Origin of the sequence: Prochlorococcus marinus CUG1438 (assembly GCA_017644325.1) — a bacterium.
Classification (GTDB): Bacteria; Cyanobacteriota; Cyanobacteriia; order PCC-6307; family Cyanobiaceae; genus Prochlorococcus_A; species Prochlorococcus_A marinus_AA.
On the sequence record JAEPLS010000001.1, the window covers coordinates 57672 to 288357 of the forward strand.

Annotated in this window: 264 protein-coding genes, 10 tRNA genes and 3 rRNA genes (2 of these 277 only partly in view); 146 read left to right on the forward strand and 131 right to left on the reverse strand. The window is 32.1% G+C overall.

From position 1 onward, the window contains the following. The 5 genes from der to aroQ all read right to left on the reverse strand — a co-directional run. A protein-coding gene (gene der / locus JJ847_00325; GenBank protein MBO6959337.1) for a ribosome biogenesis GTPase Der crosses the window boundary here: on the reverse strand, positions 1-724 show its 5' portion. The gene continues 650 nt to the left of window position 1, outside the view; only the first 724 of its 1374 coding nucleotides appear in the window; its start codon is at positions 722-724; its stop codon lies off the left edge, out of view. Between the two features lie 73 nt (positions 725-797). Then, a complete protein-coding gene (locus JJ847_00330) occupies positions 798-1283 on the reverse strand; it encodes a DUF1823 family protein (GenBank protein MBO6959338.1) in 486 nt (161 codons plus the stop codon). Next, positions 1280-2038: a precorrin-2 C(20)-methyltransferase gene (locus tag JJ847_00335; GenBank protein MBO6959339.1), complete on the reverse strand. Its 759-nt coding sequence runs from the start codon at positions 2036-2038 to the stop codon at positions 1280-1282. The genes JJ847_00330 and JJ847_00335 overlap by 4 nt, the downstream gene beginning before the upstream one ends. Positions 2039-2054: 16 nt before the next feature. Then, positions 2055-2663, reverse strand: coding sequence for a tRNA-(ms[2]io[6]A)-hydroxylase (locus JJ847_00340; protein ID MBO6959340.1), 609 nt, complete (start codon positions 2661-2663; stop codon positions 2055-2057). After that, positions 2664-3104: a type II 3-dehydroquinate dehydratase gene (aroQ, locus tag JJ847_00345; protein ID MBO6959341.1), complete on the reverse strand. Its 441-nt coding sequence runs from the start codon at positions 3102-3104 to the stop codon at positions 2664-2666. A 101-nt stretch (positions 3105-3205) separates the two neighbouring features. Here aroQ and JJ847_00350 point away from each other — a divergent pair. Next, positions 3206-3287: transfer RNA gene (locus JJ847_00350), tRNA-Tyr, on the forward strand. Positions 3288-3297: 10 nt separating this feature from the next. Continuing rightward, a tRNA-Thr gene (locus JJ847_00355) sits at positions 3298-3369 on the forward strand. 65 nt (positions 3370-3434) lie between these two features. Here the strand turns inward: JJ847_00355 and JJ847_00360 are convergent. Further along, positions 3435-3617 carry a hypothetical protein gene (locus JJ847_00360; protein MBO6959342.1) on the reverse strand — a complete coding sequence of 61 codons (183 nt, stop codon included), beginning with the start codon at positions 3615-3617 and terminating at the stop codon, positions 3435-3437. 110 nt (positions 3618-3727) lie between these two features. Here JJ847_00360 and JJ847_00365 point away from each other — a divergent pair, with 110 nt between their 5' ends. Beyond that, complete coding sequence (locus JJ847_00365; GenBank protein ID MBO6959343.1) at positions 3728-4084, forward strand: thermonuclease family protein; 357 nt, start codon at positions 3728-3730, stop codon at positions 4082-4084. 149 nt (positions 4085-4233) lie between these two features. Next, complete coding sequence (locus JJ847_00370; protein MBO6959344.1) at positions 4234-4425, forward strand: hypothetical protein; 192 nt, start codon at positions 4234-4236, stop codon at positions 4423-4425. A gap of 96 nt (positions 4426-4521) precedes the next feature. On the opposite strand, the gene JJ847_00375 is transcribed toward JJ847_00370, so the two are convergent. After that, positions 4522-5304 carry an SIMPL domain-containing protein gene (locus tag JJ847_00375; protein MBO6959345.1) on the reverse strand — a complete coding sequence of 261 codons (783 nt, stop codon included), beginning with the start codon at positions 5302-5304 and terminating at the stop codon, positions 4522-4524. 343 nt (positions 5305-5647) lie between these two features. Between JJ847_00375 and JJ847_00380 the strand changes: the two genes are divergently transcribed. After that, positions 5648-5785 carry a hypothetical protein gene (locus JJ847_00380; protein ID MBO6959346.1) on the forward strand — a complete coding sequence of 46 codons (138 nt, stop codon included), beginning with the start codon at positions 5648-5650 and terminating at the stop codon, positions 5783-5785. Between the two features lie 27 nt (positions 5786-5812). Next, a complete protein-coding gene (locus JJ847_00385) occupies positions 5813-5998 on the forward strand; it encodes a hypothetical protein (GenBank protein MBO6959347.1) in 186 nt (61 codons plus the stop codon). A gap of 33 nt (positions 5999-6031) precedes the next feature. Here the strand turns inward: JJ847_00385 and JJ847_00390 are convergent, their stop codons facing one another. The 4 genes from JJ847_00390 to JJ847_00405 form a co-directional block, all read right to left on the reverse strand. After that, positions 6032-6244: a hypothetical protein gene (locus JJ847_00390; GenBank protein MBO6959348.1), complete on the reverse strand. Its 213-nt coding sequence runs from the start codon at positions 6242-6244 to the stop codon at positions 6032-6034. Between the two features lie 389 nt (positions 6245-6633). Next, positions 6634-7038 carry a hypothetical protein gene (locus JJ847_00395; protein MBO6959349.1) on the reverse strand — a complete coding sequence of 135 codons (405 nt, stop codon included), beginning with the start codon at positions 7036-7038 and terminating at the stop codon, positions 6634-6636. Positions 7039-7082: 44 nt separating this feature from the next. After that, positions 7083-7331 carry a DUF1651 domain-containing protein gene (locus JJ847_00400; protein MBO6959350.1) on the reverse strand — a complete coding sequence of 83 codons (249 nt, stop codon included), beginning with the start codon at positions 7329-7331 and terminating at the stop codon, positions 7083-7085. A gap of 152 nt (positions 7332-7483) precedes the next feature. Next, entirely contained in the window at positions 7484-7804 is a 321-nt protein-coding gene (locus JJ847_00405; GenBank protein ID MBO6959351.1) for a DUF3303 domain-containing protein, read from the reverse strand. Positions 7805-7978: 174 nt separating this feature from the next. On the opposite strand from JJ847_00405, the gene JJ847_00410 reads away from it, so the two are divergent. Next, on the forward strand, positions 7979-8161 hold the full coding sequence (locus tag JJ847_00410) for a hypothetical protein (GenBank protein MBO6959352.1): 183 nt from the start codon (positions 7979-7981) through the stop codon (positions 8159-8161). Positions 8162-8196: 35 nt separating this feature from the next. On the opposite strand, the gene JJ847_00415 is transcribed toward JJ847_00410, so the two are convergent. Together JJ847_00415 and JJ847_00420 are read right to left on the reverse strand one after the other, a co-directional pair. Continuing rightward, entirely contained in the window at positions 8197-8574 is a 378-nt protein-coding gene (locus tag JJ847_00415) for a phosphoenolpyruvate carboxykinase (GenBank protein ID MBO6959353.1), read from the reverse strand. Positions 8575-8714: 140 nt separating this feature from the next. Next, complete coding sequence (locus JJ847_00420) at positions 8715-8876, reverse strand: hypothetical protein (protein MBO6959354.1); 162 nt, start codon at positions 8874-8876, stop codon at positions 8715-8717. 163 nt (positions 8877-9039) lie between these two features. On the opposite strand from JJ847_00420, the gene JJ847_00425 reads away from it, so the two are divergent. Further along, complete coding sequence (locus tag JJ847_00425; protein ID MBO6959355.1) at positions 9040-9225, forward strand: hypothetical protein; 186 nt, start codon at positions 9040-9042, stop codon at positions 9223-9225. A gap of 18 nt (positions 9226-9243) precedes the next feature. Here JJ847_00425 and thiD read toward each other — a convergent pair whose 3' ends face one another. Both thiD and JJ847_00435 read right to left on the reverse strand, forming a co-directional pair. After that, entirely contained in the window at positions 9244-10023 is a 780-nt protein-coding gene (thiD, locus tag JJ847_00430) for a bifunctional hydroxymethylpyrimidine kinase/phosphomethylpyrimidine kinase (protein ID MBO6959356.1), read from the reverse strand. A gap of 47 nt (positions 10024-10070) precedes the next feature. Next, positions 10071-10694, reverse strand: a complete 624-nt coding sequence (locus JJ847_00435; protein MBO6959357.1) for a TenA family protein — start codon at positions 10692-10694, stop codon at positions 10071-10073. An 85-nt stretch (positions 10695-10779) separates the two neighbouring features. Between JJ847_00435 and JJ847_00440 the strand changes: the two genes are divergently transcribed. Together JJ847_00440 and JJ847_00445 are read left to right on the forward strand one after the other, a co-directional pair. Further along, positions 10780-12276 (forward strand): deoxyribodipyrimidine photo-lyase, encoded by a 1497-nt coding sequence (locus tag JJ847_00440; protein MBO6959358.1) that lies wholly within the window; start codon positions 10780-10782, stop codon positions 12274-12276. A gap of 127 nt (positions 12277-12403) precedes the next feature. Continuing rightward, positions 12404-12577 (forward strand): hypothetical protein, encoded by a 174-nt coding sequence (locus JJ847_00445; GenBank protein ID MBO6959359.1) that lies wholly within the window; start codon positions 12404-12406, stop codon positions 12575-12577. A gap of 32 nt (positions 12578-12609) precedes the next feature. Here JJ847_00445 and pip read toward each other — a convergent pair whose 3' ends face one another. From pip to JJ847_00460, 3 genes are all read right to left on the reverse strand, one after another. After that, a complete protein-coding gene (gene pip / locus JJ847_00450; GenBank protein ID MBO6959360.1) occupies positions 12610-13551 on the reverse strand; it encodes a prolyl aminopeptidase in 942 nt (313 codons plus the stop codon). A 507-nt stretch (positions 13552-14058) separates the two neighbouring features. After that, positions 14059-14241 carry a hypothetical protein gene (locus tag JJ847_00455; protein MBO6959361.1) on the reverse strand — a complete coding sequence of 61 codons (183 nt, stop codon included), beginning with the start codon at positions 14239-14241 and terminating at the stop codon, positions 14059-14061. Between the two features lie 2 nt (positions 14242-14243). Then, the gene (locus JJ847_00460; protein MBO6959362.1) at positions 14244-14384 is read right to left on the reverse strand and encodes a hypothetical protein; all 141 of its coding nucleotides are present in this window, start codon (positions 14382-14384) and stop codon (positions 14244-14246) included. A gap of 375 nt (positions 14385-14759) precedes the next feature. On the opposite strand from JJ847_00460, the gene JJ847_00465 reads away from it, so the two are divergent. Continuing rightward, positions 14760-14957 carry a hypothetical protein gene (locus tag JJ847_00465; protein ID MBO6959363.1) on the forward strand — a complete coding sequence of 66 codons (198 nt, stop codon included), beginning with the start codon at positions 14760-14762 and terminating at the stop codon, positions 14955-14957. A gap of 17 nt (positions 14958-14974) precedes the next feature. After that, positions 14975-15835 carry a CPBP family intramembrane metalloprotease gene (locus JJ847_00470; GenBank protein MBO6959364.1) on the forward strand — a complete coding sequence of 287 codons (861 nt, stop codon included), beginning with the start codon at positions 14975-14977 and terminating at the stop codon, positions 15833-15835. 255 nt (positions 15836-16090) lie between these two features. Here the strand turns inward: JJ847_00470 and JJ847_00475 are convergent, their stop codons facing one another. Both JJ847_00475 and arfB read right to left on the reverse strand, forming a co-directional pair. Further along, positions 16091-16339: a DUF1651 domain-containing protein gene (locus JJ847_00475; protein MBO6959365.1), complete on the reverse strand. Its 249-nt coding sequence runs from the start codon at positions 16337-16339 to the stop codon at positions 16091-16093. A gap of 72 nt (positions 16340-16411) precedes the next feature. Beyond that, entirely contained in the window at positions 16412-16840 is a 429-nt protein-coding gene (gene arfB, locus JJ847_00480; protein MBO6959366.1) for an aminoacyl-tRNA hydrolase, read from the reverse strand. Positions 16841-17043: 203 nt separating this feature from the next. On the opposite strand from arfB, the gene JJ847_00485 reads away from it, so the two are divergent. Together JJ847_00485 and JJ847_00490 are read left to right on the forward strand one after the other, a co-directional pair. Then, positions 17044-17280 carry a hypothetical protein gene (locus JJ847_00485; protein ID MBO6959367.1) on the forward strand — a complete coding sequence of 79 codons (237 nt, stop codon included), beginning with the start codon at positions 17044-17046 and terminating at the stop codon, positions 17278-17280. Positions 17281-17508: 228 nt separating this feature from the next. Further along, the gene (locus tag JJ847_00490) at positions 17509-17853 is read left to right on the forward strand and encodes a hypothetical protein (GenBank protein MBO6959368.1); all 345 of its coding nucleotides are present in this window, start codon (positions 17509-17511) and stop codon (positions 17851-17853) included. Between the two features lie 100 nt (positions 17854-17953). Here JJ847_00490 and JJ847_00495 read toward each other — a convergent pair whose 3' ends face one another. From JJ847_00495 to JJ847_00505, 3 genes are all read right to left on the reverse strand, one after another. After that, the gene (locus JJ847_00495; protein ID MBO6959369.1) at positions 17954-18226 is read right to left on the reverse strand and encodes a DUF4090 family protein; all 273 of its coding nucleotides are present in this window, start codon (positions 18224-18226) and stop codon (positions 17954-17956) included. Positions 18227-18293: 67 nt separating this feature from the next. Beyond that, positions 18294-18743: a peroxiredoxin gene (locus JJ847_00500; GenBank protein MBO6959370.1), complete on the reverse strand. Its 450-nt coding sequence runs from the start codon at positions 18741-18743 to the stop codon at positions 18294-18296. Between the two features lie 301 nt (positions 18744-19044). Beyond that, positions 19045-19284, reverse strand: coding sequence for a non-structural protein (NS2)-like protein (locus JJ847_00505; protein MBO6959371.1), 240 nt, complete (start codon positions 19282-19284; stop codon positions 19045-19047). Between the two features lie 408 nt (positions 19285-19692). Here JJ847_00505 and JJ847_00510 point away from each other — a divergent pair, with 408 nt between their 5' ends. After that, positions 19693-19944 carry a TatA/E family twin arginine-targeting protein translocase gene (locus tag JJ847_00510; GenBank protein MBO6959372.1) on the forward strand — a complete coding sequence of 84 codons (252 nt, stop codon included), beginning with the start codon at positions 19693-19695 and terminating at the stop codon, positions 19942-19944. A gap of 19 nt (positions 19945-19963) precedes the next feature. Then, positions 19964-20356: a hypothetical protein gene (locus JJ847_00515; protein MBO6959373.1), complete on the forward strand. Its 393-nt coding sequence runs from the start codon at positions 19964-19966 to the stop codon at positions 20354-20356. An 11-nt stretch (positions 20357-20367) separates the two neighbouring features. On the opposite strand, the gene JJ847_00520 is transcribed toward JJ847_00515, so the two are convergent. Beyond that, positions 20368-20685, reverse strand: coding sequence for a hypothetical protein (locus tag JJ847_00520; GenBank protein ID MBO6959374.1), 318 nt, complete (start codon positions 20683-20685; stop codon positions 20368-20370). A gap of 91 nt (positions 20686-20776) precedes the next feature. Here JJ847_00520 and JJ847_00525 point away from each other — a divergent pair, with 91 nt between their 5' ends. Next, a complete protein-coding gene (locus tag JJ847_00525; protein ID MBO6959375.1) occupies positions 20777-20992 on the forward strand; it encodes a Nif11-like leader peptide family natural product precursor in 216 nt (71 codons plus the stop codon). Between the two features lies 1 nt (position 20993). Here the strand turns inward: JJ847_00525 and JJ847_00530 are convergent, their stop codons facing one another. Beyond that, on the reverse strand, positions 20994-21479 hold the full coding sequence (locus tag JJ847_00530) for a hypothetical protein (GenBank protein ID MBO6959376.1): 486 nt from the start codon (positions 21477-21479) through the stop codon (positions 20994-20996). Between the two features lie 322 nt (positions 21480-21801). On the opposite strand from JJ847_00530, the gene JJ847_00535 reads away from it, so the two are divergent. Both JJ847_00535 and JJ847_00540 read left to right on the forward strand, forming a co-directional pair. Beyond that, on the forward strand, positions 21802-23331 hold the full coding sequence (locus JJ847_00535) for an FAD-dependent oxidoreductase (GenBank protein MBO6959377.1): 1530 nt from the start codon (positions 21802-21804) through the stop codon (positions 23329-23331). A gap of 114 nt (positions 23332-23445) precedes the next feature. After that, positions 23446-23649 (forward strand): hypothetical protein, encoded by a 204-nt coding sequence (locus JJ847_00540; GenBank protein MBO6959378.1) that lies wholly within the window; start codon positions 23446-23448, stop codon positions 23647-23649. A gap of 12 nt (positions 23650-23661) precedes the next feature. Here JJ847_00540 and JJ847_00545 read toward each other — a convergent pair whose 3' ends face one another. After that, on the reverse strand, positions 23662-23952 hold the full coding sequence (locus JJ847_00545; protein MBO6959379.1) for a TIGR03894 family protein: 291 nt from the start codon (positions 23950-23952) through the stop codon (positions 23662-23664). Positions 23953-24042: 90 nt separating this feature from the next. Then, on the reverse strand, positions 24043-24249 hold the full coding sequence (locus tag JJ847_00550) for a hypothetical protein (GenBank protein MBO6959380.1): 207 nt from the start codon (positions 24247-24249) through the stop codon (positions 24043-24045). Between the two features lie 299 nt (positions 24250-24548). On the opposite strand from JJ847_00550, the gene JJ847_00555 reads away from it, so the two are divergent. Further along, positions 24549-24857 (forward strand): hypothetical protein, encoded by a 309-nt coding sequence (locus JJ847_00555; GenBank protein MBO6959381.1) that lies wholly within the window; start codon positions 24549-24551, stop codon positions 24855-24857. A gap of 275 nt (positions 24858-25132) precedes the next feature. Here JJ847_00555 and JJ847_00560 read toward each other — a convergent pair whose 3' ends face one another. Beyond that, on the reverse strand, positions 25133-25273 hold the full coding sequence (locus tag JJ847_00560) for a hypothetical protein (protein ID MBO6959382.1): 141 nt from the start codon (positions 25271-25273) through the stop codon (positions 25133-25135). A gap of 155 nt (positions 25274-25428) precedes the next feature. Between JJ847_00560 and JJ847_00565 the strand changes: the two genes are divergently transcribed. After that, a complete protein-coding gene (locus JJ847_00565) occupies positions 25429-25938 on the forward strand; it encodes a plastoquinol terminal oxidase (protein MBO6959383.1) in 510 nt (169 codons plus the stop codon). On the opposite strand, the gene JJ847_00570 is transcribed toward JJ847_00565, so the two are convergent. After that, entirely contained in the window at positions 25935-26369 is a 435-nt protein-coding gene (locus JJ847_00570) for an NADH-quinone oxidoreductase (GenBank protein ID MBO6959384.1), read from the reverse strand. The two genes, JJ847_00565 and JJ847_00570, sit on opposite strands and share 4 nt — an antisense overlap. 365 nt (positions 26370-26734) lie before the next feature. Between JJ847_00570 and JJ847_00575 the strand changes: the two genes are divergently transcribed. Beyond that, the gene (locus tag JJ847_00575; GenBank protein MBO6959385.1) at positions 26735-26872 is read left to right on the forward strand and encodes a hypothetical protein; all 138 of its coding nucleotides are present in this window, start codon (positions 26735-26737) and stop codon (positions 26870-26872) included. A 461-nt stretch (positions 26873-27333) separates the two neighbouring features. Further along, positions 27334-27582, forward strand: a complete 249-nt coding sequence (locus JJ847_00580) for a DUF3104 domain-containing protein (GenBank protein ID MBO6959386.1) — start codon at positions 27334-27336, stop codon at positions 27580-27582. A 72-nt stretch (positions 27583-27654) separates the two neighbouring features. On the opposite strand, the gene JJ847_00585 is transcribed toward JJ847_00580, so the two are convergent. After that, entirely contained in the window at positions 27655-28548 is an 894-nt protein-coding gene (locus JJ847_00585) for a GNAT family N-acetyltransferase (GenBank protein ID MBO6959387.1), read from the reverse strand. Between the two features lie 156 nt (positions 28549-28704). Between JJ847_00585 and JJ847_00590 the strand changes: the two genes are divergently transcribed. From JJ847_00590 to JJ847_00605, 4 genes are all read left to right on the forward strand, one after another. Further along, a complete protein-coding gene (locus JJ847_00590; protein ID MBO6959388.1) occupies positions 28705-30096 on the forward strand; it encodes an aldehyde dehydrogenase family protein in 1392 nt (463 codons plus the stop codon). Positions 30097-30170: 74 nt separating this feature from the next. Further along, positions 30171-30932: a LysM peptidoglycan-binding domain-containing protein gene (locus JJ847_00595; protein ID MBO6959389.1), complete on the forward strand. Its 762-nt coding sequence runs from the start codon at positions 30171-30173 to the stop codon at positions 30930-30932. Positions 30933-31012: 80 nt separating this feature from the next. Further along, complete coding sequence (locus JJ847_00600; protein ID MBO6959390.1) at positions 31013-31222, forward strand: photosystem I reaction center subunit IV; 210 nt, start codon at positions 31013-31015, stop codon at positions 31220-31222. A gap of 4 nt (positions 31223-31226) precedes the next feature. Continuing rightward, positions 31227-32105, forward strand: coding sequence for a DNA-formamidopyrimidine glycosylase (locus JJ847_00605; GenBank protein MBO6959391.1), 879 nt, complete (start codon positions 31227-31229; stop codon positions 32103-32105). A 42-nt stretch (positions 32106-32147) separates the two neighbouring features. Here the strand turns inward: JJ847_00605 and rrf are convergent. From rrf to JJ847_00630, 5 genes are all read right to left on the reverse strand, one after another. Further along, positions 32148-32264, reverse strand: a 5S ribosomal RNA gene (rrf, locus tag JJ847_00610). Between the two features lie 64 nt (positions 32265-32328). After that, positions 32329-35204 (reverse strand): 23S ribosomal RNA (locus JJ847_00615). A gap of 258 nt (positions 35205-35462) precedes the next feature. Beyond that, positions 35463-35535: transfer RNA gene (locus JJ847_00620), tRNA-Ala, on the reverse strand. Positions 35536-35547: 12 nt separating this feature from the next. Beyond that, positions 35548-35621: transfer RNA gene (locus JJ847_00625), tRNA-Ile, on the reverse strand. A 123-nt stretch (positions 35622-35744) separates the two neighbouring features. Next, positions 35745-37229, reverse strand: a 16S ribosomal RNA gene (locus JJ847_00630). The 16S, 23S and 5S rRNA genes sit together here with 2 tRNA genes alongside, the layout of an rRNA operon. A 612-nt stretch (positions 37230-37841) precedes the next feature. Between JJ847_00630 and JJ847_00635 the strand changes: the two genes are divergently transcribed. Continuing rightward, positions 37842-39281 (forward strand): glycoside hydrolase 100 family protein, encoded by a 1440-nt coding sequence (locus JJ847_00635; GenBank protein MBO6959392.1) that lies wholly within the window; start codon positions 37842-37844, stop codon positions 39279-39281. A gap of 2 nt (positions 39282-39283) precedes the next feature. Here JJ847_00635 and JJ847_00640 read toward each other — a convergent pair whose 3' ends face one another. Continuing rightward, a complete protein-coding gene (locus JJ847_00640) occupies positions 39284-39766 on the reverse strand; it encodes a cytochrome b6-f complex subunit IV (GenBank protein MBO6959393.1) in 483 nt (160 codons plus the stop codon). 32 nt (positions 39767-39798) lie between these two features. Continuing rightward, the gene (locus tag JJ847_00645; GenBank protein MBO6959394.1) at positions 39799-40455 is read right to left on the reverse strand and encodes a cytochrome b6; all 657 of its coding nucleotides are present in this window, start codon (positions 40453-40455) and stop codon (positions 39799-39801) included. A 72-nt stretch (positions 40456-40527) separates the two neighbouring features. Here JJ847_00645 and JJ847_00650 point away from each other — a divergent pair, with 72 nt between their 5' ends. The 6 genes from JJ847_00650 to JJ847_00675 all read left to right on the forward strand — a co-directional run bounded on the left by JJ847_00650 (position 40528) and on the right by JJ847_00675 (position 45184). After that, positions 40528-41817: a peptidase S41 gene (locus JJ847_00650; protein MBO6959395.1), complete on the forward strand. Its 1290-nt coding sequence runs from the start codon at positions 40528-40530 to the stop codon at positions 41815-41817. Positions 41818-41851: 34 nt separating this feature from the next. After that, a complete protein-coding gene (locus JJ847_00655; protein ID MBO6959396.1) occupies positions 41852-43114 on the forward strand; it encodes an HD domain-containing protein in 1263 nt (420 codons plus the stop codon). A 4-nt stretch (positions 43115-43118) separates the two neighbouring features. After that, complete coding sequence (locus tag JJ847_00660; GenBank protein MBO6959397.1) at positions 43119-43781, forward strand: septum site-determining protein MinC; 663 nt, start codon at positions 43119-43121, stop codon at positions 43779-43781. A 115-nt stretch (positions 43782-43896) separates the two neighbouring features. Continuing rightward, a complete protein-coding gene (gene minD / locus JJ847_00665) occupies positions 43897-44712 on the forward strand; it encodes a septum site-determining protein MinD (protein ID MBO6959398.1) in 816 nt (271 codons plus the stop codon). Position 44713: 1 nt separating this feature from the next. Then, positions 44714-45049: a cell division topological specificity factor MinE gene (gene minE / locus JJ847_00670; GenBank protein MBO6959399.1), complete on the forward strand. Its 336-nt coding sequence runs from the start codon at positions 44714-44716 to the stop codon at positions 45047-45049. A 63-nt stretch (positions 45050-45112) separates the two neighbouring features. Next, a tRNA-Thr gene (locus JJ847_00675) sits at positions 45113-45184 on the forward strand. Positions 45185-45361: 177 nt separating this feature from the next. On the opposite strand, the gene JJ847_00680 is transcribed toward JJ847_00675, so the two are convergent. From JJ847_00680 to JJ847_00695, 4 genes are all read right to left on the reverse strand, one after another. Beyond that, on the reverse strand, positions 45362-45943 hold the full coding sequence (locus JJ847_00680; protein ID MBO6959400.1) for an L-threonylcarbamoyladenylate synthase: 582 nt from the start codon (positions 45941-45943) through the stop codon (positions 45362-45364). Between the two features lie 22 nt (positions 45944-45965). Then, positions 45966-46835, reverse strand: a complete 870-nt coding sequence (prmC, locus tag JJ847_00685) for a peptide chain release factor N(5)-glutamine methyltransferase (GenBank protein ID MBO6959401.1) — start codon at positions 46833-46835, stop codon at positions 45966-45968. Between the two features lie 11 nt (positions 46836-46846). Continuing rightward, entirely contained in the window at positions 46847-46999 is a 153-nt protein-coding gene (psbM, locus tag JJ847_00690) for a photosystem II reaction center protein PsbM (protein ID MBO6959402.1), read from the reverse strand. 102 nt (positions 47000-47101) lie between these two features. Further along, positions 47102-47464 carry a (2Fe-2S)-binding protein gene (locus JJ847_00695; protein MBO6959403.1) on the reverse strand — a complete coding sequence of 121 codons (363 nt, stop codon included), beginning with the start codon at positions 47462-47464 and terminating at the stop codon, positions 47102-47104. A 222-nt stretch (positions 47465-47686) separates the two neighbouring features. Between JJ847_00695 and psbB the strand changes: the two genes are divergently transcribed. The 7 genes from psbB to JJ847_00730 all read left to right on the forward strand — a co-directional run bounded on the left by psbB (position 47687) and on the right by JJ847_00730 (position 53894). Continuing rightward, positions 47687-49210, forward strand: coding sequence for a photosystem II chlorophyll-binding protein CP47 (gene psbB / locus JJ847_00700; protein ID MBO6959404.1), 1524 nt, complete (start codon positions 47687-47689; stop codon positions 49208-49210). Positions 49211-49233: 23 nt separating this feature from the next. Further along, the gene (locus tag JJ847_00705) at positions 49234-49332 is read left to right on the forward strand and encodes a photosystem II reaction center protein T (GenBank protein ID MBO6959405.1); all 99 of its coding nucleotides are present in this window, start codon (positions 49234-49236) and stop codon (positions 49330-49332) included. 98 nt (positions 49333-49430) lie between these two features. After that, entirely contained in the window at positions 49431-49910 is a 480-nt protein-coding gene (nrdR, locus tag JJ847_00710) for a transcriptional repressor NrdR (GenBank protein MBO6959406.1), read from the forward strand. A gap of 108 nt (positions 49911-50018) precedes the next feature. Continuing rightward, positions 50019-51110, forward strand: a complete 1092-nt coding sequence (locus JJ847_00715) for a 30S ribosomal protein S1 (GenBank protein MBO6959407.1) — start codon at positions 50019-50021, stop codon at positions 51108-51110. 138 nt (positions 51111-51248) lie between these two features. Further along, on the forward strand, positions 51249-52490 hold the full coding sequence (locus JJ847_00720; protein MBO6959408.1) for a methionine adenosyltransferase: 1242 nt from the start codon (positions 51249-51251) through the stop codon (positions 52488-52490). 12 nt (positions 52491-52502) lie between these two features. Next, positions 52503-53732, forward strand: a complete 1230-nt coding sequence (locus JJ847_00725) for a sugar kinase (protein ID MBO6959409.1) — start codon at positions 52503-52505, stop codon at positions 53730-53732. 89 nt (positions 53733-53821) lie between these two features. Next, positions 53822-53894 (forward strand) — tRNA-Phe (locus tag JJ847_00730). A 94-nt stretch (positions 53895-53988) separates the two neighbouring features. Here JJ847_00730 and JJ847_00735 read toward each other — a convergent pair. Further along, positions 53989-54408 carry a hypothetical protein gene (locus JJ847_00735; protein MBO6959410.1) on the reverse strand — a complete coding sequence of 140 codons (420 nt, stop codon included), beginning with the start codon at positions 54406-54408 and terminating at the stop codon, positions 53989-53991. Positions 54409-54554: 146 nt separating this feature from the next. Here JJ847_00735 and JJ847_00740 point away from each other — a divergent pair, with 146 nt between their 5' ends. From JJ847_00740 to JJ847_00750, 3 genes are all read left to right on the forward strand, one after another. Then, on the forward strand, positions 54555-55190 hold the full coding sequence (locus JJ847_00740) for a VTT domain-containing protein (GenBank protein ID MBO6959411.1): 636 nt from the start codon (positions 54555-54557) through the stop codon (positions 55188-55190). Positions 55191-55308: 118 nt separating this feature from the next. Beyond that, a complete protein-coding gene (locus tag JJ847_00745) occupies positions 55309-55488 on the forward strand; it encodes a hypothetical protein (protein ID MBO6959412.1) in 180 nt (59 codons plus the stop codon). Further along, entirely contained in the window at positions 55463-56014 is a 552-nt protein-coding gene (locus JJ847_00750; protein MBO6959413.1) for a phycobiliprotein lyase, read from the forward strand. The genes JJ847_00745 and JJ847_00750 overlap by 26 nt, the downstream gene beginning before the upstream one ends. Here the strand turns inward: JJ847_00750 and JJ847_00755 are convergent. Next, positions 55998-56510, reverse strand: a complete 513-nt coding sequence (locus JJ847_00755; GenBank protein MBO6959414.1) for an R-phycoerythrin subunit beta — start codon at positions 56508-56510, stop codon at positions 55998-56000. The two genes, JJ847_00750 and JJ847_00755, sit on opposite strands and share 17 nt — an antisense overlap. A gap of 177 nt (positions 56511-56687) precedes the next feature. Here JJ847_00755 and JJ847_00760 point away from each other — a divergent pair, with 177 nt between their 5' ends. The 3 genes from JJ847_00760 to JJ847_00770 are packed head-to-tail and all read left to right on the forward strand — an operon-like array spanning position 56688 to position 60578. Next, positions 56688-56894 (forward strand): hypothetical protein, encoded by a 207-nt coding sequence (locus JJ847_00760; GenBank protein ID MBO6959415.1) that lies wholly within the window; start codon positions 56688-56690, stop codon positions 56892-56894. Positions 56895-56916: 22 nt separating this feature from the next. After that, positions 56917-59325 carry a UvrD-helicase domain-containing protein gene (locus JJ847_00765; GenBank protein MBO6959416.1) on the forward strand — a complete coding sequence of 803 codons (2409 nt, stop codon included), beginning with the start codon at positions 56917-56919 and terminating at the stop codon, positions 59323-59325. A gap of 5 nt (positions 59326-59330) precedes the next feature. Beyond that, entirely contained in the window at positions 59331-60578 is a 1248-nt protein-coding gene (locus JJ847_00770; protein MBO6959417.1) for a CCA tRNA nucleotidyltransferase, read from the forward strand. On the opposite strand, the gene selD is transcribed toward JJ847_00770, so the two are convergent. Beyond that, positions 60579-62750, reverse strand: a complete 2172-nt coding sequence (selD, locus tag JJ847_00775; protein MBO6959418.1) for a selenide, water dikinase SelD — start codon at positions 62748-62750, stop codon at positions 60579-60581. 10 nt (positions 62751-62760) lie between these two features. Here selD and mtnP point away from each other — a divergent pair, with 10 nt between their 5' ends. Further along, positions 62761-63654 carry an S-methyl-5'-thioadenosine phosphorylase gene (gene mtnP, locus JJ847_00780; GenBank protein MBO6959419.1) on the forward strand — a complete coding sequence of 298 codons (894 nt, stop codon included), beginning with the start codon at positions 62761-62763 and terminating at the stop codon, positions 63652-63654. 43 nt (positions 63655-63697) lie between these two features. Here the strand turns inward: mtnP and JJ847_00785 are convergent, their stop codons facing one another. From JJ847_00785 to JJ847_00810, 6 genes are all read right to left on the reverse strand, one after another. Continuing rightward, positions 63698-63895: a photosystem II reaction center protein J gene (locus tag JJ847_00785; GenBank protein ID MBO6959420.1), complete on the reverse strand. Its 198-nt coding sequence runs from the start codon at positions 63893-63895 to the stop codon at positions 63698-63700. Between the two features lie 9 nt (positions 63896-63904). Next, entirely contained in the window at positions 63905-64024 is a 120-nt protein-coding gene (locus JJ847_00790) for a photosystem II reaction center protein L (GenBank protein ID MBO6959421.1), read from the reverse strand. Between the two features lie 11 nt (positions 64025-64035). Then, positions 64036-64182: a cytochrome b559 subunit beta gene (locus JJ847_00795; protein MBO6959422.1), complete on the reverse strand. Its 147-nt coding sequence runs from the start codon at positions 64180-64182 to the stop codon at positions 64036-64038. A gap of 2 nt (positions 64183-64184) precedes the next feature. Further along, a complete protein-coding gene (locus tag JJ847_00800) occupies positions 64185-64433 on the reverse strand; it encodes a cytochrome b559 subunit alpha (GenBank protein MBO6959423.1) in 249 nt (82 codons plus the stop codon). Positions 64434-64569: 136 nt separating this feature from the next. After that, positions 64570-65586, reverse strand: a complete 1017-nt coding sequence (locus JJ847_00805) for a photosynthesis system II assembly factor Ycf48 (GenBank protein ID MBO6959424.1) — start codon at positions 65584-65586, stop codon at positions 64570-64572. A 9-nt stretch (positions 65587-65595) separates the two neighbouring features. Next, positions 65596-66024 carry a rubredoxin gene (locus JJ847_00810; protein MBO6959425.1) on the reverse strand — a complete coding sequence of 143 codons (429 nt, stop codon included), beginning with the start codon at positions 66022-66024 and terminating at the stop codon, positions 65596-65598. Between the two features lie 77 nt (positions 66025-66101). On the opposite strand from JJ847_00810, the gene JJ847_00815 reads away from it, so the two are divergent. The 3 genes from JJ847_00815 to JJ847_00825 are packed head-to-tail and all read left to right on the forward strand — an operon-like array spanning position 66102 to position 67733. Then, positions 66102-66464: an NAD(P)H-quinone oxidoreductase subunit 3 gene (locus tag JJ847_00815; protein ID MBO6959426.1), complete on the forward strand. Its 363-nt coding sequence runs from the start codon at positions 66102-66104 to the stop codon at positions 66462-66464. 31 nt (positions 66465-66495) lie between these two features. Then, entirely contained in the window at positions 66496-67203 is a 708-nt protein-coding gene (locus JJ847_00820) for an NADH dehydrogenase subunit K (GenBank protein MBO6959427.1), read from the forward strand. Then, positions 67203-67733 carry an NAD(P)H-quinone oxidoreductase subunit J gene (locus JJ847_00825; GenBank protein MBO6959428.1) on the forward strand — a complete coding sequence of 177 codons (531 nt, stop codon included), beginning with the start codon at positions 67203-67205 and terminating at the stop codon, positions 67731-67733. Before JJ847_00820 ends, JJ847_00825 begins: the two co-directional genes overlap by 1 nt. On the opposite strand, the gene JJ847_00830 is transcribed toward JJ847_00825, so the two are convergent. Beyond that, positions 67730-69115 (reverse strand): YvcK family protein, encoded by a 1386-nt coding sequence (locus tag JJ847_00830; GenBank protein MBO6959429.1) that lies wholly within the window; start codon positions 69113-69115, stop codon positions 67730-67732. The genes JJ847_00825 and JJ847_00830 overlap by 4 nt on opposite strands. Before the next feature lie 135 nt (positions 69116-69250). Here JJ847_00830 and JJ847_00835 point away from each other — a divergent pair, with 135 nt between their 5' ends. Both JJ847_00835 and JJ847_00840 read left to right on the forward strand, forming a co-directional pair. Beyond that, complete coding sequence (locus JJ847_00835; protein MBO6959430.1) at positions 69251-70036, forward strand: ATP-binding cassette domain-containing protein; 786 nt, start codon at positions 69251-69253, stop codon at positions 70034-70036. A gap of 5 nt (positions 70037-70041) precedes the next feature. After that, positions 70042-70887 carry an MCE family protein gene (locus tag JJ847_00840; GenBank protein MBO6959431.1) on the forward strand — a complete coding sequence of 282 codons (846 nt, stop codon included), beginning with the start codon at positions 70042-70044 and terminating at the stop codon, positions 70885-70887. A 6-nt stretch (positions 70888-70893) separates the two neighbouring features. Here the strand turns inward: JJ847_00840 and bchD are convergent, their stop codons facing one another. Next, positions 70894-73077 carry a magnesium chelatase ATPase subunit D gene (gene bchD, locus JJ847_00845; protein MBO6959432.1) on the reverse strand — a complete coding sequence of 728 codons (2184 nt, stop codon included), beginning with the start codon at positions 73075-73077 and terminating at the stop codon, positions 70894-70896. Positions 73078-73125: 48 nt separating this feature from the next. On the opposite strand from bchD, the gene folK reads away from it, so the two are divergent. The 3 genes from folK to JJ847_00860 are packed head-to-tail and all read left to right on the forward strand — an operon-like array spanning position 73126 to position 75737. Then, positions 73126-73692 (forward strand): 2-amino-4-hydroxy-6-hydroxymethyldihydropteridine diphosphokinase, encoded by a 567-nt coding sequence (gene folK, locus JJ847_00850; protein ID MBO6959433.1) that lies wholly within the window; start codon positions 73126-73128, stop codon positions 73690-73692. A 48-nt stretch (positions 73693-73740) separates the two neighbouring features. Continuing rightward, positions 73741-74304, forward strand: coding sequence for an NUDIX hydrolase (locus JJ847_00855; GenBank protein ID MBO6959434.1), 564 nt, complete (start codon positions 73741-73743; stop codon positions 74302-74304). Then, positions 74301-75737, forward strand: coding sequence for a deoxyribodipyrimidine photo-lyase (locus tag JJ847_00860; protein ID MBO6959435.1), 1437 nt, complete (start codon positions 74301-74303; stop codon positions 75735-75737). Before JJ847_00855 ends, JJ847_00860 begins: the two co-directional genes overlap by 4 nt. Here the strand turns inward: JJ847_00860 and JJ847_00865 are convergent. Beyond that, on the reverse strand, positions 75722-76927 hold the full coding sequence (locus JJ847_00865; GenBank protein MBO6959436.1) for a DegT/DnrJ/EryC1/StrS family aminotransferase: 1206 nt from the start codon (positions 76925-76927) through the stop codon (positions 75722-75724). The two genes, JJ847_00860 and JJ847_00865, sit on opposite strands and share 16 nt — an antisense overlap. A 53-nt stretch (positions 76928-76980) precedes the next feature. Further along, the gene (locus tag JJ847_00870) at positions 76981-77574 is read right to left on the reverse strand and encodes a thioredoxin family protein (protein MBO6959437.1); all 594 of its coding nucleotides are present in this window, start codon (positions 77572-77574) and stop codon (positions 76981-76983) included. A 106-nt stretch (positions 77575-77680) separates the two neighbouring features. Between JJ847_00870 and fabI the strand changes: the two genes are divergently transcribed. The 3 genes from fabI (at position 77681) to JJ847_00885 (ending at position 80646) form a co-directional block, all read left to right on the forward strand. After that, positions 77681-78463: an enoyl-ACP reductase FabI gene (fabI, locus tag JJ847_00875; GenBank protein MBO6959438.1), complete on the forward strand. Its 783-nt coding sequence runs from the start codon at positions 77681-77683 to the stop codon at positions 78461-78463. A gap of 20 nt (positions 78464-78483) precedes the next feature. Then, positions 78484-79089, forward strand: coding sequence for an imidazoleglycerol-phosphate dehydratase HisB (hisB, locus tag JJ847_00880; protein MBO6959439.1), 606 nt, complete (start codon positions 78484-78486; stop codon positions 79087-79089). Between the two features lie 72 nt (positions 79090-79161). Next, entirely contained in the window at positions 79162-80646 is a 1485-nt protein-coding gene (locus tag JJ847_00885; protein ID MBO6959440.1) for a carotenoid oxygenase family protein, read from the forward strand. A 2-nt stretch (positions 80647-80648) separates the two neighbouring features. On the opposite strand, the gene rdgB is transcribed toward JJ847_00885, so the two are convergent. Together rdgB and JJ847_00895 are read right to left on the reverse strand one after the other, a co-directional pair. After that, positions 80649-81224 (reverse strand): RdgB/HAM1 family non-canonical purine NTP pyrophosphatase, encoded by a 576-nt coding sequence (rdgB, locus tag JJ847_00890; GenBank protein MBO6959441.1) that lies wholly within the window; start codon positions 81222-81224, stop codon positions 80649-80651. A 2-nt stretch (positions 81225-81226) separates the two neighbouring features. Next, positions 81227-82681 carry a phosphoglucomutase/phosphomannomutase family protein gene (locus JJ847_00895; GenBank protein ID MBO6959442.1) on the reverse strand — a complete coding sequence of 485 codons (1455 nt, stop codon included), beginning with the start codon at positions 82679-82681 and terminating at the stop codon, positions 81227-81229. Positions 82682-82761: 80 nt separating this feature from the next. Between JJ847_00895 and JJ847_00900 the strand changes: the two genes are divergently transcribed. Beyond that, positions 82762-84180: a TM0106 family RecB-like putative nuclease gene (locus JJ847_00900; protein MBO6959443.1), complete on the forward strand. Its 1419-nt coding sequence runs from the start codon at positions 82762-82764 to the stop codon at positions 84178-84180. On the opposite strand, the gene JJ847_00905 is transcribed toward JJ847_00900, so the two are convergent. Both JJ847_00905 and pyrE read right to left on the reverse strand, forming a co-directional pair. Next, on the reverse strand, positions 84166-85002 hold the full coding sequence (locus tag JJ847_00905; GenBank protein ID MBO6959444.1) for a tRNA-modifying protein YgfZ: 837 nt from the start codon (positions 85000-85002) through the stop codon (positions 84166-84168). The two genes, JJ847_00900 and JJ847_00905, sit on opposite strands and share 15 nt — an antisense overlap. Before the next feature lie 10 nt (positions 85003-85012). Next, positions 85013-85573 carry an orotate phosphoribosyltransferase gene (gene pyrE, locus JJ847_00910; GenBank protein ID MBO6959445.1) on the reverse strand — a complete coding sequence of 187 codons (561 nt, stop codon included), beginning with the start codon at positions 85571-85573 and terminating at the stop codon, positions 85013-85015. A 141-nt stretch (positions 85574-85714) separates the two neighbouring features. Between pyrE and JJ847_00915 the strand changes: the two genes are divergently transcribed. The 3 genes from JJ847_00915 to JJ847_00925 all read left to right on the forward strand — a co-directional run bounded on the left by JJ847_00915 (position 85715) and on the right by JJ847_00925 (position 88129). Beyond that, positions 85715-85787, forward strand: a tRNA-Ile gene (locus JJ847_00915). An 18-nt stretch (positions 85788-85805) separates the two neighbouring features. Continuing rightward, positions 85806-87074 carry an HlyC/CorC family transporter gene (locus tag JJ847_00920; GenBank protein ID MBO6959446.1) on the forward strand — a complete coding sequence of 423 codons (1269 nt, stop codon included), beginning with the start codon at positions 85806-85808 and terminating at the stop codon, positions 87072-87074. A 50-nt stretch (positions 87075-87124) separates the two neighbouring features. Further along, entirely contained in the window at positions 87125-88129 is a 1005-nt protein-coding gene (locus JJ847_00925; protein ID MBO6959447.1) for a Gfo/Idh/MocA family oxidoreductase, read from the forward strand. Between the two features lie 26 nt (positions 88130-88155). On the opposite strand, the gene JJ847_00930 is transcribed toward JJ847_00925, so the two are convergent. Both JJ847_00930 and tgt read right to left on the reverse strand, forming a co-directional pair. After that, the gene (locus tag JJ847_00930; GenBank protein ID MBO6959448.1) at positions 88156-88296 is read right to left on the reverse strand and encodes a photosystem II reaction center protein K; all 141 of its coding nucleotides are present in this window, start codon (positions 88294-88296) and stop codon (positions 88156-88158) included. A gap of 33 nt (positions 88297-88329) precedes the next feature. Beyond that, positions 88330-89448, reverse strand: coding sequence for a tRNA guanosine(34) transglycosylase Tgt (tgt, locus tag JJ847_00935; protein MBO6959449.1), 1119 nt, complete (start codon positions 89446-89448; stop codon positions 88330-88332). Positions 89449-89537: 89 nt separating this feature from the next. Between tgt and JJ847_00940 the strand changes: the two genes are divergently transcribed. Then, the gene (locus tag JJ847_00940; GenBank protein MBO6959450.1) at positions 89538-90287 is read left to right on the forward strand and encodes an adenosylcobinamide-GDP ribazoletransferase; all 750 of its coding nucleotides are present in this window, start codon (positions 89538-89540) and stop codon (positions 90285-90287) included. Here JJ847_00940 and JJ847_00945 read toward each other — a convergent pair. Further along, the gene (locus tag JJ847_00945; protein MBO6959451.1) at positions 90265-91401 is read right to left on the reverse strand and encodes a sensor histidine kinase; all 1137 of its coding nucleotides are present in this window, start codon (positions 91399-91401) and stop codon (positions 90265-90267) included. The two genes, JJ847_00940 and JJ847_00945, sit on opposite strands and share 23 nt — an antisense overlap. A 244-nt stretch (positions 91402-91645) precedes the next feature. On the opposite strand from JJ847_00945, the gene JJ847_00950 reads away from it, so the two are divergent. Next, positions 91646-92014, forward strand: coding sequence for a DUF3155 domain-containing protein (locus tag JJ847_00950; protein ID MBO6959452.1), 369 nt, complete (start codon positions 91646-91648; stop codon positions 92012-92014). Here the strand turns inward: JJ847_00950 and JJ847_00955 are convergent. After that, complete coding sequence (locus JJ847_00955; GenBank protein MBO6959453.1) at positions 92011-92628, reverse strand: esterase; 618 nt, start codon at positions 92626-92628, stop codon at positions 92011-92013. The two genes, JJ847_00950 and JJ847_00955, sit on opposite strands and share 4 nt — an antisense overlap. 33 nt (positions 92629-92661) lie before the next feature. Between JJ847_00955 and purH the strand changes: the two genes are divergently transcribed. Beyond that, the gene (purH, locus tag JJ847_00960; GenBank protein MBO6959454.1) at positions 92662-94215 is read left to right on the forward strand and encodes a bifunctional phosphoribosylaminoimidazolecarboxamide formyltransferase/IMP cyclohydrolase; all 1554 of its coding nucleotides are present in this window, start codon (positions 92662-92664) and stop codon (positions 94213-94215) included. Between the two features lies 1 nt (position 94216). Here the strand turns inward: purH and JJ847_00965 are convergent, their stop codons facing one another. The 4 genes from JJ847_00965 to sfsA all read right to left on the reverse strand — a co-directional run bounded on the left by JJ847_00965 (position 94217) and on the right by sfsA (position 98550). Further along, positions 94217-94777, reverse strand: a complete 561-nt coding sequence (locus JJ847_00965) for a DoxX family protein (protein MBO6959455.1) — start codon at positions 94775-94777, stop codon at positions 94217-94219. 104 nt (positions 94778-94881) lie between these two features. After that, positions 94882-96078 (reverse strand): 4-hydroxy-3-methylbut-2-enyl diphosphate reductase, encoded by a 1197-nt coding sequence (locus JJ847_00970; GenBank protein MBO6959456.1) that lies wholly within the window; start codon positions 96076-96078, stop codon positions 94882-94884. Between the two features lie 89 nt (positions 96079-96167). Beyond that, the gene (amt, locus tag JJ847_00975; GenBank protein ID MBO6959457.1) at positions 96168-97628 is read right to left on the reverse strand and encodes an ammonium transporter; all 1461 of its coding nucleotides are present in this window, start codon (positions 97626-97628) and stop codon (positions 96168-96170) included. Positions 97629-97797: 169 nt separating this feature from the next. Then, on the reverse strand, positions 97798-98550 hold the full coding sequence (gene sfsA, locus JJ847_00980) for a DNA/RNA nuclease SfsA (protein ID MBO6959458.1): 753 nt from the start codon (positions 98548-98550) through the stop codon (positions 97798-97800). A gap of 70 nt (positions 98551-98620) precedes the next feature. On the opposite strand from sfsA, the gene murJ reads away from it, so the two are divergent. Then, the gene (gene murJ / locus JJ847_00985; GenBank protein MBO6959459.1) at positions 98621-100204 is read left to right on the forward strand and encodes a murein biosynthesis integral membrane protein MurJ; all 1584 of its coding nucleotides are present in this window, start codon (positions 98621-98623) and stop codon (positions 100202-100204) included. Here the strand turns inward: murJ and JJ847_00990 are convergent. Both JJ847_00990 and JJ847_00995 read right to left on the reverse strand, forming a co-directional pair. Then, positions 100201-100491 carry a DUF3181 family protein gene (locus JJ847_00990; GenBank protein MBO6959460.1) on the reverse strand — a complete coding sequence of 97 codons (291 nt, stop codon included), beginning with the start codon at positions 100489-100491 and terminating at the stop codon, positions 100201-100203. The genes murJ and JJ847_00990 overlap by 4 nt on opposite strands. A gap of 14 nt (positions 100492-100505) precedes the next feature. After that, complete coding sequence (locus JJ847_00995) at positions 100506-100757, reverse strand: hypothetical protein (GenBank protein MBO6959461.1); 252 nt, start codon at positions 100755-100757, stop codon at positions 100506-100508. A gap of 86 nt (positions 100758-100843) precedes the next feature. Between JJ847_00995 and JJ847_01000 the strand changes: the two genes are divergently transcribed. From JJ847_01000 to leuD, 5 genes are all read left to right on the forward strand, one after another. Continuing rightward, positions 100844-100917 (forward strand) — tRNA-Arg (locus tag JJ847_01000). Between the two features lie 77 nt (positions 100918-100994). After that, on the forward strand, positions 100995-102266 hold the full coding sequence (locus tag JJ847_01005) for a serine hydroxymethyltransferase (GenBank protein ID MBO6959462.1): 1272 nt from the start codon (positions 100995-100997) through the stop codon (positions 102264-102266). Next, on the forward strand, positions 102263-103537 hold the full coding sequence (locus JJ847_01010; GenBank protein MBO6959463.1) for a competence/damage-inducible protein A: 1275 nt from the start codon (positions 102263-102265) through the stop codon (positions 103535-103537). Before JJ847_01005 ends, JJ847_01010 begins: the two co-directional genes overlap by 4 nt. Before the next feature lie 13 nt (positions 103538-103550). Beyond that, positions 103551-104957, forward strand: coding sequence for a 3-isopropylmalate dehydratase large subunit (gene leuC, locus JJ847_01015; GenBank protein MBO6959464.1), 1407 nt, complete (start codon positions 103551-103553; stop codon positions 104955-104957). Next, positions 104957-105586: a 3-isopropylmalate dehydratase small subunit gene (gene leuD, locus JJ847_01020; GenBank protein MBO6959465.1), complete on the forward strand. Its 630-nt coding sequence runs from the start codon at positions 104957-104959 to the stop codon at positions 105584-105586. Before leuC ends, leuD begins: the two co-directional genes overlap by 1 nt. Here the strand turns inward: leuD and JJ847_01025 are convergent. The 3 genes from JJ847_01025 to psbN all read right to left on the reverse strand — a co-directional run bounded on the left by JJ847_01025 (position 105579) and on the right by psbN (position 107986). Beyond that, a complete protein-coding gene (locus JJ847_01025; protein ID MBO6959466.1) occupies positions 105579-107558 on the reverse strand; it encodes a DUF3769 domain-containing protein in 1980 nt (659 codons plus the stop codon). The genes leuD and JJ847_01025 overlap by 8 nt on opposite strands. Before the next feature lie 21 nt (positions 107559-107579). After that, positions 107580-107708 (reverse strand): photosystem II reaction center protein I, encoded by a 129-nt coding sequence (locus JJ847_01030; protein MBO6959467.1) that lies wholly within the window; start codon positions 107706-107708, stop codon positions 107580-107582. A gap of 125 nt (positions 107709-107833) precedes the next feature. Beyond that, positions 107834-107986 carry a photosystem II reaction center protein PsbN gene (gene psbN / locus JJ847_01035; protein MBO6959468.1) on the reverse strand — a complete coding sequence of 51 codons (153 nt, stop codon included), beginning with the start codon at positions 107984-107986 and terminating at the stop codon, positions 107834-107836. 80 nt (positions 107987-108066) lie between these two features. On the opposite strand from psbN, the gene psbH reads away from it, so the two are divergent. The 3 genes from psbH (at position 108067) to JJ847_01050 (ending at position 109262) form a co-directional block, all read left to right on the forward strand. Next, on the forward strand, positions 108067-108267 hold the full coding sequence (gene psbH / locus JJ847_01040; protein MBO6959469.1) for a photosystem II reaction center protein PsbH: 201 nt from the start codon (positions 108067-108069) through the stop codon (positions 108265-108267). A gap of 131 nt (positions 108268-108398) precedes the next feature. Next, positions 108399-109001 carry an aminoacyl-tRNA hydrolase gene (locus JJ847_01045; protein ID MBO6959470.1) on the forward strand — a complete coding sequence of 201 codons (603 nt, stop codon included), beginning with the start codon at positions 108399-108401 and terminating at the stop codon, positions 108999-109001. A gap of 3 nt (positions 109002-109004) precedes the next feature. Beyond that, on the forward strand, positions 109005-109262 hold the full coding sequence (locus JJ847_01050; protein MBO6959471.1) for a DUF3146 family protein: 258 nt from the start codon (positions 109005-109007) through the stop codon (positions 109260-109262). Here JJ847_01050 and JJ847_01055 read toward each other — a convergent pair. The 3 genes from JJ847_01055 to ntcA are packed head-to-tail and all read right to left on the reverse strand — an operon-like array spanning position 109243 to position 111420. Continuing rightward, positions 109243-109680 (reverse strand): hypothetical protein, encoded by a 438-nt coding sequence (locus tag JJ847_01055; GenBank protein ID MBO6959472.1) that lies wholly within the window; start codon positions 109678-109680, stop codon positions 109243-109245. The two genes, JJ847_01050 and JJ847_01055, sit on opposite strands and share 20 nt — an antisense overlap. Continuing rightward, positions 109681-110646, reverse strand: coding sequence for a DUF3084 domain-containing protein (locus tag JJ847_01060; protein MBO6959473.1), 966 nt, complete (start codon positions 110644-110646; stop codon positions 109681-109683). A gap of 39 nt (positions 110647-110685) precedes the next feature. Beyond that, on the reverse strand, positions 110686-111420 hold the full coding sequence (ntcA, locus tag JJ847_01065) for a global nitrogen regulator NtcA (GenBank protein MBO6959474.1): 735 nt from the start codon (positions 111418-111420) through the stop codon (positions 110686-110688). 202 nt (positions 111421-111622) lie between these two features. On the opposite strand from ntcA, the gene JJ847_01070 reads away from it, so the two are divergent. The 3 genes from JJ847_01070 to JJ847_01080 are packed head-to-tail and all read left to right on the forward strand — an operon-like array spanning position 111623 to position 113435. Next, a complete protein-coding gene (locus JJ847_01070) occupies positions 111623-112204 on the forward strand; it encodes a cob(I)yrinic acid a,c-diamide adenosyltransferase (protein ID MBO6959475.1) in 582 nt (193 codons plus the stop codon). 4 nt (positions 112205-112208) lie between these two features. Then, positions 112209-112802 carry a dCTP deaminase gene (locus tag JJ847_01075; GenBank protein ID MBO6959476.1) on the forward strand — a complete coding sequence of 198 codons (594 nt, stop codon included), beginning with the start codon at positions 112209-112211 and terminating at the stop codon, positions 112800-112802. Then, entirely contained in the window at positions 112803-113435 is a 633-nt protein-coding gene (locus tag JJ847_01080) for an FAD-dependent thymidylate synthase (protein MBO6959477.1), read from the forward strand. It begins immediately after the preceding gene. Between the two features lie 3 nt (positions 113436-113438). Here the strand turns inward: JJ847_01080 and JJ847_01085 are convergent, their stop codons facing one another. Beyond that, positions 113439-113984, reverse strand: a complete 546-nt coding sequence (locus JJ847_01085) for a redoxin domain-containing protein (protein MBO6959478.1) — start codon at positions 113982-113984, stop codon at positions 113439-113441. A 135-nt stretch (positions 113985-114119) separates the two neighbouring features. Between JJ847_01085 and JJ847_01090 the strand changes: the two genes are divergently transcribed. Then, the gene (locus JJ847_01090; GenBank protein MBO6959479.1) at positions 114120-115472 is read left to right on the forward strand and encodes a phosphoglucosamine mutase; all 1353 of its coding nucleotides are present in this window, start codon (positions 114120-114122) and stop codon (positions 115470-115472) included. Between the two features lie 7 nt (positions 115473-115479). On the opposite strand, the gene trmB is transcribed toward JJ847_01090, so the two are convergent. Then, positions 115480-116109, reverse strand: a complete 630-nt coding sequence (trmB, locus tag JJ847_01095; protein ID MBO6959480.1) for a tRNA (guanosine(46)-N7)-methyltransferase TrmB — start codon at positions 116107-116109, stop codon at positions 115480-115482. A gap of 121 nt (positions 116110-116230) precedes the next feature. On the opposite strand from trmB, the gene JJ847_01100 reads away from it, so the two are divergent. Further along, a complete protein-coding gene (locus JJ847_01100) occupies positions 116231-116854 on the forward strand; it encodes a DUF3177 family protein (GenBank protein MBO6959481.1) in 624 nt (207 codons plus the stop codon). A 285-nt stretch (positions 116855-117139) separates the two neighbouring features. On the opposite strand, the gene ileS is transcribed toward JJ847_01100, so the two are convergent. The 3 genes from ileS to JJ847_01115 all read right to left on the reverse strand — a co-directional run bounded on the left by ileS (position 117140) and on the right by JJ847_01115 (position 120770). Beyond that, positions 117140-120046, reverse strand: coding sequence for an isoleucine--tRNA ligase (gene ileS / locus JJ847_01105; protein MBO6959482.1), 2907 nt, complete (start codon positions 120044-120046; stop codon positions 117140-117142). A gap of 121 nt (positions 120047-120167) precedes the next feature. Further along, the gene (locus JJ847_01110; protein ID MBO6959483.1) at positions 120168-120617 is read right to left on the reverse strand and encodes a hypothetical protein; all 450 of its coding nucleotides are present in this window, start codon (positions 120615-120617) and stop codon (positions 120168-120170) included. Positions 120618-120688: 71 nt separating this feature from the next. Next, positions 120689-120770, reverse strand: a tRNA-Leu gene (locus JJ847_01115). A gap of 325 nt (positions 120771-121095) precedes the next feature. Between JJ847_01115 and JJ847_01120 the strand changes: the two genes are divergently transcribed. Continuing rightward, entirely contained in the window at positions 121096-121959 is an 864-nt protein-coding gene (locus JJ847_01120) for a fatty acid desaturase (protein MBO6959484.1), read from the forward strand. Positions 121960-121967: 8 nt separating this feature from the next. Here the strand turns inward: JJ847_01120 and gatC are convergent, their stop codons facing one another. Beyond that, positions 121968-122261: an Asp-tRNA(Asn)/Glu-tRNA(Gln) amidotransferase subunit GatC gene (gatC, locus tag JJ847_01125; GenBank protein MBO6959485.1), complete on the reverse strand. Its 294-nt coding sequence runs from the start codon at positions 122259-122261 to the stop codon at positions 121968-121970. A gap of 171 nt (positions 122262-122432) precedes the next feature. Between gatC and JJ847_01130 the strand changes: the two genes are divergently transcribed. Together JJ847_01130 and JJ847_01135 are read left to right on the forward strand one after the other, a co-directional pair. Continuing rightward, complete coding sequence (locus tag JJ847_01130; protein ID MBO6959486.1) at positions 122433-123017, forward strand: DNA-3-methyladenine glycosylase; 585 nt, start codon at positions 122433-122435, stop codon at positions 123015-123017. A gap of 21 nt (positions 123018-123038) precedes the next feature. After that, a complete protein-coding gene (locus tag JJ847_01135; GenBank protein MBO6959487.1) occupies positions 123039-124055 on the forward strand; it encodes an aspartate carbamoyltransferase catalytic subunit in 1017 nt (338 codons plus the stop codon). A 2-nt stretch (positions 124056-124057) separates the two neighbouring features. Here JJ847_01135 and JJ847_01140 read toward each other — a convergent pair whose 3' ends face one another. Both JJ847_01140 and JJ847_01145 read right to left on the reverse strand, forming a co-directional pair. Next, entirely contained in the window at positions 124058-124399 is a 342-nt protein-coding gene (locus JJ847_01140; protein ID MBO6959488.1) for a DUF565 domain-containing protein, read from the reverse strand. Positions 124400-124410: 11 nt separating this feature from the next. Continuing rightward, complete coding sequence (locus JJ847_01145; protein ID MBO6959489.1) at positions 124411-124611, reverse strand: hypothetical protein; 201 nt, start codon at positions 124609-124611, stop codon at positions 124411-124413. Between the two features lie 218 nt (positions 124612-124829). Here JJ847_01145 and JJ847_01150 point away from each other — a divergent pair, with 218 nt between their 5' ends. The 6 genes from JJ847_01150 (at position 124830) to JJ847_01175 (ending at position 131103) form a co-directional block, all read left to right on the forward strand. Further along, on the forward strand, positions 124830-125051 hold the full coding sequence (locus JJ847_01150) for a DUF2555 domain-containing protein (protein MBO6959490.1): 222 nt from the start codon (positions 124830-124832) through the stop codon (positions 125049-125051). Beyond that, positions 125041-126297, forward strand: a complete 1257-nt coding sequence (coaBC, locus tag JJ847_01155; GenBank protein MBO6959491.1) for a bifunctional phosphopantothenoylcysteine decarboxylase/phosphopantothenate--cysteine ligase CoaBC — start codon at positions 125041-125043, stop codon at positions 126295-126297. The genes JJ847_01150 and coaBC overlap by 11 nt, the downstream gene beginning before the upstream one ends. 216 nt (positions 126298-126513) lie before the next feature. Next, positions 126514-127308 (forward strand): photosystem II manganese-stabilizing polypeptide, encoded by a 795-nt coding sequence (locus tag JJ847_01160; protein ID MBO6959492.1) that lies wholly within the window; start codon positions 126514-126516, stop codon positions 127306-127308. A gap of 72 nt (positions 127309-127380) precedes the next feature. Continuing rightward, complete coding sequence (sat, locus tag JJ847_01165) at positions 127381-128556, forward strand: sulfate adenylyltransferase (GenBank protein MBO6959493.1); 1176 nt, start codon at positions 127381-127383, stop codon at positions 128554-128556. 46 nt (positions 128557-128602) lie between these two features. Beyond that, on the forward strand, positions 128603-130456 hold the full coding sequence (gene ftsH / locus JJ847_01170; protein MBO6959494.1) for an ATP-dependent zinc metalloprotease FtsH: 1854 nt from the start codon (positions 128603-128605) through the stop codon (positions 130454-130456). A 20-nt stretch (positions 130457-130476) separates the two neighbouring features. Continuing rightward, complete coding sequence (locus JJ847_01175; GenBank protein ID MBO6959495.1) at positions 130477-131103, forward strand: bifunctional 4-hydroxy-2-oxoglutarate aldolase/2-dehydro-3-deoxy-phosphogluconate aldolase; 627 nt, start codon at positions 130477-130479, stop codon at positions 131101-131103. 34 nt (positions 131104-131137) lie between these two features. Here JJ847_01175 and aroC read toward each other — a convergent pair whose 3' ends face one another. The 3 genes from aroC to JJ847_01190 form a co-directional block, all read right to left on the reverse strand. Continuing rightward, the gene (aroC, locus tag JJ847_01180; GenBank protein MBO6959496.1) at positions 131138-132235 is read right to left on the reverse strand and encodes a chorismate synthase; all 1098 of its coding nucleotides are present in this window, start codon (positions 132233-132235) and stop codon (positions 131138-131140) included. A 108-nt stretch (positions 132236-132343) separates the two neighbouring features. Continuing rightward, positions 132344-133426: a photosystem II q(b) protein gene (psbA, locus tag JJ847_01185; GenBank protein ID MBO6959497.1), complete on the reverse strand. Its 1083-nt coding sequence runs from the start codon at positions 133424-133426 to the stop codon at positions 132344-132346. Positions 133427-133861: 435 nt separating this feature from the next. Continuing rightward, positions 133862-134767: an aspartoacylase gene (locus JJ847_01190; protein ID MBO6959498.1), complete on the reverse strand. Its 906-nt coding sequence runs from the start codon at positions 134765-134767 to the stop codon at positions 133862-133864. A gap of 23 nt (positions 134768-134790) precedes the next feature. Here JJ847_01190 and JJ847_01195 point away from each other — a divergent pair, with 23 nt between their 5' ends. Continuing rightward, positions 134791-135735, forward strand: coding sequence for a glutathione S-transferase C-terminal domain-containing protein (locus JJ847_01195; GenBank protein MBO6959499.1), 945 nt, complete (start codon positions 134791-134793; stop codon positions 135733-135735). A 126-nt stretch (positions 135736-135861) separates the two neighbouring features. Next, a complete protein-coding gene (locus tag JJ847_01200) occupies positions 135862-136080 on the forward strand; it encodes a hypothetical protein (protein MBO6959500.1) in 219 nt (72 codons plus the stop codon). Positions 136081-136150: 70 nt separating this feature from the next. On the opposite strand, the gene JJ847_01205 is transcribed toward JJ847_01200, so the two are convergent. The 5 genes from JJ847_01205 to hemB form a co-directional block, all read right to left on the reverse strand. Beyond that, positions 136151-136333: a hypothetical protein gene (locus tag JJ847_01205; GenBank protein ID MBO6959501.1), complete on the reverse strand. Its 183-nt coding sequence runs from the start codon at positions 136331-136333 to the stop codon at positions 136151-136153. Positions 136334-136419: 86 nt separating this feature from the next. After that, positions 136420-137403, reverse strand: a complete 984-nt coding sequence (gene obgE / locus JJ847_01210) for a GTPase ObgE (protein ID MBO6959502.1) — start codon at positions 137401-137403, stop codon at positions 136420-136422. Positions 137404-137443: 40 nt separating this feature from the next. After that, entirely contained in the window at positions 137444-139855 is a 2412-nt protein-coding gene (locus JJ847_01215) for an endonuclease MutS2 (GenBank protein MBO6959503.1), read from the reverse strand. 13 nt (positions 139856-139868) lie between these two features. After that, entirely contained in the window at positions 139869-140255 is a 387-nt protein-coding gene (locus tag JJ847_01220; protein MBO6959504.1) for a VOC family protein, read from the reverse strand. A gap of 62 nt (positions 140256-140317) precedes the next feature. Next, positions 140318-141319: a porphobilinogen synthase gene (hemB, locus tag JJ847_01225; protein ID MBO6959505.1), complete on the reverse strand. Its 1002-nt coding sequence runs from the start codon at positions 141317-141319 to the stop codon at positions 140318-140320. 223 nt (positions 141320-141542) lie between these two features. Here hemB and JJ847_01230 point away from each other — a divergent pair, with 223 nt between their 5' ends. From JJ847_01230 to JJ847_01240, 3 genes are read left to right on the forward strand one after another with little or no spacing between them, the layout of a single operon-like run. After that, positions 141543-143195 (forward strand): SulP family inorganic anion transporter, encoded by a 1653-nt coding sequence (locus tag JJ847_01230; GenBank protein MBO6959506.1) that lies wholly within the window; start codon positions 141543-141545, stop codon positions 143193-143195. 5 nt (positions 143196-143200) lie between these two features. Next, positions 143201-144199: a sodium-dependent bicarbonate transport family permease gene (locus tag JJ847_01235; GenBank protein MBO6959507.1), complete on the forward strand. Its 999-nt coding sequence runs from the start codon at positions 143201-143203 to the stop codon at positions 144197-144199. Positions 144200-144201: 2 nt separating this feature from the next. Continuing rightward, a complete protein-coding gene (locus JJ847_01240; protein ID MBO6959508.1) occupies positions 144202-144483 on the forward strand; it encodes a transcriptional regulator in 282 nt (93 codons plus the stop codon). A 20-nt stretch (positions 144484-144503) separates the two neighbouring features. Here JJ847_01240 and JJ847_01245 read toward each other — a convergent pair whose 3' ends face one another. Further along, positions 144504-145460 carry an FAD-dependent oxidoreductase gene (locus tag JJ847_01245; protein ID MBO6959509.1) on the reverse strand — a complete coding sequence of 319 codons (957 nt, stop codon included), beginning with the start codon at positions 145458-145460 and terminating at the stop codon, positions 144504-144506. A gap of 254 nt (positions 145461-145714) precedes the next feature. Between JJ847_01245 and JJ847_01250 the strand changes: the two genes are divergently transcribed. Both JJ847_01250 and JJ847_01255 read left to right on the forward strand, forming a co-directional pair. Then, a complete protein-coding gene (locus tag JJ847_01250; GenBank protein ID MBO6959510.1) occupies positions 145715-146032 on the forward strand; it encodes a hypothetical protein in 318 nt (105 codons plus the stop codon). Next, entirely contained in the window at positions 146029-147696 is a 1668-nt protein-coding gene (locus JJ847_01255) for an AarF/ABC1/UbiB kinase family protein (GenBank protein ID MBO6959511.1), read from the forward strand. Before JJ847_01250 ends, JJ847_01255 begins: the two co-directional genes overlap by 4 nt. 5 nt (positions 147697-147701) lie before the next feature. Here the strand turns inward: JJ847_01255 and eno are convergent, their stop codons facing one another. After that, the gene (gene eno / locus JJ847_01260; protein MBO6959512.1) at positions 147702-148994 is read right to left on the reverse strand and encodes a phosphopyruvate hydratase; all 1293 of its coding nucleotides are present in this window, start codon (positions 148992-148994) and stop codon (positions 147702-147704) included. Between the two features lie 261 nt (positions 148995-149255). Between eno and JJ847_01265 the strand changes: the two genes are divergently transcribed. The 10 genes from JJ847_01265 (at position 149256) to JJ847_01310 (ending at position 158466) form a co-directional block, all read left to right on the forward strand. After that, positions 149256-152012 carry an AAA family ATPase gene (locus JJ847_01265; GenBank protein MBO6959513.1) on the forward strand — a complete coding sequence of 919 codons (2757 nt, stop codon included), beginning with the start codon at positions 149256-149258 and terminating at the stop codon, positions 152010-152012. A gap of 61 nt (positions 152013-152073) precedes the next feature. Next, the gene (secE, locus tag JJ847_01270; GenBank protein ID MBO6959514.1) at positions 152074-152316 is read left to right on the forward strand and encodes a preprotein translocase subunit SecE; all 243 of its coding nucleotides are present in this window, start codon (positions 152074-152076) and stop codon (positions 152314-152316) included. A gap of 49 nt (positions 152317-152365) precedes the next feature. Continuing rightward, positions 152366-152977 carry a transcription termination/antitermination protein NusG gene (gene nusG / locus JJ847_01275; GenBank protein ID MBO6959515.1) on the forward strand — a complete coding sequence of 204 codons (612 nt, stop codon included), beginning with the start codon at positions 152366-152368 and terminating at the stop codon, positions 152975-152977. Between the two features lie 66 nt (positions 152978-153043). Further along, entirely contained in the window at positions 153044-153469 is a 426-nt protein-coding gene (gene rplK / locus JJ847_01280) for a 50S ribosomal protein L11 (GenBank protein MBO6959516.1), read from the forward strand. Between the two features lie 66 nt (positions 153470-153535). Then, complete coding sequence (rplA, locus tag JJ847_01285) at positions 153536-154243, forward strand: 50S ribosomal protein L1 (GenBank protein MBO6959517.1); 708 nt, start codon at positions 153536-153538, stop codon at positions 154241-154243. 189 nt (positions 154244-154432) lie between these two features. Then, positions 154433-154960, forward strand: a complete 528-nt coding sequence (locus JJ847_01290; GenBank protein MBO6959518.1) for a 50S ribosomal protein L10 — start codon at positions 154433-154435, stop codon at positions 154958-154960. A 28-nt stretch (positions 154961-154988) separates the two neighbouring features. Continuing rightward, complete coding sequence (rplL, locus tag JJ847_01295) at positions 154989-155384, forward strand: 50S ribosomal protein L7/L12 (GenBank protein ID MBO6959519.1); 396 nt, start codon at positions 154989-154991, stop codon at positions 155382-155384. A 47-nt stretch (positions 155385-155431) separates the two neighbouring features. Beyond that, on the forward strand, positions 155432-156151 hold the full coding sequence (gene rnhA, locus JJ847_01300; GenBank protein MBO6959520.1) for a ribonuclease HI: 720 nt from the start codon (positions 155432-155434) through the stop codon (positions 156149-156151). A 6-nt stretch (positions 156152-156157) separates the two neighbouring features. Continuing rightward, positions 156158-157327: a quinone-dependent dihydroorotate dehydrogenase gene (locus tag JJ847_01305; protein ID MBO6959521.1), complete on the forward strand. Its 1170-nt coding sequence runs from the start codon at positions 156158-156160 to the stop codon at positions 157325-157327. Positions 157328-157380: 53 nt separating this feature from the next. Continuing rightward, positions 157381-158466, forward strand: a complete 1086-nt coding sequence (locus JJ847_01310; protein ID MBO6959522.1) for an aminotransferase class I/II-fold pyridoxal phosphate-dependent enzyme — start codon at positions 157381-157383, stop codon at positions 158464-158466. On the opposite strand, the gene murG is transcribed toward JJ847_01310, so the two are convergent. Beyond that, the gene (gene murG / locus JJ847_01315) at positions 158445-159536 is read right to left on the reverse strand and encodes an undecaprenyldiphospho-muramoylpentapeptide beta-N-acetylglucosaminyltransferase (protein ID MBO6959523.1); all 1092 of its coding nucleotides are present in this window, start codon (positions 159534-159536) and stop codon (positions 158445-158447) included. The two genes, JJ847_01310 and murG, sit on opposite strands and share 22 nt — an antisense overlap. Before the next feature lie 41 nt (positions 159537-159577). Here murG and JJ847_01320 point away from each other — a divergent pair, with 41 nt between their 5' ends. Continuing rightward, positions 159578-160303 (forward strand): hypothetical protein, encoded by a 726-nt coding sequence (locus JJ847_01320; protein ID MBO6959524.1) that lies wholly within the window; start codon positions 159578-159580, stop codon positions 160301-160303. A 1-nt stretch (position 160304) separates the two neighbouring features. On the opposite strand, the gene JJ847_01325 is transcribed toward JJ847_01320, so the two are convergent. Then, positions 160305-161513, reverse strand: a complete 1209-nt coding sequence (locus JJ847_01325) for a phosphoglycerate kinase (GenBank protein MBO6959525.1) — start codon at positions 161511-161513, stop codon at positions 160305-160307. A gap of 212 nt (positions 161514-161725) precedes the next feature. Here JJ847_01325 and ylqF point away from each other — a divergent pair, with 212 nt between their 5' ends. Both ylqF and JJ847_01335 read left to right on the forward strand, forming a co-directional pair. Beyond that, on the forward strand, positions 161726-162598 hold the full coding sequence (gene ylqF / locus JJ847_01330) for a ribosome biogenesis GTPase YlqF (protein ID MBO6959526.1): 873 nt from the start codon (positions 161726-161728) through the stop codon (positions 162596-162598). Further along, positions 162589-163548, forward strand: coding sequence for an RluA family pseudouridine synthase (locus JJ847_01335; protein ID MBO6959527.1), 960 nt, complete (start codon positions 162589-162591; stop codon positions 163546-163548). The genes ylqF and JJ847_01335 overlap by 10 nt, the downstream gene beginning before the upstream one ends. Here the strand turns inward: JJ847_01335 and JJ847_01340 are convergent. Continuing rightward, on the reverse strand, positions 163541-165139 hold the full coding sequence (locus JJ847_01340; GenBank protein ID MBO6959528.1) for an ABC transporter ATP-binding protein: 1599 nt from the start codon (positions 165137-165139) through the stop codon (positions 163541-163543). The genes JJ847_01335 and JJ847_01340 overlap by 8 nt on opposite strands. A gap of 55 nt (positions 165140-165194) precedes the next feature. Here JJ847_01340 and JJ847_01345 point away from each other — a divergent pair, with 55 nt between their 5' ends. Beyond that, on the forward strand, positions 165195-167504 hold the full coding sequence (locus JJ847_01345; GenBank protein ID MBO6959529.1) for a bifunctional (p)ppGpp synthetase/guanosine-3',5'-bis(diphosphate) 3'-pyrophosphohydrolase: 2310 nt from the start codon (positions 165195-165197) through the stop codon (positions 167502-167504). A gap of 17 nt (positions 167505-167521) precedes the next feature. Here JJ847_01345 and JJ847_01350 read toward each other — a convergent pair whose 3' ends face one another. Further along, complete coding sequence (locus tag JJ847_01350; GenBank protein ID MBO6959530.1) at positions 167522-167965, reverse strand: DUF2062 domain-containing protein; 444 nt, start codon at positions 167963-167965, stop codon at positions 167522-167524. Positions 167966-168031: 66 nt separating this feature from the next. On the opposite strand from JJ847_01350, the gene mnmE reads away from it, so the two are divergent. From mnmE to JJ847_01370, 4 genes are all read left to right on the forward strand, one after another. Further along, a complete protein-coding gene (mnmE, locus tag JJ847_01355; protein ID MBO6959531.1) occupies positions 168032-169414 on the forward strand; it encodes a tRNA uridine-5-carboxymethylaminomethyl(34) synthesis GTPase MnmE in 1383 nt (460 codons plus the stop codon). A 78-nt stretch (positions 169415-169492) separates the two neighbouring features. After that, entirely contained in the window at positions 169493-170359 is an 867-nt protein-coding gene (nadC, locus tag JJ847_01360; protein ID MBO6959532.1) for a carboxylating nicotinate-nucleotide diphosphorylase, read from the forward strand. Positions 170360-170382: 23 nt separating this feature from the next. Further along, on the forward strand, positions 170383-172197 hold the full coding sequence (gene argS / locus JJ847_01365) for an arginine--tRNA ligase (protein MBO6959533.1): 1815 nt from the start codon (positions 170383-170385) through the stop codon (positions 172195-172197). Further along, positions 172197-173306 (forward strand): histidinol-phosphate aminotransferase family protein, encoded by a 1110-nt coding sequence (locus JJ847_01370; GenBank protein MBO6959534.1) that lies wholly within the window; start codon positions 172197-172199, stop codon positions 173304-173306. Before argS ends, JJ847_01370 begins: the two co-directional genes overlap by 1 nt. On the opposite strand, the gene JJ847_01375 is transcribed toward JJ847_01370, so the two are convergent. The 6 genes from JJ847_01375 to prfB form a co-directional block, all read right to left on the reverse strand. After that, positions 173303-174028 (reverse strand): MBL fold metallo-hydrolase, encoded by a 726-nt coding sequence (locus JJ847_01375; protein MBO6959535.1) that lies wholly within the window; start codon positions 174026-174028, stop codon positions 173303-173305. The genes JJ847_01370 and JJ847_01375 overlap by 4 nt on opposite strands. 20 nt (positions 174029-174048) lie before the next feature. Further along, a complete protein-coding gene (locus JJ847_01380) occupies positions 174049-174645 on the reverse strand; it encodes an aminodeoxychorismate/anthranilate synthase component II (GenBank protein MBO6959536.1) in 597 nt (198 codons plus the stop codon). Between the two features lie 2 nt (positions 174646-174647). Then, positions 174648-175067 (reverse strand): diacylglycerol kinase family protein, encoded by a 420-nt coding sequence (locus JJ847_01385; protein ID MBO6959537.1) that lies wholly within the window; start codon positions 175065-175067, stop codon positions 174648-174650. A 6-nt stretch (positions 175068-175073) separates the two neighbouring features. Then, positions 175074-175613: an rRNA maturation RNase YbeY gene (gene ybeY / locus JJ847_01390; protein ID MBO6959538.1), complete on the reverse strand. Its 540-nt coding sequence runs from the start codon at positions 175611-175613 to the stop codon at positions 175074-175076. A 6-nt stretch (positions 175614-175619) separates the two neighbouring features. Continuing rightward, positions 175620-175802, reverse strand: a complete 183-nt coding sequence (locus JJ847_01395) for a DUF3285 domain-containing protein (protein MBO6959539.1) — start codon at positions 175800-175802, stop codon at positions 175620-175622. Between the two features lie 3 nt (positions 175803-175805). After that, positions 175806-176928 (reverse strand): peptide chain release factor 2 gene (gene prfB, locus JJ847_01400; protein ID MBO6959540.1). Its coding sequence is split into 2 segments (ribosomal slippage): positions 175806-176852 and positions 176854-176928, totalling 1122 coding nucleotides; the frame shifts between segments, so codons are not numbered across the junction. A 76-nt stretch (positions 176929-177004) separates the two neighbouring features. Here prfB and grxC point away from each other — a divergent pair. Both grxC and gshB read left to right on the forward strand, forming a co-directional pair. Then, positions 177005-177259, forward strand: coding sequence for a glutaredoxin 3 (gene grxC, locus JJ847_01405; protein MBO6959541.1), 255 nt, complete (start codon positions 177005-177007; stop codon positions 177257-177259). A gap of 5 nt (positions 177260-177264) precedes the next feature. Beyond that, complete coding sequence (gene gshB, locus JJ847_01410; protein ID MBO6959542.1) at positions 177265-178188, forward strand: glutathione synthase; 924 nt, start codon at positions 177265-177267, stop codon at positions 178186-178188. Here gshB and JJ847_01415 read toward each other — a convergent pair. After that, on the reverse strand, positions 178181-179593 hold the full coding sequence (locus JJ847_01415; GenBank protein ID MBO6959543.1) for a chorismate-binding protein: 1413 nt from the start codon (positions 179591-179593) through the stop codon (positions 178181-178183). The genes gshB and JJ847_01415 overlap by 8 nt on opposite strands. A 101-nt stretch (positions 179594-179694) precedes the next feature. On the opposite strand from JJ847_01415, the gene JJ847_01420 reads away from it, so the two are divergent. Genes JJ847_01420 through JJ847_01430 form a run of 3 tightly spaced genes read left to right on the forward strand, consistent with a single transcriptional unit; the run spans position 179695 to position 182773 of the window. Further along, a complete protein-coding gene (locus JJ847_01420; GenBank protein ID MBO6959544.1) occupies positions 179695-180612 on the forward strand; it encodes a 2-carboxy-1,4-naphthoquinone phytyltransferase in 918 nt (305 codons plus the stop codon). Continuing rightward, positions 180609-181574, forward strand: a complete 966-nt coding sequence (locus JJ847_01425; protein ID MBO6959545.1) for an o-succinylbenzoate synthase — start codon at positions 180609-180611, stop codon at positions 181572-181574. The genes JJ847_01420 and JJ847_01425 overlap by 4 nt, the downstream gene beginning before the upstream one ends. After that, positions 181559-182773 (forward strand): AMP-binding protein, encoded by a 1215-nt coding sequence (locus JJ847_01430; GenBank protein MBO6959546.1) that lies wholly within the window; start codon positions 181559-181561, stop codon positions 182771-182773. The genes JJ847_01425 and JJ847_01430 overlap by 16 nt, the downstream gene beginning before the upstream one ends. Positions 182774-182776: 3 nt before the next feature. Here the strand turns inward: JJ847_01430 and JJ847_01435 are convergent, their stop codons facing one another. Further along, complete coding sequence (locus JJ847_01435; protein ID MBO6959547.1) at positions 182777-183229, reverse strand: acyl-CoA thioesterase; 453 nt, start codon at positions 183227-183229, stop codon at positions 182777-182779. A 9-nt stretch (positions 183230-183238) separates the two neighbouring features. Then, a complete protein-coding gene (locus JJ847_01440; GenBank protein ID MBO6959548.1) occupies positions 183239-184426 on the reverse strand; it encodes an NAD(P)H-quinone oxidoreductase subunit H in 1188 nt (395 codons plus the stop codon). A 38-nt stretch (positions 184427-184464) separates the two neighbouring features. On the opposite strand from JJ847_01440, the gene rsmH reads away from it, so the two are divergent. Beyond that, positions 184465-185373 carry a 16S rRNA (cytosine(1402)-N(4))-methyltransferase RsmH gene (rsmH, locus tag JJ847_01445; GenBank protein ID MBO6959549.1) on the forward strand — a complete coding sequence of 303 codons (909 nt, stop codon included), beginning with the start codon at positions 184465-184467 and terminating at the stop codon, positions 185371-185373. A gap of 3 nt (positions 185374-185376) precedes the next feature. On the opposite strand, the gene JJ847_01450 is transcribed toward rsmH, so the two are convergent. Then, on the reverse strand, positions 185377-186522 hold the full coding sequence (locus JJ847_01450; GenBank protein ID MBO6959550.1) for a cysteine desulfurase: 1146 nt from the start codon (positions 186520-186522) through the stop codon (positions 185377-185379). 59 nt (positions 186523-186581) lie between these two features. Here JJ847_01450 and JJ847_01455 point away from each other — a divergent pair, with 59 nt between their 5' ends. Then, a complete protein-coding gene (locus JJ847_01455; protein MBO6959551.1) occupies positions 186582-187310 on the forward strand; it encodes a response regulator transcription factor in 729 nt (242 codons plus the stop codon). Position 187311: 1 nt separating this feature from the next. On the opposite strand, the gene JJ847_01460 is transcribed toward JJ847_01455, so the two are convergent. Further along, positions 187312-188013, reverse strand: a complete 702-nt coding sequence (locus JJ847_01460) for a magnesium protoporphyrin IX methyltransferase (protein ID MBO6959552.1) — start codon at positions 188011-188013, stop codon at positions 187312-187314. A 134-nt stretch (positions 188014-188147) separates the two neighbouring features. Between JJ847_01460 and purE the strand changes: the two genes are divergently transcribed. Beyond that, positions 188148-188639 (forward strand): 5-(carboxyamino)imidazole ribonucleotide mutase, encoded by a 492-nt coding sequence (gene purE / locus JJ847_01465; GenBank protein ID MBO6959553.1) that lies wholly within the window; start codon positions 188148-188150, stop codon positions 188637-188639. Positions 188640-188654: 15 nt separating this feature from the next. Here the strand turns inward: purE and cysC are convergent, their stop codons facing one another. After that, on the reverse strand, positions 188655-189278 hold the full coding sequence (gene cysC / locus JJ847_01470) for an adenylyl-sulfate kinase (GenBank protein MBO6959554.1): 624 nt from the start codon (positions 189276-189278) through the stop codon (positions 188655-188657). Between the two features lie 42 nt (positions 189279-189320). Continuing rightward, entirely contained in the window at positions 189321-189632 is a 312-nt protein-coding gene (locus JJ847_01475; protein MBO6959555.1) for a translation initiation factor SUI1, read from the reverse strand. Positions 189633-189680: 48 nt separating this feature from the next. Here JJ847_01475 and trpB point away from each other — a divergent pair, with 48 nt between their 5' ends. Next, the gene (gene trpB, locus JJ847_01480) at positions 189681-190925 is read left to right on the forward strand and encodes a tryptophan synthase subunit beta (GenBank protein ID MBO6959556.1); all 1245 of its coding nucleotides are present in this window, start codon (positions 189681-189683) and stop codon (positions 190923-190925) included. Here the strand turns inward: trpB and JJ847_01485 are convergent, their stop codons facing one another. Then, the gene (locus tag JJ847_01485; protein ID MBO6959557.1) at positions 190926-191276 is read right to left on the reverse strand and encodes a rhodanese; all 351 of its coding nucleotides are present in this window, start codon (positions 191274-191276) and stop codon (positions 190926-190928) included. 89 nt (positions 191277-191365) lie between these two features. On the opposite strand from JJ847_01485, the gene JJ847_01490 reads away from it, so the two are divergent. The 9 genes from JJ847_01490 (at position 191366) to JJ847_01530 (ending at position 198596) form a co-directional block, all read left to right on the forward strand. Continuing rightward, positions 191366-192826: a hypothetical protein gene (locus JJ847_01490; GenBank protein MBO6959558.1), complete on the forward strand. Its 1461-nt coding sequence runs from the start codon at positions 191366-191368 to the stop codon at positions 192824-192826. A 124-nt stretch (positions 192827-192950) separates the two neighbouring features. Further along, positions 192951-194096 (forward strand): citrate synthase, encoded by a 1146-nt coding sequence (locus JJ847_01495; protein MBO6959559.1) that lies wholly within the window; start codon positions 192951-192953, stop codon positions 194094-194096. A gap of 76 nt (positions 194097-194172) precedes the next feature. After that, on the forward strand, positions 194173-195291 hold the full coding sequence (nuoH, locus tag JJ847_01500; protein MBO6959560.1) for an NADH-quinone oxidoreductase subunit NuoH: 1119 nt from the start codon (positions 194173-194175) through the stop codon (positions 195289-195291). A 68-nt stretch (positions 195292-195359) separates the two neighbouring features. Continuing rightward, positions 195360-195986: an NAD(P)H-quinone oxidoreductase subunit I gene (gene ndhI / locus JJ847_01505; protein MBO6959561.1), complete on the forward strand. Its 627-nt coding sequence runs from the start codon at positions 195360-195362 to the stop codon at positions 195984-195986. Between the two features lie 13 nt (positions 195987-195999). After that, positions 196000-196599, forward strand: a complete 600-nt coding sequence (locus tag JJ847_01510) for an NADH-quinone oxidoreductase subunit J (GenBank protein MBO6959562.1) — start codon at positions 196000-196002, stop codon at positions 196597-196599. A gap of 18 nt (positions 196600-196617) precedes the next feature. Next, the gene (gene nuoK / locus JJ847_01515) at positions 196618-196938 is read left to right on the forward strand and encodes an NADH-quinone oxidoreductase subunit NuoK (GenBank protein ID MBO6959563.1); all 321 of its coding nucleotides are present in this window, start codon (positions 196618-196620) and stop codon (positions 196936-196938) included. A gap of 9 nt (positions 196939-196947) precedes the next feature. Then, positions 196948-197850: an NAD(+) kinase gene (locus JJ847_01520; GenBank protein MBO6959564.1), complete on the forward strand. Its 903-nt coding sequence runs from the start codon at positions 196948-196950 to the stop codon at positions 197848-197850. Then, positions 197851-198348, forward strand: a complete 498-nt coding sequence (locus tag JJ847_01525) for a CYTH domain-containing protein (protein MBO6959565.1) — start codon at positions 197851-197853, stop codon at positions 198346-198348. It abuts the gene before it with no gap. Positions 198349-198410: 62 nt separating this feature from the next. Next, positions 198411-198596 (forward strand): hypothetical protein, encoded by a 186-nt coding sequence (locus JJ847_01530; GenBank protein MBO6959566.1) that lies wholly within the window; start codon positions 198411-198413, stop codon positions 198594-198596. Here JJ847_01530 and JJ847_01535 read toward each other — a convergent pair. Then, positions 198562-198837 (reverse strand): helix-turn-helix transcriptional regulator, encoded by a 276-nt coding sequence (locus tag JJ847_01535; protein ID MBO6959567.1) that lies wholly within the window; start codon positions 198835-198837, stop codon positions 198562-198564. The genes JJ847_01530 and JJ847_01535 overlap by 35 nt on opposite strands. Before the next feature lie 77 nt (positions 198838-198914). Between JJ847_01535 and JJ847_01540 the strand changes: the two genes are divergently transcribed. Then, entirely contained in the window at positions 198915-199805 is an 891-nt protein-coding gene (locus tag JJ847_01540) for a methylenetetrahydrofolate reductase (GenBank protein MBO6959568.1), read from the forward strand. Here JJ847_01540 and JJ847_01545 read toward each other — a convergent pair. The 5 genes from JJ847_01545 to JJ847_01565 all read right to left on the reverse strand — a co-directional run bounded on the left by JJ847_01545 (position 199789) and on the right by JJ847_01565 (position 206470). Beyond that, positions 199789-200967, reverse strand: coding sequence for an NDP-sugar synthase (locus JJ847_01545; GenBank protein MBO6959569.1), 1179 nt, complete (start codon positions 200965-200967; stop codon positions 199789-199791). The two genes, JJ847_01540 and JJ847_01545, sit on opposite strands and share 17 nt — an antisense overlap. Positions 200968-201016: 49 nt before the next feature. Next, a complete protein-coding gene (locus JJ847_01550; GenBank protein ID MBO6959570.1) occupies positions 201017-201838 on the reverse strand; it encodes a segregation/condensation protein A in 822 nt (273 codons plus the stop codon). Between the two features lie 122 nt (positions 201839-201960). Beyond that, positions 201961-203565, reverse strand: coding sequence for an NAD(P)H-quinone oxidoreductase subunit 4 (locus tag JJ847_01555; protein MBO6959571.1), 1605 nt, complete (start codon positions 203563-203565; stop codon positions 201961-201963). A 121-nt stretch (positions 203566-203686) separates the two neighbouring features. Continuing rightward, positions 203687-205708 (reverse strand): NAD(P)H-quinone oxidoreductase subunit 5, encoded by a 2022-nt coding sequence (locus JJ847_01560; GenBank protein MBO6959572.1) that lies wholly within the window; start codon positions 205706-205708, stop codon positions 203687-203689. Between the two features lie 33 nt (positions 205709-205741). Next, positions 205742-206470, reverse strand: coding sequence for a hypothetical protein (locus tag JJ847_01565; protein MBO6959573.1), 729 nt, complete (start codon positions 206468-206470; stop codon positions 205742-205744). Positions 206471-206553: 83 nt separating this feature from the next. Here JJ847_01565 and JJ847_01570 point away from each other — a divergent pair, with 83 nt between their 5' ends. Continuing rightward, positions 206554-207498: a LysR family transcriptional regulator gene (locus JJ847_01570; GenBank protein MBO6959574.1), complete on the forward strand. Its 945-nt coding sequence runs from the start codon at positions 206554-206556 to the stop codon at positions 207496-207498. Between the two features lie 6 nt (positions 207499-207504). Here JJ847_01570 and JJ847_01575 read toward each other — a convergent pair whose 3' ends face one another. Both JJ847_01575 and ndhM read right to left on the reverse strand, forming a co-directional pair. Continuing rightward, positions 207505-208131, reverse strand: a complete 627-nt coding sequence (locus JJ847_01575; protein MBO6959575.1) for a DUF3172 domain-containing protein — start codon at positions 208129-208131, stop codon at positions 207505-207507. Next, the gene (ndhM, locus tag JJ847_01580; protein MBO6959576.1) at positions 208128-208475 is read right to left on the reverse strand and encodes an NAD(P)H-quinone oxidoreductase subunit M; all 348 of its coding nucleotides are present in this window, start codon (positions 208473-208475) and stop codon (positions 208128-208130) included. Before ndhM ends, JJ847_01575 begins: the two co-directional genes overlap by 4 nt. A 90-nt stretch (positions 208476-208565) precedes the next feature. On the opposite strand from ndhM, the gene pds reads away from it, so the two are divergent. Both pds and JJ847_01590 read left to right on the forward strand, forming a co-directional pair. After that, positions 208566-209963 (forward strand): 15-cis-phytoene desaturase, encoded by a 1398-nt coding sequence (gene pds / locus JJ847_01585; protein MBO6959577.1) that lies wholly within the window; start codon positions 208566-208568, stop codon positions 209961-209963. A 35-nt stretch (positions 209964-209998) separates the two neighbouring features. Then, a complete protein-coding gene (locus JJ847_01590; protein MBO6959578.1) occupies positions 209999-210907 on the forward strand; it encodes a phytoene synthase in 909 nt (302 codons plus the stop codon). Here the strand turns inward: JJ847_01590 and JJ847_01595 are convergent, their stop codons facing one another. Continuing rightward, positions 210908-211327 carry an RNA-binding protein gene (locus JJ847_01595; GenBank protein ID MBO6959579.1) on the reverse strand — a complete coding sequence of 140 codons (420 nt, stop codon included), beginning with the start codon at positions 211325-211327 and terminating at the stop codon, positions 210908-210910. It lies immediately after the preceding gene. A 58-nt stretch (positions 211328-211385) separates the two neighbouring features. Then, a complete protein-coding gene (locus tag JJ847_01600; GenBank protein MBO6959580.1) occupies positions 211386-212603 on the reverse strand; it encodes a CCA tRNA nucleotidyltransferase in 1218 nt (405 codons plus the stop codon). Between the two features lie 12 nt (positions 212604-212615). Here JJ847_01600 and JJ847_01605 point away from each other — a divergent pair, with 12 nt between their 5' ends. Together JJ847_01605 and JJ847_01610 are read left to right on the forward strand one after the other, a co-directional pair. Beyond that, complete coding sequence (locus JJ847_01605; GenBank protein ID MBO6959581.1) at positions 212616-212867, forward strand: Ycf34 family protein; 252 nt, start codon at positions 212616-212618, stop codon at positions 212865-212867. A gap of 9 nt (positions 212868-212876) precedes the next feature. Next, complete coding sequence (locus tag JJ847_01610) at positions 212877-213530, forward strand: molecular chaperone (protein ID MBO6959582.1); 654 nt, start codon at positions 212877-212879, stop codon at positions 213528-213530. 4 nt (positions 213531-213534) lie between these two features. On the opposite strand, the gene JJ847_01615 is transcribed toward JJ847_01610, so the two are convergent. From JJ847_01615 to JJ847_01635, 5 genes are read right to left on the reverse strand one after another with little or no spacing between them, the layout of a single operon-like run. Next, a complete protein-coding gene (locus JJ847_01615; GenBank protein ID MBO6959583.1) occupies positions 213535-214155 on the reverse strand; it encodes a 1-acyl-sn-glycerol-3-phosphate acyltransferase in 621 nt (206 codons plus the stop codon). 5 nt (positions 214156-214160) lie between these two features. Then, positions 214161-215057: an ACP S-malonyltransferase gene (gene fabD, locus JJ847_01620; protein ID MBO6959584.1), complete on the reverse strand. Its 897-nt coding sequence runs from the start codon at positions 215055-215057 to the stop codon at positions 214161-214163. Positions 215058-215075: 18 nt separating this feature from the next. After that, positions 215076-216083 carry a ketoacyl-ACP synthase III gene (locus JJ847_01625; GenBank protein MBO6959585.1) on the reverse strand — a complete coding sequence of 336 codons (1008 nt, stop codon included), beginning with the start codon at positions 216081-216083 and terminating at the stop codon, positions 215076-215078. A 52-nt stretch (positions 216084-216135) separates the two neighbouring features. Next, positions 216136-217554 carry a phosphate acyltransferase PlsX gene (plsX, locus tag JJ847_01630; GenBank protein ID MBO6959586.1) on the reverse strand — a complete coding sequence of 473 codons (1419 nt, stop codon included), beginning with the start codon at positions 217552-217554 and terminating at the stop codon, positions 216136-216138. Then, positions 217555-218301, reverse strand: a complete 747-nt coding sequence (locus tag JJ847_01635; protein MBO6959587.1) for a response regulator transcription factor — start codon at positions 218299-218301, stop codon at positions 217555-217557. Between the two features lie 107 nt (positions 218302-218408). Here JJ847_01635 and radA point away from each other — a divergent pair, with 107 nt between their 5' ends. Then, positions 218409-219770, forward strand: a complete 1362-nt coding sequence (radA, locus tag JJ847_01640) for a DNA repair protein RadA (protein MBO6959588.1) — start codon at positions 218409-218411, stop codon at positions 219768-219770. Positions 219771-219775: 5 nt separating this feature from the next. On the opposite strand, the gene JJ847_01645 is transcribed toward radA, so the two are convergent. After that, positions 219776-220297: a photosystem I assembly protein Ycf3 gene (locus JJ847_01645; protein MBO6959589.1), complete on the reverse strand. Its 522-nt coding sequence runs from the start codon at positions 220295-220297 to the stop codon at positions 219776-219778. Between the two features lie 121 nt (positions 220298-220418). On the opposite strand from JJ847_01645, the gene JJ847_01650 reads away from it, so the two are divergent. The 3 genes from JJ847_01650 to JJ847_01660 are packed head-to-tail and all read left to right on the forward strand — an operon-like array spanning position 220419 to position 224311. Continuing rightward, positions 220419-222713 carry a cation-translocating P-type ATPase gene (locus JJ847_01650; GenBank protein ID MBO6959590.1) on the forward strand — a complete coding sequence of 765 codons (2295 nt, stop codon included), beginning with the start codon at positions 220419-220421 and terminating at the stop codon, positions 222711-222713. Next, entirely contained in the window at positions 222714-223346 is a 633-nt protein-coding gene (locus tag JJ847_01655; protein ID MBO6959591.1) for a dTMP kinase, read from the forward strand. Between the two features lie 2 nt (positions 223347-223348). Beyond that, positions 223349-224311, forward strand: a complete 963-nt coding sequence (locus JJ847_01660) for a DNA polymerase III subunit delta' (protein ID MBO6959592.1) — start codon at positions 223349-223351, stop codon at positions 224309-224311. 3 nt (positions 224312-224314) lie between these two features. Here JJ847_01660 and JJ847_01665 read toward each other — a convergent pair whose 3' ends face one another. Next, positions 224315-225097, reverse strand: coding sequence for a response regulator transcription factor (locus tag JJ847_01665; GenBank protein MBO6959593.1), 783 nt, complete (start codon positions 225095-225097; stop codon positions 224315-224317). Positions 225098-225499: 402 nt separating this feature from the next. Between JJ847_01665 and JJ847_01670 the strand changes: the two genes are divergently transcribed. The 3 genes from JJ847_01670 (at position 225500) to JJ847_01680 (ending at position 227790) form a co-directional block, all read left to right on the forward strand. Continuing rightward, complete coding sequence (locus JJ847_01670) at positions 225500-225859, forward strand: hypothetical protein (GenBank protein MBO6959594.1); 360 nt, start codon at positions 225500-225502, stop codon at positions 225857-225859. Between the two features lie 259 nt (positions 225860-226118). Next, a complete protein-coding gene (locus tag JJ847_01675) occupies positions 226119-226949 on the forward strand; it encodes a hypothetical protein (GenBank protein ID MBO6959595.1) in 831 nt (276 codons plus the stop codon). Between the two features lie 229 nt (positions 226950-227178). After that, positions 227179-227790, forward strand: a complete 612-nt coding sequence (locus JJ847_01680; GenBank protein MBO6959596.1) for a DNA-3-methyladenine glycosylase 2 family protein — start codon at positions 227179-227181, stop codon at positions 227788-227790. A 43-nt stretch (positions 227791-227833) separates the two neighbouring features. On the opposite strand, the gene dcm is transcribed toward JJ847_01680, so the two are convergent. The 4 genes from dcm to JJ847_01700 all read right to left on the reverse strand — a co-directional run bounded on the left by dcm (position 227834) and on the right by JJ847_01700 (position 230086). Next, positions 227834-228841: a DNA (cytosine-5-)-methyltransferase gene (gene dcm, locus JJ847_01685; GenBank protein ID MBO6959597.1), complete on the reverse strand. Its 1008-nt coding sequence runs from the start codon at positions 228839-228841 to the stop codon at positions 227834-227836. Between the two features lie 172 nt (positions 228842-229013). After that, a tRNA-Asn gene (locus JJ847_01690) sits at positions 229014-229085 on the reverse strand. Between the two features lie 48 nt (positions 229086-229133). Beyond that, positions 229134-229805, reverse strand: a complete 672-nt coding sequence (locus JJ847_01695) for an ABC transporter ATP-binding protein (GenBank protein MBO6959598.1) — start codon at positions 229803-229805, stop codon at positions 229134-229136. Between the two features lie 8 nt (positions 229806-229813). Further along, complete coding sequence (locus JJ847_01700; GenBank protein MBO6959599.1) at positions 229814-230086, reverse strand: hypothetical protein; 273 nt, start codon at positions 230084-230086, stop codon at positions 229814-229816. Positions 230087-230241: 155 nt separating this feature from the next. Here JJ847_01700 and cysK point away from each other — a divergent pair, with 155 nt between their 5' ends. Then, a protein-coding gene (cysK, locus tag JJ847_01705; protein MBO6959600.1) for a cysteine synthase A crosses the window boundary here: on the forward strand, positions 230242-230686 show its 5' end (the start). Its footprint extends 524 nt past the window's final position; only the first 445 of its 969 coding nucleotides appear in the window; its start codon is at positions 230242-230244; the stop codon falls past the right edge of the window.

Consider the following 230686-nt stretch of genomic DNA (forward strand, 5'->3'; position numbering starts at 1 on the left):
ATTTAACATTTTTCTTCCTTCTAATCCCAGCAGTATCAACTATTTTCCACTGATTATCACCTTTTTTTATTAGTGTATCTATTGAATCAGTGGTGGTTCCGCTAATATCACTAACTATTGCTCTTTTTTCACCAGAGATTGAATTTAACAGACTAGATTTCCCAACATTTGGCCTCCCAATAATTGACATCATTATCTTTTCCTCTTCTTCCTTAACATTATTTTCAGGCAGTTCTCCAATGACAAGATCTAAAAGATCGCCAGTGCCTGAACCATGAATAGCGGAAACAGGGTAAGGTTCGCCCAAACCTAATTTCCAAAACTCAGAAGCTAAAGAAATGCCAAGGGTAGTTGATTCACATTTATTAACCGCAACAATTGTTTTACAACTTGAGTTTCTTAACCATTTTGCTATTGATAAATCACCATCAGTAACACCCTGATTGCCATCTACCACAAGTAAAGCAAGTGAAGCCTCTTCTAAGGCCAAGTAAACTTGTGTTCGTATCTCTGGAAGAAATTCACTATCATCATTAAAAACTAAGCCTCCAGTATCAACAATCTGAAATTCCTTGTCTCCCCATATTGCATTTTGATAAGTTCTATCTCTTGTTACACCAGGCTTATCAAAGACTATTGCATCATTACTTTGGCAAAGACGATTAACTAAGGTAGATTTTCCTACATTTGGTCTTCCAATAATTGCTACCGTAGGAAGTGTCAATTCTTTACTCCAAAGAAAGTAGTATCTATTACAACTATAGCTTCAATAGAATCATTTACCTTGCTCAAAAAACTTATTTTATTTCTGGATCACCTAAATGTCCAAATGCCGGATTAAGAGGTGGAGAACATGTTTGTGGAATCACATAATTATCATTCGAAAAACTTTTGTTTTCAATAGCCCAATAAATTAACCAGTTTACTGCAGTTGCTCTTCTAGTCCTTCTTGGATAAAGTTCATTAATTTTATAACCTTTAAAATAAAGAATATTTTTCAATCCTTGTTTATGCTCCTTTGGAATTGACCGGGTCAAATGTACTGATGCTGTTCGCTCTGAAATAATTTGAGGAGCTTTTACGAATTTCTCTGCCCAATAGGCAGGAGTTAATTCACTAGAAACCCAATCTTTCGAATGTTTTTCTCTAATATAAAAAAGTCTTTCCCAAACCAATTCACAAACAAAAACATCGCTAACTTTATCTTCGAGAACGAGAAATAATAGTTTCTTACATATTGGCCACGTAATTTGTTTACCTTTAAAATTTTCCTTTTTATTCATTCATCAAATCTTATCAAAATCAAAGAGAAATAAGGCATGAATTCCTTTTTATATTGTGATGCATATTGAATAATTTGATTAGGCATACCAATACTTAGAGCTATGAGTGTGTTATTGATAATATCCTCTTTTTTTAAGATTTCCCTGACTAAATCCCATCTTTTCCCAACTTTCATAATTGCTAAAACAATTTTATTTCCTCTACTTTCCCTTATAAGGGATGTTAATTCTGAATTTGAAGAAGGGCATTCTTTGATTATCAAGGTCTCTCCCTTTTTAACCAAATCAAAATCATTCAAGGCTGCTGCTGCTGAAACAGAAGAAATCCCAGGTATGGTTTTGGTGATGATTTCGGGATAATTATTTTTTATTATTCTCAAGATATTAGACGAGCTTGCAAATAGCGAAGTATCTCCAAGACAAAGTAAAACTACTGATTCGCCATTATTTATAAATTTCACAATTTTTTCTACAGCATTAGACCATATTTCATCAGGATCAAAACCCTCTCTAGCCATTGGGAAGATGATAGATATATTTTTTTTAAATTTGGTATATTTCTTGACTATTTCTGCCGCAAAACTTTTTTTGTTATCATCTGATACTGGAGAAATTATAACTTTTGCGTTTTTGATAGCATCTACAGCCGCAATAGTTAAAAGTGATGGATTTCCAGGTCCAACCCCAACAATAGTTAATGATGGCGAATCACTTTTGTGTTCTTTAAATACTCTCAAAATATTTTTTATTAACATTCTTAATTTACTTTTTCTAACTATGTACCCTTGGCATAAGGCAGGTCTCAGAAAGTATTTCTGACTCAATTTTAGATAATTCCTCTAACCTTTTAAAAGTTTGATTTTTAGAGAATTTAGTTTGCGCAAGTTTCCAATAAATTCCAAAGTGTCTGGCTTCACTCTCAAGCAAAGACTCATACAGGAACTTAAAAGATTCGTTTTCAGAATTCAGTGCAAGCAAGCCTAATCTTTCATGACTTCTTGCTTCAATCAATCCTGCGATTAAAAAACTATCGAGCATCCGATTAGGTTCTTCTTTTCTAATGTTTTTAGACAATTCAGCACCATATGGAGGGGGTTTTAGTGCCTTAAGAGAATGTCCAAGATTCTTTAAAAAATAGAATATTTTTTCAAAATGCTCTAATTCCTCCCTCGCAATTGGACTTAAAACTTCAGCCAAATTTGCTTCTGACGGATACCTAAACATCAATTGAATTGCTACTCCTGCTGCTTTCCTCTCACAATGAGCATGATCAATAAGAATATCTATTGGATTTGATAATGCCATATGAATCCATTTATCAGATGTAAAGGATGACAAATATTTGATATGGGAAGAAGGCCTTTTAAAATCAACTATCATTTAATCTTTATTACTTAAATATTCTATTATTCCATCAAGAGCCAAGGAATAACTGGATACACCGAATCCACTAATTATTCCGATAGCTTTATCTGTAAGGAAAGATTCTTTACGAAAGTCTTCTCTACTAAAAATATTTGAGATATGTAACTCCACAAATGGAATTTTTGATCCAATTAAAGCATCTCGAATGGAAATCGAAGTATGTGTAAAAGCGCCCGCATTTATAAGAATACCTTGGATACTTTTTACAGAATTCTGAATCTTATCAACTATTTCTCCTTCATGATTACTTTGAAAACATTCAAGATTAACACTTTTTTCTTGAGCAACTTTAGTTAAATCTTTTTCTATATCTCTCAATGTTTTATTACCATATATTTCAGGTTCTCTAGTACCCAAAAGATTAAGATTTGGTCCATTAATCAATAAAATATCCATCATCAAGAATTCTTCTCTTTACAAATCCTATCTATAAAGAAACAAAAAAACCAAAATATTTTCACACAAAGTGTCCATTAACTGATAAGTTCAAATAGTGGGGGTCGGTGCCCGAGTGGTTAAAGGGGGCGGACTGTAAATCCGCTGGCTCTGCCTACGTTGGTTCAAATCCAACCCGGCCCACTTAAAAACTGCCCTTGTAGCTCAGCGGTAGAGCACTCCCTTGGTAAGGGAGAGGTCTCGGGTTCAAGTCCCGACGAGGGCATGAATAAACAACCGCCGTTAGCAATCATTAAACGCAAAGAGGCGTGTTTTTTTTTGCTTTTTCAACTAAAACTTAATTAAATAGACTCTTGTAGGCCGTATTAAATAATTTTTATCTCTCCGAACCTTTCTGCCAATCTCCTGCTCTACACTCACCTTAATGCTTAATTTGATAACTATTGCACCACTAGCTATTTGCTGAAATACAACTTTGCTATTAATTCCTCTAGCTTTACCACAAATAGGCATAAAATGAAAACGATTTTTTATCAATCAATACCCTAGATTAATTCAAATAAAAAATGAAAAGATTATCTTACTTTGTTCTTTTATTTTTATCTTTAAATAATATCTTATTTATGAAATCCATAGAATCAAATGATTTCATAAATGTAAAAATCATTAGTTGTTACGATGGTGATACATGTACCTCATCAAAAGGAGAGAAAATTAGACTTGCATGTATTGATACGCCCGAAATAAGAGGTAATAAAGTCAATCCAAAGAAAGCATTGTTTGCAAGAGATTACTTGAATTCAAAAGTAAAGGGTAAATCCATAATATTAAAACGCATTACTACTGATAGATATAAACGTACTGTTGGAGAACTTTATGCAGATGATATCAATATCCAAGAATTACTTTACAAAAAAGGACTGGCAAAAATTTATAAAAAATATGCTTATCAATGTCCTTGGACAAAGAAGTATATTTAGATTTATTTTGATAAATATCAATTTTATTGTCTTTTATCCTCTCTTCACGTCTTTACGAAAAGGTGTGATATATCTTTTTATAACAGGCATTTCAGAGGTAAGCATTTTGCCTTAAATTCATATATATTTAACAGTGATTGTCTTCAGTTATGCCACTATCGAAATACCGCATGCACAGAATTTATCTTGCAGCGACCATGAATTATGGTCTAGGTTCTGATGATCCTGAAGAGATGGCATACTACAACAAAATAAGAAAAAAGATGGATGATATGAAAAAAAAACCAATTAAAAAAGGTGTACCCCTTAATTGGGATACACCCGAAGGAATGGATAAATGAATCTGAATACTTTTTTATTAATTGACGGGAGTCTTATGCTTATTGGTCTGCCTTTATTGATGATTCTTAAAGGCAAAAAGAAGACTCCCTGAGTCATTACTTAACCGCGAAAGTCACTCCCATTACTGCAGTGATATCTTTCTTGATAGTGGTGGTGTCATATGAACCCCAGCTACTTACTCTCGTTGAATTTGGAACTGTGATCTGGAAAACACCGGTGTTTACTTTCTTCAAACCTCCAACTTCAGATCCTGTTTGAAACGCAATAGCCTCAGCTCTGATTCGGGCATCCTTCGCAGCCTTTGCGAGCATATCTACTCTTTTATCAGCAAGCTTTGAATATGTGAATTCTGGAGAGCTTGGTCTTACCAAAACACCATCTCCAAGAAGTTCAGTTATCTTGCTGTGGGTTTTTTGAATTCGATGAACATCATTGCTCTGGATTTCAATACTTTGATAGGTGATCCATTCTGTTCTTATGATTTCATTGGTCTTGGGATGCTTAGTTTCATATTCTTTTATGCTGGCAGGTCCAAGATAAACTTCCTGTTTGATACCATCCTCGATTCCATTTGCTTTCAGAAAATTCATAGTCTTTTTCATTGACTCCTTATGCTTGTTGAATGAGTCGATCTGAGTCTTTCCTCTTGCCCTAACCTGAACGGACCATTTGGCAATATCACTTTCAAAACTTTCTGTACTTGCACCTGTAACAGTAATGGAATTCTCAATAATCCTGAACCCTCTTACAAGGACTGTAGAGGCACCTATGAATCCCCCGAGAGACAAAACAGCCATTGCAAAAACGAGTGGCGGAGTGCGGCGGATAATACTCAGAGAATCGCCTGGCAGCGACCTGAGTCTCTTAATAATTTTCATTGTGTATCAGTATGTATGTAGGAGCTTTTTAACAGCTGAACTAAAAGAAAAATATTAGAAAATCCCTGACTTTTATTTCTTAAGTTCTATCTAGCCATTAATGGAGACATCTTATTTTGATGTGCCAATTTTGGAGTCGGTTACTTATATTGCCAAATGAAATAAGTTTCTGCAAGAAGTATTTTTGTATTATTCAATCAGTCAAATTTCCCGTAATTTTAACCATAAAAAAGTTCAATTGTTGATCCTTTATCCGTATATAGGAGTACCTCAAACCGTACATATTTATTAGTCGGGAAGCCTGTCTGACTAGTTAGAACATTGGTGTAGTCGTCATGAGCAAATGTCTACCAAATCCAAACTAAAAGAAGATCATAAATCTGAGATTGAAGAAAGATCAGAAGAAGAACTTCTTGAGGAAGAAATCAGGAATCAACAAACATTGGATAGTTTTATTGAATCTGATAAAAGCTGGAGCTGATTAAAACTTATTTATTAGGCGATTGATATGAACTTAAAAAGATCACCCTTCTCAATTCTGGATAAAGATAAAAGAGAAGTGGACTATATCAAAGGTATTTATAAGAAAAAAATTCAGTATGAAATCGAATCCCACAAAGATCACGAAGATGAAGATAAGAGAGATACAATCCAAGCCCAAGATGTATTGATGCTTGATAGGATTTCGATTTAGTTAATCTTTCCTTTTTTATTCTTCTTCTTTAACTTAACTTGAGTTTTCCTCTTCTGCTTTTGCTCCCTCTTCTTTTGCTTCCTCTTCTTTTACTTCAACTTCTTTTACCTTTGGCACTTCCGCTTTAACTACAACTACTTTTGATGCTAAAGATTCAAACTTTCCTTTAATAAAATTTACTATGAAGATTAATATTGGAACATGGGCTAAACCACCCATTATCACTTTAGTTTCTGAATAATACATTTTTAAGGTAATGAGAACTGAAATATTTAAGCACACATTTAATTTTTAAATTGCTTTTATTAAGCCAATAAACATTAATAATCATTTCTTGATTCGTAGATCAATAATCTTGCTATTAATTAAGTAGAGACTTTTTTATTAAATGCCATTAGACGTATTTCTAATGAACATGTGTGTTGTAGTTATAGCTTTACTTATTAGAAGAGAAATCAAACTTAAAAAAGCGAGATAGATTATGAAGACACAAATTTTTAAAGAGCAGTACATTCCAAATTTCCATGCTATTACTCTTTTACTAATGCTACTTTTATGTCTGTGGTTACCTCTAGCACTTAGATTCCTATTAATAATTTAGTAAAACGATTTAAATAAGGTTTATTTCCTATTACTTAAAGACCTGGATAAATACCACTACGCTCTGCCGAATCCGGAGTGGGAACGACACATAAGGAAAGGCCTGTTATTTTCCCTGCATAAACAGAAGCATAAGCAACTCCAAGTAAATTGGACTTATCGCCTTGGGCCATAATGAGGCAATCATTATGACCATAGGCTGGGCAGATACCTAGTTCGGCAAAAACAGGACTCTTGGATTTTTTTATTATTTCAAGTTTTGGTCTGATGTATTCAATGAATTCATCTTTTGAGTTCATATCGGTTAAAACTTTTTGAGAAGAGTATGAGAAGTCTTCTGACAAAAACGATTCAAACTCAGACGAATCAAGAGTATGGAGCATTCTCGCATAAATACTCAAGGCTTCTTTTTCCGTTATTTGAGGAGTTTCTTTTCCCATTTTTAAAAAATCAACTACTAAAAATGAGGGGCAACTAGTTATTTTTATTTTAGCCAAACCTCTCCAGTTTTTTTCCATCCCTGAGAGATTAATCTTTCATAAATTTCTCTAGCTAAATCTATATCTACAGAAACAGTTGTTGTCATTAAAGGCAGTTCCTCCCCTACCACACCAACTATTTTTCCAGTATCTATAAACATATACTCAAATACACCATCTATACTCTTATCGTTTTTTACAAACCTTTTTACTTCTGTTCTTTTTGAATTAATCAACCAATAAGATTCAGCCATTAATTAAAAGGTAGAACTAGTAAGCGTTTCATTTACAATATAGAGCTACTGTTTGATCTAAATCTGCACAAGGTTCAATAATAAATTCCAATAATTCTCTCCAAAAAAGAGCTAGATGCTCCTTATTTTAGATCAAATATCAATCAATTTAATTATCCCATTGTAGCAACAGCATCAGCAACTTGTTTGTTTCTTTGAATAACCTCATCATCATTTAAAACAGCAGTAATATTCCAATCAAGACCAAATTTAGCTCTCCAAACTCCAAAATGTTGAGATATTGCTAAGTGATTATCAGCCTTGAATGTAACAAAAACCTCTCCTGTTTCAGGCGCATGGAATCTACTTACTAATTCAAATCCATCAAAATTATCCATAGGTGCACCGGAAGCAATATACTTCTCAAACATTTTGTATCCTTCGGACTGAGAAATTCCATCTGGAATAAGTCCATGTACATGATAGTAAGCCATAAATAAAAAATTTAAAGTATCTTTAATTTAAAAACAAGAATTTAAAAAGCATTTAATTTATCTTTAAATTTAGATTTTTAATCTTCTAAAAGTATGGATTCATCAAAAAAAGGCCATCTTTAATTTTGTATCGATTGTACAGTTTACATTCGTTTCTGTAATTATTAATTGTATATGAGTTATTTTGCTGAACCTAACCATATTGAGTATGATGCATGGTTCGATGAGAATATCGACCCCATAGACCTTCTTGATTACTCAGATGAAAAGGATTTCAGCGATTCGGTACATTATAAGTTCCATAACATTTCAACTAGAAATTTAACAATTGGGTCTTCCAATAATTTTCACTGGTAATTCAAAGATTTTCCCATCTTAGATCTTGAGAACCTTTATACAGAATATGTTCCATCACTTTCTCTCCTTGCTTTAGCTAATTTAATTTCATCTAATATTTTTGTGATCATGTAGGCAGTTTTTTTACCGTAGCATTTTTCTTTTTTGATGTTCTCAAAGTTACTTGGGAGACAATCAACATAGTCACAACAGTCGCACTTAATATCAATTTTTTTTCCTTTATAAACATCTATAGCTTTAGAAAAAATCCATTGCTGAACTGATATACTCTCCCAACTATCAAAGTTAGACCAATCATCAAAATCACTACTTAAGATACTTTTTAATCCATCTGCCTTATCCACATATGATAAATATGCATCTTTTCTTGATTCATCGTTAATTCCAATTACTTTGACAGAATTTTGTTTCATTCCTAATAAATCAAAAAAGTAACTGTTTTAATCTAATTCAATATTTCATTAAACATAAACTAACAAATTGTTTTTTGAATCTCTATTAAAAAAAGTAGCAAGTTGAAAATAACTCAAAATAAAATTCAGTTTTCAAAAACTTAAGCGCAAATAACTGATAAATCTACAAAATTCTTATTTTCATCTGCCAGTTCAGTAATAACTCTATTAAGCCATTCAGAGGTAGTTTCACAATATCCTACGTTTAAGATAATTTTTTGCTTTGACGTTTCTTTTTTATTCATAATTAATGCATTTTTCATAAATTAGTCTTTAATTAGATCTATGTGAATAAGTCTTAATTACTATCTATTTTAAAAAGTTGCATTTTATACCTATTTTAGAGCTACTAGTAAACAAATAAAATTAAATACTTGACAAGAAAATCAATACGAGTTTGAGTAGAAAAAATTTACTGTTTACCCTATGAATAACGTTAAGATTGAAGAATTGATGAAAGTTAGGTTCGATGGAATATCAAACAGAATTAGTCAATTAAGCAAAAGGGAAAGTGAGTCTTTATTGCTTGAGCATCTTGAGTGGTTAGAGGGTGGATGGGAGACAGAAGAAATCTTATTTTTGAGAAAGCCGAATAGAAAATGGTGGTTTTAATTTAATTTATATAAATAATTAATAATGACCTAAAGGACCAGGACCAGATCCTATTTTGTAAGAGTTTTCCAAAGATTTTTCAACAAATAGTTTTGCTTTTTTTATAGAATCTAGTAGCCCAAAACCTAAAGCTTTGTAACCACAAATAGCGGCACTCAAAGTACAGCCGCTACCGTGGGTATTTTTTGTATTTATAAATTTATTAAATAGCCACTCTTTTCTACCATTCAAGTCAAGGAAAAAATCCTTCCCTTTCATATCTTTTAAACCGCCACCTTTTACAAGTACCGCTTTAGCTCCAAGACCAATAATTTTTCTTGCTGAATTTTCGATATCTTCTGTACTCCTTATTTCTAAACCAGAAAGTAGATTTGCTTCATAAATATTTGGAGTTACCAAATCAGCAATTGGTAGTAAGAGTTTTTTATAAGCATTAATAGCAGAATCTTCCAGTAATTTAGAACCAGTTCTTGTAACCATTACTGGGTCAATAATTTTGGTTATTTTGTATGTATTTAATTTTGAAGCAGTATCATTAATTATCCTTTCATTTAACAACATTCCAGTTTTTAAGGCATCAATACCAAAATCAGCAAACAAAGTATCTAACTGATTTAATAAAGTATTCTTCTCTAGTGGTTGAACGCATGTAACCTCTATACTATTTTGTGCGGTAATACATGTAATAACAGAACATCCATGTACTTTAAGGGCCATGAAAGTTCTCAAGTCAGCCTGAATGCCTGCTCCACCCCCAGAGTCACTACCGCCTATTGAAAGTGCAATTTTAGAATACATAATTTATTAACTCGTTTTAAGGTACTATAAATAAATTTCAAATTAAATCAGAAATCTGAATATGCATTAAAAAAATCTAACTCCAATTCCATAGCTCTCCTGTATAAATATTTTGCATGATTAATATCATATGTTTCTTTATTAGTCTCAATAAGATTTTCAAGTGAATCTGCTAGCTTTTCAAAGCACTCATCAGCATAAGTAATTATCCATTCTTTATATTTAGTGTCAAAATCCTCCTTATACAAACTTTTTCCTATCCAAGAATAAAGTCGCATACATGGAGTCATTGCAAACATTATTTCAACGGAGCTAAGTCTTTTGGAAGTATCATCAAGAAAATCTGTATAATTTTTAGTGGCTTTTTTTATATAGTTATTAGACAAATCAATCTCCCATTCTTTTGCGTAAGTTTCATGAAGTATTAACTCCTCTGAAACGCCCATTAAGAGTTCACTTAACTTCCTTATTGAGTACTTATCTTTTGATTTGGAAACAGCAAGGCCATAAGCCTTAGCAAAAGTCTCTAAAAAGAAATAATCTTGAGCTAAATATTCTTGAAATATATTTTTAGGGAGACTTCCATTCTTTAAACCTTGAACAAATTTTGTATTTAAACTTAGTAAAGCAATCTCATAATTATCCTCCCAGAGTTTTTTTGTTATTTTCATTTTTTTGATTTTTAGTTATTCTAAAATTTTTTATATTTTTTACCTACAAACTTAATCTTATTTTTCTAGGATTAAAAGAAAAATTATGAAAGAAATAAATATCTTATGGTTTAAGAAAGATTTAAGAATTTTTGATAACGAAGCTCTGTGTGAGGCTATAAAAGATAATGATATATTACCTATTTATATTATTGAGTTAGATATTTGGAGTCAAAAAACTCATTCAGATAGACAATGGCAATTTTGCAAAGAAAGTTTAATAGATTTAAGAAATGCACTTGCTGAGATAGGACAACCATTAATTATTAGGACTGGCAATGTTATTAATATTTTTGATGAAATTAGTTCAAAATTTAAAATCAAAGGTTTATATAGCCATCAAGAAACCGGAGATTGGCGCACTTATAAAAGAGATCAAAAAGTAAGAGAATGGGCTTTAAGCAAAAATATTATTTGGAAGGAATTTCTACAATTTTCAGTTTTTAGAGGAAATTTAGATAGGAATAATTGGTCTAAAAAGTGGCAAGAAAATTCCAATAAAAACCTAATTAAAGCTCCATTAAGAATCAATTCTATTAACTTTAATATTGGAGAAATACCATCAGACAAAATTTTTACCTTTAAAAAAGAAACTTGTCCAGGAAGAATGGAAGGTGGAAGAAAGAAAGGTTTAGAGAGAATGCAATACTTCTTTAGTAATAAATTAGATACTTATTCAAAAGATATATCTAGCCCAGAAAAATCATTTGATAGTTGTACAAGACTATCCCCATATATTTGTTGGGGATGCATTTCATTAAAAGAAATTTTTAAAAAGGCAAATATATCAAAAAACAATAATTCCAGGATGTTAAAAAGCAGATTAACTTGGCATTGTCATTTTATCCAGAAACTTGAAAGTGAACCAGAACTAGAGTTTAGGGAATATCATCCTTTTTTTAAAAATATTAGAGAAAAAAATAGTGAATTACTTTATTCATGGAGTTCAGGTAATACGGGCTTTCCTTTTATAGATGCATGTATGCGTTCATTAAATTTCAATGGATGGATTAACTTTAGAATGCGAGCGATGTTAATGTCTTTTGCTAGCTATAATTTATGGCTACCATGGCAAGATTCAGGTTCTGAATTAGCAAATAAATTTGTAGATTATGAGCCTGGAATACATTGGAACCAATGCCAAATGCAATCTGGAACTACGTCTATAAACACCAATAGAATTTATAATCCTATTAAGCAGGGAAAAGATCATGATCCTCAAGGAAAATTTATAAAAAAATGGATACCAGAATTAAGGGATATATCATTTAATTTCATTCATGAACCATGGCTATTATCTAGATTTAATCAAGAAGAATATGAACAAATTAATTACATAAGACCAATAATTGACATCCCAAATAGCACTAAAACTGCAAAGAAGAAAATTCAGGAAATCACTAAAAAGGATGGATATTGGGATATCTCAAAAGAAATTTATTTAAAGCATGGCTCTAGAAAAACACTTAGAAAAAACATAAATAATAAAAAAATTGTTTCTAAGGCAAAGGAAAAACAATACGAACTGAAATTAGATTTCTAAATCTTATTATCAGAAATTTCCAGATTCCTTATAGAGCTTAATAAAGTTTTTTAAATTTTGAAATCAAATACATAAATCCACGATGAACTAATGCAAGCTTTAATGTATTTATTAGATTTTATTAATTATGTCTAAAAGATTTGAATGGGACGATACCAATAGTTCAGGTATATGGTGGAGTACTAATGTAAGTATTAGAGACGAGTGCATTTTGCTCAAAGAAGATACTAAATGCGAAGATTCTGATATCGTCGAACTTCTTAGGAGTATTGCACAAAATATTGAAGATAATGGCCTTTAATTTTTAAAGGAATATTCTCTCTTTTAGAAATTTTAAATTCCTTTTACAGCTTTTATTAATTCGATACTAATACCTTTTTCACTCATTGAATGACCAGCATCATTAACAATAATTAATTCAGAATTCTTTAATTTCTTATTTAGATCCCAAGCACTCCTAACAGGACATACCACGTCGTACCTCCCTTGAATTATTTTTGTTGAAATCGATTCTATAATTTCTATATTTTTTAAAATAAAATTATCTTCTAAGAAAATATTATTAACAAAATAGTGGCATTCGATCCTTGCAAATGCATCTGAAAAAGAATTAATTTGGGACTTATCAAAGTCGAATTTTTTATTTATTAAATGACTAGTTGAGAGTTCCCATTTTGTCCAAGCCGCTGCTGCTTTTGATCTAAGGTTTACATCTGAAGATGTTAGATATTTATAAAAAGAACTTATCAAATCATTTCTTTCTTCTTTTGGTATTACAGAAATATATTCTTCAAATTCATCAGGGAATATCTCACTTGCACCATATTGATAAAACCACAATAATTCAAACTTTCTACATAAAAATATTCCTCGTAAAGTTAAGCTCTTAACTCTTGAGGGATTTTTTATTGCATATATAAGTGAAAGTGTTGAGCCCCAAGATCCACCAAACAAATGCCAACTATCTATTTTTAATAGAATCCTTAATTTCTCAATATCATCAACTAAGTGATTAGTGGTATTTTCTCTTAATTCTGAGAAAGGAGTTGAAGAACCGCAACCCCTTTGGTCAAATTGAATAATATCGAACTTATCTGGATCAAAGTATCTTCTATATCTTGGTTGACTTCCTCCCCCTGGGCCTCCATGAATAACTAGTATTTTTTTACCATTTGGATTGCCAGATCTTTCCCAATAAATAGTATGAATATCACTTACTTGTAAAAAACCCTTTTCACGAACTTCAATTTTAGGAAACAAGACTTGATCTTTCATTGTGAAATATTTTTAATTACTTAATAAATCCATATTATCCAAAAAGAAGTCTAGTTTAGAAGTAATTTGTTAAAAAAAAAGGACTGGTTATACAGTCCTTTTTGATATTTGATTTCCTTCTAACAGGATATAAAATTACATATTTTAAAGTCTATTTACTCATAAACCTAGAATACGTGAATTCGGGGATTTCTCTCGATAATTTCAGTCCCTGTTGTCGCTAGTAATTATAAAGCGAAGTCTTATCAGACTAATTGATTGAACTTGAATTTTCGAATAATCCCATTCTCAGGAATACGCTTCCTATATTTTGGAATTTGCTAAATTTCAGGCGGACTATCAATCATTTAGATTGCCTCCGAACTCAACATTTATAAATTACTCCTTTTTATATTTGCAGTAAATCCGTAAATATGCTGATTTACTTTTTTCTTAATTTGTAAGAGAATTTTAATGATCTTTTGTTTTTTATACATAAATATAAAAATTAAAGTCCATAATCCTTAGTTATACAAATTCATAGAGCAAAATAGATTCAATTATTCTTTTAGCACTATCAGAAAGTTTATAATCTTCCAATTTCCACTCAACAAATTTTACACACTCATAAATAGAAGGATTCTTATCCCAGTACTTATGCCACTCTCTAATCCAATCTGCCAAGGCAAAAGTTATTTTTCTCGCAAGCATATTTACCAATCAGGGTAATTAAAATCTTGGCCAATAGGTTCTTCATGAAATTCCCCTTCTTTTATACCTTTATCATATTTTTCAATTATCTTTTTATAAGAAGCTATTGAGGGAACTAAATCTCCTATATATTTGGGTTCCATTGTAATTGATATAATATTTTTAATAATTTATTATTTTATATAAGAATTTAATAAATAGATTATTAATATGCATTATGGATTTCATCAAAAAGAACAAGATCTTAACACTAATGGCTGTTATTGCAGTTTTATCATTTGCATTAGAAAAAGTAGGCATCATACACCCTTAAATTAATTAAGTTTATTTTAAATACTTCCTAATGAAATAAGTAAACCGATACTATTACTGCAAAAATAAGGAATGGAGATAATAATGTAAAGACTAAAGTTGGAAGATTAATCAGCATAAATTTTAAATAAATATACAAATTTAATAAACATCACTTTTAAGCATTTGCAATAAGTAAAATTTAAATTATTACGATATAAAAAAATTTGAATAAAGAAAGATATAAAGAAGAATATGAAGAGGGCTCAGACTTACTATGGCCAAGTGATAAAGAAGATAAAATAACTCGGCAATTTTATAAAGATTTATCTAATCTTACAAAAAACATAAATTATAGTAAAAAGAAAAAGCTAAAACTTTTTGAACAAGTAGTTAGAATAATAAAAGGCAAAGGCTGGGGTTGACTAATATTCAAACTAAAATGAAAAATGTAATGATACTAATTAGAAGTTTTTTTCTTTTAAGACCAAGATTTTTATCCACTATATTTTTTATTCCAATTCTTTATGGAATTGGCTGGGCTTTATCTCTGCCACTTTTATTGTTTAATTTTGAAAAAGATAATTTATCCTTAATTGGTACTATTATTACTTTTTTACTTTTTATCTTTTTACTCCCATATTGGTTTTATATCAAAAGAAATAAATCAAGTGCTTGGATAATTCTTGGGATAACAAAAGACAAATTCTTGAAAAACTTTTTCAATTTTTCTCAAGGTATTTTATTTGCTTTAGTTTTAATAATTCTAATTCTGGTACCACTATTACAAAAAAATTATATTTCTTGGATAGGTGAATTCTCGCCAACAATATTGTTAAATTCTATTTTACTGGGATTAGGTGTTGGATTCGCAGAGGAAATAATTTTTAGAGGCTGGTTACTAGAAGAATTAAAATTTGAATATGGTACAAAAATATCAATAGCTTTACAAGCTATAATTTTTAGCTTCGTTCATAATTTATCAAATGAGATCTTTTGGAACATAGTAGGATTACGTTTGGGATTTATTTTACTTGGGATATTTCTATCATTAGTAAAAATTAGAAATAAAGGCTCTTTATGGAATTGCATAGGAATTCATGGAGGACTTGTGGGTATTTGGTTTTTATTAAATAATGGATTAATAGAATTCAAAGAAAATACGCCTTCTTTTTTAGCAGGGCCTTTTACACAAAATATTCCAAACCCAATCGGAAGCTTTAGTGCAATTTTAATATTATTTTTGTTATGTATTTTTTATACAGTAAAATCAAAAAAAATTTTTACTAGACGTTTTAATTAGATATAAATACCGATTGATTTTTAATTAGTAATTGTCAGATTAGAATAAAGTTTAATACTCATATGAACCTTGAGGCAGGAATAAGATTTATTGTTTTTTTAATAATTTTTGGAGTTACTAACTATCTAATGATGTTGAGAAGATATGAAAACGACATCAAAAAAAAGAAATATTTACAGCAGAAAAAAATTTCCAGGCTATACCCTAAAGGTTCATTTATTTTCTGAAATTAAAAAAAGTTTATGTAGACTTTCCTCACCATTTTTTATTAGTTTTTTGCCAACCTTCATTTAACAATTTTTGCCATAATATTCTTGCTTCTTCAATAACAATTTTTTTTCTAGTTTTCATTAATGGAGGATTTTCTCCATGAATTCCCATAATAATTCCTTCTTCAATAAACATATAATCAATAGATTTATCAGAATTATCTCTATCTTTGTAGAAACGCATCACCCCTACAAAATTAGAGTCAATTAACCAGAAATCATTATTTGTATTCAAAAATCCAAAATGAAATTAAATTAATAATATGCTTTCATTACAATTCGCGAGGGAAATATTTATTTAGTTTATTCATATTTGATATGTTTTTTCTTTTTGTCTACTTTTTTTCAATTCGCCACGTTTTTTCTTAACCTCAACTCTTTTCTTTTGTGATGCTTTAGTGGGTTGGGTATATTTTCTTAATTTAAAAGGTTTATTTAAAGCATTTTTTATTATTGAACTAAATTTCATTAAAGCTAGCTGCCTATTTAATAATTGATTTCTATGTTCTTGAACCGCTAAACGTAAGCTATTATTCACTAATTTGTTTTTCAAGTTTCTCTTAAGAATTTCTTTCTGATAATCATTTAATACTTTGGAATCTTCTAAATTAAAAATAATCTCTACTCTGCTTTCAATTTTATTTACATTTTGCCCTCCAGGACCGGAGGATCTGGAAAATCGCCATTTAATTTCGTTGGATGGTATTACTAATGTTTTAGTAATTTTTAAATCCATTTTTAGTCCTTTTTGATTTAGATCTTTAGAATCATCTCCTTAATACTTTAAAACATAACTTAAAATCGGACGGTAAATACTGGGGGGTTAAGTTGTGTAAACCGAAATTCGGTGTATTTGCCGTATCAATATCTTCGGTATTTATCCTTTCATATTTCAAAGAATTATAAGATATTGAATTTGTACTAATTCAAAGGTCACTTATGTATTCAATGTTTGATCTTCTTTTTGAAACACCTTCATATCGGCCAGTATATGTTATTTCCGATAGTGAAATGAAGGAGTTAAAGAAAAACCAACATCAAGAAGAGCTTGATGAAATTACAAAACAAAAAGTAAGACTTGAAGATGCTTTTAAAGCTCAACTAAAACATCTTGAAGAGAGAGAAAAAGAAGTAAAAAAAGAACTTAAAGTACTCTCAGCCTCAAAAGATAAATAATCTATTTTAGAGAAACTACTTTTTTCAAAGACGGTTAAAAACCGTCTTTTTGAATTCTTTTAATCTTGAGGTATCCATTAAATCCACAGATTTTAAAAATATTTTCCATAATTATAAAATGGACAAGAATAAAGAAAAAATAAGAATGTTTTTACCTTTTAGTTGGTTAATTTGTGCAGCAATATCTTTTGCTTATATAAATTCACATTTAATAAATACCTAACATAAATGTCTTATCCCTCAAGAGACGAAGTACTTGCATCTTCAAAAGGATGGGTAGCTTCTTTTTTAAATTTTCTCCCTGGTTTAGGATCGGGCTACTTATATCAAAGAAGATGGAAACCCTATTTTTTTACCATCACTGCTAGTACTGCATGGTTCGCTTTAGGGTTTTTTTTACAAGGAGATTCAGAACCCTCTCAAAGTGAACAAATAATTGGATTTTCTGGTCTTTTTTTTATATCTATAGTTACAGTTATAGAAGCAAACTTGGCATACAAAAAAGCAAGTAATAAAACAAAAGCTGAAAAAGAGAAAATAATTTCCTCTGAAAAAAAAGGATGGTTTAAATAATTCAAAAAATTAGATCTAAAAAATATTTAATTAGTTCTCAGTTTCTTAATTTAAATAAATAATTACCATAAATGATTTTTAAGATAATTAAAAAATTTTTTTAGTTATAAAAAAATAAAATTTCCTTTTCTTTAAGACCTTCCCATCCCGAATCTATTAATAATTGATTCAATGTTTCTTTATCAAAATGCTTAGAACCCGTTTTGACGCATCTATTTCTCATTGATTTTTTAACACCACTCCTTTGTCTTTTATTCTCCTCATCCATAATTCTATTGTATAGATTTAACATTTTTTGAGGGATTGGAGTACCGTCAAGATCCACTCCATTTTGAATAGCAAGATCAACAGCCTGCATTCCCATTTTCTTCATATATTAAAAAAAAGCTGAAACCATAATAAAACAAAAGTTATTCTTCTCAAATTCTTTGAATAATAATTTATTGATTTTGAATTTCCTTAAGTACTCTAATAGCCTCTTTAATGTGTTCGGGACCATTCAATAAATCTCTAAAAATATGCCTAACCGTACCTTTGCGATCAATAACGTAAGTTACCCTACCATCCATAAAACCTAATACTTTAGGAACTTTAAAATTTTTCCTAAGAGAGTCATTTGTGTCGCAAAGTAGTGGATATTGTAATTTATTTTTATTAGCAAATGCCAAATGACTTGAGGCACTTCCATTACTTACTCCCCAAACTTGCGCACCTAATACTTTAAATAAGTCATATTTATCTCTAAATCCGCAAACTTCTATAGTGCAACCTGGGGTATCATCTTTTGGATAAAAAAACAAAACAAGGGGACTTTTTAATCCCTTATTTGATCTTTTAACTCCATTTTGATCCAGTAAAGAAAATTCTGGAATTTTATCTCCAATCTGCACAATAATATATATAAAATTACATATTAGAGGTTAATGTGTTTTTATTGTGGCCTTCAAAGTAAATAACTAATATTAAAGTCAGTTTTTTTGTTTTAAAATATACTAAAAAATTATTGAAATAAACTAGGGTGGATTTGTTAATTCAATAATATGGAATTAATAATTTATATTTTTTTATTTCTTCTTCTTTTTTTAGGAGTTATTTTTAATTTAAAAATAAATAATTTTAAAAAAGTTAAAGAAATACGAAACAAAGCTAAAGATTATTCAAAAAAGAATAATTAAATATTTATTGCTAAGATTAAAATTCAATTTTTTCATTTGGAGTAAATACTGAGCAATATTTTTTTACTAGGTCCTTTGGCTGACTAGTGGAAGAATTCGTTAATTTTAATTTTAGTTTTTCTATAGCCTCATTAGCATTAATCTCACCCAGTCGATATCTTGCACACGTATCCAATACTTTAAACATTTTTGTAGTAACAGCTTCAGCTGGATAAATTAGAAAAAAAAAGTAAAAAACAACAAATAAGTATTTCATTTTTTTTTTAATAGTAAATATTTAGCAAATAGTTTCAATAATTTAGAAAAAAAATTAATTTAGAAAAAGATTAAAATTTAATAGAATAATCTAATTTAAGTAGAATCTATGATTGCTATAAAATAATAATAAAAGAAATTAAGATAAAATAAGTGATAGTAATAAATAATCTCGGTGCAAATGAGAAAATTAATTGATAGACATAAAACTCTTATAAATTGGTACCAAAAAAAATTCAAATTGAGTGATTATCAATTACTTTGGTTAGTGTTCTTTAAAGGAGTATTAATAACAATAATATTTTTCAAAATTTTTTAATATTAAAAAAGCTGTTCCGAGAATGAAATATTCAGATGATTTGACTATATTTAATAGTAGATTTCCTAATTAGTTAAATAGTTATCAGTTATGAATATTTTTGGTGTAGGTTTGCCTGAGGTTACTGTAATACTTATCTTAGCTCTTTTAATTTTTGGTCCAAAAAAGCTTCCAGAATTAGGAAAACAGCTTGGTAAAACTTTGAAAAGTCTTAAAAAAGCGTCGAATGAGTTTCAAAATGAAATCGACCAAGTTATGAACGAAGAAGATAAAGATGAATCTCCTAAATCTATAGAAAGCAATCAAACCAACGAAATTAATCAAGAAAAAATAGATTCATAAAAAAGCAAAAAATAATATCTTGGATAGGCCCATAACCCCCATAGACGAATTTGAAAGAGCATTAGAGAAAGCAGCTCTTACTAAAGAAGAATATGAATTGATAGACTACATCCGCTATACAAGTGTTTTTACACAACCTAGTCTTATTAAAGATTTAAAAAGGCCATCAAAACCTCCTCTTTTGTCAGTTCTATGTCAAATTTGCAGAAAAATTGGTTCGGAGATGCCAGATCATTTCAAAAAAGTAATTGAGTGGTCAATTGAAATAAGTGATCACAATACAAAATGGGATGCTCATTTAATTTGTGCAGAAGCATTAAATATAGACAAAACCCCATTAAGTCCTATTCATGGAACAACTTTATTTGATGTTCTTGTTGTACACAAAGAATTATTTCTTGGCTTTGATTGAATTAAATTAAATTAATCATCTAAAGGCACAGAATCAGTATCTATAACTTCCGAATCATCATACTTATTTATTTTATTTTCAATCCAGTTATTTATATAACTAACTAAAGGCAATGAACCTCTAAAAATAAAAATAGAGGTAGGCAAAGCGCTTAATAATCCGACTACAGGACTTTTAAAAAGTAATCTTCCTGCTTTTATGTTAAATAAAATAATAAGCGCTGAGGGGACTATAACTTTAACTACTGTTTTGAGCGCCTCAAGCCAACCAACACGATATATCCACCATATTAAAGTTATGCCAACTATATAGAGAAATAAGTATGTCATAAAAATAGTATAATGATTATCTATTTATCTTGTTCTTACTAAGAAAAAGATTTTATAAATTTCTTTTACATCAATCAATCAAATTCTAGTAATGAGTTTTTCTGAAATAAGAAAATTTTTAATTAAAATGCAATCTGATGAAGACTTAAAAAAGCAGGTTACTACATCCTCTACAGCGGATGATGTAGCCCTAATAGGTCAACGCTTAGGATATGACTTTTCAGGAGATGATCTCTTAAGATTTAATGGACAAAAAGTTGATAAAGTTACTGTAAGGAAGGTAGATCATCCAGGAGAATACCACTAATTTAAGACTTAACCCATATTGCAAGCCCTCCGCCCCTGCCTCGAGCACACAACCAACTATCTTTAGTACTAATTCCTATAAGAGAGAAAAAAGGCATTTTTTTATCTTCAGGTTTTTTTAATTCCTTATTAAATATTGGAAAATTACTAATACTAATTTTCAATTCTTTAAAATAAAAGGCCAACAAAGGTCTAACCCCTTTTAATTTTGCGCTGCCTATAAAGGTAATTTTTAATAATCCGAAATTAATTGAATTTTTTATTTCATAATTTATTTGATCTTTTTTATTTTTAATTTTCAATTCGAGCCTAGCCGACAATACTTGGAGAATCGAACTGGATATATTTTTGATTTCATCTGAGTCCTTTCCCCATACATACTTAAACTTCCATATTCCTAACAATTCCTCATATACTATTCCGCTACCATTTTTTTGAGAATTTTTTTCTAATAGTTTTATTTCATTGATTTCAGGAAAGTTTTTCATAATAGCAATAATCTAAGAATCAAATAATAAGATAACTTCATAAAAAATCGTCTTAGTTAAAAAATCCCTTCAAAAATATTTCTGTGTTTCAATATATTTCTAAAAAAATAATTTTTTGGCACACATAAGGAACAAGATCTCGTTAATATGTTTACATAAAGTAACTAAACTTATGGATTTCATTTCTAAAAGCCAGGGATACATACCTTTAAAAGCAGTCCCTTACATCTTTTTCCTGGCTGTTGTACTAAGTATTACAACTTCAACTAATACATTTGTTTAAAACTAATCAGTTTTACAAGAAGAGTAAAGTTAATATTTAATGCAAAAATTTGATGTTGTAATTATTGGTAGTGGAATAGGAGGTTTATGTTGTGGCTCGATTCTTGCTTTATCAGGCAAAAAAGTTCTTATATGCGAAGCACATACCCAGCCCGGTGGAGTTGCTCATAGTTTCAAAAGAAAAGGTTACACTTTCGAATCAGGTCCTTCATTGTGGAGTGGAATAGGTAAATGGCCGACAACTAATCCCTTAGGGCAAATTCTTAAATTGCTTGATGAAGAAGTTGAACTATTTCAATACAAAGGTTGGAAAGTAATTATCCCAGAAGGCAATTTTAATCTTGATGTAGGGGAAGAACCGTTTAAACAAATAATAAAAAATTTAAGAGGTGAGAAATCCGTTAAAGAATGGGAGTCATTTATTTCCGGAGTAAAACCTCTTAGTCAAATAATAAATGAAATACCTTTACTCTCATTTTCTCCCGATTCAATTAATTTCCTGGATCTAATAAACTTAACCTCAAAATTTTTACCTAATATCAAGCAAATACCAAAAATTAATAAGGGCTTTGGGAATTTAGTAAATAATCATCTAGAGGATCCTTTTCTCAGAAATTGGGTTGATTTATTGAGCTTTTTGATAAGTGGTATGTCAATGCATGATACAAATACAGCTGCGATGGCTACTTTGTTTAACGAATGGTTTGAACCAAATTCATACCTTGAATATCCTAAAGGAGGTGGTGAATCTATCGTAAAAGCCTTAATTAATGGATTTAAAAAAAATGGAGGAGAATTAATTCTCTCTTCGAGAGTAAAGACAATTAACTTCAATAAAAATTTAGCGACTGGTATAACTCTTAATAATGGTTCTAGTTATAGTTGTGAATTTGTTGTGACCAATACTGATGTTTGGAATTTTAAAAAGTTAATTCCAAATGAAATTTCAAAAAAATGGAATCCAAAAGTTTTGAACCCTAATAAATGTGGTTCTTTCCTTCATATACATCTAGGTTTTGATGCTGATGGTCTTGAAGACTTGCCAATACATGCGATACATGTTGATGAATGGGAAAAAGGTATAACTGCAGAGAGAAATATAGCTGTATTTTCAATCCCATCTGTTTTAGATAAAAATATGGCCCCTAAAGGGAAACATATTCTTCATGGATATACTCCCGCAAATGAACCTTGGGAAATTTGGGAAAACCTAAATCCAAAGGAATTAGCATATAGAAATTTGAAAGAAGAAAGATGTTCAATATTTCTTAAGGCAGTACGAAAATTCATACCTGACATAGATGCAAGGATTGATTTAAAGATGCTGGGAACCCCAATCACTCATAAAAAATTTACCAATACCTATTGCGGCAGTTATGGTCCTGCATTATCTGCAGCAAAAGGTCTTTTCCCAGGTTGCAAAACTCCAGTGAAAAATTTATTTACTTGCGGTGCAAGTACATTTCCAGGTATTGGAATTCCTGCTGTTTCAGCAAGTGGTGCTTACGCAGCTGAAAAAATTATTGGTAAAAAAGAATTTAAAACTCTTCTTAAGAAAATAAATTTATGAATCAAGTCCTTTTTAACTCTAAAAATACTTAGTTAAGAAATAAGAATAAAGAAAGCAATAACGTTCAATAATGATAATCTTTATCTGAACATAAACTTAACTTATAGCTCTGATATGTTTTTCTTATCAATTCCTCAAGCCTGGCATTTAGTTGGTACTTGGTCAGAACAACTTCCAAACGAGTCAAATCTTATAGGAATGGGCCAAACAGAATTAATGATGACTTTACATTCAATATTTGTTCCCCTCTTACTTGTAATTTCATATTACCTATTCAATCGACTTAATAAAAACGAATCAAAAAAAATTAAAGGGTGATCGTTCTAAGGTTTATTTAGCTGAACTTCTTCTAACTACTTTTCTGCCTGTAGAAGTATCAACTCCGCTTGAATCTTTAGTTTGTGAGTTAGCTTGTACATTATCAATATCACTCTTATCCATCTCTGCGCAAACACCTACTACCATGGCAGCCTGCATTTGATCTGGCAAATCTCCAATAGTTAATAAAGCCTTTAAAACTAATTGAAGTCTAGTTTGCCGGTCAATTTCTGGTCTTAGTTTTTTTACAGTATTCCAAAGTTCTTGGGTAACTTCTTTTAAAAGTTCTCGATCTACAGCCAAATTAAATCCTTCTTGTATTTCTACTAATCTAACAAAAAATTGGATCTCGTAAAATAATATTCACTAAAAAGAGTGTTAGTTGATATTTTTCTATCCGAAAACAAGTTGCATTTGTTGATGTAATTCAGTCTTCTCTTGCAAAGGTTCATCTTTTTCAGTCTTTTTTAGAATAAAAGTTCTATAAAATTTTTTTTGAATCTTTATTGGAGTATTTTCAAACTTTGCATTTTTGCTTATTAAAGAATTCCACTCTTTTGAATTAAAAGGGGCATAAGGAGAAGATGAAATCATTTTCATATCTTAACAATACATATGTACTAATAATAGTACATATTTACCATAGCGCAACAGTTCCGGGCAGTACTCTTAATTTTTAAGTTTATTTGAGTATGGATTGATTTTCTTTATCCAATTTGCAGGAATTATAAGTTTGATAAATGAATTAACGTATCATAAATAACTTTTTGTTCCCATTTTTTAGTGTCTTCAAACTTTTCTTACTCAGACCCTTTAAAAATAGTGAATTTGTTGAAATTAACATTGACAAGATATTTTTAATAATCCTTCCTATAAAAATAATAATTAATTAATTTAAAATGCTTCTTAGTAATTCAAAAAGATTAAAGATTCAAGGAATAATTAAAAGAATTGCTCAAGATCAATCAATTACATTAAAAGAAAGGATATATGTTGAGAAATTTGCAAACCATAATTCGACAATTTCTCTTTGGCTTAAAAAAGCTAACAGTATTAGAAGGAATGGTACAAAAAGCAATGGGGGGGTTGATAACCTATTACAATCATTTGGGTTAGATGGACTAGATAAAGAAAATCACTTTAACCCAAATGAAGATGACATATCGGATTGGTTTGGCGGCGCTCCTAGTTGGCTAAGGAGAAGCTAAATTCATTAATTATTCAACTTACCCAAGCTATCTTACACAAAAATATACTCGAAAAAGATATAAGTGCCCAAAAAACCCATGGTATAAATTTAATCGGAACTAAATAATTTTTTGAAAAGGTTTTCATATAAATTTTTCTTTTAGATTATTTCTTCCTTACCGTTTTTGAGAATAGGTTTAATTGCTCTATTTATAAATTAAACAGTATTTGAAATCTCAAAAATTTTTAAATCACCTTAAGTAGATAAAAGTAAATCAGCCTTAATAATCAAAATCTAAGCAACTTTATTTTCAATGTTTATTGCAAAATTTACTATTTTTGCATCATCATGTTCTGAATCATTCCAATATTTTATAAGTCTTTCTAATTCATCAATCCTCTTTTTGGCATTTGCAATTTTTTCAGCATTTGTCATATAAAATTTTTTATCTATCCAATTAATGCATGAAAAAAAAATATTTCAATGGAAGGTACAATTTTTAACTATAAATATTAATTTTTGGTTAATAACTTAAATATATTGTGGCCCCCCAGTAGCTAAGTAATTATACTTAAAGAAAAGCGAAATTTATGAAGAAATTAAATTCTTTAATTTTGAATAGTACTGTTAACTTCCTAGACTTTATCTACTCTGGTAGATCTTTACAAAGATTTTGGGTTTTAGAAGTAATAGCTAGATCACCTTATTTTGCATTTCTTTCGGTCCTTCATTTTAAAGAATCCCTAGGAATCCAAAATGAAAAAACAATGATTTTAATGAAAGAACATTTTTATCAAGCTATTAACGAAACTGAGCATCTTAAAGAAATGGAGAAGAGAGGAGGAGATAGATTCTGGGTCGATAGATTTTTCGCGAGACACCTTGTGCTTGTCTATTACTGGATCATGGTTTTTTATTATTTCTTCTCTCCAGCTAATGCTTATGATGTCAACATAAAAATTGAAGAACATGCATTTGAAACTTATTCCAAATATTTAATAGATAATCCAAATGATCAAAAAATAAAAGAAATTGCTCAAGATGAATTAAATCATGTTCAAGAACTCAACGAAGCTCTGTCAATGCTTACTACAGCTTAGAGAAGCGCTGAGAAATCTATTAGTAATATTGAAAGCATCGCCGCAGAAGATATTAATCCTAGGCTAATCATCAATGAGACATAACCTTTTTTTCTAGGTAATTTATAAAAAGATATTCCAATAATTAATATCATTATCAATGAGAAAAAAATTATAATTTTTTCATTTACTAAATTGAGATGTATAACTAAATTTTTTTCTCCAAAAGATTTAAGAAATTCAGATAAAACTAATTCTTCTTCTATTTTCTTAAAATAGTCAAATAAGCTTATAAATGCAGAACTTAATAAAGATAATGCAACCAGTGCGGTAACAGGTTTTGTTAACCGGTTAAGTGTTCTGTTAAAACTTAACAATAAAATAAAAATAAATAAAGAGGTAACTAAAGGTATTAAAGGTACAAGAATTGTTGAATTTATGAGATTTCCCACGAAAATAATATGTATCTAACTTAAAATTTTATATTATTTCGACGCGTAATTTGATTAAATAAGAATTTTTAAAATTTTAAATGTAATTAGTACCTATTGCATTCTGTGTAAATTGATACCAAAATTAAATTAATATTGAAAAGTAAAATGTTAGCCATTTCTGAAATTATTATTGCAAGTGCTATCTTCCTAGGAATTGTTTATTGGGAAGTTAAATTCTTATATACCAAAACTACTGTAGCGAAATAACTTCACTCAAAACAGAAAAATTAATAACATACAAAATTTAAATAAAATTTAAGAATTTAAGTTGACAAAAAAAGCTGCATCTATGAGAGAATAAACACAAATATTCAGTCCCTCTAATGAGCGAAGTCCAAAATCCTAATACTAATTCAACCCAGCAGCAACAACAGCAACAACAACAATCCTACTCAGACAGCAAAATTAATTCGGCTGAGAGCGAGAGACTTTATCTTGAGATGAAAGAAGCTTGGCTTTAAAATCTAATTACGTGTTTGAAAAAATATTTCTATAAATTTTTAATTTTTTTTTGATTTTGAATTAATCAATACTTTTTTATTTTCTATACCTTTTAAATTTTGTTTAACCGCAAGATAAACTTTTGAGAAAACTAAAGCAGTTAGAGAAAATTAACGGAAGACTCGCAATGGGAGGTTTGATATATTTAGTTTTTACAAAATTAGTTTCCAGCCGGGCCGACATATTAGACCAGCTTAAATCTTATTTAATTTAAGAAATGAATTGGAAATATTATCCAGGAATATTTCTTTCTATATAAGCGTCAGTTAAAGCTAAAATTAACCCCAATATTGTTGAAAATATAGCAATTTCAGTTGATTCCATTTTATTTTTGAATTACCCCTAGTTTGCTAAATAATTCAAAGATCGACAACAAAACTAATAGCTTAATATAGTACATGTATACTATTAACTATTTATTATGAGCTCAGCAACTCCGGAGTTTCTTTTCGTTAGGCCTGGTGATTATGTCGCAATTAAAAAAGAAAATTGCGAAAATACTAAGGAAAAGAATAAAAATTATTGGGTCGGTCAAGTTATAGACTGTATTGGAGGAGCTAGAAATCCAAATTCATGGACCTTGTTTCAAGTCGCCAATATCGATAATGGAGAGATCACTATAATTAACGCGGATATTGTAGAAAAAATTTTGAAACCTTCTGAAAGCTAAGCTTATGGATAGTCAAATAAACTTCCTCCAGTATTACGAAAGCAAAAGGCAAAAGGCACACTTTAAAGGGAATCACCCCAGTTCCAAGCAGGCAAGTCCGTATACTTGATTCATAGGGCAGGGAGGTTGAATGCCTTTATACATTCTGTAAGTTTTTGATATCTCCTCAAATCCCAAACTTGATAAAAGATAATTTGCATAAGGATTCAGATTAGAGCAATCCAATAAGATTTGGGCATCTAAATCACCAACTAACTCCCTTATTAATAGTTCAGCAAGCGGTGGAGTATCCGCTAAAAGAGGACCGATTCTCCAGCCTTGCTCATCATTATCCTCCAAAACACAAGGTCTTACCCTCCCAAATCCATGGCACATCCCATTATTATCGATAATTGCACTGACATTACCATGCGAATTTTTCAACCAGTCATTTAGAAAATGTGGTCTGGGACTAGGCTCTCTTTGAGCATCATAAATTGAGACTGCTTCAGAGGAAATTTTATTACCCGGAACAACTTTAAAAGAACGAAATTGATCTTTATAGAAATTTCTCAATGGCAAATCTTGAAAGCCATTTAATTTCCATCGATTTGTAATGGAAGATTTTCTAAACCCCCACTTTGAGTAATCATTCAATCTATCTGGGGCTGCTTCAAGACCAATACAATCAACATTTTTTAAATATTCGAGGGCATGTTTCCATAATCTCACTCCATATCCATTATTTCGGAATTCTTTTTTAACGATAAATAAACCTATAAAACCATATGAGGAATTATATTTTATACATGCAATAGAACCTATAGGTTTATTATCGAGACAAGCTACCCATACGCCTTGTTTATCTGTATTTCTATAAATTGATATGTCATCCATTCCAGGAGAAAAGCCTTCTAACCTTGCCCAGTTTGTTACCTCTGGTATTTCTTTTATAGATATCAATCTAATTGAAAATTTTTCCCTCATAGAAATATATTAACCAAGATAAATTTGAATTTTTATTGGCAATGTTAATAAATTTGATTATTTCTCATAAATCATTCATTTTGATTAGAGCTACTAAAAACCTTAGTTATTTACAATTTATCCTCTGATATATTTAATACTATTAAAAGGTATAAAATGAAAATTTCTGATAAATTTCATTTAGGAGACATTTATAAATTAAAAGATACAGTTCTCACCGGTAAAACTGAAGAAATAGAATGGCGGATCCAACATATCAATATAGTTTCTAAACTTTTGGATGAAAATAAAAAAGAGATAATAAAATCACTTTTTATTGATCTAGGCAAATCTGAAATTGAAGGGCTTTCAGAAATCCTTTTAGTGAAAGAAGAAATTTCACTCATAAAAAAGAAACTCAATTCTTGGATGCGACCAAAAAAGGTTGATACACCTTTTTATCTATTTCCATCATCCTCTAAAGTTATTTATGAACCTCTTGGGTGTGTATTAATTCTTGGTCCTTATAATTATCCATTACTTTATGTTTTAAAGCCATTGGTAAATATTTTCTCAGCAGGAAATACTGCGGTTATTAAACCATCAGAGAAATGTCCTGCGACCTCAAAACTTATTAAAAAGCTTACTATCAAATATTTCCCTAAAGATGTTCTAATGACAGTAGAGGGAGATTATAAGCAATCCATAAAATTAATTGAACAAAATTTTGACCACATATTTTTTACAGGAAGTACTGAAAGTGGAAAATCTATAATGAAATTAGCTTCAAAAAACTTAACTCCACTAACTCTTGAGTTAAGCGGAGCAAATCCTGTAATTATTTTCAGGAATGCAAATTTAGAAGTTGCTGCTAAAAGAATTGTTTGGGGCAAATTTTTTAATTCTGGTCAATCCTGCATGGCTCCGAATCATGTCTTTGTAGATAAAGAAATTGAAAATATTTTTATAGAAAAATTAAAGAAATGCATAGTAAGTTTTTACGGAGATAATCCAATTATTTCTGAAAACTTATCAAAATTAGAGAAAAAGCAATTTACATCAACTGTAGAAATTCTCAAACAATATAAAAAAGAAAAAAGAATTTTATTTGGGGGGACTTTTAATAAAAAAAAGTTGAAAATATCTCCTACAATCTTGAGAACTAAATTAAATGAAAAAGATATTTTGCAGAAAGAACTATTCAGTTCACTACTTCCAGTAATTGGAATCAATGATAGTGAATCAGCTTTAAAACAGATTAGTCAAGCATCAAAACCATTAGCAATCTACTTATTTGGAGGCAATAAAAAAATCCATAATCATATTTCAAAAGTAACTAGCTCAGGAACAATTTGTATAAATGATGTAATGTTACCAGTCCTTATTCCAAATTTACCGTTTGGAGGCGTTGGGCAAAGTGGTATTGGTAAATTTCATGGAGAAGAGGGGTTTCGAAATTTTTCAAATCAAAAATCTATTACTTTTAAAGGTTTTTTATTTGATTCAAATCTGCGGTATCCTCCTTACGAAAGAGTGAAGAAATTTTTAAAGTTTATTTTTCAGGTTTAAATTACTTAAATTTTTTTTTCAGAAACCTAGCGATTTTAAATTTAAAGATTATCTTTAAATAAAAAGTGAGTTTAATGAAATTTGCATTTTTAGTAATTGCCATATTTATTAATTTTTTTAATCAATCATTGATAAAATCTGAAGAAAAGATATTTTCAGCAAAAAATAAAATTGAGAATATTGCTCAAAAAGAATCAATTACTGAAGTAAAACCAGAAATAAAAAAAATTCATATTGTAAAAAGTGGAGATACAATATCAAGTATTTCAAAATTCTATTCAATCAATAAAGATTTGATTATTAAACTGAATAACTTAAAAGATGAAAATTATATTTTTGTTGGCCAAAATCTTATTATCTCCAAATCTACTGAAAATCATACAAAACAATCAGATTTGATAAATAATTATCATATTATTCAAACTGGTGAAAATCTTACTGAGATATCAAACAATTATGATTTAAAAGTAATCGATCTAATAGAGATGAATAATATCAATAATCCTGATTCAATAAAAGTTGGTCAAAAGCTCATAATAAGAAAAAAGAACAAAATTAATTCAGAAAACTATGAAACAACTAAAAATAAAAAAAATAATGACTTTCTTGAGTTAGATAAGAAAATTTATGGTCCTATAATTATTCAAAGTAAAGCACATAAAGGTTTTAAAGGTAGAAAAGTTCTAAACGTACTAAATCAAGAAAATAAAAAACTGATTCTTTCAATCAATTGCGATACAAATGAATTAGATGTAAGAAGACCTGGCAAGAAGTGGATGGGAAGTAAGCCTGCTAAAGAAGAATTCGAAAATAATTTAATAAATGATTTTTGTTAGAACTTTTAATTAATATGTGTGAATAATTTGTCTAAGAATATTAATGATGAGTTATTCTACAAAAAGTTAAATTAATAGTAATGGCAATTTCAAGAGGAGATCTAGTTAGAGTAAAAAGACCAGAATCATATTGGTACAATGAAATAGGTAAAGTGGCTTCAGTTGATACCTCAGGTATTAAATATAACTGTGTAGTGAGATTCGATAAAGTAAATTACGCTGGGATAAGCGGAACTGATGGTGGAGCAAATACAAATAATTTCGCTGAAAGTGAATTAGAGAAAGCTTAAATAATTGCCTGAATTACCTGAAGTAGAAACTGTTCGCAGAGGTTTAGAGCAAAAACTTAAAAACTTTATTATTAAAAAAGTAGAAGTCTGTAGGGATTCAACTGTTGCATTCCCATCAAACAAAGAAGAATTTATTAAAGGACTTCAGAACTCACTTATTTATAAATGGGATAGAAGAGGAAAATATTTAATAGCTCAATTAAAAGAAATCCAAAATGAAAATACTCAATTTCCTCTAGAGAATTCACAAAATAACGGATTTCTTGTAATTCATCTAAGAATGACTGGATATTTCAAATTTATTGAAAACTCAACTCTGCCCTGTAAACATACAAGAATAAGATTTTTCGATAAAAATAATAATGAGCTTAGGTACGTTGACGTAAGAAGTTTTGGTCAAATGTGGTGGATTAATAAAGGCCTATCGCTTAACAAAGTAATCAAAGGATTAGGTTCATTAGGACCAGAACCATTTTCTAAAGACTTTGATGCAAATTATCTTATTAAAGTTATTTCAAAAAGAACAAAATCTATAAAAGCTATTTTATTAGATCAAACAATAGTGGCAGGTATAGGTAATATTTATGCTGATGAAAGTTTATACTCTGCTGGCATCTCACCTTTTAGGGAAGCTCGAACAATAAAGAAGAATGAATTAATCAAGCTCAAAGAATCAATTGTAACTGTATTAAAAAAAAGTATAGGTTCTGGGGGAACGACATTTAGCGATTTTAGGGACTTGGAAGGAGAGAATGGGAATTTTGGTTTACAGACAAATGTCTACAGGAGAACTGGGAAAGAATGTCGCAAATGTGGAAATTTAATTGAAAGGCAAAAAATTACTGGAAGAAGTACGCATTGGTGTCCTAAATGCCAAAAATAAAAAAGGGCTTACTCAGAATAAGTAAACCCTTTTAAATATTTTACCTGGCATTGAGCTATTTTCTCAAGGGGCTACCCCCTAAATATTTTCGCCGCTGATGCGTTTCACAACCGAGTTCGAGATGGATCGGAGTGGTTCCACATCGCCATGAACACCAGGATAGTGTGAACCTTGAGAACTGCATAGAAAATTATATAAATTAAAAACAATAAATTAAGTTTATTTGGTCAAGCCCTCGGTCTATTAGTACTCCTCCGCTGCACTTGTTACCAAGCTTCCACGTAGAGCCTATCAACGGGTGTTCTTCCCGTGACCTTACTGGCTTAAGCCATGGCAATACTCATCTTGAGGTGGGCTTCCCACTTAGATGCTTTCAGCGGTTATCCACTCCGCACATGGCTACCCAGCGTTTACCGTTGGCACGATAACTGGCACACCAGAGGTGCGTTCCTCCCGGTCCTCTCGTACTAGGGAGAAATCCTCTCAATATTCCTGCGCATACACCGGATATGGACCGAACTGTCTCACGACGTTCTGAACCCAGCTCGCGTACCGCTTTAATGGGCGAACAGCCCAACCCTTGGGACCGACTTCAGCCCCAGGTTGCGATGAGCCGACATCGAGGTGCCAAACCTCCCCGTCGATGTGAACTCTTGGGGGAGATCAGCCTGTTATCCCTAGAGTAACTTTTATCCGTTGAGCGACGGCCCTTCCACGCAGAACCGTCGGATCACTAAAACCGACTTTCGTCCCTGTTCGACTTGTAGGTCTCACAGTCAAGCTCCCTTCTGCTTTTGCACTCAACGACTGATTTCCAACCAGCCTGAGGGAACCTTTGTGCGCCTCCGTTACCTTTTAGGAGGCGACCGCCCCAGTCAAACTGCCCATCAGATACTGTCCGCTTCCCGGATAACGGGTAAGCGTTAGAACCCTAGCTCTAAAAGAGTGGTATCTCACCGATGACTCAATAGTACCCACAAGCACTATTTCAACGTCTCCCACCTATTCTGCGCATTCAGAGCCCGAGCACAATATCAAACTACAGTAAAGCTTCATAGGGTCTTTCTGTCCGGGTGTATGTAGTCCGCATCTTCACAGACAATTCTATTTCGCCGAGCCTCTCTCCGAGACAGCGCGCAAATCGTTACACCTTTCGTGCGGGTCGGAACTTACCCGACAAGGAATTTCGCTACCTTAGGACCGTTATAGTTACGGCCGCCGTTCACCGGGGCTTCAGTCGCCAGCTTCACTAAAAGCTAACCAGCTTCCTTAACCTTCCGGCACTGGGCAGGTGTCAGCCCCCATACATCGTCTTGCGACTTAGCGGAGACCTGTGTTTTTGGTAAACAGTCGCTTGCGCCTCTTCACTGCGACCAGCTCTCGCTGGCACCCCTTCTCCCGAAGTTACGGGGCCATTTTGCCGAGTTCCTTAGAGAGAGTTATCTCGCGCCCCTCGGTATTCTCTACCACCCCACCTGTGTCGGTTTCGGGTACTGGCATTTGTGTCTTAACGAGTATAGGGCTTTTCTTGGAAGCATGACATCACCAACTTCGCTGCCGTAGCAGCTCGTACTCACGCCTTAGCTCAAGATGTTTTCTCCATCTCTCAAAGCCTCGAACGCTTGAACCAGTAACCAACATCTGGCCTGGCTAGCCTTCTCCGTCCCCCTTCTCAAAACACAACTGGTACAGGAATATTGACCTGTTATCCATCGACTACGCCTTTCGGCCTCGCCTTAGGTCCAGACTAACCCTCCGCGGACGAGCCTGCCGGAGGAACCCTTAGGGTTTCGGGGCATGGGATTCTCACCCATGTTTTCGCTACTCAAGCCGACATTCTCACTTCTATGCTGTCCACGTCCGCTTACGCTAACGCTTCACCCTACATAGAACGCTCCCCTACCATAAATAAATTTATCCGCAGCTTCGGTATAACGCTTAGCCCCGTTCATTTTCGGCGCAGGATCGCTCGACCAGTGAGCTATTACGCACTCCTTTGAGGATGGCTGCTTCTAGGCAAACCTCCTGGTTGTCTGGGCAATCCCACCTCCTTTATCACTTAGCGTTAATTTTGGGACCTTAGCTGGCGGTCTGGGCTGTTTCCCTCTTGACTATGGAGCTTATCCCCCACAGTCTGACTGCCTAGTTACACACAGGGTATTCAGAGTTCATATCGATTTGGTACCGCTTTCGCAGCCCGCACCGAAATGGTTGCTTTACCCCCCTGCTGGAGCACTAGACGCTACGCCTCAACGTATTTCGGGGAGAACCAGCTAGCTCCTGGTTCGATTGGCATTTCACCCCTAACCACAGCTCATCCGCTGAATTTTCAACTTCAGTCGGTTCGGACCTCCACTTGGTATCACCCAAGCTTCATCCTGGCCATGGTTAGATCACCAGGGTTCGGGTCTATAAACACTGACAAACGCCCTATTAAGACTCGCTTTCGCTGTGGCTCCACCATTTCCGGTTTAACCCGCCAGTGCCTATAAGTCGCCGGCTCATTCTTCAACAGGCACACGGTCACCCGATTAGTCGGGCTCCCATTGCTTGTAAGCTCACGGTTTCATGTTCTATTTCACTCCCCTCCCGGGGTTCTTTTCACCTTTCCCTCGCGGTACTGTTTCACTATCGGTCACACAGTAGTACTTAGCCTTACGAGGTGGTCCTCGCAGATTCACACGGAATTCCACGTGCTCCGTGCTACTCGGGATACAGCTAGGTCAACTTATCTTTCGATTACGGGGCTTTCACCCTCTGTGGCACGCCATTCAAACGTTTCTTCTAGACTTATTGATCCATATTGCTGTCCCACAACCCCGATAGTCAAGACTATCGGTTTGGGCTGTTCCCCGTTCGCTCGCCGCTACTGAGGGAGTCGTTATTTACTTTCTCTTCCTCCAGCTACTAAGATGTTTCAGTTCGCTGGGTTAGCTCGCACCAACCTATATATTCAGTTGGCCGTACATGGGGTTGCCCCATTCGGAAATTCCCGGATCAAAGTGTGTTTCCAACTCCCCGAGACTTATCGCAGGTAACCACGTCCTTCATCGCCTCTGTGTGCCTAGGTATCCTCCGTGAGCCCTTTGTAGCTTGACCAATAACTTCAAAAATTGAAGCATCAGCTTAATAGAATTGTTATTTAATGCATTCGCACAAATAATAAATCTGCATCATTAAAGATGCTTATTGTCTTTAAAAATAATCTATGCAGTTGTCAAGGTTCTCTGAAAACAATGAAATTAATTCAATGAGTCCAGCATCTTAATGAGTTTAATTAAGAAGCTAGATTCGTTCAGAATTTGATCACAACTCAAAACAATTCCCTTCTATAAATTATGAAGAGGTGGTGATCAGTGGAGGTAAGCGGACTCGAACCGCTGACATCCTGCTTGCAAAGCAGGCGCTCTACCAACTGAGCTATACCCCCAACATAGAGATATGGGCCATCCTGGACTTGAACCAGGGACCTCACCCTTATCAGGGGTGCGCTCTAACCACCTGAGCTAATGGCCCAGGAAAAGTAGTGGGTGTGACCTAGAAAAAACTTAGGAAATAAAATCCTTAAAAATTAAGAATGTGAGATACCGATCGACCTAAGGTGACAAAATTAATATTTAACATTTTGTTGTCTCCCTGTTAGGAGGTGATCCAGCCGCACCTTCCGGTACGGCTACCTTGTTACGACTTCACCCCAGTCATTAGCCCCACCTTCGGCGTCCTCCTCCACAAGGGTTGGAGTAACGACTTCGGGCATGGCCAACTTCCATGGTGTGACGGGCGGTGTGTACAAGGCCCGGGAACGTATTCACCGCAGTATGCTGACCTGCGATTACTAGCGATTCCTACTTCACGTAGGCGAGTTGCAGCCTACGATCTGAACTGAGCCACGGTTTATGGGATTTGCTAGCTCTCGCGAGTTTGCTGCCCTTTGTCCGTAGCATTGTAGTACGTGTGTAGCCCAGGGTGTAAGGGGCATGATGACTTGACGTCATCCACACCTTCCTCCGGTTTATCACCGGCGGTCTTTCTAGAGTGCCCAACTAAATGCTGGCAACTAAAAACGTGGGTTGCGCTCGTTGCGGGACTTAACCCAACATCTCACGACACGAGCTGACGACAGCCATGCACCACCTGTCACTGCATTCCCGAAGGCACCCTCAAATTTCTAAGAGGTTCGCAGGATGTCAAACCCTGGTAAGGTTCTTCGCGTTGCATCGAATTAAACCACATACTCCACCGCTTGTGCGGGCCCCCGTCAATTCCTTTGAGTTTCACACTTGCGTGCGTACTCCCCAGGCGGAACACTTAACGCGTTAGCTACGACACCGAAGGGGTCGATTCCCCCGACACCTAGTGTTCATCGTTTACGGCCAGGACTACAGGGGTATCTAATCCCTTTCGCTCCCCTGGCTTTCGTCCATGAGCGTCAGTAATGGCCCAGCAGAGCGCCTTCGCCACTGGTGTTCTTCCCGATATCTACGCATTTCACCGCTACACCGGGAATTCCCTCTGCCCCTACCATACTCAAGCCTTTCAGTTTCCACTGCCATGATGGAGTTAAGCTCCACGTTTTAACAGCAGACTTGAAAAGCCGCCTGCGGACGCTTTACGCCCAATAATTCCGGATAACGCTTGCCACTCCCGTATTACCGCGGCTGCTGGCACGGAATTAGCCGTGGCTTATTCCTCAAGTACCGTCATATCTTCTTCCTTGAGAAAAGAGGTTTACAGCCCAGAGGCCTTCGTCCCTCACGCGGCGTTGCTCCGTCAGGCTTTCGCCCATTGCGGAAAATTCCCCACTGCTGCCTCCCGTAGGAGTCTGGGCCGTGTCTCAGTCCCAGTGTGGCTGATCATCCTCTCAGACCAGCTACTGATCGAAGCCTTGGTGAGCCATTACCTCACCAACAAGCTAATCAGACGCGAGCTCATCCTCAGGCGAAATTCATTTCACCAATAGGCATATGGGGTATTAGCGGTCGTTTCCAACCGTTATCCCCCTCCTGAGGGCAGATTCTCACGCGTTACTCACCCGTCCGCCACTAACCCGAAGGTTCGTTCGACTTGCATGTGTTAAGCACGCCGCCAGCGTTCATCCTGAGCCAGGATCAAACTCTCCGTTGTGTTCAAATCCTTTTGTAGATAAATCTACTCAATATGAATTGCATTCTCTAAATAAAAATAAGATTGACTTAAATTATCTAGGTTCAGCCTCCTTAAATTATTAAGGATTACTTTGAGTGCACATTAAAAAATATTTTAAAGTGACTTTCCAAGATCTCAGATCCGTTGGTTTTCATAAAAACTAAAGTTAGTAAATGAAAACAATTTATATATTCTTGACGGGACCTCACACCTTTATTGCAAATACATCTCAAAATTACCAAATCTAAATTTGATAAAGTTTTGACGCAATAAAAGCATCAGTTCCTAAGTTTTTAAATTTTCTAGGTGCAGAGTTAAACAACAAGTGATTAACTCACTTCGAAGGGGAAACCCTTCTTCTGGCTGAAAATAATGATCTAGATCAAATCTCCAAAATATTCGTGAAATTACCAAAAATCAGATTTAAGATAATTGCTTGAATATTGCAAAAAAAAATATTTTTGCCCAGAAGAAAATATTAAACCATCCCACTGTAATTGTGCAACCTTTTATACAAAAATTTTTCATTAATTTTTTATTTGTTCAAAGTCTCCTTAAACAACTAGGCTTAAATAAAGGGATATTAATGAAATGGCAGAAAGATTTAGTCAAAAAAATTTAAGAGTAAGACCAAGTTCCGATGAGGAAACAATTGTAACAAATGCTCAAAAACACTTCGAAAAGACCTTGGTTGAAATATCAGGCGAGCTGGTAGGCAGTGTGGCAGCACTAGAACATCCAACAAAAAATAAAAAATTAAATTACGGAGAAATATTTTTAAGAGACAATGTTCCTGTAATGATTTATCTCCTTACTCAAAAACGATACGGAATTGTAAAAAAGTTTTTGAGTGTATGCCTCGAGTTACAAAGCACTAATTATCAAACTCGTGGTGTATTTCCTACAAGTTTTGTTGAAGAGAATGGGAAACTTATTGGAGACTATGGTCAAAGATCAATTGGCAGGATTACTTCAGCTGATGCAAGTTTATGGTGGCCAATTTTATGTTGGTACTATGTCAATAAAAGTGGTGATTATGAATTTGGAAAAAGTCAAAGTGTACAAAGAGGTATTCAACTTTTATTAGATTTAGTACTGCATCCAACATTTGAAGGCACTCCCGTACTTTTTGTTCCAGATTGTGCATTTATGATTGATAGACCTATGGATGTGTGGGGAGCACCACTAGAAGTTGAAGTTTTACTTCATGGATGTTTAAAAAGCTGCATAAATTTAATGGAATTAAGTCGAGCAGATCATGTAAGCAGATTATTAGATCAAAGACTTATTCTCACAAATCAATGGGTAAAGGATCTAGGAAGTTTTCTCTTGAAACATTATTGGGTTACCAGTCAAACAATGCAAATCTTAAGAAGAAGGCCAACTGAGCAGTATGGTGATGATCAACACTTCAATGAATTTAACGTTCAACCTCAGGTAGTTCCCTCATGGCTTCAAGATTGGTTAGAAAATAGAGGTGGATATTTAATAGGAAATATTAGAACAGGAAGACCTGACTTTAGATTTTATAGTTTAGGAAATTCTTTAGCCTGTATGTTCGGCGTACTTCCGCCTGCGGAACAAAGAGCTCTATTTAGATTAGTTTTACACAACAGACAGCACTTAATGGCCCAAATGCCTATGAGAATTTGTCACCCCCATATGGATGTAGAAGAATGGCAAAACAAAACTGGTTCGGATCCAAAGAATTGGCCTTGGAGTTACCATAATGGTGGTCACTGGCCAAGCTTACTTTGGTTTTTTGGCACAGCGGTTCTATTACATCAAAAGAAATTTCCTTCTGATGATGTAATTCTTATGGAAGAAATGAAATCTTTAATAGAAGAATCCTATTGGTGTCAACTAAATCAATTGCCGAGGCAAGAATGGGCCGAATATTTTGATGGACCTACTGGTACTTGGGTTGGTCAACAATCAAGAACTTACCAAACATGGACAATTGTTGGTTTTCTTTTAATGAATCATTTTCTTAGAGAAGATAATGATGATCTAGATATGTTTAAAATATAGTTTTAAAAAAGACCTAAAGTTAGAGACTTATCTATAGGCAAACAAGCCCCTATACCAAGATAAATTGTTAAAAAAGTACCGAATAAAAAAACTGACATTGCTATTGGCCTTCTAAAAGGGTTAGAGAATTTATTGACATTTTCAATGAAGGGTAAAATTATTAATCCAAGAGGAATTAACGTTTGAAGCGCAATACCTAAAAGTTTATTTGGAACTACTCTTAATATCTGGAAAACTGGGTAGAGGTACCATTCAGGGAGAATTTCTAAGGGAGTTGCAAAAGGATTTGCTTTGTCTCCCAACATTGCAGGGTCAAGAACAGCTAATCCAACTACACATGCAATGGTACCTAATATTACTACCGGAAATATGTATAGTAAATCGTTTGGCCAAGCTGGCTCTCCATAATAGTTATGACCCATACCTTTGGCTAACTTTGCCCTTAATTTTGGATCAGATAAATCTGGTTTTTTTAAAGTTGACATTTGAAATTAGGAGATAATTTAATTATAAGTGTTTATAAAGGACCTGAAATACCCTGTTTACGAATCATTAGAAAATGCATCAACATGAATACTGCTAATGACCATGGCAAAACAAAAGTATGAAGACTATAAAATCTGGTAAGAGTTGATTGTCCAACACTTTCTCCACCCCTAAGTAGTTCAACCATAAAATCTCCAATTACTGGTATCGCTGCAGGTACTCCTGAAACAATCTTAACTGCCCAATAACCGACTTGGTCCCATGGTAAAGAATAACCTGTAACACCAAAAGCAACAGTTATGACGGCCATTACAACGCCTGTAACCCATGTCAGTTCTCTTGGTCTTTTAAAACCACCGGTAAGATAAACTCTAAAAACATGGAGAATTAACATTAAGACCATCATAGATGCACTCCATCTATGAACAGATCTTATTAACCATCCAAAACTTACATCTGTCATTAAATAACTAACTGAATTGTAAGCTTGAGTAACTGTTGGCTTATAGTAAAAAGTCATTGCAAAACCTGTTGCAAATTGAATTAGGAAGCATACTAAAGTTATGCCTCCTAAACAGTAGAAAATATTTACGTGTGGGGGTACGTACTTGGAAGTTACGTCGTCAGTTATGTCCTGTATTTCAAGTCTTTCTTGAAACCAATCGTAAACAGATGAAGAATTCGCCATCCAAAAAAAAATTAGCTTTGATATTAAAGAGCTTACTTAAAATTCTTATACTTGGTGTTAACACTTAACCCAATGAATTCATCTTTTAACAAACTTTTAACATTCAAAACATTGATCACTGCGTTCATGATCATTGTTTTTTCTACCAATTTTTTATTGATTGATGAGGTAGATGCCCTCAGTGATAGTAAGCAATTAGTCCTTGACGCTTGGTCCCTGGTCAATGAGGGTTTTTACGACCCAGAAAAGTTTGACGAAATACAATGGAAAAGAATTAGACAAAAAACATTACAGAAACAAATTGAAACAAGCGAGGAGGCTTATTCAGCAATTGAAGACATGTTAAAACCTTTGGAAGATCCATATACTAGGGTTTTGCGTCCAAAAGATTATGAGCTCCTGAAATCTAGTAATTTTGGTAGTGAGATAAATGGCGTCGGTCTTCAATTGGGCGAAGATGAGGAAACCAAAAAAGTTAAAGTTGTTTCTACTCTTGGAGGCTCACCTGCGGAAGAAGCAGGAATAATTAGTGGGGACTTTATAGAAAAAGTGGATGGGGTTTCATCAGAAGAATTAGGACTTGCAAATACGGCCTCTAAGTTAAGAGGGGAATCAGGAACAAAAGTCTTAGTTGAAATTTCTTCTGAACTAGAGGGAATTAGGGAAGTAGATTTAGAAAGAAGAGCAGTTGATCTTAGACCAGTCAGGACAAAAAGACTAAGAGATGATTCTCACACAATAGGATATTTAAGGATAACTCAATTTAGTGAAAGCGTACCCAAAAAAGTTGAGGAAGCTCTTCAGGAGTTAAAAGAAAAAGAGGTTGAAGGATTAATATTAGACCTCAGAAATAACTCAGGTGGGCTAGTAAGCTCTGGGATAGCAGTTGCAGACTCATTATTGAGTGAGAAGCCAATAGTAGAGACTAAAGACAGAAACGGGATCAAAGATGCAATAACTTCTCAAAGAGAAACATCTTTTGATGGCCCGATGGTAACTTTGGTGAATAAAGGAACTGCTAGTGCAAGTGAAATACTTGCAGGTTCTTTGCAGGATAACGATAGATCGATTCTTATGGGAGAACAAACTTATGGAAAAGGTTTAATTCAATCCCTAAAAAGCCTAGGTGAAGAGAGTGGAATAGCGATAACAGTTGCTAGTTACATAACTCCCAACGGCAATAATATTCAAGGTCAAGGGATTACCCCTGATAAGTTATTGGATCTTCTGGATGCTAGTGAATACGGAAGTTCTGATGACAGATGGTTAAGGAATGCAGAATTATTTCTTGAGTCACTTCTAGAAAAAGAAGAAGTTTCCATTGAAAATAGCTCTCCGAGCAGTGATGGGATTAAAACTTGAAATAGCAAACAATTGATAAAAAAAAATTAAATCTATGAGTATAAAAAGAATTTTTCATGATCCAATTCACAAAGAAATAGTATTTGATTCAGGGAAGCCAGAAGAACTTATGGTTATGGAATTAATTGATACGATAGCTTTTCAAAGACTTAGAAGAATAAAACAATTAGGGGCAGCATCATTAATTTTTCATGGTGCAGAATCGAGTAGATTTACCCATTCAATTGGAGTTTTTTGTATCGCAAGAAAAATATACAATAAATTAATTGAGAGCAAATCTTCATTTAGTGAAAATAAATTTATCCTTTATGGAGCAGCTTTATTACACGATTTAGGTCATGGTCCTTTGAGCCATACCAGCGAAGAGATATTTGATCATGACCACGAACTGTGGTCTCAAAAATTAGTTAAAAATTATTCTCCAATAAATTCAATACTCAAGAAATATGATGACGAATTACCTAAAAAAATCGGAGAATTATTTAAATCAAAACAACTATTTTCAAAACCTCTAAAAACATTGATTAGCAGTGAAATAGATTGCGATCGTCTCGATTATCTCTTACGTGATAGTTACAACACAGGTACAAAATACGGCTTAGTAGATTTAGAGAGAATTATTTCAGCCCTTACTTTTTCACCTGATGGAAATATTGCAATCAAACCAAAAGGAATACTAGCTATTGAGCATTTCTTAGTATTAAGAAACTTGATGTATAGAACAATCTACAACCACAGAATAAATGAAATATCAACATGGCTTTTGGAAAAAATTATTTGTACAATAAAAAATAATTTTGAAAAAAAAATATGGTTAGACAAATCCCTTCATAATTGGATATTTTCCCCAGAGCTTATTGGTTTTGATGATTTCATCAAAAATGATGATATAACCTTTTATTACCATTTAATTAGATGGAAAGATGAATCTTTCGAACCACTTTCTACCCTTTGCAAAATGTTTATTGATAGAGACTTATTAAAAGCATCAGATATAAGTTTTTTAAATAAAATAGACAGATTAAAAATTCTTGCATTTGCTAAAAAATTATGTGCACAAAATAATTATGATTCAGAAATATTTTGCGGTATTAAGGAAAGATCTTTTAAAGGTTTTGAATCTAACAACGCACTAAAAATATGGGACGGAACTTATCAAAAGGCATTAGAAAGTAGTTCATCGTTAATAAATACTTTAATGAGTTCTCAGGACAGCTCGTTTATTATTTACCCAGGTCAATTTAGAAATGAAGTTAAGAATCAAATTTCATTAATGAAAAATAATTACGCAGTTTAATTAAATGAAAATAATTATAAATAGCTCTAACAAAGAATACATAGAAACTTTATCTATTGAAAATCTGGACAATATCCATAAGAAATTAAACAAATTTTCTTCAAAAAAAGTCAGCTTGGAAGCAAAAATATTTGCAATCAATGAGTCAATAAAATCTCATCAATGGTTAAAAATAAAAAATAGTTTTGAAAAATTTAATATTTGTTCTTTATCTATCTATTCTAATAATAGAGATACAGTATTAGCAGGAAAGTCATTAAAAATAGATTCAACTTTTATTAAAGAAAAAGAGATCAAGCATAAGTTATTATTATTTGATTCAAAAAAGAAAGATGATATCTTCCACGAAGGGACTGTAAGATCGGGAGATAGAATATCTTCAAATGGAAACCTATGCATTATAGGAGACGTCAATCCTGGAGCCATAGTTACAGCAAAGAAAAATATTTACGTTTGGGGGAAACTACTAGGTATAGCCTTCGCAGGTAAGGGTGGGAATAATAGTGCCTATATTGCGTCTCTTCATTTAAACCCTTTACAACTAAGAATTGCTGATGTTATTGCTATTGGCCCAAAGGATAAGCCAAATAATTACTATCCTGAGATTGCTTTAATAGATAAACAAACAATAACTATTCAGCCTTACATAATAGAAACTAAAAATTAATCAATCATTTGAAATAAATTAATTCAAACTTTATTAATTTAAGAATTACTTAATCTTTAGAATATTTTACTTTATTAAAACTGGGCTTATTATTTATTTGAAAAACATTAAATTCGTGGCGGAAAATACTCGCACAATATTAATCTGCTCAGGAAAAGGTGGGGTTGGTAAAACCACCTTGACTGCAAATTTAGGCATAGCTCTTGCCAACAGCGGCGCAAGCACTGCTGTATTAGATGCTGATTTCGGTTTAAGAAATTTAGATCTTCTTTTAGGATTAGAGAATCGAATTATTTATACAGCACAGGATGTTCTAGACAAAAATTGTCGTCTTGAACAAGCATTGGTAAGACATAAAAAAGAACCCAATCTGGCTCTTTTGCCTGCCGGCGATCCTAGGATGTTGGATTGGATGAAGCCGGAAGATATGCAAAAGATTAGCGAACTACTTAGTGAAAAATTTGATTATGTTTTAGTCGATTGTCCTGCTGGAGTAGAGGATGGTTTTAAAAATGCACTTGCAGCCTGCAAAGAAGCTATTGTTGTAACTAACCCAGAATTATCTGCAGTACGCGATGCCGATAGAGTAATTGGAATTCTTAATACATCTGATATCGATCCTATTCAACTCGTAATTAATAGAGTGCGCCCTAACATGATGGCTAGTCAAGAGATGTTATCTATTGAAGATGTTCAAGGAATTCTCTCTTTACCTTTATTAGGTATTGTGTTGGAAGATGAACAAGTAATTATTAGTACAAATAGAGGAGAGCCACTAACGCTTACAGAAAGTAGTTCTCCTGCAAAAAAATGTTATTTGAATGTTTCTCAAAGACTCTCAGGAAAGGATGTGCCAATAATTGATCCCAAAAATGAAGGGAAAAGCCTTAAAGATAAGTTCATGAGATTAATGCAAACAAAGGTTTTTTAAAATGATGACTCTCAGAGACCTTATAAACAAATTACTGGGCAGAGAAACTGCTAGTGCTAATACGGCTAGGGAAAGGTTACAACTTGTACTAGCTCATGACAGAGTTGATATGAGTTCCTTGACAACTGATCTTCTAGACAAGATGAGAAAAGAAATTCTTGATGTAGTTGCTAAGTATGTCGAAATTGACTTTGAAGAGGTAGCAGTGAGCTTAGAAACAGAAGATAGAATGACTGCGCTAGTTGCCAATTTGCCAATTAAAAGAACTCTCTCAGGAGAAATACAGTTCAAAAAAAATGATAAGAGTTCTAAAAGTGTTAAAGATATCAAAAAGTAATAAATTTTAAATTGCTAAATAAATTCTGAAAATTCCTCCTCCGCGATTGTAAGATGTAATAGTGCCGGCTTAGCTCAGCGGTAGAGCAGCGCTTTTGTAAAGCGAAGGTCATCAGTTCAAATCTGTTAGCCGGCATTTTGATTATTTAATTCTGTTCAATTTTCTTTGCTGAAAATAACCAAATCAAAGCTAATATTGAAAATATAGGGAATAATTTAATCGCAACCACATACTCTAGCAATGATGTGAGAGGTTCAAATATCCAAAAAGTAGAAAATTGAATTAATAAAACAAGAAACAACAATAAAAGCATTAATTTAATCCTTTAACAAATACTTCTCCTTCTCTAACCAACTCCCATTTTCCACTTTCTTTCCAAGATATTATGGTACTAGCTTTCCCACTACTTTTTTCCCATGGAATAGGCCCTAAAATTTTTAAAGAAGGAAAGTCTAAAGCAATACCTTCAGCTTTAATTGATCCCGTGAAACCTGAAAGATTGGCACTTGAAGTTAACAATGGACCTGTTTCTTTAAGGAGAGATTGAGCCATATCTGAATTTGGGATTCTTAACCCCAGAGTAAGATCTTTGCTTGTTAGTACAATATTTCGCTGACTGGAAGAAGGAATAATCATAGTCAGAGCTCCAGGCCAATATTTTGAAGCTATATCTTCGTAATCTTCTTTCGCTAATTCATGAACGTAGTCAATTAATTGATTTCTTTCTGATCCCATAAGAATTAAAGGTTTATTCTTGTCTCTTTTTTTATACTCATAAATTATTTTTGAAAATTCGGGTAAGCATCCTATTGCAGGTAAGGTGTCTGTCGGGAAAATTACGGGTAGACCATTTTTAAGCGTCTTTAAAGCTGATTCACAGTTTATTAAATTCATTTAAATTATTTCCCAATATTATTTATTTATATCTTCCAATAGTAAACCTACCAACACCTGAAAGATCATTCACAATTTCTACTGATGTAAATTTGTTTTTAATAAAAAGTTGTTTTACTTTTTCACCTTGATCAAAATGATTTTCCAAAATTAGCCACCCCTTTTCTTTTAAGTATAATGGTGCTTTTTGGATTATTTCCCTAATATGCTTTAACCCATCTGTTCCCCCTCTTAAAGCAATCTTTGGTTCGAAATCCTTTACTTCCTTGGGCAACTCCTCATAAGTATCACTTGGGATATATGGAGGGTTAGAAATAGCGAGATCTAATTTACCTTTAAAACCCTCAAAAGGGGTCCACCAATTTCCGCAAAAAAACTTCAAATTTGATTGATCACAAGAATCTATATAATTTTGAGTTGCTATTTCTAATGCATCTTGATCAATATCAGATGCTAAACCCTCCCATAAAGGACAAGCTAATGCCAAAGCAATACTGATGGCACCTGATCCAGTTCCTAATTCAGCAAAAATTAGTTTTTGTGATTTTTTTTTAAAAATCCTAAAGACAATATCAATTATAAGTTCTGTTTCCGACCTAGGGATAAGTACTTTATCTGTAACTTTTAGTTTTAAATTTCTCCAAAAAACAATCCCACAAAGATGTTGAATAGGAGTAGAAAATGTTAAATGATTACACCAAAGAGATGATAAGTAATCAAGATTATTTTTTAAATATATCTCTCCCTCAGGATTTATGCTCAACAAGCTCAAATCATTTGCTGAGACACCCCCTATGCAATCAAGTAGGGTAGCAAAAGATTGATAATCTCCTCCTCTAGAAAGTTGTTTATTTTTCCAATATAAAAATTCTCTTACAGGAATGCTGGGCATTTATGTAAGTCTTAGCGTTTTGGCCCAAGTCTACCTTTACTAGAATCTGAATAGAAGCTTGATTTTTCTCCATCTTGGGTAGAAATAAATAGACCTATAAGGAATATCGTTGGCACCCCTACAAATAAAAGACTTGCGACGAATCCGAAATTGGTTGTTTCCATTTTATTGAGAGTTCAGTTTGGTACTAAGACTATAAACACATAACAAGAAATAAAGTGGAAAAATCAACAATTTTTATCAACCTATTTACAGTCTTAAACAATTTAGCGGGGTAACTTCTTATTTTCACTAATTTTTTTTAGTTCTTCTAAATTTGAAGGAGGTGATTGAGGTTTTGTCAAAATTACTGCAGAGGACTTGATAAGTGTTTGACATGCAAGACGCCAATTTTCTGGCCTATTTTTAAGTTTTTCTTCTTCAACAGAAGTAAGAGGACTTAATGAATTTTTATTTCCTCCTTCAACTGAAATAAAGCAAGTACTACATTGGCCTGCACCACCACAATTTCCTAAGATCCCCTTTAATCCATAAAGTTGTAAATTTTCTTTCATAACTAGTTCCCTTAAATTTTCACCTGGATTGCATTGAACCTCTAAATCTTCACGGATGAATCTGATAGTTGCCATTTTTTTTGTTATTTTTCTTATTTTGGCGTTTTACTTTGAGAATTGTGACCAAAATATTAACAATTTTTAGTCAAAAAATGCTCGAAACAATTGTGATACAAATTGATTTACCCATATTTCGCCATAAAATAAATTTATTTACAAAAATCCCCCAAAGACTAAAAAACCCTTACTATCGTGATGTTTAGCTGTTTATTCAGCATAGTTACTAGAAATTAACCGATGGGATTGCCTTGGTATCGAGTACACACAGTAGTTATTAATGACCCAGGTCGACTACTTGCTGTGCATCTTATGCATACTGCATTATTAGCCGGCTGGGCCGGTTCTATGGCTCTTTACGAATTAGCCATTTTTGATCCTTCTGATGCTGTCCTAAATCCAATGTGGAGACAGGGAATGTACGTTATGCCTTTCATGGCGAGACTTGGTATCACAAGTAGTTGGAATGGATGGGATATCACTGGTGCTACAGGTGTTGATCCTGGATTTTGGAGTTTTGAGGGTGTTGCAGCAGCTCATATAGTTTTTAGCGGACTATTGATGTTGGCTTCTATATGGCACTGGACATACTGGGACTTAGACTTATGGGAAGATTCAAGAACAGGTGAACCTGCTTTAGACTTGCCAAGAATCTTTGGTATTCATCTTCTTCTAGCAGGACTCACATGTTTTGGATTTGGAGCATTCCATTGTGCAAACGTAGGGATCTGGGTTTCTGACCCTTACGGTTTATCAGGTCATGTAGAGCCTGTAGCTCCTTCTTGGGGAGTAGAAGGATTTAACCCTTTTAATCCTGGAGGAATTGTGGCAAATCATATAGCTGCTGGACTTATGGGTATTATTGGTGGAATTTTCCACATTACTAATAGACCGGGAGAAAGGCTTTATAGAGCATTAAAACTAGGAAGTCTTGAAGGGGTTCTAGCTAGTGCTTTAGCAGCTGTACTATTTGTATCTTTCGTCGTTGCAGGCACAATGTGGTACGGGTCAGCCACAACTCCAGTCGAATTGTTTGGTCCTACCAGATATCAATGGGATTCAGGATATTTCAAAACTGAGATCAACAGAAGAGTTCAAGCTGCCATTGATAATGGTGCTACAAAAGAAGAGGCTTATGCGTCGATTCCAGAGAAATTAGCCTTCTACGATTATGTTGGGAACAGTCCCGCTAAAGGAGGTTTATTTAGAGTTGGAGCACTTGTTAATGGTGATGGTTTGCCAACTGGTTGGCAAGGTCACATTGCTTTTCAAGATAAGGAAGGTAACGAATTAGAAGTCAGAAGAATACCTAACTTCTTTGAAAACTTTCCTGTCATACTTGAAGATAAAGAAGGTAATGTAAGAGCAGATATTCCATTCAGAAGAGCTGAAGCTAAGTATTCATTTGAGCAAACTGGTATAACTGCTACCATCTATGGAGGAGATTTAAATGGGCAAACATTTACTGATCCTGCAGTAGTCAAAAGATTAGCAAGAAAAGCTCAGCTTGGAGAAGCATTCAAGTTTGACAGAGAAACTTACAAATCTGATGGTGTTTTCCGAAGCTCCCCAAGAGCATGGTTCACATATGCACATTTATGTTTCGGATTGCTATTCTTGTTTGGTCACTGGTGGCATGCTTCAAGAACTCTTTACAGAAATTCCTTTGCTGGTATTGATGCTGAGATTGGAGACCAAGTTGAATTTGGTTTATTCAAGAAGCTTGGTGATGAAACCACAAGAAGAATCCCAGGTAGGGTTTAAACTAATCTTTATTAATTAATCTTATGGAAGCCTTTGCTTACGTTCTTATTTTAACTCTCGCAGTTGTTACTTTATTCTTTGCTGTCGCCTTTAGAGATCCACCTAAATTTGATAGGAAATGAACTTTTTCAAAAAACCCTCTCTAACAAGAGGGTTTTTTACTTTTCATAATTAGAATTATATTCTACTATTAGGGTTGGAGTTCAACTTAATTCACTAAATGCAGTGTCCAACCTGTCAAAATACTGATAGCAGAGTTTTGGAATCGAGATCTGCTGATAGTGGCAAAAGTGTTAGAAGAAGAAGAGAGTGTTTAAATTGCAGCTTCAGATTTACTACGTATGAAAGAGTTGAATCAATGCCAATTTCGGTTATAAAAAAAGATGGGAGTAGAGAATTATTTGACAAACAAAAATTAATTACTGGTATATCACGAGCTTGCGAAAAGACTTCCTTCACAAGTGAAGCAATTATTAATTTTGTAGACGGAATTGAATCACAAATCATGCAAGATTCAAATAAGGATATTAAATCTGCCCAAATTGGAGATTTAATTCTTAAAAATCTTAGAAAAGAAAATGAAGTCGCTTATATAAGATATGCATCAGTTTATAGAAAATTTAATGGCGTAAAAGATTTTATCTCGACTCTTGAATCTTTGAAAGGAAGTTCAAAAAATCAATTAGCTTCAATTTTATAAAATTAAGCATCTTTAAGTGTAGAATACATAACACATATGTTTTTGCTATTGGTTTGCAGGCTAATAGCATTCCTTTCTAACTACCTAAGGTAGTCTGCGAATCAAAAAATGAACGAAAATTCTTCACAGACAATAAAAGAACTTTCTGAAGATAAAGAAATTAAAAATTCTAATGAAGTTGATACTTCAACAGTATCCCATAACGAGGAAGATATAGCATTCGAAAAGAACGATATTCCTTCGGCAGATTCCTCTTCTAGCAGAATAAATACAGATTTTGAAAACGCAGGCTTCACACAAGAAGAATTTGCATCACTTCTAGGGAAATACGACTATAACTTTAAGCCCGGTGATCTAGTAAAAGGAACTGTTTTTGCTTTAGAACCCAAAGGGGCCATGATAGATATTGGCGCAAAAACAGCTGCTTTTATGCCTGTACAAGAGGTATCAATAAATAAAGTTGAAGGACTAAATGAGGTGTTACAACCTTCAGAGAGCAGAGAATTTTTCATAATGAGCGAAGAGAATGAAGATGGACAATTAGCACTCTCAATTAGAAGAATTGAATATCAAAGGGCGTGGGAAAGAGTTAGACAACTGCAAAAGGAAGACGCTACTATTTATTCTGAAGTTTTTGCAACAAATAGAGGCGGTGCCCTAGTTAGGGTGGAAGGATTGAGAGGATTTATCCCAGGTTCGCATATAAGTGCTCGAAGAATTAAAGATGACTTAGAAGGTGAATACTTACCCTTAAAGTTTCTTGAAGTTGATGAAGAAAGGAACAGATTAGTACTAAGTCATAGAAGAGCGTTAGTGGAGAAGAAAATGAATAGACTTGAAGTAGGCGAAGTTGTTGTAGGTTCTGTTAAAGGTATCAAACCATATGGAGCCTTTATTGATATTGGAGGCGTGAGTGGCCTTTTGCACATTTCTGAAATCAGTCATGAACATATTGAGACCCCTCATAATGTATTAAATGTTAATGATCAGATGAAGGTCATGATAATTGACCTTGACTCAGAAAGAGGAAGAATTTCATTATCTACAAAAGCACTTGAACCTGAACCTGGAGATATGCTTACTGACCCACAGAAAGTCTTTAGTAAAGCTGAAGAAATGGCTGCGAAATACAAGCAAATGTTATTTGAGCAAACTGACGATAATGAAGAGAGCCCCGCAACTGCATCTGAAACAATCTAAATTACCAAAGTTTTGGGTAGAAATATTGCGATCACAAAGTTCTTTGCTCTTAAATAAGTATTTTTTAATTTACAATATTTGATTAGTTATAACTGTCTAATTTAGGATAAAGTTTAGTTTTACAAATATTATATTTAAATGAGTGATTTTATCTTCACTTCTGAATCTGTAACTGAAGGCCATCCTGACAAAATATGTGATCAAATAAGTGACGCTGTTCTAGATGCTTTATTGACAGAAGATCCAGAAAGTAGAGTTGCTTGCGAAACTGTAGTAAATACTGGTCTTTGTTTACTTACTGGAGAAATAACTTCAAAAGCAAAAGTTGATTATATAAAACTTGTTAGGAATGTAATTCAAGAAATTGGATATGAAGGTTCTAGAGCAGGTGGTTTTGACGCCAATAGCTGCGCCGTTTTAGTGGCACTTGACGAACAATCGCCAGATATTTCACAAGGGGTGAATAACGCAGATGATGTTAATGATGATTTGGAAGATAATACTGGAGCTGGTGACCAAGGCATAATGTTTGGCTATGCATGTGATGAAACTCCTGAATTGATGCCATTACCAATTAGCTTGGCACACAGATTAGCCCTTCAACTTGCCAAAGTAAGGCATGAAAAAATCCTTAATTATCTCCTCCCTGATGGTAAGACTCAAGTAAGCATTGATTACAAAAAAGGGGGGCCAGTTTCGATCAATACCATTTTAATTTCAACGCAACATAATCCTGAGATTGATGGAATCACAAATGAAGAAGAAATTCGTAAAAGAATAAAAGAAGATTTATGGAAAAATGTTGTAATTCCTGCTACTGAAGATTTAGATATCAAACCAGATATTCACAATACAAGATTTCTAGTAAACCCGACAGGGAAATTTGTAGTGGGAGGGCCTCAAGGAGATGCTGGGCTTACTGGCAGAAAAATTATTGTAGATACTTATGGTGGATATGCAAGACACGGAGGAGGGGCATTCTCTGGTAAAGATCCCACAAAAGTGGATAGATCAGCCGCTTATGCTGCACGTTATGTCGCTAAAAGTATAGTTAAGGCTAAATTGGCTAAAAAGGCAGAAGTACAATTAAGTTATGCAATTGGAGTTGCGAAACCGATTTCCATTCTCATTGAAACTTTTGATACTGGTGTTATTTCACAAGCTAATTTGACTGAGCTAATTAAAGAGCACTTTGATTTAAGACCCGCTGCAATAATAAAAGAATTTAACTTAAGAAATCTACCCAAAAAAATGGGAGGTAAATTTTTTAGAAAGACTGCCTCCTATGGACATTTTGGCAGAAGAGATCTTGAACTTCCTTGGGAAAATGTAGAAGAAAAATCAGCACAATTAGCCGAGGCTTCCAAAATCTTTTTTTAAAATATTTTTTCTATGCCTGATAACTTTTATGGAGGGTTAGATTTTGGAACCAGTGGTGCAAGAATATCAATAATTAATCTTCATAAGGAATTAGTATATTCAAATTCAGTGCCTTATTCATACAGCTTTAAAAATCCAAATTCATGGATCAATTCTTGTGAAAATCTCTTAGTTAATTTACCTATTGAGTTAAAAATTAACCTTAATAAATTGGCTATCTCCGGCACCTCTGGAACTTTAACAGCATCAAATTTGAAAGGAGAGCCGATAGGAGAAGCAATACCTTATGACCAAGCGTGTAATGAACATAAGAAGCTTCTTGAATCACTAACTTCCGGAGAAGATCACCTGCGAACTCCATACAGTAGTCTTGCGAAAGCATTAAAACTAGTCGATAAATATGGGACAAATATACTTTTACGTCATCAATCTGATTGGATTACTGGTTGGTTTTTAAAAGATTGGACTCATGGAGAAGAAGGTAATAATCTAAAACTTGGTTGGGATCTAATAAAAGAATCATGGCCAGAAAGCTTTCTTGATACTTCATGGCAAAAATGCCTGCCTCAAATTATAAAAAGTGGGAAAATTATTGGACAAGTGGATCTTAATTTGGCAGAGAGATTTAACTTGAATAAGAAATTAATATTAATCTCAGGCACCACTGACTCTAATGCAAGTTTAATAGCTGCAGGGTTAAGGAAAGAAGATGGTCTTACAGTTTTAGGAACAACTATTGTAGTCAAGAAAATTATTGATAACCCTATAAAAAAACAAGGAATTACAAACCATAGATTAAACGGCAATTGGATATGTGGAGGAGCATCAAACGCAGGCTGTGGTATCTTGTCTCAGTTCTTCTCTGATTTAGAAATAAAGGAGCTCAGTCGACAAATAAATCCATTGAAAAACACTTCTTTAAATCTTTTGCCTCTTAATAGTAAAGGAGAGAGATTCCCTGTTAATAATTCTAATTTAGAGCCGATACTAGGTCCAAGGCCAGTAAGCGACTCACTTTATTTACACGCATTATTTGAGGGGCTTGCTGAGATCGAATTAAAAGGATGGGAAAAGCTAGGCGAACTAACAGGTTCACTTCCAAAAAAAATTATTACTATTGGTGGAGGTTCAAAAAATCCACAGTGGAGAAAAATAAGAGAAAAAATTATCAATATACCAATATTTTCATGCAATAAAACCACTTCTTTTGGTTCTGCCTTATTAGCGATTAATTCAAAATAATAATTTTTGGATATTTGATAAAGATATAAAATTTTTAATGAAAAGGGTTTCACAAACTACACATCTTAATTTAGAGTATATAGGTTAGAGCCGGGATAGCTCAGTTGGTAGAGCAGGCGACTGAAAATCGCCGTGTCCCCAGTTCAAATCTGGGTCCTGGCACCTTTAAAACCCTGTCAAAGACAGGGTTTTATACTTTCAAGAAATAGTGGGTTCGTGAATATTTCATAATTTAATTTTTATAATTGAAAATTTTTTAGTTTTCAACTCTGCAGACTTGACCAATAATACCCAAAATCAGCTTATCTCCATTTGGATCTTGCCAATCAGCTAAATCATTGAAATTACTATTTACTTCATCTATCGAGACATCAACATCTCTAAATGATTTTTCAAAACAATTTATATCCATTGTATAGAGAATATCCTTAGTAATTTCACTCTTTGTTTTGGGAATAAATTTACTCAATACTCTCACAGAACCATCCTTATTTCTTTTAATACTTTGTTTATCCCATAACTGCTCTCCATATTCACTTTTAGGGACTCCAACCCACTCATGGGGAATAGCATTTGATTGTTTTATTGCAATACACATGGAAACTATTATCGAAAGGACTAACCCAATACAATTTCTAAGAAATATAGAATTAAATTTATTCCTAGAATCAACCATTAATACTTCTGAGATACAAAAATCTTTTATCGGGAGTAAATATAAGATTAAAAATTTGTAAAATTTTTTATTGATTAGTATTTCTATTATAGATACAATCAAATATTAAATTGAGAATTTATTTCCAATAAATTTAATTGAAAATAATGAATAAAATACAGAAATTTCTCTCAGTAGTTTTTTTTATCACAATATTCGTTGTATTGATTTATTTAATCCAAAATTATGGAATTGAACCCCTTAGGAACAAAATAGAAAGTATGGGAATTTGGGCACCCTTTGGAATTTTCGTACTAAGAGGAATAAGTATTATTTTACCAGCTCTTCCAAGTTCAGCTTATTCTCTGCTAGCAGGTTCATTATTAGGATTTCAAAAAGGTTACATGACAATAATTTTTTCTGATATCGTTTTTTGCCAAGCTGCCTTCTTTATTGCAAGAAATTATGGGCGCGCTCCTGTAAGAAATTTAGTTGGTCCAAAAGCGATGAAAAAAATTGAAAGTTTTAATCAAAACCAACTAGAAGAAAATTTCTTTCTCATGACAGGTCTACTAATGACTGGTCTTTTTGATTTTCTAAGCTACGCAATTGGTATTGGAGGAACACGCTGGAAAATATTCACTCCAGCATTATTAATTAGTCTTTTAATTAGTGATTCCATACTAGTAGCTGTGGGAGCTGGTGTTAGTCAGGGAGCAGGATTATTTCTGGGAGTAGCTCTTTTAGGAATGTTTGCATTAGCTACTATTTCAGGATTAGCTAAAAATAAAATACCTAAATAAAGAACAGTTAAAAATTCAGTAATCAAAGAGGTGAGATATGACATTTTTGCAAACAACAACTTTATAAATAAGAATTCATGCAAGAATAGAAATCGATTAATTTTTTTAAAGTTATTAGATGACTCCATTTAGACCAACTTCACATGATCGCCCTGGGGAACAAATATCAACCACTCCTTCTGGATTAAAAGTAACTTCTGCTAAGAGATTAATGGTGGATTCAATGGTAAGAATGATTCAAAAAGCAGAAAATCATTCCGTAGAAGATAAACTTGACGAAGAATCTAACAACAATTAATCAATTCATTGATAAAAGTATAGGAGAGTGGAAATCCATAAGAAGTACTCATACTTTAGCTTTTCAGGAATTTGAAAATTCAACTAGTAAAATATACATTAAAAATATCAACTCAAAAAATAAAAAAGTTATTGAAATTTTTAAAAATTACAAATTAAGCTTAAACCTAGAGAGCATAGCCATTTCTATAAAATGGCAAGCTTTTAGTGATTGGGAAGAAGATAATATGAGTGAGGGAGATGAAAATATTTTGATATTTTTACCAAAGGATGAGAATTCAGGAATTGTTTTACGAAATAAAGGTTATACAGAATCCTTTATTTCATCATCCAATTATTTTTTTGATGAACAAGATAATTTACATATTAAAACTATTTACAACTCAAAAGTTTCCGAAGAAAGAATTTCCTTTTTATCCACTCACATAAGATCCAGATTTTCTACTATTAGAAATCTAGAAAATAACTCAGTAATACAGACCTCACATACTTCAGAGATAAGGAATTTAGCTAGTTTAAAAGATTAATTATCCTTTCAAATTGAAACTTTGTTTCAGATACTAATTTAGGAAGAAAGCTTTTATTTCCTTGCATATTATTAACTGTTGAATTTAAATCAGAGATTGTTGCATCTCGCATTAATTCAATAACCCTTCTTGCATTTCTTAAAGGTACCCCAAGAGCAAGATAAGTATTTTTAAGATCCTTTAAACAACTTTTTTCTAAAACTGATTCGTCATTAGAAATTAAAAGATAAGCAACAATCCTTAGGATTATTTCTCCATCTCTTAAGCAAACGGACATCTTGTTAGTTGTATTTAAAGATATTTTTGAATTAACTGAATCTTGATTTTCACAAATCATGGCTGTTACAGCGTCTGCTGCAATTGCATGTGAATTACTTGTTATGGAAGTTATTGCATCTAATCTTGAGTTTGCACTATTAATAAATTCCTTTATATTGCTTAAATCATTTAATTTCTTATCAGCGGACAATAGTTGATTTTTCTTTGAAACTGACATTACTGAAGTAAAAATTTAAAGATCGACCTTAAGACTAATACAAAGCTAGTAAAAACAATACAATTTCAAAATTAACGAAACGCTTCTTAATTAATAACTTCATTCCAAAGTGATAGTTGAAATAATTCAAATAAAAAAATTTTTTCCGCTAATATAAAACTACATTTCAATAAAGTTTTGGATCAACAAGATTTAAAATTATCAAAGAAACTTATTTCCTCATATAAAAAGAGATTGGAAAAAGAAATTCTAGACAGAAGTATGAAACTAAAGATGCCTCAAAATAAATTTGAAGAAATAATTAATAATAATTATGAACTTATAAATTTAAAAAAAGCGTTAGAAGATCTAGAAACTGAATCTGAATCTCATAGTAAAGTCTGATTTTTGAAAAACCCTCCCAAAAGTGTCTCAAACCAACGATTTCCTTTTTAAGTCCCTAAACAACCAACAACTTCAAGCAGTAAAACATGTTTATGGACCACTATTAGTTGTAGCAGGTGCAGGTAGCGGAAAAACTAAAGCTCTTACTCACAGAATTGCAAACCTTATTGAGGGTAACTCTATAGATCCGTATAACATTCTCGCAGTCACTTTTACTAACAAAGCTGCTAAAGAAATGAAAGCAAGATTAGAGGTTCTTCTAGCCCAAGAATTAGCTTTTAATCAATTTGGTCAGCCTTGGACAACACTAAAAGAAATTGATCAAAATCAATTAAGAACAAACGTTCACCAAGAGAGGCTTCAGAACCTTTGGATCGGTACTTTCCATTCGTTATTTTCAAGACTTCTTAGATACGATATTGAAAAATATACTGATCCAGAAGGCCTAAAATGGACAAGGCAATTTTCAATTTACGATGAAACAGATTCTCAAACATTAGTAAAAGAAATTATCAGTCAAGATATGAATCTTGACCCAAAAAGATATGATCCCAAAAAGATTAAAAGATTAATAAGTAATGCTAAAAATCAATGCTTAACTTCTAATGATCTTTTAGAAAAAGCAGATAATAATTTTGATAAAACAGTTGCAGAAGCCTACAAGAGATATAGAATTTCGCTCTCAAAAAATAATTCTTTAGACTTTGATGATCTTCTACTTTTGCCTGTTTTCTTATTGAGGCAAAATGAAATAGTCAGAGACTACTGGCACAAAAGATTTAAACATATTTTAGTTGACGAATATCAGGATACAAATAGAACACAATATGAACTTATAAAATTAATTACGGCTGGAAATGCCGAACCAAAAGAATTCTTCAATTGGGAAGATCGGTCAATTTTTGTAGTTGGGGATGCTGATCAAAGTATTTATAGTTTCAGAGCAGCGGACTTCAGAATCTTAATTGGTTTTCAAGAAGATTTCAAAACTTCATTCAACGACGATAAAAAATCATCTTTAATTAAATTAGAAGAAAATTATAGGTCATCTTCTAATATCCTTGATGCTGCAAACTCACTAATTGAAAACAACTCTGAAAGAATTGACAAAGTTTTAAAAGCTACTAAAGAAAAAGGGGAACTTTTAACGTTACTCAGCTGTGATGATGAAATTTCCGAGGCAGAAGCAATTACCAATAAAATAAAATCACTCAATAACTATAATCAAAACCCAATTTGGAAAAATTTTGCAATTTTATATCGAACCAGAGCCCAGTCAAGAGTATTAGAAGAATCTCTTGTAAGGTGGCGCATTCCTTATACAATTTTTGGAGGATTGCGTTTTTATGATAGAAGAGAAATTAAAGATGCAATAGCATATTTGAAAGTTCTGGTTAATTCTTCAGATAATGTTAGTCTTTTACGAATCATAAATGTTCCTAGAAGAGGGATTGGTAAGACAACTATTCAAAAACTTAATGAACTATCTAATAGGTTAAATATCCCATTATGGGAGGTTCTTAATGATAAACAAAGTCTTGAAGAAACAATAGGCCGATCATCAAAAGGAATTAATAAATTTACTGAAGTTATGAATGATTTACTTTGTTATTTGGAAAATTCAGGCCCTGCTCAACTACTACAACTTATATTAGAAAAAAGTGGTTATTTAAGTGACTTGCTCTCTAGTGGGACTGAAGAATCTGAAGATAGAAGAAATAACTTACAAGAACTTATTAATGCAGCTACTCAATATGAAGAAGAAACAGAAAGTGGAGATGTAGAGGGATTTCTTTCTACAGCAGCACTAACAACTGATAATGATACGAAGAAAAATAATCCTAACTCTGTGACTCTAATGACTCTGCACAATAGTAAAGGTTTAGAATTTCAAAATGTTTTTATCACTGGGCTAGAGCAAGGTCTCTTCCCTAGCCATAGATCAATAGATACTCCCTCACTTCTTGAAGAGGAAAGAAGATTATGCTATGTAGGTATTACTAGAGCTAAAGAAAGAGTTTTCTTAAGTCATGCCAGAGAAAGAAGATTATGGGGTGGAATGCGTGAAGCAACAATTCCTTCAATATTTCTTTCAGAAATACCTGAAGATTTAATGGATGGCGAATTACCACAAACTGGTGGTGCTTCAATTAGAAGAGATTGGCATCTTGATCGTTTAACTAGAGTTGATAGAAACAATCCAAATGAATTTGCTAACAAACCAATAAATTCAGTAAGGAAATTATATTCAGGTCCCAGTAAAGGGAAAAGCTGGATAGTTGGAGATAAGCTAATTCACTCAAAGTTTGGGAAAGGTGAAATAATACATATTTTTGGTAGTGGGGAAAAAATATCTTTAGCAGTAAAATTTGGTGATAAAGGAAGTAAAATTCTAGATCCCAGATTAGCTCCAATTCGTTATGTAAGTTAAAACTCATGAACGATATCTCTGATTACATCCAAGGGGAATTAATCAAAACTCCATTTAATCTATATAATCTAATTGCTAAATATATAGAATCTAATAACACTACTAAAGTAGCTTTTGTTGGCGGTTATTTAAGAGATTTATTAATTAGTAAATTCCACAAAAAATCGTTTTCTAAACCTGTAGATATTGATCTTGTTATTGAAGGCTCCTCTATTTCTCTGGCAAAATTTATAAAAAAAAATATTGTAAATGTAGATTTATGTTTAATCAAAGAATTTAATTTGTACAACACTGTAGAAATAAATATAAATGACTATAAAATTGATATTGCTTCTGCAAGAAAAGAAATTTATTCTGCTCCAGGATTAAATCCCACAGTAAATAAAAGCACTATTGAGGAGGATCTTAAGAGGAGAGATTTCACTATAAATTCAATAGCCTTCGAAGTCTCGACAAGGAAAATCTATGATCTTTATGGAGGGATTTCTGATATAAAAAGTAAAAGATTGAACTTACTTCACAGTAAAAGTATTTCAGATGATCCAAGTAGATTAATTAGATGTGCAAAATATGCTTCAAGGTTAGATTTCAATATTTCAAATGACTCCCTCAAACAATCTCAAGAGACAATTAGACAATGGCCATGGAAAATTTCAGAAACTCATCAGAAAATGATTTACCCTCCTGCACTAGGCATACGAATAAGGATGGAACTAGCTGAAATATGCAAACACGATAATTTGACTAATGTAATATCGATAATTCATAAATGGGAAATTATCTCAATTTTAAATGAAAATATTAAAGTCGATAAAAGGTTTTTAAGAGGACTAAATTGGATTAAGAAGTTAAAGGGAAATCATATGCTTTACTTATTAAAAGATTCAGAAGATTTAGAAACAGCATGTCAAAGATTTTTGGTAAATAATAGTGAGATAAAAATATTAGAAGATTATTTAAATATCAAAAAGATATTAAATACCAACCAAAAAAATTTCAATCATTTTTCTCCATCAAGTTGGACAGAATTTATTGAAGACAGAAACCTTAATGATGAGACAGTCAAATTATTAATTTGTGATGGAGGCCCATACTGGCGTAACTTGTTTAAGTGGTTATTTATTTATAAATTCATAAAATCAAAAAAAGATGGTGAAACATTAAAAAAAGAAGGATGGGATCCAGGGGAGGAAATGGGAAAGGAAATCAAAAGATTAAGATATATGGAAATTGACAAGTCAAATAGAAATTAATTACATTTTTACAACTTCTCCAACCTTGTACCATTTATCCTTTAAAACATTTTCATATTTACGATTGCAACTAATCAACAAGGGACCACATGTTTGAGGATCTAATAGTAATGATATTCTCTCGTTAAAAGTTTTTTTATCAAATGAATTTTCGTTTAAAAAATTAATTATTCTGTTTTGCTTATTTCCTCTATAAATTTTGTCAAAAATTTCTTTATTAGATTCAAAGAAAGTACTTTTAATATCTTTTCTTATTAAATCAAATACTCCGGGATAAGCTTTAAATGCAAATAAATCTAATAAAACTTTTATAGGCTCTTGATTATTTCTTTCTCTATATAAATTAGATGATCCAACCATCTCTTTAAGGTGTCCAATAAATCCATATCCAGTAATGTCAGTAGCAGCATTGACTAATGATTCTTTAAATTGATCTTGAAAAAAATAAATTTCATCAATCAAATATTGCTGGCTCTTTACTAAATTATTAATTATTTCAGAGGAACAACTTAGCATATTAATATTTTGCATTTGACCCGCAAAGTAAATCCCAACCCCGAGAGGTCTAGACATCATGAGTATGTCTCCATCATTCATTCCAGATTTAAGCCATGGTTTTGATCCATTTTTTAAGATGCCTTGGACAGTTAAAGAAATATCTATTCCTAGTGAATAAGGTTTATTTACTAAACTTCTTGCCTCGAAAGTATGACCTCCAAGTAATGCAGCACCATGATCCTCAACTGTTGATTTAATCCCCTGAAGGGATTGAGAAAAGAGATAACTCTGAAATTCTCTTTCAACTTTTGGTAAAGATATTAAAGCCTGAGCGGATGAAAGTTTTGCTCCGCATGCCCATAAATCTGAGCAGGCATGCAAAGTAGTAATTTTTGCATTAAGCCAAGGATCACTTACCAAAGCAGGAAATCCATCTACACTTTGCAAGATTATATCTTGACCATTTTGATAGATTTCAACTGAATCTTCAGGCGATAATGCAAAAGAATCTAAATTAGAATTTATTAACGATTTATTCAAAACAAGTTGAGGAATTTTAGCAGCACATCCCCTACAATCATTCAATGAAATATTTTTTTTACTACTCTTCATAATTAGCCTTTTTGATCTGAACTTGTTAATAAAGTCATGATCAATCTTATGCTTCAAAATCCAAAAAAGAAAAGAAGGGCCAAAAATAAAATTACGATAAATAGCGAAAGCCTTTGGATAATGGCTTGGAAATACATTAACTATTTGCAATCCTATCCTTTGAGGCAACCACTTTTCTAATAATCCCCCATCTATATCCTTTTTTAGATTTTTGACCAATGTATCTACAACTTTTACAGCGAAAACACCCGATGCTGGTCTTTTTGCTGAGTCTACAAATGCGCAATCACCCGCAGCAAAGATTCCGGAGAAACTTTTCAATTGCAAATTCTGATTTGTAATTATTCTGCCATTAGAATCCGAATCTAATAATTTTTTTTGAGTCCACAAAGGAGATGAATTCCCCGTACATAAAAGAATCTTGCCATAATCGAAATTAAGGTTTTCAACTAAATCAATATTGGAATTCCGTAAACTTTTTAGAATTGAATTATTAATTTTTCTTGAATCACATAATAGTTTTAAAGATCTACCTTTCCATCTCCTTCTTAAAGCATATGATACTTCAATGGCAGCAAGGCCACTTCCTACAATTACAAATGGAAGTTCATTAACTGAATCAAAAATATCTTCTTTTTCTATTAAGTCATAAGCCTTTAAAAAAGGTTTAATTGAAAAAGCGTCTCGATTTTTAATTAGTGACTCAAATTCTTTTGGAATTTTTGTTTGACTCCCATAATTAAGCACCAACTTCGAATACTTAACTGAAGGTCTATTATTGAAAAAAATTTTCTTTAAATTAAAATCAATATCCTTTACTTCTTTCTCTATAAAAGATACTTTTGCATTTTTTGCTAAAGATTTTATATCAATTAAACTCTCTTCTAAAGAAATTGATTTTGAAAGAACCGATGGGAACATCGCAGAATAAACCAAATGGGAATCTCTAGATATAATTGAGACAGGAATTTCTGGCATTAATTTCGGACGCATTAACCATTTCTTCATTAAAAGAACATTTGTGTGTCCTCCTCCAATTAGTACTAGATGATTAAAAGTCATTTACATCACGATGAATAAAGAACATTTATTACCTATTGAAAAATCAAGATTAGGAATAATTGGTGGAAGTGGATTTTATTCAATTGATCAAATAGAGTACTTAAAAGAAATAGAAATCAATACCCCCTATGGTAAACCTTCTGATTCAATAAGAGTATATAATCTTGGAAATCTAGAGATAGCATTCATTCCTAGGCATGGAAGAACTCATAGATTAAATCCTTCTGAAATCCCTTACCAAGCTAATATTTGGGCTCTAAGATCAATTGGAGTAAGATGGATTATAGCTCCATCAGCAGTTGGTTCATTACAAGAACAGATAAGGCCACTTGATATAGTGGTGCCAGATCAATTTATAGACAGGACAAAAAACAGACCAGCAACATTCTTTAATGAGGGAGCAGTGGCGCATGTAACTATGGGAGATCCTTTCTGTACAAATTTATGCCGAATATTAAGTGAAATAGGAGAAAAAAATATTCCTGGAGGCAGACAATTACATAGAGGGGGTACTTATTTAGCAATGGAAGGGCCTGCTTTTTCAACTAGAGCAGAATCTAAATTATATAGAAGCTGGGGATGTTCAATAATAGGAATGACGAACCATACTGAAGCAAGATTAGCTAAAGAGGCTGAAATAGCTTACTCCTCATTGTCTATGGTTACTGATTATGATTGCTGGCATCAAACACATCAAGAAGTTTCTGTAGAAATGGTTATGGATAATCTTAGATCAAATACTGAGGTAGCCAACAAAATAATCCTCGAGGTAGCTAAATCAATTGAAAAAGAAAGACCAAAAAGTAAATCTCATTTTTCCCTAAAAGATGGATTGATAACCCAAAAAAAAAATATCCCAAGCCTCACAAAAGATAAACTCAGGATATTTACTGATTCTTATTAAACTTATTAGATTTTAGCCATTGTCAGGTCAAGGGAAGAAATTGTTAGCCTCCAGCTCCGACTCCTTGATATGAGCCATAGAAGAATATTCCTAAAACGAAGATAACCGCAATTCCTCCTGCTGTAGCGACAAGCCATAAAGGAAGAGTACCTTCTGTCCATCTTCTTTCCCAAGCTACTGCTGGTCTTCCATCGGGAAGTCTATCTGGTATTCTTCCATCAGGTCCTTTTAATTTACTCATAATTTTAATTTAGTTGAAAAAGTAACTGGAAAATAAAATTCCCAAAACAAATACTGATAATAAGCCTAAATAAAGACTTGTACGATTAAGTTCAACTGGAACTTTGTTAGGATTTTCGTTTACTTGCATAATGTTTAAATTTATCTGGCTACAAATTGCATTGCAGCAATTGAACCCAAAAAGAATACTGAAGGAATAGCTAAAGCGTGAACGGCTAGCCATCTAACAGTGAATATAGGGTAGACGCGGACTTCCGCAGCCTGCATTGGAGCTTGAGAATTAGTCATTGTTATTTTGTTCTTAAATCTAGTTGAGATTTAGCTTCATATCTTTGAGTTACCACAGGCGCTTTAGATTCAGATGATTGGAAGTAACTATCCGGACGAGGAGTCCCGAAAGCATCATAGGCTAAGCCTGTATATACAAACAAAAATCCTGCTATAAAAATAGCTGGTAATGTTACTGCATGAATAATCCAGTATCTAATACTGGTGATTATTTCAAAGAATGGGCGTTCACCCGTTGAACCTGCGGCCATAATCACAAATGTTTACCCTATGATCTTACAGTGTAAAATCATAAGTTCGCGAAGAAATTAACAGCATGGTTACAGACAGTTGCTAAATCTGTCAAAAATTAAGTTTTTTTTTACTTTTTACTTAAGGTATTCAAAATTAACTATTCCATTTAAGGATGTAACCACGTTCACCAAGTACAAATCCTTTTTGATTATCTAAAGTCTCATTATCAAGAAAAACTATTTTAATGAAGTTGGTTGGCAATTCAGTAGCAATAGGATCTTTATTCCAAGTTTTACCTTGATCTTTGCTTACTATTAAGGTGCCGTTACCACCGCCAGCCCATATATCACCGTTTGGATCCCATCCCATGTCGAGATAATTGTATCCATTGAGAATTGGTACAATAGGCTTTGACCAACTTTCTAGGTTATCAGTATCTTCATTAAATCTAATTTCTGCTCCTCTAGAAAGCATCCATAAACTTCCTTCTGGATTGAAACCAATACTTTGAACTCTCTTGCTGCTTGCTCTTTGATGGGCTATCCATGCATCACTATCCTTTTCCAAAGTAGAAAAGAAATTACCAAGACTACTTACGCTCACATAATCTCCTTCGTTTGTTCTTCTTAAATCTCTTACTCCTCCAGAACCAGATGCATCCACAACTTTTGCATTCCATGATTCACCACTATCTGATGTTTCATAAATTGCACCTGCAGTGGTAGCCAATTCTGCAACACCTTGATCTACAGTCGTTATAAGAAATGGTTGTCCTGGTAATTTGTTACCTAGAGATAAACGAGTCCAATTTTTTCCCGCATCAAGTGTGTGCATAACTAATGATGGCTGACCTATTAACCAACCTTCTTCACCTTTAAAGTCAATATCCAACAGTCGAAAATTCTCTTCACTTGGTAAATCTAAATTTCTTTTTTCCCAAGTTTCGCCACCATCATTAGATTCCATGATAAGTCTATTAGAACCTACTAAGAATCCATTTCTATCATCTATAAAATCAATGTCTAAAGCATTTGCCTGGTCCTCAAACTGAATTATTTTCCAAGGACTACTATCGCTCATCTTTACTCCTGTAGATGTACAACTGCTCAATACAAAAGAAAGAAAGATAGATAAAAGAAGATTGGGAAAGCTAGTAATAATTTTTTTCATTTATGTATATTAATGCAAAGAGTACAAAGAAAGGAACATAGCAGCAGCAAAAGCTAGACCTCCAAAAATCAATATATTTTTTTGTCCAGGAGGTAAACTATTAAAACCAAATCCATAGACTAAGTTCTCTTCAAATCCACTAGGTTTTGCTCTAGATCCAATATCCTTATAGAAATTCTTACCAGCTCGACAAACAGGGCAAGCAAAAGTATTCCCATCCAACTCTGAAAAAGGTGTATTTTTAGGTATATTTAATTTTTTATTTCCTTCAGACGGATCATAAATGTATCCACAACTTCTACATTCGAATCTATTTTGGTCTAGATTAATAGAAGGTTTTTCAACATTTACTCCTGAGGAATCAATAGAGAGATTTTCTTTCTCAAAATTTTGAACTATTTTGTTTTCCTCAGAGGCTGGTTGAATGTTTTCACTCACGGTTTATTATTGTTCTTTAAGAACTTTAAAAGATTTTGCTTAATTAAGCGACTTTTATTCAAAATTAATTTTTTAAGATGTTTCTATTAACTGGTTATGAATATTTTTTAGGTTTCCTCTTAATTGCAGCTGCTGTCCCAATATTAGCTCTATTTACAAATCTAATAGTTGCACCTAAAGGCAGAACTGGGGAAAGAAAACTGACATATGAATCTGGAATGGAGCCTATAGGAGGAGCATGGATTCAATTTAATATTCGTTATTACATGTTCGCCTTAGTTTTCGTTATATTTGATGTAGAGACAGTATTCCTTTATCCTTGGGCTGTTGCCTTTAATAGATTAGGCTTATTAGCGTTTATTGAGGCATTGATTTTTATCGCGATACTTGTGATTGCCTTAGCTTACGCTTGGAGAAAAGGTGCTTTAGAATGGAGTTAAAAAATTGAACCAACAATTATCCCCAAAAGCAATCAGAGAAATTAGAGAAGGAAATTGCAACCCTCTTGGTGCCCCACAAGTTACAACAGATTTAAGCGAAAATATCATATTAACAAGCTTAGACGATCTTCATAATTGGGCTAGATTAAGTAGTCTTTGGCCCCTTCTATACGGTACAGCTTGTTGTTTTATTGAATTTGCTGCCTTAATCGGCTCTAGATTTGATTTTGACAGGTTTGGACTAGTGCCAAGAAGCTCTCCTAGACAAGCAGACTTATTAATAGTTGCAGGGACAGTAACAATGAAGATGGCTCCAGCTTTAGTAAGACTTTATGAGCAGATGCCCGAGCCAAAATATGTTATTGCAATGGGTGCCTGTACAATCACAGGAGGAATGTTTAGCGCAGATTCTACTACTGCTGTAAGGGGTGTTGATAAACTTATTCCTGTTGATTTGTATCTTCCTGGATGTCCGCCAAGACCAGAAGCAATTTTTGATGCTGTAATCAAATTAAGAAAGAAAGTTGGCAATGAATCAATAGCTGAGAGAATAAAAACAGAACAGACTCATAGATACATAACATCTGATCACGAAATGAATCTTGTTTTTTCTGAAAATACTGGTGAATACCTCAGTAAAACTGCAACGAATGTTATTCCTTCATCTAAGAAAGAAAAAATAACTGAAATATCAGAGGTAAGCGAAACATCTAAAATTATTAATTCGGAAGAAAAGTAATGGAAAAAGACGGTCTAGACAAATCCACTGATGAGTTAACTAAACAAGATGGATTTGTAAGTCAAAATTTAACTAAAGATGGGATTCCAAACCAATCATTAAATAATGACCATATAGGAATAGAAAATATATCTATAGAACCACAAAACTTATATAAAGCAGTATCTGCCTTAAGAAATTACGGTTTCAACTACCTCCAATGCCAAGGAGGTTATGACGAAGGGCCTGGAAAGAATCTTGTTAGTTTTTATCACTTTATAACTGTTGATGATTTACAAAAAATTGAAGAAATTAAAGAAGTTAGATTAAAAGTCTTCCTAAAAAGAGATTCTAATTTGTCAATACCTAGCTTATATAAAATTTTTAAAGGAAGTGATTGGCAAGAAAGAGAGACATATGACATGTATGGGATAAATTTCATTGACCATCCAAATCCTAAAAGGTTGCTAATGCCTGAAGATTGGAGAGGATGGCCATTACGAAAAGACTATATCCAACCAGACTTTTACGAACTGCAAGACGCTTATTAGTTTAACTTCTTTAATTTACGATATATAAACATAACTGCTCTTGCTAATCTCCTTGGATCATGTCTTAAGGTTGGAGTTATTCTTTTTGAATAAAGTGGGGCCTGCAAAACATAATATCCATCTGATAATAATTTTTCTTTATTACATCGGACAGGCTCTGCACCTTTACTTTCGTAATAGTCTACTAATGGAGACTTCTCGAATTGACTCTGAGATAAGATTGAGTTAAAAATTCTTGTATTAACGCCAAAATTTGATAATTGTTTTTCAATTGCTTTGATGTGTTGATACACGTCAAGTCCATCAGTCTCTCCAGGCTGTGTCATTAAATTACTTATGTAAATTTTGGGAGCATCTGTTTTCAATAAGGCATCAACTATTTCAGGTACCAATAAGTTTGGCAATAAAGAGGTGTATAAACTTCCGGGTCCAAGAACTATTAAGTCAGCATCTTTTATGGCATCGAGAGCACTAGGTAGCGCAGAAGGATTTTCTGGTAGATAACCAATCCTTGAAATTAATTGTTTAGATTTACTTATATTACTTTCGCCAAAAATCTTTTCACCATCTTCTAATTCAGCCCATAACATAACATCAATATTTGTTGCTGGCAGAACCTGACCTTGTACTGCCAAAACTTTACTAGAAGCTTGAACTGCTTTTTCTAAACTACCTGTAATTGTTGTTAAAGCAGAAATAAATAGATTCCCAAAACTATGGCCCTCTAGACCACTTCCTTCTGAAAATCTATATTGAAATAATCTAGTTAAGGTAGGTTCTTCGTTTGATAAAGCAGCTAAACAATTTCTAATATCTCCTGGAGGTTGCACACCTAATTGTTTTCTAAGAATTCCACTACTTCCACCATCATCTGATACGGTTACAATTGCTGTAATATTATTGCTGTAATTTTTTAAACCTTTTAATAAAGTAGATAACCCTGTACCTCCGCCAATTGCAACAATATTAGGACCTCTGTTTAATTTACTCTTAACTCTTAATGCATCAACTAAAAAAGTATTTTTTTCAGGAACAAGCGCTTTCTGAATAGAGTTAATACTTCTATTTTGTCCAACCCCAATCAATAAAAGTCCAATAATAAAAATTAATGGTCCCAATAATGAAACAGGCAATATACTAGTCAGGTCTGTCATTAAACCAAAAAATAATTCGATAAGCCAATAGAGAGGTCTTAAATTTGTCCAAATCGCCAATCCTAATAATGCAGTAAGAAATCCAATTGCAGATGTAAGCATCCATCTTTTTATTACCAGTCCCGGCAAAAGCCAACTCAAAATCCTTAAAATTTTATTGAGTAAAACAAAATTAGATTTTTTGTAACGTTGGTAATATCTTCTTACTCTTTTTTTTCGCTTATTCATTAAAAACCTCTTAAATTATCTTCTCAAATTTAAATAATTTACTTAGTTTCATTATAAATCAAATTAATACCTCCTTTTTTTATTTCTAAAAATAGGCAAAATATAATTGAAGATAACTTTTTCTTAAAAAAGGTTTTGAAAAAATCAAAGTATGCAGTTGAAACAAAAAACCTCACAATAAGCTGGGGAACAATTAATGTACTCGATAAACTGAATTTTGAACTTAATACTGGGGAGAGATTAGCCATTGTTGGGCCATCAGGTTCTGGTAAATCAACAATTTTAAAAATATTGGCAGGTCTTATTTTACCTACCGAAGGAGAATTAAGGATATTTGGGGAAAAGCAAACATACTTAAGATTAGATCAAAATAATCCTCCTGATGTAAGACTAGTTTTTCAAAACCCAGCATTACTAGGATCTTTAACTATTGAAGAGAACGTAGGTTTTCTCCTCAGAAGGAATAAAAACTTATCAAAAAAGTCAATCCATGAAATAGTATGTGAATGCTTAGCGGAGGTAGGATTATTTAATATTGAAAAAAAATTACCGAATGAATTAAGCGGAGGTATGCAAAAAAGAGTAAGTTTTGCTAGAGCTTTAATTACAGATCAAACTCTTAATGCAAAAACTAAACCTTTATTACTTTTTGATGAACCGACTGCAGGTCTTGACCCAATTGCCTCATCAAGAATTGAAGATTTAATTAATAAAACAAATGAAAAAGCTAAAGGCTCATCTATTGTGGTTAGCCATGTTCTTAGTACTATAGAAAGGACATCTGATAAAGTTTTAGTGCTTTATGGAGGTAGATTTAGATGGGCAGGTTCTACTGATGAATTTAAAAAAAGTAACGATCCCTATGTATTTCAATTTAGAAATGGGAAACTTGATGGTCCTATGCAACCCAATGACATCTAGAAATTATGCGTAGAAGTTTACGAGATTCAATAGTTGGATTTTCCTTACTAGGGGGGATTTTAATATTCACATTTTTTTCTTTTTGGTTAAGAGGAGTAAAATTATCAAAAAAAAATTGGCACCTCTTCGCCGAATTCAATAACGCAAGTGGTTTATCAAAAAAATCTCCAGTAACTTATAGAGGAATTTTAGTAGGCTCAGTAGAAGATATCTTTTTTACCAATGAATCAATTCAAGCAAAAATAGTCTTAAATGATCCTGCAATTATTCTTCCAAAGCCAGCATTCGCGAAAGTAACAACTAATTCATTCCTTGGAGGCGATGTTCAAGTAGCTTTAGAGACTAGTGAAAAAACAATTCCTAAAAACATAGAGACCCCTACATCCGAAGAATGTAACTCCAAATTAATTATTTGCAAGGGAGATATTATCCCTGGCAAACAACTATCAAGCCTCTCAAATGTAACAAATAGAATTAGTCAATTTTTAAAAGAATCAAATCAAGAAAACTTAATTGAGAACATAGTTAAGTCAATAGATCAATTTGATAAAACACAAGAAAACCTTGATGAACTAATTTATTTATCAAAAAAAGAAGTATTGAGAGTTAAACCTTTAATAAAAGAAATTACTATTGCTGCTAATAATTTAAATGATATTTTATCTACCATCAATGACAAAGAAACCCTTAGTGATATTAAATCAACAATTAATGCAGCAAGATCTATTTCCAGAAAAATAGACGATATGAGCGATGATTTTGAAAAGTTAACTAAAGATAAAGAATTAACTAAATCTATAAGAGATTTAACTATTGGACTTTCAAAATTTCTTAATGAAATTTATCCATAATTAATATTAGAGTTCATTAATAGCATTTAAAGCCATAGCTGCGATTGTTTTATCTGTAGCTTTTGGTAATTGGACGTATTTACCATTAGCTGCCTCTGCCAATTCTTTACCAAAGCCACTTGCTATAAATTTTCTCTCTGTATCAATAATCAATAATTTTATCCCAAGCATGGGATATTTTGCAGCAATATCAAGAACCTCTTGCTTTAAATTAACATTATTTTCTACATTATCTTTTTCATCAAAATCATTTTGGCCTAAAGATAATCCCAAAGGTACATTTCCTCTTCCATCAGTAATCCCAACAACAATAACTTGACCTATGTCTCCTGTAGAAAGGGCATTTTTAGCTACTTTTGCTGATTGTGTTAGTCCATGGGCTAAAGGCGATCCGCCCCCGCAAGGCATTGTTTCTAACCTTCTTTTTGCTGCAGTTATGGATCTTGTGGGTGGCAACAATACTTCTGCCTGATTACCTCTGAATGGAATGAGAGCAACTTCATCTCTATTCTCATAAGCCTCTGTTAAAAGTCTGATTACTGCTCCTTTAGCACTTTGCATTCTGTTAAGAGCCATAGAACCACTTGCATCAACCAGGAAAATAACTAAAGCTCCCGCTTTTTTTTGAAGAAGCTTTGCCCTAAAATCATTTTCTTCAATAATTATCGATTTATTAGGATTCCTTAATCTTCTTGATTTTTGATAAGGAGCTGCTGCTCGCAAAGTTGCATCAACCGCAATTCTTTTCACTTTGCCTCTTGGAATAATAGGTTTTACATATCTTCCTCTACTGTCACTAAATATCACTGATCTACTTCCACTATTTCCTGATTTTGCTTTTGCTGATGAAAAAAGTAATAAGTCAGGATCAACAACACAAGTCTCAGGGTCTAATATAAATTCTTCGGGTATTTCAGGCGTAGATTCATCTTCTCCATTAGAGTTATCTTCTTCTTGTTCTTGCTCTTGATTATCATCATTTTCATTAGCTTCAGGTTGAGAATCCTCATTGTTTGATTGAGGTGGAGGTGGCGGGCTCTGATCTTCTGGAGGAGGTGGTTGAATATCATCATCTTCAGGTGGTATTTGCATCGCTCTTGGAAGAATAACTAATCTTACTGCGACTTTTAGGTCTTCAGAATTTACATTCTCATCGCCTCGAAGAGCTGCATTAGCCTTTGCTACTTTTACTGCAAATAATTCTGACCTATGCCCTTCTACTCCTCCTCTAAGAGCTTCATTCACTAAATAGGTTATTTGCTCTTTTGTTATCTTGACATCCTTTAACCATTGCCTTGCCAAAATTAATTGAGTAGATAAATTATCAGATTCCTCGGACCATTTTTCTGAAAATTTAATGTTATTTTCTGCGTGCGATAAAACAGATTTTGTAATCTCAACTCTTTGAGCATTATCAATAGATTGATCTGCGGAAAGAACGATGGCAAAACGATCTAAAACATGATCTCTTAGAGCACCTTCTTGAGGATTATATGTCGCTATTAATAGTGACTTACAAGGATGAGAAAGGCTTAAACCATCTCTTTCAATATTATTTTTCTCTCTTCCTGTGGCTTCAAGAATTAAATTTACAATGCCATCATCCAATAAATTTATATCGTCTACATAAAGAACACCTCTATGAGCCTCTGCTAAAATTCCAGGTTGAAAAACTTGTTCCCCAGTACTTAATGATGCAGCGACGTCAATTGATCCAACAAGCCTGTCTTCAGTTATACCAATGGGAACTTGGATAAATGGAGCCTCTCTGACTTTTTTCGGAATTTCTTCAATTTGATTCAAATAATCACTTCCAATTACCTCCTCCAACAATTTATTAGTACTAAGATCCCATTCCTCTGGTTTATCTGGATCTAGGTTCCTACCAATAGGTCTTAATGAAGTATTACTATTTCTAATAATTAGCTTTTCCAGTATTGATTCATTATCTAATACCTCTATAGGAGGAAGCAAAGTATGCAAACCCCTAGCTAATACTGACTTTCCAGTACCTCTTCCACCAGCGATAATCACTCCTCCTAAACTGGGATCAACTGCTGCTAAAAGCAAAGACAACTTCAACAAACTATGACCCGTAATTGCCGCCAAAGGAAAAGCTCTAAAAGAATCTTTTGACTTCATTAAATCTTTTACTTCTCCTTTTTCTTGTAACTCGCTGTTCAAAATCACTTTAAAAATGCCTGATATAGAATTTATCCAATAACTTTGTTTTTTGTAGTGGAATTATCAAATCTTAATATCAAAAATGGACTATGTATATCCCTCGGAGCAAATATTGATAGTAAATTTGGAAGCCCTCTTGAGTCACTATTAATGTGCAAACCAAAAATAGAAGAAATAATAAATGAATGGGGAGATAATTCCCAGAAACAAAAAGAAGATAAAAGAAAATTTCATGCAAACTTTTTTTGGTCTTCAATTTATGAGACATTACCTCATGGAGTTGAAAATGAGCAGCCAAATTATTTAAATACTCTTTTGCTTATAAAAAGTAATTCTTTTCCAAAACCATCAAATAAAAAGGCGAAATTACTTTTAAAAGAGCTAAAAAAGTTAGAGAGATTTTTCGGAAGAGAAAAGACGCCAAAAGGTAAGAAATGGCTATCAAGATGTCTCGATTTAGATATTCTTTGGTGGGAAGATTTTCATACCGTTGATGAGGAATTAACCTTGCCTCACCCAAGATTTATGAATCGTAATTTCGTTATTACGCCACTATCAGAAATCTTAAGTAGAAGCCAAAAAATCAAAAAGTTTGATGCCCCCAAATGGTCTATTCAATGATTTACAAAACAAAAAAATAACTGTTAGGCTATTTTTATTTAAAAAATTATGGGCAATGAAAACCTTATAAAAAGATCCATTTTTAAAGAAAAATTATCTGAGTTAAAATCTAAAAAATTTAGTTTTGAAATTAATAGAATTGAGCTTCCAAATGGACATGAAGGTGAATATGGATACATTAAGCATCCAGGCGCTGCCTTAGCCGTACCTATTACAAAAGACAATAAAGTTATCATTCTTCGACAATATAGATTTGCAGTTTCCAGGTATTTATTAGAATTTCCAGCAGGTACATTGGAAATAGGTGAAACGCCTATTGATTCAATTAAAAGAGAAATACAAGAAGAGACTGGATTTAGTGCAAACAAATGGGATGAACTAGGCACTCTTGTCCCTGCTCCTGGTTATGCAGACGAAGAAATTTATTTATTTTTAGCCCGTAATTTGAGCAAACTAAATTTCGAGGTTAAAGGAGATTCAGATGAAGATATAGAAGTATTAATTTTAGATCCCCACGAACTAGATAATCTTATTTCTAGTGGGAACGAAATTCTTGATGCAAAAACTGTGACAGCTTGGTTTAGAGCTAAACAATTTTTAGATAAATTATGAATAAACCTAGAATACTTTTTTGGCATAGAAAGGATTTAAGAATATTTGATAATCAAGCTTTAATCAAAGCATTTTCATTATCAAATGCTGTTACATCGACTTACATATTAGATAAAAATTACACACACGATTTCGATGCCAACTCAAGAGCTTGGTTTCTAGGAAATTCGCTTCAAGAATTAGGAAATAATTGGAAAAAAATGGGCAGTAGACTCGTTATAGAAGAAGGAGATCCTGTACTAATAATTCCTCAATTAGCAAAGACAATAGATGCTAAATTTGTTTTTTGGAATAAATCAATTGAACCTTATGAGATTAATCGAGATTTACAAATAAAAAAAATTTTAAAAGAAAAAAATATTCAAGTTATTGAATCTTGGGATCACTTATTAATAGAGCCTTTAAAAATATATTCAGGTAGTAACAAACCTTATTCGGTTTATGGACCTTTTTACAAAAACCTTAAATCAAAAATGAATTTATTAGGTTCATACAATCAAGATAAAGTTATTTTCCAGTTTAAAGATATAGATAATAAACTCAAAGAAAATAGGAAAATAAATTCATCTGATTCGGTTCTAAAGAAATTTCTCAAAAATATCAAATTTACTGGTTCGAATATTTGCCCATGTAGACCTGGAGAGAATGCGGCAGAAACATTACTAAAAAACTTCATTAACGAAAAAAAAATATATTCTTATAATTCTGCGAGAGATTTACCTTCCCATAATGGAACATCTTTTTTAAGTGCATCTCTCAGATTCGGTACCATCAGCATTAGAAAAGTTTGGAATGCCACATTAAATTTAAATTCAGTTTTTGAAAATCAAGAAAATTACCTTTCAATTGAAACTTGGCAAAAAGAACTTTTTTGGCGTGAATTTTATCAACATTGCTTATTCCATTTCCCAGAGCTAGAGAGAGGTCCATATAGAAAAAAATGGAATAAATTTCCCTGGCAAAACAATAATGAATGGTTTCAACATTGGAGCAATGGAGAGACCGGAGTTCCTATAGTTGATGCAGCAATGCGTCAACTAAATAGTACTGGCTGGATGCATAACAGATGTCGCATGATAGTCGCTTCATTTCTGGTAAAAGATCTTATATGCAATTGGCAACTTGGCGAGAAAAAATTTATGGAGACTTTGGTTGATGGAGACTTGGCTGCAAATAATGGGGGATGGCAGTGGAGTGCCAGTAGCGGTATGGATCCAAAACCACTTAGAATTTTTAATCCATATACCCAAGCAAAAAAATTTGATCCTATATGTGAATATATAAAATATTGGATTCCTGAGTTATCTAAAGTGTCAAATTCTGACCTATTAAATGGGGAGATATCTAATTTAGAAAAAAATAATTATTCAAGCCCTATCGTCAATCACAACATACAACAAAAATTATTTAAGTCACTTTATGCTGAAATTTGAATTTCCTCTATACAATTCTTTAAAACTTTATTTAAATTTTCTGCTACATAAACTTGCTCTTCATAAGAAATTTCAGGAAACATTGGAAGACTAAGAACTTCTGTACAAATTCTCTCTGTATTGATAAGTTTTGTTCTAGAGAAATTTTTATTTTTGTAAGCTGTTTGTGCGTGTATTGGAATTGGATAATAAATAATTGAATTAATACCTTTTTCAAAAAGTTGTTGTTTTACCAAATTCCTTAAGGAATAGTATTTTTTGCAATCTGTATCAAATAAATTTGAAAAATCTTCATTTAAAAAATATTTATCGTTTCTTAATTTGATGACAAATTGATTCCAAGAATGGGAAATTGAATCAGAGCTAATTTTTGGAAAACTAATAAATGGATTTTTTTCTAATAAATTAAGATAATTATTGGCGATTTTTTGACGATTATTAATCCACTTAGAAATATATTTAATTTTGATATTTAATATGGCGGCTTGAATCGTATCAAGTCTGCTGTTATATCCAATTTGAGTGTGGTGATATCTTATTGGGCTACCATGAACAGCTAGTTCTCTAATTTTTTTGGCAATCTTCTGATCTGAAGTTGTTACTGCTCCACCATCTCCAGCAGCCCCTAAATTTTTAGTAGGGAAAAAGCTAAAACAACCTATATCTCCGATACTACCAACTTTGGAATTTTCCCACATTGTGCATGTTGCCTGAGCACAATCTTCTATTACTTTTAAGTCATATTTATTGGCCAATGATTTTATTAAGGTCATATTCACTGCATTCCCAAATAGATGAACTGGCATAATTGCCTTGGTATTAGAATTTATTTCTTGTTCTATTAGTTCGGTATTAATGAGATAAGTTTCAGGATCTATATCTACCAGAATAGGATTAGCGCCAACTGCACTAATAGCCTCTGCAGTCGCAAAAAAGCTGAAAGATGAGGTAATAACTTCATCACCAACACCAATATCTAATGCGCGCAAAGCTAAAACTAAAGCATCAGTTCCACTGTTACATCCAATAGTATTATTAACGCCAATCAGATTAGAAAAACTCTCCTCAAATTTGGCGATCTCTTGTCCTCCAATATACTGGCCCCCTCTTAAAACTTTAAAAACCTCACTCTCAATTTCAGAGCCAATTTCCTGGAACTGCCTATTTAAAGTAAATGGAGGTATTTGCATATTGAATATATTAACCCTAAACCATATTTCTATGGGTAAAAAAACATCTTAATTCATTTAAACCAACTCGGTTCTTTTCCAGGAGTCCATTTAATATTGCAACCTAAAGAGGGCATCTGATTTGAGGGATAAGAATTATCTTCATTCAAATCTCTTACCGCAGAGCGCAAATCTTCACCAGACAAAGGGATATTATTACCTGGTCTACTATCGTCTAATTGGCCATGATAAAACAATAAAAAATCACCATCTCCTTCATTTGAAAAAAGATAAAAATCTGGGGTGCAAGCTGCTTTTAACTCCTTAGCAAATTTTTGATTTTCATCATACAGATAAGGAAAACTCCATCCCTGTGATTGTGCTTGCAATCTCAATTTTTCAGGAGAATCTGAAGGATGAGTGACAATATCATTACTTGAAATTGCAACCGTTTGAACTGTAGTTTCAATTTCTTTACTTAAGATAAAAATTTGATTCTCAATATATTTAACAAATGGACAATGGGCACAAATAAACATTAAAAGTAAATGCCGATTATCTAGATTACAAGAATTAAAGTATTGATTATTTGAAGAATTAGCATTTAACATTTCGAAATTAGGTAATTGAAAACCTAATTCCAAAATCATAGAATTTGTTCTGACCATGTTTAGATTAAATATCCTTTGATATTTGAAAATTATTGTATATTTTGCAGTAATCCGTAAAGATGGGTACTTTGATATAGGAGAATATATAGAAATAATAAACAAAATGCTTCTTAATCTAACTGGCAAAAGAATTCTTGTTACAGGAATTGCCAATAATCGTTCAATAGCATGGGGTATTGCTCAACAACTTTCAAAAGCTGGCGCAGAACTTGGAATCACATATTTGCCGGATGATAAGGGAAGATTCGAATCTAAAGTTAGAGAACTAACTGAACCTTTAAAACCATCGTTATTTTTGCCTCTTGACGTACAAAATCCGGTTCAAATAGAAGAAATCTTTCAAAATATAAAAAACAATTGGGGGCAAATCGACGGATTAGTTCACTGCTTAGCATTTGCAGGACGAGACGAATTGATTGGAGATTATAGTGCTACTACTTCAGAAGGTTTTGATAGGGCTCTTAATATAAGTGCTTATTCATTAGCACCTTTATGTAAAGCTGCAAAACCACTATTTAGTGATGGTGCTGGCGTTGTCTCATTAACTTATTTAGGATCAGAAAGAGCGATTCCTAACTATAACGTGATGGGAGTCGCTAAAGCAGCTTTAGAAGCTTCAGTCAGATATCTTTCTGCAGAACTTGGTCCAGAAAAACAAGTAAGAGTTAATGCAATAAGTGCTGGACCTATAAGAACACTTGCTAGTTCTGCTATAGGTGGCATTTTAGATATGATTCACAATGTTGAAGAAAAGGCTCCTTTACGCAGAACAGTCACTCAAACAGAAGTAGGTAATACTGCTGCTTTTTTATTAAGTGATCTCTCTAGCGGCATTTCAGGCCAAACAATTTATGTTGATGCGGGTTACTGCATTAATGGAATGTAAACAAAGTTTTTTGTATAAAAATGTCATCTCCAAGGCAATCTGAAATAAAAAGAAAAACGAATGAAACAGATATTTCTGTATTTATAAACTTGGATGGAAATGGTATTTCCGAGATTGATACCGGGATACCATTCTTAGATCATATGCTTCAACAAATATCCAGTCATGGTTTATTTGATTTAAATATAAAAGCTATTGGAGATACCCATATTGATGATCATCATACAAATGAAGATGTAGGAATCGCATTAGGCAAAGCATTTTCAAAAGCCCTGGGCGAAAGAAAAGGAATAAACAGATTTGGACATTTCTTTGCCCCATTAGATGAAGCATTAGTACAAGTCACTTTAGACTGCTCTGGTAGACCACATCTGTCTTATGATCTTCAATTAAAGGCTCCTAGAATAGGAAATTATGATACTGAACTAGTAAAAGAGTTTTTTACTGCCTTTGTAAATAACAGCGGAATTACGCTGCATATTAATCAAATACAAGGTAGTAATTCACATCATATAGTTGAGGCTTGCTTTAAAGCTTTTTCCAGAGGTTTACGTATGGCTACAGAAATAGATCTAAGAAGATCTGATTCAATTCCAAGCAGTAAAGGAATTCTAGAAAATCAATAAAATAGGAATTTTTTCTAATTAGCCACAATTCAGTTGATTTTCGGCGAAGATATATAAAATGATTGTTTTGTTGTGACTAATTTACAAGATAAAAAAATTGATAAAATTAAAAGTTTTAATAAAGAAGATTGGTCCAGTGCTTATCAAAATGTAGAAAAGGAGATAACTAAAGAGCCTCTTACAGTTAGAAAAGGTAATAATATTAAAAATTTAAATGGAACATTATTAAGAAATGGACCAGGAATATTAGAGAGAGGTGGGCAATGGGTTCATCACCCATTTGATGGTGATGGAATGGTAACATCCATTAAATTCGAAAATGGTCAGCCATTCTTAACAAATAGATTTGTTAAAACTAAGGGCTATTTGGAAGAAGAAAAAATAAATAAATTTATTTATAGAGGTGTTTTTGGGACACAAAAAAATGGAGGAATTTTAAATAATGCATTAGATCTAAAATTCAAGAATATCGCTAATACCCATGTCGTTAAATTAGGAGATGAGATTCTCGCATTATGGGAAGCAGCTGGTCCGCATGCAATGGATCCTAATAGTCTTGAAACTATTGGTTTAACAACATTAAAAGGGGTACTGAAGCCCAACGAAGCATTCAGTGCTCATCCCAAAACAGACCTAAACTCAAATGCATCTTCAGAACTTTTAGTCACTTTTGGAGTACAAACCGGGCCAAAAAGTACCATTAGATTAATGGAATTTAATAATGCTGGTAAAAATTCTGGAGAGCTCATTTTCGACAGAAAAGATAGCTTTAATGGCTTTGCTTTCCTTCATGATTTCGCAATTACAACTAATTGGGCAATTTTTTTACAAAATGCTATTGATTTCAATCCTCTTCCATTTGTAATGGGTCAAAGAGGAGCAGCACAATGTCTAAAGTCAAACCCAAATAAAAAGGCAAAGTTTTTTATCATCCCTAGAGAAAGTGGATTATTTAGAGGTCAGCCACCGTTAACAATAGATGCTCCAGAAGGATTCGTTTTTCATCATGTAAATGCATTTGAAAAAGATTCCAAAATCGTATTAGATAGTATTTTTTATGATGATTTCCCATCAGTTGGTCCAGACGAGAATTTTAGGGATATTGACTTTGATAAATATCCAGAAGGAAAACTGAAAAGATCAATTATCGATCTAAAGAAAAAAACTAGTGAACTTGAAACTATAAGTGAACAATGTTGTGAATTTGCTGTTGTCAATCCTAAAAACTTAGGATTAAAAGCAACTTTTAGTTGGATGGCAAGCACATCTCAAAAGCTGGGAAACGCTCCACTTCAAGCAATAAAAAAAATAAATTTAACTTCTAAAGAAGAGATTTCTTGGTCAGCAGGTCCAAGTGGATTCGTAAGTGAACCAATTATGGTTCCATCAAAAAACTATTCTAAAGAAGATGAGGGATTTTTATTTATAATTTTATGGAATGGAGAAAGAAGAGGTAGCGATTTAGTGATATTAGACGCAAAAGACTTAAAAGAATTAGCTGTTTATGAATTACCAATTTCAATTCCTCATGGCCTTCATGGATCTTGGGTTAATTAAATTTAAGAAAAAATTTCAATTAAATCTGGAATAATTTTTTTTAATGCTTTACCTCTATGACTACAAGAGTCTTTAATATCATTATTCATTTCTGCGAAAGTTAACCTGGTAGAACTCTCCTCAAAAATTGGGTCATACCCAAAACCACCTTTTCCTCTCGGGATTAAAATAATATTGCCATGACATTTGGCCTCAGATTCAATAATCACTTCACCATTTGGGGAACAAACACAAATATTGGCAATAAAGAAAGCACTTCTATTTTTTACTCCATCAAGTTCTTTTAAAACTCTTTCAATTCTCTTCTGATCATTTTCTGCATATCTAGATGAGTAAATGCCAGGCTTACCATCTAGTGCTTCAATACAAATTCCCGAATCGTCTGCTATTGAAAAATCATTTGTTTTTCTCGAAACTTCACTCGCTTTTTTAATTGCATTATCTCTAAATGTCAGTCCATCCTCTTCAACTTCTAAGGATTCTGGCTGAAGTAATAATTTACAATTAACTCTTGCAAGCAATTTCTTATATTCTTCAATTTTACCTTTATTCTTACTCGCTAAATATAAATTTTTCATCTTTATTTTCCTGCCAAATTTATAAATACTTGACCCCATTCTAATAACTCATTTAAATAAGATTCTTTTGGTGCTTCACAATATAACCTTAAAAGAGGTTCCGTTCCTGAAAACCTAAAAAGAAGCCAAAAATTTTTATCAATTCTCAACTTTATTCCATCGATCTTTGAGATACTTTTTAACTTGTGACTATTAATATTCTCAGGAATATTATCTATGATAAATTCTTTTACATTATTTTTTTCTGACTGATTTGGAAATTTAATATCAATTCTTTTATAAAAACTTGGCCCAAAATCTTTTTGAATTTCATCTAGAGTTTCATATAAATATTGAGATTTTTCAGCAATTCCATTTAATAAAACCATTGCTGCATACAAAGCATCCCTTTCAGGCATAAAGTCACCAAAACCAACTCCCCCAGATTCCTCTCCTCCAATAAATATTTTCTCTTTAATCATTTTTTCAGCAATATATTTAAAGCCAACTGGCAGTTCAAAAACATCTCTATTTTGACTCTCTGATATATTTTTAATAATATCTGAACCACTAACAGTCTTTAAAACTGGATAAGAATTATTTTTAATTTCCCCCAAATAGCTAATGAAGTATGGGAGTAAATCTTGAGTACTAGAATATCTTCCTTTTTCATCAATTGCCGCAATTCTATCACCATCGCCATCAAAGATAATTCCTAGAGTTTTCACTTCAACTGTTGAATTTTTTATTAGTATTTGCTTTAGATCATCTGCATAATTTAAAAGAGGTTCAGGAGGTTTTCCTCCAAAAAAAGGATCAGCATCATTTCTGATTTCTGAAATAACTTCAAAATCATTAGAAGCAAAAATCTCAGCCATACAATTTGCAGCTGAGCCATGCATAGAGTCTACAAAAATTCTCAATTTCATTTTTTTCAATCTATTAGAAATAAAGTCAATATCAAAAAGGGATTTAATTCTATCTAAATGAAATTTCTTAATATCTACTAAGTGATTAACACCATCTTTTTTTTCAATTGAATTTCCAAGCACTAGTCTTTTTTCAACTTCACTTGTAAAAGATTCGTCAACAGAACATCCATTAAAGCTCTTTATTTTCAGACCTAGCCAATTATATGGATTATGACTTGCTGTTATTACTAACGCTCCAAGACAACCCACTTCTTTGGCATAGAAACTACAAGAGGGGGTCGTAACAAAGCTACCAGATAAGATCGGTTCGAAACCACATCCTCTCACAAAAGGAACTATTTGTTTGGCAAATTCACAAGCCATAAACCTACGATCATACCCAATAACAATTTTCTTTGAATTAACTTCTTTATAGTATTGATAATTCAACTCTTGGCACGCAGCAACTACAACTCTTGAAAGATTAGATAAATTAAAATCAAATCCAATAATTCCTCTCCACCCATCAGTTCCAAATTTTATCTTATCTAATTTATAAGCTGTCAAATTTAAAATTTCCTTTATTTCTTCTATTTATCTATACTAATTTATATGCGTAAATTTTAAAACCGCCCTTAAAAAATAATTTGAATTCTCTTCATTTAAAAAGTTTTACAAGATGCAAAAGAAAAGCATGGCTAGATTTTAAGGGTAAAAAATCTTATGAAGTTTGGTCTCCCCATAAAGCTATAGATAAAATTAATCAGTTTCAAATTTTCTCTGAATTTTGTAATAGTGAAATATATTCAGGATTAAAAGCCTGTGAAAATGGTTATCAAGGGGTAATTGGATTATCAATCAAAGGTAATCTTTTCCAAAATATTAACGCAGAGATACGTCCTCAATTACTTGTAAAGACAAAAGGTAAAAGTAAATGGGGACAATATAAATATTTACCTGCTGTTTATAAGTTAGGCCAAAAAACTACCAAAGAACATTTATTCGACTTAGCTTTTAGTTCTATGCTCTTGGAATCTTTTCAAGAATCTAAAATTGAGAAGGGATTAGTAATTTCTAGTTCTGATAAAAAAGTTAATGTTGAAGAAATTTATTTAAATAAAAAATTAAGAAAAAAAGTTTTTAATGTTTTATTAAGTTTGAATGAATGCTTGGAGGGATTTATACCAGAAATAACTCAAGATAGAAAAAAATGTACTATTTGTTCATGGCAAAAATTTTGTGACAAAGAAGCAAAAGAAAATGGATATTTAACAGATATAGATGGAATAGGATCCAAAACGGCATCATTACTCATAACAAATGGAATATCTGATACCCGAACATTAGCTTCGTATAGCGAGAAACAACTTGGCGAGAAATTATCTAAATTCAAAGATCAAAAGTTTGAAAAGGCCTCTACATTTATAAAGCAAGCTCAAGCATATATCTCTGGAGAACCATACTTTATTTCCAATAAGAATGATATGGACGATCTATTAAAAAAAATATGCTCGGGATTTTATGTATTCGATATTGAGTCAAATCCAGATGATAAGCATGATTTTTTATATGGTTTTTTAAAAATAAATAATTTGTTTATAGAAAAAGAAAATCTTATTTATGAGCCAATCTTAAATCTTAAAAACAATAAAGGAGAATCTTATAGTCAAATTATAGAAATACTTTTTTCAAACAAGGAATGGCCAGTCTTACATTATGGAGAAACTGAAAAAATAGCCATAATTAATATTGCTAAAGAACTAAATTTTAGTTTTAAAGAAATTGATTCACTGACCTCTAGATTTATAGACTTACATACCTTAATAAGAAAGTCGTGGATATTACCACTAAAAAACTATGGCTTAAAAACCGTTTCAAATTGGCTTGGCTTTGAATGGATGCAGAAAAATGTAAGTGGCTCGAAAGCCGTTTATTGGTGGATTCAATATCAAATTACAGAAAACGAAATATTTTTAAAAAAGATTATCGAATATAACAAAGATGATTGTTTGGCTACTCTAAAAATTGCAGAATATTTAATCAAAAATCAATTAAAGAAAAATTGATCCTACAGATTTATTTATAATAATTTTTCCAAACATTTCTGAAAAAAAATAACTTCCTTCTTCTAAATATTTTCTTTTTATCATTGCTAAGCCTTTTATTTGAGAATCTGATTTAAAAATACTAGTGATTTTGCCTACAGAAATATCTTTAGCAGAATTTATATATAAATTTTTATCTTCAACATCTAAATTCAAATTAGATTCAAATAATCTCCAAGTTCTTATTTCCTGTTTTAAAGACGCAACATTTTTTATTTTTGACATTGTTTCTTGTCCTAAATAACAACCTTTATTAAAATCTATAAGATCTTTTAATCCGAGCTCAAGAGGATTATTTTTTCCGTTTATTTCCATTTCTAAAGAGGGTATTGCCTGATTAATCTTCCAGATTTTTAAATCATAGGAATTCAGTAAATTTAGTTTATTTTTGTATATTTCAAATTCTTTATCTTCTGTTTTAAAGAAAATAGGCAGGTAAGTTCTCCATGAACTAGATTCATCAACTTCCTGAATTCTATTTATCAAGAAAGGTTCACTTAAAAGTACATCATCCGCTGGAAAGATAATTTGATTAAAGTAATCAATTATTTCATAAGTATTACCCGCCAAGATGATTACTTCTAAGTTTCTTTCTGAAACAAAAATTTCAATTAATGCCCTTAGAACTCCATTTGGAGTGAGCCAACAAGTTTTTATAACTTTTTTTTCTGAATTTAGAATATTACTTGTTGTTATTCCATTCAAAAATTTCCTGGAATCTTTTCCAGTAACTGAAAAACAATCAAATTTTTCAAGCCAAAACTTTTTTTCTATACCTTGCATTCTAAAATAATTATAAAAAGTCTTTTATCGTAAAAAGACTTTTCAATTTAACATTTTCTTCGCTAAGAGCTTCAAATCCTCCTTCTTGCCTATCTACGATAGACAAAACCTCCTGAACAACATAATTATTTTCGCGTAGCTTATTTATAGCTTTTATTACTGAACCAGCCGTTGTAACAACATCCTCTAAAACAGATACTAAAGTGCCTTTTTCTAAAACAGGTCCCTCTATTCCAGCCTTGGTACCGTATTTTTTAATATCTTTGCGAATTATTAAACCATTCAGGTCTAAGCCCTGCGAGGTTGCTTTAACGATTAATCCACTTACAAGAGGATCCGCACCTAATGTCATTCCTGCAACAGCTTTTGACCTTGAGTCTTTTAAATCTAAAAATAAATCACTTATTAAGTTTAGCCCTTCGCCATTCAAAGAGACCGGTTTGCAATTTAAGTAATGACTACTTTTTTTACCGGAAGCCAATGTAAAGTCTCCCTTCTTATAAGATTTTTCAATTAACTGTTTTAACAATTTGGCTTTATTGGAATCATACTTTTCAGAAAAATTAACCATCAGCAAAAGTTTAATTTATAGTTAAAGATTAGAAGAAAAAAAAGAAATCTCACAAAAACTTACTAATAAGGTATTTTTTGAAATATTATTTTTATATTGTATATTGAAAAACAATGTAATTTAATTTAATTCAATTCCCTTGGGGGTGTAGCAATCTGGTGAATGCACCAAACTCATAATTTGGCTAAGGCGAGTTCGATCCTCGCCACCCCCATCATCCATTTGTCATTGAATGAAAATAACTCTACTTATATTTATTTTATTTTTCCCAGCTTTTTTCGCAGCTAGTGAACTCTCTTTTTTATTAATAAGGCCAAGCAAGGTTTTAAGGCTAATAGAAGAAAAAAAGAAAGGAGCATTTTCAATTCTAAAAATTCAAAAAAGATTTAGATCTTCCTTAATTGCTTCTCAATTTGGAGTAACAATTTCATTAATTGCAATAGGATGGCTTAGTAATAGTGTCGCAAATGATTATTGGAAAAGAAATATATTGCCAAATAGATTTTATGATCTTCTGCTATTTTTATTTATTGTTTTTGTAGTTACTCTCATCTCTGGACTGATTCCTAAAGCCCTAGTAATTAATAACCCAGAATCTGCTGCATTAAGGTTAACCACCATATTCGACGCGGTAAGAAAAGGTATGCAACCTATAGTCACGATAATCGAATTTTTTGCCAGCGCCTGCTTAGGTTTATTCAACTTAAATAACAAGTGGGACTCTTTAAATTCGGGATTATCCGCCAGCGAATTAGAAACTCTTATAGAAACAGATAATGTTACAGGTTTAAAACCAGATGAGAAGAATATTCTTGAAGGTGTTTTTGCTTTAAAAGATACTCAGGTAAAAGAAGTAATGATTCCAAGATCAGAGATGGTAACTTTGCCCAGAAACATAACTTTTTCAGAACTTATGAAACAAGTAGACAAAACTCGACATGCACGCTTTTTTGTTATTGACGAGTCTCTAGATGATGTATTAGGTGTATTAGATTTACGTTATTTAGCAAAGCCAATATCGAAGGGTGAAATGGAAGCCGATACATTATTGGAGCCCTTTCTTTTACCAGTTACTAAAATAATAGAAACAAGTTCATTAGCAGAAATATTACCAATAGTTAGAGAATATAATCCCTTTTTACTGGTAGTTGATGAACACGGAGGCACAGAAGGTTTGATAACTGCTGCTGATCTTAATGGAGAAATAGTTGGAGAGGAAATGCTCAGTAGTAGAATTTATTCCGATATGAAAATGTTAGATAATTTTTCTAAAAAATGGTCAATAGCTGGAAAATCAGAAATTATAGATATCAATAAAAAGTTAAATTGTTCGATTCCAGAGGGTTCTGACTACCATACCCTAGCTGGATTTCTGCTAGAAAAATTTCAAATGGTTCCAAAAATTGGCGACGTTCTAGATTTTGATGACATTAAATTTGAAGTTATCTCTATGTCAGGTCCGAAGATTGATCGTGTTAAAATTATCCTTCCTAAAAGCTAAATGGGGCTTCCTATGGAGGATAATGATACTTAATATTTGGATTTAAAGTTATGCAACCAACCTCATCACCAGTAAAGGTTGGAGTTATAGGTATTGGAAATATGGGATGGCATCATGCTCGAGTTCTGAGTTTACTCAAAGATGCTAATCTCATTGGGGTTGCAGATCCAAATGAAGAGAGAGGCAAGCTAGCTATTGAGCAATTTCAATGTGAATGGTTCGAAGATTATAGGGACTTAATACCAAAAGTTGATGCTATTTGTATCGCTGTCCCAACACTACTTCATCAAGAAGTTGGACTCGATTGTCTTAAAGAAGGTATCAATGTTCTAATTGAAAAACCAATTGCAGCTAACGAGTTAGAAGCAAAATCTTTAATAGAGGCAGCGAATACAAGTAATTGTCTATTACAAGTTGGTCATATTGAAAGATTTAATCCTGCTTTTAGAGAATTAAATAAAATAGTAAATAACGAAGAAATTGTTGTTTTAGAAGCAAGAAGACATAGCCCTCATGCAGATAGAGCAAATGATGTTTCTGTGGTAATGGATTTAATGATTCATGATATTGATCTTGTTTTAGAGCTTGTAAACTCTAAAATTCAAAAACTAGCAGCTGTTGGGGGTAGAAATAGCGAAGGATTAATAGATTATGTGAATGCTACTTTAGTTTTTAAAAATAATGTTATTGCAAGCTTAACTGCCAGCAAGATGAGTCACAAAAAAATTAGGAGCTTAAGTGCTCACTGTCAAAATGGGCTAGTTGAAACTGATTTCTTAAATCACTCTCTTCAAATACATCGAAAGTCCCATGAATCATATACAGCAGAGCATGGCGAATTAGTTTATAGGAATGATGGCTATGTCGAAGAAGTCAGCACAACTTCAATTGAGCCTCTATATGCAGAGTTGGAACATTTTCTTAAATGCGTTCAAGGCAAAGAAATACCTGAGGTAGATGGTGAGCAAGCCTCAAGAGCGCTTAAAATAGCAGATTTTATAGAAAGTGCTGTAGAAAATTCGGGAGATGCAATTTTACTTGAAAATCCCTTCTAAGACTGACTATTCCAAAAAAAAGAATTTTATTTAAATCCAACGGCCGCCTGCCAAACAAATACCAATAAAAAGAAAAATAAAGGTATTAGTGGAAGAACATCTACAGTTGGAGCGAAAGCCTTGTAAGCTTCTGGCAATTCAGCGAATGTATTTAATAGAATGAGCACCTTTTTAATAATTAAATTAATTATGATAAGACGTTACCATGTATGGTGAGCAATAGAGGATGTTTTCCAAGGAGCGAAATCAATTGTAAAACAATTATCTTCGATTGCCTTAGAAATTGCATTGGTAAATCTTATTAAATGAGCAATATTATGCAAGCTAATTAAGGTGAGACCTAATATTTCATCATTTCTAATTAGATGATGCAAATATGCACGCGAATAGGATTTACAGGTTTCACATTTACAAGTTTTATCAATCGGAGAAAAGTCATTTCTAAATCGAGCATTTCGCAAATTCAATCTTTCGTTATTAAACAGTGCAGTTCCATGTCTTCCCAGTCTTGTAGGTAAAACACAGTCAAATATATCGAATCCTTTAGCAACAGCTAAAGAAATTTCTCTTAAAGAGCCAATTCCCATTAGATATCTTGGTTTATTTATTGGTAAGAATTTCGAGACGTAATTAATTACACTATGGATTTCTTCAACTGCCTCTCCAACGCTCACTCCTCCTACCGCTATGCCAGGCAGATCAAAAGAACTTGTAAATTTTGCACTATATTCTCTTAAACTTGGATACTTTCCACCTTGAACTATTCCGAATAATGCTTGATTTGATTTCTGATGAGTATCAACACATTTTTGCAACCATGAATGAGTCTTTTCTAAAGAATCCTCAATATCATTTTCGTTAGCTGTGTGAGGCGGACAATGATCAAAAGCCATCGCAACATCAGAGCCAAGATCCATTTGTATCTGCATTACTTTTTCGGGTGATAAAAATACATGACTACCATCTCTTGGATTTTTAAATTCCACTCCTTTATCAGAAATATTATTTAATTTGGCCAAACTAAAAACTTGATACCCACCTGAATCAGTCAGAATAGGCTTAGGCCAATTCATGAACTTATGTATTCCTCCAGATTCTTTAACTAGTTTTTCTCCAGGTTGTAGATGTAGATGGAAGGTATTTGAAAGGATCATTTCTGATCCTGTACAAGTTAACTGCTTAGATGAAATTCCTTTAACCGTTGCCAAAGTTCCCACAGGCATGAATCTTGGAGTTTTTACCTCACCATTTGGGGTATGAAATATACCAGTTCTTGCCTTTGTATTATTGCAATTTGATGTAATTTCAAATTCAAACACGATAAATTAAAAAATTTTTTGGTCTTTTTCTATTAATTTAACCTATTATGAAATATTGAATCTATTTTTACCTCATCAAAAAATATTTAATAAAAAACTTTGCAGGGTCTTGGATTTTTTATACGACATTTCCAAAGATACCTTTTATTAATCCTGAATTTAAAAATATTGCACAATTTGCGCCGCCTTTGGGATTCTTTATAGGAACAATACAGGGTTATATTTTTATTTTTTTAAGAGAAAACTCCTGGTCTATTTATGGATCAACATTAATTTGTTTAGCTTCAGGATATTTAATTACTGGTGGTTTACACCTCGATGGGTTAATGGATACTTTCGATGGTATTTTTGCAGGCAAAAAGAAACGTTTAAAAGCCATGAAAGATAGTAAAGTTGGGTCTTTTGGGGTTCAAGCTTTTGTTTTCATAACTTTAATTCAGATTGCTTGCATACTCAAAATCCAAAACCAAATAATTATTGTTTTGCCAATGTGCTTATTTTGGGGAAGATTTTCAAATTTATTCTTTATAGAAAAGTTTAAATATTTGAGCTATAAGAAAAAATCTATTAGTCATAAAAAGTTTTGGAATGGATTTAAGAAAGAATCTTTAATTTCCATTGTTTTTATAGTAATTTTAATAGGTTACAGATTAGTTTCATTTACATCCGAACCAATATTAATTAATTTTTTATTTCTCATATTGATTGGTATTTTTTTAAGTTATTCTATTCCAAACATTCTAGGGAACAAAATTGGAGGCTTCAATGGAGATGCTTGCGGAGCGAGTGTTGTACTAGTTGAAACAACAATGTTATTTATGCATGCAATTCTCTTATAGGAAGTTCTAAATAGAAAATATTTTTCTTTTTAAGATTTCTTAATTCCTCAATATTATCGATCGAGTGATTTTCCAGCAATCTCAATTCGCCTCCTATTTGTTTTGCTAATTTCCTCGCTAAAAAAAGACCCACACCTGTACCGTCTTTCTTTTTAGCAGCAGATCCTCTAAAGCCTTTTTGAAAAATTTTCTCATTTTCACTCTTAGTTATTTTTTTACCATTATCAAATATGCACAAACCTTTACTAGTAAATATGAGACCAATCTCAGCATCTTTTTGAGCGTATTTAAAGGCATTTTCTAGTAAATTAGCAACAATTTCAGCAATCACAGCATATCTAACATTTAATGGCGATACAGTCCAATTAGGCCACAGAGAAGGTTCAGTCCAATCTCTATTATCTAAGTTCGCATTAGCTTTGCCCCTTTCTAGAATTGGCTTTAATAAACTCTGAACAGTTATTTCTTTTTTATTATCTAGATTTGGGGGTAATAATAATCTTTCTTCTCCAATTTCTAGAGGCAGTTTAATAGATTTATTTAATTGGGCAAAAGAGTCCATATATTGATTAATTTGCTTTTGCTCAGTTATCATGCGTTCCACTATTTGAATAGAGTCATCATCTGTACCAAGTCTTTTTATAAGTAATTTTGCATATGTCCTAAGCGCAGCCAATGGATTCCTTAATTGATGGATTATGATATTAACCTGATTTTTTAAATAATTTATTTCTTCATTTTTATTTTGACGATCTAATTCGATAGAAACGCACTTAGCTAAAGATAGTGAAAGTGCTTTTAATCTATGATCAAGAGATACTGGCCAATTACCCCCTTTTAAATCAGTTTCTACTCTGAGGACACCTAGTAGAATATCGTTCTCTTGAAGCGGGTACCATCTTCTATTAGGAGAAGAAACTTTCAATGAAGGATCATCTTCGATTGATATTAAAATCCTATCAATTTGTGGCCACTGACCTATTTCTTCAAAAGATGCCTTGGTTCCTTGCTTAGCTGAAGCAAGATACATAACTAAATGTGTCACTCCCATTGAGCAACCAAAACTCTCAAGTTGTTTTATTATTAATTCTTCAAATTTTTTTGAGAGATTCATAATGAGTAAAATTTCAAAAATTTTAGAAAAAATTTGAAAAAGGGCTTGTAAAATATGAAAAAAGTATTAAGATGTAGGGAGCTGTGCAATGCCAGCCTTAAATATGAACTTTTGATCATATTTTAAGCTACATCAGGGGTTGATGGGTCCTCTATGTAATTTAAAGTGAAATTAAAATCACTGATATAAGATTAGTAAAAATAAATAAGACTAATCTCATTAATAATTTCGGGAGTACCAATCAATGTCAAAAAAAAGAAAAAGAATCAGCAGAAGAAGATTAGCTGGGCAGAGAGTAATGGCCCATGTACCTATTTATCATATCGAAACTGGTAAACATAAACCAGTTACAGCCGCAAGAAGATTCATAGCTGAAAACGCCCTATCTGCACCTTCAGTTTTCAATGTCCGAAGGAACGAACATACCACTGATAGGTTCTTTTGGGGAGAAAAAGGTTTATTTAGTGCCCAATACGCAGAGGAAAATCATTTTTTATTTCCATCGTTAAAAGTTGTCGTTGAGGGAATTGGTGAAGATAAAATCTTTGAGGGTCTAGAACTTACTGCGGATGATTGGGAAGAAATTGAAGAATATGAATATGCTTTCGTTTAAAAAATATTAGCCATTCTTAAACTTATAAGATCGATTAAATTTGAATCAATTTGATGAAAACCATCAAATTCTACTAATTCACATAATTTAGAGGACTTATTTTTAACTTTTTCATAAATAAGCCTAGAAGCTCCAATAGGAACTACATTATCGAATAAGCCATGGCTAAGAATCAATGGAGGACATTGTTCACCTGGAAGCCAGCTTGGGTGTGGATAACCACTACAAGAAACAATTAATCCTAGATTTAATTTAAATCCTACATCTATTGCCATAGCTGCTCCCTGAGAGAAACCCAACAAAATTGTTTTTGTGAGTGGAATCTGCTTTGTATTTAACTTTTTTAATGTAACTAAAAGTTTATTCACTTCAATCTTAGCTCTATTCCAATCATGAGGATATAATCCATACCACTGTCTTCCATGACCACTTGGGTGTAATCCTGGGGCTCTTAAGGAAATTACCTCGAAGTCAAAATTTGTTTTATCTGTCATCTCCTTTCCTAGAGTTAAAAGATCATCTGAATCTGCTCCCCAACCATGTATCAAAATAATTCTATGAGTTGCAGTTTGAGAGCTAATCCGGACAAACTCATGATCGATATCATATTTCATGTGTATATTCTTAAGTAAGTAAACTTTCCCATAATGTCACCATTAGCCTTAATAAGTGTTTCTGATAAAAAAAATATAATTCCATTTTGTAGAGACTTGGTAGAAAAATATAATTATCAAATTCTATCAAGTGGAGGAACTGCCAAACATCTTACAGAGGCAAACATCTCAGTTATTAAAGTTGCAGATTTTACCAATTCTCCAGAAATTCTTGGAGGGAGAGTTAAAACTCTTCATCCAAAAATACATGGAGGAATATTAGCGAAGAGAACTGATGAAGAACATAAAAAAGATATAGAATCTAACGATCTTGAACTAATTGACTTGGTAGTTGTCAATTTATATCCTTTTAAAAAAACTGTTGAACAGGGATCTAAATGGGAAGATGCTATTGAAAATATCGATATTGGAGGGCCATCAATGATTCGTTCTGCGGCTAAAAATCATAGAGAAGTGTCAGTTTTAGTCGATCCTAATCAATATCAAGAGTTTCTTGAAGAAAGTAAAAAAGGACCATTAAAGGAATCATATAAAGCAAAATTAGCCCTTGAAGCTTTTCAACATACAGCTGACTATGACACTGCTATATCTAATTGGATAAGTAAAGAAAAAAGTCTACAATCTTCTCAACATATTGAATCTTATCCACTAATTAAAACTTTAAGATATGGGGAAAATCCTCATCAAAAAGCTTTTTGGTATGGTTTAAGTAATATTGGATGGAACTCAGCAGAGCAATTACAAGGTAAAGAGTTAAGTTATAACAATTTATTGGACCTAGATTCAGCAATTTCAACAGTTTTAGAGTTTGGGTATCAAGAAAAAGAAGAACTTACAACAAATTCGTTTGCTTCTGTTATCTTAAAGCACAATAATCCTTGTGGTGCATCTATAAGTAATACAGCCTCTCAAGCATTTTTGAATGCTTTGAAATGTGACTCTGTTAGTGCATTTGGGGGAATAGTTGCTTTTAATTCAAATGTGGATAAAGAAGCTGCAATTAATCTCAAGGATATTTTTTTAGAGTGTATCGTAGCTCCATCTTTTGATGCAGAAGCTTTAGAAATTTTAAAAGTCAAAAAGAATTTAAGAATTTTAAAATTATCAAAAGATCAACTTCCAAAAAAGAACAATACTTCCACTAAATCAATAATGGGAGGATTACTAGTTCAAGACTCTGACGATAGTGAAGAAAAAACTGAAAATTGGATTTCAGTAACTAAAACAAATCCGAACGATCAAATGAACTTAGATCTAAATTTTGCATGGAAAATTTGTAAACATGTGAAATCAAATGCGATTGTTATTGCTAAGGACCAAAAAACTATTGGGATAGGAGCTGGGCAAATGAATAGGGTTGGAGCTGCGAAAATTTCATTACAAGCAGCTGGAAATTTATGTTCTGATGCTGTTTTGGCAAGCGATGGTTTTTTTCCATTTGCAGATACTGTAGAACTTGCAAATGAGTATGGTATAAAAGCTATTGTCCAACCTGGAGGTAGTCTAAGAGATCAAGAGAGTATTGATATGTGTAATTCAAAAGGTATCTCGATGGTATTTACGCAAAAAAGGCATTTCTTACATTAGGCTATGTTGATTTTGGATAATATGTGATCTTGTTAGTCTTTCTAAATAAAGAAAGCTTGCCTGGGCCTGCGCATAAAAAGTAGAGAGAAATAGCACCATATATAAAAGACAACTCGAAGGCATAATTATGCCCTTCAACTACTGCTAAAGGAAAACCTTCTAGTCCAGTATCTAGGAGATGAAAATAAACCGCAAATGCCATTGTGGAGAATAGACCAAGAGAGGAGAGCCTTGCAAAAATTCCTACAGCTAATCCTACTGGGCATACCAATTGGGTGATTGCTGCTCCAAAAGTCCAAATAACAGGATCACCCGGCAAAAATGGGAAGTACTTACCAACTACAAATTCAGCAAAACCCTCTGGATCCTGAAGTTTCTCTAGGCCATGATGAATCATCAAAGCACAAAACCCAATTCTTAAAACAAATATAGATAGTTCTCCGAGAATGTTTACTTCTGACCCTGAAGATGGATTAGCAACTACAACTTCCACTTTTTGGGGAGCTTTAGTTCTATTCATACTTGCAGTTTGAACCTCATTAGTTTGTGCTTTGTCTTCCATACTTTATAATTTTTTATTATTCTAAATAATAAAGTGGATATTTTGGAATTATCTGACTAATAAATTAAAAAAACTAAGTAAATTTATAAAATTAGATAACAAATTCAAGAAGCAATATCTACTAGTTTCTCAATAACATCTGCAACAACCTTATCAGGAGTTGATGCTCCTGATGTAATTCCAACATTAATTTTTCCATTAGGTAAAAAGTTATTTTTAAGTTCTAAATCTGCTCCAAGTGGCTTATGTAATATTGAGTTTTTTTCCACTGATATCCTCTCTGGCGTATCTATGTGAAAAGAAGAAATATTTTTTGTAATTGCTATTTCTTGTAAGTGAGTAGTATTAGAAGAATTAAAGCCTCCTATAACCACAAGAATATCAAGGTCTTCATCAACCAAAGAGAACATTGCATCTTGCCTTTCTTCAGTTGCATCACAAATTGTATTAAAAGCTAAGAAGTGGCTATTTAATTTTTCTGGTCCGAATTTTTTTAACATCGTTCTTTCAAAAACTTTTCCAATTTCTTCGGTCTCGCTTTTAAGCATAGTTGTCTGGTTAGCAACTCCAACTCTATCTAAATCTTTATCAGGATCAAATCCATTAGAACAAGCTTTAGCAAATTTATTCATAAATTCATTTCTATTACCTCTACCCATAATGTATTCAGACACATAATTAGCTTCTTCTAGATCGAGTACAACTAAATATTTACCGGCAAATGAACTTGTAGCGAGAGTTTCTTCATGCTTAAATTTACCATGAATAATAGAAGTAAAGACATGTTTTTTATGTTTCTCGACGGTATGCCAAACCTTAGAAACCCATGGACAAGTTGTATCTATGATATGACATCCTTTTTCATGAAGAAGTTTCATTTCTTGAACCGTAGCCCCGAAAGCAGGCAGTATCACTACATCCCCATTAGAAACTAACGAAAAATCTTTAATTCCATTTTTAGCTGAAATGAATTTTACATTCATTTTCCTTAGATGATCATTAACTGAGGGGTTATGAATTATTTCGTTTGTTATCCAAATATTCTCGTTAGGGTAATGCCTCCTCGTCTCATAAGCCATTGCTACAGCTCTTTCAACTCCCCAGCAGAAGCCAAAGGCCTTGGCCAGCTTAATATTTAGTCTACCTTTGTTGTAAGTAAAACCATTATCCCTAATTGAACTTATCAAATCACTTTGATATGCTTCTTCTAACGCTTGGGCTCTTTTTGTTGGAGAATCGAAACCCCTTCTATTGTATCTATCAGAATGATGAAGAGATCTTCTAAAAGCTTGAGTATCCATTTTTGTATATTACAACGTTTTAAATAATTTTTCGTAAAAAAAAAGAAACCTGACATAAGTCAGGTTTCTTAAATGAATTTTTAGTTAGATTATTTAGCAGATGCAAAGTCTGGATATGCTTCCATCCCATGCTCTCCTATATCTAAGCCTTGGGTCTCTTCCTCTTCAGAAACTCGGATTCCACCGAATAATCCTCCAATTACAGACCAGGCAATCCAGCAAGTAACTAGTGTCCAAATAGCATAAGCCGCGGCACCAAGAGCTTGAACAAGAAGAAGGTTGATACCTCCACCGTTGAACAATCCCATACCTGCTCCATCACCTTGTACAGCTGTACCCCAAAGACCGATAACTACAGTACCCCATACACCACAAACTCCGTGAACAGAGAATGCACCTACAGGATCATCGATCTCAGCGGCATCAAGTGCTGCAACAGAAAATACAACGATAATTCCGCCTACTAGTCCTGCGAACCAGGCTCCAGCAAGAGTCATGTCTCCACAACCGGCGGTAATACTCACCAAACCGGCAAGGATTCCGTTAATTATCATTGTAAGATCAGGCTTTCCAGAAGTTAATGTTGAAACAATAGTTGCTCCAATAGCACCTGCTGCTGCTGCTAAAGTAGTTGTTACAGCAACATATGGAACCCACTGGTCCATTTGAAGTTGAGAACCAGGGTTAAATCCATACCAACCTATCCATAAAACTAAAGCTCCCAAAGTAGCTATAGCCATATTATGTCCAGGCATAGCCTGAGGTTTGCCATCAGAGTATTTACCAATTCTTGGCCCAAGAAGCATAGCTCCTACAAGACCCGCCCATGCTCCAACTGAGTGAACAATTGAAGAACCAGCAAAATCAACAAAACCTAATGCATCTAGCCATCCACCATTCCACTTCCAGCTTCCAGCAATAGGGTAAATAAATGCTGTTAATACAATTGCAAAAACAACAAATTCTCCAAATTTAACTCTTTCAGCTACCAGACCGGAAACGATAGTAGCCGCAGTTCCTGCGAAAGCAGACTGGAATAAGAAATCAACTGTTGGGACTAATCCAGCATCAGCAACTGTTTCTGCAGTAACTGTTGGATCAAAAAATAGGCCCGTAAAATATAGCCATCCACCAGCAATACTGTCTCCGTACATTAGCGAGTAGCCTATTACCCAATAGGAAGTAACAGCAAGAGCAAATACGAATAGGTTTTTAGCAAGAATGTTGACGGCGTTCTTAGAACGACACATACCTGCTTCTACCATAGCGAAGCCGGCGTTCATGAAGATCACTAAAATAGTAGCGATCAATAGCCATAAATTGTTAGCAAGAAAAGCTGCATTCAACTCAGGTAAATCAGCTGCATGAGCTGAAAGATTAAAAATACCTAAACCAAACAAAGCTAAAGGAACAGTTGCAAGCCACAACATAGAGCGGTTTGAACTAAATCCTCGAATACTCCTCAAAAGGAGCATAGGACCGTTGACAAGACTTGCGTCTTGTAATTTGGACCTAGAGCGCCTTTGAGGCGTTTGCAAAGCAGTGGTCATAAAAAAAAATTAGATCCGCAAAAAAACAGTTTTACTGTTTCCTTTCAAATTTAAATTTATTCAAAAAACTTATAGGTGTCTAGTAGTTGTTGATACCATTTTTATAGTTGCACCTTAAATAATTATTTGTTAAATTAAAAAATTTTATTTTTTAGAAGATTTAAAAATATCAAGATTTTATTGATTTCAAAGGTTTAATTCCCCTCCATGATATGTGGTCTTTATGAAATTCAAAGGAACAAGGAATAGTTATCATTCCTGCACTTAAAGATTCTCTAAAAAGATTGCCGTATAAGGGATCTGCCTCATCTCCGGGGGCAAAAAAACAAGCGTCTTTTCTTGTAATACAAAGTACTAAAACACTTTTACTTGTAGGAATTAATTTCTTTAATTCTATGAGGTGTTTTTGGCCTCTTTTCGTTACTGTATCAGGGAATAGAGCTACATTTTCTCTAATCCAAGTCGTATTTTTAACCTCTATGTAAATGTTACGTTTATCAGGATTTGAAGATTTTGGAGTTAAAAAAAAGTCAATTCTGCTTTTTTTATCTTTTCCATAAGGAACTTCAGATTTAATTGTCTCTATTTCTCCTATTATTTCGTCAAGCAAATTTTTCTCAATAACCTTTTTGATTATCTTATTTGCAAATAGAGTATTAATACCAACCCAAACCTCCTCATTTTTTGCACTTAAAACACATATCTGTTCCCAAGTAAAAGGTAATTTTCTTTTTGGAGAAGGGGAAACACTTATTCTTACCTTTGCTCCCTCACTCAAAAGTCCCTTCATTGGGCCTGTGTTTGCACAATGCGCAGTTACTACTTCTCCGCTCTCTAATTTTATATCTGCAAAAAATCTTTTATACCTCTTAATTAAAACTCCTTCAATTAATGGATCAAATTCAATTATCCGATCATTCATAAATATGTCGTTAGTTAAAAATCAAATATAATTGAAACTTAATCTTCTTGAAAAATTTAGACAAATCCAAATGCATTCATTTTTAAAAAATAATGTTTTTTCAATTTCATTTGGTACAAGTCTTAGTAAATTAGCAGGATGCATAAGACAAATATTTATAGCTGCTGCTTTTGGAGTTGGGGTAACATACGACGCATTTAATTATGCCTATATAATTCCAGGTTTTTTGCTAATAATCATTGGAGGGATTAATGGTCCCTTGCATAACGCAGTCGTTGCAGTTCTAACTCCCCTTAACAAAAAAGATGGAGGGATCGTTTTAACTCAAGTAAGCATAAAACTTTCAATATTATTAATTGGTTTAGCTATATTTATATACTTTAATTCCAGTTTCTTGATTGAATTATTAGCACCCAATTTAAGTTACGAAGCTAAATCTATTGCCACTTACCAATTAAAAATACTCACACCTTGTATCCCTTTATCCGGATTCATAGGTTTAAGCTTTGGCGCCTTAAATGCCCAAAGAAAATTCTTTTTATCAAGTATAAGTCCAGCGATAACAAGCCTAACTACCATTGTTTTTATTTTATTAAGTTGGATTTTCAACCAAGAAAATGCATATTCTCATTTCTTTACTTATACGGGATTACTAGCTTTTGCAACTTTGACTGGAACTTTAATTCAGTTTGTTGTTCAAATTTCGGAAATAAATAAAATCGGTCTCTTGAGATTAAAGTCAAACTTTAAATTATTTAATGATGAAGAGAGGAGGATTTTCAAACTAATTATTCCAGCATCAATTTCATCAGGTCTCAGTCAAATTAATGTATTTATCGATATGTTTTTCGCTTCAAGTTTTCAAGGAGCAGCATCGGGACTAGCTTACGGAAACTTTCTGATTCAAGCGCCATTAGGCATATTATCTAACTCTTTGATTTTGCCATTACTTCCAAAATTCTCTAAATTGAGAAATGATAAAGACTATATAGGCCTCCAAAGAAAACTTATCTCTGGAATAGAGTACTGTTTCTTAACAACTATTTTTTTAACCGCATTTTTCATAACATTTAATAATCAAATAGTACAGTTAGTTTTTCAGAGAGGATCTTTTGATTATTCAGCGGCTTTAAAAGTAAAGAATATATTAATTGCTTATGCAGTTGGCATACCGTTTTATCTTTATAGAGATTTATTAGTAAGAACTTACTATTCAATAGAAAAAACAAACTTCCCTTTTAAGTCATCGTTTGCAGGGATAATATTAAATATTTTTTTTGATTGGTTTTTAATTGGTGCCCCAATTAATAATTTTGGGAATCTTTCTCCATATAATTTTGGAGTTGTAGGAATAATTTTTTCTTCAGTAATAGTCAACTTTATAGTTTGTGTTTTACTTTCTTTTAATCTGAGAAATGAAAATATCCATTTGCCTAACTTGGATTTATTAAGGAAAATTATCCTCATGTCATTAGCGGCATTTATAGATAGCACCCTTTGTTTTACTATTCTTAAAACTACAAATAACTTCAATTCAAATCTAGGAGTATTTTTATTATTACTATTTGGATCTCTAACTTTTTTTGTAATCTATTTTTTTCTTACAAAATGTCTGAAAGTAAATAGATTTAAAGTTTATAAAAAAAAGATTTAGTTTTCAAAAAAACCTTCCAAAATCTCCTCTAATTCTAGAATTTGTGAGGAAGTGATTAAATTAATGAGTGGAATACTGTTAACACCGTCCCCTACTTTTACATTTATTGCTTTCAAACTTATTTTCGCGGCCTCCAATGGGCCTTGATCTTTATTGCTGATACATTCAATAGCAAGATTTCTAGCTAGGCCAGCGTCTCCAAGATATAAATTCCACTTTTCTATTTTGATAAAAACCTTTTCTGAAATAATATTTTCTAGCTCACTTATTCGTATCTGAGAGTTCATAAATTAAAATTTAATTAAGTTGATTGTTTTGAAGTATCTTTTGGTTTTTTTATAATTACAAACAGTAAATGGGAGGCTAGAAGAATTGACCAGAAAATTGCAAAATTATTAAAAAAAGCGATTTCATATTTAATTTCTTTTAAAAGCCAAGTGCCACTTACTATCGCAGTAAATATCATGCAATGAATAACAAAATTTACTATTCGAGAAAAATGTTTATAGATGGGATCTTCTAAATCTCCATTTCCGTACCACTTTATAGGCATATTAATAATTAGATTGTTAATAATAGATATTTTACCTGAAATCTAGTTGACTAAGAGACCCTGAAACAGAGATATTACATAATTATGCGCCTGTAGCTCAGTGGATTAGAGCACCTGACTACGGATCAGGGTGTCGGGAGTTCGAATCTCTCCAGGCGCGTTTAAAATTATGAAATATTCTTTTTATATTTTTCTAAAAAATATCGTCTATATTATGGTTATTAGTTATCAAATTCAATGAATATCCTTCAAAATCTTAAAGATAGTGATCCAGTAATATCCAATTTTATTAACTCTGAAAAAAATAGACAGGAAACTCATCTTGAGTTAATTGCAAGCGAAAATTTCGCATCAATTGCCGTCATGCAGGCTCAAGGATCAGTCCTTACAAATAAATACGCAGAGGGATTACCTCAAAAAAGATACTATGGGGGATGTGAATTTGTTGATGAAATCGAAGAATTAGCTATTCAAAGAGCGAAAAAATTATTTAATGCAAATTGGGCTAATGTGCAACCCCATAGTGGAGCACAGGCAAATGCTGCTGTTTTCCTAAGTTTACTTAAACCTGGTGACACAATCCTGGGGATGGATTTATCTCATGGTGGGCACCTAACTCATGGATCTCCAGTAAATATGAGTGGTAAGTGGTTTAATGCAGTTCACTATGGTGTAAACAAAGAAACTAGTGAATTAAATTTTGATGAGATAAGAGAGATAGCACTTGAAACAAAACCAAAATTGATCATATGCGGATATTCAGCTTATCCAAGAACAATTGATTTTGAATCATTTAGAAAAATTGCAGATGAAGTTGGTGCATTCTTAATGGCTGATATTGCACACATTGCAGGTCTTGTAGCAAGTAAACTTCATCCAAATCCAATTCCCTATTGTGATGTAGTAACTACAACTACTCATAAAACATTAAGAGGTCCTAGAGGAGGACTTATCATGTGTAAAGATCCAGAATTTGGAAAGAATTTTGATAAATCTGTTTTCCCAGGGACTCAAGGGGGGCCCCTAGAACATATTATTGCAGCTAAAGCAGTTGCATTTGGAGAAGCCTTACAGCCAGATTTCGTTAATTATTCCCATCAAGTAATAAAAAATGCCAAAGTTCTAGCTTCAACTTTAATAAATAGAGGTATTAATATCGTTAGTGGAGGCACTGATAATCATATTGTTTTAGTCGATTTAAGAAGCATCAACATGACTGGTAAAATTGCTGACTTGCTCGTAAGTGAAGTGAATATCACTGCAAATAAAAATACTGTTCCATTTGACCCTGAATCACCTTTTGTAACCAGCGGGCTAAGGTTGGGTACTGCTGCTTTAACTACTAGAGGCTTTAATGAGAATGCTTTTGCTGAAGTTGGTGAAATTATTGCTGATAGATTACTTAACCCAAACGATTCACTGATTGAAAGTCAATGTAAAGAAAGAGTATTAGCATTATGTAATCGTTTTCCTCTTTATGAAGGAAAACTTGAAGCATCAATTAAATGAGTCCTAATTCCAAGGGAGTTGAAATTCTTTCTATTGGAACAGAGCTACTTTTAGGAAATATCATAAACACAAATGCTCAATGGATTTCTGAACAGTTGTCGCTATTAGGCTTGAATCACTTTAGGCAATCAACTATAGGTGATAATTGTGATCGAATTATAAAAGTAATTCAAGAAATATCGAAAAGAAGTAATCTTCTAATTACAACGGGTGGATTGGGACCCACCCCAGATGACTTAACTACTGAAGCGATAGCCAAATCCTTTAATGTATCTCTTTTTGAAAGACCGCACTTATGGGATGAAATCAAACAAAAGCTTCCAAACTCAAAGCTCAAAGACGATTCCTCTAGCTTAAGGAAACAATGTTTCTTCCCAAAAAATGCCCAAATAATTAATAACCCCAGGGGTACTGCCCCAGGAATGATTTGGGAACCAGTAAAAGGATTCACTATTCTTACTTTCCCAGGAGTCCCCAGTGAAATGAAAACTATGTGGGAAGAGACGGCGTATGATTTCATTAAAACCAAATTCTCAGATAGTTATTCCTTTTTTTCAAATACTCTTAAATTTGCAGGAATTGGAGAATCTAGTGTTACGGAAAAAATTAACGATCTATTAAATCTTAAAAACCCGACTGTTGCTCCATATGCAAACTTGGGAGAGGTTAAACTCAGAATCACAGCGCGAGCAAAGAATAACTTAGAAGCAAAAAGTATAATTAAACCTGTCAAAGAAAAATTAAAAAAAGAGTTTTCGAAATTTATTTTTGGAGAGGATAATGATACTTTGCCAAGCGTTTTAATAAAAGAGTTAACTAAGAGGAACCAAACTATTGTTTTTGCTGAATCCTGTACAGGAGGTCTTCTATCTTCATCTCTAACATCAATATCAGGTTCATCTCGAGTTTTTCAAGGTAGTATTATTTCCTATAGTAATGAGCTGAAAAATTCATTATTAAATATTTCTGAAGAAAAGCTTACAAAATATGGAGCTGTTTCTAAAGAAGTTTGTGAGGCTATGGCAATTAATGTAAAAGAGAAATTAAGAGCAGATTGGGCAATAGCGATTAGTGGAATAGCTGGTCCTAATGGAGGCAGTCCAGATAAACCAGTTGGACTTGTCTATATTTCAATTTCAGGACCAAATAATCATATAACTAATATTAAAAAAATATTTAACTCAACCCAAAACAGAATTGAAATTCAAACACTAAGTGTAAATGTGTGTTTGAACAGCCTCAGAATAATCTTATTATCAAATAGTAAGTAGTTTTTTTTACAAATTGAGTAAAGATACCTTATTTGATAAAGTTTGGGATTTACACAAAGTTTCCAGTCTTCCTGGTGGCTCAGATCAAATTTTTATTGGTCTTCACTTAATCCATGAAGTGACAAGTCCTCAAGCATTTGGCGCTTTAAAAGACAAAAATTTAACAGTAAAATTCCCTAGCAGAACTGTGGCTACAGTCGATCACATTGTGCCAACAGATGATCAAAGCAGACCTTTCAAAGATAATCTTGCAGAGCAAATGATTGAAACACTGGAAAAGAACTGCTTAGAACATAAAATAAAATTTTTTAATATTGGTAGTGGTAGTCAAGGAATAGTACATGTAGTAGCCCCAGAACTGGGGCTAACTCAACCTGGTATGACAATCGCTTGTGGAGATTCACATACTTCAACTCATGGAGCTTTTGGTTCAATTGCTTTTGGGATAGGCACAAGCCAAGTAAGAGATGTTCTTGCAACCCAAACCTTAGCCATGAATAAATTAAAGGTAAGGCAGATTTGGTGTGAAAATCAATTATCTAATGGGGTTTATGCTAAGGATTTAGTTCTTCATATTATTAATAAACTCGGTGTAAAAGCTGGGGTAGGTTTTGCATATGAGTTCGCAGGGCCTGCAATCAATGTATTATCAATGGAAGAGAGAATGACTATATGCAATATGTCTATTGAAGGAGGAGCAAGATGCGGCTACATAAACCCAGATGAAAAGACCTTCAGTTATATGAAAAATAAATTATGCGCACCAAAAAATGAGCATTGGGAAAAAGCTCTCGTATGGTGGAAATCATTAAAAAGCGATGAAGACTCAGTTTATGATGATGTAATTAAAATAGATGCCTCTAAAATAGAACCAACCGTTACCTGGGGGATTACTCCAGGCCAAAGTATAGGCATTAATCAACAAATCCCTCTTTTAGATGAATTGTCCCCAAATGACAAATTAGTTGCTGAAGAGGCTTATCAGTATATGAGTTTCAAGCCAGGACAATCAATAAAAGATATTCCCGTAGAGGTTTGTTTCATAGGCAGTTGCACAAATGGGCGAATCAGTGACTTAAGAGTTGCAGCTAAAGTATTAAAAGACAAAAAAGTATCTAAGAATGTAAAAGCATTTGTAGTTCCTGGTTCAGAAAAAGTAGCCAATGAAGCGAAACAAGAAGGTCTAGATCAGATATTTAAGGATTCTGGATTTCAATGGAGAGAACCAGGTTGCTCAATGTGTTTAGCAATGAATTCAGATAAGCTAATAGGTAATCAAATTAGTGCTAGTTCTAGTAATAGAAATTTCAAAGGAAGACAGGGATCTCCTAGCGGGAGAACACTACTAATGAGTCCAGCAATGGTTGCTGCTGCTGCAATAAATGGCAAAGTCAGTGACGTTCGAGAATTTATTAACTAATGAAATCCGAGTTTACCCCACCTATTGGAAAAATCACACAAATAAACGGAAAATGTATATCCTTGATTGGTAACGACATTGATACAGATCGAATAATTCCTGCTCGTTTCTTAAAGTGTGTAAACTTTGATTCATTGGGTGAGTCTGTTTTCGAGGACGATAGAGCAACTTTAAAGGGAAGGCATCCTTTCGATCTAGATGAAAATAAAAATGCCACAATACTAATTGTTAATAGCAATTTTGGATGTGGTTCAAGTAGAGAACATGCCCCTCAGGCACTTATGAGATGGGGTATAAAAGCAATAATAGGTGAGAGTTTTGCCGAAATTTTTTATAGCAATTGTATTGCAATTGGAATTCCTTGTTTTACACTTCCAAAAAAATCTATCCATGATATTCAAAAATATAACAATCAGAAAAGTCTTTTCTTAGAAATTGATTTAGAACATTCCTTAGCAACATCAAAAGATCTAAATTTTAACCTTGAGATTAAGGAAAGCTCAAAAAAAATGTTCTTAACTGGAGAATGGGACGCAACTTCAACGCTACTTGATAATCAAAATCTTATTGAAAAAAAATATAATAATTTGCCCTATTTAGAATTTAATACTAATTTCTTAGCTATTTAAATCCAAAGAGATTGAAAGAAATTCCTCCTGATTGGTTATGAGGTTGATAGAACATACCTAATTCATATGATCTTTTTTTCCAAATTAATGAGATTTTAGAATTTATAATTTCACCGTAATTTGTTGAATCATTTGTCAGATTTAGAGTACCATTACTTTTGAGAATAACTGGACCAAATAATTGCTGATCAAAAGCAATATCTAAAGTAAACTTATCATCATTTTGATCGAATCTAAAAATACTTTCACCACTATTAAATCGATAGAAAGGGAAAAGACTTATACGAGTATAGTCAAAAGTTTTCTTTTTAAAATCACCAACTGTTAATTGTGGCCCCATACCCAAACCTAAATATTCTTGATGATCTCCACTTTCATAAAGAGAGTATGAGGCTTCTATTCTTGTCTTAAGACTTAACCCTTTTGTGATTGGTTCAGGAATATACTTATATGAAATATCAACAGATTTATTTATAGGATCATTAATCCATAGAGGAAATTCTTGATCTAAAGCATAAAATAAGTTCCCTTTTAAGTTTTTCACCAAAGTTTTTGTCTTTAAGGCCTCTGCTGTAATATCGGCCAAACCTAAAGAAAAAGATTCTTTCTTTTTAATGCCATTAACAACCCAAGCTTTTTCTTTTTTTAGTTTTGAACCATAACCAGAGTAAATTTCGGCTTCACCCAATGAGCCATTCCAGACCCTCTCGCGATATATTCCATAAATACTTTTATCCCATTCTGTATTTAAGAAATTAATCTCTTTACTCAATTTAGTTTTTAATCTAAATGCATCTGAAAACTTATTCAAATCCAATGAATTTAAATTCTTATCTATCTGTAAATCCCAATTATTAATCTTACCTTTTAACTGTGATTTAATAGCAAAATAATCTTCTGAACTTACATTCCTCTTAATCCTTTCTGAAGTTATAGATTCATTCTTCTTTACAAAACTTTTTGTGTACCCTTTGAGAGAGCGTTGAATTAAAAATTGAGGCTCTAAATCCAGAACAAAATTATCAGATATATCTATAGGGTTAAATTTCCTGCCGATAAAATACCCATCCTTATCTAAGTTTTCATATCCAAAAGTCCATCTATTATCAAAGTTAGAGAGTCCTCCCTTCCTATTTAACGTTCTATCTCCAACCCAAAAAGGAATTGACACTTTTTCATCAAAAATTAAATTATTTATAGATGACCTAAATCGTAATTTTTCTTCTTCAGGAATAACTTCTAGTGAATTGATTACTATTTTAACTTGTTTCAATTCAAGTAAATCGTTACTAAATACAGCCTTCTTGCTTTTCCATTTTTCACCATCTATGGTTATTTTATTTGAGAGAAATAACCAATTTTCAACCTTTCCAGGAGTATTGAATACTTCTTTTTTTTTAAAATTGAGAAGACTTTCTAACTTTTTAGAATCTGAAAAAGTGAAATTTGATGATAAGTCTCTTATCAAGCTACTGGTATTAACAGATCCCTTAACATCTATCAAATACCCTTTTTTATTAGCAAAGCTATACTCTAGTTCAGAAGATTTAAAAAATTGATCTCCTATTATTAAAACAATATTGCCCTCAGCTCTTATTTTTTTATTTGACTTATCATAAATTAAATTATCAGCCTTAAGAACTTTTCCGCGATATTCAATTATTACGTTGCCTTCTGCATATATGACACCATTAATTTCAGATTGTTGATCAGATTGGATTACTATTTCACTTTTATTTTCACTGATTTTTGCTAATAAAGGGTTTGTAAATTGATTTAAATTATTGTTAATCAGCTTATCATAGGATTTTCGCTTAAGATTTTTAAATGATAATTTTGGCCAACTTCGTTTTGTGACCAAATTATTTTCGGGTTTATTGATTTTTTTAAAATCAGATGATCTTGATGGCTGTATTAAATTAATAAATAAAAAGTAAGTAAATATTAATTTTTTCGCAATTCCTAGAATCAATGTAAAAATTAAGTTAATAAATTAATCTTGAGGACTTTCCAGATCTTTTCTATTAGGAGTTCTTGTTGGATCACTTGCCAAAAATCCGAAAAGAAAAATGCCTACGAAGAAAAAAACAATTGTGTATACAGAAATTTTGAGAGCTAGCATGGAAATAATTTTGCTGACAGATTTATATCCTATTAAATTTATATTTAAATTATGGTAAAAGGTTTACTTTTTGTATTTTTGGTAAATTTTGAAATACTTTTTAAAAGTTATAGATTAATACAAATTCAATCATCATGATCATCCCAAGGATCTGTTAGCTTTGCCGCTTTGGGCCCAAAAGCAGTCCAAAGACCAAAGCCTGTTAAAGCGAGTAAAAGTGCCAGTATTGTAACTGCTATTGAAACTGCAGGATCTGGAGCTGATGATAAAGTTTGCATCAATTTTGCTAAGTTTGTAAACAATTTATGTATTAGTTCTTATACAATAGCGAAATAATATTCGATTTAGTGAATTCATCATGGGTCAAAAAACTGCTTTAGGAAGCCTTTTAAAAGCAATTGGCAATTCTGGTCAAGGTAAAGTTGTTCCAGGTTGGGGCGCTGTTCCAATTATGACAGTCATAGGACTACTACTTTTAGTATTTTTAGTTATTCTTCTACAAATTTATAACCAATCTCTTTTGTTACAAGGCTTTTCAGTTGATTGGAATGGCAACTAGATTAAACACTAAAAATTTATTTGATTTAAATATCCATAAATAAACTTTTAGGACACTTGTCTTAAGTTACTTAGTTATATTCTGTTTGTATATTTATAATCCTTTTATAAAGGGAGATTTAGTAATAAGTCATGAATGAAGTATATTTGATAGGTTTAGGAAATCCTGGTAAAAAATATTCTAAAAATAGACATAATATAGGATTTTTAGTTCTTGAAAATCTCTCAAGAAAACATAATTCAAATTTTATATTGAAAGATAAACTTAAAAGTTATTGCTCAGAATTCAAAATCAACCATTACACATACAGGTTATTTTTACCAAATACATTTATGAATAATAGTGGTGATGCTGTTCGAGCGATAGTAGATTGGTACAAGATTAGTTTAGATCAGCTTTTTGTGATAGTTGATGATAAAGATCTACCTCTTGGAAAAATCAGATTTAGAAAAAAAGGCAGATCAGGAGGACATAATGGGTTAAAAAGCATTATTGAAACATTGCAAACTCAAGAATTTAATAGAATCAGAATTGGTATTGGTTCACCTCCTGCAATAAATAGAACAAATAATTTAAATACTATTTCACATGTACTGGGAAATATATCTTCTGAAGAGCAAACAATATTAGATAAAGTGTATATAAAAGTAATTGAATCCCTCGAACAATTAATTTCTAAAAAAGAAGAATTTATAGTAAACGAATTGAATTCTTTTGACAAAGACCGAATCTAAAAAATGCGGCGCAAACCAGAAACAATTGCCCATTTAAGCGTTAAAGAATATTGCTTTTCAAAAAAGCAAATTAAGGGCGTTGTGCAAGCTAGTCAATTCAAATGGACTTTTACATGGTCTTTTAATAAAGGGGTATTATTAGTGAATCCTCCTTTGGGAAGAGCATTAATTGAAGATTCCTTATTAAGATTTTTATTGAAAAAAGATTATGAACTAGAAGCAGGCAATGAATATAAATTCACTATTTCAGCCAAGTTTTAAAATCTATATTTTGATTCAAAGTAAACTTTACTTTGCAATAATCCTCTAAAATTATTAATGCGGATAATGCATCGAGATTTTTATTTAAAATAAACACCTCCCTTGGCATTAAAAACTTCAAGCCGCTAATTGGAAAAAGTTCGAAATATCTTTCTTTTGCTCTAAAAGTAGTATTTTTTTCTTCAAAAGTTACTATATCTTTTTTAAAAAAATTCAGTTTTTCTATAATCTCTTTACTGGTTGTACCGTTACCGATAATAATTTTAGATATATCTTCAACAATATTTAAATTTTTTACATAACTTACAATCAATTCACTTTTAAGAATGATAGCTTCATAAACTTTTTGTTCATTTATATCAGCTACAACCAACCCACATTTACTTTTTCCAGGATCAATAGTTAATACTCTAGACATTTAAGATACTATCTTTAAGATATTAATTTCAACAACTATGGGTTCTGCAGTTTTACTATCCCTTAAAGAGACTACCTCTAACTTAAATTTGATATTCTGATTGTTTTTAAGAAAGTCACTTATTTTTTTTACAAAATTCCCACTTGTTTTAATTTCATTAGCTTGTGACCCTTTTGACTTAATTTCATCTCTTGTTTCTCTTAATAATGATTGAATTTTTAAGTTTATAGATTTACGATTTAAATCACTTTTTCCAAAAATAGAGCTTTTAATGACATCTCCTTTTCTAACTATAAGTTTATTCTCTAATAAATCAGGTGATACAAATACATAATTATCACCCTTCAAGACATTTGTTGCTGATTTAATTAATAAAATCCAATTACCACCTTTAGCTGTTACATTCTCAATTTTTTTGATATCACTAGGTCTCCATAAAAGAATATTTTTTGCATCTTTATTACTCGGAATAACAAGTTTCCTTACAAATTCATCTGCTTGATTATAAAAATTTGCCAAGTCTAATTTTACATTCGAAGTAGAATCAACTTCAGCAATAAATAAAGTTTGACCTCTTTTAATAACTACATTACCTTTTCTAAATTCATTAACATCACTTTTTAACTTATTTAATTCCTTTTCTTTTTGAATTATTTTATCTTCAAGTTTTTTTCTTTCTGCTTGCAAAGGTATAAGAGCCCTTTTACTCTCATCTAATGTTTTTTGCAAAAACGGAATATCAACAAAAAGTCTTTGTCGAAATTCCTCGCTAACTAATATCAATAACCCTATTGATATTGAACTAATAAAACCTCCAGTTATTACCGTAACGATTGTGGCCGTTTTCTTTGGTCTTAATTTTAAGATACTAAATCTTGCTTTACCAATTTTTGTGCCAAGCAAATCCCCAAATGGCGCAATTAAACCTCCAAGTAATATTAAAAAACCGATTAAAATCCAAGCCACTTTGTCTCATATTCTCAATACATCATAATTAATGATGAATCAATTAAATCTTTTTGCAAGAGCTATTGGATCAAATACTGTAATCTTTTTTCTCTCAATAGTCAGAAGACCCGAATCCTTTAAATCACCTAATAATCTTGTAATAGTTACTCTTGTTGAACCAATCGCTTCAGCAATAGCTTGATGAGATAGCCTCAAATCTATTGTAATACCCTTTTCGCTTGCAACTCCAAAGTCTCTACAGAGGACCATTAAAAAGCTTACTAAACGAGAAGACATATCTCTATGAGTGAGGGTTTCTATCATTGTTTCGGTTTGTAGAATCCTACTTGAAAGGCCCTGCAACAATAATAGTCCTACTGATGCGTCATCCTCTATTGCTCTTAAAACAGAATGAGCAGGTGCTGTTATCATTTCAACTCGTGTAAAAGCTATGGAATGATAAAAACGATCAGATCTATGGCCTGTAAGGAGAGATAAAACACCAAAAAGGCTATTCTCTCTTAAAAGTGCGACAGTTATTTCTTCACCTGACTCGTAAACTCTTGATAGCCTTACTGCTCCTCTTTTTATTAAATAAACTCTCTCTGCCGGATCCCCTGGGAAAAATATTGTTTTCGATCTCTCAACCATTTCTGTGCTAGCACCTTCAAGACCCTTAATTACTTCCATTAAGGTTCTATTGATTGGGAAACGTTCTCCAACAGAGTTGATTTTATTTTGTCCGGACAGTTGCGAACTAAAACTGCTGAATCCTCGAGAAGAAGGTATCATAAATATCTTTAATATTAAAAAATTTAAGAAGACAACCTAAAATATCTTGTATCAACAGTAACAATTTTGAATTCTTTTTGGTTTCCCTAGCAATGTCCCTAGGTTAACTTCAACTTTCCCAGCTGTTTTTTAAGTAACATTACACTATATGCAGTGTAATTAAATTCAAATTATACTGCATATAGACAAGAAACCTACAATAATGGTAATTAGTTCAAATAATAATTATTCAAAAAATAATTTTGATGTTGCAAGAATAGGTAGTCCTAACAAAATAAATTTAAAAAGATTCACACAAAACGGACAAATCCAAATCTATCAATCTTCTTATAGAGGAAGTTATTCCTCCATCATTAGTGACTCTCTTAGAAATGCTGCTCTTGGCAGGAAAGTACTTTTGGCACAATTTATGAAAGGAGGAGTAAAGCAAGGAATTGATAATGCGGTTAAGCTTTGTGGGAATCTAACCTGGGTAAGATCATCTCATTCCTATGATCAATATGATTCTGAAGAAATTGAAAAAAATAAAAATTTAAAAAAAATTATTGATCAAGCTGTTTATGAATTATGGAATTTTTGTAAAAAAGAATTACTATCAGGTGTACATGATCAGATCATTCTCGATGAGATTTTTCTTGCAATTGAATTAAAGCTTATCGATAAGGATGATTTGATTTCAACACTTGAAAACCGATTTATCCCAGGAGATGTAATCCTTACTGGTACAAGTATCCCCAAAGATTTATTATTAATGGCCAATCAAATTACTGAACTTCGCTCATAAAATAATGCTAAAGAACGATCTCTGGATAAATAAAAAAGCATCAGAAGGAATGATAAATCCCTTTCAGTCAAATTTGGTGCGACATCTCGAGCCTAATAATCAACAAAAGCCAGTCTTAAGTTATGGATGTTCATCTTATGGCTATGATCTAAGACTTTCATCAAAAGAGTTCCTAATTTTTAGGCATATCCCTGGAACTGTTATGAATCCTAAAAAGTTTAATCCTAATAATTTAGAAAAAACAGTTCTTCATCATGATGAAGATGGAGAATTTTTCATTCTTCCAGCACATTCTTATGGTTTAGGAGTGGCTCTAGAAAAAATGAAGGTACCAGAGAATATAACCGTGATTTGTATAGGTAAAAGTACTTACGCCCGCTTAGGGATTATTGTTAATACAACCCCCGCAGAGGCAGGATGGGAAGGTCACTTAACTTTAGAGTTTAGTAATAGTTCAGGTGCAGATTGTAGAATTTACGCTAATGAGGGTATCTGCCAATTACTCTTTTTTGAGGGTGATCCATGCTCTACAACTTATCAAGATAGAAAAGGTAAATATCAAAATCAACCAGAACAAGTTACTCTTGCAAAGATTTAAATGAGTAAAGTTGAACTAATTTCGCTAACTCCTGATGCAGAAAAAACAATGGCTTACATTGCGAGAGTTAGTAATCCAAGCAATCAGAAAAATGAAGACTATTCAAAACTATTGAGCTATTGCATTAAAAATGAGCATTGGAGTGTCTTTGAACAGGCATTTATGACATTACAAATAGAAACCAACAGAGGAATTGCAGCTCAAATTTTAAGACATAGATCATTTACTTTCCAGGAATTTTCACAGAGATATGCAGATAGTTCTCAACTAGGGAATATCCCACTGCCAGATTTAAGAAGACAAGATTTTAAAAATAGGCAAAATTCTATCCCAGACCTTTCTGATGAGTTAAAAAAAAGATTCAATCAAAGAATTGCCTCTCATTTTAAAGCAGCTTCAGAATTATATGAAGATTTACTCGCTGAAGGTATTGCCAAAGAATGTGCGAGATTTGTTTTACCATTAGCAACTCCTACCAGAATCTATATGTCTGGATCATGCCGATCGTGGATACACTACATTCATTTAAGATCAGCTCATGGGACTCAAAAAGAACACAAATCTATTGCCGAGAATTGCAAGTCTATTTTTAAAAAAAGTTTTCCAATTGTATCAAAATCTCTAGATTGGTAAAAATTATCCATGACTTCTTGGGTTAACCTCATAATTTTTATTTTCTTCTAAAACTGAAAATTCAGCATTGAGAATTTCTTCTTGAGATTTAGTTCCACTGTCTAGTCGATCTAGAGATTCTTTTATAGTTATTTCTTTTTGCTTACCAATAAAAGTAGATATTAAATTTCCTTTTCTGTCCAAAAGATTAACTTGAGGAATTCCATTTACCTCAAATTTACGGATGTAATAGTCCCATTTTTGATTATCAACATTTAGAAAAACAAAATTAATATCTTTTTCATATTCCTTTTTTAAAGCAGATACTTTGGGAGCCATCTCTTTACAAACTTCACACCACTCAGCATAAAATTCAAGAAAAGTTGGCTTATTATTACTAAAAGCTATTTCAGGATCAACAGATAATTCTCCAAAGCTCTTGAGGAGGTAAGTTGATTGATAAAAGAGGTTTCCGAATAAAATGAAAGAAACAATAACTACACCTAAAAGCAAAACAAGCATTACTTTTAAATTTTTATTTAAGAGTGGTTCTTTACTCTCAGATTGCACCATGAATGAGTAATAACTAAAAACATCTTAAATAAGATAAAGAAACAAAGAGAACTTTAATCCTTTACCTTTTAATCAACTGATAAAATTAAAACTAAATAATATAACAATCTCTTTAATTCCTACAATCTAATTATGCAATCAATCTTTGGAACTGATGGAATAAGAGGAAAATATAATGAGGAAATAACCTTTTCTTTGGCATATAAAGTCGGCTATGCTCTTGGTTTAACTATAGAAAGTAATAATCCAATATTAATAGGTAGGGATACTAGAATTAGTGGAGACTTACTACTTCAGGCATTAGCTGCAGGTATAAATGCAAGCGGGAAAAAATTCATTAATGTTGGGATCTGCCCAACTCCAGCCATTCCTTTTTTAATCAAGCAAGAGAAAATGAGTAGCGGAATAATGATATCTGCGAGTCATAATCCCCCAGAATATAATGGCATAAAAATCTTTGATAATAATGGCCAGAAAATTACCAAGAATTATGAAAATAAAATTCAAAAATTAATTGAAAGATCAAATCAAAATAGATCTTTTTCTACAAATGATATCTCTCTTCAAACTAATGAGGAGCTATTAGATATTTATATAAAAGGTCTCATCCAAACAATAAAAGGGGAGAATTTAAGCGGTATGAAAATCATATTAGACACATGCTACGGATCGGCAACAACATGCGCCAAAAAAATTTTTCAGAAACTTGGAGCAGATGTAAGAGTTATCAATAACACTAAAAATGGTTTAAAAATTAATATGAATTGCGGCTCTACTAATCTTGAACCATTAAAAAAAGCATTAAAAGATAATCCAGCCGATATGGGATTTAGTTTTGATGGAGACGCCGATAGAGTAATTGGGTTAGACTCCGAAGGTAATGAATTAAATGGGGATCATATACTTTTTCTATGGGGTAGAGAACTTAAGGACCAAAAAATACTCACGAATAATTTACTAATCTCAACTCAAATGGCAAATATAGGCTTTGAAAAAGCCTGGAACAAACTTGGTGGAATCTTATATAGAACTGATGTTGGAGATAAATTTGTTTATGACGCAATTAAGGAAAAAAATGCAGTTTTAGGTGGTGAACAATCAGGACATATACTTTCAAAGATTAATAACTTTTCTGGAGATGGAATATTGACTGCAATTCAAATTTCTAAATACTGTAAAAAGAAAAATATTACTTTAAATGAGTGGCTTAAAAGTAGTTTCGAACCTTTTCCTCAGAAATTAACCAATATTAATTTGGAATTTAATATTAATAAAATAAATCAGAAAGCTAAAAGCTTAATTAAACAAACGATTGACAATTATCAAAAAATTTATTCCGAAGATTGCAGAGTATACATAAGGCTTAGTGGTACAGAGCCTCTAATGCGAGTGCTTGTGGAAGCCAAAGATCAAATAAAAGTGGATTCTTTATCAAGAGAAATAACGAGCGAACTCAGTTTAGAAATTAATAAAATACTAAGTTAGTTAAGAACTATATTTTTTCATAAATCCTCTCAAAAACATCAAGTTGATTAGCGTGCACATAATTTTCCCTATTGGTTTGAATTTTAATTGGATTAAAACTTTTGGAATAATTAAAATTTCTTTTTTCTATTTTCTGAAATTTCAAATTACTTAATATGGTGAAATCCATATATTCAAATAGATCCTGTACGTCAGTTTTAACAAAAATTAGGGCCCCTTTTTGCATCGAATTTGAGAGAATATTAATAAACTCTGGTTGAATTACACGCCTTTTATGATGTCTCTTCTTAAACCATGGATCTGGGAAGTTAAAAGAAATACTTTTTAAATTTCTGACTATAAATTTACTTTGGAAATCATTAAAAATATTATTTGCATTACCAAATACAAAATATAAATTTTTTATTTCTCTTTCTTGAACTTTCAATTTAGCAGTTTTTACTAATCTCTCACGGATTTCAATTCCTAAGTAATTCCAATTGGGATTAACCATAGCTAAATCAAATAAAAATTGACCAGATGCACAACCAATATCCAAATGAAGATTTAATTTGGAATTATTAAACATTTGCATTAAAGAAGGAATTCTCTCAGTTTCGTTAAAATTTTTACTAAGTGGATTTACATGCTGTCTCATGAAATAAAAATTGATTTCTAGTCAATAATTTAAAAATGAATAATATTCATAACTATGACAATAGTAAGTTAAAAAGTAACAGTTTGATGTTTAATTATTATGTAATTAAAAAGTAAAAGTTTTGTACATTCTTAATCAAATTTCTGTGTGGCTATCTTTTCAACTTACGATAATTTTCCTTATTGGTATTCCTATTTCATTATTCTTATGGTCAATAAAAAAAAAGAATATTGCTGTTAAAAAACTTTTATCTATTTATTGGAAAATATCCATTTTATTCTTTATAAGCCTTTTACTTTTGATAGGAAAGTATAATTTCGCGCTTCTCGTTACCAATATTTCAATAGTACTAATGACAATTTCCGTTTGGTTTTGGAATGACATAAATGATGAATTAAAAGAATATGATTTTTCTTACGCCCTCACTACAACGACCAAAATATGGAGATGGGCACTAATTTTTATCTCCATCAATTTCTTAATTCAAAGTTTACAAAACTTTAGTTGTATTTATTTTATAAATTCGGATAAATGTACACTGTGGCTCCAGCCTTCTTCAAATTTATATGTTTTTATCAAAAATCTATTTAATTTTTTATTTGGCGCTAACTTTACTCAGCCCATTGCCAAATTTATAGGTTTGTTTTCATTGTTAATCTATATTATCGGTTTTATACAATGGTCAATAATTAAATTGCCTAAGAATGGAAGAAATTCTTGCTTCTCAAAAAATGGGGAAAATTGATTTCATAAGTCGCCTAGAAAAATAAGATCTAAGATATCAAATAGGATCCTTAAGCTAAAGGGTATATTTTTAAAAAACACACAAAGATAAATTACAAATAATTATTTTCACGGTTTTCAGTAGCTCTACCACTTATCCAATTGAAATGGATTTAAAAAAAAGTTTTAGAATGTTATTTTATATCTACAAATTTTAGACTTTATTAGAGGCCCTAATAAAAACGGAAAATAACCTTATCAGAGAAAATCAAAACTCAGTTTTCTTTTTGAATCAAAAAAACTGGATTTAAATAAATTCAAAATTAATAATATTTGAACATCTTTTACATAATTTTGTATTTTGGATTCCATTAAAAGTTTCTTTTTGATAATGCCAACATCTATCACATTTTGTGCCTTGAGCTTTCATAATTTGAATTTTACCAAGTTCGTTGTTATCTATGACCAGAGAATTCTCCACCAAATCAGATGCCACTTGGAAGTTTGATACTATAAGCCAATCCCTAAATAAATCTACTTCTTGATTGCCAAATTCTTTTAGCCAAATAAGTGAATCTTTTAAAGCTTTATCTTCAGGTAAATAATTAACTTCAGTCTCCAAAGCAGCTCCAATTATTTGTTTGTTCCTACATCCTTCTATTGCCTTGTTAATTTCAACTCTCAAATTTCTTAAATTTGCAATGTGCTCATTAAGCGTTTGATTTTTCCATGACTGCGAAAATATTGGCCATCCTCTTTGAAAGACTGATTTTTCTGTAGTTGAATATGGAATATTTTGCCAAATATCTTCGGCCATATGACAAAGCACTGGAGAAATAAGTACGGCTAAATTTTCAACAACTTTTGACATGACGAACTGACAAGATCTTCTCCTAAATTGTGATTTAGAACTTACATATAACCTATCCTTCGCAATATCCAAATAAAAATTTGATAAATCTACAACGCAAAAACTTTGCAAGATTTGGAAAAATTTTGAAAACTCATAATTTTCATAAGCATTTGATATTTGATCTGTAACCTCAACTAATCTGCCTAACATCCATTGATCTAAGAGAGGTAATTGATCAATTTCAAAACTATCAATTTTAGGATCATAATCATGAATATTACCTAGGAGATATCTTGCAGTATTTCTAACTTTTCTATAAACGTCTGAAAGTTGCTTGAGTATATTTGAACCAATTGGAACATCTACTGAATAATCTACAGAGCTTACCCATAGCCTTAAAACATCAGCACCATAAGCAGGGTCAGTTTTTTTATTGTTACCTCCATTAATAATTATATTTGGATCAACAACATTTCCTAAAGATTTGCTCATTTTTCTTCCATTTTCATCAAGTGCAAAACCATGAGTTAAAACTTTCTTATATGGAGGTTTATTATTGACTGCAACTGATGTTAGCAAAGAAGACTGGAACCATCCTCTATGTTGATCTGAGCCCTCTAAATAAAGATCCGCTGGATACTTTAATTCACTTCTTAGTTCACATACTGCGGCCCAGCTAGATCCTGAATCGAACCAAACATCCATTGTATCTGTTCCTTTTTTCCATAGATCCGATTCTTTTGCATAACTTTCTGGCAAAAGATTCTTAACATCCCAATCCCACCAAATATCTGCTCCATGTTCACTAAATAGTTCTTGAATGTGATTAATGATCTCTTTATTGAGGAGAATGTCATTACCATTTTTTTTATAAAAAACTGGAATAGGGACTCCCCATGACCTTTGTCTAGAAATACACCAGTCACCTCTACCAACAACCATAGAATAAATTCTTTTCTTTCCAGTATCTGGCATCCATTCAACATCTTCGATTGCTTTTAATGCAGATGATCGAAAGCCATTTACAGATGCAAACCATTGTTCTGTTGCCCTAAAAATAGTTGGTTTTTTGGTTCTCCAATCATAGGGATATCTATGCTTATATTTTTCTTGTAATATAAGCAAATTATTTCCTTTTAAATGTTCAATAATTAGATCATTTGCATCTTTAAGGACATTTGATCCTTTGAATTGACCAGAATATTCATTTAAGTTACCTTTTTCATCAACGACACATGTTATTGGCAAATCATATTTTTGACCCACATTAAAATCATCTATCCCATGACCAGGCGCAGTATGAACAATTCCAGTCCCTGATTCTGTAGTAATATAATCTCCTCCTATTACAATTCTGCAATTTTTATTCTTAGAGGGATGTTGATATTCAATATTTTCCAATTTGGAGCCCTTAACCTCTAATAGCACCTTGAAATCTTTATTAAATTTCTTACTTATCTGAGAAGATAAATCCTTAGCAAAAAGGTAAATTCGCTTCTCTTCATCCATAGCAAAAACGTAATTTATTTTTGGATTTACTGCTACAGCCTCATTTGCAGGTATAGTCCAAGGAGTAGTGGTCCAAATAGTTATGAAAGAATTATTTTGAAAAAAATCTTTTTTGATATTAAGATTTTCTTGGATGAAATTTAATAGAATTTCCTCAGATATTTTAGTGATTTTTAATGAAACATAAATACTTTTTGAATAATGTTCATCAGGGTATTCTAATTCTGCTTCAGCAAGTGCAGTCCTTGAACTTGGACTCCAATGTACAGGTTTAAGACCTCGATATATATAGCCATTTAAAAACATTTTCCCAAATACTCCAATCTGAGCAGATTCATAACTTTTCTTCAGAGTTAAGTAAGGATTATTCCAATCTCCCCATATGCCCCACCTTTTGAAACCCTCCTTTTGATTATTAATTTGGATATGAGCATAATCTGTTGCTTTTTTTCTTAAATTTAAAGTGTCAAGATTCTTTCTTTCTTCAGATTTTAAATTCTGAAGAACTTTTAATTCAATAGGTAATCCATGACAGTCCCAACCAGGTACGAAATGCACCCTAAATCCTCTTAAGGTTTTGTACTTGTTTATTATGTCTTTTAAAACTTTATTAAGGGCATGACCCATATGAAGCGCCCCATTTGCATATGGAGGACCATCATGTAATGTAAATATTTCGCCTGAATTACTTGAACCTAATTGGAAATCAATATGGTTCTTAGCCCAAAAATTCTGAATCTCGGGTTCTCTTACAACTGAGTTAGCACGCATTGAGAAGTCAGTTTTTAGTAGATTTAGAGTCTCTTTATAAGAAAAGTCTGATTTTTGTTCTTTGCTATTTTGAGATTTCATACGACGATATAAGAAATATTGGTGATCAAAAGAATTATTTAAATAAATTTAATTTATTATATTCTTTCTTAATTGAGATGTAGTTTTTTGGAGATGTTTCAAATAACCAATTTATTTTATTTCAGACTTTTATATTATCATTTTTATCATTTCTTACCCACTTTTTTTGGGTTGCATTTTTATTATCACCACCAAAATTAAAAAAATTTGAAGGTTTCGTGAAATCAGCAAATACGAGATTAATAGATTCTAATATTTTCAAAAAGTTATTTTTCAACTCCAAAAAGGTAGTTAATTTTTTCTTTTCGTTATCTGTCAATTGGTACCATCTAGATAAAAAAAGCTCTACTAGATAAAAAATAACTAGTACTGTTAAAAAAAGGAAAATTACTAAAAATGATTCATCTAATGTTTTATTTTTAATTATTAATATCAAACCTATTAATAAATTTAAAAAAGCTTTTATTAAATCTTTTGGTTTACCCAGCTCAAGATAAATTATCGGTACAGTTAAAAAAATGGTCCCAACTAAAATGTAAAAAGTTCCCAAATAAAATATCAAACTATTCATTAAAAAAACTACTTGATTAAATTATAAGAGTTGATATAGATAAGCAAACCATATTTCAGAATTTCTTTAAGTGCGGTCGGGGAGACTTGAACTCCCACACCCGAAGATACGAGTACCTAAAACTCGCGCGTCTACCAATTCCGCCACGACCGCTCAAATAAAATAATAATTGAAATAGGTATATTTTAAAAATTTTTTTTCTTAAGATGATTAATTTGACACATTAAAATTAAATTTTTAACACCTTAAAAGAAATTTTTTATGTTTATGGATGCAATCATCTTAAAATATTAGTTATATTATTTAAAGAATAAAAGAAACGATTTCAAACTTAACCAGTAAAAATACAACGAAAAATACTAATTCTTCAAAAACATTTAATTGGCAAAAAGAGATTAAAAATTACGTAGATCCGCCAAGTTTTTGGAATCCAACATTAGGGTTATTTTTCGGTGGTTATTTTCTTGCTTTTCTTAGCATTTGGCAATGGTATAGAGGTGTTTGGCCTTTACCTTTACTTGTAGCCACTGCGTTTTTAGCTTTACATATTGAAGGTACTGTAATTCATGATGCCTGTCATAAGGCTGCTCATCCAGTTCCTTGGATAAATCAAGCAATGGGCCATGGCTCAGCTATTCTATTAGGGTTTAGCTTTCCAGTTTTTACAAGAGTTCATTTGCAACATCATATTCATGTAAATCACCCAAAAAATGATCCTGATCATATAGTCAGTACTTTTGGTCCAATTTGGCTAATTGCACCAAGATTTTTTTATCATGAGGTGTTTTTCTTTCAAAGAAAACTCTGGCGAAGATATGAATTACTACAATGGGGAATTGAAAGATCTATATTCATAACAATTATCTTGGCAGGTTTAAAATTTGACTTTATGAATTTAATTTATAATTTGTGGTTCGGCCCGGCATTAATGGTAGGAGTCACTCTAGGAATATTTTTTGATTATTTACCCCATAGACCATTTCGATCAAGAAATAAATGGATAAATTCTCGAGTTTATCCAAGCAAATTTATGAATTTATTAATAATGGGACAAAATTACCATCTCATTCATCATCTTTGGCCTTCTATTCCTTGGTTTGAATACAAAATAGCTTATGAAAAAACTAAGCCTTTATTAGATAAAAAAGGCTCCCCTCAAAGGGTTGGGATATTTGAAAGTAAAGAAGACATTTTTAACTTTATTTATGATTTATTGATAGGTGTAAGGAGTCATAGCAAAAAGAGGGGGAAAATAAGAAAAATCATAAATTTATATCCAGGCTTTAAAATAAAAAAATTTTTATTAAAGATAGTCAACAAAACATTTATTGGAAGCAACTAACCACTTTCTCATTCATTAATGATTTTTGGTACTTTAAAATATTTATCTTCTCTCGATGGACCCAATTCTAAGAGTTCTTCATTGCAATCAGAATCTTTCTTTTCGTCTTTTCTAAATACATTTACAACCTCTATAGCTCTCGTTGTACAGGGGATATCATCTGTATCAATTTTTTCAAGTTGTTTTATATAGTCCAATATCTTTTCTAATTGTTCTGCATGATTATTAATTTCATTCTCGTTAAGTTCTAATCTCGCTAAATGAGCAACTTTTTTTACTTCCTCTTTAGTTATTTTTGTCATACCTTTAATGTCTTTCTTATTAAATAATAGTTTATCAAGAACAACTTATTTACATATCCTTTGAATTTCGAATAATTTTAAAAAATAATCACATCTTTTTGAAAATCAATATCAATTAATAGCCTTAGTTATTTTTCTCAGCTAAATATGTTACTAGATAGGTATTGAAAAATAGAAGAAGAATTATTTCCAAAAAATTTTTTTTATCGGCACTCTAAACTTGTTGCTCCTGATTTAATAGGCTGTCACCTCATAAAAAAAAATAATGAGATAGATCAAGTTAAAGGGGTTATTGTTGAAACTGAAGCTTATTCACAGGAAGAAGAGGCCTGTCATGGCTACCGCAAAATGACTGAATCAAACAAATCATTATTTGGCAAACCTGGCACATTTTATATTTACAAATCTTATGGCATTCATCATTGTTTAAACATTGTTACTGATAGAGAAAATTTTGCGAGTGGTGTTTTAATAAGATCAGTTTTTATCTCTAATAAAAACGAAAGATTAGCTTCTGGACCTGGCCTGGTAACTAAAACATTCAGTGTAGACATTTCATTTAACTCGCTTGAAGTTCTTAATAACAAATCTCTATGGATTTCTCCACGAAAATCCACTCTAGAAGAAAAAGATCTCATTCAAACTACGAGAATTGGCATATCAAAGGCAAAAAATATAAAATGGCGTTGGTATCTCAAAAATAGTAGGAGTGTAAGTAAAAGATTAAAAGGTGATAGAACACCTAAATTTCAATGATCATTTATCTTTTTAAGCGTAATGCAAATTTGGCCTCATAAACATATACACACACTCGCTAATTTTTCAATTGAAGATTATGAGTCAGTATTTGAATTAGCTAATAGATTTGATGCACTAAAGAATGCAGGAACAAAAAAGCTACCGGCCTTACAAGGGACTTTGGTAACTTCTTTATTTTTTGAAGCTAGTACAAGAACAAAAAATAGTTTTGAGCTTGCAGCAAAAAGACTTTCTGCTGATGTCCAAACTTTTGCGCCATCATCCAGCTCTTTAACAAAAGGCGAAACAATAATTGATACAGCTATAACTTATTCTGCTATGGGGGCGGATACATTAGTTATCAGACATTCATCAAGTTACATAACCTTTGAGATCGCAAAAAAACTTGATGCAATAAATTCAAAGACTTCTGTTCTTAATGCGGGAGATGGATTACATAGTCACCCCAGCCAAGGATTGCTTGACATCTATACATTGATAAAGTTCTTTTCCCAAAAAACATTGAATCCAAAGGTTTTAAATTCCAAAAAAATTTTAATAATTGGAGACGTTAATCATTCAAGGGTTGCCAGGTCAAATCTTTGGGCTTTGAGTGCATTCGGCGCAGATATAATCTTATGTGGGCCTAAGACATTAATACCTGATGAATTTATCAATTTTTTAAAAACCCCTGCGCCAAATCAAACAGAAGATCCTGTTAAATCAAGAGGCTCCATAACAATTTCTAGATCATTGGAAGAATCAATAAAAATTGCAGATGCGATTATTGTTTTAAGACTCCAGAAAGAGAGAATGATGGAAAATTTACTAAATAGCATTGATTCATATAGTTTGGATTATGGCTTAACCCCAGAGAAATTATCATTAAATAATAAAGAAATTCCAATTCTACATCCTGGTCCTATTAACAGAGATATTGAAATAAGTAGCAAAGTGGTAGATCGATATCCTAATTGCTTAATTAATAATCAAGTTGCAAATGGTATCCCTATAAGAATGGCTTTGCTTTATCTATTGCAAAAACACAAAAATTAAATTTATAGCAACTTAAGACTTTCAGTAAAGAAACCATAAAATAATCCCAATCTTAAAGAATCTAATAAAAGTAATAAAAATTTCTTTTTCCTTTCAAATCTAAAATTTCGTCTTAGAACTATTAAAAACTCAATAAAAACTACTGATAAAAAAGCGGCTACAGGATCCATTAGTTCCACAACGGCACTTACCATACCAAGAGAACTTCCAAAAAAGTAGCCTATTAAAAGTGTAATCAATGATATTGAATATCTTCGCCATGGATTATTAGCCCAAATACTTAATGTCTGAATATTTTCCACAATTTTTAGCTGAAATTTTGTCTTTTGAGGTTCAAAAACCATTTTGCATTAAACTAAGCCGCTTCAGAGTTTGATTGAATTTTAGTATTTCCTTCTATTAATTCAAGTAATGCTTCCAACTGAGCCATTAATCCTCTTAATTCACCTGGTTCAGGGAAAAGGTCATCTTCTTTTATGCCTAAATGAATTTCTCTGAGCTCTTGCCTTAAATAGCGTATGTGACTAATGACTTGCTCTCTTTTGGTTTGCGACATGATAAAATTTTGATACCGACATTTTAAGAAAGAATATTTTTGAAACGGAGAGTTTGCATATTTATGACTGAGAATGAAGATAAATGACCTAACAACAATTTGAAAAGATTATGAGATTTGAAGATTATCATATCCTTGAAAATATGTACTTAATTCTTATATAAATTTTAAATAATTACTTGAGGCATTATTATTAGATTATATTGACTTTACTCAATATGAAATTCATTTCTGAAAATAAAATAAGTGAAGATTTAGTAAATTCTTTTGATGAAGAAATGACCCTTGAGCTTGCTAAAAGGCTAGAGGAAGATAACTATAATACTCCATTTGATGGTTTAAAAGACTGGCACTTACTGAGGGCTCTTGCAATCAATAGACCTGAATTAACAACTAATTATACCCATCTCCTCGATCAGGAACCTTTCGATGAAAACTAAAAGTAAGGACTCCAAAATAAAGGTTCTTTTATTAATAACTGGGAGTATTGCGGCTGTAAGAATTCCATTATTAGTTAGCCAATTAGCAAAAGAAAATTATGAAATAAGATGCGTTTTATCAAAAAATGCAGAAAAATTAATAAAGCCTCTTTCTCTTTCTATCTTAAGTAGAAACCCGTGCATTTTAGAAAATGATCAATGGTCTGATAGTCAATCAAAACCTATTCATATAGAACTAAGTAATTGGGCTGATATTTTAATCATCGCCCCTTTAACAGCGACAACATTAGCAAAATGGGTAACTGGAAATGCAGAGGGATTAATCCCAAGCATCTTAATAGCAAATATAAAGCCAATTATTGTTGCACCAGCAATGAATACACAAATGTGGCTAAATAAAGCTGTCCAAAAAAATTATGAGAATTTACAGAATTACGAAAATGTTTTGTCTTTGCAACCAAGTGAAGGCCTCTTAGCATGTGATGCTATTGGCATCGGTAAGATACCTCCAAATGATCTAATCCAATTAGCTCTCGAATTTATAGCTTCACACAAACAAAATGAATATCGCAAAGATTTACTTAATAAAGAAATTTTAATAACTGGAGGGTGTACCTCAGAGAAAATCGATGCGGCAAGACAAATTACTAACAAAAGTTCTGGAGCTATGGGACTACTTCTCTCTCAAGTAGCGAGGTTTAGAGGAGCACAAGTAAAATATGTTCATGGGCCTCTGAAAATCGATAAGAATCTTACTGATGGAATAAAAAGATATGAAATTGAAACTAGTGTCGATTTAATTAGGGCACTTAATAATGAAATATCAAATTGCGATTATTTTTTCATGAATGCAGCAGTATCTGATTTCAAAATAAAATCTGATACTTTAGCTAAAATTCCAAAAAATCAAATTAATGCTCATTTGAATCAAAACTTTGAGCTAGTCCCAGATATTTTAAAAACAATTAGTAAATCAAAAAAAGATAACCAAGTTTTTGTAGGCTTTTGTGCTTTTACAGGATCTATCGAGGAAGCACGAATGACAATTAAAGAAAAGATTATCCAAAAGGGTTGTGATTATCTATTCGCCAATCCAATTGATCTTGAAGGTCAAGGATTTGGCTTTTTGGCACAAAATGAAGGATGGCTATTCGATACTAACAATATGGAACACTACATTAACAAAACATCAAAAATTGATTTAGCAAATAAGTTAATAACCCAAATTATTTCATTAAAAAAATAAAAAAAAATTTTTAATTTGTATTTTTTTGTAATCTTAATCATTAAAAATAATGTGATAGCTTAAAATAATTCCAGTTTTTTAAAATCTAAAAAGCTACGGGTTGTTTCGAGGATTTAATAGTCCTATCTTTTATGGTCCTTTCCCTTGTAATATCCGTACTGAACTTATTAGATGACCTTTAATCTATCGTCACAGAACTTTACTGCAACTTTAATTATGAGAATTCGTTCTTTCTTAGCTTTTGTTATTTCATTTTGTATAACTTTTGCTTTCGTTCCTGTTAAAACATTTGCTTTTTCTGAAAGAGGAAATGCACAATTCACAGATGTTGTTAATACAGGAAAAGCTAATGATTGTCCTACATTAGACTCATCTCTTGTCGGATCAATATCTCTAGGGAATGGAGATAGCCTCAAAGGAATATGCATGCACCCAACAGAAGTTTACGTAAAAGTGCCAGGAACAAAACGAAAAGCTGCAGAATTTGTTTCTACAAAAATTATTAGTCCTAGAAATAACACCACAGTAACAGAAGTTTATGGAGATATAGATTCAGGAACTTTCACTGAAAAGGGTGGTATTGATTTTCAACTTATTACTGTATTAACTCCTGGTGGTTTAGAGGTGCCATTTGCATTCTCAGCAAAAGATCTTACAGCTGATTTACCTTCATCTATTGAGCCAGGAACTGAGGTTAGTGGTTCAACATTTACACCTAACTACAGAACTGGTGACTTTCTAGATCCTAAGGCAAGAGCTAAAAATACTGGTGTTGAATATGCTCAAGGTTTAGTTGCATTAGGAGGAGACGACGAAGAACTTGCAAAAGAAAATATTAAAGTTGATGTAAACGGTACTGGCGTTATTACTCTTTCAATCAACAATGTAGATTCTGACACAGACGAATTTGCTGGTACTTTTGAAGCTATCCAACCTTCAGATACAGATATGGGTTCAAAGGATCCACTTGATGTAAAAATAATTGGGGAGCTTTACGGAAGAAAAGCTTAAATCTTACTTAAGAGAAAAAGGGGGTTAAACCCCTTTTTTTTTTTCAAAATTTATCTTTATCAATTTAAAAAAATGGAATTACAACAAAAAACTAAAACAGATACTAATGGACTAATACCGCCTTATGGAGGGGAACTAAAAAATTTAATTATCCAAGATAAAAATCTTAAAAATGATCTTATCTCTAAAGCTACTTATGAGTTTGAATGTAGCGAGAGAAATGCATGCGATGTAGAACTTTTGATGGTTGGAGCTTTTTCTCCATTAGAAGGTTTTATGGATGAAAATAACTACAATTCGGTAATTAAAAATAATAGAAATACAAATGGGTTGCTTTTTGGCTTGCCTATAGTATTTGATTCAAATAATGAAAAAGTAAAAGCTGGAGAGACAATATTGCTTACTTATAAAAAACAAAAAATAGCAGTTTTAGAAGTTAGCTCTAAATGGGAGCCTGACAAATCCTTAGAAGCTGAACTTTGTTATGGTACTAATTCTTTAGATCATCCTGCGGTTAAGATGATTTTTAACGAGAGAGGGAGATTTTATATAGGAGGAAGAGTTTATGGTTTCGAACTACCAATTAGAGAATTCCCCTGCAAAACCCCTGAAGAAGTTAGATCTACACTACCATCAAATCATGATGTAGTTGCATTTCAATGCAGAAATCCAATTCATAGAGCACATTATGAATTATTTACTAATGCCTTACTTTCAGATAATGTCTCCTCTAACTCAGTTGTTTTAGTTCATCCAACTTGTGGGCCAACTCAACAAGATGATATTCCTGGAAAAGTTAGATATTTGACCTACAAAGAATTAGAAGAGGAAATATCTGATGAAAGAATAAAATGGGCTTTTTTACCTTATTCAATGCATATGGCAGGGCCAAGAGAAGCTCTTCAACATATGATAATAAGAAGAAATTATGGCTGCACTCACTTTATTATTGGTAGAGATATGGCTGGTTGTAAGTCGTCGTCAACTGGTGAAGATTTTTATGGTCCATATGAAGCCCAAAATTTCGCGAATAAGTGTGCAGATGAATTGATGATGCAAACTGTTCCTTCAAAAAATTTAGTTTATACGAAGGAAAAAGGATACATAACAGCTGAAGAAGCCAAAGAATTTAATTATGAAATTATGAAACTTAGTGGTACTGAATTTAGAAAGAAATTGAGGAATGGCGAACCAATTCCTGAATGGTTTGCATTCAAAAGTGTAGTAGATGTTCTAAGACGCTCTTAATATTGTTTTATTATTAGTATTATAGATTTATTAAAGATTTTTTATCGTGAACAAACGTTGGAGAAACGTAGGACTTTATGTCCTAGCTGTCATTACTGTAATTTTCATTGGTACTTCAGTTTTTGATAAACCTAATACTGAAAGTTCTACAAAAACCTTGAGATATAGTGATTTTATAGAGGCAGTTCAAGATAAAGAAATCAGTAGAGTCTTAATATCTCCAGATAATGCCACAGCTCAAGTTGTTGAAAATGATGGGAGCAGGTCTGAGGTCAATTTAGCCCCTGACAAAGATTTATTAAAAATTCTGACTGAGAATAATGTAGATATCGCTGTAACTCCTACAAAGTTAGCTAATCCATGGCAACAGGCTTTAAGTAGCTTAATTTTCCCAGTACTTTTAATTGGAGGCCTATTTTTTCTTTTCAGAAGATCCCAAAGTGGTAATGCTGGAGGTGGTAACCCTGCCATGAGTTTTGGCAAGAGCAAAGCTAGACTTCAAATGGAACCATCTACACAAGTAACCTTTTCAGATGTTGCTGGTGTAGAAGGTGCAAAATTAGAACTCACAGAAGTTGTAGATTTTCTTAAGAGCCCAGATAGATTTACTGCAGTCGGAGCAAAAATTCCAAAAGGAGTTCTTCTTGTTGGTCCTCCTGGTACTGGGAAAACATTGTTAGCTAAAGCAGTAGCTGGAGAAGCAGGTGTACCTTTTTTCTCAATATCTGGTTCAGAATTTGTAGAGATGTTTGTTGGGGTTGGTGCTAGTAGAGTTAGAGATCTTTTTGAACAAGCCAAAAAGAATGCTCCTTGTATTGTGTTTATTGACGAAATAGATGCAGTTGGAAGACAAAGAGGAGCTGGTATGGGCGGAGGAAATGATGAAAGAGAACAAACATTAAATCAACTCTTAACCGAAATGGATGGTTTTGAAGGTAATTCAGGAATAATAATAGTTGCCGCAACCAACAGACCAGACGTCTTAGATTCAGCTTTAATGCGTCCTGGAAGATTCGATAGACAGGTAACAGTAGATCGACCAGATTATGCTGGAAGATTGCAGATATTAAATGTTCATGCGAAAGATAAAACTCTTTCAAAAGACGTTGATTTAGATAAAGTTGCCAGAAGAACACCAGGATTTACTGGTGCAGATTTAGCTAATCTTTTAAATGAAGCAGCAATACTAGCAGCTAGAAAAGATCTAGATAAAGTAAGTAATGATGAAGTCGGTGATGCCATTGAAAGGGTTATGGCTGGCCCAGAAAAGAAAGATAGAGTCATCAGTGATAAGAAAAAAGAATTAGTTGCTTATCACGAAGCAGGTCATGCACTCGTTGGAGCATTAATGCCTGATTATGACCCAGTAGCAAAAGTCTCAATCATTCCAAGAGGTCAAGCTGGGGGTCTAACTTTCTTTACTCCAAGTGAAGAAAGAATGGAATCTGGTCTTTACTCTCGTTCTTACCTTCAGAATCAAATGGCTGTAGCTCTCGGTGGAAGAGTTGCTGAAGAAATAGTCTATGGCGAAGAAGAGGTAACAACCGGAGCTTCAAATGATTTACAACAAGTTGCCAATGTAGCAAGACAAATGATCACTAAATTCGGCATGAGTGACAAAATAGGTCCAGTCGCTCTAGGTCAATCTCAAGGTGGAATGTTTCTTGGAAGAGATATGAGTTCTACAAGAGACTTCTCTGAAGACACTGCCGCAACAATTGATGTAGAGGTTTCAGAACTTGTTGATGTTGCTTATAAGAGAGCTACAAAAGTTTTAACAGACAATAGAACTGTTCTTGACGAAATGGCTCAAATGCTAATTGAAAGAGAAACTATAGATACTGAAGATATCCAAGACTTGCTCAACCGCTCAGAAGTAAAAGTCGCAAACTATATTTAAAGCGGAATTTTAAATTTTTAATGAATAATAAAGAAGATTCTTTTTCGGAGTTCCTGAAAATTGAGTCTTTTTTTTTACTTATAAAACCTGAAGATAATATTTACTCAAATACCTCTATAAGAAATTCATTTTTTGAAGAATTAGAAAACTTAGTAAAATTAGGATTAAAGAATATTGAAATAAGTTGGTCTAACAATGAAAATTGGTTCGATTTTGTATCCGATATCAAAATTAAATATCCAAGAATTAATTTAGGCTCTGCCTCCATAGTTAATAAGCAATCAATAGAAGATTCTTTAAAAATTGGATTAAATTTTTCGATGATGAAATTTTGGAATAAAGATCTTTTCAATTATGCGCAGTCAAAAAATTATTTATTAATTCCTGGAATTAATAATTTAAAAGATCTTAAGGAAGCTATAGATTTAAATTGCAACATTATCAAACTTTATCCAATAAAAAGTAAAGATAGTTCGATAAATATACTCAACTATAAAAATATTGATTTCATTGCTGCTGGAGGACTATCAATCAATGATTTAAAAACTTATAAATCTTTAGGGTATAAAGCAGTTGTAATTGGAGATAAAGCTATCAAAAATAAAAAATTTGATCCAAAAATATATGAATGGCTCAAAAATAATTAAGTTAAGGATAAATATAATTTATTCAACAAAACTACTACTTATTTAGTAAGTCACATTGAGCATGATTTAGAAGCAAATGATCAGCAAGTACTAAAGCTACCATAGCATCAACCATGGGAACTGCTCTTGGTAGAACGCATGGATCGTGTCTCCCTTTTGCTTTCATAAGTACTTCTTTACCTTCAGAATTTACTGTTTTCTGTTCTTTCCCGATAGTTGCAGTAGGTTTAAAAGCTATCTTCATCTCGATATTTTCACCATTACTTATTCCGCCCTGTATACCTCCTGAATTGTTTGACGTTGTTCTTAACTTACTAATATCATCAGACTTGATGAAGGCATCATTATGTTCGCTTCCTTTTAAATAAGTTCCAGAGAAACCTGAACCTATTTCAAAGCCTTTCGTGGCAGGCAAAGACATCAAAGCCTTTGCTAAATCAGCTTCTAATTTATCAAACACAGGCATTCCAAGACCAGAAGGGACATTTCTTACTAGACATTCAATAACACCGCCGCAAGAGTCTCCTTGACGCTTTAATTCCTTAATTCTCTCAATCATTTCTGTTGAAACCTTTTCATCAGGACATCTAACAATATTAGAATCTATTTTTTTGAGAGAAATCTTCTCTTTATTTATATCAGAATCAATATCATGTATACGCTTTACCCAAGATAGTATTTCAGTGTTACAGAAGGTTTTTAATAATTGTTTTGCTACAGCACCAGCAGCTACTCTCCCGATTGTTTCTCTAGCAGAGGCTCTTCCACCGCCAGAACTTGCCTGAATCCCATATTTCAGATGATATGTACCATCTGCATGAGAAGGTCTAAATACCTGCTCCAAATTATTATAATCTCCTGGTCTTTGATCCTTATTTCTTACCAACATTGCTATTGGAGTTCCAAGTGTTAACCCTTCCTTTATCCCACTTAAGATTTCGATTTTATCTTCTTCATTTCTGGGTGTTGTAATGTCACTTTGGCCAGGTCTGCGCCTATCTAATTCATTTTGTATCAGATTTATATCTATTTTTAACTTAGGTGGACACCCATCAAGGATAACTCCTACTGCACCACCATGTGATTCTCCAAAAGTACTAACACGAAAAATTTTTCCAAAACTACTACTCATAGAAATATCAAATGTTTTATCTATATATAAACATTATATGAAACCAATTGAAAATTAAACAAAAAAAAGCCCCCAAAAAGGGGGCATGTAAGTTTAAGAACTTTAAGCTTAACCGATAGCTGGAGCTGAAAGAGCTACTGTTGTAGACTCAGCTGCTGCTAGATCAAGTGGGAAGTTGTGAGCGTTACGCTCGTGCATTACTTCCATACCTAGGTTTGCTCTGTTAAGAACGTCACCCCATGTAGGAACAATCTTACCGTTTGCATCAACAACTGACTGGTTGAAGTTGAAACCGTTAAGGTTGAATGCCATTGTGCAGATACCCATTGAAGTTAACCATACACAAACAACTGGGAATACAGCTAGGAAGAAGTGAAGACTTCTGCTGTTGTTGAAGCTTGCATATTGGAAGATTAAACGACCGAAGTAGCCATGAGCTGCAACGATGTTATATGTTTCTTCTTCTTGTCCGAACTTGTAACCATAGTTCTGAGACTCTGTCTCAGTTGTTTCTCTGATTAGAGATGAAGTAACAAGTGAACCGTGCATAGCTGAGAATAAAGATCCTCCGAACATACCAGCAACACCAGCCATGTGGAATGGGTGCATAAGAATGTTGTGCTCTGCCTGGAAAACAAACATGAAGTTGAATGTTCCAGAGATACCTAGAGGCATTCCGTCAGAGAATGAACCTTGACCGAATGGGTATACAAGGAATACTGCGAAAGCTGCTGAAACTGGTGCAGAGTATGCAACACAGATCCAAGGACGCATACCTAGACGGTATGAAAGCTCCCACTGTCTTCCCATGTATGCTGAGATACCAATTAGGAAGTGGAAAATTACAAGCTGGTAAGGACCACCGTTGTATAACCACTCATCTACAGTAGCTGCTTCCCAAATTGGGTAGAAGTGTAGACCAATAGCGTTAGATGAAGGAACAACTGCACCTGAGATGATGTTGTTTCCATATAGGAATGAACCAGCAACTGGCTCTCTAATTCCGTCGATGTCTACTGGTGGTGCTGCGATGAATGCAACGATGAAGCAAGCCGCTGCTGTAAGAAGGCATGGAATCATTAAGACGCCGAACCAACCAACATAAATTCTGTTGTTAGTTGATGTTACCCACTCACAAAACTGTGGCCAACCTTTTAACAGCGAAGAACGCTGCTGCTGAATAGTTGTCATGAGTTCGTAAAATATGTCTCTAAAGTGAGACGTGTAAATAAAAACGGAAAAATAAATTCCGCTTCGAAGATTTTAGACCAAAATCGCTAAAAATGTGTAAATATTTTTCTTTAAGTAAACTTATTTTTTGGAAAACAGGAGAAAAGAACTTCCATGTCTTAAGATTTTCTTTGTTATTGAGGATTCAACTTGGTAATAATCGAATGGCTTCTTAACGGAAAAAGATCTAGAGAGGTAGTTTCCTTAAGAGAGGCTAAACATAGAAGACTGCAATTAGAGGCTTTTGGAGCTGTTATTTATTGGAGTGAGAGAATTTAGGTTTTTAAGGTTTAAAAATTAGAAAAGAAAATAGAAGTATTAAATATTAAATAATCTTATCTATATAATAAAAAATCCTTATTAGTTTTCAACGATTTATTGTTCCGGTTTCTTAATTTAAAAACTTTCAAACTCTTGAACCCATTGTTTTTTGGAACAGATCACTTCTTTTTTTGTGTAGCTCATGGCAATTTTTTTTTCCTTATAAGCAACTTCTCCAATAAAAACAGGCCAAATCAATTGGTCCCGTTCATATTTGTGGATTATTCCTTTGCTATCCAGAAATAATGGATCTCCTTTTTTAATCATTTTCCAATCTTGGTTTATCCTCTCAGGATGAATTATGCCATCAATATCTCCCTTTTCATCTCTTGGATAATCTATACTCCCTTGATGAACGTGAACCACTAATTCTTTTGGAAGTTCTATAAGTTTATTTTTTAACTTATCTATCTCTTCCCTTAGGGAGCTAATTATTAGAGAAAATCTATTTATAATATTTTGATCATAAAAATTTTGTGCGACAGCTCCTATTTCAATAACTAAACCACATGGCCAAGCTTCTACAAGAAAGCCTGTTTGGGCTTTATCTTTTTCGTGCAAATAAATAGGCAATCCAAATTTGTTCTGCAGTAATGCAGCTAAACAAAAATCTTTGGGTCTCCTCCCATACATAACAATGCTTGTTCCCATATTTGCAGTAGTAGTGTGCAAATCGATTGCAATTTGACAGGGTTTAGATCCGTCAATTCCAAATTCATCTACTAAAAAATTAGCTCTATTAGTTTCATAAAAGCTATTCTTGTGTTGATAAAAATTCTTACTTTTTTTAAAGGATCTATTTAAATCTACATCTATATATCTGCAACCTTTTTCATAGGCAGCAGGATTACCTATGATGTACTCATACTCAATACCATTATTTAAACTATTTTCCTTTCTATTAAATTGCTTAACAGCCCAAACAGGATTAATTTCATTCCCATGAGTGCCTGAAACGATAAGTATTCTTCGAACAGTCATTTTTTCTTTAAAAATAAAATTTTATGCAAAATAAGTACCTTATAAAGATCTCCAGAAAATTCTGGTTTTGGTTTTGGACCCAATTAATGAATGGCTTCGCGCCATCAGATTTACATGGTAATTATAAAAGGCCTAAAGGTATAACCATTAATAGTGAATACGACATTAATAATGAGAATGGGAAAATTTACTTATTAGTAGGTCATTCTTGTCCATGGTGTCAAAGAACTTTACTCGTGCACCAAATAAAAGATTTATCTAAAAAAGTTAAAATAATTTTTTTAAAAGCAGATGTTGAGCATGGCGAATGGATTTTCAATACAAAGATTAAGGGATGTATGAGACTTTCAGAACTTTACAAAAAAGCGAATAAAAAGATTATTTTTAGAGCAACATTACCTCTTTTAATTAGCTTTGTAAAAGATGAAGTAAATATTCTATCTAATGAAAGTTCACAGATTATAAGAATACTCAATTCAATAAAAATTCATTCAAAAACTCAGATATTGACTATTAAAGACTGTAATCAAAAATTTTTAAATTTAATTAATAACAACATTAATGATGGCGTATATAAATGTGGTTTCGCCAGAAACCAGTCAGCTTATAAAAATGCAAGTCGAAATCTTTTCGCAGCTATAAATGAAGTTGAAAATTTTCTACAGAAAAACAAAGGGGACTGGATATTTGGAGAAGAGTTAACCTTTGCAGATATTTACCTTTTTCCAACGCTTATAAGATGGGAATTGATATATAGCAAACTTTTCAAATGTACTGAACAAGAACTATCAAGTTTTGAAAAGATTTTTGAATGGAGATTAAAATTCTTTAAATTATCTAACGTAAATAGGACATGCTTCGACAATGAATGGAAAAAAGATTACTACAAAGCTTTATTCCCTTTAAACCCAAATCAACTAATCCCCGTTTTACCATCCCTAAAGGAAATAATGAAAGTAGAGACCTAAAAAATACATAAATCAATTTCGAAAAGAAATGATGTTGTAATGAACACTTATTTAGTTCATAGATAATGCAATTTCATTAGAAATTAACTATGTTATGTATGTCTACTAAAGTACGAAAAGCTTAAAATGAAATCCATTGACGAACACATCCAAAAAGATCAATCGGAAATCGAATCTGCAAAAGCAGAGGGCAATCTTCCAAAGGTCAGACATTTAACTGAAGAGCTTAAAGAACTCGAAGAATATAAGGATCATCATCCTGATGATAAACATGACCCTAATGCTTTGGAACTATTCTGCGATGCCAACCCGGATGAACCAGAATGTCTTGTCTATGATGATTAAGTTTTCTTTTGATAGATAATGCACAATAAAAAAAGGGCTCTAAAAGCCCTTTTTTTATTTATTAATTCTATTAGTAATCTCTATTAAAGTCGGATGGACTTCCTGTGAGTGAACATACAACAGACTCTTCATGTTTCATTTCCTTGACTTCTACAATTGGTCTTCCCATTTTCTTCAAAACCTCAATATCTTGAATGGTTTGACATCTAGCTATTATTTTTCCTTGTTGATCAAAGCAAGTATAGAAATTCATATTGTGTTTAAAGAGGTATCTTATTTATGACTAATTTTCATTATTAAATCAAGTGTTTTTTTTTACAAAAGAATTTTATATTTAAGTTAGATCCTTTTCCATACTTCAGAAAGCAGTGAAGATAAACCTTTTTTTAAAGATGAAGAAATAACTAAAACTTTCTTTTTAGATAAATCCTCTAACTTTTTTGAAATTATTTTCAAATAATCATCATCTACTAGCTCCATTTTATTCAATACTATTATCCTCTCTTTATCTAAAAGACCTTTTCCATATTTTTTTAATTCCTGCTCAATTATCTCAAAATCATGTAAAGGATTTTCTGCAATTGCATCAATTAAGTGAACAAGTATCTTCGTTCTTTGGATGTGCCTTAAAAAATCATGGCCTAAACCTACTCCATCAGCTGCCCCTGATATTAATCCAGGAATATCCGCAAAAAGACAACCATTACCATCGATTTTTCTTACTACACCTAAGTTAGGTATTAGAGTTGTGAAAGGATAATTTGCGATTTTTGGACGGGCAGATGATACAACAGAAATCAAGGTACTTTTTCCAGCATTTGGAAGGCCTATAATCCCAACCTCTGCAAGAAGTTTTAGTTCTAATCGAACCTCCCATATCTCACCATCTTTTCCTTCAGTGAATGATTCTGGGGCTCTATTTTGATTACTTAAATAGTAAGCATTACCATGTCCACCTCTTCCTCCAATGGCAATAGTTAAACACTGTTTATCTTTAGTTAAGTCTCCTAAAATAATGCCAGTTTTAATATCCCTGATTTCTGTACCGCATGGTACTTTAAGGATTGTATCCTCACCTGAAGCACCTGATCTCTTATTAGGACCTCCTTTGCATCCATCTTCAGCAATTATTTCACGTTTGAATTTGAAATCTAATAATGTTTGTAGATTATTATCAGCCATCAAAATAACTGACCCTCCTCTGCCACCATTTCCCCCCGAAGGTCCTCCAGCAGGAACGAATTTTTCTCTTCTAAATGAAACTATTCCATTTCCACCTTTTCCAGCTTTAAGAATAATGTTGGCTTGATCAATAAATTGCACTTAATACGCTTATTAAATTGTTTTCTAGGTATTTTAAATTTTATTTTATCCACGCAATACTGCAACCAGGGCCACCCTCGTTGTTGGCTGCATCTTCAATCTTATCAACATAATTTAAACCTGATAACCAATTTCTTAGTCCTTTTTTTAATTTCCCTGTACCAATTCCATGAACAATCCATAGCGGTCCATGAAATTTTCTAATTTTCTCCTCAATAATTATTTCGGCTTCATGAACTCTTAGCCCCCTTACGTCAATTGTATTTTTACTCGTTCTAATTTTAGAAAAAGAAAAATCTTCTCTTGTAGACTTGATCTCAATTTTTGACCTTTTTAAATTAGGCTTTTCTCCATTGATACCTTCAAAATCATTTACAGATAATGTGCTTCTGAATGAACCACATTTAACTTCGTAAAAACCAGCTTTTTTATCTAAATCTACAATTTGTCCCGTACTATTTAGACTTTTAATTTTTACAAAATCGCCTACCTTGGGATTCCATGATATTGACTTTTCAAATTTTTTTTGAGTTAAATGTTCCGTCTCAATTTCCTTTAATCTTTTTCCAATAATTCTGGTATCCTCTCCATCAACATTTTTATCTCTTAATTTTTTAATCAAATCTATTACCTCTTTTTTAGCGGATACGATATGTTTTGATAATTTAGACCTTTCAATTTCCTGGATTTTTTCAGCATTTATTTTTTGATATTCATAATTTCTCTTCAGTTCTTCATGTAATATTTCAGTCCTTGCAATCAGTTCTGCAGCGGTTTCTGCAGAATTTTGTTGTTTAATCCTCTCTTCCTCAAGTCCTTTAATAATGCTGTTAATATTATCAACTTCTTTTGGCTTTAGATAATTCGCAGCTTCATTAAGTATGCTTTCATTAAGACCAATTCTTCTTGAAATTGATAAAGCATTACTTCTCCCAGGAATACCCCAGTTGAGAATATATTTTGGCTTCAAAGAATCCTCATCAAAGGCAACTGATACGTTTTCAAATCTGGAGTCATTATATTTTAAAGCCTTAATATCTCCATAATGTGTAGTTGCTAAAGTGATATCAGATTTATTTGCAAATTCTTTTAATAAAGCCATCGCAAGAGCACTTCCTTCAAGAGGATCTGTACCAGATCCAATCTCATCTAAAAAAACAACTGATAATCCTTTCTTATTATCAAGTGAATCTAATATCTCTTTTATGCGGGATATATGCCCACTGAAGGTAGATAAATTTTCTTCTAATGATTGATTATCTCCTATATCCACATATATATTGGGACAAAAAGGGATCACAGGATTATTAGTTGAAGGTATCAATAATCCTGCTCTAGCCATAAGTAAAGACAAACCCAAGCCTTTTAAAGCTGCCGTTTTACCTCCAGTATTTGGACCTGTAATAGCTACAACCTTAATATTTCTGTTTATATGAAAATCGACAGCTACTGGGGCAGGAGCTCCTTTTTTCTTATGTTCCCAAATCAATAACGGATGAGAAAAACCAATTAAAGAAATAATAGGATTTTTCTCAAACTTAGGAGTTTTGCCTCCAATCCATTTCGAATATCTTGAACGAGTTAGAGCATTTTCTAATCTCAATAAAATAGATGCCATTTCAATAAGATTTCCTGAATTATCACTAACAACTTGGGACCATTTCTTAAGTAATTTAAATTCTTCTGCTGTGATTCTAGCTTCTAAAGAAGCTATCTTATTTCCTTTTGTTACTACACTATCAGGCTCAAAATATACTGTATTTCCTGAGGATGAAGAGTCATGAATTATGCCTTTAAATTTATCTACATAATTAACTTTCACTGCTAAAACCGGCCTACTATATCGATCTCCAATAGTATTATCTTGCAAATAAGCTATATTCTTTTGAATAAATTTCTCAACTAATATTTTTCTTTCAAGTTTCTTAGATAATAATTCTTTTCTAAGAATAGATAGTTCATTACTAGCATTGTCTGAAATTCTTCCGTTAGATTCAATGCCTTTTTTAAAAATCGTTTCGATATTCTGATAGTCAATTAAATTTTTTGTAAACGATGAAATATGAGGCCTTTGTTCAAAATCTAATAAGATTTTTTTTAAATTTCTTGCTGCAGCAATTGTTTTTGCTATTTCTAACAACTCAGGAGATGAAATTACACCTCCCTTGGAACAAGTTTCAATATTTCTACTAATATCAAAAACACCAGCAAAACTAATTGATTTATCTAAATTATTTTCTAGTTCAGTTATTTCAACCGTCTCATTCAAAAGTCTTTTTGATACTTCGTATTCCGAAGGAATTTCAAAACTTAAAATTGCTCGTTTACCCATATCCGTTGAGGCGAATGAAGATAAATGCATTTTTAACGAATCCCACTCTAAAAGGCTTATAGATTCTTCTTCTAAGGTGTTATCTGAATATGATTTTTTTGAATAACTTTTCTCTTGCATACAAAAAAAAGAATCAAACATTCGATTGAATCCCTTCAGGAGGAACATAAAGCATCTCTAGCCAGTTTCCTTCAGTATCCTTCATATAAAAGGATGCTGTTCCATCTCTATGTTCATGTAAAGGGCCAACTTTTACACCAGAATTTTTTAAATCATTTTGAATATTTTCCACATCTTTTTTATTTTCAAAATGAAAAGCAAAGTGAGGTCCCGCAGCTTTGTAGCTAGGGCCTAATAACGCAAGTCCATCTTTCCCTTTACCAGCTTCTAAATAAGACCAATCTTTATCGTCCCAAACTAAATTCATACCCAGCTTAATATAAAAAGATTTTGCCCTTTCGAGATTCTCTACTCTAAGTGCAATGTGACCAATCCTATTAACTCCTTGTGAAAACTTCAAAACAAAGTATTTAATTTATTACTTTTCTAAGAATAAACCAAATTTTTGCTAATAATGAGTTTTTAAGTATCCTGCAACCATTGAGATGCATCACAAGCATGATAAGTGAGTATTAACTTAGCTCCTGCTCTTTTAAAACTAAGCAATGTTTCTAATACAATATCTTTTTCGTTAATCCAGTTCTTCATAGCAGCAGACTTTACCATGGAATACTCCCCACTAACGTTGTATGCGGCTATGGGTTTATTTGAAAAAGTGCTTAATCTATAAACAATATCCAAGTATGAAATTCCTGGTTTTACCATCAAAATATCAGCTCCCTCATACTGATCCATTGCAGATTCAATCAAAGCCTCTTTTGAATTAGCAGGGTCCATTTGATATGTAGACTTATTGTCTGGAATTATTTTCTTACTATTTTCTCTAGGAGCCGAATCTAAAGCAGTTCTAAATGGACCGTAAAAAGCAGATGAATATTTTGCTGTGTAACTAATAATACCTACATCACTAAATCCTTGAGTATCAAGATAAGATCTGATTGCTCCAACTCTCCCATCCATCATGTCACTAGGACCAATAAAATCTGCTCCAGCTCTTGCTTGTGTTAAAGCTTGTTTTTTTAAAATTTCTATGGTTTCGTCATTCAATATTTTTCCAGTTTCATCAACTAATCCATCATGACCATCACAAGAGTATGGGTCCAAGGCAACATCTGTCATTATTGCCATTTCTGGAATCTCTTTTTTTAATATTCGTATAGCTTTAGGTATTAAACCGTCTTCATTAAAACATTCTGCACCATCTTCAGTCTTTAAGCTATCGTTAATTTTCGGAAAAAGAACCACACACCTTATTCCCAATTCCCATGCCCTATTAACCTCTTTTATTAAGCCATTAATATCCCATCTATAAGTTCCTGGCATCGCTGAAATTTCCTCTTTAAAATCTTTTTCATGAATAAATAATGGATAAATAAAGTCCGATGCACTTAGATGGTTTTCCCTAACCATTTCTCTAATTGCCTCAGTTCTTCTTAACCTTCTTGGACGAATAATCGAATTCATTTGAATATTATTTAAATTGAAAAATATTTATTTATTAGATTAATCGCTTGCCACGCACATAAATCAATCAGAGAGTAATTTTGTTCAGGAAAATTAACTAAAATTTATTTAATACGAGCAAAAAAAGTTACAAAAGTATTTTGCACATTCTTTATTTTTCACAAATTTACGTCATTAAGAGATAATATCTTCTAGTTAAGTATTTATTTTAAGGAGAGTATCTTTGAAAATAATTAATGGATTTCATCTAAAGAATGTAAGAGGCGATATTCTAGGAGGGATTACAGCCGCAGTGGTGGCTTTGCCTCTCGCTCTTGCTTTTGGTAATGCTGCGTTAGGACCTGGCGGAGCAATTTATGGACTATACGGAGCAGTAGTAGTTGGTTTTTTAGCAGCATTATTCGGCGGAACACCTGCTCAAGTTAGTGGACCTACCGGTCCCATGAGTGTAACTGTCGCAGGGGTAGTAGCAGGATTAGCAGCAGTAGGGGTTCCTAGAGATCTTTCTGCAGGTCAAATTTTACCCTTAGTTATGGCAGCGGTAGTCATTGGCGGCTTACTGCAAATATTATTCGGCATTTTAAAATTAGGTAAATACATTACTTTAGTTCCATATTCTGTTGTTTCAGGATTTATGTCTGGTATTGGAGTAATAATCATTGCGCTTCAGATTGGACCATTACTTGGAATTAGCACTCGAGGTGGAGTAGTCGAATCTTTAACTACTGTATTTTCAAATTTCCAGCCCAATGGTGCTGCTATTGGAGTAGCAATAATGACACTAGGTATAGTATTTCTTACTCCTAGAAAAATAAGTCAGTGGGTTCCTTCTCCTCTCTTGGCCCTATTGATAGTTACCCCAATATCAATATTAATTTTTGGAGATGGAGCTATTGATAGAATCGGAGAAATCCCGAGGGGAGTTCCATCTTTAAATTTCCCAAGTTTTAATCAATATTTCCCAATTATTTTCAAAGCAGGCTTAGTCCTAGCAGTACTTGGCGCAATTGACTCCTTACTGACATCTCTAGTAGCAGACAATATCTCTCAAACAAAACATAATTCTGATAGAGAACTTATTGGTCAAGGAATAGGAAATGCTGTTGCAGGTCTGTTTTCAGGTTTACCTGGAGCAGGAGCAACCATGAGAACAGTTATAAATGTTAAATCTGGAGGATCAACGCCAATTTCTGGTATGGTTCACTCGGTTGTTTTGTTGATAGTTTTAGTTGGTGCAGGACCTTTAGCTGAACAAATACCAACTGCTTTGCTCGCAGGAATTCTTATAAAAGTTGGTCTAGATATTATTGATTGGGGATTCTTGAGGAGGGCTCACAAGTTATCTTTAAAAACTTCAGTCGTAATGTACGGCGTACTTCTAATGACTGTTTTTTGGGATTTGATTTGGGCAGTTCTGGTTGGTGTATTTATAGCAAATATGCTCACTATTGATTCAATAACCGAAACTCAGCTAGAAGGTATGGATGAGGATAATCCTTTATCAAAAGATGATCAAGCAAAAAATGCATTACCTCCTGATGAAAAAGCACTACTGGACAGATGTTCTGGAGATGTGATGCTATTTAGACTTAAAGGTCCACTCAGTTTTGGAGCAGCCAAAGGTATATCAGAAAGAATGATGCTAGTGAGAAACTACAAGATTTTAATATTAGATATAACCGATGTACCAAGACTTGGAGTGACGGCTACTCTAGCGATAGAAGATATGATGCAAGAAGCAAAAAACAATTCCAGAAAAGCATTTGTTGCTGGGGCCAATGAAAAAGTAAAGGATAGATTATCTAAGTTTGGAGTTGAAGGGATTATTGAAACAAGAAAAGAAGCGTTAGAAACGGCTCTAAATGAACTAACCTAGTTTTTATGGAAATAAATCCAATCCTGCAAAATGTACTAGCCCCGCCAGTTCTTTTCTTTTTAATTGGAGCGATATCTGTATTATTTAAATCTGATTTAGAAATTCCAGCTCCATTGCCCAAACTCTTTTCCTTATACCTTCTCCTAGCTATAGGTTTTAAAGGTGGCATAGAAATACAAAAAAGTGGTTTTACTGATCAAGTATTGCCGACTTTAAGTGCTGCAGTAATAATGTCCCTATTAATACCCTTGATTGGATTTTTAATTTTAAGATACAAGTTTGATGTCTTTAATTCAGCAGCAATAGCGGCAGCATACGGTTCAATAAGTGCTGTTACATTTATTTCCGCAGAAAGTTTTTTAGAAAGTCAAAAAATTGCATTTGATGGGTTTATGGTTGGTGCCTTAGCTTTAATGGAATCTCCTGCAATAATAGTTGGTTTATTACTTGTAAAATTTGCAGCTCCCCAAAATAGACCAAAATCAAGAAAAATGCATCTAAGCGCAATACTACATGAATCACTTTTAAATGGATCAGTTTATTTATTGCTCTCCAGCTTAATTGTAGGATTTCTAACTGCTTCCAGTAATCCTTCAGGAATCACAAAAATGGAGCCATTTACTGGACAATTATTCTACGGAGCAGAATGCTTCTTCTTATTGGATATGGGAATAGTCGCTGCGCAAAGACTGCCGAGACTGAAAAATGCAGGTTCATTTTTAATTGGCTTTGCAATTTTCATGCCTTTATTTAATTCAATTATAGGTGTTTTCGTTGCAAGATTTTTATCTTTAAGTCCTGGGAATGCACTTTTATTCGTGGTTTTATGTGCAAGCGCCTCATATTTAGCAGTTCCTACAGCTATGAGAATGACAGTTCCTGAAGCTAAATCTAGTTATTATATTTCAACAACACTAGGTCTAACTTTCCCATTCAATATAGTTCTTGGCATTCCAATATATATGAGTTTAGTAAATACCATTATCCCACTTTCCCCTTTATAGAAATGAAAAGATTAGACTTGATATTTAGTGAAAGAGAACTAGATGCAATCATTAAAACATTAGAAAAAGCTAATGTTCCTGGATATACAGTTATGAAACATGCTACTGGAAGGGGGCCTGAAAGAGTTGTTACTGAAGATATGGAATTTACAGGATTTGGATCAAATGTTCATGTAATTGTTTTTTGTGAACAAGAAATAATAGATAAAATGAGAGACAATATTAGAGATGACTTAAGTTATTACGGAGGAGTAGCTTATATTTCTGAGGCTACACCCCTCTAAACCAAAAAAGTAATTTGGTTTTAAGAATGAATCCAATCTACTCTTATATTTTTTCTACTATTTAAGTATCTATCAATTGACATTGCGGCAATGCACCCATCAGAAGCTGCAACAACAGCTTGCTTAAATGGTGTATTTCTTATATCTCCAATAGCCCATACTCCAGCAGAGTTTGTAGACATAAAGTCATCCACAATAACTCCTCCGTCCTCTTTTAAAGCAATTTGATCCCCTAAAAAATCAGTAATTGGCTTTGAACCACTCATATAGACAAAGACTCCATCTAAATTTAAATTGATGGGATTTTCTTCTTGCTTATTTTTAACAACAACCCCATTTACTCCCATCTCATCACCCAATATTTCCAATAATCTCGTTCTACTCCAATGTTTTATATTTGAATTACCCATCAAATCCATAGCTTCTTCATTATCTGATTTGGGATCACTTGATGTAATCCAATGCACAGTTGATGCAAATTTAGTAAGAACGGTTGCCTCTTCAATTGCCTCCTTATTGACTCCAACAACCGCAACTTCTCTATTTTTATAAAAAGCGCCATCACACGTCGCACAATAACTTACTCCTTTGCCAAGAAAATCCGCTTCACCCTTAAATGATGCAGGTCTACCCATAGCCCCACTTGCAAGTACAAGGGCTTTAGCTTTGAAAGTACCTTCAGGTGTATAAACTATTTTCAGTTCTCCACTAGCGTCTATTCCAAACACTTGTGCTCTTCTATAGTCTGTGCCATATTGTACAGCCTGTTCTCTCATTAGAGTAAGTAATTTCTCGCCACTTATATCAACCGGGACACCTGGATAATTAGCTATTTGATGAGTTATTGCTAAGGCGCCAACAGATGGATTTTTATCTAAAATAACTGTCTTTAAATTTGAACGAGATGTGTAAAGTGCGCAAGTACATCCGGCCGGGCCTCCTCCGATAATAACTACATCTGACTCAATGATTTCCAATTTAATAAAACTCCTTTTTAGTAGTTAATTAGATGAGTTCTTGGTTAGAAGATATCTTTAATGTAAAATTCCTAACCTCTATATAAATATAAGTTAAAAGAAAAAAGAGAAAAAAGCATAATATAGAAACAAACTTACATAGGAAAAACATAAAAAATTAATTATCAAAATAATCAGTTACGTGAAATGTTCTGTATTGATCTATTATTAGGTCATATCGAAAAATCAATTGCCGTAGAAACAGTATATTTTTCATGACCAACTCTGATTACCTTTTAAAAGCTGCCATCAAGAAAGTAACCGAAAAATTAAACGAGATATTGGTTGAAAAAATTGAAGAAGCAACAAATATAGCTCAAGATGCTCCAGAAATTCTCAAAAAAGAATTTGACAGCTTGAAAGAATCCATAATCGAAGAAGCCTCAAGAATGGAGAACGCCGAAAATATTCAAGAAAATGAGTCCACAAATACCTATCAAGATTCCAAAATAAAAAAAGCATTAAATGAAATTGAAGGTATTAATAAGCAAATTGATGTCTTAAATAAAGCCATAAATAATCAAATTAAATGATTAATCACATTCTTCATCATCGTTTAAAAAAATTTAAAAGGGCCTTTCTGATTTGGATAACTCTTATTTCGCTTTTAATAAATTTGTGGATAGATAATATTAGATTTACAATTTTACAAACTAAGAGCGATGAAAAAAGTAGGGTCCAAATTAAAAGAGCTAGGTGGTTTACTAATCAATTAATAAAACTTGGTTCAGCATTTATTAAAATTGGACAATTATTATCAGCGAGACCTGATTTAATTCCTAATACCTGGATACAGGAATTATCTAAATTGCAGGATCAAGTTCCTAATTTTTCATTTGCGAAAGTTGAAGAAACTATAAGAAATGAACTAGGGTTAAAGTTTAATGAAATAGATCAAATAATATATGAACCGGTTGGATCAGCATCACTAGCTCAAGTTCATAGGGCGACCTTAAAAGATGGAAAGAAAGTAGTATTTAAAGTTCAAAGACCCAATTTAAAAGAATTGTTTATTATCGATTTGGGTATTATGCAGCAGATAGCGGGATTGTTGCAGAAAAACAAGAATTGGAGTCGAGGTAGAAACTGGGTTGAGATTGCTAAAGAGTGTAGGAAAGTTCTAATGAAGGAGCTTGATTTTAATTGTGAAGCACAATATGCAGCAAGATTTAGACAGCAATTTCTTGATGATAAAAATATTGAAGTTCCTGAAGTTATTTGGGATATGAGTAGCGAAAAAGTGCTTTGTTTAAGTTATCTAGAAGGAACAAAAATAAGCGATTTAGAAAAACTAAAAACACAAGAAATTGATTTACCGGTGATTGCAGAAATAGGAGCCATCAGCTATTTAAAACAACTAGTAAATTATGGTTTTTTTCATGCAGACCCTCATCCGGGGAATCTAGCAGTATCAAATGAGGGTAAATTGATTTTTTATGATTTTGGAATGATGGGAAATATTTCAAATAATCTTCAAACAAGATTAGAGGGGATGGTTAAGGCTGCTGCTTTAAGAGACGCCTCATCACTTGTTAGTCAATTACAACAAGCCGGGCTAATTTCAAAAGATATTGATGTTGGGCCTGTCAGAAGATTAGTCAGATTGATGCTTAAAGAAGCATTAACTCCACCATTTAGTCCCAATATTATTGAAAAATTATCTGGAGATCTTTACGAACTTGTTTATGAAACACCATTTCAACTACCAGTAGATTTAATCTTTGTGATGAGAGCATTATCAACTTTTGAAGGAGTTGGTAGAATGCTTGATCCAGGGTTTAACCTTGTATCAGTTACCAAGCCTTATTTAATAGAACTCATGACTTCAAATAATCAAACTCCCAATGATTTAATTAATCAATTTGGAAGGCAAGTTGGTGAACTTGGATCTAAAGCGGTTGGAATTCCCAAAAGAATTGATGAAAGTTTAGAAAGATTGGAGCAGGGGGATTTACAATTGCAAATAAGAATGGGAGAGTCTGATAGGCAATTCAAAAAAATGTTTACTGCTCAAAAAACTTTAGGCCATTCAATTCTTATAGGAAGCTTATCAATTGCATCCGCTTTACTTGTAACCAATAAACAAAATAATTTTGCATTGTTGCCACTTTTTTTTGCACTACCAATAAGTATTGATTGGATAAAATGCCAATTAAGTATGAGAAAAGGCTCACGTCTAGAAAAACTTAAGCGCTAAAAAAACTATATATTTTTGGGACCTAAACCTAAAGCCCCAGCGAATCTTGCCTGATTCCCTAATTCTTCCTCAATTTTTAAAAGCCTATTGTATTTTGCAATCCTTTCACTTCTACTCAGAGAACCGGTCTTGATCTGACCTGATCTTGTGGCGACAGATAAATCAGCAATTGTTGTATCCTCAGTCTCACCACTTCTATGACTAATAACACTTGTGTATCCTGACATTTTTGCTAACTCAATAGCTTCTAGAGTTTCAGTTAATGTTCCAATTTGATTTACCTTTATTAGGATTGAATTAGCAGATTTTTCCATAATTCCTTTCCTTAACCTTTCTGTATTAGTAACGAATAAATCATCACCTACGAGCTGAACTTTATTTCCTAACTCCTTGTTTAATTCTGACCAACCCTCCCAATCATCCTCTGCTAAACCGTCCTCTATTGAAACTATTGGATAATTAGAAACTAATCTTGAAAGATATGAAATCATTTCAGAACTATTTAAAATTTTTCCTTCATATTTATACTTACCATCACTATAAAATTCAGTACTAGCAACATCTAAAGCTAAAGATACCTGCTCACCAGGCTTAAATCCGGCTTTTTGAATTGCTTCTAATAATAAGTCTCCTGCTTCTTCGCTTGATGACAGATTAGGTGCAAATCCACCCTCATCGCCTACAGCAGTGGATAGACCTTTTTGATCAAGTAATGATTTTAATGAATGAAAAATTTCAGTACCCATTCTTAATGATTCACTGAAATTATTCACTCCATGTGGGACAAGCATAAATTCCTGAAAATCTAGACTATTTGGTGCATGAGCACCACCATTTATTACATTCATCAATGGGACTGGAAGAAGATTAGATAATGGATCTCCAAGATACCTATATAGGGGAATTTCTAAAGCATTTGCTGATGCTCTAGCAGTTGCAAGACTTACTGCAAGGATTGAATTTGCCCCAAGGTTAGACTTATTAGGAGTTCCATCAATCTCAATCATTAAGTTGTCTACAGCAGTTTGATCTAAAGCTGACAAACCGCACAAAGCTGGGGATATAGTTTCATGAATTTTATTAACAGCATTTAAAACACCTTTACCCATATATTTTGAACCGCCATCTCTTAATTCATGTGCCTCATGAGCACCAGTACTAGCTCCACTAGGAACAATCGCTTTACCAGTTGCCCCACATTCCAGAAATACTTCTGCCTCTACAGTAGGGTTACCTCTTGAATCAAGAACTTGCCTCGCTTCAATAGTGTCGATAAGAAAATCAATAGTTTCTTTCACAATTTAATTATTACTATTTAAATCCTATTAATTGCTGAACTATTTGGCTAATATCTGAAATATATATGTTAACCAAATAAAATTTTTTGATTTCAGAACAACTTAGATATGATTTAAGGATTTATTAATCCTAAACTCTTGATGAGCCCTTTCATAAATATATTTGTAAATTTCATCTTACAATTTGAAAATTATAGGATGATTATTAATGCAGATCCTATTTAGAATATCAATTGATAATCAACTATAGTTTTATAGTTTATGAGAGAAACCCTTACATCCAGTCCTGAACTATTTAGCGATATAAGTTGGAATCTTCTCCTATTAGGAGAAGAAACGGCAAAAAAATGGGATCATAGCGAATTCAATATCGAACACATAATTCATACATTGTTTTCATCAAGTGAATTCTTTGCTTTCATTGAAAAATTATCAATAGACCAAGATACAGTTTTAGATATAACAGAGGATTTTTTAGAAGAGACACCAACGAATGAATCAGAAATTTTCACTATCGGAGAAGATTTAGAAATTTTATTGGATAATGCAAATCAGATTAAAATTCAATGGGGATCAAGGTTAATAGAAATCCCGCATTTACTAATTGCTTTAGGAAGAGATTTAAGAATTGGCAATTATGTTTTTCAAGAAGGAAATCTTTCAATGGAGAAATTAGAGGAAGAATTAAAGTCTTTCCCAAATATTAATCAATCCCAAGATTCTGTTGATTATGAGAACGTAATTCAGATAAATAATCAATCTAATTTTGAATTAAACAAAGAGAGTTTAGTCAAAGAGGAAAAATCAGAAAAAGCTATTGTTCCTTTAACTAAAAGTGAACTTCAAATTAAAACCAAAAAACAAGTTGAAAAAGATGAAAATGTTCTTTTAATTTATGGAAAAGATTTAACAGAGTCAGCTAAAAAAGGTTTACTAGATCCTGTGATTGGAAGAGAAAATGAAATTAATAATTTAATGAGAATACTCTGCAGAAGGAACAAAAATAATCCCATTCTTATAGGCAATCCTGGAGTAGGTAAAACCTCAATTGCGAAATTACTTGCACAATTAATTGTAGATAAAAAAGTTCCTGATTCTTTAAAAGACTTTAAAATTATTTCACTTGACTTAGGTGCATTAGTCTCTGGAACAAAATTTAGGGGGCAACTAGAAGAACGACTAAGCTTAATACTCCAGGAATTAAAAGATCCAAGTCAAGGAATGATTTTATTTATTGATGAAATTCACTCAATTTTGAGTTCTGATAGATCTACTGTTGATATTAGTAATATTTTAAAACCTTTGCTAGCTGAAGGGGAACTTAAATGTATAGGCACAACAACACCTGAAAAATTTCGTGAAACAATCGAAAAAGATCAAGCATTAAATAATTGCTTTCAAAAAATAGCCGTTAATGAACCTTCGGTAGAATTGAGCGCAAAAATACTGCATGGAATCAAAAAGAAATATGAACTACACCATGGCATAAGAATTTCTGAAGAAGCTGTTAAATATTCCGCAAAATTAGCCGACAGATACATCAGCGATAAATGTCTTCCTGATAAAGCAATAGATTTAATTGATGAAGCAGCTGCACAATTAAGAATAAATTCTAATAAAAAACCTCAAATAATCCTCCAACATGAAAATAAAATTAAATCTATTGATGAAAAACTGAATAATCTAGAAACCGAAAATATCGAAGAAAAAGAGAAACTAATAAACATGAGGCAACAATCAGAGGAAAAACTGAATGTTCTTTTCGATAATTGGAATTATTTGCGTGGGGAAATGGAACAATTGACAATTTTGATGAAAGAAGAAGATAAGCTAACTAAAAAAATTAATAAAATATCAAATGGTGAGATTCCAAATGACTTTGATTTTGTAGAAAAGCTTGAAGGTGAGTTACATGAAATAGAGCATGAAATACAAAAAATTGAAGGGGACTTTAAAAAAATCAAGAAAAATAGAAATTTCCCATTTCAATATCAAGTTGAACCTGATGATATTGCTGATGTTATCTCAAAAATTACAGGTATTCCAATATCAAAAGTAGTTTCAAATGAACGTAAGAAATTAGTTAATTTAGAAACCGAATTAGGTCAAAAAGTAATTGGGCAAGAACACGCCATAGAATCTGTTTCTGCTGCAATCAGGAGGGCCCGCGTTGGCATGAAAAATCCAAAAAGACCAATTGGGTCTTTTTTATTTATGGGCCCTACAGGTGTTGGTAAAACAGAATTAGCAAAATCTCTTGCATCAGCTTTATTTGATGAAGAAGAGGCACTATTAAGATTGGATATGAGTGAGTTTATGGAGAAAAATGCAGTAGCAAGACTTTTGGGAGCTCCTCCTGGTTATGTTGGCTATGAAGAGGGTGGTCAATTAACTGAAGCCGTACGACGCAAACCTTATTCAGTAATACTGCTTGATGAGATAGAAAAAGCTCATACAGAAGTATTTAATATCCTTTTACAAGTTTTAGATGAAGGAAGATTAACTGACTCTCAAGGAAGAACCGTGGACTTTAAAAATACTGTAATCATTATGACAAGTAATCTAGCTGGTGAAGTAATACTAGAATTTTCCCAAAAGATATCTACAAGTCAGGATAATTTAGAAAAAGTTGAAGAAAATCTAAAAAATTCAATCAATAACACATTATCTTCAATTTTTAGACCAGAATTTTTGAATAGAATTGATGAAGTAGTAAAGTTTGATCCTTTATCCATTGATGAACTTCAAAAAATAATTATTCTACAAACAGAAGATTTAAAAAACCTGCTTCTTGAACAAAAAATAAATATCGCTATAGACAAAAAGGTAATCAATAAAATTGCAAACGATTCTTACGAGCCTAAATATGGCGCTAGGCCACTTAGCAGAGAACTTAGAAGACAAATAGAAAATCCTTTAGCTGCAAAATTGTTAGAGGACAACTTTAAAAACAAAAAAAATATCACAATTAAACTTAATCCCGCTAAAAAGGATGAGATTGTTTTCAAACCTAGCTGAGGAGTAAATCAATAAGCTAAAATAAAACTAAAGCGTAAAGCTTAATTTCAAAAAAAATTTTGTGACAAGTCCTATTACTAATAAAGAACCTCTTAAAAAGGATTCTCCTGAATTTGAAGAGCCTAAAAAAAAGAATAATTTTTTTAGATCTACATACGATGAGCTTAAACTTGTCGTGTGGCCTAACAAACAACAACTTTTTAGCGAATCAGTAGCAGTTATAATTATGGTATCGTTTTCTGCTGCAGCCATTGCTTCTGTTAGCAGATTCTATGGATGGGCAGCCTCGCAAATTTTTGGTTGAATTATCCCCCGAATATCCATTAATAAATCTTAATTAAGCTTCCAGAAAAATGAGTAATGAATTAACTACAAACCTTGCTTCTTCAAAAGCAAATACTAGCATCGCAAGATGGTATGCAGTTCAAGTAGCATCAAGCTGTGAAAAAAAAGTAAAAGCGACTCTTGAGCAAAGATCAGTAACTTTAGGTGTTAATAATAGAATCATTGAAATTGAAATTCCCCAAACTCCAGGAATTAAATTAAAAAAAGATGGAAGCAGACAAACTACTGAAGAAAAAGTTTTCCCAGGTTATGTCCTCGTAAGAATGATTTTGGATGAAGATACAATGATGGCTGTTAAAAGTACTCCAAATGTAATTAACTTTGTAGGCGCTGAAGACGGTAGAGGTAGCGGAAGGTCACGAGGTCATATCAAACCACGACCTTTATCAAGACAAGAAGTTAATAGAATATTTAAGCGCGCATCAGAGAAAAAAGCTGTAATCAAGTTAGATATTGAAGAAAAAGATAGAATCATAGTAACTAGTGGTCCATTCAAGGATTTCCAGGGAGAAGTTATAGAAGTTTCCGGGGAAAGAAATAAATTAAAAGCATTACTTTCAATATTTGGGCGCGAGACTCCTGTAGAATTAGAATTCTCCCAAATCAATAAACAAAATTAATTTCAAATTGTTCTTGTTTATCGAGTAAAATTATGACTCTTTACTTCAGCTTAAATTTTTAAACTAATGGCAAAAAAAATTGTTGCAGTTATCAAGCTCGCTTTACAAGCAGGCAAAGCAAATCCTGCTCCTCCTGTAGGGCCAGCTTTAGGACAACATGGTGTCAATATCATGGCATTTTGCAAAGAATACAACGCAAGGACACAAGATAAAGCAGGTTTTGTAATCCCCGTTGAGATTTCTGTTTTTGAGGATAGAAGCTTTACTTTTATTACAAAAACACCTCCCGCTTCCGTTTTAATAACGAAAGCAGCTGGCATAGAGAAAGGATCAGGTGAATCTGCAAAAGGCTCTGTTGGGAATATAAGTAAAGCTCAACTAGAAGAAATAGCCAAAACTAAGCTTCCTGATCTAAACTGTTCTAGTGTTGAATCAGCAATGAAAGTGATTGAGGGTACCGCTCGTAATATGGGCGTATCTATTACTGATTGAGTTCAAGACAAAATTACTTACCGTTTAGGGGAGGTTAGTTAATAACCGTTGGCACCCAAAATTACTATGAAAAAACTATCAAAAAGAATGGCGACTCTATCAACCAAGATAGAAGATCGCATTTACGCTCCACTCGAAGCTCTTAGTCTTATCAAAGAAAATGCGAATGCAAAATTTGATGAAACTATTGAAGCGCATATACGTTTAGGGATTGATCCAAAATATACCGATCAACAATTAAGAACCACTGTTGCATTACCGCATGGTACTGGCCAAAGCATCAAAATTGCAGTGATCACAAGCGGTGAGAATGTATCAAAAGCAAAGGATGCTGGTGCAGATTTATTTGGTGAAGAAGATCTTGTGGAAAGCATAAACAAAGGAAATATGGAGTTCGATCTACTTATTGCAACTCCAGATATGATGCCAAAGGTTGCAAAATTAGGTCGAGTTTTAGGACCTAGAGGTTTAATGCCTAATCCTAAAGCTGGGACAGTAACTAATGATATTGCTAATGCGATAAAAGAATTCAAAGCTGGTAAGCTCGAATTTAGAGCAGATAAAGCGGGTATTGTTCATGTCCGTTTTGGAAAAGCAAGCTTCACAAAAGAGGCTTTATTTGACAACTTAAAGACCTTACAAGAATCAATAGATAAAAATAAACCAAGTGGAGCCAAAGGAAAGTATTGGAAAACATTTTATGTGACTTCAACTATGGGACCTTCTGTTCAAGTTGATATAAATGCCATCCAAGATTACCAACCTGAAGGTTAACCCTTTGTAGTATAATTTAAATTGCAATAATACGGCCAAAGAAAGTAGGTTTATTTAGTTATTCTAAATTTTTAATTCCTACCGAGGACTCGTCTTAAATTATTTCTTTTTGGATCTAATAAAAGCGGCCTCTTTAAAGGACTTTGCCGCATTTCCTGCTCTCCCTAAATTACGATCCAAAAAACAACAATGGGCCGAACACTAGAGAATAAGCAACAAATCGTTACTGAGATTAAATCTCTATTAAACGACTCGGAAATGGCTGTAGTTCTTGACTATAAAGGTTTAACCATCAAAGAGATGTCAGATTTGCGATCTAGATTGCAAACAACAAATGGCATTTGCAAAGTTACCAAAAATTCATTAATGCGTAAAGCTATTGATGGAGATAGTAATTGGAATGATCTTGAATCTTTACTGACCGGAACCAATGCTTTTGTCTTAATTAAAGAAGATGTTGGTGGTGCTGTAAAAGCGATCCAATCTTTTCAAAAAGACACCAAAAAATCCGAAACCAAAGGAGCTTTATTTGAAGGTAGACTTCTTAGCAATTCTGAAATAAAAGAAATTGCAAGTCTTCCATCCAAAGAAGTATTGATGGCAAAAATTGCTGGCGCTCTAAATGGCGTCGCAACAAAAATTGCGATCTCTATTAATGAAGTGCCTTCTGGACTTGCTAGATCACTTAAACAACATTCTGAAAAATCAGAATCTTAAATTCAAACCCTAATTAACTTTTAAGAAAATGTCCGCAAAAACTGAAGAAATTCTTGAATCATTAAAATCTCTATCACTTTTAGAAGCATCTGAGCTTGTAAAGCAAATTGAAGAGGTTTTTGGTGTATCTGCTGCAGCTTCTGCAGGTGTAGTAATGGCAGCTCCAGGAGCAGCTGGCGGTGACGCAGATGGTGGTGCTTCTGAAGAAAAAACTGAATTTGATGTAGTTCTCGAAAGCTTTGATGCTGCTGCAAAAATCAAAGTCCTTAAGGTTGTAAGAAATGCAACTGGTCTAGGTCTTGGCGATGCAAAAGCACTTGTTGAATCTGCACCAAAAACAGTAAAAGAAGGAATTGCTAAAGCAGATGCTGAATCTTTAAAGAAAGAGATTGAAGAAGCTGGCGGTAAAGCTACACTTAAGTAAGAGTACATTTTTTCAAGCCGATAACCTTAATATCGGCTTCAAAAATTATGGATAGTGATAGTATTGCGATTGAAGCCGCAACGGATGGAGCTTGCAGTGGTAATCCAGGCCCAGGTGGTTGGGGCGGTTTAATAGTTTTTGACGATAACAGCGAATTAGAAATCGGTGGTTCCGAGCAAAATACTACTAATAATAGAATGGAACTCACTGCGGCTATTAAAACTCTTGAGAAATTAAAAACCTACCAATTAAAAGAGAACTTTAAACTAAGAACTGATAGTAAATATGTCATAGAAGGTTATACAAAATGGATTATTAATTGGAAGAGAAATGGATGGAAAACAAGTTCAGGAAAACCAGTTCAGAATCTTGATCTATGGCAAAAAATTGATCAATTAAGAATTAATGGCCTAATAATGGAATATGTTAAAGGTCATAGCGGGGATAAACAAAATGATAGGGTTGATAAAATTGCAACTAATTACAGCAAAGGTATATCTATAGAAAATAACTTAAAAAAAACAGAATCCTTTGTTGATTTTTTTGAAAAAAATGCACCTATAGAAATTCAAGAATTATTTTCCCGTAATGAATTAATTAAAAAATTTGCAGAAAAAAAGTACCTTTTAAGTTCACCTGAACTAGACACATTATTAGGTGAAGAAAACCACTTAAAGATAAAACAATATTCACTTTTTGAATGGCGTAATTGGAGATTGATTCCTAAAGATAAAAAATATTGGATAATAGAAAAAAGAGAAGCCTAATTTTTTATGAATTTTCAAAAGGGGGTATTTAAAAATCTTTATAAAAACTTGATTACCCCTGTATTAAAAAAAGACTCTGGAATTGATGCAGAATACTTAACAAATTTATCTCTTAGCCTCCTATCATTCAGTTCAAGAAAATATAATTGGCCTGTAGTTTCTTCTATCTTAAAAAATCTAAATAAAGAATTTTCTGTAGTTGATAAAAGATTAACTCAGAACATATGTGGAATAAATTTTTGCAATCCAATTGGTTTAGCTGCGGGTTTTGACAAAAATGGAAATGCCGCAAATATATGGAAAGATTTTGGTTTTGGATTTGCTGAACTTGGAACGGTAACTAAATTTGCTCAGAATGGAAATCCCAAACCAAGGTTATTTAGATTAGCAGAAGAAGAGGCAGCATTAAATAGAATGGGTTTCAATAACAATGGTGCTGAAAATCTAGTTAAAAACTTTGTCGAACAAGGAATTGAGTTTAAAAAAAATAGAAAGAATATTTGTTTAGGGATAAATTTTGGTAAGTCTAAAATTACAGATTTATCTCAAGCAAAAGATGACTATTTAACTTCTCTAAGATTATTAATTCCATATTGTGATTATGCAGCAATAAACGTAAGTTCTCCAAATACTGAAGGACTAAGAAAGTTACAAGATCCAATTCTTCTAAAAGAACTTATTAGAGAAATTAAAAACTTACCCAGTTGTCCACCATTATTTGTCAAAATTGCACCAGATCTAAGCTTTAGAGATATTGAAGATATTTGTCAATTAATAATCGAGGAAAACATCGATGGAATAATTGCGACTAACACCAGCATAGATAGATTAGGTCTTGAAAATAGAAAGATCATGCAAACCGGATTATTACTTTCTGAAGAGAATGGAGGATTAAGTGGCAGGCCTCTACAAAAAAAAGCAAATCAAATAATAAAACATATTCATAATATTGATAAAAAGATTATTTTAATTGGCGTTGGTGGAATAGATAGCCCTGAGTCAGCATGGGAAAGAATTTGTTCTGGAGCATCATTAATTCAACTTTATACAGGATGGATATATAAAGGTCCACAATTAGTACCCGATATACTACAAGGAATAATAAAGCAACTAAATATCCATAAATTATCAAATATAAAAGAGGCCATTGGATCAGATCTAAAATGGATTGAATAAAAAGAAAATAAATAATAAATAAATCGGAACCTAATGATTAAAAAATACTAACCATGCAATCATCAAACCTAAAACATGGGGGGAACGTATATGCAAAAGCAAAGAAATTAAATTTATTACCCTCTGGAATTATTGACGCAAGTGCCTCATTAGTACCCTTTGATCCTCCTCAGATACTAATAGATTCATTAAATGAAGAAATTAAGAATCTTGGGTTTAGATATTACCCCGAGAGAAACCTGAGTGATTTGAAAGAAATAATCGGTAAATTTCATGGAATAAATCCTGAAAATATATTGCCAGGAAATGGAGCTTCTGAGCTAATAACCTGGGCAGGTTATGAAGCATCCAAATTTGGCATCAGTTGCATTCCTTCTCCATCCTTTGTTGATTATGAAAGATCATTAAATTGTTGGAATAGCAATTTCATAAATTGCAAGTTACCAAAAAACTGGGGAAATGTTTTTCCTCAATCATTTCCAATTCATCCTAAAGGTGATGTTATTTGGATAACAAATCCACACAACCCCACCGGCCAATTGTGGGAGAAGAATTCATTAGAAGAAATTATAAAAAAATATAAATTAGTTATCTGTGATGAGGCTTTCTTATCAATAACACCTAATGGAGAAAAGGAATCTTTAATACCATTAACCCAAAAATATGATAATTTATTAGTCTTAAGAAGCTTAACCAAAATCTTCAATATTCCAGGTCTTAGATTAGGTTACATTATTGGTTCATCGAAAAAACTTAAGCAATGGAAAATCAATAGAGATCCTTGGCCTTTAAATTCCTTTGCTATTAAAGCCGGAATTGATCTACTAAGTAATAGGAAATTCTATGAAAAATGGACAAGACAAATTCACCAGTGGATCAATATTGAAAAAGAGAGAGTATGTCAAAAATTATCAAAAATAGAAAACCTTAAAGTTCATAACTCATCAACTAACTTTTTTTTAATAGAAAGTAAAACAACATTGTCGCCAAATATTAAGTACTTAGAAAATAAGGGAATATTGCTTAGAGAATGTACTTCATTTAGATTTCTTGATGAGAAGTGGGCAAGAATAAGTTTGCAGAGTAGGGAAAATAATATTCTTTTATGCAACGAAATTCAGAATTCCTTTAGAAAATAATTAATAAATTTTTTAATCTCAATTTTAGATTTAATTTTATTATTATTTTTCATATTCTTCTTCATAATATCTAAAATTTCATAGCTATTTTTTCCATTTTTTGGTTTTATTTTAAAAATTCTTTCTAAAGTATTTTCAAAAACTTCTTTAGAAATTTTATTTTGATTAATTAAAACTGAGCCTCCACTTTCAGCAAGAATCATTGCATTTTTCTCCTGGTGATTATTTTTAGAATAAGGATATGGAATTAAAATTGAAGGTTTTTCAGTCTCAATTAATTCATTTATTGTTCCTGCACCAGATCGGGATATTACAAGATCACAGTTTTGAATTAAAGCTGCAATTTCGTTAGTAAATTTCTTTTGAACATAATTTTTGAAATTTTTTACTTGAAAGGATTTTTGATTACATTCGCCAATAATATGAACTATCCGAAACTTTTTTTCCATTAAGAATTCAAGAGATTCGTAAATAATTTGATTTATAGCTTTTGCTCCTTGACTACCGCCCATAACAATCAAAAGAGGTCCTTTCCCTTTTGGAACCCATTGTGGCAAAAGATTAGATTTATAGAATTGCTCTCTTAATGGAGTACCAGTGAAAATAATTTTACAATTTTTTAGGTAAACATTTGTTTTCTTAAATCCTAAAAGAACATAGTTACATAAAAAACCAAAATACTTCGTAACCATTCCTGGAATTAAATTTGATTCGTGAATAATAATGGGTATCCTGAGAAGTTTTGAAGCAACAATAGTAGGTGCTGATATATAACCTCCAGTCGTAAAAACTAAATTAACTTTTTTTTCTTTTAAAATCCTAATTATTTTGAAAGTTGACATTAAAATTTCTATATATTGAAACAACAAAAAAATATTTTTTCTTGGAGTCTTTATATTCAAAGTCGTTAAATTATATTTTTTAGGAATAAAATTTGCATCAAGTCTTTTATGCACTCCCAACCAATGAATATTCCATTTATCTTCTACCTCTTTAGAAACTGCTAAAGCTGGGAAAATATGCCCTCCTGTTCCACTAGCTGCAACTAATAAATTATTTTTTTTAGACATAAAGACTTAAATTAGTAGAATGAAATTAACAAATGATAAATATGTTTAATTTAAACTTTTTAAAAAATATAGGAGTTCCTCTCTATTTATTTGTTTATCTCATTTTTCCCTATTCAGCAATAACGGAAACTTTAAAAGTTAATTTTATAAGAAATTTAGAAAACTCTTTAAATGCTCGAGATTTAGAATTTATTAGAAAAAATTTTAGAAATGATGAAAGCCAAAATATCCTAAAAGAATTTTCAAAGATTATTAATAATTTCCCTGACAGCAAATGGAAGATCAAAAAATTAAAACCTACTATTCCAAATAAAACAATCTTGCAAATAAAAGTTTCTGGGGAAAAAATAGTTAATGGAGAGAAACATAAACTCGAATCCAATTTTGATTATTTATTTTCAACAGTAAATGGGAAAATAGATGAAGGGATTATCAAAAATTTATTCACAACAATAAGAAATGATGAAAAGAAAATAGATATTAGTTTTAGCATTCCTGATAAAGTTCTTACTGGTTCAAAATATGATATCGATGTTATTTTAAATAAGCCTCTTGAAGACGTAATTATTGCCGGAGCTATAAAACCCCATCAAGTAAATTCATTTTTTGAACAAGAAATTTTATTGGAACCACTAGCGTCTGGAGGCATTTTTAAAATGACGAGAGCTCCTTCAAAACCAGGGATACAAGTTTGGTCAGGAATCATAGCTCACCCAGAGGGAATTATTACCTTCACAAAGAGTATTGATATTGTTGATAAGTTATAGCCTATGCGTCGTTTAAAGCAGCTACACCTGGTAGAGTTTTACCTTCTAAAAGTTCTAAACTAGCCCCACCTCCAGTAGATATATGAGACATTTTCTCAGCTAATCCAGCTTTCTCTACTGCTGCAACTGAATCTCCGCCACCAATTATTGTACAAACTTCAGAAAAAGCACTTAAGTCCGCAAGAGTTGTAGCGATTGCATTTGTACCTTCTGCGAATTTATCAAATTCGAAAACACCCATCGGTCCATTCCAAATTATTGTCTTACATTCTGCAAGAGCATTCTGAAAAACTTTAATAGAATCTGGACCAATATCAAGACCCATCCAATTACCACTAATTGAATCAATTTGAGATATTTTACTTTCGGCGTCAGGAGAAAATTCATTAGCTAAAACAACATCAGTTGGTAATAATAATTCGACTCCTTTTGATTTTGCTTTTGCCTCTAAATCTTTAGCGAGCTCAAGTTTATCTTCTTCTACTAAGCTCTTTCCTACATCTAGACCTCTAGCTTTATAAAAAGTAAAAATCATACCTCCACCAATCATAATTTTGTCACATTTATCTAGTAAAGAGTCGAGCACTCCGATTTTGCTACTAACCTTTGATCCTCCAACTATTGCTGCCAATGGACGCTTAGGGGAATCTATTGCTCCTTGCAAGTATTTCAATTCTTTTTCTAAAAGGAATCCAGCTACTGAAGGACTTAAATAATTAGTAACACCCTGAGTTGAAGCATGAGCTCTATGAGCGGCACCAAAAGCATCATTTACATACATATCTGCATGAGAGGCTAATTTTTTAGCAAACTCCAGGTCGTTCTTTTCCTCTTCACCAAAAAAACGAACATTTTCAATTAAAAGAACATCTCCATTAGATAAGCTATTTGATTGTGCAATTGCTTCATCACCAATACAACTTTTAGTAAGAGCAACATTTTGGCCCAACAATTCACTTAATCTTGCTGCTACTGGAGTTAATCTCATTTTTTCATTTACCTGACCCTTTGGTCTTCCAAAATGGGCAGCTAAAATAACTTTTGCAGAATTATTAATGAGATATTCAATTGTTGGAATTGCTGCTCTAATGCGTGTATCGTCAGTTATCTTGCCACTTTCATTTAATGGAACATTAAAATCTACTCTTACGAGAACTTTTTTGCCTTCTAAATATGTCTTATCAAGACTGGAAAGAGATAATTTTGACATTAAACAAACTATTTTAATCTTAAGACCCTAACGTTTATTTAGACTTATTGGGTTAAAAAGTAGTAACTGTTACCTATGCCTTAATAAAATTTAAAAATTAACTATGATAAAAAATTTTTAGTTATTTAATTTATACTAAAATTTAGAAGTAAATACTTTTGAAACTAATTAAAGCTTAAAAGCAATACAAAAATTTTATTTATTTTATTGAAGTGGACATACCCAAAATTCAATGGTACCCAGGCCATATCGCAAAAGCAGAAAAAAGATTATCTGAAGTCATCAATAAAGTAGATTTAATTATAGAAGTTAGAGATGCAAGAATCCCAATATCAACGGGGCACCCACATTTAAATAAATGGATCAATAATAAAAAACATATTCTTGTTATTAATAGATCAGACATGATCTCTCCTGACACAATAACTAGTTGGAATAAATGGTTTAATGAAAAAGATCAATATCCGCATTGGTGCGATGCTAAAAGAGGTATAGGTATTAACGAAATTTGTAAATCTGCAAAAGAATCTAGATCATCAATTGATGCTAGAAGGATTTCTAGAGGTATGAAAATAAGGCCAATAAGAGCCCTCACACTTGGTTTTCCAAACGTCGGTAAATCAGCTTTAATTAATAGAATTGCTAAAAAAAGAGTTGTCGATAGTGCTAGGAAAGCTGGAGTGACACGTAATTTGAGATGGATAAAATTAGATAGTGGTATTGATCTACTAGATGCTCCTGGCGTTATACCTCCTAATTTAGAAAATCAAAAATCAGCACTTAACCTTGCACTATGTGACGATATTGGAGAGGCTGCTTATGAAATCGAGAGTGTCGCAATTGAATTTATCAAAATTATGTCCACTCTAAACAAAGATAAAAATGCAAATATCTCGGCAAAACAAATATCTAATAGATATGGAGTTGATATTGTAAAAGGCTTTGAGAGTCCTTCTGTTTGGATCGATGAAGCAGCTTCAAAACATACCTCAGGCGATAAAAGAAGAATGTCTCATAAATTATTGGAAGATTATAGAAATCAAATGCTTGGTAAAATTGCTTTAGAAGTCCCTCCATGGAATTAGATAATAAAAATTCTTTTGGCATTGGAGAAGGTGAACTTATAGAAATTATTTATGACCTACCTCTTCCTATGAGACTAGATAGATGGTTGGTAAGTAAAAGGCCAGAACAAAGTAGAGCAAGAATTCAACATTTTATCAATTCAGGCTTAGTACTTGTAAACTACAAGACTGCGAAAGCAAAGACCCCATTAAAAAATGGCGACAATGTTCAAATCTGGATGCCTCCTCCAGAACCTCTTGTATATTTGAAACCTGAAAAAATGGATTTAGAAATCCTTTTTGAAGACGAACATATTATAGTAATTAATAAACAATCAGGACTAATTGTTCATCCAGCCCCAGGACACAAATCAGGAACTCTAGTCAATGGATTACTTTTTCACTGTAATGATCTTCCTGGAATTAATGGGAAACTAAGACCTGGTATTGTTCACAGATTAGATAAAGATACCTCCGGATGTATGGTGGTTGCAAAAAGCCAAGAGGCATTAGTAAATCTCCAGAAACAAATTAAAGAAAAAATAGCATCACGCGAATATATTGCAGTAATTCATGGAGCACCTAATTCTGAAGAAGGCCAAATAGTGGGACACATTGGTAGAGATAAATTCAATAGATTTAAATATAAAGTAGTTGAAGAAGCTTCAGGAAGATATGCCTGTACTTATTGGAAATTAAAAGAAAGATTAGGTAATTACTCATTAATGAATTTCAAATTAGATACTGGTAGAACGCATCAAATAAGAGTTCACTGCGCTCATATTAATCATCCTATTGTGGGTGATCCTTTATATGGAAGATGCAAAAAACTTCCATGTAAATTAGAGGGCCAAGCATTACATGCTTTTAAGCTTGGCCTCATACATCCAATCAATGGCAAAGAAATGATATTTGAAGCAGAATTGCCATTAGATTTTCAAAAATTACTAAACGTTCTTAAATCTAAATAAGATTTAAAGAAGAATTTAGAAGAGATTTTGTATAGGTGTTTTTAGTTTTAGTGAATATTGTAGAGCTTTCTCCTTCATCAACTATCTTTCCTTGATTCATTACTAGCATTCTATTACAAAATCTTTTAGCAATACCTAAATCATGTGTGATAAAGATAATGGTTAAACCCATTTTTTCTTGCAAGACTCTTAGTAATTCAAGAATTTCTATTTTTACTGAAGCATCTAACATATTAACGCTCTCATCACAAATCAAAATTTTTGGTTTCAACAATAGAGCTCTGGCTAATGAAATTCTTTGCAATTGGCCACCAGATAATTGGCTAGGATAAGAATTTAAAAATTCACTCTTAAAAGGAAGACTTAAATTTCTAAACATTAATTTTATTTCTTTTTCAATTTTTCTTTTATCTGAAATTTTTTGAATAAAAAATATATCTTCCAAAATATTTTTTATTGTCATTTTCGGATTCAAACTTGAAAAAGGATCTTGAAAAATAATTTGCACATTATTGTTCTTTGTAAAAAATTTATTTTTTTTCGATGAATAATTTTTATCATAAATTTTTATTTCACCACCTCTTAATTTCAAAAGTCCAATCAAAGCCCTACATAATGTACTTTTACCACTACCTGAAGAACCAACTATTCCAAGAGTCTCATTCTTATATAATTTAAAGCTAACTTCATTTAAAGCCTTATTCCATTTATTTATAAAAATTGAAGAATTTAATTTATACCAATATCTTAAGTTATTTACCTCTAGCAGTACCTCATCTCGAACATTATTTTTAGAGTTTGATTCTAATATTATTTTTGAGGAATTTACTAACTTTATCCCGATATCTGATTTTGGAGATTGGAAAATATCTAATATATTTCCTTTTTCAACAATCGATCCCTTTTCAATTATTGCAACTTTTTTACACCACTTTGCTGCAAGATTAATATCGTGACTAATTAAAATTAAAGTAGTATCGAATTCGTTACATAACTGAATTATTTCTTTCATAATTTCAAAACTTGTTATGCAATCTAGGCTTGTTGTAGGTTCATCAGCTATTAGTAATTTAGGTTTTAAAGCAAGAGCCATTGCTATAGAAACTCTCTGTCTCATTCCACCGCTAAATTGATGCGGGAAAGAATCAAGTCTGCTTTCTTCAATTCCTACTTTTTGAAAAACTTCTTTTACTAATTTTTTTATAAGTAAAGATGATTTAGTTTGATCATGAGTTTTAAACAATTCATATAAATGATCCCCAACTCTCATAAGTGGATTAAGTTTTTTTATAGAATCTTGATAGATAAATCCAAAATTTTTTCTTCTAAATAATTGTGCTTCTTTGTTACTTATGTTTCTAGGATCGACACTAGAAATGGATAAATACCCTTTAGAAGTGGCCTTATCAGGCAATATATTTACTAATGTTTTTGCAAAAGTAGTCTTTCCACATCCAGAGGGTCCTATTATGGCCAAATGATCTCCTTTATCTATTTCAAGATTAAAATTTTTAATGATAGGTTGCTGTTTTAAACCATATTTAACAGTAAGATTTTTAACTACAAGAATTTTTTCTTTATTTATTTCCATGATTTTATAGCAAATTTTTCTAGACCTAAATAAAATACATCTAAAGCAATATAAAATGTCTGAGGCAGCTGCAAATTCAAAAGAAATAAACGAAATTGAAGTTTCCAAAACTATTTTGCCTGAAAATAAAAAATATGAAAGTGAATCTTTGAATTATCAAATAAAAATACCCGATTGGCTTCTTAACGATATTAATAATTTTGAAAAATCAAATAAACAAAATGATGATAATCAAAACCTTATAGTAAAGGCTTTTAAACTTGCTTATAAGGCTCATGATGGACAATTCCGTGCGAGTGGCGAACCATACATCATCCACCCAGTTGCCGTAGCAAATCTCCTCAAAGAAATAGGCGCTAGTTCATCTGTTATTGCTGCAGGACTTTTACATGATGTTGTTGAAGATACTGGCGTTGATTTATCTGAAATAGAAACAAATTTTGGATTAGAAGTAAAAATACTTGTGGAGGGTGTAACAAAATTAGGAGGTATTCATTTTAATAACAGGACTGAAGCACAAGCTGAAAATCTTAGAAAAATGTTTATGGCTATGGCTAGTGATATCAGAGTTGTTTTAGTAAAACTGGCAGATCGACTTCATAACATGAGAACAATTGAATGGTTAAATGATGAGAGAAAAAAAAGAATAGCAAGAGAAACAAGAGAGATTTATGCACCTTTAGCTAATCGATTAGGAATAAATAGATTTAAATGGGAATTAGAAGATTTAGCTTTTAAATTTCTTGAACCTAAAGAATATCAAGATCTAAAAGATCAAATTGCTGTCAAAAGGAGTGATAGAGAAAAAAGATTAAAAGTAACCCTGAATCTTATTAAAGAAAATTTAGTCGCAGCAGGTTTAAAAAACTTTGAAATAACTGGAAGACCAAAACATCTTTATGGCATCTGGAGTAAAATGGAAAGACAGCAAAAACAGTTTCATGAAATTTATGATGTTGCTGCTCTAAGAATTATCGTTGATAATTCAGATAGTTGTTATAGAGCTTTAGCAGTTGTACATGATACTTTCAAACCAATTCCAGGCAGATTTAAAGATTATATAGGTTTACCAAAACCCAATGGATATCAGTCTTTACATACTTCAGTAATTGGTAGACATCGACCTATTGAAGTACAAATTAGAACTACTTCTATGCATCAAATAGCAGAATATGGAATTGCTGCTCATTGGCAATATAAAGAGGGTGGTTCTCCTGCTAAAAGCAATGCTGAAAGATTTAATTGGCTAAGACAACTAGTTGAATGGCAACAAGAAGGTAGCGAGGGTGATCATAATGATTATTTAGCTTCAATTAAAGAAGATTTATTTGATGAAGAAGTATTTGTAATTACTCCGAAAGGAGACGTTGTTGGTTTAAGAAAAGGATCTACCGCAATAGATTTCGCCTACAGAATTCATTCTGAAGTTGGAAATCACTGTAATGGAATAAGAATTAATGAAAAGCTTTCTCCATTATCTACAGCACTTCAAAATGGTGACTTCATAGAAATTTTGACAAATAATAATGCCACTCCAAGCTTGGATTGGCTTAACTTTGTAGTTACGCCAACTGCTAAAAATAGAATCCGCCAATGGTATAAGAAAAGCCATAGGGATGAGACGATTAAAAGAGGCAGAGATTTACTCGAAAAAGAAGTCGGTCGAAATGGTTTTGAAACATTACTTTCTAGTGATGCTATGAAAAAAGTTGCGAATCGATGCAATTTAAAAAATACTGAAGACCTTCTTGCATCACTTGGTTTTGGTGGTTTAACTTTACATCAAGTATTAAACAGACTTAGAGAAGAAATTAAATTACAGACAGAGGATATTAAAAGTGATTCTGATTCTGAAATAGCAAAATCTCTTAAAAGTAATAGTAATTTATCCACCAATAAACCTTATACAACTACTAAATCACCAATTTCCGGGATAGAAGGTCTTGATTACAGAATAGGTAAATGCTGTACCCCACTTCCAGGCGAGGATATTATCGGAACTGTCTCGCTAGGCAACCACGGTATAACCATACATAGGGCGGATTGCGAAAATGTTATGCCAATTCCAATAGAGAGAAGATTACCTGTTGGTTGGAATCAAGATAATAAAACTGGCGATAATAAGTTCCCAATTCAACTTCGAATAGAAGTAATTGATAGAGTTGGAGTCCTGAAAGATATTCTTATGCGTTTATCTGATAAAGGTATAAATGTTAGTGATGCCAATGTTAAAACTGCTTATGGCAAACCAGCTATTATCAATCTCTGCGTAGGTCTAGAAAGTTATAATCAACTTCACAAAACAATTGACCAAATTAAATCAATGGCAGATGTTTTAGATATAGCCAGAGTTGGACAAGGTTAATTTAAAATCATAACAATCTACTTTTTAAGTTTTATCTTATAGATAAAAAAAACAATACTGCCGCAAATTAAAGCTAATAAAAACCCAACACAAGAAGAACCTAAAAGTAATTTTAAAGAAAAAATTCTACCTTGTTTCCATAATTCATCAATAACCAAACTTTTTTCAATAATTTCATTAGAGGAAGTATTAAAAAAAATCGAACCAACTTTATAATTAAGATAATAAAGCGGAATATAAGTAAATGGGTTGCTGATCCAGGTACCAATTGCAGCTAGAACAATATTTCCCTTTGCTAATTTCGCAAAAAAAACCCCTATTAGGGTCTGAAACCCAAAAAAAGGAAAGCAACCACTAAAAACACCTATAGCTAAACCTTTGGCATTAAAGAAAGGACTTCCATTCTGATTCCTAAATAATGTTAGAATTTTCTTATAGGTAATATCTCTTTTAAATCTCATTCAGAAAGAAAAATTCAAAATTAAATTCTTGATAATCTTACTTAATTATCTATAACAAAGCGAGAGATGGATTCGATAGTTACTTCAGAGGATACGATAGCTGCAATTGCTTCAGCTATAAGTATAGGGAAAGGAGGAGTTGCAATAATAAGAGTATCAGGGAAAGACTCAATAAATTCTTGCAAAAAGATTGTCAAAACTAAATCAAAATATGCATGGGAATCACATAGAGTTTTTCATGGTTTTATTCAGGAAAATAAACAAAATAAATTTATAGATGAGGTTTTAATTTTGGTGATGAAATCACCAAATAGCTTTACAGGAGAGGATGTAGTTGAACTCCATTGCCATGGAGGAATTATCTTGGTCAACAAAGTTCTCAAGACATTATTATCAAGTGATTCTAGAGTTAGACTTGCAAATCCAGGAGAATTTAGTCAAAGAGCTTTTCTGAATGGGAAAATAGACCTTACACAAGCCGAGTCAATTAATCAATTAATTAACTCAAGCAATATCAGATCAGCAGAGTTAGCTTTTAGCGGGGTTCAAGGAGAAATAAAGAAAAAAATTGATGATATTAAGTATGATCTTATTAATCAACTTTGTGAGATAGAAGCGAGAGTTGATTTTGAAGAAGACTTCACATCTTTTGATTACGCCAAATATCTCAAAAACATTAAAAAAGTGAAAAAAAAAATAGAGTCGCTCATAGAGAATTCAAAAAGAAATTCATATATTCATAATGGGATATCCATTGCGCTTATAGGTAAGACAAATGTTGGCAAAAGTTCTTTACTAAATTTGCTTGCAAAAAAAGAGAAAGCAATCGTAACTAATATTCATGGAACGACAAGAGATGTAATTGAAGTGAATTTAACTATTAATGAGATCCCAATGAAAATAATTGATACTGCTGGAATAAGAGAAACTAATGAACAAATTGAAAATATTGGAATTAAAAAAAGTTTTGGAAAAATTAAAGAGTCAGATTTTATAATTTATATTTATAGTCTTGAAGAAGGATTTAATGAAGAAGACAAAAAAATAATAAAAGAAATCCCCAAAGAAAAATTAATTACTCTTGTGGGTAATAAAAAAGATTTAATTGATTCTAAAAATATTAATTCAAATGAGTTAAAAAACACAATTTTAATGAGCATTAAGAATAATGATGGTGAAGGATTATTAATCGACACAATCATAAAAAAATGCGGATTAAAACAATTAGAAAATATCAATATATTCTTAAACGAAAGACACCTAATGAATTTATCTGCTTGCCTATCTAATTTAAATGATACTGATGAAATAGTTAAAAATAGATTACCTTTTGATTTGTTATCAATAGAACTTAGAGATGGTATTCAAAACTTATCTAAAATAACTGGTCAAGAATTAACAGAGGAGCTTCTAGATAATATTTTTTCTAAGTTTTGTATTGGTAAATAAATTTGAGTTAAATTACATAGTGATTTATAGTTAATTTTCTAACTTCAGTTGAATTTTTATTAATTACTTTTTAGTTTAGTGGATCTGAATACTCCAATAATAAACAAGATCATTGATAATTGGATCGATGAAGATATAGGTAGGGGAGATCTAACAAGTTCCTCTATTACTCAGGAGAATGGTAGTGCATATTGGATTGCAAAAGAGGAGGGTATATTTTGTGGAGTTGAGATCATAAAAAAAATTTTTAAAAAGATTGATTTAAAAATCAGTCCAAAATTTAATATCTCTGATGGAGATAAATTTATTAAAGATCAAAAACTCTTAGAAATATGTGGACCTTCACAAAGTTTACTAGCTAGTGAAAGGATCAGCTTAAATGTAGCAATGCATTTATCTGGAATATCGACATATACAAAGAATCTTGTAGATAAGTTAGAAGGTACAAATATAAAATTAGCAGATACTAGAAAAACGACTCCTGGCTTAAGAATATTTGAAAAATATGCATTCAAATGCGGAGGTGGAGTTAATCATAGAATGGGATTATATGATGCGGCTATGATAAAAGAAAATCATATTGCGTGGACAGATAATCTTAAAAATGCAGTACAAAAAATTCGCCTAAATTCGCCTTTTACAACTCATATCATCATTGAAGCTGAGAATATCGAACAGGCAAAAGAAGCCGTATTAGCAGGAGCGGATAGTGTCTTATTAGATGAACTTAATCCTGAAACAATCAAAAAAAACGTTCAAGAATTAAGAGATTTATCAAAGAATTGCTTAAAAAAAGAAGCTAATAAAAATTTGATAATAGAAGTTTCTGGAATAAACCCTGAAGAAATTAGTAAATATCTAATAAAAGGTATTGATTTAATTTCAACAAGTTCTTCAATTACCAAAAGTGATTGGATTGATTTAAGTATGCGTTATATTAATTAATCATATATATAATTAAATAAATAATGCTAATCATTTTTAAAGAATTAATAAATAACTTTGAACAATCTCTTTTAGATAGTCTTAAAAAAAATGATAAAGAAAAAGAGTTCGAAATTCTTAGAAAAAATTTAATTACACAATCATCAAAAGAGGAATTTGGTGATTATCAATGTAATGTTTGTTTAAGTTTATCTAAAATATATAAAAAGAATCCAATAGATATTTCTAATGATTTTATTAAACTTTTAAATAACAATAAAAGCATATCAAAATTATGTAAGAGTCTAGAAATAGCTGGGCCTGGATTTATAAATATAAAATTAAAAGATGAAGTTCTCATAAATGAAATTAAATCAAATATTCTATGCCAAAGGGCTGGAGTACCTCAAATTAAAAAAGATTTAGATAGTGGCTTATCAAATAAAGTTATTATAGATTTCTCTAGTCCTAATATTGCTAAAGAAATGCATGTAGGGCATTTAAGATCAACAATAATAGGAGATGCAATATCCAGAATTTTCGAGTTAAGAGGTTATCAAGTATTAAGACTAAATCATGTTGGAGATTGGGGAACACAATTTGGAATGCTTATTACTCAGCTCAAAGATTTATATTCAAATGATTTAGAAGAGATAGGTAAAATCAAGATAAGTGATTTAGTTGAATTTTATAAAGAATCAAAAAAAAGATTTGATAATGAATCTGAATTCCAAAAAAGATCTAGGGAGGAAGTAGTTAAATTACAAAGTGGAGATATTAAATCGATTAAAGCTTGGAAATTATTATGCGACCAATCTAGAAAAGAATTTGATGAAATATATAAAAATTTAAGAATAAAAATAGTAGAAAGAGGTGAATCTTTTTATAATCCCTTCTTAAAATCAGTTATTGATGATTTGAATTTAAAAAAAATATTAGTAGAAGATCAAGGGGCAAAATGTGTATTTTTAGATGGTATGACTAATAAAGAAGGCAAACCTTTACCGCTAATTATTCAAAAAAAAGATGGAGGTTTTAATTATGCCACTACAGATCTTGCTGCTATAAGATACAGATTCAATAAACCTCCTATTGGGGATAATGCTTCGAGAATTATTTATGTAACTGATCATGGACAAGCTAATCATTTTGCTGGAGTTTTTCAAGTTGCAAAAAAAGCAAAATGGATCCCAGATAATTGTCAAGTAGACCATGTCCCTTTTGGTTTAGTTCAAGGAATTGATGGCAAAAAATTAAAGACAAGGGAAGGTGAAACAATACGTTTGAAAGATTTATTAAAAGAAGCAGTTAGAAGAGCAAAAGAAGATTTATTGAAAAGATTAGAAGATGAAAATCGTCATGAGACAGAAGATTTTATTGCAAATACTTCAAGAATAATTGGATTAGGAGCTGTTAAGTATGCAGATTTAAGCCAAAATAGGATTAGTAATTATCAATTTAGTTTTGATAAAATGCTTTCCCTTAATGGAAATACGGCTCCTTATTTGTTATATACACTTGTAAGAATTGCAGGAATCAAAAGAAAAAATGATTTTGTTTATGACTCTAAAGATTTTCAATATATGAATTATGAACATAAGTCTGAGTGGAAACTTATCAGAAAATTAATTAAGTTCGATGAAGTCATAATATCTATTGAAAAAGACTTAATGCCAAATAGATTATGTAATTATCTGTTTGAGCTATGTCAGACTTTTAATAGATTCTATGATCAAGCTCCAATACTCAAAGAAGAAAAATATATAAAAATTTCTAGACTTAATTTATGTGATCTAACTGCAAAAATACTAAAATTAAGCTTAGAGCTTCTAGGAATTGAAACATTAGAAAGAATGTAATGAATGATTTTGATCAATTAAATAATCTTTTCCCAAAACCAAGAGAAGAAATAATAAATATGCAGTCTTACTCTGCACCTTTAGAAAATAGAAGAAATTTACTCCGCTTAGACTTTAATGAAAACACTTTAGGTCCTAGTCCTAATGTTTTCGAGGCATTACAAGCAATAAAATTAGACGAGATTTCAATTTATCCGGAATATAATTTATTAAAAAATTTTTTATGTGATAAATATCTTGATTCAAGAAAATTTGATAAAGATGAAATAGGAATTTTCAATGGAGCAGACGCTGCAATAAATTCAATTTTCAATTGCTTTGGAGAAAAAGATCAAATATTTCTAACAACAAATCCAACTTTTGGTTACTATTCTCCTTGTTCAGAAATCCGAGGAATGAAGAAAATAACTTGTTCTTACATTGGAGAAAATTTTATATTCCCCATCGAAGAATTTAGTGAAAAAATAATCAAGTATAATCCAAAGTTAATATTTATTTGTAATCCTAATAATCCAACAGGAACAGTTTTAAGTGCTCAAGAGATAATTAACTTAGCAAATATCAAAAAAGATTCATTGATAATAGTTGATGAACTATATGAAAAATTTAATGGGGATAGTCTTCTTGAGTCGATAGATTTTGAAAAGAATAACAATATACTAATAATCCAATCTCTCTCAAAAACAGCTGGTTTAGCTGGTTTAAGAATAGGTTTTACTTTTGGAAATAAAAATTTAATCAACTACATTAACAAAGTTACAGGACCATATGATGTAAACAGCTTTGCTGTAACTGCAGCATTGGCAGCACTTAAAGACAAATCATATATTGATAATTATGTTTTAGAAGTAAAAAAAGCAAGGAAATGGATTTTAAATAAATTTAAATCAACAAAAATCAGAACTCACTTTAGTGGTGGGAATTATTTCTTAATTTGGCCAAATAAAGATCCTAAAATTTTAATACAACAGATGAGAGAAAAAGGTATTCTTATAAGAAGTATGGAGAACAAAAAAGATATAGGAAAGTCAATCAGGATTAGTATTGGAACCAAAAAACAAATGATTTTTTTCTGGGACAATTACAAGGTTTTAGATTTAATAAATTAATTACCAAAAATATAAATTGTATTTTGATCGATTCTTTTAGATTTTATTCGAAAATATTTTCCAACATATTTAACTTTAAAATCTTTCATATTTTCGATAAATAAATCAGCATTTGAGAAATCACATTCTTTGTTAATTTTTTTTCCACGAGCAAAGTTAACGGGAATAACTACATTAGGTTTTAGAAGCTTAACGATTCTTGAAGCCTCTAGCCCATCGTAAGATTTTACTCCTCCTCCAATTGAAATAAATAAGATATCTGGACGAGACAAAATAATTTGACCATTAATATCAATTTCACCAGCAGCGCCTCCCATATGAACAATTTTAAGATCATTCTGCTCCCAACTCCAAACAGTTGCCATCCCAAATCTTCTTCCATTGACTCTGTCATGTGGGACGGAAATTCCATTTAATAAAATATCCTCATATTGATAGATTCCTGGATCAACAAACATTAATTGATTATTAGGGTTATATCCTTCATCAGAAAGCCTAGAACTAGCCAAAATAAAATCTACATTGACTTCTTTTGGCTCCTTTAAATTGCTTGCACAACCTATTGCTTTAAAGGGATTTATAAGAATCGATTGTTCCTTACTATTAATTAAAAAACTACTATGTCCCAGACTTTTTATTAATAAATTCCTCGCAAATAATTGGGTAGGTAAAAAAGAGCTAAATAATATAAAAAAGAAAATGTTTTTAATTTGAGAAATCATAATATTAATTTTCTTGTATTTTACTTTTGTTCAGCCATTTTTAGAAAATTACTAATTAATTTATGACCAAATTGTGTCAATACACTTTCGGGATGAAACTGTACCCCATGTAAATGTTTATATTCTTTATGAGAAATAGCCATAATAGTTGAGTCTTCTAAAGTCGCAGTTATATCGAAACAAGTTGGTAATGAACTTGAATCAACTATAAGACTATGATATCTAGTCGCCACAAATGGAGTCTCGATATCTTTAAACAAACCTTTTTGATTATGAAATATTTTGGATGTCTTACCATGCATAAGTTCTTTCCCAACTATAACCTTACCTCCAAAAGCTTGGGCCAAAGCTTGATGCCCTAAACAAACTCCTAATATCGGAATATTTTTCGATAATTTTTTTAGTATTGGCAGACAAATTCCAGATTGATCTGGATTACCAGGACCTGGAGATAATAAGATGCCACTTGGATTTAGTTTGATAATTTCATCTATAGTAATTTCATCATTTCTTTTAACTATTAATTCTCTAGTTATTTCATGCTCAACAGAAAGTTCTCCTAAATATTGAACAAGATTATATGTAAAACTATCGTAATTATCAATAACAAGAAACATATTTATATAGATTCAAATAACAACTTAATTTTAGGAACAAAAATATATACAGCAATAATAACAGAATTAATGGAAGCTAATAACACTGCTCCTGCAGAAGTATCTTTTGAAATTTTAGCCAAACTACTAAATTCTTTTTTTACTACTAAATCAACTATTGATTCAATAGATGTATTTAATATTTCTAATATTAAAACAGACATAATTGTGGCAATCAAAATTACATAATTACTTTGACTAATTTGCAGTAAAAAACCAATCATTAAACTTGTAACTGCAAAAATTAATTGAATTTTAAAATTTCTTGAAGTTTTTAATACGTAACTAATTCCACTAAAAGCATACTTAAAACTTTTTAATACATTACTAGAAGTTTTATATGATTCTATTCTATTTTTTAGAGATTTTATTTTTTTGTCCATAGATTTTTAATCTAATTTTTTAATTAAATATTCCTGAAAATTTAACATATTTTCTAAATCAAGATCATTATTGTGTTCCCATCCCAAAAGATGTAAAAATCCATGACTAGCCAACCAGAGCATTTCTTTATAGATTGAATGTTTATATTGATAAGATTGCTCAAGGGCGATCTCTAATGATATAAATATATCTCCCAACTCTATATGATCTAGATTATTTAGAGAATCATCAGAAATTATTGGAAAAGATAGAACATCAGTTGGTCCATTTTTTTGCATCCACTTCTGGTTCATAAAAGCAATTTCTCGATTAGATATGATCTGTAAGCCTAATGAAAAAGATTTTTTTTCAAAAATGAAATTTGGCAATTTATGATCTTCCTCTTTTAATATTATTTTTATCCAAGATAAAAAAACTTTCTCCCAAAAATTAGATTCAAAGATAAGATTATTTTTAGAATCTTTTAACTTATTTGAAAATTGAGAAAATTCATTACATTTAAAAACCAAATCTAAATTTATTTCAGAAATAATTTTTTCTGTCATACATTCTTATACAGGAATATTAGGCTTACCTATTGTGGCTACAAGTATTAATATCCCAATTAAAACTAGAAAGGTTATTGAAAAATGAGAAATACTTTTTGAACCCTTCCTTACCATATTTCGCATGGCAAGCTTTATAAAGCTTGGAGGAGCAACTTGTTTTTCTATATTTTCGTTTTTATTTTTCATTAGTTATTCAATAGATTCGTTAGAAGAAATATTCATGCGTAATAATTCATGAATAAATGGTTCAAGTCCACCATCTAAAACACTATCTAAGTCGTTAGTCTCCTGCATAGTTCTGAGATCTTTTACCATTTGATAGGGATGGAAAACATAATTTCTGATTTGATTGCCCCATGCAGCTTCCACAATATCACCTTTAATATCAGCGACTTCTGCAGCTCGTTGTTCTTTAGCAATCACTAGTAGTTTAGACTTAAGAAGTAACATAGCTTTTTCTTTATTTTGTAATTGAGATCTTTCTTGTGTACATCTTACTGAAATCCCTGAAGGCAAATGAACAATTCTCACCGCTGTTTCTACTTTATTAACATTTTGTCCTCCAGCTCCACCGGATCTACTTGTTGTAATTTCTAAATCTTTTTCAGGTATATCAAGTGAAATATTGTCATCTAATTTTGGCATGACCTCGACCCCAGCAAAGCTGGTTTGTCTTTTACCATTAGCATTGAAAGGAGAAATTCTTACTAATCTATGAGTTCCTTTTTCATGTTGTAAATATCCGTACGCATATTTTCCATTAATTTCAAAAGTTACACTTTTGATACCTGCTTCTTCTCCTTGAGATAATTCATTGATAATTAAACTCATTTGATTATTATCGGCCCATCTTGAATACATTCTCAATAAGATTTCTACCCAATCCTGAGCATCTGTTCCACCAGCACCTGCGTTAATAGAAACTACTGCTCCTTCCTTATCGTATTCGCCACATAACAATCTTTCAAATTCCCATTTATCTAAATTCTCTCTTAATTTCTTTAAGCCCTGATTGGATTCCAGAATCATTTCCTCTTCTGGTTCTAAAGAATAAAGCTCAAGAGAGGCATTAGCATCAGAAATAAAAGTTTTCCATTTATCCAACAATTCAAGTTGTGCCTTAACATCATCAAGAATTAACATTTGTTTTTTCGCTTCTTCTTGATTCTCCCAAAATTCAGGCTGAGAAGAAATTTGCTCTAACTCTCTCCTTTTCGCTTTTAATCTTGGAACGTCAAAGACAATCCTGGGCATTACCCAGGCGCTCTGTTAGTTCCGAAAGATCTTTTTTGAAATCTGTAATATCTATCAAAATAGAATTTAATCGTTATTTATAATCTAACAAGCACTTTAGTTTAATAGTATAAACTAAGTATTATTTTAAAAAAATGTCCAAAGTTGAAATTTATACTTGGCAATATTGCCCATTCTGCATTCGAGCAAAAACACTACTCAAGAAAAAAAATATAAATTTTACAGAATATAAAATAGATGGCGACGAAGATGCCAGAGCATTGATGATTGAAAGAGCTGATGGTAGAAGAACATTACCACAAATATTTATAGAAAATGAGGGTATCGGAGGCTGCGATGATCTCTACACATTAGAAAATGAAAATAAATTAGACGCATTATTAAACTAGATCTTATGAAATTTCTATTCGTTATAGATCCAATAAAAAATATAAATCCCTTAAAAGATTCAACTGCTGCTTTAATGCAAGCATCATCAAAAAAAAATATTGAAATCTGGAGTTGTACACCTCAGGACCTTGAAGCTAGAGGTGATGAAGTATGGGCATCTTCCTTAAAAGTTGAAGTAAATCCGTGGATTTCTTTCAAAGATAATGATTGCATACCTCTCGCCGAATTTAATTGCATTTGGATGAGAAAAGATCCTCCTGTAAATGAGGCTTATTTATATGCAACCCATCTTTTAGAAGTTGCCGAAAGAAAAGGAGTAAAAGTAATCAACAAACCCTCATCGTTAAGAGCATGGAATGAAAAGCTAGGTGCTTTGAGATACAGCCACTTAATGGCACCTACAATAGTAGCGAGTAAGGTAAAAGATCTTATTAATTTTGCGAATATAAATAATGAAGTAGTCATAAAACCTCTTGGGGGGAAAGGTGGTCAAGGTGTTATAAGGATAAATAAAAATTCTCCAGGCATTAAATCAATCATTGAATTAATCACTTCTCAAGAAGAATTACCCGTTATGATGCAAAAATTTATTCCTGAAGTCATAGAGGGTGATAAAAGAATAATTATCGTAAACGGTGAAGCAATTGGATCAATAAATAGGATTCCCCAAGGAGGAGATTTTAGGAGTAATTTAGCAATGGGAGGAAAGGCTGAACCAACATTATTAACAGAAAAAGAAAAAAGTATCTGCTCAGAATTATCTCAACACTTCAAAGATGAAGGTTTATTTTTTGTAGGTATTGATGTAATTAATGGAATGCTTAGCGAGATTAATGTAACCAGTCCAACAGGTTTAAGAGAAATAGAAAATTTATCCAATAAGAATGTTTCAGAGGAAGTTATTGAAAAATTAGTGGGAATTATCTAGGATTTTTAGCGAAAAATATTTGTTTTACTATAGATTCAAATTTTAATTTAATCTCATCTATTTCTTTCTCTAAAACGGAGCCTGAAACTATACCTGAACCGGCAGTAAATTCAATATTTTCTTCAATATACCTAGCTCCTCTTATTGCCAAAAGAAATGAAGCATTTCCTGATGAATCAACCCAACCCATTGGAGAAGCATAATTCCCTCTAGGAAAAGACTCAAGAGTGTTTATCCAATCCAATGCTGCATTTTTGGGGTAACCACAAACAGCTGGAGATGGATGTAAATTTTTAAGCAATTCAAAAGGACATATATTTTCAACTTTAGAGAAAATTAGTGTTTGCAAATGAGAAATATCTCCAAATGAATTTACCTTAATATCACTTTTTTTAAAGTTTTTTATTTTTGAAACTTCTAAACATTTAATCAAATATTGTGTTACGTATTTATGTTCCTTTAAGTCTTTGGTACTTTTTAGGAGTTCCACAAAATTTAAATTAGTAGAGATAGTTCCAGCAAGAGCCTCCAAAGTTAAATTAGGTTTATTAAAGGAAAATAATTTTTCTGGAGACGCTCCAAACAAAATATCCTTACTATTTCTTTTCCAAACGTATCTGCATGTATTTGGATGATTCTTTTTTAATCTTTTTAAAATTTCTACTAAATCTAATTTATTTTTAAATTTTATGTTAATCCTATTCGCTAAAACTATCTTTTCGAGAATACCTTTTTCTACTAATTGAATTCCTCTATTTACAACTTTTTTCAAACTTGTATTAGAAGTTTCCAAGGAGTGCAAGAAATCATCAATAAAAGGTAAATCAAAACTAGTTTGTAAGACAGATGATTTAATTGATTCTGAGCCAGAATTAATAACTTGATTTCTAATTGTCCATATTTCTTCAATTAATGTTCTTAATGATGATTTACCTTCAACATGACCATTGATTCTTAACCAGCAATTATTCTTACTTTTAATAATTAATATTTTTGGTAAGATAGCTTCCAAACTAGGGACATCAGAAGATAAGTTCTTATTATTAAATTTTTCAGAAAAAGAAAATAAATAAATTATTTTTGAAAGTGCAGAATTATGTGATTCATTAGTTAAGTTAATTAAATTTTTAAAATTCTCAGAATTAAACTCTTTTGCCACCTCAAATCTTTTTGGACCATCCAAAGTAACATATTTACATTTCTCAAAAGCAATATACGAAATACCATTAGATTCCTCCCAAAATGAAGAAAATGGATATTTATTTATAAACAATTCATATACTTGTAATAAATCAATACAAGGAATCTCAATACAAATACTTACTAATCCAGAATTTTCCACTTTCTTATCGAAAGAGGAAAATACATCTTTTAAAAAATCTGTTAAATTTAAATCATTTTTCATTACTTATTGAAAATAACTAAAAATCATGCAATAAAGTAAAAAATGTAACTCAATTTATAAACTACATTTAATAATGATCGAATTTTGTGAGTTAAATAAAAATGGACGAATATAAAAAAAAATTATGGAAACAAGCGATAAAATGGCCTCTTTATTCTGTTGCCATTCTTCCGGTTTTAATAACGGGGGCTTATATACTCAATCAACATGAAAAGGTAAAAATTTATAATTTGATTGCATTTACTTTAGCTGCAATTTTTATATTACTTTGGGAAAACCTAACTAATGATTTATTCGATGCAGAAACAGGAATCGATGAATTTAAATTCCATTCTATTGTAAATCTTGTAAAAAATAAAAAAATTGTTTCATTTATTGCTTATACATCATTAGTTATTGGTTTATTAATAATTTCAATTATTTCAGTATCAACAAGTATAAACATTTTGATTTTGGTGGCATCTTGCTGCTTTTTAGGATATTTATATCAAGGACCTCCTTTTAGATTTGGCTATCAAGGTTTAGGAGAACCATTATGCTGGCTTGCATTTGGACCTTTTGCCTACTCTGCAGTCTTAATTGCGTTAAATCCTTCTAATATTTACTTACAAGATATTCCCTGGAAAGTTTCTTTATTACTTGGTTCAGGACCTTCATTAGCAACAACTCTTGTATTATTTTGTTCTCATTTTCATCAAATTTCTGAAGATAAAAAGCACGGGAAAAATTCACCTTTAGTTCGCCTAGGAGCAAAAAAAGGTTCTCAATGTGTGCCTTGGATAATTTTTACAATATATATTTTTCAACTTTTAACTATAGTTACTGGATTTATTCCAGTATTTTGCATCCTTTATTTGATTAGTTTTCCTCAAGCAATAAGACTTATAAAGTTATTAAAATCTTCGTATAAAAAACCTAATGAAATAAAAAATTCCAAATTCGTCGCAATTAAATTTCAAACTCTTAATGGAGTTGGCTTAATCACAGGATTAATATTTAATTACTTACTTAATAAATGAACTTAATATTTAAAAAAAAATCTTATAGCTATAAGTTATCCACAAAAGTAGAAAATTCTAAAACCACTCATCTTACAAAACTGGGTTGGATAATTAAATTAACAAGTAAGGATAAAAAAATTGGATTTGGAGAAGTTTCACCTCTTCTAGAAGAAGACTTAAAAAAATGTTCAAAACAACTAAATATGATCCCTGAGAATTTAGAAGTATTTAATTTATCTGAGCAAATAAATATTTTTCATCCATGCATTCAATCTGCAATAAATTCTGCATTAGCTGAGATAAATGGAAAAATAATTTTTAAAGAAAATTATCCCTTTGATGAAATTGATAAAACAGCCATACTTTTAAATTCTGAAAATATAATTTCAGAGCTTAATGAAATTAAAAAAAGACAATCTAATATTGGAAAATCAGTAACCATAAAATGGAAAGTAGCATTAAGAGATAACCATGAGGAAGAAGCAAATTTAGAAGAAATTTTAAGCCAAATAGGCAATAATATTAAGTTAAGAATAGATGCTAATGGTTCTTGGGGGAGAAAGATAGCTAATAGATGGGCTGATATTTTGAAAGATAACAAAAATATAGATTGGTTAGAACAACCTCTCTGTGTTGATGATATTGAAGGTATGAAAGAACTCAACAAAAAAATCCCAATAGCCTTAGACGAATCACTTTTAAAATTTCCAACTTTGATTGATCAGTGGAAGGGTTGGCAAATTCGAAGACCTTCTCAAGAAGATAATCCAGTTAAGCTTTTAAGAGAATTAGAAAATAAAAAAGGTTTAATTTCTATAAGTACCTCATTTGAAACTGGAATAGGGAAAAGATGGCTTTATCATTTATCGTCTTTACAATTAAAAGGACCAACTCCAAAAGTGCCTGGTTTAGCAATGAATAAATTCCCTAATTCGTTTCTATTTTTAAATGAAGCAAAAAAGATATGGGATCAATTATGAAAAATAAAATTCATACTATTGAAGTAGAAAATAATGAAACTCAATCTATAGAGAAAATTATTAAAAAAATTAGAGAGAATAGAATTATTTATGTAAAAAACAAATTTTATAAAAACGAAGATATATTAGATTCAATTAATGCTAATGGACCAGCAATTATCTTAAACAGCAGTGGGAGTTCTGGAAAACCGAGAAAATGTTTTCACAATTTAGATAATCTTAAATTATCTGCAGCTTCATCAGGTCAATGGCTTATAGAGCAAGGATTTGAATTGCAAAACTGCTTAATTTTAAACACTTTACCTCTGAACCATATAAGTGGATTAATGCCAGTTTTTAGAAGTCAAACTTGGGGATGTGATTGCATTAATATTTCTCCGAATTTAATAAAAAAAACCAGAGAACTTTTACTTTTCACAATTAAATTTAAAAAAAACAAAAAACACTTAATTACATCATTAGTACCTACACAATTAAAAAGACTTTTAGCTCAAAAAGATGGTATTAATTGGCTAAAAATTTTTGATCTAATTTGGGTAGGTGGAGCTTCAATTTCAGGCGAAACTGCAGAGCAATGTATAGAAGAAAAAATAAAATTAGCACCCTGTTACGGCTCAACTGAAACAGCCGCAATGGTTACGAGTTTAAAACCAAAAGAATTCTTAATGGGTTTTAAAAATGTTGGAGAAATACTACCTGATACAAAAATAAGAATTAACGCACAAGGATTAATCGAGATTAAATCAGCCAGAATTGGAATCGAAATAATAGACTCTTCAAAAACTAAAAATTTCAAAAATAAAAATGGGTGGTGGTGCACCGGTGATTTAGGTGAAATTAATCAAATCAATAATTCTTTATATTTAAACTTTCTTGGAAGAAGTGATAACGCTTTTAATTCAGGAGGAGAAATCGTTTTTCCAAAAGTAATTGAATCTCGATTAAATGATTTCATTATGAAAGAAAATATCCCAATTAATAAATTCAATATTTCAAAAGTATCCGACAAATTATGGGGAAATAAAATTAAAATAATTGTTGAATATAAAGAACATACAAATAATAAAAATATTGAGAATTCATTAAATTTATTAAAAAAATTTTCTCAAAGTTGGCCTAAACATGAAAAACCTGAAAAGTGGATTATTAAAAACAAAAATACCAGTACAGAAAAAATAAACTATAAATTTAAAAAATAATAATTAGCATTCTTTTAAATTTGTACTTACATTTGAAGCCTCTATCCATTTTTCTAACTGATCGGGAAGTTCTATTTTATTTCTTGAATCAACATCTAAAGAGCAATGTATAATTTTTCCCTCTGCTACTTTATTTCCATTTTTTATAAAAAAGCTATTTACTTGGAACAAATGGGTATTAATTTTATGAGGGGCAATTTTTACTTTTAAAGAATCCCCAATTGTTATAGGTGCAAAGAAGTTTGCTTCGCAATTTACTATTGGAAAAATAATTTGGCTTTTACGTATAGTGAAGTCTGGAAAAATATCTTGATAAGGAATTCCATAAATTTCAATACTTTCCTCCCAAGCTTCGTGCGACCATTTTAATAAGTTATGAAAATGAATTACACCTGCAGAATCACAATCACCAAATCTTACCTTCTTCTGCAATATTAACCAATCAGCAGGTTTCATTTAAATAAATTATCTATCAACAGATCCCATAATGACATCTATTGAGCCGAGGATTGCCATAATGTCTGCGATTTTGGCACCTTTGAGAATATGAGGCAATATTTGTAGATTGTTTAAATCAGCTGCTCTGATTTTAAATCTCCATGGAGTAACTTCATTGTTTCCTTGAATAAATACACCTATTTCTCCTTTGCCGGACTCTAATCTTGTATACAATTCTCCGTTGGGAATTTTAAAAGTTGGAGCAACTTTCTTAGCTACATATTGATAGTCAATACCAAATATTTCACTTTTCTTATCTTCAGTCGCCATTCTTTGGGCTTCTAAATTTTCTGTTGGACCTCCTGGAATCATCTTACATGCTTGGCGAATGATGCTTAGTGATTGTCTCATCTCTTCAACTCTTACTCGATATCTCGCATAACAATCTCCTTCTTTTTCTGAAGCAATCTGCCAATCGAAATCGTCATAACATTCATAACTATCGACTTTCCTTAAATCCCAGGAAACTCCAGACGCTCTAAGCATTGGTCCAGATAAAGACCAATTAATTGCTTGGTCTCTTTGTATTGTTCCGAGACCTTCAATTCTTTTTCTAAAAATTGGGTTATTTGTGATTAATTTTTCATATTCATCTATTTTAGGACCAAACCAATCACAAAAATCTATACATTTTTCTAACCACCCATATGGAAGATCACATGCGACACCACCTATCCTAAAGAAATTATTATTTATTAGCCTTTGTCCAGTAGCAGCTTCCCAAAGATCATAAATCATTTCTCTTTCTCTAAAAATATAGAAAAATGGAGTTTGAGCTCCTACGTCTGCTAAAAAGGGACCAAGCCATAAAAGATGGTTAGCAATACGATTAAGTTCCAACATTAGAACTCTAATGTAACTTGCTCTTTTAGGAACCGGAATATTAGCTAATCTTTCAGGAGCATTTACTACAATAGCTTCATAAAACATCCCTGCTGCATAATCCATTCTGCTTACATAAGGGACATACATTACATTTGTCCTATTTTCAGCTATCTTTTCCATTCCTCTATGTAAATATCCAATTACCGGCTCACAATCAATGACATTCTCGCCATCAAGAGTTACAACTAACCTTAAAACCCCATGCATTGAGGGATGATGAGGGCCAAAATTGACCACCATTGGTTCTGTTCTAGTCTCTAGCTGAGCCATTGAAAATTTAACTTCTAAATAAATCTTAGTCGAAAGTTATGCAAACTGACCTATCTGATTCATCTTTTTTCAATCATAAATCAGTTATGACAGATGAGATTATGGCCTCATTAGAGCATTATCCATTAATACATAACAAACAACTTAAAGGAATAGACGCAACTTTAGGCGGAGGAGGGCACTCTTATCATTTATTGAGAAAATATTCGGATTTAAATATAATTGGACTTGATCAAGATCCATTCGCGAGAAAATCAGCATCAAAAAAACTTGATGAATTTAAAAATAGAATTGATATAAAAGCTTCAAATTTTGCGGATTTTGTACCAAAAGAAAAAGTTTCTTTTGTGATTGCAGATCTTGGAGTAAATAGTAACCAAATTGATGACCCTAAAAGAGGATTTAGTTTCCAAAAAGATGGTCCACTTGATATGCGCATGAATCCTCTTCTTGAGGTTGATGCAGAGCAATTAATTGAGGCTTTAAATGAAAAAGATCTAGCTAATCTGATTTATAAATATGGAGATGAGAGATTATCAAGAAAGATTGCTAGAAAAATAAAAATGGATTTAAAGGAAAATGGGAAATATTCTGGGACAAAAGAGTTAGCGTATTCTATTGCAGGCTGCTTCCCACCAAAACAAAGATATAAAAAAATACACCCAGCAACAAGAACATTTCAAGCACTAAGAATTGCTGTTAATAAAGAAATTGAAGTTTTAGAAAAATTTTTGCAAATTGTTCCTGATTGGCTATTGCCAGGTGGAATTATCTCTATTATTAGTTTTCATTCTGTGGAAGATAGGTTAGTTAAACGTTTTTTTAAGAATGATCAAAGACTAAAAAACCTGACAAAAAAACCAATTACTCCTTCCGAACAAGAAGTCGAACTAAATAGAAGAGCTAGAAGTGGAAAATTAAGAGTTGCTCAATTAAGAATCCAATAAATTCTAACGTAATGATTTGATCGTATTTGTAATAATATGGATTGCTTCTTTTATCTCTTTTGAATTAGTGCTTAATCCAATACTTAACCTTATTGAAGATTCTGCTTCTTTAAAAGATCTACCTAAGGCTAGTAAAACATGAGATGGCACACCATTACTGCATGCGGATCCACTAGAACAAATTATTTTGGATTTTAAAGCTTTATGAAGCTTTGCTCCGTTTAAATCCAAAACAGTCAAATTTAAATTGTGAGGCAATCTTTTTTTTATGGAGCCATTAATTAATAAACCAGAATTATTTTCTAACAAACCCTCCAAAAGAATATTTCTATAAAAAAGTAATTTCTCAGCATTATTTTTTTGATTAAAAACTGCTATCTCTATTGCTTTAGCAAAGCCAACTACTAAAGGAAGAGGCAATGTTCCAGACCTGAGACCATATTCCTGACCTCCTCCAACAATTAAAGGCTCAAGATTAATTTCTTCATCAATCAAAAGAAGTCCTATACCTTTAGGACCATAGATTTTGTGAGAACTCATCGTTATCATATTTACATCTGATAAAAGATTGTCTAACTCGATATAACCTAAACATTGTGCAAAATCAGAGTGAAAAGTTATTCCTCTCGATTTACATATCTTTGAAATATTTTCTACAGGCTGAATAACTCCTATTTCATTATTTGCCAACATAACACTCACCAGAAATGTATCTTCTCTTATATTTTTTTTGAATTGTTCTTCTGAAATTAAGCCATCTTTCTCAGGAATAATTTCTGTAACCATAAATCCCTCTTTTTTTAGTTGATTTAGGGGCTCCAAAACAGCTTTATGCTCCGTTTTTAAGGTAATAATATGTCCATAATTTCCTGTTTTTTTATAGAAATTTCTAGCAAAACCTAATAAGGCTAAGTTATTAGATTCAGTTGCCCCGCTTGTAAAAATAACTTTTTTATTCTTAAGAAATAAATTTTGTTCTATTTTTTCTCTTGAGGCTTCCAATATAGCGCTCGCGTTAATCCCCGCCAAATTAGATTTGCTTGCAGGGTTAGAAAATATCTCACTCCAAAAAGGTTTCATAGAATCAACAACATCTTTAGAGCAAGGAGTCGAAGATTGATAGTCTAGTAGAATGGGAGTTGATAGCATATTGTTTAGTATATAAAATTCTGTTTATTACTAGAAAATCAAATTTAAGAATTGAAAAAATGAATGAAATTAATCAAATAAATAATGAACCGGTAAGAAAATCAAGAATTTTATTAGTTGATGATGAGCCTGGTTTAAGAACAGCTGTTAAAACATTTCTAGAAGATGAAGGCTTTGAAATATTTATTGCAGTTGATGGCGAGGATGGTTGGGAAAAAGCTCAAACAATTTTCCCCGATTTGATAATTAGCGATGTTATGATGCCCAGAGCCAGCGGTTATGATTTACTAGAAAAAATTAGAGAGGATGAAAAATTAGGAGGAACTCCAGTTATTTTTCTAACTGCAAAAGGAATGACCCTAGACAGAACAGAAGGTTATCTTGCAGGAGTTGATGATTATATTTCCAAACCTTTCGATCCCGATGAATTAGCTGCAAGAGTTAAAAATGTAATCAACAGACAAGAACGACTATTAAAAGAAGCGGCAAGATTCGCAGATATTGACGTAAGCAAAATGGCAAAACAAATTACTGAAATAAAATCTATGCTCACAGACCAAAACCAGACTGATCCAGAAAATAAAAAAATTCTTCCTAGTTTTACTCCTAGAGAAGCAAGTGTACTTCAACTAGTAGCAGAGGGACTGATGAACAAGGAAATTGCTAGAAAGCTTGAAACATCTATTAGAAATGTTGAGAAATATGTAAGTAGACTTTTTATCAAGACAGGTACATCAAGCCGAACAGAATTAGTTCGTTATGCACTTGAAAATCATTTAGTAAAGTAAATTATTTAATTTTTTCGAATTCAATTAGTTTTGAAAAATAAAAAGGAGCTTGATTTAATTTCTTTTTAACAACGTTAAATCCTCTTTCTTTAGCAGCATTAATAATACCCTTTTCTTTCAATGTATATGCCCTTGTAGTTTTACTTGGCCCAGGAAATAATTTTCCAATATTTTTTAGAACAGCAAGAGCTGGAGTATAAGGAGCAAAGCTAACGATCAGTTTTTCTTTGCTTAAATCGCATAGATGCTGAACCATCTCTTCTGCGACCGGTTGAGGATAATGAATAAATACATCCAAACAAACTACAACATCAAATAATCCTTTTAATTTTTCCAGATCACAGACTTCATATTTAACTTTACCTTGACTCAAACCTAATTCATGAATGCGTTTTTTTGTTTCTTTTATCATTTCAGAAGAAATATCGCTCACCTGAAGTTCTTTTATACCGAGTCTTAATAAAGGTATGGAAAGACTTCCTACACCACAACCTGCATCACAATAACTTTTTTTTGTTAGTTCAGGATAATTTTTGATGTATGAGACTACATCATCTACAGTTTTTTGATGTCCTTTCCTAATATTTTTCTGAACTGTATTGATTTCATCAGATTTGCTATAAATTTTATTCCATCTTTCAAAGCCAGTGCCATTAAAATACTCCCTTACTTCACTTTTCTCGGTAATCTTATTTGACGTCATAATATTCTATGAAAATTTATTCTTTTTATACTAACTAACTGGCGTCAAATTAATTGCACGCCATTATAGGAAAGAATTGATTTGTTATTTTGTCAGAATTAAATTCTAAAGATATTTATAAAATTGCTGTCGTAATGGGTAGTGATTCAGACCTAAAAACATTGAAACCAGCCATTGATATTTTAAGTGAATTTGGAATAAAAACTGAAGTTTGTATACTTTCTGCTCATCGAACACCTATTGAAATGATGGAATATGCAAAAAATGCAGAATCAGAAAACATAAAAGTAATAATTGCCGGTGCTGGGGGTGCTGCTCATCTTCCAGGAATGCTGGCATCCATAACTTGCATTCCTGTAATTGGCGTACCAGTAGAGAGTAAGACACTTAAAGGGATTGACTCTCTTTTATCAATAGTTCAAATGCCCGCTGGAATTCCAGTTGCAACAGTTGCGATTAATGGAGGTCAGAATGCTGGATTATTGGCAATAGAGATGATCAGTTTATTTGATGAATCCATAAAGAAAAATTTGAAAGAATTCAGAGAAAATCTACATACACAGGTAAGAACTAAAAATAGTAAGTTATCAAATATTGGACCTGATAATTATCTTCAAAGTAAATGAACTAATATTTTTCTATTAGGTCTTGTTAAGAAAGTTTTCTTTTTTAAGGTAGTTAATAATTTTTTCAACGGAATCATTTAAATCTAACGCACCTGTATCAACAACAATTTCGGGATTAAGAGGAGCTTCATATGGACTAGAAATCCCTGTGAATTCCTTAATTTCTCCCAAACGAGCTTTCTTATAAAGACCCTTAGTATCTCTATTTTCGCAAACTGTGATATCAGCAGCACAATAAACTTCAATAAAATCCTTAGATCCAATAATTTTTCTCACCTTATCTCTATCGCTTATAAATGGCGAAACGAATGCTGTAATAGTTATTATCCCAGCATTCATAAATAAATTCGCAACTTCGCCAATTCTTCTTATATTTTCTTCTCTATCTTCATCCGAAAACCCAAGATCTTTACATAAACCGTGTCTAATATTATCCCCATCCAACACATAAGTCGAAAAACCATCTAAGTGTAAAACTTCATTTAAAGCGTTGGCCAAAGTACTTTTGCCAGAACCAGATAAACCTGTAAACCAGATAACCATACCTTTATGACCTCTCATTTTCTCTAACTTTTCTCTATCAATAGTTAAGTTGTGCCACTTTATATTGGTTGACTTTGTTTGATTTTGTTCTTTCATTTTTTACTTCATCAAAATTAAAAACCTATCCTAACCCTTGCTTCATAAATTATGAAATCCCTCTTTACGAAGAAACTCAATTGATTTCGAAACCATATCACCCTGTAACTGGATATTTCTATCAATTAATGTTCCTCCAGTCCCACAAAAAACTTTAATTTTTTTTAGTAATTCTTTTAATAAGATTTCATCCTCAGTGCTTAAACCTTTAATTAAAGTTATAGTTTTGCCCTTTTTACCTTTTTTTTGTTTTGAAATATTTATTTTTGATGTTTTTTTAAAAGTATCTACCTTAGCTGTTTCTTCAGATTTCTTTTCTTGATTATCAAATTCGATCCAATTCTTTTTTCCCATTATTTTAAATATAATCTATAGTTAGTTAATACTTATTCTATAGAAAAAGTGGTAAGTACATTTTCTCGCAAAGATCAAAACTATAAAAATGAAGATTTAAATCAACCCTCCAAAGATGGAAGATTTGGAAAATATGGTGGTCAATATGTTCCTGAAACACTAATGCCCGCACTTTTTGAGCTTGAAGACGCTGCATCTAATGCATGGAAAGATAAACTTTTTGTAGAAGAATTAAATCATCTACTGAAGACTTATGTAGGCAGAGAAACACCACTTTATGAAGCTAAAAGACTTACTGAACATTACAAAAATAAAAAAGCAACTCCTAGAATATGGCTTAAAAGGGAAGATTTAAATCATACTGGGGCTCACAAAATTAATAATGCGCTTGGACAAGCATTATTGGCAATAAGAATGGGCAAAAAAAGAATAATTGCAGAAACTGGAGCAGGTCAGCATGGAGTTGCTACTGCTACTGTTTGTGCGAGATTTGGCTTGAAATGTATTATCTACATGGGTGCAGAAGACATAAAAAGGCAATCCCTTAACGTTTTCAGAATGAAACTTTTAGGAGCTGAAGTTAAAGTTGTAAATTCTGGAACTGCAACACTTAAAGATGCTACTAGTGAGGCCATTAGAGATTGGGTTTCTAATGTCGAAACTACACACTACATTTTAGGATCTGTTGCAGGCCCACACCCTTTCCCAAAGATTGTGCGAGATTTTCATGCAGTTATAGGTGAAGAAACTAAAAAACAATGTTTGGAATCATTTGGATCTTTGCCCGATATTTTGCTTGCTTGTGTAGGTGGGGGATCAAATGCAATGGGGCTTTTCCATCCTTTTGTTAAAGAAACTTCTGTGCGACTTATTGGAGTTGAAGCCGCAGGAAGCGGAGTTGATACTGACAAACATGCTGCCACTATCACTAAAGGGTCAGTTGGAATTTTGCATGGATCAATGAGTCTTCTCTTGCAAGATGATAATGGTCAAGTACAAGAAGCTCACTCAATAAGTGCAGGTTTAGATTACCCTGGGGTAGGACCTGAACATAGCCATTTAAAAGATATAGGTAGAGCAGAATATGGATCAGTCACAGATCAAGAAGCTTTAGACGCTTTAAAACTGGTTAGTGAACTAGAAGGAATTATACCTGCACTTGAAACTTCCCATGCCTTTGCTTGGTTAAATAAATTATGCCCTACTCTTGAAAAAGATACTCATATAGTTATCAATTGCTCTGGTAGAGGTGACAAAGATGTTAATACTGTTGCATCTTCATTAGATATTTAATCAATACCTTGGGATTGATGGGTCAATATATCTACTCCATCCATCAATACCCTCCTCCAAATTCCATATTTCGCTCACAATATTATTATCCAAGCACCATTGAGAGAAGTTATAACTTCTTATTCCTGCATGACAGGTAACTACAATTTCTCTATCTAATAAACCAGCAAATATTTCTTCAACATATTCCGATGTGACTTTACTAATTGGTATATGTAGAAATTCTTTTGAGAAACGAGCTATTTCAAGCTCTGACTGTTCTCTTACATCAATCAAAACTGGATCTTCTTTCTCAGAATTAAACCAATCATTGAGACTAGAAGCATTTATAGATTTTGGATAACTTCCCAATTTGTAGGATAAATTATGTGTTATTTACAATTTAATAAATTAAGTTGCAGTAGGAATTTTATTGTTAAAAATAAAAATAAACATTGATAATGAAACTTAGAGTAGTAGCAATAATACTATTAATTTCTTTATTACTTTTTTTTGGTTTTAATAAAGTTTCTGCAAAAAAAAATAAGGAGCAAAGTACAAATATTGCGCAACTAAATATCTTAAGATATATACCTGAAAACAATAAATTATTATTTATTTCAAATTTAGATAGTTTTCATATTATTAATAATAATGAAAAAGATAAAAATTCAACAAACCAAGATGACTGTGTTTTAATAAAAGACTCTATATTAGATTACCTTGGTATAGATCTAGGCAATAATAAATTTGAAGATATCTATAACAATGAACTTATAATTTCATTTTTTGAAAATAGTAAAAAGCTTAAAGATGATATTTTGATTATTTTTAAAATTAAGCCAGAAAAAACAATAGACGATTTATTAAATTTGCCTAATAAAATTGATCAAATTGATGAGATAATTTCAATTAATAGAGAAAACAAAATAAATTTCCTTAACTATATATACCGAACCCACGATAATTATATAATTGCTTCATCAGATAAAAGATTGATCAAAAATAGTATTAACTCTAGTAATAATTTTAAAGATAAAAAATTTCAATATGAGGGAGAACTTTTTGGACTCAAAAATCAAAAAAATATATTATTTACAAAACAATTTGGGGAAAGTATATTTTTTGATAAAGAAATTTTTACTAATAAAAATGAGGATATTGTAGCTACTACGTTTGATTTAAAAAATAAACATTTAATTTTAAAATCATATTTACTAAATAATAAAAAAAATATTGATATTCTTTCTTATGATAAGTTTACAAATAAAGAAAATACGCATAAAGTTAACCCTCAAATTTCAATTTTTACTGAAATTAAGAATTTTGAAAAATATCTAAAACCTTTTATAAATAATTTTGAACAAAGTTTTTTTGAAGATTTTAACCAAAATACAAATCAAAATATCTTTATTATCAATTCAAAAAAAGATTGGCTTTTGACATTTGAAAAAAATACTGAAAATCAACTTGATTTAAGTGCTTTAAAAAAACTAAAAGATTTCAACAAATATACTTTAAAACAAAATGAAGATATTTACTCAATATACTCCAAAGATATTCTTGAAGAAAAAAACGATGCAATACAACAATTAACTTTTGAAAATATCTATTCAATAGAATCAGAAGGTTTGCAGTTCATAAGTAATTTTTTAATAGATAGTGAAAAGCTAGAAACAATCTCAAAAAAATTTTTTAATCTAAAAAGTTATAAAGATAAATCTACTTTTCTTTTTGCCAAAGTTGATATCAAAGATGAAAATTCCAATAAAATCAAATATTTACCTGATTTGGAAGATCTTAATTTTCTCATTAGAAATATTTTAAAAATATCAAATGAAGAATATCTTGAAATCATAAGTCAATCTATTCCAGAAAAAAATCCAATTCTTTATACAGAAACAAGTTTTAAAATACCTTAATCAAGTTATTCAAATAAGCTTCAAAGACAATCATTTGAAATTTTTGTGAAGTTAATAACTTGTGGTTAATTAAAAATTATTTGACTATCTTTAATCTATAAGTATTTGATATTGAATTAAGCAATTGGATAATAAAAAACTAATTTTAAAACCAGGATTAGAGGGTGTACCAGTTACTAATTCATCTATCTGTGATATTGACGGCAATAAAGGTAAATTATTGTATAGAGGCTATTCCATAGAAGAACTATCCAAAAAAAGCAGTTTTTTAGAAACTGCTTATCTATTGATTTGGGGTGAATTGCCAACAGCTATTCAATTGAGAGATTTTGAACAAGAAGTTCAGATGCATAGAAGGTTAAGTTTTAGAGTCAGAGATATGATGAAATGTTTCCCTGCAACTGGTCATCCTATGGATGCTCTTCAATCTAGTGCGGCTTCTTTGGGGCTATTCTATTCACGAAGAGCAATAGATGATCCTAATTACATCTACAACGCTGTGATAAGACTAATAGCAAAAATACCCACAATGATTGCGGCTTTTCAACTTATTAGAAAAGGACAAGACCCAATTCAACCTAGAGATGATTTAACTTACTCATCAAATTTTCTTTACATGCTGACTGAAAAAGAACAAGATCCTATAGCTGCAAAAGTTTTTGATAGGTGCTTAATTCTACATGCTGAACATAGTTTAAATGCAAGTACATTTAGCGCAAGAGTTACTGCAAGTACTCTTACAGACCCATATGCTGTCATCGCCTCTGCAGTAGGAACCCTGGCTGGCCCACTGCATGGAGGAGCAAATGAGGATGTGATTGCAATGTTAGAAGAGATTAAAACCCCAGAAAATGCTGGTTCTTTTTTAGATAATGCAATAAAAAATAAAAGTAAGATAATGGGCTTTGGCCACAGAGAATATAAAGTTAAAGACCCAAGAGCAATAATTCTTCAAAAACTGGCAGAAGAACTTTTTATTAGATTTGGAGTAGATGAAATGTATGAAGTTGCTAAATCACTTGAGGCAGAGGCAATACCGAGACTTGGACCTAAGGGTATATTCCCTAACGTAGATTTTTATTCTGGTCTTGTTTATAGAAAACTTGGTATTCCTCGTGATTTATTTACTCCAATTTTTGCTATATCTAGAGTGGCTGGTTGGTTAGCTCATTGGAGAGAGCAACTTGGAGCAAATAGAATTTTCAGACCATCGCAAATCTATACTGGTTCAGAACCAAGAGAATGGATTAGCTTAGAAAATAGAGAATAATATTTGCAGCTTTTCAAAAAAACACACACATATTGTTTGTTAGGAGTTAATCTGTAAAGTAAATAACATAAAAATTTTGGAATACGGATTAGATCTCGAATATAGTTTTAATGAATTTTTAAAAGGATTTGGGATTTCTAGTGAAATTGCTCACATAATTTGGCTTCCTCTACCCATGCTTTTGGTTTTAATAGCGGCAGTTGTTGGCGTTTTAGTAACAGTTTGGCTTGAAAGGAAAATATCAGCTGCCGCTCAACAAAGAATAGGTCCTGAATATGCAGGAGCGCTAGGGGTCCTTCAACCAATTGCAGATGGTCTTAAGTTACTTGTCAAAGAAGATATTATTCCTGCTAAAGCAGATGGAATCCTCTTTACTGCAGGGCCTATACTAGTTCTTGTCCCAGTTATTCTTTCATGGCTAATTGTTCCTTTTGGACAAAACCTTTTAATTAGTAATGTTGGTATTGGAATTTTTCTATGGATCGCTCTAAGCAGTATCCAGCCAATTGGACTTCTAATGAGTGGATATGCATCAAATAATAAATATTCATTATTAGGAGGATTAAGAGCAGCTGCTCAATCAATAAGTTACGAAATACCTTTAGCTTTATCTGTACTGGCTGTAGTACTAATGACCAATTCTCTAAGTACTATTGATATTGTGAACCAACAAAGTGGTGCTGGAATATTAAGTTGGAATATTTGGAGACAACCAGTTGGTTTTATAATTTTTTGGATTTGTGCTCTTGCAGAATGTGAAAGACTTCCATTTGACTTACCTGAAGCTGAAGAAGAATTAGTTGCAGGATATCAGACTGAATATGCAGGAATGAAATTCGCATTGTTCTACCTTGGTAGTTACATTAATTTAATCCTTTCAGCTCTATTAGTATCAATACTTTATTTGGGAGGATGGGGTTTTCCTATTCCAGTTGAATTAATAGCGAAGTTTCTAAATCTGCCCATTAATGCACCCTTCATACAAGTTTTTACTGCATCAATAGGAATTGTAATGACTGTGTTGAAAGCATATCTTTTAGTTTTCATTGCAATATTATTACGTTGGACAACCCCTAGAGTAAGAATAGATCAACTATTAGATCTAGGATGGAAGTTTCTTCTTCCAATTTCTCTTGCTAATCTTTTGATAACTGCAGGATTAAAACTTGCTTTTCCACAATTCTTTGGTGGTTAAACTTAAGTAAAAATACTTAAATTTTAAATTAATCCACTAAGATAAAATAATTAAGTAAATTCTTCAAAATGAAAAATTTCCTTCAGCAAATCAATAGCTATATTAAAGAAGCATTTAATGCTGGTAAATATTTATATAATGGCTTATCAGTAACTTTTGATCATCTTCGAAGAAGACCTGTTACTGTCCAATATCCATATGAAAAATTAATACCTTCTGAAAGGTATAGAGGAAGAATACATTATGAATTCGACAAATGTATTGCATGTGAAGTTTGTGTGAGAGTATGCCCGATTAATCTTCCAGTAGTTGATTGGGTAATGAACAAAGAAACCAAAAAAAAGGAACTTAGAAATTATTCTATCGACTTTGGAGTTTGTATATTTTGCGGAAATTGTGTTGAATATTGTCCAACTAATTGTCTATCAATGACCGAAGAATATGAATTAGCTACTTTTGACAGGCACAATCTAAATTTTGATAACGTTGCACTTGGTAGATTACCTACAAACGTTACAACAGATCCTTCAGTGAAACCTCTAAGAGAACTTGCCTATCTTCCTAAAGGAGTAATGGACCCTCACGAAATTCCAGCTTCTGACACTAGAGTTGGTAAATTACCTGATGAAGTCTATGATTGGATGAGACCTGAATCCAATGAAAATAAAGATAAAATTTCTAATCCAATCAACTGAACTCCATTAATTTATGTCTATTGCAATAACAACACAATTTATTTGTTTTAGCGTTCTATCTTTAGTTGTCCTTATTGGAGCACTTGGTGTTGTATTGCTCGAAAGTATTGTCTATTCGGCCTTTCTTCTTGGCGGAGTTTTCATGAGTGTGGCTGGATTATATCTTCTTTTAAATGCAAGTTTTGTTGCAGCAGCCCAGGTTTTAGTATATGTGGGTGCAGTAAATGTATTAATAATTTTTGCAATAATGCTAGTCAATAAAAAAGAAGACTTAAAGCCTATCAATGATATTAGATCGAGAAGAATTATATCAACATCGATTTGTCTAACCCTACTAAGTCTCTTAATAAGAGTTGATTTGACCAATGTGTGGAGCCTATCAAATCCTCAAAACTCCATAGGAGAAGATTCTACCATCAGAATTGGTGAGCATTTATTTAGTGATTATTTACTTCCATTTGAAGTAGCATCAGTTTTACTTTTAATGGCAATGATTGGGGCTATTGTTTTAGCGAGAAGAGATGTAATGAGCAAAGATATTTCGACAGGATTACCTGTTGATCAAGAGTTAATTGAAAAATCATCAGAACCATTACTTACAAATAAAAATTAACCATTCAACTTTTTTATGATGAATTTAGAATCAATTCCTATTCAAGCTTTTTTAGTAGTGTCCTCAGCACTATTTTGCATTGGTATTTGGGGATTATTAAATAGCCGAAATGCAGTCAGAGTTCTTATGAGTATTGAATTAATGCTCAATGCGGTAAATATTAACTTGATGGCATTTTCTTCCTATATCGATAATAATTTAATTCAAGGACAAGTTTTTACAATTTTTGTGATTACTGTTGCAGCGGCAGAAGCAGCTGTTGGATTAGCTATATTGTTATCGCTTTACAGGAATAGAGTGACTGTAGATATGGAAAGTTTTAATTTATTAAAATGGTAAAAGCATTAAATGAAACTTTCATTAGTGCTCATTATATATCGTTCAAACAGTCCTTCAGCGTTAGAGGCTTCTAAATTTTGTGAAGAAATTCTCAAAGTCAAAAATATTAAATCAATAAGAATCGAAAGCGATTTTCATAAAGATAAAATTGAAAAATATCTTTGTAATTCAGAATCTAAACCAAATATTGGAATCGTTCTTGGTGGTGATGGAACATTCCTAAAATGTGCAAATTTATTAACTGCTCTTGATATTCCTTTATTGAGTATTAATATTGGTGGCAATTTGGGTTTTCTTACACAAGAAAAAGATTTTTTATTTGACAAATCTTTTATTGAAATTCTTGAAAAAGAAGAATATATAATTGATTTTCGGAATAGATTAAATTGTGATGTTTGTATTAGTGGAGTAAGTCCTGAAAAAAAAATTATTAAAAGCTATCACGCGTTAAATGACTTTTATTTTAAATCAGTTGAAGAGGATATTTCTCCTACCAACCAAATACAAATTGAAATTGATAATGAAAAGGTAAACGAATATAAAGGTGATGGATTAATAGTATCAACATCTACTGGTTCAACGGCATACTCGATGGCTGCTGGTGGTCCAATAGTACATCCTGACATTGATGCGATGATAATTAACCCTATATGTCCAATGAGTTTAGCTAGTAGACCAATAATTATACCTAACACTAGCAAGGTAATCATTAAACCAGTAAAAAAAAGTAAAGGGGAAATTAAATTATGGAGAGACGGTTCAAAATGCATGACTATTAAGGAAAATTATTATTGTGAGATCAAAAAAGGGGAATCGCCCTGCAAGATAATAAAGTTTAAAAAAAGTGCAAACTATTACAATACTTTAATAAAAAAACTAGATTGGAAAGGCGATTTATCTCTAAAAAATTAAATGGCCTTAGAAATAGAAAGACGATTTCTTATAAAAAATAATAACTGGAAAAAATGCATCACAAAAAAAATCTTTATTGAACAAGGATACTTATCAAAAAGCTTAGATGATTGGATTATTAGAATAAGGTTCACAGGTCAAGATTATAAAATTGCAATCAAAAAACATATTGAAAGCTTTACCAACTTTGAATTTGAATACTCCATTCCACCAGAAGATGGCGAAATCATAATGGCAAACATTTCAAATACAATTAAAAAAGAAAGATTTTTTTTAGAAGTTGAAAATAAATCTTGGATTATAGATTGCTTCAAAGAAAATAATTACCCACTTGTAATTGCCGAAGTTGAACTTTCTAATGAAAAGGAAGATTTAAGGCTTCCATCTTTTATATCAAAAGAAATTACTGGACTTAAACGTTACTCCAATTTCCGTCTTTCAAAAAAACCTTTTTCAAAATGGAAAGGGGACCACCTAGTAACGAAAAGAAACAACTAGCCAAAACACCCTTCTTTCCTTTATATTTTCTTTATAATTTGACGTCAAAATTCATTTTTCAAATGTATGGTCTTTACGATAAGGAAGGAATCTTGAGATTTGTTGATTCAGACAAAGAAGTTTGCATAGCATATGCCGAGCTCTTCGAATTAGGTTCTACAAATTATTGTTTAATGGATTTAGCTAACGATAGGAAAAAAGTAAAAGGCACTACTATTGATCAGAATCAGGGAGAGAGCAACAATTAAACCCATCTCTACAGATTTTTCCATTATCCATAGCCCAATTTAAAAGTGCCACTCTATTTTTAGAACCTGTTTTAGTAAACATATTACTTACATGATTATCAACAGTTCTTTTACTAATAGTAAGTTTCACAGCAATCTCTTGGTTAGTAAGCCCATCAGCTACGAGATCAATGATTTCCATCTCTCTTGATGAGAGACCCATCATATCAATGTTGTTTACTTCTTCTTCAACCATTTGCATTTAAACAGTTCCTTTTTTATATTAATTAAGTTTAGCAATCTAACTACACTTGTTAACCAAGTAGGAAACAAAAGCAATTGAAATCAAAACTTCAGCAGACTTTAGAAAAAAAATCTAAGGTAGTAACAGCAGAGTTAATGCCGCCTAGAGGTGGGAGCCCCATAAGATCTCTTAAGATAGCACAACTCTTGAAAGATAAGGTACACGCTGTTAACATTACAGACGGAAGCAGAGCTGTAATGAGAATGTGTAGCTTAGCAATGTCCAAACTATTACTGGAAAATGGGATAGAGCCAGTAATGCAAATATCATGTAGAGATCGTAATAAAATTGCTTTACAATCTGACATTCTTGGAGCAAATGCCTTAGGAATTAAAAATATCTTATGCATTACTGGTGATTCAGTAAAAGCTGGGGATCAACAGGACTCCAAGCCGGTTCACGAGTATGAGTCAGTAAGATTGCTTCAACAAATTCAGGCTTTCAATAAAGGAATTGATCCTACTTTTGAAGAACTTCCCGATAAAAAAACAGTTATATTTGCTGGAGCCGCTGCAGATCCCAGTTGCAGAAATCAAAAAAGTTTAAAAAATAGAATTCAAAGAAAAAAAGAAGCTGGAGCTCAATTCATACAAACTCAAATGGTTATGAAAAAAGAAAATTTAATAGAATTTTGTGAAGAAATCAGTGAACCTCTTGAAATCCCAGTTATTGCAGGTGTTTTCTTATTAAAGTCTTACAAAAATGCTCTTTTCATAAATAAATATGTCCCAGGAGCAAACATCCCTGAAAATATTTTAAATCGTCTTAAAGATGCCAAAGACCCTCTACAAGAAGGTATACAAATCGCAGCTGAACAAGCTCACGATTATATTAATATCGCAAATGGTATTCATCTAATGGCAGTAAGAACTGAATATCTAATTCCGACGATTCTTGAAAAAGCTGAACTTAATCTGGAATATTAATCAAATCAGTACCTAATAATTCTGCCATTGCCTTTTGCTGAGGAGATGGTTCAGTCATATCAGATCTTCTTGAATCTGTTATCAACCAATCCAAAGATGCATCTTGCAAATCAAAATGGTCCCCATTTTTGTCCACACAGTAACGGCCAAAGACTAATTTATCAACTAGCCTCACACCCTTACCAATTTTGGAATAATCAAAAATAATTGAATTATCAATTATTGCACCTTCGCAAATACAACAACTTGGGCCGATCATTGCAGGACCAATAATTTTTGCACCATCTTCAATTCTAGTCATCCCACCAATATATACTGGACCAGAAACATCAATTGTTTCCCAATTTGCGGCCACATTTAATCCAGTGAACACTCCAGGTCTAATTTCTTTACCAGGAATCTCTACTTGTCTAACCTTACCCTGCAAAACATTACGGATAGCACTCCAATAGTCGGGAACTTTTCCAATATCTACCCACTCAAAATCCATTGGGAGGGCAAAAAATGGCAAATCCATTTCAACTAGTTTAGGGAAGAGATCAGCACCAATATCAAATTTTTCTCCTGATGGAATGTGATTAAAAATTTCAGGTTCAAAAAGATAGATACCAGTATTAATAGAATCTCCTAAAGCTTGATCTATCGATGGTTTTTCCTGAAAGGCTTTTATTCGACCATTGTTATCTGAAACTACTACTCCATAACTTGATACTTGATCTCTAGTTACTTTTTTAGTTATTAAGCTTGCAATTGCGCCCTTTTCTTTATGTTTCTTAACTGCTTCAGTCAAATCTAAGTCAACTAAAGCATCGCCACAAAGTACTACAAAAGTTTCATCAAAAAAATTTTGAAAATCTTGGATTTTTTTTAATCCTCCTGCCGAACCTAAAGCATCTCCAATTAATTCTCCATCTTCAATCCTGCCTTCAAAACTATAGGCTATCTCAACACCAAATCTTTGACCATCTCTGAAGTAATTTTCAATTTCTTCAGCTAGGTGAGAAACATTAACCATTATTTCTTTAAAGCCATGCTCTTTGAGTAGCTCTAAAAGAAACTCCATTACAGGTTTTTGTAAAATAGGTATCATTGGTTTTGGTATAATATGAGTTATAGGCTGAACACGAGTACCTTTTCCTGCTGCGAGTATCATTGCCTTCATGAATTCTAAAACCTCTTTTTAAAGATTATACGTTATTACTATTTAGCAATTAGAAAGCATTAGAAGAGATATTTTTAACCTCAAGATTTTCAATAGGCAATTGAGCTAAACCTCCTTCAGGAATTATTCTTTTAATTTGTATTGGGCCATATAAGGAATTAATTTGTTTTATCTCAACTTTATTTTCAGAGGATAAAAATAACAAAGCCCAAAAAACACCAAGACGATCTTTATCTAAATCATTTTTTCCTTCTTCTTGCCATGTCTTGACTAAATCTTCAAAGTCAGTCCACTGAAGAGCTTTTTCCCATCTATCAAGAAATTTACCTAATTCTTTTGTTGTTTCAGGAAGTTTCTCACGATGTGCTAAAGACTTTACATGAGAAATTAAAGCCTTATCAGAATATTTTTTATTTCTTTTTCTCTTCATAAGGAGAAGATCTTGAGTTTCTATAAGTTCAGCAATTGACTCTAATTGACTTACAAGTTCGCCTAGTGTTGTTGTACGTTTAAGAATTGGTTGTGCTATGGATCTTCTTCTTAAATATTTTTCAGGGTATTTTGGAATATCAAATTCTTGGTCAATCCAATCTTGATCATCCACGTCAAAATTATCTTCAAAATCTGAAGAACTTTCTTTGAAAACATCAGATTCTAAAACTTGCGCTTTTAAATTAACTAATACGGAAGCGGCAAAAAAAGCCTCGCTTGTCTCAGATAAATCCTTGTGATACGTATTATTACTTTTTGAAGTATGTTCAAAAGCGTGTGAGTATTGCTCTAAAAAACTATCAATTACACTTATAACATCAATATCCCATGGATCAAGATCACCTTTGCCAGCGGCATCTTGAAGAAACTTAATCAACAATCTAGGTCCTAGTTGTTGCCTTTCAATGGAGTTTAAATAGGATATTTGAAATTAATTAACAACTACTAATAAGATATCCTCTTCTTTATGTAACGCAAAGAATATTGCATTAATTTAAGAAATTATATTTTTGGAGCCTTGAAAATGTCATTTTCTTTAGTCCCAGAGAAAATATTTGTTTTAACAACACTTTTAACAGCAGTTAAATCTCTATCTACTAAATTATTAATAGATGCAAGATAACTTTCAGTAACTAATCTTGGGTATAAGCCAATTCCAATTATGGGCAAAAGTAAGCAAGCAATAATATAAACTTCCCTTGGCTCAGCATCAATAAGTTTTCTTTCTTCAGCCAATTGAGGATTTTCTTTACCAAAGAAAATTTCTCGCAACATTGAAAGAAGATAAATGGGAGTAAGTATTACTCCTATTGCAGCTAAAGAAGCCATGACTATCCTAAAAGGAAGAGTATAAACTTCATCAGTGACAAAACCTGTGAATACCATTAACTCTGAAACGAAACCACTCATACCAGGCAAGGCAAGTGATGCAAGCGAGCAAGCAGTCCATAGAGCAAACATAATTCTCATTTTTTGTCCTACACCACTCATTTCATCAAGTTTAAGAGTCTTTGTTCTATCATAGGTAGCTCCAACAAGAAAAAATAAACTAGCCCCAATTAATCCATGACTGACCATTTGTAGCATTGCACCACTTGTTCCTAAACTGCTAAAACTCCCTATTCCAATTAGGACGAAGCCCATGTGACTTATTGAACTATATGCAATTTTTCTTTTTAAATTTCTTTGAGCAAAAGAAGTTAATGCAGCATAAATTATATTTACTACTCCAAGAACTATTAATAATGGAGCAAATTGAGCATGGGCCACGGGTAATAATTGTGCATTAAATCTTAAAAGGGCATATCCCCCCATCTTCAATAAAATGCCAGCTAAAAGCATATGAACAGGAGCTGTAGCCTCTCCATGAGCATCTGGCAGCCAAGTATGAAGAGGTACTATTGGAAGTTTTACTCCAAATGCAATTAAAAGACCCACATAACAGAGGATTTGGAATTTTTGATTAAAATCTTGTGCTGCCAAATGAGAAAACTCAAAGTTAGGAATTTCTGTACCGTAGAAACCCATTGCCAATGCTGCTAGCAGAATAAAGATAGAACTGCCAGCTGTATAAATAATGAATTTTGTTGCGGCATATTGTCTATTTTTGCCACCCCAAATAGCTAATAGTAAATACACCGGGATTAATTCAAGTTCCCAAGTAAGAAAGAATAAAAGCATATCTTGAACTGCGAAAACAGCTATTTGGCCACCATCCATCACTAATATCAAGAAGAAAAATAACTTTGATTTGAACTTGACTGGCCATGCAGCTAAAACTGCCAAAGCAGTTATAAAACTAGTTAATAGTATTAAAGGCATTGATATGCCATCGGCACCAACAGACCAAGTTAGACCTAAATCAGGTAGCCATTTAATATTTTCTTTAAGTTGAAGATTTTCATTATTAATATCAAATCCATTGATATATGAGCCCACAGTTATCAAAAAAGTTATTAATGCAATAGACAAGGCAAACCATCTAACCTCTTTACCATCTCCCTTATCTGGGAAAAAAGGTATCACAAACGCACTAAAAATCGGGAACAAAATTGCTGCAGAAAGCCAAGGAAAAGTTGACAATCCTGCACCCAAAGTTCCCAACATTTGTGTCTCAAAATGTGTAACAAAATAAGTACTCAATTTAATCAGAAAATTATCTTAAATAAAGTCTAGAAATTATCTGTATTTTTTCATCCCAATGAACAGTGAAGACACACAATTGTAATTAAGTTACTTTAGGAGATTGAAAGCCAAATATTGCAACTAATAGAATTACGCCCCCAAATACAATAAGGGCGTAGAATTGAGCTCTACCAGTTTCAAAATATTTTAAACCTTCTCCACTTCCTAAAGTTACAAGTCCAGTCAGATTGACTACACCATCAACAACCTTAGAATCAACTTCTAAAACTTCTTTAGCTAGTTTTCTACTTCCATTGACAAAAAGCTTTTCATTAATATCGTCTAAATACCATTTATTAGACAAAAATTTATTGATAGAAGGAAACCTTTGTGCAAATAAAAGTGACAAATTAATTTTTTTCACAAAATAAGCTTGGTAAGCAATAAAGATTCCAGCTGATGCAATAACAACTGATGCAATGGCTAAAGGCAAAAATTCTTTTAATTCGAAAGCTTTTGCAGCAGTCTCTGCTTCTTCAGGATCTAGTAGATTTGCAATTTTGCTATCCCATGGAAGTCCCATAAAACCAATAATTAAAGACGGTACAGCTAGAAATACCAAGGGAAATGTCATTGACCAGGGTGACTCATGAATAGAGCCATGTTCTTCATGCAGTTCATCATTTTCTTCATCTTGGTTTGTTTTAGAGGCTATTAGAAGCTCTTTTTGCAGTTCTTTATTTTCTCCTCTAAAATCTCCTTCAAATGTCAAGAAATAAAGCCTAAACATATAAAAAGCAGTCATACCGGCTGTTAGAAGTCCTATGAACCAAAAAGCTGGAAATGATATAAAAGCATTTCCGAGTATCTCATCTTTACTCCAAAAACCTGCCAATGGTGGAATACCACTAATTGCTACACAACCTATTAAAAATGTTGTTGATGTATATGGCATTTTTTTTCTTAACCCACCCATTAATCTCATATCTTGAGCTAATACAGGCTGGTGGCCAACTACTTCTTCCATAGCATGTATTACTGAACCAGATCCCAAAAATAGCATTGCTTTAAAGCAAGCATGAGTCACTAAATGAAAAATTCCTGCTACTGGCGCTCCACAACCCATTGCAAGCATCATATATCCAAGCTGAGACACTGTGCTGTAAGCTAAACCTTTTTTTAAATCCATTTGAGTCAAAGCTATAGAGGCGCCTAAAAAACAAGTAATGGTGCCTACTAAAGCAATAATGAACTGAATAGAGGGGAATATTGAGTACAAAGGTTGTAGTCTTGCTACAAGAAATATTCCTGCAGCAACCATTGTTGCGGCATGGATAAGTGCTGAAATAGGCGTCGGGCCTTCCATCGCATCAGGCAACCATACATGAAGAGGAAACTGAGCAGATTTTGCCATTGGCCCTAAAAAAACTAAAAAACAAAGCAACAAAGCAGCCCAAATAGGTATCGAATTATCAGATATTGATTGAGAAATTCCAGTGGCTATTTCATTAAAATCAAAACTATTTGTTGCCCAAAATAGGCCAAGAATCCCTAGTAATAATCCAAAATCACCCACTCTATTAACAACAAATGCTTTTTGTGCAGCGTGGGCAGCGCCATCCCTGTCATACCAAAAACCAACCAACAAGTAAGAACACATCCCAACTAATTCCCAAAAAACATAAATTTCTAATAAATTCGGACTAACTATTAATCCCATCATTGAACTACTAAATAATGCTAAATATGTAAAAAATCTGACATAACCTTTGTCATGCGCCATATAACCATGAGAGTAGATCATTACCAGCAAAGTTATAGTCGTTACAAGAGCAAGCATTACACTACCCAAAGGATCAAGGACAAAACCCATCGGGATTGTAAAATCCCCAGCACTAGCCCATACAAATAATTTTTCTACAGATTGATAACCATTAACTTGTTCAACAAGAGCTTTGTAACTAATTACCGCAGAAATGCCAACAAACGAAATAAGACCTACAGAAACAATTTCTCTGGAATTATTAATTTTATTATTAATACTTATTAGGCCTAAACCAGAAAGCACTGCTCCAATAAGTGGGAAAACAGGAATTAACCAGGCAATTTCTGAAGCTTGAGGCATGTTCTAAAAAACTTATAGTTTGATTTTAAACTGTCAATTGAAAAATTCCGACAAAAATGATGAATTAAATGTTTTAACGGCAATATTTATATACTGATGGGACCACCAAAGCACGCCTATTGCAATCAATATACCAAGTTGAGATAACTTAAAAAATTCTTTAATTTTAAATTCTTGCCTTCCTTCAAGTATTGCCATGAAAGGGATTATGGAAGTACTTTTTCTAAACTTTTCAAACTCTTCTCCAAATCTATTTGCTAATCTCTTATCCCCATGCCAGATTGCAAAAAGATGATGCAAAACTAAGCCAATAGAAGTTACTAATGTGAATGAAGTACCAATCCATAGAGTATGAGCAAAACACCAAATTATCTGACCAAATGCTTGTGGATGTCTAGTGATTCGCATTATCCCAGTTCCATAGATTCGAACTTTAGGTTTTAAAACCGAAGGAATTTCTAGCAAATTGTAAGTAGCGGGATATAAAAATAAAAAACTTATTGCAGTTAAGAACCAAACGACTATAAAAACAAAATTATTGCCCTGTAAATTCCATAATCTGATTCCGTCATATCTATGAGCCAAAAAATAACTAATCAAAATAATTGCAGATGGCAAACTTAAAAAAACAAAACATAACCGCCATAATCTCGCACCCATAATAGATTCTGCTTTGATTCTTAAAGCAGCTCCCCCACTATGAATTACCGCAAAAATGAAAATCAAAAGTAAGATGATTAGGGAAGTTTCATGAGTCTCCATATATTTAAATTGTCCAAATAATTTTTGTTCTTAACAAGAATGCTCCTAAGCATTAGAATTATAAGAAATTGTAGGCATAATAGATGCCAGAATTACCTTTTACACTCGACCAATTAAGAATATTAAAAGCTATAGCAGCTCAAGGAAGTTTTAAAAAAGCTGCAGATCTTTTATATGTAACCCAACCTGCAGTGAGTTTACAAATACAAAATTTAGAAAAACAACTTGAAATTACAATTTTCGACAGAGGTGGTAGGAAGGCACTTCTGACTGAAGCAGGGAGACTATTACTTGAATATTGTGAACGAATTTTGAATCAATGTGACGAAGCTTGCAAAGCTATTGAAGATTTAAATAGCTTAAAAGGTGGAACTCTTGTCATTGGAGCGAGCCAAACAACGGGTACCTATTTAATGCCGAGAATGATAGGACTTTTCAGACAAAAATTCCCTGATGTATCAGTTCAACTTCAAGTACACAGTACGAGAAGAACTGGTTGGAGTGTCGCCAATGGACAAATTGACTTAGCCATTATTGGCGGACAATTACCTGGAGATTTAGAAAATTTGCTACAAGTAATTCCATATGCAACTGATGAATTGGCATTAGTTTTACCATCTAAACATCCACTTTCGAACAAAAAAGAGCTTCTCAAAGAAGACTTATACAAATTAAATTTTGTTACATTAGACTCACAATCTACAACAAGAAAAGTTGTTGACAAACTTCTCCAAGATTCTGGGCTTGATATTCAAAGATTAAAAATTGAGATGGAACTTAACTCTCTTGAAGCAATCAAGAATGCAGTTCAATCAGGTTTAGGAGCATCCTTTTTGCCTGTTGTTTCGATTGAAAGAGAATTATTGGCTGGAACAATCCACAAAGCATTCGTTGCTGATTTAGAGGTTAAAAGAGAGCTTAAATTAATTACTAATCCATCTAGATATACATCAAGAGCTTCAGAAGTATTTAAGAAAAACATTCTTCCACAATTTGCTAGTTTAGAAAGCCCTTTGAGGCATATATAATTTCGATCAAAACTGAATTGCTTCTTTGTTAATACCTACCCCGCCGTCTTCGGCTTGTCCATCACCTTTTATTATAAATTTATTTTCATTTACATCAGTCTGATAAACGCACTTAACTATTGGCTTATCTCTTATGGAACCAATATAAGCAAAAGTGTTCATCCTTTGCTTACATTCCCTTACATCTTCATTACTAATTGCGCCCTGTTTTTGTAACACTGTCCAATTCTCTCTTCTAATCACACACCCTGGCTGAAGAGCTGGTTGCGTTACAAAACTCGTAGATGGATTTAGAGTCGTATACATTTCAACATCAATTACAAAAGCACTAGCTCCCCATTGTCTGCAAAATTCAGGGTCTGGAACCGCCATATCTAATTGTTGTTGACTTGCTATATTTCCCTGCCCGCCATCGGTTGTACTGGTAATAGCGCTCCCGATACCAACTCCTAAAATTAATACTCCAGCAAGTACGGCAATGGTTCCTGTATTAAAGTTGATCTTTTGCTCAGAAGAAGCAGCAGGCAATCTACTATTTCTTTGGCCGTAAGAATCCATATCTCTTGGATTTGAAGAGTAATAATTTCTATTAGAGCCTCTTCTAGGCCTTCTATTTGATGGTGGTCTATTCACAGTACTTCATTAGTCTTTGGTAAACCCATCGAATAATTCATTACTCTACAATCAGGGTTATAACTAAGCTCACCATTTTGGAGCAAAAATTTAATTAAACCTTCGATTTCTGATCCTATTTTTCGAAGTTCATAATCATCTAAATCCCTCCCTGCTCTATCTTTTATTAATTCATTGAATTTTTCATTTATTCTGTTTAGAGAATCTTCGTTCCAAATAAATTCGTTATCTGGATCTAAATCAAGCGTTAGTTTATTGGGATGAAACTTTAATTCTTCATCTACCACTTCCGCAGTAAAAATCCTTACATGCCTAGTAGTCGACTTTAAAAGCATTTTTTCCATAATTTTACAAAATAATCAACGAAAAAAACTAATATGTTCTAACTTTAATGTAGCTTATTAGTAAGTGTTAATTTATTTCTTGATTTAATAATGCGTGTTGTAATTGCTGGTGCTGGTTTAGCAGGTTTATCTTGCGCTAAATATCTAGTTGATAATGGACATATTCCAATTGTACTAGAAGCTAGAGATGTTCTTGGTGGTAAAGTCGCTGCATGGAAGGATGAGGATGGAGACTGGTATGAAACTGGTTTGCATATATTTTTTGGAGCCTACCCTAACATGTTGCAACTTTTCAAGGAATTAGATATTGAAGATAGACTCCAATGGAAAAGTCATTCAATGATCTTCAATCAGCCATCCGAGCCCGGGACTTACAGTAGATTTGATTTTCCCGATATACCAGCTCCAGCGAATGGAGTTTCAGCCATACTTAGCAATAATGATATGCTTTCATGGAATGAAAAAATACTTTTTGGAATAGGTTTAGTTCCTGCAATGTTGAGAGGCCAAAAATACCTGGAAAAATGTGATACAAAATCATGGACAGATTGGCTAAAAGAGCACAATATACCCGAAAGAGTTAATGATGAAGTTTTTATAGCGATGAGTAAAGCTCTTAATTTCATTGGCCCAGATGAAATATCATCTACAGTTTTATTAACAGCATTAAACAGATTTCTACAAGAAAAAAATGGTTCTAAAATGGCATTCCTTGATGGAGCTCCCCCAGAAAGACTTTGCCAACCAATGGTTGATTATATTACTTCTCGTGGAGGAGAAGTTCATATGAATAGCCCATTAAGGCAAATTAACCTTAATAAAGACAGCACTGTTAAAAGTTTTACTATTGCTTCTTTAAGTGAAAACGAAAAGAAAGAGATAACTGCTGATGCTTATGTTAGTGCAATGCCTGTAGATCTCTTTAAACTATTAATTCCAGAACAATGGAAAGGTCTAGATTCTTTTTCTAAATTAGATGGTTTAAATGGTGTACCAGTTATTAATATCCACTTATGGTTTGACAAAAAATTAACAGATATTGATCATCTACTATTTAGTCGATCTCCACTTCTCAGCGTTTATGCAGATATGAGTATCACATGTAAAGAATATGAAGATCCAAATAGATCAATGCTCGAATTAGTTTTCGCGCCAGCAAAAGATTGGATTAATAGGAGTGATCAAGACATCGTTGATGCAACAATGGAAGAACTAAAAAAATTATTTCCTTCACATTTTATGGGTGATGATCAGACAAAACTAAGAAAATATAAAGTAGTAAAAACCCCAAGATCTGTATATAAGGCTGTTCCTGGATGTCAAGAATTCAGACCTAGTCAAAAATCTCCTATAAAAAACTTCTTCTTGGCTGGTGATTACACAATGCAAAAATATTTAGCATCTATGGAAGGAGCTGTTTTAAGTGGTAAATTATGCGCGGAATCAATTAACAAAGAGTATTCTAAAACTCCTCAAAATGTTTCTTAATAACATTAAAAACTTCTAAATTTAACTACAACTTTTTGAAAAAGTCAATTTCTCAACTAGATCAAGCATATGAGATATGCCGTAAAGAAACCCAACAATGGGCTAAAACCTTTTACTTGGGAACTCTTCTATTACCACCTGAAAAGCGAAAAGCTATCTGGGCTATTTATGTATGGTGCAGAAGAACAGATGAAATCATGGATAGCGAAGAAGCTTCAACTAAATCTCAAAATGAACTTTCAGAGAACTTAGATGCATGGGAAGAAAATACAAAGAATGTATTCAAGGGGGAAATTAGATCTGAGTTAGATTCAGTTTTGTTAGATACTATCGAGAAATATCCTCAAAGTATCCAACCATATTTAGATATGATAGATGGTCAGAGAATGGATCTTAATAAATTTAGATATAAAGATTTTGATGAATTAAAACTCTATTGTTATAGAGTCGCAGGTACCGTTGGTTTAATGACTCAGAATGTTATGGGAATTGATAGCGCTTATACATCAGCACCATGGAGTGCTAAGCCTGACCCCTCTGAAGCAGCTATAGCCCTAGGAATTGCAAATCAATTGACAAATATATTGAGAGATGTAGGAGAGGATAGGCACAGAGGGAGAATTTATCTCCCACAATCGGATATTGAAGAATTTAATTATTCTGAAGAAGAACTTTTAAACGGAGAAATCAACAATCAGTGGAAAGCGCTTATGAACTTTCAATTAACAAGGGCGCGTGAATGGTTCCAAAAGTCTGAAGATGGAATTAAATGGTTATCTTCTGATGCAAGGTGGCCTGTTTGGACATCTTTACGTCTCTATAGAGGAATCTTAGATTCTATTGAAAGACTAGATTATGATGTTTTTAATAACAGAGCTTTTGTAAAGAATTCAGTGAAGGCTTTCGAGATTCCAATATCTTTTTTAATTTCTCGAATTAAGTAGTTAAGCAGGTGTCTTCTGATTAGCCAATAAATCTTTTAATTTAGATAGTTCTCCCGCCCATCTTGGATCAGGTGCCTCAAGATTTGGAGCATCACTATGCACAATTTTCTTGAAATCTTTCCTCTTCTTATTCCTCTTTAAATTTCCGCTATTTCTTTTATTTGAAGCGGAATCTTTCTTTTCTGATAACTCTACTCTTAATTTAGAACCATTAAATTCAAAACCATTTAATTTTTGAATTAATAAATTTGCATTCTCTTCATTGTTTGTTGTGGCGAAACCAAAACCTCTAGATTCCTTAGTTTCTTTATCTAAAACTGCTTTAAATCTAATGGAATCAGAAACTGATTTTAAAATCTCATCAAATTCTTTTGGATTAAATCCTTGTGGTAAGTTGCCAATGTAAATACGAATGCCCATAAATTTTTAAAAATGATTTTGAAGTCTGAACTTTTAAACAAAACTAAGCTATGTGTATTTAATCACATTTTGGCGCATTTTGTTCAATCCATTGCGTTGCTTTATAAATAGCTTCATCAAAATTATTCAATCTTTTATATGCAAGTTCCTTTGAAAGATACTGTAAAAGATCTCCTAAGATAGGCCCATCCTCTATTTTCAAATTTTTTTTGATTACATCGCCATTAAGTAAATTTGAGGGGTGGAATAATTTATCTTCCTTATCTCGCCATCTACTTAGCCAATCAAATCGCAAATTTTGAGGTAAATAAAAAATAAAAGAAGGAAGAAACATCTCTAACTCTTGATGTAATTTAAATCTATCTAATTCATCTAACTGAGCGGTATTTTTGTTCTTCAAAAAAAAGTGCCATTTTCGCATTAACTTAGTTTTTGCAATTTCAGCTTTACTAAATCCAAGTTTCTCTAAAGATGCAACATCTAAAATTTGAGCAATAAAAAATAATGGTAAAAACTTTTCTTTTTCTTCCTGATTAAGTTCTGCATAATTTATCTTCTCTAAATCCAAAAAAAAAGAATCTTCAGATAAATTCTCAGTACCAAATATATCAATTTTTTTTATCAAAATAAGCGCATCAAGAGCATTTGCGCCATGTACAATTTTCTGTATTTCATAATTAATCCTCTCTTTAGCAACAAAATATAATTTCCCTTTATTTTTTTTAATAAAAGTAATTAAATTAACATCAATCTTAAAATTCAATTCTGAAACAAAGCGAAAACACCTTAATATTCGTAAAGGATCATTTAGTAAATTTTTTTCAGAATGAGTTCTAATTATTGATAGCTCTAGATCTTTAAGACCGTTTAATGGATCAAACAAACACTTCTTATCAAATAAAAAAGCAATTGAATTAATTGATAAGTCCCTAGAACACAAATCTCCTTCGATTGTTGATGAAACCTGATTAGCAATATCAATATAAATATTATTAAGTATTATTCGAACTACTTCTCGTTTTTTATCTAAAATTATAAATTTTGATCCAATTTTATTTGCAATCTTTTTACCAATTTCAATTGCATTTGAAGGTACAACGATATCAAAATCTACCTTTTCTGTTTCTCTTCCCAAAATAATATCCCTTATGTAACCACCAACCAAATATGATCCTTTAGGAAAGAAACCTAAAATATAATTCAAATTATGAAATTTTATACTTGTTTCTAATTTATCAACTATTAGTGTATGATTTGTGAGAATGCTTTTTTTCATTTTTTTTTAATTATGTGCATTTGCATCAACTGTAAATGGGTTGATAGATGTATCACATATCATGATGTTGAGAATAATCATGGTGTTGATCATATTTGTGATCTACCTGATTTTAAAGCAAAAAAACCATACATTCATGTCAATATAGTTAAAGATAAAAATGGTGATTATAAAACTGATTGGGATGTTCAATCTTGTGAAAGTTTTGAAAATGAATTTGGTAAATGGGCTAAATGTAATCCAGGGATGGAATTACCTGTTTAAAGGTAATAGATGACAAATAAACTCAAACAAAAGGAAAATTTCTCTTCATTAGTAATTCATAGCACAGACAATTCTTTTGGCTTTGGATATAGAAAAGAAAATAACCTTGATTCTGATGAATTATTTATCAAAAAATTTGATAATGACCTTTGCAATAACTTAATTGATGATCTTAACAAATTTATTTCAAAAGAAAATTTACAAAAAATAAGTAAGGTATCTGTCAGCATAGGGCCAGCAAATTTTAATGCTTCACGACTTATTGTAGTTTTAGCAAGAACAATCTCACAACAAATAAATTGTCCAATAGACAGTTTCAGTTCATTTGAAATAATGGCAAAAAGAATTGCATCAAGAAATAATATCTTTTCAAACAAACAATCATTCTGGATTTACAAAAAATTAAAACGAAAGGGTTTCATAGCAGGTAAATATGAAATTTGTCATAACGAAAAAAATCCCTCAAATCCAGTCATTCGAGAAAAAATTATACCAAAAGTTGTTAAAGAACTTGAGGGTAAAGAACTTTATTTTGAGGCTATTTACGACGATAAAGAAGATTTAAAAGAACTATTAGATTTATCAAATAAAAATTTGTTTAATTCAAATGAGGATTCCTGGCAAAAAGTTTTGCCTCTCTACCCTATTTCTCCAATTAACTAAATATTCATCCAATCAAATTATTAATTTCATCTTGAAGATTGATGGTTACGGAATTCAGATCGTTTCTTAACAAGCTCTCTGGCGGTTGGACAGGTTTTCCGACCTTAATAACTATTTTTGAAAAGAAAGGAATGCAGAATTTAAATCTTACTAATTTATGAGAATTAATTAGAGCAACAGGCAATAATAATTTTTGATTCTTAAAAGCTAATAATGCAGCACCTTGCTTTGGCTTATTAACTCGTCCATTTTTCTGACGAGTGCCATCAATAAAAATTCCAATACTTTTGTTATTAGATAATTTTTCACATGCTATTTTGATGGTATTTTTATCAGCAATGCCTCTTTTTACTGGATAAGCTCCACATGCCCTAATAATAAATCCAAGAACAGGGATTTTAAAAAGCTCAGCCTTTGCCATAAAAGATATATTATGGTCAAGAGCATGTCCCAATAAAGGTGGATCTAATAAAGAACCATGATTAGATACCACTATGAAAGAACCTTTTTTCGGTATATTTTCTCTGCCAATCAAATGTCCCTTAAATACAAATTTATAAATAGGGAATACAAAAAGTTTGCTAACCAATTGATAGATTAATTTTTGAAAAATATCATTTTTCATTCAAATTAATAAGTTATTTGATCAGAAGTTGAAACTTGAGAAATTTTTACATCATGCAGATGTCTTTTCCCTAAACCGCTAAGTACATTTGAGGGGCCAATTTCAACAATATGCAAATTATTATCTTTTGCCATTAAATCCATAGTTTCTCGCCACCTCACCCCATTACACATTTGATTTTCTAATCTAATTTTAAGTTGATTTGGATCACTACAAAGCGAAGGTTCATAATTACTTATGACTGGGAAAGAGGGATTTTTAAATTTAATCTGTTTTAAATACTCAGAAAACTTTGTTGAAGGCTCCCGCATAAATGGGGAGTGAAATGCTCCTGAGACATTTAATTTCAGGTATCTTTTACAAGTAATTTCTCTCGATAAATTATCTAATGCTTCATTAGTTCCTGATAAAACAACTTGAGAAGAGCTATTGTCATTTGCAATTACAATATCATCAATTTTTTTTACTAGTAGATCAAGTTGGTCTCTATCAAACCCAATTACTGCTGCCATCGATCCTTTCCCGGCATTTGCCATTAATTGAGATCTTACTTTTATTAGTGATACACAATCTTCGAATGAAAAAACATCTGCACAATATAGTGCAGTAATTTCTCCCAGGCTATGTCCAGCTACATAAGATGGTTTAAAACCATTATCCTTAAGGGCATCTAATAAAATCGATTCGACTACAAAAAGACAAATTTGTGTATTTCTTGTATTATTCAGATCCCCCAGAGGATTTTTAGGTTCAGGATTTAACTCGCAAATTTCAAATAAATTCCTCTCGAATATCTCAGAAGCATAATCAAACCTCTCTTTTGTATTAGGCAACGTTTCAATCTGTTTTGCCATTCCAATTTTTTGCGAACCCTGTCCAGGAAATACCCATGCAACTGTCATAATGTACCTATTTTGTTTTTAACCCCATTTAATGAGGGCTGCACCCCAACTTAGCCCAGCACCAAAACCACTTGTAGCAATAATATCATTTTGCTTAATAATATTATTTCTAATAGCTTCATCAATCATTAGTGGTATTGTTGCCGCTGATGTATTACCATATTTTTCTAAATTGCTAAGTATTTTTTCTCTAGGAATTTTTAATCTATCTCCTACAGAATCTAATATTCTTTGATTAGCTTGATGTAATACAAGCCAATCAACTTCACCAGAACTATAATTAGTTTTTCTAAACAAATTATCAAGAATTATAGGAACCTCTTTAACTGCAAATTTATAAACTTCCTGACCATTCATCTGAATTGGAGCAAAACCTCCACTTAAAAAATCAATATTATCAACAATTGAATCATTATTATTTTTTGACGGAAGATTTAGGAAAGAACCCCTTTCACCGTCAGTTTTCATATCAAAACCAATTAGATTATCAAATTCATTTGAAGCTTCAATTGCTAATGCACCTGCACCATCTCCAAAGAGAATACAACTTCTTCTATCATCCCAATCAACAAAACTTGATAATTGATCTGCTCCTATAACAATAGCCCTTTTAAATCGGCCACCTTTCAAAAATTGTGAGGCTGTTATTAGAGCAAACAAAAAACCACTGCATGCTGCAGTTAAATCGAAAGCTACGGCATTATGAGCGCCTAATTTAGCTTGAATTGATGGCGCTGAACCGAATAAATCATGTGGAGTAGATGTTGCCAATAGAATCAAATCGATAGTTTCAATATCCCAATTAGTCATTTCAATCGCGGATAGCGCAGCCCTATAACCCATCTCAGTTACATTATCTTCTAAGCTAGAAATTCTTCTCTCAGAAATGCCAGTTCTAGATTTTATCCATTCATCACTAGTATCTACTTTTTGACTAATTTTTTTATTAGTTAATATTTGATCAGGTACAAAACTACCGCTTCCTTTAAATGAGACTCCAATCTGATTAAACTTTATACCTTCCAAAAGAATTTTTTGTTACTTATATAAGTCAAACATAAATTTGACTCATTATGTTTTATGAATTTAAAACTTGAAGCTTTTGAAGTTGATTTAAATTTTCCATCACGTCATGATTAACTGCTGAGTGTGCCAGGCGAAGAGCGCTAACTACTGATAAGGACTTACTGCTACCATGACCGATAACGCAAATACCATTTACGCCAAGTAATAAAGCACCACCATGTTCGGCATGATCCAACCTCTTCTTAATTCTGAGTAGATTACTTTTTAAAAAAGCGGAGCCAACTTTTCCCCGCCGTCCTCTTGGTAGCTCAGATCTCAAAATATCCAACAAAACACCCCCCACAGACTCAAGAAATTTTAATAATATATTGCCAGTAAATCCATCACAAACAACTACATCAAAATTACCTGATAATACATCTCTTCCTTCACAATTCCCTCCAAACTGAAAACTTTGTTCATTAGATAGTAATTCAAATGTTTTTAAAGATAACTCATTACCTTTACATTCTTCCTCGCCGATATTTAAAAGACCAATTCTTGGGGTTTTTACTTGTAGTACATCTTTTGCATAAATATTACCAAGAAGAGCAAACTGATGAAGATAGGAGGGTTTGCAATCAGTATTTGCACCAACATCTAAAACTAACACAGGTCTAGTTTGGTCTCTTGTTGGAAATAATGCGCCTATTGCGGGTCTATCAATACCTTTCAATCTACCAATCCTAAATATGGCAGAAGCCATCATTGCGCCTGAATTACCAGCTGAGTATACAGCCTGAGCTTTATTATTTCTTACCAAATCCATCGCAACATTTATACTTGCATTTTTCTTTTTCCTGACTGCTGTAGCTTCTTCGTTCATCCCTATAGGATCGCCACTATCTATCAATTCAAAACGGTTATTATAAATTTCTTTTTCCAGTGCTTCTAATAAACCAAATTTTTCTGCTGTATTTTTAACTTTCTCAATGTTACCTACGAATTTAATATTTATTGGAAATCTACTTATGGCTTCTAGACAACCCTCAAGAATTGGACCAGGAGCATAATCTCCACCCATACCATCAACTGCGATCCAAATTCTTTTAGATTGAGTTTCTTCACCCTTATCTAAAATATTATCGCTATTTTGTAATCTTTTTAATGGATCAAAAACTAATGGTTGTAATGTATTTTTTGCCAATGAACTAGCATTTGAAACTACACTACTAGCAGTACTCACTACAGATTCAGCACTTGAAACCACATTACCTGCAACATTACCTGCAACGTTACTAGCAACATTACTTGCTGTACTAACAACTGATCCAGCACCAGAAACCACATTGCCTGCAACATTACTAGCAGTAGCAGCAGAACTAGCTGCCGTATCAACTATTGAAGTGACAGCCGAGTTTCTTTTATACCATATAACTAATCTTCTGATAGCTCTAGACTTATTAAGTTTATGTACAGAATCTTTTCCCATTTATTTACCATCAAAAGGAGCAATATCTACAATACGTTGAAAAAGATATCCTGTGCCTCTTGCTGTCAATATCAATTCAGGATTTGCTGGATCTGCCTCAAGTTTTGACCTTAGTCTTGATATGTGAACATCGACAACCCTTGTATCTACATGTCTCTCTGGGGTATATCCCCAAACCTCTTTTAATATCTCTCCTCTACTAAATGGTTCTCCTGATCGGCTTACTAATAGCTCTAGAAGACTAAATTCCATACCGGTTAATCTAATTCTCTCATCACTCTTAAAAACTTGTCTTCGATTTGTATCGATTTTTATATCAGTGACCAAAATTAATCCTGAATTAGGCATCCCAGGTATTTGTTCTTTGTCAATTCTTCTTAAAACGCACCTAATTCTAGCTTCTAATTCTTTTGGGCTAAATGGTTTAACTACATAATCATCTGCCCCTAATTCTAAGCCTGTTATCCTATCAGCAACATCTCCTAATGCAGTTAACATCACAATTGGCACATCAGAATCTTTTCTTAATTCTTGACAAACTCCATAGCCATCTAACTTTGGCATCATTACATCAAGCACCACTAAATCAGGTTCATAATCTTTAAATAACTTTAGTGCCTCTTTACCATCACTTGCGGTTACAACTTTGTAGCCAATCATTGAGAGACGCGTCTCGAGAATTCTTCTAATACTTGCCTCGTCATCTGCGACTAGGATTGTTTCTTTATTTTGACTAGATAAAGCCATTTGTTTCTATTAGCTAATCAGTAAGAGAATTTATTATTATCCTAATCTAACTTGTAGAGGGGCAATATCCCAAACATTCCAATTCCTTTACTTCATTCAGAAACTTAATGTCTAGCAAATTATCGACTTTTATTTGTCAGAATTGCGGATCTGAAACTTCTCAATACTTTGGTAAATGCCTGAATTGCAACTCATGGAATTCAATTGTTGAAGAAGTAAAAAGTAAGACATCTAAATATAAAGAAATAAAAAATATAAAAAATAGTAAAAAATCTATACCCTTTAATGAGATTTCATCAAAAAAAATATCTAGATTTACAACTGGTTTTAGGGAATTTGATAGAGTTTTAGGAGGTGGAATAGTACCTGGATCTGTTGTTTTACTAGGGGGAGAACCAGGTATAGGTAAAAGCACAATAGTTCTTCAATCAGCAGGAAAAATATCTCTTAATGAGAAAGTTTTATACATAACTGCAGAAGAATCTTTAGAACAAGTAAAAATTAGATGGGAAAGATTGAACCAAAAAAGTATTGATTTAAAAATTTTTGCTGAAACCAATTTGTCCTTAATTATCGAAGAGATAAAATGTGTAAATCCAAGTTTCGCAATTATAGATAGTATTCAAGCCATCTATAATCATGAGATGCAAAGTTCGCCTGGATCTGTTTCTCAAGTTAGAGAATGTTCATCTGAATTGCAAAATCTTGCCAAAGACAATAATATTGCTCTTTTAATAATTGGTCATGTAACCAAAGATGGTGCTTTAGCTGGTCCTAAAACTCTAGAGCATTTAGTTGATACAGTAATAAACTTTGAAGGAGATAATATTTCCTCACATAGATTACTTAGAAGTATAAAAAATCGATTTGGATCAACCTTTGAAATTGGAATTTTTGAAATGTTAGAAGAGGGCTTACGAGAGATCAAGAACCCAAGTTCAATTTTTACAAATAAAGAAAATATTTCAGGTGTGACAACTACTATTACAAATGAAGGTACTCGACCATTAGCAGTTGACATACAAGCACTGGTAAATAAAACCTTTTATAGTAATCCAAGACGAACTACAACTGGAATCAGCATAAATAGATTACATCAAATACTAGCTGTTATTGAAAAACACGTAGGTATAAAATTATCTGAATTTGATTGTTATATAGCTACTGGTGGGGGGTTTGAGATTAATGATCCCTCATCTGACTTAGGTGTAGCAATATCAATTTTATCAAGTTTAAAAAATATTCCACCTATAGCAAGTAGCTCATTTATTGGGGAATTAGGCTTAAGCGGTCAGGTTAGAAAATCGAATAACCTTCGAACAAAGATCGAGGAAGCTGTAAGACTAGGTATCAAAAATATAGTAGTGCCAAAATTAGAGGATGAACTAAATAATAATTTTCAAAATTTAATAAATATCAAAGAGATTTCCAATATTAAAGAAGCAGTTGAATATTCTTTATCAGAGTAGAAATATTAGAGATACATATCGATTGAACTTCTTCCTGAGTTTTTCAACCAATTCTCAATATCTAGATAACCACCTGGATATAGTCTCACTGCTTTAGACCAGACTTCAGCAGCTTTATCAAACCAAATATCTCTCTGATCTAAATCACCATTTTGCTCTGCGTATCTTCCCCTTTTTTCATAAATTAGACCTATATTTTTAAGGCATGATGGCTGTTTGGGATTTTCTACTAGTGCTTTTTCATAAGTTTCAATAGACAAATCCTCTTCACCGTTACTCATGTATATTATTGCCATATTTTTTAAAGTCTCACCCCTATCAATTTTATTTTCTTCAAGCAGTAAACTCTCTTTGTAATACTCTAATGCTTCCGAATAATCCCCATTATTTTGTGCAGCTAGGCCATCTCTATAATAGATATAAGCTTTTTTTTCTTTCTCTGCAATAGGCATTATTTTTACTATGGATTCAGCAATTACAGTAAAAGCTTTATCAATAAAATTGTCTCTGTTTTGATTACTAGGCACTGCTCTAAATCTAATAAAATTAATATAGTAATTTAAAAAATAACTATTTAAAAAGTCTATAACATTTATTATTATAGTTAAAAATAAGCTCAAGCATTAATTTGCTTCTATCGAGAAAAATATGGAGAGCATTCAATTAAGCATTACAGGAATGAAGTGCGGAGGTTGTGTGAGTACTGTTGAAAAAATATTGAATAATTCTGATGGCATTGAAAATGTTTCTGTTAACTTACTTACTGAAAGTGCATATTTTGAAATTACCCAGAAACATATAGCAATAGAAACAGTTCTCGAAAATCTAAAGGAGAATGGTTTTCCATCAAAGATTTATATAAATGATTTTTCAAAAAAAATAAATAAATCAGAATTAGAAAAAAAAAAGAAATGGAATAATCAATGGAAAAAACTAACTTTTGCCTTATTACTTTTAGTGTTTTCAGGTTTAGGTCATCTCGCAGAAGGAAGATATATAAATTTTCCAATATTAGGTAATATATTTTTTCACGCTTCATTAGCAACATTAGCTCTATTACTTCCTGGCAGAGAAATAATTATAAATGGATTTAAATCATTTATAAAAAACTGTCCAAATATGGATTCTTTAGTAGCTCTTGGAGTAACTAGCGCATATACAACAAGTCTTCTATCCTTGATATTTCCTGCCACTGGTTTTCCTTGTTTTTTTAATGAACCAGTTATGCTATTAGGCTTTATACTGATTGGCCGATTCTTAGAAGAAAGAGCAAGATACCAAACTGGTTCATCAATTGGAGAGTTATTAGATCTTCAACCTGAAATGGCAAATATCTATACTGAAGATAATCAAATACTCTCAGTAAGAGTAAACACTTTAAGACCTAATCAAGAGATTCAAGTTTTAGCAGGAGACAGAGTACCTGCAGACTGCATTATTACTCGCGGTACTTCATATGTTGATGTTTCACATATAACTGGAGAATCCAAACCTATCGAAGTAAAAGAAGGAGACAATCTATCTAGTGGATCTTTAAATCTTAATTCAACTCTTAGACTTAAAGTACAAAAGGTAGGAGGGGATTCTTCTCTCGCAAAACTAGTCAGTCTTATTGAGTCCGTAAATGCTAGAAAACCTCGTATTCAAAGAATTGCAGATGAGATTGCAGGAAAATTTACTTACTTTGTACTTATTTTTGCCACTTTAACTTTCTTCTTTTGGTGGAAGGGAGCAATAAACATTTGGCCTGATTTATTAATTCATAATCATCAATTCAGCACTTACTCAAGTCACACACTTCATAGTTCGCTTGGTAGTAATGCTGAGAATTTCCTGAGTTTAGCAATCCAATTGTCAATTGCAGTTTTAGTAATAGCTTGTCCATGTGCATTAGGTTTAGCCACTCCAACTGTAATAACTGTTGCATCTGGTAAAGCAGCAAAAAAAGGTATTTTATTTAAAGGCGGGGACAAAATAGAGATGGCTTCAAAAATTAATCACATTATTTTTGATAAGACAGGTACTTTAACAAAAGGTAAACCTTTCATTGTTGATTATAAAAATAATAATGATCATTCATTTTTATTAAGAATAGCTGCCAGTTTAGAAAAGGAAAGTAGACATCCAATCGCAGATGCCTTAACTCAAGAGGCAAAAAAACAAAATTTAAGTTTATTTCCAATAAAAAAAATTCTTACCCATTCAGGTCGAGGTATTTCTGGAGAACTTGATTCAATTGATGGACTTATTAGTATTGGGAATATTGAATGGCTCCTAAGCAAAGGAATAATTATTGATAATGATTCAAAAAAAGTCATTGAAAATGAAGAGACAAAAACAAACACTATCATTGGAGTAAGTATCAAGGATAAGTTATTAGGCTTTATTTTATTAGGAGATTTACTAAGAGAGGATTCAATTAAAACAGTTCAAAATTTGAGAAAAAACAAATTTAAAATTAATATTTTGAGTGGAGATAGAAAACAAACAGTTTTAGCTTTAGCAAAAAAAATTGGTTGTAAAGAAACAGAAGTAAAATGGGATCTTCTTCCTGAAATGAAGCTGAAGACTATAGAAAATTTAAAAATAAATAATAAAGTAGCAATGATTGGTGATGGTATTAATGATGCCCCAGCCTTAGCATCCTCAGACTTAGGCATTGCGGTAGGGTCAGGAACTCAAATAGCCAAGGCAAATGCAGATGTAGTCTTGATGGGAGATCAACTCAATGGATTACCCTATGCATTAAATATCGCAAAAAAAACTATCAGAAAGATAAAGCAAAATCTAATATGGGCTTTTGGTTACAACTTATTAGCTATTCCTATAGCAGCTGGCATTTTATTGCCTAAATACGGAATACTTCTTACCCCATCGATAGCAGCATTACTTATGGCCACAAGTTCTATTACAGTTGTAATTAATGCTTTATCATTGGATTAAATGGAAGGGAAATTTATTGTTATTGAAGGAATTGATGGATGTGGCAAGAGTACCCAAATAAACGAGCTATCTAGATGGCTCCCAAATAGTGGTCTTTTAAATACAGAATCTAAATTAATCACTACAAGAGAACCTGGAGGCAGTCAGCTAGGCAGAACATTAAGAAGAATTATTCTTGAAGACAATGAAAATAACAAGCCTTCATCACTCGCTGAATTATTACTTTATTCAGCAGATAGAGCTGAGCATGTTTCAAAGATTATTGCACCTGCCTTAAAAAATAATGATTGGGTGATTAGCGATAGATTTTCAGACTCAACCTTGGCTTATCAAGGGTATGGAAGAAAAATAGATTTTGAAATAATTCAAAATATTGAATCTATTGTTTGTCAAGGAGTACATCCTGACCTAACTTTCTTCTTAGAAATTTCTCCAGAAGAAAGTATCTTGCGAAGAAAAAATAAGATTCCAGATAGAATAGAGTCAGAAGGTATTAGATTTTTAGAGAAAGTAAATGAAGGCTTTAAACTAATTGCCAAAAAAAAAGAATGGATAGTCATATCTGCCTCTCAAAATATTCAAACGATTTCTAATGAGATTAAAGAAACTCTTTTAAAAAATTTCTCTAAGTAAAAATGATTGAAATTAAAAAAAATAATTTTTCATTTAATGAAGAAATAAATACAAGTCTAATAAGCATCATTAAAAACAAATCCTTTGCTAATGGTTATATATTTTCTGGTGCGGAAGGGTTAGGGAAAAAACAGACTGCTCTTAAATTCATAAATGAGATTTTCAAGCTCTACTCCTCAAGCGGGAATATAGAAGAAAAAATTACCAATAATAATCATCCTGATTTTCTGATTATTGAACCCAGTTCTCCTATAGAAGCCAAAAGATCAAAAAATCCTGATCCTGAACAAATCAAAAAAAGTGGATCTGAGATTATTAAGATTGCTCAAATTCGCAATATCAAAACTTTCCTTGGTCAAAAATCAATAAACTCTGAAAAGAAAATTATTTTAATTCTTGATGCGCACCTTTTAAATGAACCTGCTTCAAATTGCCTTTTAAAAACCTTAGAAGAGCCTAGCAATGGTATTTTTATTTTATTAACATCAAAATTAAATCTGCTCTTAGATACGATAATTTCAAGATGTCAAATAGTAAGGTTTCGCTCCTTTTCTAGTAAACAAATAAAATCCATTTTAAAAGATTATATAGATCCTTCTAGATTAAATATAAATAGAGGCATAAAAATCGAAGACCTTATAAATTCTGCCAATGGTTCACCTGTTCAATTATTAAAGAATATTCAAATTTGGAATGATTTATCTGATGAAATAACGGCTCAATTAGAATATCCAATAAAGAATAATTTAAAAATTCTCGAAGTATCTAAATTAATTTCCGAAAAATTAGAAGTTTACCAACAGATTTATTTAGTCAATTTCATTCAAATTATTTGGTGGAGAAAGACAAAAAAAGTAAATCTCATAAAAAAACTTGAAAACTTAAAAATTTACTTAAGAAAAAAAGTTCAACCAAGATTGGCATGGGAAACAACTTTTTTGAAGATTTCAATGGAGGGGATATGAAATTTAATCTATTGAAGAATTTATCAAATCAGGTTTTCTAGCTTGATCAAATTCTTGTTTTGCAGTGGCAACTTGAGAACCAATAGGTAATTCTAGACAATATCCAGCTCCATATACAGTTTTGATATATATAGGCTTACGTGGGTCGGGTTCTAACTTAGTTCTCAAATGTCTGATGTGAACTCTGATTGTCTCAATATCATCATCAGGTTCATATCCCCATACTTCTTTAAGAATCAATGCTGGTGATACGGTTTGTCCATGCCTTTGTAAAAGACAATGAAGTAATTCAAATTCAAGGTGCGTTAATCTAACAGGAGATTCAAACCAAATCGCCTCAAATCTTTCTGGGACTAAAGTGAGAGGTCCATAATTTAAGATTTCTTGCTGGTTAGTAGAATTCAACTGTGCTCTGCTAGTTCTCCTCAATAAGGCTTTGATACGGACATGTAGTTCTTCTAGATCAAATGGTTTAGTGATGTAGTCATCAGCTCCAGAATTGAATCCAGTAACTTTGTCTTTGAGACCACCCAATGCTGTTATCATCAAAATTGGAATATTTGATGTTCTTTCGTCTCTTCTAAGTCGCTGGCATAAAGTTAATCCATCAACACTTGGCAACATTAAATCTAAGAGTATTAAATCTGGCGAGTATTGAAGGGCCAGTGCTTGCCCTTTTATGCCATCTTCAGCTTTTTGAACATTGAATCCAGAATGTTCTAAATGCCTAGCTACCAAGTCACGCATATCACGATCATCTTCAATTAAAAGGATTGAAATTTTCATATTTCTAGACTATTAAACATAAGTTAGAATTTAGTAATACGATTCTCTCAAGAATTTTGAAAGATTGCAGAGTTAATGTAAACAATTTTATCAAATAGATAAATTAATAAGCCCAATAATGACAAGGTATTAGAAAGAAATAACAAATTTAAATAAATTTTAATTTTTATAATTTCTTTCGATTTTATTAATTATTTCTTAATAATCAGAAGATTTTTTGCGATAAGTGGATCAGAAATCCTTGAATTACTAGATTAACTTTGACATAGCAAAACGTTTCAGAATAAATTTAAGTTACAATTTTCATCTTCCAAGAAAGTTTGCACTGAATTTATAATTTCTATATATCTCTATATGTTTAAGCTAAGAATTTTGTCTATATTGAAAAAAATCTAAACATTTATGAAAAAGGAGTCATCTACCTATATAGATTTATCTAAAAAGCAACTCGAAAAACTTAAAGAATTTTACATTCAAAAAAAAGTTGAATCGATGAGTCATCAAGAACTCAAACAGTACGTGCTAGAAATTATTTCTCATCAGATAAACAACACCATCGGCAAAGAAGAAGAAATGGAAGCTTGGAATGAAATGTCAGATTTTTTTGGAGAGCAATTTGAGTTATTTATCTTAGAAGTCAAAACAAAATTTTGTAATGAAAAGAACTCAGTTGAAAATGAAATAGATCCTCAGCAACAAAGATTAAATTTACTTGAAAAGAATTGTTTAGATAAAAAGCAAAAGGATATGTGGGATGACTAGAACTTCTTGTAAAACAAAAATATACCTTGACTATAAAAACCGATAAATTTTGTAATAAAATGAGGAATAAGTTAGTCATAGACTAATCTGAAAAGATATTTGTTTATAAATAAGGAGAAAACAAGAAAACATTCAAGTTTTTATTACTTAGTGGAGTTAATTTGAGACCGAAAATATCAAGACATTTCTTCTTATGAACTATAATCTTTAAAATTTTACTTAATTTTTATTAATTAATTTCATAAAGAGGATCAATTAAATGGTAATAACACCATTAAATAAGAATAAACTGGAAAATTTTTTCAATCGAGATGCACAAAATCTACTTAAATATTTTTTATTTAAAGCAATCTTTTCTCAACCGGAATTAGTCAATAATCAGTCCGAGATTCCTATTCAAGTCCCAAAAGAACATATAGAACAATGGTTGGTCCAATGTTTAGGAGCAGATCCTGTCGGTTCTGGAAGTTATCCTGTAGATATTATCAATCTCAATAAAAAATATGGCGCAGATGCAAAAATGCTCTCCTGGAATGGCAAGAAAGGTTCTTTATCGGGAGAAACCTCGTTAGCACAAAAATTTAAGGATGCAGGTAATGACCTAGATGATGCCTTTAGGAATAGACAATTCGATGGGATTGTTAATGATTGGTCTAAATTATTAAAAAATAAATTATTGCATGTTAAAAATGACTACAAAGGATTAGACGAAATTTATTATTTTTTTGTTATTCGTCAAAATAATATTTTTCATGTATGTGGAATGGAGGTTGACATAAACAAAATAGATTATATTTGTGTTGACAGAACCTCTTCGGCATCTATATGGATCAAAAATCTTATAGATTCAAATTATGGAGAGTCAAAAATATATAAAGCGAAAAAAAGGATGGAATTAAGACTCTATCCTTATAAATGGATAGAAAATAATTTAGTAATTAGTTTTGATAACTCAACTTTAAATATTGAAAATAAAGAATTGATCGGTATGGATATTAATGAATTATATTCACATTCATTTTATAATTTTACAAATTTGTTCAAAACAATTATTGGAGACCCAAAGTTAGATACTTTTAAAAATAAGTAAAAAGACTTTGCTTAAAAGTAATTAAATTTTTCTTAACTAAAGTGACCATTCTCAGCACTAAAGATGGTTATAATTTTATACCCACTATTCACAAGAAAAAATTCAAGAGAAACAAATATTGCCTAAAAGTGCAATACTTTACGCACGTACAAAGATGGATGCAGAAAACTATTGTATTTTAAGTAAGGATTTTATAAATGTTAATAACATTAAAAATTTTCTAAATTAAATGTACTTAGAGTCAAAAAGTATTATTCAGAATCTTCAAAGTCAAGATAAGACTTTTAGTTTAATAGTTAAGCAAATAGGTTATATAAATTTAGAAAAAAAAGAACTTAACTTTGAAGAATTGATAAAAATTATAATTAATCAACAACTTTCAAACCATATATCAAGCATAATTTTTCAACGTTTAAGGGACAAAATTAATAACTCCGAACTAATCTCACCTTTATCAATAATTGATTTTGATAATAAAAAACTCAGGGACTTAGGTATTTCTCATTCAAAGATTTCTTTTATGAAAGAGACTGCTAAATATTTTATGGATTATCCATACATAATAAAAAAATGGGAAACCATGAATGATGAAGATGCAAAAATTAAAATTCAAGAATTAAAGGGGTTTGGTCCTTGGTCTGCAAATATTATTCTATTATTTTATATGGGTAGAAATAATGTATTTCCATATAATGATTCAACTTTACAAAAAGCATATTTTAAAATTTATGGTGAAAGATTATCATCAAATCTCTCTCAAATTAATTGGGCAAGACCTTATAGAAGTATAGTTGCGAGATATCTTTGGAAGTGGGTAGATAATGGTGCGAAAAAAATCTAATTATTTATATAAATCTTATACAATCATGAAATTAAATTCAGTCTTAAGATCCATTTTTTCTTAAATAATTATAAATAATTGATGAGAATTTTTTAAAAATATCTACCGTTACTGAGTTACCTGCTTGTTTATATAGTTGCGTATTTGGAACGTCTCTGGGTAACTTGAAAGTTCTTGGGAATCCTTGAAGGTTAAAGCATTCTCTAGGTGTAATTTTTCTAATACCATAATCATCCTTAATTAAAGGAACATTATGACCCCCTGTCCCCATATTTGCTGTCAAAGTTGGACATACTCCACTTTTGTTTTCTCTGACATAAACTCTTCTCCACTGATAAAAAGTATTCTTTTTAGTAATAGATCCTATTAAATCATTATAATTATATTTATCTTTCCTATAGTAATACTTTTCATCTACAGCATTACTTTCTAGAAAATCAGAAATAGGTTTAAGTTTAATCTTTTTTTCAGTAGGAAATAGTTTACTTAAATATGTTGATTTATGTTTTGAAGAATCAAAACAAATATCTTTGTCCTCCAGAAAACAAAAAATAAAAGTTCTTTCTCTGTTTTGTGGAACACAAGTATATTCACAAGTATTCATAATTTTTGAAAGAACACAATATCCAGTATTTTCTAAACTTTCTTGAATTATTCTAAATGTTTTTTTCTTATCATGAGTATAAATATTTTTAACATTTTCTAGTAAAAGAACTTGTGGTTTTTTGGGTAACTCATTTATTAATCTTATAATTTGAAAAAAGACATCACCTCTTTTATCTACAAATCCTTTTTGATAACCTGCAACAGAAAATGCCTGACAAGGAAAACCCCCAACAAGTACGTCAACTGCTTCTAAATCTTTTCCTTGTAATTGATTAATGTCTATTTCATAAAATGGGTGAGAGAAATTTTTTCTATAAGTTTTTGAAGCATATCTATCAATATCTGTTCCCCATACAATTTTAAATTTTTCTTTATCAGAGAAACCAAGTTCGATTCCACCAACTCCTGAAAATAATCCTCCTACCTTATAAACCTTATTTTCCATATTCAACTATATTAAAAATAACATTAAAATACTCTAGATATTTTATGAGAAATGTTTCAAATCTTTAATGATATTTTTAAATTTTAGAATCTAATTTTCTTCAGATCTCAATCAGATTATTAAAAAAGACCTCAAGTGACATAACCTGAAGTCTTAGAAATCTGATATTTAACTCCCCGGGCGGGATTCGAACCTGCGACCAATCGATTAACAGTCGATCGCTCTACCGCTGAGCTACCGAGGAATATAAAATGAATTTAGCTCTTTAAAGTCCCTTATGACAAGTTAATAGTTAATTATATTGAAATTTTGATGGTTTTTGCCATTTAGATAAAACACCATTTTTTAACTCTGCTACTGCATCAGCACAATTTAATTCTTCATAACGGTGAGTAATCCACAAAGCAGATAATGGGTTTTTGTGGTTATTTGTTAGATCTTTAATAGTTTTTAAAACTTTTAATTGGCTAGTTTGATCAAGAAGAGCGGTAGGTTCATCCAAAAGAATAAAATTTCTATTACTTATAAGAGCGGATGCAATAGTTAAGCGTTGTTTTTGTCCACCACTTAAAGTATGCACCGGTCTTTTTTCAAAGCCAGTCAATCCCACCTTATCTAGTACAGCCTCAATTTTTTTTGAAATTTCGTAATCAGTTAAATTTTGATTAATATTGATCAGAAGTTCACTTCTACAATTTGGCATTAGTATTTGATGATCAGGGTTTTGGAATACCATGCCAATATTTGCTTTACATTGCACTATTCCATTTTTGGGTTTAATTATTCCATTTATTAATTTTAAAAGAGTACTTTTACCACTTCCGTTCTTACCGACTATCATCCAGAATCCAGGTTTTTTTATTGAAAAATTACATTTATTAATCAAATTTTCTTGATTGTTATATGAAAACGATACATCTTTGAAATCTATAAATGGTATTGGATTTTCAACAGAACCTCGCATTAATTCTATCAATCTATGTTAAGAGAAAATCCTGGCCTTTTAGCTCCTCCTGCTACAGATGATTTTTCATATATCTGAACAGAAATGATTTCTTTAGCTTTTACAGCAATTAATTTGTCTTGCACTTTGTCACACTTTAATTCAATCAAGCTTGAGGGTTCATCACTTTCATTCATTGAACTTTTTATTTCATCATAAATTCTTTTAACATCTTCAAATTCTTTTTTCTGAATTGAAAGTGGAAAAGGTGAATATCTCAGACTTAGTTCCAGCGAATACATAATAATTATCAAAACTAACTCTTATAATAATAAATATTTTCACGCAGAAAGATATTTTAAATTAAATTCTTTTCAAAAAATTTATATAAAAGATGATTAAATACAATTATTATGTATTAGGGGAGATTTAATTTTGCAATTTAAATAATCATTTCATGGAAATAGCAAATGATATAACTTCTCTAGTTGGAAATACCCCATTAGTTAGATTAAATCGAATCAGGAAATATTTTAATTGTTATCCAGAGATAATAGCCAAATTAGAAAGTTTCAATCCATCAGCTTCCGTTAAAGATCGCATTGCTTATTCGATGCTATGTAAAGCTGAAGAACAAGGATTAATAACGCCAGATAAAACAACGTTAATTGAAGCGACAAGTGGCAATACTGGAATTGCATTAGCTATGGTTGCTGCGGCAAAAGGCTACAAATTGATATTAACTATGCCAGATACGATGAGTATTGAAAGAAGGGCAATGTTGAGAGCATATGGAGCTGAATTACAGCTAACACCAGGTAAAGAAGGAATGAAAGGAGCTTTAGATTTGGCTAATGAATTGTCTTCAAGTATTGCAAATGCCTATCAATTTAATCAATTTG

Coding starts and splice junctions, on each gene's coding strand:
- JJ847_00330 (MBO6959338.1), bottom strand. CDS start 1,283: ATGAATAAAAAGGAAAATTTTAAAGGTAAACAAATTACGTGGCCAATA.
- JJ847_00335 (MBO6959339.1), bottom strand. CDS start 2,038: ATGTTAATAAAAAATATTTTGAGAGTATTTAAAGAACACAAAAGTGAT.
- JJ847_00340 (MBO6959340.1), bottom strand. CDS start 2,663: ATGATAGTTGATTTTAAAAGGCCTTCTTCCCATATCAAATATTTGTCA.
- aroQ (MBO6959341.1), bottom strand. CDS start 3,104: ATGGATATTTTATTGATTAATGGACCAAATCTTAATCTTTTGGGTACT.
- JJ847_00360 (MBO6959342.1), bottom strand. CDS start 3,617: ATGCCTATTTGTGGTAAAGCTAGAGGAATTAATAGCAAAGTTGTATTT.
- JJ847_00365 (MBO6959343.1), top strand. CDS start 3,728: ATGAAATCCATAGAATCAAATGATTTCATAAATGTAAAAATCATTAGT.
- JJ847_00370 (MBO6959344.1), top strand. CDS start 4,234: ATGCCACTATCGAAATACCGCATGCACAGAATTTATCTTGCAGCGACC.
- JJ847_00375 (MBO6959345.1), bottom strand. CDS start 5,304: ATGAAAATTATTAAGAGACTCAGGTCGCTGCCAGGCGATTCTCTGAGT.
- JJ847_00380 (MBO6959346.1), top strand. CDS start 5,648: ATGTCTACCAAATCCAAACTAAAAGAAGATCATAAATCTGAGATTGAA.
- JJ847_00385 (MBO6959347.1), top strand. CDS start 5,813: ATGAACTTAAAAAGATCACCCTTCTCAATTCTGGATAAAGATAAAAGA.
- JJ847_00390 (MBO6959348.1), bottom strand. CDS start 6,244: ATGTATTATTCAGAAACTAAAGTGATAATGGGTGGTTTAGCCCATGTT.
- JJ847_00395 (MBO6959349.1), bottom strand. CDS start 7,038: ATGGGAAAAGAAACTCCTCAAATAACGGAAAAAGAAGCCTTGAGTATT.
- JJ847_00400 (MBO6959350.1), bottom strand. CDS start 7,331: ATGGCTGAATCTTATTGGTTGATTAATTCAAAAAGAACAGAAGTAAAA.
- JJ847_00405 (MBO6959351.1), bottom strand. CDS start 7,804: ATGGCTTACTATCATGTACATGGACTTATTCCAGATGGAATTTCTCAG.
- JJ847_00410 (MBO6959352.1), top strand. CDS start 7,979: ATGAGTTATTTTGCTGAACCTAACCATATTGAGTATGATGCATGGTTC.
- JJ847_00415 (MBO6959353.1), bottom strand. CDS start 8,574: ATGAAACAAAATTCTGTCAAAGTAATTGGAATTAACGATGAATCAAGA.
- JJ847_00420 (MBO6959354.1), bottom strand. CDS start 8,876: ATGAAAAATGCATTAATTATGAATAAAAAAGAAACGTCAAAGCAAAAA.
- JJ847_00425 (MBO6959355.1), top strand. CDS start 9,040: ATGAATAACGTTAAGATTGAAGAATTGATGAAAGTTAGGTTCGATGGA.
- thiD (MBO6959356.1), bottom strand. CDS start 10,023: ATGTATTCTAAAATTGCACTTTCAATAGGCGGTAGTGACTCTGGGGGT.
- JJ847_00435 (MBO6959357.1), bottom strand. CDS start 10,694: ATGAAAATAACAAAAAAACTCTGGGAGGATAATTATGAGATTGCTTTA.
- JJ847_00440 (MBO6959358.1), top strand. CDS start 10,780: ATGAAAGAAATAAATATCTTATGGTTTAAGAAAGATTTAAGAATTTTT.
- JJ847_00445 (MBO6959359.1), top strand. CDS start 12,404: ATGTCTAAAAGATTTGAATGGGACGATACCAATAGTTCAGGTATATGG.
- pip (MBO6959360.1), bottom strand. CDS start 13,551: ATGAAAGATCAAGTCTTGTTTCCTAAAATTGAAGTTCGTGAAAAGGGT.
- JJ847_00455 (MBO6959361.1), bottom strand. CDS start 14,241: ATGCTTGCGAGAAAAATAACTTTTGCCTTGGCAGATTGGATTAGAGAG.
- JJ847_00460 (MBO6959362.1), bottom strand. CDS start 14,384: ATGGAACCCAAATATATAGGAGATTTAGTTCCCTCAATAGCTTCTTAT.
- JJ847_00470 (MBO6959364.1), top strand. CDS start 14,975: ATGAAAAATGTAATGATACTAATTAGAAGTTTTTTTCTTTTAAGACCA.
- arfB (MBO6959366.1), bottom strand. CDS start 16,840: ATGGATTTAAAAATTACTAAAACATTAGTAATACCATCCAACGAAATT.
- JJ847_00485 (MBO6959367.1), top strand. CDS start 17,044: ATGTATTCAATGTTTGATCTTCTTTTTGAAACACCTTCATATCGGCCA.
- JJ847_00490 (MBO6959368.1), top strand. CDS start 17,509: ATGTCTTATCCCTCAAGAGACGAAGTACTTGCATCTTCAAAAGGATGG.
- JJ847_00495 (MBO6959369.1), bottom strand. CDS start 18,226: ATGAAGAAAATGGGAATGCAGGCTGTTGATCTTGCTATTCAAAATGGA.
- JJ847_00505 (MBO6959371.1), bottom strand. CDS start 19,284: ATGAAATACTTATTTGTTGTTTTTTACTTTTTTTTTCTAATTTATCCA.
- JJ847_00510 (MBO6959372.1), top strand. CDS start 19,693: ATGAATATTTTTGGTGTAGGTTTGCCTGAGGTTACTGTAATACTTATC.
- JJ847_00520 (MBO6959374.1), bottom strand. CDS start 20,685: ATGACATACTTATTTCTCTATATAGTTGGCATAACTTTAATATGGTGG.
- JJ847_00525 (MBO6959375.1), top strand. CDS start 20,777: ATGAGTTTTTCTGAAATAAGAAAATTTTTAATTAAAATGCAATCTGAT.
- JJ847_00530 (MBO6959376.1), bottom strand. CDS start 21,479: ATGAAAAACTTTCCTGAAATCAATGAAATAAAACTATTAGAAAAAAAT.
- JJ847_00535 (MBO6959377.1), top strand. CDS start 21,802: ATGCAAAAATTTGATGTTGTAATTATTGGTAGTGGAATAGGAGGTTTA.
- JJ847_00540 (MBO6959378.1), top strand. CDS start 23,446: ATGTTTTTCTTATCAATTCCTCAAGCCTGGCATTTAGTTGGTACTTGG.
- JJ847_00550 (MBO6959380.1), bottom strand. CDS start 24,249: ATGAAAATGATTTCATCTTCTCCTTATGCCCCTTTTAATTCAAAAGAG.
- JJ847_00555 (MBO6959381.1), top strand. CDS start 24,549: ATGCTTCTTAGTAATTCAAAAAGATTAAAGATTCAAGGAATAATTAAA.
- JJ847_00560 (MBO6959382.1), bottom strand. CDS start 25,273: ATGACAAATGCTGAAAAAATTGCAAATGCCAAAAAGAGGATTGATGAA.
- JJ847_00565 (MBO6959383.1), top strand. CDS start 25,429: ATGAAGAAATTAAATTCTTTAATTTTGAATAGTACTGTTAACTTCCTA.
- JJ847_00575 (MBO6959385.1), top strand. CDS start 26,735: ATGAGCGAAGTCCAAAATCCTAATACTAATTCAACCCAGCAGCAACAA.
- JJ847_00580 (MBO6959386.1), top strand. CDS start 27,334: ATGAGCTCAGCAACTCCGGAGTTTCTTTTCGTTAGGCCTGGTGATTAT.
- JJ847_00585 (MBO6959387.1), bottom strand. CDS start 28,548: ATGAGGGAAAAATTTTCAATTAGATTGATATCTATAAAAGAAATACCA.
- JJ847_00590 (MBO6959388.1), top strand. CDS start 28,705: ATGAAAATTTCTGATAAATTTCATTTAGGAGACATTTATAAATTAAAA.
- JJ847_00595 (MBO6959389.1), top strand. CDS start 30,171: ATGAAATTTGCATTTTTAGTAATTGCCATATTTATTAATTTTTTTAAT.
- JJ847_00600 (MBO6959390.1), top strand. CDS start 31,013: ATGGCAATTTCAAGAGGAGATCTAGTTAGAGTAAAAAGACCAGAATCA.
- JJ847_00635 (MBO6959392.1), top strand. CDS start 37,842: ATGGCAGAAAGATTTAGTCAAAAAAATTTAAGAGTAAGACCAAGTTCC.
- JJ847_00640 (MBO6959393.1), bottom strand. CDS start 39,766: ATGTCAACTTTAAAAAAACCAGATTTATCTGATCCAAAATTAAGGGCA.
- JJ847_00645 (MBO6959394.1), bottom strand. CDS start 40,455: ATGGCGAATTCTTCATCTGTTTACGATTGGTTTCAAGAAAGACTTGAA.
- JJ847_00650 (MBO6959395.1), top strand. CDS start 40,528: ATGAATTCATCTTTTAACAAACTTTTAACATTCAAAACATTGATCACT.
- JJ847_00655 (MBO6959396.1), top strand. CDS start 41,852: ATGAGTATAAAAAGAATTTTTCATGATCCAATTCACAAAGAAATAGTA.
- JJ847_00660 (MBO6959397.1), top strand. CDS start 43,119: ATGAAAATAATTATAAATAGCTCTAACAAAGAATACATAGAAACTTTA.
- minE (MBO6959399.1), top strand. CDS start 44,714: ATGATGACTCTCAGAGACCTTATAAACAAATTACTGGGCAGAGAAACT.
- JJ847_00680 (MBO6959400.1), bottom strand. CDS start 45,943: ATGAATTTAATAAACTGTGAATCAGCTTTAAAGACGCTTAAAAATGGT.
- prmC (MBO6959401.1), bottom strand. CDS start 46,835: ATGCCCAGCATTCCTGTAAGAGAATTTTTATATTGGAAAAATAAACAA.
- psbM (MBO6959402.1), bottom strand. CDS start 46,999: ATGGAAACAACCAATTTCGGATTCGTCGCAAGTCTTTTATTTGTAGGG.
- JJ847_00695 (MBO6959403.1), bottom strand. CDS start 47,464: ATGGCAACTATCAGATTCATCCGTGAAGATTTAGAGGTTCAATGCAAT.
- psbB (MBO6959404.1), top strand. CDS start 47,687: ATGGGATTGCCTTGGTATCGAGTACACACAGTAGTTATTAATGACCCA.
- JJ847_00705 (MBO6959405.1), top strand. CDS start 49,234: ATGGAAGCCTTTGCTTACGTTCTTATTTTAACTCTCGCAGTTGTTACT.
- nrdR (MBO6959406.1), top strand. CDS start 49,431: ATGCAGTGTCCAACCTGTCAAAATACTGATAGCAGAGTTTTGGAATCG.
- JJ847_00715 (MBO6959407.1), top strand. CDS start 50,019: ATGAACGAAAATTCTTCACAGACAATAAAAGAACTTTCTGAAGATAAA.
- JJ847_00720 (MBO6959408.1), top strand. CDS start 51,249: ATGAGTGATTTTATCTTCACTTCTGAATCTGTAACTGAAGGCCATCCT.
- JJ847_00725 (MBO6959409.1), top strand. CDS start 52,503: ATGCCTGATAACTTTTATGGAGGGTTAGATTTTGGAACCAGTGGTGCA.
- JJ847_00735 (MBO6959410.1), bottom strand. CDS start 54,408: ATGGTTGATTCTAGGAATAAATTTAATTCTATATTTCTTAGAAATTGT.
- JJ847_00740 (MBO6959411.1), top strand. CDS start 54,555: ATGAATAAAATACAGAAATTTCTCTCAGTAGTTTTTTTTATCACAATA.
- JJ847_00745 (MBO6959412.1), top strand. CDS start 55,309: ATGACTCCATTTAGACCAACTTCACATGATCGCCCTGGGGAACAAATA.
- JJ847_00755 (MBO6959414.1), bottom strand. CDS start 56,510: ATGTCAGTTTCAAAGAAAAATCAACTATTGTCCGCTGATAAGAAATTA.
- JJ847_00770 (MBO6959417.1), top strand. CDS start 59,331: ATGAACGATATCTCTGATTACATCCAAGGGGAATTAATCAAAACTCCA.
- selD (MBO6959418.1), bottom strand. CDS start 62,750: ATGACTTTTAATCATCTAGTACTAATTGGAGGAGGACACACAAATGTT.
- mtnP (MBO6959419.1), top strand. CDS start 62,761: ATGAATAAAGAACATTTATTACCTATTGAAAAATCAAGATTAGGAATA.
- JJ847_00785 (MBO6959420.1), bottom strand. CDS start 63,895: ATGAGTAAATTAAAAGGACCTGATGGAAGAATACCAGATAGACTTCCC.
- JJ847_00790 (MBO6959421.1), bottom strand. CDS start 64,024: ATGCAAGTAAACGAAAATCCTAACAAAGTTCCAGTTGAACTTAATCGT.
- JJ847_00795 (MBO6959422.1), bottom strand. CDS start 64,182: ATGACTAATTCTCAAGCTCCAATGCAGGCTGCGGAAGTCCGCGTCTAC.
- JJ847_00800 (MBO6959423.1), bottom strand. CDS start 64,433: ATGGCCGCAGGTTCAACGGGTGAACGCCCATTCTTTGAAATAATCACC.
- JJ847_00805 (MBO6959424.1), bottom strand. CDS start 65,586: ATGAAAAAAATTATTACTAGCTTTCCCAATCTTCTTTTATCTATCTTT.
- JJ847_00815 (MBO6959426.1), top strand. CDS start 66,102: ATGTTTCTATTAACTGGTTATGAATATTTTTTAGGTTTCCTCTTAATT.
- JJ847_00825 (MBO6959428.1), top strand. CDS start 67,203: ATGGAAAAAGACGGTCTAGACAAATCCACTGATGAGTTAACTAAACAA.
- JJ847_00830 (MBO6959429.1), bottom strand. CDS start 69,115: ATGAATAAGCGAAAAAAAAGAGTAAGAAGATATTACCAACGTTACAAA.
- JJ847_00840 (MBO6959431.1), top strand. CDS start 70,042: ATGCGTAGAAGTTTACGAGATTCAATAGTTGGATTTTCCTTACTAGGG.
- JJ847_00855 (MBO6959434.1), top strand. CDS start 73,741: ATGGGCAATGAAAACCTTATAAAAAGATCCATTTTTAAAGAAAAATTA.
- JJ847_00860 (MBO6959435.1), top strand. CDS start 74,301: ATGAATAAACCTAGAATACTTTTTTGGCATAGAAAGGATTTAAGAATA.
- JJ847_00865 (MBO6959436.1), bottom strand. CDS start 76,927: ATGCAAATACCTCCATTTACTTTAAATAGGCAGTTCCAGGAAATTGGC.
- JJ847_00870 (MBO6959437.1), bottom strand. CDS start 77,574: ATGGTCAGAACAAATTCTATGATTTTGGAATTAGGTTTTCAATTACCT.
- fabI (MBO6959438.1), top strand. CDS start 77,681: ATGCTTCTTAATCTAACTGGCAAAAGAATTCTTGTTACAGGAATTGCC.
- hisB (MBO6959439.1), top strand. CDS start 78,484: ATGTCATCTCCAAGGCAATCTGAAATAAAAAGAAAAACGAATGAAACA.
- rdgB (MBO6959441.1), bottom strand. CDS start 81,224: ATGAAAAATTTATATTTAGCGAGTAAGAATAAAGGTAAAATTGAAGAA.
- JJ847_00905 (MBO6959444.1), bottom strand. CDS start 85,002: ATGCAAGGTATAGAAAAAAAGTTTTGGCTTGAAAAATTTGATTGTTTT.
- pyrE (MBO6959445.1), bottom strand. CDS start 85,573: ATGGTTAATTTTTCTGAAAAGTATGATTCCAATAAAGCCAAATTGTTA.
- JJ847_00920 (MBO6959446.1), top strand. CDS start 85,806: ATGAAAATAACTCTACTTATATTTATTTTATTTTTCCCAGCTTTTTTC.
- JJ847_00925 (MBO6959447.1), top strand. CDS start 87,125: ATGCAACCAACCTCATCACCAGTAAAGGTTGGAGTTATAGGTATTGGA.
- JJ847_00945 (MBO6959451.1), bottom strand. CDS start 91,401: ATGAATCTCTCAAAAAAATTTGAAGAATTAATAATAAAACAACTTGAG.
- JJ847_00950 (MBO6959452.1), top strand. CDS start 91,646: ATGTCAAAAAAAAGAAAAAGAATCAGCAGAAGAAGATTAGCTGGGCAG.
- JJ847_00955 (MBO6959453.1), bottom strand. CDS start 92,628: ATGAAATATGATATCGATCATGAGTTTGTCCGGATTAGCTCTCAAACT.
- purH (MBO6959454.1), top strand. CDS start 92,662: ATGTCACCATTAGCCTTAATAAGTGTTTCTGATAAAAAAAATATAATT.
- JJ847_00965 (MBO6959455.1), bottom strand. CDS start 94,777: ATGGAAGACAAAGCACAAACTAATGAGGTTCAAACTGCAAGTATGAAT.
- JJ847_00970 (MBO6959456.1), bottom strand. CDS start 96,078: ATGGATACTCAAGCTTTTAGAAGATCTCTTCATCATTCTGATAGATAC.
- amt (MBO6959457.1), bottom strand. CDS start 97,628: ATGACCACTGCTTTGCAAACGCCTCAAAGGCGCTCTAGGTCCAAATTA.
- sfsA (MBO6959458.1), bottom strand. CDS start 98,550: ATGAATGATCGGATAATTGAATTTGATCCATTAATTGAAGGAGTTTTA.
- murJ (MBO6959459.1), top strand. CDS start 98,621: ATGCATTCATTTTTAAAAAATAATGTTTTTTCAATTTCATTTGGTACA.
- JJ847_00990 (MBO6959460.1), bottom strand. CDS start 100,491: ATGAACTCTCAGATACGAATAAGTGAGCTAGAAAATATTATTTCAGAA.
- JJ847_00995 (MBO6959461.1), bottom strand. CDS start 100,757: ATGCCTATAAAGTGGTACGGAAATGGAGATTTAGAAGATCCCATCTAT.
- JJ847_01005 (MBO6959462.1), top strand. CDS start 100,995: ATGAATATCCTTCAAAATCTTAAAGATAGTGATCCAGTAATATCCAAT.
- JJ847_01010 (MBO6959463.1), top strand. CDS start 102,263: ATGAGTCCTAATTCCAAGGGAGTTGAAATTCTTTCTATTGGAACAGAG.
- leuD (MBO6959465.1), top strand. CDS start 104,957: ATGAAATCCGAGTTTACCCCACCTATTGGAAAAATCACACAAATAAAC.
- JJ847_01030 (MBO6959467.1), bottom strand. CDS start 107,708: ATGCTAGCTCTCAAAATTTCTGTATACACAATTGTTTTTTTCTTCGTA.
- psbN (MBO6959468.1), bottom strand. CDS start 107,986: ATGCAAACTTTATCATCAGCTCCAGATCCTGCAGTTTCAATAGCAGTT.
- psbH (MBO6959469.1), top strand. CDS start 108,067: ATGGGTCAAAAAACTGCTTTAGGAAGCCTTTTAAAAGCAATTGGCAAT.
- JJ847_01045 (MBO6959470.1), top strand. CDS start 108,399: ATGAATGAAGTATATTTGATAGGTTTAGGAAATCCTGGTAAAAAATAT.
- JJ847_01050 (MBO6959471.1), top strand. CDS start 109,005: ATGCGGCGCAAACCAGAAACAATTGCCCATTTAAGCGTTAAAGAATAT.
- JJ847_01055 (MBO6959472.1), bottom strand. CDS start 109,680: ATGTCTAGAGTATTAACTATTGATCCTGGAAAAAGTAAATGTGGGTTG.
- ntcA (MBO6959474.1), bottom strand. CDS start 111,420: ATGATACCTTCTTCTCGAGGATTCAGCAGTTTTAGTTCGCAACTGTCC.
- JJ847_01070 (MBO6959475.1), top strand. CDS start 111,623: ATGGTAATTAGTTCAAATAATAATTATTCAAAAAATAATTTTGATGTT.
- JJ847_01075 (MBO6959476.1), top strand. CDS start 112,209: ATGCTAAAGAACGATCTCTGGATAAATAAAAAAGCATCAGAAGGAATG.
- JJ847_01080 (MBO6959477.1), top strand. CDS start 112,803: ATGAGTAAAGTTGAACTAATTTCGCTAACTCCTGATGCAGAAAAAACA.
- JJ847_01090 (MBO6959479.1), top strand. CDS start 114,120: ATGCAATCAATCTTTGGAACTGATGGAATAAGAGGAAAATATAATGAG.
- trmB (MBO6959480.1), bottom strand. CDS start 116,109: ATGAGACAGCATGTAAATCCACTTAGTAAAAATTTTAACGAAACTGAG.
- ileS (MBO6959482.1), bottom strand. CDS start 120,046: ATGAAATCTCAAAATAGCAAAGAACAAAAATCAGACTTTTCTTATAAA.
- JJ847_01110 (MBO6959483.1), bottom strand. CDS start 120,617: ATGAATAGTTTGATATTTTATTTGGGAACTTTTTACATTTTAGTTGGG.
- gatC (MBO6959485.1), bottom strand. CDS start 122,261: ATGACAAAAATAACTAAAGAGGAAGTAAAAAAAGTTGCTCATTTAGCG.
- JJ847_01135 (MBO6959487.1), top strand. CDS start 123,039: ATGCAAATTTGGCCTCATAAACATATACACACACTCGCTAATTTTTCA.
- JJ847_01140 (MBO6959488.1), bottom strand. CDS start 124,399: ATGGTTTTTGAACCTCAAAAGACAAAATTTCAGCTAAAAATTGTGGAA.
- JJ847_01145 (MBO6959489.1), bottom strand. CDS start 124,611: ATGTCGCAAACCAAAAGAGAGCAAGTCATTAGTCACATACGCTATTTA.
- JJ847_01150 (MBO6959490.1), top strand. CDS start 124,830: ATGAAATTCATTTCTGAAAATAAAATAAGTGAAGATTTAGTAAATTCT.
- coaBC (MBO6959491.1), top strand. CDS start 125,041: ATGAAAACTAAAAGTAAGGACTCCAAAATAAAGGTTCTTTTATTAATA.
- JJ847_01160 (MBO6959492.1), top strand. CDS start 126,514: ATGAGAATTCGTTCTTTCTTAGCTTTTGTTATTTCATTTTGTATAACT.
- sat (MBO6959493.1), top strand. CDS start 127,381: ATGGAATTACAACAAAAAACTAAAACAGATACTAATGGACTAATACCG.
- JJ847_01175 (MBO6959495.1), top strand. CDS start 130,477: ATGAATAATAAAGAAGATTCTTTTTCGGAGTTCCTGAAAATTGAGTCT.
- aroC (MBO6959496.1), bottom strand. CDS start 132,235: ATGAGTAGTAGTTTTGGAAAAATTTTTCGTGTTAGTACTTTTGGAGAA.
- psbA (MBO6959497.1), bottom strand. CDS start 133,426: ATGACAACTATTCAGCAGCAGCGTTCTTCGCTGTTAAAAGGTTGGCCA.
- JJ847_01190 (MBO6959498.1), bottom strand. CDS start 134,767: ATGACTGTTCGAAGAATACTTATCGTTTCAGGCACTCATGGGAATGAA.
- JJ847_01195 (MBO6959499.1), top strand. CDS start 134,791: ATGCAAAATAAGTACCTTATAAAGATCTCCAGAAAATTCTGGTTTTGG.
- JJ847_01200 (MBO6959500.1), top strand. CDS start 135,862: ATGAAATCCATTGACGAACACATCCAAAAAGATCAATCGGAAATCGAA.
- JJ847_01205 (MBO6959501.1), bottom strand. CDS start 136,333: ATGAATTTCTATACTTGCTTTGATCAACAAGGAAAAATAATAGCTAGA.
- JJ847_01215 (MBO6959503.1), bottom strand. CDS start 139,855: ATGCAAGAGAAAAGTTATTCAAAAAAATCATATTCAGATAACACCTTA.
- hemB (MBO6959505.1), bottom strand. CDS start 141,319: ATGAATTCGATTATTCGTCCAAGAAGGTTAAGAAGAACTGAGGCAATT.
- JJ847_01235 (MBO6959507.1), top strand. CDS start 143,201: ATGGAAATAAATCCAATCCTGCAAAATGTACTAGCCCCGCCAGTTCTT.
- JJ847_01240 (MBO6959508.1), top strand. CDS start 144,202: ATGAAAAGATTAGACTTGATATTTAGTGAAAGAGAACTAGATGCAATC.
- JJ847_01250 (MBO6959510.1), top strand. CDS start 145,715: ATGACCAACTCTGATTACCTTTTAAAAGCTGCCATCAAGAAAGTAACC.
- JJ847_01255 (MBO6959511.1), top strand. CDS start 146,029: ATGATTAATCACATTCTTCATCATCGTTTAAAAAAATTTAAAAGGGCC.
- JJ847_01265 (MBO6959513.1), top strand. CDS start 149,256: ATGAGAGAAACCCTTACATCCAGTCCTGAACTATTTAGCGATATAAGT.
- nusG (MBO6959515.1), top strand. CDS start 152,366: ATGAGTAATGAATTAACTACAAACCTTGCTTCTTCAAAAGCAAATACT.
- rplK (MBO6959516.1), top strand. CDS start 153,044: ATGGCAAAAAAAATTGTTGCAGTTATCAAGCTCGCTTTACAAGCAGGC.
- rplA (MBO6959517.1), top strand. CDS start 153,536: ATGAAAAAACTATCAAAAAGAATGGCGACTCTATCAACCAAGATAGAA.
- JJ847_01290 (MBO6959518.1), top strand. CDS start 154,433: ATGGGCCGAACACTAGAGAATAAGCAACAAATCGTTACTGAGATTAAA.
- rplL (MBO6959519.1), top strand. CDS start 154,989: ATGTCCGCAAAAACTGAAGAAATTCTTGAATCATTAAAATCTCTATCA.
- rnhA (MBO6959520.1), top strand. CDS start 155,432: ATGGATAGTGATAGTATTGCGATTGAAGCCGCAACGGATGGAGCTTGC.
- JJ847_01305 (MBO6959521.1), top strand. CDS start 156,158: ATGAATTTTCAAAAGGGGGTATTTAAAAATCTTTATAAAAACTTGATT.
- JJ847_01310 (MBO6959522.1), top strand. CDS start 157,381: ATGCAATCATCAAACCTAAAACATGGGGGGAACGTATATGCAAAAGCA.
- murG (MBO6959523.1), bottom strand. CDS start 159,536: ATGTCTAAAAAAAATAATTTATTAGTTGCAGCTAGTGGAACAGGAGGG.
- JJ847_01320 (MBO6959524.1), top strand. CDS start 159,578: ATGTTTAATTTAAACTTTTTAAAAAATATAGGAGTTCCTCTCTATTTA.
- JJ847_01325 (MBO6959525.1), bottom strand. CDS start 161,513: ATGTCAAAATTATCTCTTTCCAGTCTTGATAAGACATATTTAGAAGGC.
- JJ847_01335 (MBO6959527.1), top strand. CDS start 162,589: ATGGAATTAGATAATAAAAATTCTTTTGGCATTGGAGAAGGTGAACTT.
- JJ847_01340 (MBO6959528.1), bottom strand. CDS start 165,139: ATGGAAATAAATAAAGAAAAAATTCTTGTAGTTAAAAATCTTACTGTT.
- JJ847_01345 (MBO6959529.1), top strand. CDS start 165,195: ATGTCTGAGGCAGCTGCAAATTCAAAAGAAATAAACGAAATTGAAGTT.
- JJ847_01350 (MBO6959530.1), bottom strand. CDS start 167,965: ATGAGATTTAAAAGAGATATTACCTATAAGAAAATTCTAACATTATTT.
- mnmE (MBO6959531.1), top strand. CDS start 168,032: ATGGATTCGATAGTTACTTCAGAGGATACGATAGCTGCAATTGCTTCA.
- argS (MBO6959533.1), top strand. CDS start 170,383: ATGCTAATCATTTTTAAAGAATTAATAAATAACTTTGAACAATCTCTT.
- JJ847_01370 (MBO6959534.1), top strand. CDS start 172,197: ATGAATGATTTTGATCAATTAAATAATCTTTTCCCAAAACCAAGAGAA.
- JJ847_01375 (MBO6959535.1), bottom strand. CDS start 174,028: ATGATTTCTCAAATTAAAAACATTTTCTTTTTTATATTATTTAGCTCT.
- JJ847_01380 (MBO6959536.1), bottom strand. CDS start 174,645: ATGTTTCTTGTTATTGATAATTACGATAGTTTTACATATAATCTTGTT.
- JJ847_01385 (MBO6959537.1), bottom strand. CDS start 175,067: ATGGACAAAAAAATAAAATCTCTAAAAAATAGAATAGAATCATATAAA.
- ybeY (MBO6959538.1), bottom strand. CDS start 175,613: ATGACAGAAAAAATTATTTCTGAAATAAATTTAGATTTGGTTTTTAAA.
- JJ847_01395 (MBO6959539.1), bottom strand. CDS start 175,802: ATGAAAAATAAAAACGAAAATATAGAAAAACAAGTTGCTCCTCCAAGC.
- grxC (MBO6959541.1), top strand. CDS start 177,005: ATGTCCAAAGTTGAAATTTATACTTGGCAATATTGCCCATTCTGCATT.
- gshB (MBO6959542.1), top strand. CDS start 177,265: ATGAAATTTCTATTCGTTATAGATCCAATAAAAAATATAAATCCCTTA.
- JJ847_01415 (MBO6959543.1), bottom strand. CDS start 179,593: ATGAAAAATGATTTAAATTTAACAGATTTTTTAAAAGATGTATTTTCC.
- JJ847_01420 (MBO6959544.1), top strand. CDS start 179,695: ATGGACGAATATAAAAAAAAATTATGGAAACAAGCGATAAAATGGCCT.
- JJ847_01425 (MBO6959545.1), top strand. CDS start 180,609: ATGAACTTAATATTTAAAAAAAAATCTTATAGCTATAAGTTATCCACA.
- JJ847_01430 (MBO6959546.1), top strand. CDS start 181,559: ATGGGATCAATTATGAAAAATAAAATTCATACTATTGAAGTAGAAAAT.
- JJ847_01435 (MBO6959547.1), bottom strand. CDS start 183,229: ATGAAACCTGCTGATTGGTTAATATTGCAGAAGAAGGTAAGATTTGGT.
- JJ847_01440 (MBO6959548.1), bottom strand. CDS start 184,426: ATGGCTCAGCTAGAGACTAGAACAGAACCAATGGTGGTCAATTTTGGC.
- rsmH (MBO6959549.1), top strand. CDS start 184,465: ATGCAAACTGACCTATCTGATTCATCTTTTTTCAATCATAAATCAGTT.
- JJ847_01450 (MBO6959550.1), bottom strand. CDS start 186,522: ATGCTATCAACTCCCATTCTACTAGACTATCAATCTTCGACTCCTTGC.
- JJ847_01455 (MBO6959551.1), top strand. CDS start 186,582: ATGAATGAAATTAATCAAATAAATAATGAACCGGTAAGAAAATCAAGA.
- JJ847_01460 (MBO6959552.1), bottom strand. CDS start 188,013: ATGACGTCAAATAAGATTACCGAGAAAAGTGAAGTAAGGGAGTATTTT.
- purE (MBO6959553.1), top strand. CDS start 188,148: ATGGGTAGTGATTCAGACCTAAAAACATTGAAACCAGCCATTGATATT.
- cysC (MBO6959554.1), bottom strand. CDS start 189,278: ATGAAAGAACAAAATCAAACAAAGTCAACCAATATAAAGTGGCACAAC.
- JJ847_01475 (MBO6959555.1), bottom strand. CDS start 189,632: ATGGGAAAAAAGAATTGGATCGAATTTGATAATCAAGAAAAGAAATCT.
- JJ847_01490 (MBO6959558.1), top strand. CDS start 191,366: ATGAAACTTAGAGTAGTAGCAATAATACTATTAATTTCTTTATTACTT.
- ndhI (MBO6959561.1), top strand. CDS start 195,360: ATGAAAAATTTCCTTCAGCAAATCAATAGCTATATTAAAGAAGCATTT.
- JJ847_01510 (MBO6959562.1), top strand. CDS start 196,000: ATGTCTATTGCAATAACAACACAATTTATTTGTTTTAGCGTTCTATCT.
- nuoK (MBO6959563.1), top strand. CDS start 196,618: ATGAATTTAGAATCAATTCCTATTCAAGCTTTTTTAGTAGTGTCCTCA.
- JJ847_01520 (MBO6959564.1), top strand. CDS start 196,948: ATGAAACTTTCATTAGTGCTCATTATATATCGTTCAAACAGTCCTTCA.
- JJ847_01525 (MBO6959565.1), top strand. CDS start 197,851: ATGGCCTTAGAAATAGAAAGACGATTTCTTATAAAAAATAATAACTGG.
- JJ847_01530 (MBO6959566.1), top strand. CDS start 198,411: ATGTATGGTCTTTACGATAAGGAAGGAATCTTGAGATTTGTTGATTCA.
- JJ847_01535 (MBO6959567.1), bottom strand. CDS start 198,837: ATGCAAATGGTTGAAGAAGAAGTAAACAACATTGATATGATGGGTCTC.
- JJ847_01545 (MBO6959569.1), bottom strand. CDS start 200,967: ATGAAGGCAATGATACTCGCAGCAGGAAAAGGTACTCGTGTTCAGCCT.
- JJ847_01555 (MBO6959571.1), bottom strand. CDS start 203,565: ATGTTGGGAACTTTGGGTGCAGGATTGTCAACTTTTCCTTGGCTTTCT.
- JJ847_01560 (MBO6959572.1), bottom strand. CDS start 205,708: ATGCCTCAAGCTTCAGAAATTGCCTGGTTAATTCCTGTTTTCCCACTT.
- JJ847_01565 (MBO6959573.1), bottom strand. CDS start 206,470: ATGGAGACTCATGAAACTTCCCTAATCATCTTACTTTTGATTTTCATT.
- JJ847_01570 (MBO6959574.1), top strand. CDS start 206,554: ATGCCAGAATTACCTTTTACACTCGACCAATTAAGAATATTAAAAGCT.
- ndhM (MBO6959576.1), bottom strand. CDS start 208,475: ATGGAAAAAATGCTTTTAAAGTCGACTACTAGGCATGTAAGGATTTTT.
- pds (MBO6959577.1), top strand. CDS start 208,566: ATGCGTGTTGTAATTGCTGGTGCTGGTTTAGCAGGTTTATCTTGCGCT.
- JJ847_01595 (MBO6959579.1), bottom strand. CDS start 211,327: ATGGGCATTCGTATTTACATTGGCAACTTACCACAAGGATTTAATCCA.
- JJ847_01600 (MBO6959580.1), bottom strand. CDS start 212,603: ATGAAAAAAAGCATTCTCACAAATCATACACTAATAGTTGATAAATTA.
- JJ847_01605 (MBO6959581.1), top strand. CDS start 212,616: ATGTGCATTTGCATCAACTGTAAATGGGTTGATAGATGTATCACATAT.
- JJ847_01610 (MBO6959582.1), top strand. CDS start 212,877: ATGACAAATAAACTCAAACAAAAGGAAAATTTCTCTTCATTAGTAATT.
- JJ847_01615 (MBO6959583.1), bottom strand. CDS start 214,155: ATGAAAAATGATATTTTTCAAAAATTAATCTATCAATTGGTTAGCAAA.
- fabD (MBO6959584.1), bottom strand. CDS start 215,057: ATGACAGTTGCATGGGTATTTCCTGGACAGGGTTCGCAAAAAATTGGA.
- plsX (MBO6959586.1), bottom strand. CDS start 217,554: ATGGGAAAAGATTCTGTACATAAACTTAATAAGTCTAGAGCTATCAGA.
- JJ847_01635 (MBO6959587.1), bottom strand. CDS start 218,301: ATGGCTTTATCTAGTCAAAATAAAGAAACAATCCTAGTCGCAGATGAC.
- radA (MBO6959588.1), top strand. CDS start 218,409: ATGTCTAGCAAATTATCGACTTTTATTTGTCAGAATTGCGGATCTGAA.
- JJ847_01650 (MBO6959590.1), top strand. CDS start 220,419: ATGGAGAGCATTCAATTAAGCATTACAGGAATGAAGTGCGGAGGTTGT.
- JJ847_01655 (MBO6959591.1), top strand. CDS start 222,714: ATGGAAGGGAAATTTATTGTTATTGAAGGAATTGATGGATGTGGCAAG.
- JJ847_01660 (MBO6959592.1), top strand. CDS start 223,349: ATGATTGAAATTAAAAAAAATAATTTTTCATTTAATGAAGAAATAAAT.
- JJ847_01665 (MBO6959593.1), bottom strand. CDS start 225,097: ATGAAAATTTCAATCCTTTTAATTGAAGATGATCGTGATATGCGTGAC.
- JJ847_01670 (MBO6959594.1), top strand. CDS start 225,500: ATGAAAAAGGAGTCATCTACCTATATAGATTTATCTAAAAAGCAACTC.
- JJ847_01675 (MBO6959595.1), top strand. CDS start 226,119: ATGGTAATAACACCATTAAATAAGAATAAACTGGAAAATTTTTTCAAT.
- JJ847_01680 (MBO6959596.1), top strand. CDS start 227,179: ATGTACTTAGAGTCAAAAAGTATTATTCAGAATCTTCAAAGTCAAGAT.
- dcm (MBO6959597.1), bottom strand. CDS start 228,841: ATGGAAAATAAGGTTTATAAGGTAGGAGGATTATTTTCAGGAGTTGGT.
- JJ847_01695 (MBO6959598.1), bottom strand. CDS start 229,805: ATGCGAGGTTCTGTTGAAAATCCAATACCATTTATAGATTTCAAAGAT.
- JJ847_01700 (MBO6959599.1), bottom strand. CDS start 230,086: ATGTATTCGCTGGAACTAAGTCTGAGATATTCACCTTTTCCACTTTCA.